Here is a 172,543-nt window from a genome sequence, read left to right as displayed (position 1 = left end):
AGACGTGGGAGAGTAGGTCGCCGCCAGGTCACTCAGACTCAAGAGACGCCAAACACGAAGCATAAGCTTGCATCTTCGCACCAATTCGAAACGCCCCGGTTCATCAGAGCCGGGGCGTTTTCGCGTTTGGGACGCTGCGACACAATTCGAAAGCAAGCGGCGGAGTGTGCCGCTCCTCCTGACAGTTCACATTGCTCCCTCATCTCGCCACCGAGCCTGTAAGCTTCATGCAGGGAGAGGGACACATGACCGTTGCACCCGACACGACCATCTCCGGAGCGGGCATCTCCGGAGCCGGCATCTCCGAAGCAGCCGACTCCGATAGCGGCCGCTGGGAGGCATTGCGCCGCCGCGATCCTGCCGCCGACGGGCGGTTCGTCTATGCGGTCCGCAGCACCGGCGTCTATTGCCGGCCGAGCTGCGCCGCGCGGCCGGCACGGCCTGAGAATGTCGTGTTCTATGCCGGCAATGCCGAGGCGGAGCGGGCGGGGTTCCGGCCCTGCAAACGCTGCCGGCCGGATGGGCCGAGCCAGAACGACCGCCGGGCCGAGGCTGTGGCCCGTGCCTGCCGCCTGATCGAGGAGGCTGAGGAGGCGCCCCTCTTGGAAGAGCTTGCAACGGAGGCGGGGATGAGCCCGCATCACTTCCATCGCATCTTCAAGCAGGTAACTGGCGTCACGCCGCGCGCCTATGTCCAGGCCAACCGTGCCACCCGCATCGCCGGTGCTTTGCAGCAGGCCGGCAGCGTGACCGAAGCGATCTATGAGGCCGGCTATGGCTCTTCCGGGCGGTTCTACGAGACCGCGGGGGCACGGTTGGGGATGACGCCGACCAGCTACCGCAAGGGCGGGGCGGGGGAGACGATCCGTTTCGCGGTCGGGGTCTGCTCGCTCGGTTCGATCCTGGTGGCAGCGACGGAACGCGGGGTGTGCGCGATCCTGCTAGGCGACGATCCCGATCTGCTGCTTTGCGATCTGCAGGACCGCTTCCCCAAAGCGGAGTTGATCGGTGGGGATGCGGCTTTCGAGACGACCGTGGCGCAGGTGGTGGGGTTCGTAGAGGCGCCCGGGACGGGGCTCAATCTGCCATTGGACATCGGCGGCACCGCTTTTCAGCAGCGGGTGTGGCAGGCGTTGCGCGCCATTCCGGCCGGCCGGACCGCCAGCTATGCCGAGATTGCCGGCGCCATCGGCGAGCCGGCGGCCGTGCGGGCGGTGGCGCGGGCCTGCGGCGCCAACCCGATCGCCGTGGCGATCCCCTGCCATCGGGTGGTGCGATCCGATGGCGGACTGTCCGGCTATCGCTGGGGCGTGGAGCGCAAACGGGACCTGTTGGACCGTGAGCGCAAGGAGGCGGCGCAGTGAGGATGCTGGAGATGTTGGACTGGACACGCATCGAAGCAGAGCTGGAATCGGTCGGTCATGCGGTCGCGGGGCCGTTGTTGGACGCGGAGACCCGCAGCGCCTTGGCGGGACTTTATGAGCAGGAAGCTCCGTTCCGCAGCCGGGTGGTGATGGAGCGGCACGGCTTCGGCAAAGGTGAATACAAATACTTCACCTACCCGCTGCCTGAGCCGGTCACCGCCCTGCGCGCGCCGCTCTACCGCCGGCTGGCGCCGGTGGCCAACCGCTGGGCGTCGGCGATGAGGCTCGACACCCGCTATCCGGCGGATCATGCGGAGTTTTTGGAGCGCTGCCATGCGGCTGGACAGGCACGGCCCACGCCGCTGCTGCTGAAATATGGTCCCGGCGACTACAACTGCCTGCATCAGGACCTGTATGGCGAGACGGTGTTCCCGTTGCAGGTCGCCATCCTGCTGTCGGCACCGGGCCAGGATTTCACCGGTGGCGAGTTCGTCCTGACCGAGCAGCGTCCGCGCATGCAATCGCGCGCCACCGTGGTGCCGCTGGGCTTGGGGGATGCGGTGATCTTCGCGGTGGACCAGCGCCCGGTGCAGGGCACCCGCGGCACCTATCGTGTCCGGCACCGCCATGGCGTCAGCCCGGTGCGCTCAGGCGCCCGCCACACGCTGGGCATCATCTTCCACGACGCGGCGTAAGGCCTCATCCCGCCGCCGACGGCGCCCGTGATCCCATGCCGCGCGCGGGGGAATAGCCGCGCACCGCCAGGGCCGCGAACAGCAGGGTGGCGCCGGTGACGACCGCCAGCGCCAGACCGTCGATCCGGCCGTAGAGCGCGAAGCGGATCAGCTCCACCCCATGGGTAAAGGGATTGAGGCTGCACAGCCACCACAGCAGCGGTCCGGCCTCCTCCATGCGGTAGAGCGGATAGAGGGCGGAGGAGAGGAAGAAGAGGGGGAAGACCACGAAGTTCATCACCCCGGCGAAATTCTCCAGCTGCCGGATGGTGGAGGCCAGGACCATGCCGAGCGCCCCCAGCATCAGCCCGTTCAGCAGCAGGGCCGGCAGCACGGTCAGCGGCGCCCAGAGCGGAAGGTCGATGCCGTAGAGCCGGACGATCAGCAGGAAGGCCGCAACCTGGAGAACCGAGACCACAACGCCGCCCAGCAGGCGGGCCAGCAAAAGGAAGGCACGGGGCAGCGGGCTGGTCAGCAGGATTCGCATACTGCCCATCTCGCGGTCGTAGACCATCGACAGCGAGCCCTGCATGCCGTTGAACAGCTGGATCATACCGATCAGCCCCGGCACGATGTAGACCTCGTAGGGGATGTAGGTCTCGTAGGGTGGGATGATGGCGATGCCGAGCGCGGCCCGGAACCCCGCCGCGAAGACGAACAGCCACACCAGCGGCCGGACCAGCGCGCCGAGGAAGCGTTCGCGTTGATGCACGAAGCGCAGCACCTCGCGCGCGACGATGCCCTGAAAGGCGATCCACCATCCCCCGAACCGCCGGCCGGTCATGCTGCGGTCTCCACCTCGGCAATGGGGCGTGCGGCGGTCAGCCGGTCGAAGCTCTCCGCCACGGTGGCGCAGCCGGTCTCTTCATTCACCGCGGCGACCGGCCCATTGGCGCGAACCCGGCCACGGTGCAGGACCACCACATGGTCGGTGGTGGGGTCGATCTCGTCGATCAGATGGGTGGCCCACAGCACGGCGATTCCATCCTCCGCGCACAAGGCATGGACATGACGGATCAGAGTGCGGCGGGCGGGGATGTCCAGCCCGACCGTCGGTTCGTCCAGCAGCAGCAGGGTGGGGCGGTGCAGCAGGGCGCGGGCGATCTCCACCCGCCGGCGGTGGCCGCCGTTCAGCGCGCGGACCTTTTCGGCCCGCCGTTCGAAAAGGGACAGTCGGGTGAGTTCCGCTTCGATCCGCCGGTCGGCCTCGCGCCGGCCGATGCCGTGCAGGGCCGCGAAATAGCGCAGATTCTGCACCACCGTCAGGTCGAGGTCGAGGGTCGGCTGCTGGAACACCACGCCAAGATGGGCCAGCGCGTCGCCAGGTGCCTGCATGATATCGTGGCCGTGGATGTGCACCCGTCCGGCGGTCGGCCGCAGCAGGCCGGTGGCGAGCGCGAACAGCGTGCTCTTGCCTGCGCCGTTGGGGCCGAGCAGGCAGGTGAAGGCGCCGGGCATTACGCGGAAGCCGACATCCTCCAGCGCGAGCCGGTTTCCGCCATAGCTGTGGCGCAGTCCTTCGACATCCAGTGCCGGCACCGTCATTCCACCGTTCCTCTCCGCCTCGGCCCCTGTTCGTCTCACCCCTTGACCGCCACGCCCCAGGGATAGCGACCGACCTTGACCGTCTTCGTCACCTTCAGGGCATCGACGTCGATCACCGATACGTCGCCGCTGACCCCATTGGTGGTGTAGAGCGTCTTCTGGTCGGGCGTCAGAGCCAGTTGCCAGACGCGACGGCCGACCAGCAGGTAATCCTTCACCTCGAAGGTCTTGGCGTCCACCACCGCGACGTGGTTGGCGGGCCCGAGCGCCACAAAGGCATAGCGGCCGTCGTCGGTCAGCTTGACGCCCACCGGCTGGATGCGGTCCTTGGCGACGCCCTTGATATGGAAATCAACGACCTTCGTGACCTTGCGGGTGGCGGTGTCGATGACGCTGACGGTGCCGCCGATCTCCGACGAAACCCACAGCTGCGAACCGTCCTTGGTGAACTGGGCGTAGCGCGGGCGGGGGCCGACCAGCGTGTTGTCGACCACCTGCCGCTTTTCCATGTCGATCCAGTGGACCATGCTGGTCGTCTCGGAGGTGTTGACGCCCCACCGGCCGTCGGGGCTGACGTCCATCCCCTCCGGCTCCACCCCGACATCGACCTGGAAGGCGACCTTGCGCGAGGACACGTCGACCACGGTGACGATGTTGCTGTCCTCGTTGGCGATGATCAGGCTCTTGCCGTCGGGGCTGAGGGCGAACTGTTCGGGATCCTCGCCGGACGGAAGGTTGTGGACGATCTTTCTGCTGGCGAGGTCGAGGACCTGCACCGCATGGTCGTCGCTGGCGCAGATGAACAGCTGGGTGCTGTCCTTCGACAGGGTGATGCCGCGCGGGCGCTTGCCGACCTTGATCGTGTCGGTGACCGCCATGGTCTTGCCGTCGATCACCGACAGGGTGTTGTCCTTCTCGTTCGACACATAGATGGTCTGGGCCGAGGCGGCAGACGCCAGGAGGGCGGTGGCCAGGGCTGCTAAGGAAATGCCGGTGAAGCGGGCGGCGGTCATGGCGTGGTCTTTCCTCGTGTCTTGCAGAGCGTTTCCGGTTGGTCGTAGCCCAGGCTGTCCAGTTCGGTGCGCGGGTGCAGGAAGCCCTCCTGCGGCGATACCGACACCACAGACCGGTCGGCGGCCAGCAGCACCGGCTGGCGCAACTGCCCGTCCCAGGGCCGCAGGCTGAGCGGTGCGCCGCGGAAGGCCGACATGGTGAAATCGGGCGACTGGATGAAGGCGATCAGGCGGTCGGGATCGGCGGAGCGGGTGCGGGCGGCAGCCTCGCCCACCACGCGGACGGCGGTCCAGTCATTGTGGTCGCGCGCGGTCATCGGGCGCTTGGCCGCGGCCTTGAAACGGGATTGCAGCTGTGCTGCGCCCCATTGCTCGTGGGTGCGGTGCCAGACGGTGGGGACCAGCCCCTGGGTGCCGGCGACCGGGCGCGGATCGGCGGTGCGGTAGGACAGGTAATCGCCGAATTCCCCAACCTCGTCGGCGACGATCAGCACGTCGTAGGCCTTGGCCTGGGTGAAGACCGGGATTTCGGATTCGGCGGTGCGGTTGACGTCGCTGTCGGCGGTCCATTCCTTCTCCGCCACGATCTGCGCGCCGAAGCGCTTGGCGGTGCGGCGGATCGCGTCGGCATACAGCTTGTCCTCCGGCCGGCGTCCGGTGACCAGGAACCAGCGCGGCCAGCGCTTCTTCACCAGATATTGGCCGAGCGCGTCGGCCAGCATCGCCCGGCTGGGCGCCACATGGACGAGGTTCGCGGCGCAGGCGCCGCCGCGCAGTGCGTCGTCGGGCGCGTTGGCGTTCAGCAGCAGCAGGTTGCGGGCCTCCGGCAGCTTCGACAGGGCCTCTACCGTGGTGCCGGGCGCGTCGACGATGACGAAGCGGTCGCCGCGGCCGGCCAACTCGCGCAGGGCGGCGGCGGCATCGCCGTCCGGCGGAACCTCCACGCTGTCGAGCAGGAAGGCCTGCTTGAGGAACTTGCCGGTCGTGTTGTTGTCGGCGATGGCGAGCGTGGCGCCGGCCAGACCGTCGTCGGCCGCCGGCTCGTCGGGGTTGGCGACGGAGGGCGGCGGTTCCGGCGTCTGCGACAGCAGGCCGATGCGGATCTCGGAGATGGAATCGGCACCGGCGGTCTGGGCTGCGGCACCGGCATCAGGCGTTCCGGCCAGCAGGACCGCGGCGAGGGCGGCCAGCGATGCGCTGCGGAGAAGGCCAGGGAGGCGGGGCTTGGTCATCATATCCGTCGGAACGCCAACTGTTTGGTGTGCAGCCTATCGGGCGAATCCGGACGGCGGAATGCGACTATGGAAGGATGGACAGGCGGCGGCGGGAGAGGGACTCCGTCTTGTACGAAAGTCCAATTATTGGCGTGACGGAACGATCGCTATCCTGGCAGCCCGTTCCATGATGAAACCACCACTGCCGGGACTTGCCATGGCGTATGTGACCCGCCGCCGATTCCTGTCCGGACTGGCCGCAAGCTGTGCCGCTGTCGGAATCGCGTCCGCACTCGGCGTTCCGCGGAGTGCCGCCGCCCGGCCGCTGGACGAGGTGATGGAGCGTGGCCGGCTGCGCGTGGCGGTCTACCGCGACTTCCCGCCCTTCTCCTTCCAGCGCGACGGCAAGCTGGTGGGCATCGACGTCGATCTGGCCAAGGCGATCGCGGAGAAGCTGGGCGTCAAGGCCGACATCTACGAGCAAATTCCCGGCGAGACGGTGTCGGACGATCTGCGGGTGGCGGTCTGGCGCGGCAGCCTGTTCGGCGGCGAATTGGCCGACATCATGATGCACATCCCCTATGACAAGCAGTTCGGGCTGATGAATCCGGAAGCCGTGCTGTTCGGCCCCTATCATCACGAGGTGTTCGCGCTCGCCCGCGACCCGCAGCGGGTGCGCTCCGCCATGCTGGCGACCCTGCCGGACGAACCGATCGCGGTGGAGATCGACAGCGTTCCCGACTTCTTCCTTCTGGGCCTGCAGGGTGGCCGGCTGCGAAGCCGCGTCATCCATTGCCCGACGCCCGAGGCCGCCATCGGGAAGCTGACCTCCGGCGAGGCGGCGGCGGTGCTGGCGCCGCTGAGCCAGGTGCAGGCGGCGCTGGGTGCGCGGTCCGAGCAGTTCCCGGTCACCACCGTGACCCTGCCGGGCATGATGACCTCCAACTGGAACATCGGCATGGCGACCAAGGAAAACTCCCGCGACCTCGCCTACAGCATCGGCGACGCGGTGACGGCGCTGACCGAGGACGGGACGATGGGCCGAATCTTCGCCGCCTACGGCGTCATCCACACGCCGCCGCCGCTGGTGGAGTGAGCGGGACGGAAGGAACCTGGCCGGTCGGGAGGAGATGGATGGGACACGCCCTTTACCAAGCAGGATTGGCCGGCGCGATGATCGTCGCCGCAGGCGTCGCGTTCGCCGCAGGCTCTCCGTCCGACCCGCTGAACTCGGTGATGTGGGAGGCGTTGCGCGACCAGTATTTTGCCGGCGCGCCGGTCGTTTTCGACGATGCCGTCCGGGTCAACGCCCCGGCGGCGGCGGAGGACACGCGCGCGGTGCCGGTTTCGGTCGATGCCACGGCGCTGGGCCACGTGGTGGAGATGGTGGCGATCGCCGACCTCAACCCCTTCCCGCTGGTGCTGCGCTACCATCCCGGCACAGCCGCGCCCTACATTGCCACCCGCATCAAGATTCAACAGGCCACCGCCGTGCGTGGTGCGGCGCGGACCGCGGACGGGGTGTGGCATGTCTCCGGCGTGATGGTGGATGCGGCGGGTGGCGGCTGCAGCGCGCCGCCGGCCTCCTATGCCCAGAAGGATTGGGCCGACCATGTCGGCGAGGTGCAGGCCCGGCTGTGGCCGGCGGACACCGATGGGGTGGCGCGGCTGCGGCTGCGCATCCGCCACCCCAACGACACCGGTCTGGTCGACGGCATTCCCGCCTATTTCATCGAGACCCTACGGGTCGATGCGCAGACCCCCGGCGGTTCGCCGGAACTTGCGCGGATCGACAGCCTGGAACCGGTGTCGGAGAACCCGGTCTATTCGCTGGACGTGCGTCCACCGCCGGACGCAACGGCGCTGGTGCTGCGCGGCCGAGACAACCAGGGCGGCGAGATCCGCGCGACGATCCCTATGCCGCCGCCCGGCGCCCAACCTGCGATGAGGCCGGCGATGTCCTTGAAGCCCGCCGACCAGCCCTGGAGTGTCGGGCAATGAGCATGACGCTTCTGCGCCGGCTGGCGCTGACCACCGCCTTTGCCGCCGTCATGATGGTCGGCGCGGCGACGGGATCGGCACGGGCGGCCGGGCCGCTGACCTATGATCTGAAGCCGACGCGCATCGCCCCCGACACCTATGTCTTCGAAGGCTCGACCAAGCATTTCACCCGCGCCAACGGCGGCAACATCCTGAATTCCGGCTTCATCGTCACGGCCGACGGGGTGATCGTCATCCAGACCGGTCCGTCCCGCCGCTATGGCGAGGAGATGCGCGCGGCCATCCGCAAGGTCACCGAAAAGCCGATCCGCAAGGTCTTCATCAGCAACCTGCACCCCGACTATTGGCTGGGGTCCCAGGCTTTCGCCGATGTGCCCATCGCGGCCCTGCCCGGCACCATCGCCGGCATCCAGGAGGAGGGGAGCGGCATCGCCGACAACATGTACCGGCTGGTCGGCGACTGGATGCGCGGCACCGAGGTGACGGTGCCGACCGAGCCTGTCTATGGCTCGACCGTCAGGTTCGGCGACCACCGGCTGCGGTTGATCCCGCTGAGCGGACACACCGCCGCCGACCTGATGATCCTGGACGAGACGACGGGCGTGCTGTTCGCCGGCGGCGTGGTCTTCTGCGACCGCACCCCGACGACGCCGCACGCCACCGTCGCCGACTGGTTGAAGGAACTGGACACGGTCGATGGCCTGGACATCCGTTTGCTGGTGCCCAATCACGGGCACATCCGGTCGGACAAGGCCTGCGTCGCCCAGACGCGCGACTGGCTGACTTGGCTGGACGGGACGCTGCGCCATGCGGTGGACTCCGGACTCGACATGGCGGAAGCGTTGGAACTGCCGATACCTGAGCGATTCGAAGTGCTGGACGTGCTTCGCGAAGAGTATCGCCGCTCCGTCGCCCATCTCTGGCCGAAGATCGAGCAAGCTGCTATGCCGCGGGTCAATTGAAGCGCGGCGGGTGAAGCGCGGGGGTGAAGCGCGGTGGGCTGACGCTTACGCCTGCTACTATCCGACAATTTACCCAACCGATCATCCGTCTACACTGCCGATATCGTAAAGCGACGCGGTCCCTTCGGCCGTCAAAAGCTTAAAAAGCCGCCCCCGATCCCGCTTTCGCCCGCTGGACCCGCCCGTCCGGCGGCAACGGACGGGTCATGCGCCGGGCGGTGCCGTCATCATCAGTTTTGGGAGGCAACCGCATATGAAGCGCCTGGTTACAAGTCTCGCCCTGGCAGCCTCGCTGACCGCGTTCAGCGCCACCGGCGTCCTGGCCGCCGACGCTGCCGGCCCGTCCAGCGACGATCTGCTGAAGAGCGCCACCAACACCGAAGCGGTCCTGACCTATGGCATGGGGCCACAGGCCCAGCGCTTCAGCCCGCTGACCGATCTCAACGCCGACACCGTCAAGAAGCTGGTCCCGGTCTGGTCCTTCTCCTTCGGCGGCGAGAAGCAGCGCGGCCAGGAAGCCCAGCCCATCATCTATGACGGCACCATCTACGTCACCGGTTCCTACTCCCGCCTTTATGCGGTCGATGCCCGCACCGGCCACAAGAAGTGGGAATACAACCACCGCCTGCCCGACGGCATCATGCCCTGCTGCGACGTCGTGAATCGCGGTGCTGCGATCTACAAGGACAAGATCTACTTCGCCACGCTGGACGCCCGCCTCGTCGCGCTGAACCGCGAGACCGGCAAGGTGGTGTGGAACAAGAAGCTGCAGGAATACAAGGAAGGCTATTCCAACACCGCCGCCCCGCTGATCATCGACGGCAAGATCATCACCGGCAATTCCGGCGGCGAGTTCGGCGTCATCGGGATGGTCGAGGCCCGCGATGCCGAAACGGGCGAGCTGGTCTGGCAGCGCCCGACCATCGAAGGCAACATGGGCACGCTGAACGGCAAGGAGTCGACCGTCACCGGCAAGACCAATGCCAGCTGGCCGGGCGACATGTACAAGACCGGCGGCGGCGCCACCTGGCTGGGCGGCACCTATGACCCGGAGACCAAGACGCTGTTCTTCGGCACCGGCAACCCGGCGCCCTGGAACTCGCACCTGCGCCCCGGCGACAACCTCTACACCTCGTCCACGCTGGCCATCAATCCGGACAATGGCGAGATCAAGTGGCACTACCAGACCACGCCGCATGACGGCTGGGACTTCGACGGTGTCAACGAGTTCGTGTCCTTCGACCTGAAGAAGGACGGCAAGGTCATCAAGGCCGGCGGCAAGGCCGACCGCAACGGCTTCTTCTACGTCATCGACCGCACCAACGGTAAGCTGATCAACGCCTCGCCCTTCGTCACCAAGATCACCTGGGCCAAGGGCATCGACATCGAGACCGGCCGTCCGATCTACAACGACGACAACCGGCCCGGCGCGCCCGCCACCGGCGATGCGCATGATGCCAAGGGCAAATCGGTCTTCGCGGCTCCCGCCTTCCTGGGCGCCAAGAACTGGATGCCGATGGCCTACAACCCGCAGACCGAGCTGTTCTATGTCCCGGCCAACGAGTGGGGCATGGACATCTGGAACGAGCCGATCACCTACAAGAAGGGTGCGGCCTATCTCGGCGCAGGCTTCACCATCAAGCCGCTGTATGACGATTATATCGGCGCGCTCCGTGCCGTCGATCCGAAGACCGGCAAGATCGTCTGGGAATACAAGAACCCGGCCCCGCTGTGGGGCGGCGTCCTGACCACCGCCGGCAATCTGGTCTTCACCGGCACGCCGGAAGGCTATCTGAAGGCCTTCGACGCTAAGTCCGGCAAGGAAGTCTGGAAGTTCCAGACCGGCTCCGGCGTGGTCGGCAGCCCGGTGACCTGGAAGATGGACGGCGAGCAGTATGTCGCCGTGGTCTCCGGCTGGGGTGGTGCGGTGCCGCTGTGGGGAGGCGACGTCGCCAAGTTGGTGAAGGACATCAACCAGGGCGGTTCGCTCTGGGTCTTCAAGCTGCCGAAGGCCTGACCGCAAGAGCGGCCAAGCGGGAAGGGGGCGGGCCGGAGCAATCCGGTCCGCCCATTTCCGTGCCTGCCCCTATCTAGACGATTTCGTTATCTTTTCACCGATGTCCTACCATAGTCCAATTATTCGTAGGTCCCACTGCTGATAACGTCTGCTCATGCGAAGCAAAGGCCGCAGGGCGGCTAGAAACAGAGGGAACGTCTTTCTCATGAATGCACGGATTATTCGACTTGCCGCCGCCGTTGGTCTGATCGGCGCCGTCGCTCTCCCCGGTCTGGTCTATGCCCATGGCGATGTCGTTCCCCAGCCGGTCGACACCACCGGGCTGGATAAGCTGGGCGAGACCTGGCGGGACAGCAATCCCTACCGCGGCAACGAGCGCGCCATCGAGATCGGCGCGTCGGCCTTCAACCAGAATTGCGCGCGCTGCCACGGCCTGGGTGCGGTGTCCGGCGGCATCGCTCCCGACCTGCGTTATCTGGAAAAGGGCGATGCCGGCGACGAGTGGTTCAAGGAGCGCGTCACCAACGGCTCGATCCGCAACGGCGTGACCTATATGCCGAAGTTCGGCGAGGCGCTGGGCCAGGAGGCTCTGTGGTCGATCCGTTCCTGGCTGGAAACCGTGCACGAGGAATGACCCCTGCCGGATCATTGGTTCTTCCCTTCCACGCTTCACATCCAAGGTGGTCATCCATGATTCGCAGAACCGCATCACTGGTCGCCGTCGCGGCCGCCCTGCTGGCCGCTCCCGCCTTCGCGGCCGATCACGCCACGCCGGAACAGGCGAAGTCGCTGGTCGCCGACGCCGTCGCCTACCTGAAGGCCAAGGGGCCGGATGAGGCGACCAAGGCCTTCCAGGACCCCAAGGGCAGCTTCCGCCGCGGTGAGCTGTATGTCTTCGTCTTCGACACCGACGGCCGTTACGTGGCCTCCGGCGCCAACCCGAAGCTGGCCGGTACCGACGCCGCCAATCTGAAGGACGCCGAAGGCAAGCCCATCGTCCAGTCAATGATCTCTGAAACCAAGGAAAAGCCGAACGCCGTCATCGACTATGTCTGGCTGAACCGCCAGACCAACAAGGTCGAGCACAAGCATTCCTACATCACCCGCGACGGCCGTTACATCGTCGGGGCCGGCACTTATGACCAGTGAAGACTGATCCGTGACCGCGTGACGCGCCGTTCGCGGCCGATGCCCTGAAACTTGACCGCCCGGCTTTCCCACGAAGCATTGTTTCGTGGGAAAGCCGGGCGGAACTGTTTTGGGGAACCGGCGGGGCTTCGCCTCAGAACAGTCCCTGCGCCTCGCGCGCGTAGTCCAGCAGCCGTTCCACCGACCGCGCGCGGTCGGCCGTTTCGGCAAAGCGCGTCCGCGCCGCCTCTGCCGCCTGCGCCCGTGCGGCGGAGTCCTGCCCAAGCGCCACGGCGCGTTCCAGGAAGGCCGTCTCGTCGGTGACGGTCATGGCCGGCCCGACGACGCCGGCGACATCGCCCCGGGCGTAAGCCACCACCGGCAGGCCGTCCGCCAATGCGAATGCGGCACTGCCGCCGCCGCCCTGGCGCGGCGGGTTGAGGTAGACCGTTGCCACGCCGTACAGCCCGCGAATGCCTTCGACATTGCCCAGTGCATGCATCCGCGCCGCGTTGCGGGTGGCGGCGATCCGGCCGGGCAACTCTGTCACCGCGCCGGCGAAGGCGACCTGCCCATCCGGCACGCGGTCGAGAAGGCGGTCGAGCGTCTCCAGGAATTCCGGCCCGACCTCCTGGTCCAGACGGTTGCCGACCACGACGTAAAGCGGCCCGTCCGCGGGCAGGCCGAAATCCGCGCGGCTGCGTGCGGGACCGGCGGCGGGCAGCGTCCAGCCGAAGGAGAAGGGACGGAAGCGCGCCCGCGCCTCCTCCGGCCAGCCGGCGGCATCGTCCTCCGGCGCATAGCCCAGCAGGAGGGTGGCGAGCGAGGGCGACAGGCCGCTGGAGGTCGGCAGGAAGACCACCGGGCGGCTGCCTGCGAACAGGTCGGCCACAGTGTTGGACCCGCCGAAGGCGACGATCACGTCGGGGTCGAACCGCTCCACCGCGTCGACGATGGCGGTCAGCTTCTCCTCGTCGAAGCGCGGCTGCGGGAAGGACAGCATGCGGACGTTCGCGCCCTGGGCGGAGATGGTCTGCTCGCCGTCATAATCCTCGGTGACGTTGTAGCTGTATTCGGGGACGAAGCCGTTCTCCCCCTCCACCGCCATGGCGTTGGGATTGACGATCAGCACCTCGCAGCCATGGTCGTCCTGCAGCCGGCGGGCGTAATCGAAGGCATCGGCCGTGGGCTGGTGGCCTTCGCCCAGCATCTGGTTGGTTATCAGCGCGACCCGTTTCACCGCCGCGCGCGGAGATGTCCGGCGCAGGCGGGCCTCCAGGGCGTAGCGGCGCGCGGTCTCCTCCACCAGAAGCCGGTAGAAACGGCGGAACTCGCCATTGGTGAAGGCGCCGACGTCGCCCTTGCGCGCATCGCCCTGGAACAGCCGCAGGGCGATGCCCCAATAGGCGTAATGCATGGAGGGCACGGAGAAGCGAAGGGGGTCTTCCAGCGCCGTGTTCACCAGATTGCGGTAATAGGCGATGTCACCGCTCAGCAGGAACAGCAGGGACTGGCGCCGCATCACGTCGCCCATGGTATAGCGGGCATCGACCTCCGCCGCGGCGTCGGCGCGGATGTCGTCGTCATAGCGGCGGATCAGATTCGCAAGCGCGCCGACATTGCCCCAGCCCTCGCCTTCGTTGGTCAGCAGGCTCAGGGCGCGGGCGAAGCTGAGCGCCGCCTCGCGCTGTCGGCCGGAGGCATGCAGGGCGTGGCCCAGATTGGCGTGGAACAGGGGAGAGCTGTCGTCGCCGGCCACCGCCTGGGAGATTCGGTCGACCGCTTCCTCCGCCCGGCCGGATTGCAGGGCGATGACCCCAAGCAGATGGAGAGCGTCCGGATGGCCGGGCGAAGCGTCCAGCACGTCGCGGTACAGCCGCTCGGCCTCCGCGGTGCGGCCGGCGCGGTGGTGTTCCGTCGCGACGGCCAACGTCTGCTCGATCTGGTCCATGATGCACGTCCTTGCTGTCGGGGCGGCCCCCATCTCCCGGAGACCGTCGTCCCATGCTGTTTACTCTGTTTTAGGGGACACGCGATCAACTTTCCGCATGCGTAGACCTACGACCATTCGGGGAGGCCGCAGCCGCGGCATCATCCCCCGACCGACAACAGCCATTGCGGGCATCCTGGCACGGTGTCTTTTCTGGGGCCTGCTCGCCATCGCGGGCGCCATATCGGGTGCCACGGGGGCCGCCATGGGAGCCGCTGCGTCCCCGCCGATGGAAGGGACGGTCGAGGAGGCCACCGGCGGGCCGACGATCGCCATCAGCCTTGCAGACCGCCGGCTGTACCTGACCGGTTCCGACGGCAATGTCCGCAGTTTCCCGGTAGCCATTGGCCGTCCCGGCGTGCCGATCCCGGTCGGCGACAGCACCATCCTGCGCAAGCGCCGCGATCCGACATGGCGGCCGACCGCGCACCAGCGGCGCGACAAGCCATCGCTGCCGCGGGCGGTGCCGCCGGGGCCGAACAACCCGTTGGGCAAGTTCGCGCTCGACCTCGGCTGGCCGGCCATCGCCATCCACGGCACCAACGAGCCGGATTCGGTGGGCAGGCGAGCCAGCGGCGGCTGTTTCCGCATGCTGCCCGCGGATATCGAAACGGTCTTCGCGGCGACGGAGGTCGGCACGCCGGTGCGTGTGGTACGGGACTCGCTGGGCGGGAGCATGCCGGAACGGCCGGCGCCTCCGCAGGCGAGGACGCTGCCGGCTGCGGTCAAGGCGGTCCCGCCGTCCGTAGTGCGCCCGCAGCCGGCAGCCGTCGTTCCTGCTTCCACCATGCCCGCTGTGCCGGCGCCGGAGCCGGAGCCGCCACCCGCGCCGGTCGCCGATCCGCGCTGCGCCACGGTGACGGCGCCATCGCGGCGGATGATCTGCGACGTCCCCGCACTCACCCTGCTCGACGGCCGCGCCCGTGGGGCGCAGGAGCGGTTCCTGACCGGCATCGCCGATCCGGCGGCCCGCGCCGCGGCGTCCTACGACCTCATCCAGGACGAACGCCGCTTCCACGAGCGGGTTGCCGCGCTGTGCTGGATCCGCGCCGGGACCGAGGGCGACCCGGCGGTGGCCGCGGCGGCGCGGTCCTGCCTGACCACGGCTCTCGAACGCCGGCTGGCGGACGTGGCGGAACGGATCGCCGGCTTGCGGCGCGGGATGCGGCTGGCCGGACAGCCATAGCCGGAAAGGCAGATTGGAGGCCGCTACGGTCATTCTGGCTTGCCTGCATGCCTGCGGACTGCTAACCCGCAGAACCTAACCGTTCGGACAATCCGCCGCCCATGCCGATCGACTATTATTTGAACATCGCGGCCTCCGGCCTGCTGACCGGCCTGGTCTATGGGCTGGCGGCGCTCGGCCTGTCGGTCATCTTCGGCGTGGTGCGCGTCGTCAACTTCGCCCATGGCGAGATGATGGTGGCGGGCATGTACGGCGCCGTGCTGCTCGGCGGCTGGCTCGGGCTGGACCCGCTGCTGTCGGCGCCGATCATGGCGGCGCTGCTGTTCGTCTGCGGCTGGCTTCTGCAGCGCGGGCTGGTGAACAAGTTCGTCGAGCGGCCGGAGCATATGCAGTTCATCCTGCTGCTGGGCGTCGCCACCATCCTGGTCAACGCCATGCTGATGCTGTTCGGCCCCGACGCCCGCAACGTCCAGGTGCCCTACAGCTTCGACACGGTGGAGATCGGGCCGATGCTGCTGGATGCCGTGCGGCTGCGCGCCGGGGCGGCGGCCATCGTGGTGGCGGCGGCGCTGTTCGCCTTCTTCCGCTTCAGCCGGACCGGCAAGGCGATCCGCGCCTGCGCCGACAACCCGCTGGGCGCCCGGGTGGTCGGGCTGAACATCGACGGCCTCTATGCGCTGACCTTCGGCATCGGCGCCGCCGTGGTCGGGGTGGCCGGCGCGCTGATGACTCTGCTGGTCGACGCCCGGCCGCAGCTGGCGCCGGAATACACGCTTCTCAGCTTCATCATCGTCATCGTCGGCGGGCTGGGCAGCCTGCCCGGCGCGTTGCTGGGCGGCGTGCTGATCGGCATGTCGGAGGCGCTGGCCGGCTTCCTGCTGACACCGTCCCTGAAATCCCTGTTCAGCTACGGGGTGCTGATCGTGGTGCTGCTGCTGCGCCCGCAAGGGCTGTTGGGGAAACGGTCATGAGCGGGCTTTCGGGAGTGACCGGACGAGGGATGGTGCTGCTGGTGCTGGCGGCGCTGGGGCTGGCGGTGGCGCCCTTCGTCGCCGACCGCTATCTGGTGTCGGTGCTGACCACCGTGCTGTGGTTCGCCTATGTCGGGCAGGCCTGGAACGTGATGATGGGCTTTTCCGGCCTGCTGTCGCTCGGCCATGCGCTGTATGTCGGCCTGGGCGCCTATGTCAGCGCCGCGCTGTTCGTTCATTTCGGCGTGGGCCCTTGGGCCGGCATGGTGCTGGCGATGCTGGTGGCGGTGGTGGCCGGCTGCATCATCGGCTTCCTGGGCTTCCGCTTTGGGGTGAAGGGCGTGCATTTCGCCCTGCTGACCATCGCCTTCGCCGAGGTGGCGCGCATCGGCTTCGACCACATCACCTGGGTCGGCGGCTCCGGCGGGTTTTTCCTGCCGGTGGAGGCGGGGGCGAGCGATCCGCTGAACCTGCGCGGCTCGCCGGTGCTGTTCTATTACGTGGCGCTGGCGCTGGTGGTGGGAGCGCTGCTGCTGTCGCGGGTGCTGCTGCACAGCCGGCTGGGCTACCAGTGGCTGGCGGTGCGCGAGGAGCCGGACGCGGCGGAGGCGTCGGGCGTCGACCTGTTCCGCGCCCGCATGACCGCGGTGGCGGTGTCTTCCGCCCTGACCGCGCTGGGCGGGGTGTTCCAGGCCTTCTATTTCAACAACCTGTTCCCGGAGCAGGTCTTCTCCATGGGCCGCTCCATCGAGATCATCCTGCCGGCCATCGTCGGCGGCATCGGCACGCTGGTCGGGCCGATCCTGGGCGCCTTCATCCTGACCCCGCTGGGCGAGGCGCTGACCTTCCTGATCGAGGCCGGCGGGCTGGATTTGCCCGGCCTGAAGCAGTTGTTCTACGGCGCGGCGCTGGTGGTGATCGTGGTTTTCCGGCCGGAGGGTGTCTGGCCCTGGCTGGCCCGCCGCCTGCGTCTTGTCCGCCAGCCGGGGGAGGGTGCCTGAGATGGCCGCATTGCTCGAGGTCGAGGGCCTGTCGAAGTGCTTCCGCGGGCTGAAGGCGGTGTCGGAGGTCAGCTTCACCGTGCCGGAGGAGCGCATCCTCGCGCTGATCGGCCCGAACGGTGCCGGCAAGACCACCACCTTCAACCTGATCGCCGGCGTCTTTCCGCCCGACGAGGGCCGTGTCACGCTGAAGGGCCGCAACCTGACGGGGCTGAAGCCCAATCAGGTCTGCGCCGCCGGGATCGGCCGCACCTTCCAGATCGTCAAGCCGTTCGGCCAGTTGACGGTGGAGGAGAATGTCGTGGTCGGTGCGCTGGCCCGCGAACGGTCGGTGGAGACCGCGCGCATCCAGGCCCGCGCGGTGCTGGAGCGGCTGGAACTGGCCGACCAGGCCAACCGCCCGGCCCGAAGCCTGACGCTGCCCGACCGCAAGCGGCTGGAGGTCGCCCGCGCGCTGGCCACCCGTCCGACCCTGCTTCTGCTGGACGAGGTGCTGGCGGGACTGCGTCCCACCGAGGTCGACCGGATGGTCGAGGTCCTGCGCGACCTGAACCGGCGCGAGGGGCTGACCATCCTGATGATCGAGCATGTCATGCGCGCGGTGATGGCGCTGTCCGACCGCGTGGTGGTGCTGGACCATGGCGAGAAGATCGCCGACGGCGTCCCGGCGGAGGTCGTTGCCGACCCCCGCGTCGTCGAATCCTACCTGGGCGCCGAAGCGCTGGACTGAGCCCGGCTCCTCAGTTGCTGAGGTTCGCCGGGTCCTCGCGGAAGGTGACGGAGGCGACCTCGGCGGTCAGGGGATGGCCGGGATAGGTGAAGCGGCGCAGCCACTGGGTGTCGCCGGACGCGCTCCAGAAGCGCAGCATCAGCCGGCCCGGCATGCGCGGCAACTGCTCCGGCCGGCCGGAGACCTCGTGTACCGGCTTGCCGTCCACGGTCCAGACGATGCCGTCGGGCTTCCAGTCGAAGCCGTAGCTGTGGAAGCCCTTCGCGGCGTCGAACCCCAGATCGACCACCGCATTGCGGTGCCCGACGCCGTTGACGACGTAGCTGATCTCCAGCTTGGTGGTGTCCTTGCCGGCGATGCCCAGCGTGATCTCGTCCCAGGGATCGCCGAAGGGCGGGCCGGTGTAGTGGGAGACTGAGGTCATCACCCCGTCGGCCTTCACCGCCTTCAGCGACACCGTGTAGGCGCCATAGCCGTAGAAGCGGTGCGTCGAATATTCGCCGCAGGAATAGCGGTCGTAGCCGGTGATGCGGTCGTCCACCGTCAGGGCGAGGTGACCCTTGCCGGAGGTGACGTTGGCGCGGCTCCAGGTGCAGTTCATGTGCCCGCCCGCCTTCCAGCCGTCCGACCGCTGCCAGCGCGAGGGATCGAAGGAGCCCGACGTCTCGCTGAAACTGCCGCCGACGTGGCTGAACAGGGAGTCTGCCAGCGCCGGTCCACCGCCGGAGAAAAGAGAGCTAGCCAGCAAGGCCGCGAGGCCTGCGCCGATCAGGGCCGTGACCCGCCCACTCGTTCGCCCGCCAAGTTCCGTGGCGATTCTCCGCATGGCCGTTCCTCCCGCTGCTGCCGGGCCGACCTGAAATTTCGGTCTGCCTGCACCCCGATATCGCAAGCGAGGGGCGGGGCGGCAACCGCGCGGGCGGGGTGCGCCCAGCCGCCGGCCGGCGTACCTCAGCCGATCGGTATCGGACCGTCAGACGTCGGTGACGCCGCTTTTGGGGATGCGCACGTCGCGGTGGACCGACATGCTGAGCAGAAGGCCGACGCCGATCATCAGCGTCATCATCGCCGAGCCGCCGTAGGACACCAGCGGCAGCGGGATGCCGACGACCGGAATCAGCCCCATCACCATCGCCACGTTGACGAAGACGTAGAGGAAGAACTGCGCGGTCATGCCGACGGCGACCAGCCGGCCGAACTGGCTGCGGCTGTTCAGTGCGATCACCCAGCCATAGATAAACAGCAGCACATAGAGCGCCAGCAGCGTGGCGGCCCCGACCATGCCGAACTCCTCGGCCAGGACGACGAAGATGAAGTCGGTGTGCTTTTCCGGCAGGAACATCAGCTGGCTCTGCGAGCCGGACATGAAGCCCTTGCCGAACAGCCCGCCGGAACCCAGCGCGATCTTCGACTGCAGGATGTTGTAGCCGGCGCCGAGCGGGTCGGTCTCCGGATCGAGGAAGGTGTAGACGCGCTGCTTCTGGTAATCGTGCAGGAATTCCCAGGCCACAGGGATGGCGCCGAGGCCGCTGCCGATGACCAGCAGGAACTTCCACACCCGGACGCCAGCGGCGAAGAAGATGGCGCCGCTCCCCATGATGAGCAGCAACGAGGTGCCGAGGTTCGGCTGCATCAGCACGAAGGCCACCGGCGTGAAGACCAGAAGCAGGGGCGGGATCAGCAAAAGCGGCCGCCCGATCTGGTCCAGCGTCACCCCATGGAAATAGCGGGCGAGCGCCAGCGTCAGCGCCGGCTTCATCAGCTCCGACGGTTGCAGCTGGAAGAAGCCGAGGTCGATCCAGCGCTGGGCACCCATGCCGATCCGTCCCATCAGCTCCACCGCGATCAGCAGGCAGAGCACGACGAAGAAGATGACATAGGCCGATTTCATCAGGTGGCGGATGTCGACCAGCGCGATGCCCAGCATCAGGACCAGGCCGGGAATGGCGCGGACCAGCTGCGGCTGGGCCCAGGGCTTCCAATGGCCGCCGGCGGCGGAATAGAGCAGCCCGACGCCGACCCCGGTGATCGTGCAGATCAGCAGGACCAGCCCCCAGTTGATGAGCCTGAATTTCGTGCCGAGCGTCAGCTGCGACCGCTGCGGCTCCAGGCCGCCGGAGCCGAGATTGGAAAGAACCACGACCTTACGCCGATGTTGCCGGAAGGGACGGAGCCGGATCGGACCCCGTAAAGATCGGGCGGGGCAAACCGTCCGGGGGACCGGCGCGGATAATGCGGCAAGCGGTCGCGCGGGTAAAGGCGGCCGTGCGCCGGCCGTTTTTTCTAACCGGCTCCGTTTGCAGGATCAGGAGGGCGTCATACCGGCATGGGCACCGGATGCGCCGCTTCGGGGAAGAAGCGCACCTGATTGCGACCGGCGTGCTTGGCGTCGTAGAGGGCGGTGTCCGATTGGGCCATCAGATCGGAAAATTCGCTGTGCTCCCTGGTCAGGCTGACGCCGCCGATGCTGCAGGTCACCGTCACCCCGGCTTCCGCACCGAGCTGGGCCAGCTGCCGTTCGATGGCACAGCGCAGCCGCTCGGCCAGCATCCGGCCGGCCTCCGCCCCGGTTTCGGGCAGCAGGATGGCGAACTCCTCCCCGCCGATCCTGCCCAGGGCATCCTCGTGCCGAATCTGCCCGGTGCAGCAATCGACCACCGCCTGGATCACCCGGTCGCCGAACGGGTGGCCGGCGTGGTCGTTGATCGATTTGAACCGGTCGATGTCGAGCACCAGCACGGTCAGGTCCCGCCCATATCGACGAGCCCGGCGGAATTCGACCTCCCCCATTTCGAACAGGCGGCGGCGGTTCAGGGCGCCGGTCAGCCCGTCGGTGTGGGCGAGCTTGGACAGCTCGCGGTTGAACTCGTCGCTGGCCATCAGGACATAATTGATTGCCCCGATCACGGTCGCCAGCATCGTCAACAGGAAGGTGATGCGCTCCACCCTGTCGTCGATCATGGTGCCGACCGGAGCCTCTTCCTGCATCATGCCGGCAGTCATGCGGAGCAGATAGACCATGGTGATGGCCACGCATATCACGCCGGTGACATAATGGGGGACTCCGCGCCCCTCGTAGCGGACGAGCACCTCGTATGCGATGGCCAACAGCACCGCGGAGGTTGCCGCGCTCGTCAGAATCCGGACCGATGCGATGCCGCCGCCGGCAAGCAGAAGCAGCAGGCAGAGCGATGCCACCACCAGTCCGACGACCACAGGCAGATAGGGCCGGGCCGGACGGCTCTGCAGATGGCGGACACTGGTGTAGTTCATCGTCAGTCCCGCCAGCCCCATCCCGTTGGCGAGCGGAATCAGAAGTGCCGGCGCCTGACCGTCGCGCAGCCCGGCAATGAGGAAGGCGGACCCCAGCAGGAATTTCCCGTAGGAGTAGGAACGAAGGGAATTGCGGATATGACGGGGATAGCGGCCTGAGGCAACGACGATCGACAGCCCAACGGCAAAGCCAATGACGGTGATGACCTGCGCGATGAAGGTGGTCTCATAATCCATCGGCGAATCCGTCACGCACCGTTACGCGGGTATGCCATGGGCAAGCTATAGGAAGCCTTTGCCGGTGACAAGCCGAAGGGGCGAATTCTGCACGTGGATTCCCGGTTAGTGCCTGTGGATTGCCGCTGGCGCCAACCGCGCGTCGTGAACGCTTGCCGTCAACTCTTGTCCGGGGCATAGCCCTTGGCGAACAGGTCGACGGCGGCGTCGACGTAGCGCCCCAACTCGTCGTCGCTCGGCCGCTCGCTCAGGCACAGCAGCAGCTTCATGTGCATGTTGGCCTTCAGCAGCCCGAAGAACTGGTGGGTGGCGAGATCGCAGTCGGTGATCGCCAATTCACCCTTGTCCGCCATATGGGCCATGAACTGGCGGGCGCGCTGGAAGGTCTCGGCCGGGCCGCTTTCATAGAAGGCCTGGGCAAGCTGGGGCTGGCGCAGCACCTCGCCCAACACCATCCGGTAGACCCCCAGCGCCTTTGGCGAGGCGATGAAGCGGACGAAGGTGCGGCCGATCAGACGCAGGCCGTCCGCCGCCGGCAGGTCCATCGCCTCGTCCCAGACGCTGCTCATGACGGAGTTCGCGCATTCGCAGGCGACCATCGCCCGGAACAGCTCCTCCTTGCTGCCGAAATGCGCGTACAGGGTCGCCTTGGACACGTTCGCCTTCTTGGCGACCGCATCCATGCTGACGGCGCTGTAGCCATGTTCCAGGAACAGGGTGCCTGCGGCCTCCATGATCTGGGCCTGCTTCGATCCTGCTTCTGGAGTGGGGGCAACCAATGTGGTCATGCGCGCCTCGCCGGAGTCCATGCTGCCTCGGTCCATGTTCCTGGCCCCTACCGCGTTCCGCATCGCCCGACAAGCCCCCTGACATCAATTGCCAAAAACTAAACCGTTCAGTTCGGTCTTGACAACAGATAGGCGGTCCGCCATCTTCCGGCAAGACTAAACTGAACGGTTCAGTTTCTTTTCCGTGACGGCGCCGGAAAGAGCGCATCGGCGGAATACGGATCGGACCGCGGTGGATTGGGGATAGAGACAATGGCGAATGGCGTACGGAAGATCGTGCTGTCGGGCGTTGCGCTGGCTGTGCTGGCAGGTGGCGCCGTCGCCGGCGAACATTGGTGGACCACGGGCCGGTTCCTGGAGTCGACCGACAATGCCTATGTGCAGAGCGACATCACCGTCGTCAGCCCGAAGATTTCCGCCTATGTCCGCGACGTGAGGGTTGCGGAAAATCAGCTGGTGCGGACGGGCGACGTGCTGGCGGTGCTGGACGACCAGGATTTTCGCGCCAAGGTGGCGGAGGCCGAAGCCGCCGTCACCGCGCAGAAGGCGGCGCTCGGCACGCTGGACAGCAAGCTGGAGCTTCAGCGCACGGTGATCGACCAGGCCGCCGCCACACTGGCGAGCGCCGAGGCCGAACAGCGCCGCGCCCAGCAGGAGTTCGAGCGCAGCCGGTCGCTGGCCAGCGACAGCTGGACCAGCCGGCAGAAGCTGGAGACCGCCGACGCCGACCTGCGCAAGGCGGTGGCCCAGGTGGCGAAGGCGCGGGCGGCGCTGGCGTCTGAGAACGAGCAGGTCAACGTCCTGCACGCCACCCGCACCGAGACGGAGGCCCATCTGGCCCAGGCCCAGGCGACGCTGCAGACCGCGCGCAACGATCTGGACAACACCGTGATCCGCGCGCCGGTCGATGGCGTGATCGGCAACCGCGGCGTCCAGGTCGGCCAATATGCGCGGCCGGGCGTGCAGCTGCTGTCGCTGGTGCCGCTGCCCGACGTGTATGTGGTCGCCAACTTCAAGGAAACCCAGCTGGCGCACATGCGCCCCGGTCAGCAGGTCAGCATTTCCGTCGATGCCTTCCCCGACCGCCATCTGACCGGCACCGTGGAGAGCTTCGCCCCGGCGTCGGGGTCCAAGTTCTCGCTGCTGCCGCCGGAGAACGCGACCGGCAACTTCACCAAGATCGTGCAGCGGGTACCGGTGCGGATCGCGCTGCCGCGCGACAACGCGCTGGCCGGCCTGCTGCGTCCCGGCCTGTCGGTGGTGGCGGAAGTCGACACCCGCGGCGCCGATGCCCAGCCGCATGTGGCGAGCGGCGGCGTGTTCGGCGCGCTGTCCGACAAGCAGGCGGTGGCTGCCAGGTAAGCGGCGGTCACGCTCCGGCGGGGGCGCCGTCCCTACTCCCCCTTCGGGGACGGCGTTCCCGCCATCAATCCGAGTGACAATCAGGCCGGAGCCTCGCCCTCTCACCAGGGGGCGGCAGTCGTTCGGCCGCGACGGAAGGCAGCGGTTCCATGGCGACACCGGCCCAGGGCATGCGCCCGCTCACCCCCCGCGACATCGCCGGATTCTTCGCGATGGTCGTCGGCATGTTCATGGCGATCCTTGACATCCAGATCGTCTCCAGCTCGCTGTCGGAAATCCAGGCGGGGCTGGCGGCCAGCGCCGACGAAATCTCGTGGGTGCAGACCTCCTACCTGATCGCGGAGGTCGTGATGATCCCGCTGTCGGGCATCCTGTCGCGCATCCTGTCGACCCGCGTGCTGTTCACCGTGGCCGCCGCCGGCTTCACCCTGACCAGCGTCGCCTGCGCCTTCGCCGGCGGCATCGAATCGATGATCGTCTGGCGTGCGCTCCAGGGCTTCATCGGCGGCGCGATGATCCCGACGGTGTTCGCCACCAGCTTCATGATCTTCCCGCCGGAAAAGCGGGCGGGCGTGTCGGTGATGATGGGGCTGGTCGCCACCATGGCGCCGACCATCGGCCCGACGCTGGGCGGCTATCTGACCCAGCACATGTCCTGGCACTGGCTGTTCCTGGCCAACGTCATCCCCGGCATCCTGGTGACCTCGCTGGTCTGGTTCCTGGTCGATGTCGACCGGCCGAATCCGGAATTGCGCAAGGGCTTCGATTTCGTCGGGCTGGCGCTGATGGCCGCCTTCCTGGGCAGCCTGGAATATGTGGTGGAGGAGGGGCCGCGGAACGACTGGTTCGACGACGAGGCGATCTTCGGGTTGGCCGTGGTGGCGGCCGTTTCCGCCGTCGGATTCTTCTGGCGGGTGCTGTCCTACCGCAATCCCATCGTGGAGTTGCGCGCCTTCGCCGACCGCAATTTCGCCATCGGGTCGCTCTACAGCTTCATCCTGGGCATCGGCCTCTACGGGTCGGTCTATCTGCAGCCGCTGTTCCTGGCCCGCGTGCGCGGCTTCAACAGCCTGCAGATCGGCGAGATCATGTTCGTGACCGGCGCCTTCCAGTTCATGTCGGCCCCCATCGCCGGCGCCCTGTCGAAGCGGATGGACCTGCGCGCCATGCTGGCGCTTGGGCTGATCCTGTTCGGTACCGGCGTCTGGCTGAACAGCCATTTCACGGCCGAGACCGGCTTCTGGGAGCTGTTCCTGCCGCAGGCGGTGCGCGGCATGTCGCTGATGCTGTGCTTCATCCCGATCAACAGCGTGGCGCTGGGCACCCTGCCGCCGGACAAGCTGAAGAACGCGTCGGGCCTCTACAACCTGATGCGCAACCTGGGCGGCGCCATCGGGCTGGCGGCGATCAACACGGTGCTGACCGACCGCAACGCGCTGCACCTGAACCGACTCGGCGACAACGTCAACCTCGCCCGGCCGGAGGTGCAGCAGATGGTCGACAACCTCAGCCAGCGCTTCGATGGGCTGGTGGCGGACCCCACCGCCGCCGCGATGGCCCGGCTGGTCGGGCTGGTCCAGCGCGAGGCGTTGATCCTGACCTTCAACGACGCCATGCTGCTGATGTCGGCGGTGTTCTTCGGTGCGCTGCTGTTCATGCCGCTGGTGCGGCGTCCGGGCGCCCCGGTGAAGGCGGATCACTGAGCATGGGATAGGTTGCAGCCCACGGGTTGTGCTATAGCTTGACGGAGCATTCGAACGTCCGCCCGAACGCCTGCACAACCCCTGCCGAGTCCCATGAGCAAGCGCCAATACACCCGAGCCGAGGTCAAGGAACTTCTGGGCGCGCTGGAGCGCCAGTGCCGTGAAGCATCGAAGCTGGCCCAACTGGCCGAGCACGAGGCCAGCAAGCACAGCTTCGGTGCCTATCGCGACTTCCGCGACAAGGTGGGCGAATTCCAGGCGCTGGTCATCCTGATCGAACAACGTCTGCGCAATCTGGTCGACGCCCGCTCCGACGACCTGCGCGACCAGTTCGAGAAGTTGGACATGGTGATGCTGGCGCTTCTGGTGCGGGCCAGCATGCGTTTCTTCTTCGTGCTGTCGGCCAACCCGATCCTGCCGATGGGCGCCCGCGAGATCTTCGTGGCCGAACTGCGCAGCCTGCACGACGCGGCCGAAAAGCTGAAGCGGCCGAACTATGCCGGCAAGCTGGGGCCGGAGCTGGACCGCGATCTGGAAACGGCGTCGCTGATTCTGGAAGAGATCATCGACAAGGCGCCGAGCCTGCTGAACTTCCGCGGGGCGCCGATCGCGGATTAGGGGGGCACCCGCAAAGGCGCCCCCACACCACTCACTTCGCCAGGAACTGCGCGATCGTGTCGCCGGCCTTGCCGATGTTCACCACGCCGTCGAGATGGCCGAGGGTGGAGGTGATCGACTCGGTGTACTCCACCGTGTTGCCCTGCTTTTCCAGCCGGTCCTTCAGCGGGCGCATGTTGCGGTCGGGCGGGAAGACGAGGTCGTCGGCCGACGGGATCAGCAGCACCGGCGCCTTGATCTTCGCAAGACCATCCTCCAGCGATCCGCCGTTGCCGGTGACGAAGGTCTGGTTGGCCTTCACCAGATAGAGGAAATGGTTGGCGTCGCTGACCGCGGCGCGGCCCGCGGCGGCCTTGTCCAGCCAGGCTTCGATGGCGTACTGGTTGCCCATCGCCGCCTTCGGGTCCTTGCCGTCCTCCGCCCATTTGCGGCCGAAGGCGGCATCCGCCCATTTCCAGTGCCGCGCCTGCAGGGTGACCAGCTTCAGCGCCTCGGTCAGGCCGGCCTTCGGCTCCGCCTTGCCGTAATAATCGCCGTTGTTCCAGTTGGGGTCGAGCTTGATCGGCGCGGCCCACAGGTTCAGCCAGCCGATCAGGAACGGATCGGTCTCCGGCCCGCCGATGGCGGCGATGACGCGCTTGACCATCTCCGGATGGTCGGCCCCCCATTCGAAGGCCTGGAGCGACCCCATCGAGCCGCCCATCACCGCCTGCAGCGTCTTGATGCCCAGGCTGTCGATCAGCGCCTTCTGGACATTGACGAAGTCCTGGATGGTGACGATGGGGAAGCTCATGCCATAGGGCTTGCCGGTGTCCGGATTGATGCTGGCCGGGCCGGTGGTGACGACGTTGGGATCCTTCGGCGACAGGTTCACCAGCGTGTCGGAGCTGATGATGAAGTATTTGTCGGTGTCCAGCGGCTTGCCGGGGCCGATGATGCTGTCCCAATAGCCGGGCGCGGCGTCATCGGCCTTGTATTTCCCGGCGGCATGGCTGCTGCCGCTGAAGAAATGGGTGACGAGGATGACGTTGTCCTTGGCCTCGTTCAGCTTGCCGTAGCTTTCCCAGCCGATGCGGACGTTCTTGATCGTCCCGCCACTGGTGGTGGTGTAGGACGGCATCTCGAAGACTTTCTTCTCGACGATGCCGTCCAGCGCCAGCGCCGGCAGGGCGCCGAACAGACAGGCCGCCATGGCGAGGCCGCCGAGGCAACCGGACCAGATGGAACCGCGGACAACCCCACGCATGAGCATCCCCCTCCAGAATTGTTCGCCTGACACTCTATTCCGGTGGCGCAGTCTACCCATAAGGTTGCGGCTGTCCAGCCGCCATCGGTGACGCTTACGGTTAGGCAACCCGGCCAGGCGAGTGGGAGGGGAGGGGCGTCAGCGCAGCCGGACGGCGGTCCCGTTCACCGACACCATCAGCATGCCGTTTTCCTTGCCCAGCACCTCGTAGTCGACATCCACGCCGACCACGGCATCGGCACCCAGCGCGCGGGCCGACTCCTCCAGGTCGGCGAAGGCCGCCTCGCGCGCGTCGCGCAGCGCCGCCTGATAGCCGCCGGCCCGGCCGCCGACGATGTCCCGCACGGAGGAGAACAGGTCGCGGAACACGTTCACCCCCATGATCGCCTCGCCGGCGACGATGCCGAGATACTGGGTGATCTGGCGGCCTTCGACGGAATCGGTGCTGGTGACGATCATGGTCGCATCTCCCACGGTTGTTTCGCTGCCGCACAGATGGGGCCGCCAAGGCAGAGTCCAAGGCGGCACTGCGAAATCGCAGGGCGTTCTAGTCCATCGCGCCTTCCCCCACCCCGTCCGTACCGTGTAGGACAAGGTGGGGAAGGCGAGGGGGGAAGGCGATGGACGACACACGGCGAGCCATCCTGCGCTGGATGACCGGCGTCATGGAGGCGAAGGGCTGGAGCGCCGGCGGCTGGGCGCGGCTGGCCGGCGTCACCGCCACCAACCTGACCCGCTTCCTGCGCGATCCCGTGATGGGCAGCGTGCCCAGCGCCGACACGCTGGCCCGGTTGGCCCGCGTCGCCGGGTCGGAGCCGCGATTCCTCGACGATCACGCCTATGCGCCGGTCTCCCGCGTGCCGGTGCTGACTCTGGAGCAGGCGCACATCTTCCTCGACCTCGGCCGCCGGGCAGGGGAGGCGTTTCTTGCCGGGGCGCTGAAGGACGGCGCCGCGTCGGTCGCCATGGACGGCCGCACCTCCCGCCGGGCCTTCGCGCTGCGCATCCTGTCCAAGAGCCTGGACGCCGCCGGCGTGCTGCCGCGCGACTGCGTTGTGCTGGAGCCGCTGGACGTGCTGACACCGCAGACGGGTGACGTGGTGGTGACGGTGGGCGAGGGCACGATCTGCGGATACCGATTCTTCCCGCCCCATCTGATGCCGGTTTCAACCGATCCCGACTGCCGACCCACCGCCTTCGACAGCGCCCATGTGGCCGGAGTCGCCGTCCACGTGGTGCGAGCGCTTCGCATGTAAAAGGCTGCCTCGGCACGAGTCGCGGCGCACGTTCCAATCCCCCGCGACTCGCAAAAACGGGCGTCTCTACTCCGTCCGTTTTGTCTTGTGACGACTCTTGTCAGAAGGCACCAAATATAGCGTGTTTCCAGGACTTTGGGCTGGTCTACGGCCAAGCCAACGGTTCACGTTTTGTTCTTGAAAGCTGCGTGTTCGCATCCCATATTCAGGGTCCGGTGAGGCGGTTCCAAAACATGCTGCGAAGTTGCAGCAATGGTCTCGCTTCGGGGTCTGGAAGTCGGGAAAAGCATGGCGATCACTCAGGCACAGCGGGACTTGCGGGCGGGGCGGATCGGGTCGTCGGACGCGACGCGCGTGATGGCCGGCGACTGGCTGTCGCTGTGGCGCGAGAAGACCGGCCGGGTCGGGCCCGAGAATCTGGACCTTGTCGCCGCCGTGCAGATCGGCATCGCGACCGAGCATCTGCACCCGCGCTTCGTCACCCATGCCACCGGCCGCCCGTGTGTGGCCGCTCCCGACACCTATCGCCATGCCGAGCATGACTGGATGGTCGCCCATCCCGATTTCCTGACCAGCAGCGTGGCCGACGGTGCGCTCGACACCATCGTGGAGGCGAAGTTCAACAGCGGCTTCCAGACCGATGCCGACCTCGCCCGCCGCTACCACTGGCAAATCCAGCATCAGCTGGCGGTGGTCGGACTGGACCGCGCGCTGCTGTCGATCCTGCGTCCGACCGGTCACAGCCTGATGACGGTGGATCGGCACCCGGACGATGTCGAACGGCTGGTCGAGATGTTGGAGGCCTTCTGGTGGCACGTCGTCAACGATGTCGAGCCGGCGGATCCGCTGCCGATGGACGCGCCGTCCTATGAGCACGGCCGCGTCTTCGACATGGGGCGGCACAACCGCTTCCGCGCGCTCGCCGACCGGCTGGTTGCCAACCGGGCGGCGGCGCTGGCGGTGAAGGAGGACGAGGCCGCCCTGAAGGCGCTGATGCCGGAAGACGCCCGCATCGCTTTCGTCGCGGTCGATCAGGCCGATGGCCGCTCCGGCGGCCTCTATCTCGCGCGCGACCGCGAGGGCCGGCTCAGCCTGCGCTATGGCGCACCGCCGCGCCGTTCCCTGGCCGACGCGCAATCCTGGGGCCCCTCCGCTGACCCGAACGCGGTGGAACTCAGCCTGGAAACAGTGCTGACCGCCGGCTGGGGTGAGGGGAGAGCCGAAACGTTTGGACAAGAAGGACCCAAATCATGGGACGCATGAGCAAGACCGACCACCTCGTTGCCGATACCGAAACGCCCGAGTCGAGTGTTACTGAATCCAACGTAGCCGGGTCCAACGTGACGGAGACCATCCAGGCCGAGCCGAAGACCGGCGGCAGCCGCGGTTCCCAGGGTTCCAAGGGATCCGCCGGCGGAGCCAGGCCGGCCGAGCCGCAGCGCATCGACACCATGTTCCTGTGGAACCGGCTGAAGCGCACCGACCCGAAGGCGACCAAGCCCTTCACCCGTTCCGGCGGCTTCCGCGGCACGCAGATCGACCCGACCTGGCGCTTCCAGATGATGACGGAGGTGTTCGGCCCGATCGGCAAGGGCTGGGGCTATGAGCAGGTCGATTGGACCATCGCGGAACGGATGATCTTCATCTGCGCCCGCGTCTGGTACGTCGACCCGGAGACGAAGGAGAAGTGCTTTACCGGCCCGCAGTGGGGCGGGACCGAGATGGTCCGTCGCCGCAACGGCATGGAGATGCCGGACGACGAGTGCTTCAAGATGTCGATGACCGACGCGGTCGGCAAATGCCTGCTGCAGTTGGGTCTGGCCGCCGACGTCTATATGGGCCAGTTCGACGACAGCAAATACCGGGAGGAGTCGGAGGCCTTCTATGCCGCCAAGTCCAATCCGGACCTGCAACCCGCCGCCGTCGAGGCTTTCGAGGCGGAGGTGAAGCGCCGCCTGGGGGCCTGCCTGGACCTGGACGACCTGGAAGAGGTCTGGCGGTCCGGCGTCGGCACCCGGCTGCGCGAGATCGGCGCAGTGGACCGCGCCGCCCAGCATCGCATCACCGGCCTGTTCGCCCAGAAGAAGGCCGAGATTCTGAAGCGCGAGGAAGAGGACGGGCGGGAAGCCGCCTGACGGAATGCCATGACCCAGACGACTCATCACACCGGCGACCGGTCGCCCAGCGGTCTTTTCCGCATGAGCGCCTGGGAAGGCGAGTTCGAACGTGCCAACGCCCAGCTGCCGCGCTGGTATTGGAACCGCGACCAGCGTCGCCGCCACTACGCCCGCTGGGTGGAGGCGGAGGCCGAGACGCTGGCGATGCGGCTGTCGGGATTGCTTCGATCCGACACGCCGGCTGAAACCGCAGGGGCGGCCCGCGTTCTTGTCGAGTCGCTGGCGCGTGACATCGACTGGGCTCGGCGGTTGGAAGACTCGGATTTGGAAGACGGCAAGTTCGCCCACGCCGCCTGACCGCAGGCGGCATCAAGGGAAGGATATCATCCCATGACGATAGAAGAGGTCCAGGCGCGTCTGCGCGCCGCTCAAGCCCATCTCGGGCGTGAGGGCCGCTTCGCCCTCACCCTCAGCCTGGACGGGCGCGAGGAATGCTACATCACCCATTGGTTCCGCCCCGAACCGCACGCCTTCGAGGACTGCCGCGCGGTCGGTTCCGGAACCCTCAGCGAATGCCTGGACGCGCTGGACCGCTATGTGGCGGTGAACCGGGTGCGCGACGAGGCTCCGGTGCTGATGGCCGCCGAATGACATCCCCGTAACGGCCAAGCCATCGGCCATTGTCCCCTCGTTCCCCCCGCGGGCGAGGGGACTTTTTTTGCCCGCCCCTCGCGCGCCGTCGTGGTTGTGTTATCGTCTCTGCCTTCAAGCGGAAGGGGAGCGATCATGGATCCCGTACTTGCCTTCGCCAGCATCGTCGGAGCCATCGCGGTCGGTGCCGCCAGTCCGGGACCGAGCTTCGTGCTGGTCGCCCGCACCTCCATCGCCGTATCCCGCCGGGCCGGTCTGGCCACCGCGCTCGGCATGGGGATCGGCGGCGTGTTCTTCGCGTCGCTGGCGCTGTTGGGGCTGCATGCCCTGCTGTCGCAGATCGGCTGGCTCTATGCGGTGCTGAAACTGGTGGGTGGCGCCTATCTGCTCTACCTCGCGATCCGCATCTGGCGCGGAGCCGCGGAGCCTCTCGTGATGGCGGAGGAAGGACAGACGGCGCCCGCCGGGCTGATGCGGCCGCTGCTGTTCGGTTTGCTGACGCAATTGAGCAATCCGAAGACGGCGCTGGTCTATGGCAGCATCTTCGCCGCTCTGATGCCGGCCGAACCGCCGCTCTGGCTGTTCGTCTTCCTGCCGCCCGCCATCTTCCTGATCGAAGCCGGCTGGTACGCCATCGTCGCCGCGGCCTTTTCCGCCGGCCGGCCGCGCGCCGCCTACCTGCGGTCCAAGCGCTGGGTCGACCGGGTTGCCGCCGCCGCGATCGGCGGGCTCGGCGTCCGCCTGATGTCGGACGCTCTGCCCCCTCCCTGACCCTTACTTCTTCTTGCCCGACTGCGCCCTAGCGAATGCCTCGGCGAAGGCACTGTTGATCGGCTCCGGCGCCTTGACAGGCTTCGGCGCCACCTTGGCCGCAGGTGCCGCCGGCCGGCGATCCTGCTGCTGCGGCTGGCGCGCCGGCCCCCGGTCCTCACGGCGTTCCTCCCGGCGCGCCGGGCGCGGGGCTTCCTCGCCCATGCGCATGGTCAGGGCGATGCGCTTGCGGGGGATGTCCACCTCCAGCACCTTCACCTTCACCACGTCGCCGGCCTTCACCACCGTGTGAGGATCCTTCACGAAGCTGTTGGCAAGCTGGGAAATATGCACCAGCCCGTCCTGATGGACGCCGATGTCGACGAAGGCGCCGAAGGCGGTGACGTTGGTGACGACGCCCTCCAGCATCATGCCGGGCTGAAGGTGCTTCAGTTCCTCAACGCCCTCCTTGAAGGTGGCGGTCTTGAACTCCGGACGCGGGTCGCGGCCGGGCTTCTCCAGCTCCTTGATGATGTCCTCGATGGTGGGCAGGCCGAAGCGCTCGTCGGTGAACTCCTCCGCATTCAGCCCGCGCAGGAAGCGGGCGTCGCCAATGACGCTGCCGAGGTCGCGGCCGGTGGTCTTCACGATGCGTTGGACCACCGGATAGGCTTCCGGATGGACGGCGGAGCCGTCGAGCGGATTTTCGCCGTCGCGGATGCGCAAGAAGCCGGCGGCCTGCTCGAAGGTCTTCGGCCCCAGCCGCGCCACGTCGAGCAGCTGCTTGCGCGAGCGGAAGGCGCCGTTGCGGTCGCGATGCTCGACGATGTTGCGGGCGATGGTCTCGTTCAGGCCCGACACGCGGGTCAGCAGCGGGATCGACGCCGTGTTGAGATCGACGCCGACCGCATTCACGCAATCCTCGACCACGGCGTCCAGCGAACGCGCCAGCTTGCCGCCGGCCACGTCGTGCTGGTACTGGCCGACGCCGATCGACTTCGGCTCGATCTTCACCAGCTCGGCCAGCGGGTCCTGCAGGCGGCGGGCGATGGAGACGGCGCCGCGCAGGCTGACGTCCAGGCCGGGGAACTCGTGTGCCGCGGTTTCCGACGCCGAATAGACCGAGGCGCCGGCCTCGCTGACCACAAGCTTGGTCAGGGACAGCTCGGGATGGCGCTTCATCAGGTCGGCCGCCAGCTTGTCGGTCTCGCGCGAGGCGGTGCCGTTGCCGATGGAGATCAGCTCCACCTTGTGCCGCGCCGCCAGCGCCGCCAGCACGGCGATGGAGCCGTCCCAATCGTTGCGCGGCGGGTGCGGATAGATGGTCGTCGTCTCCACCAGCTTGCCGGTGGAATCGACGACGGCAACCTTCACGCCGGTGCGGATGCCGGGATCGAGCCCGATGGTGGCGCGCTGGCCGGCCGGTGCAGCCAGCAGCAAATCGTGCAGATTGCGGGCGAAGACACGGATCGCCTCGTCCTCCGCCCGTTCACGCAAGGCGCCCATCAGGTCGGTCTCGATATGCGGGCCGATCTTCAGCTTCCAGGTCCAGCGCACAACGTCGGACAGCCACTTGTCGGCCGGGCGGCCCTGGTCGCGGATGCCGGTGTGGACGGCAATGGTGACCTCCGCCGGATGCGGCTGGCTTTCTTCGACCGGCAGATCCAGGCGGATGTCGAGCACGCCCTGCGCCCGGCCACGGAACAGCGCCAGCGCCCGGTGCGACGGCAGCTTCGACCAGTTCTCCGAGAAGTCGAAATAGTCGGAGAATTTGGCGCCTTCCGCCTTCTTCTCCTCGATCACCTTGGAGGTTACGACGCCCTTTTCCGCCATGGCGGTGCGCAGGCGGCCGACCAGCTCGGCATCCTCGCCGAAGCGTTCCACCAGGATATGCCGGGCGCCGTCCAGCGCCGCCTTGACGTCCGCAACACCCTTGTCGGCGCTGACGAAGGCGGCGGCCTCGGCATCCGGGTGCTTCTTCGGGTCGGCCAGCAGCGCGTCGGCCAACGGCTCCAGCCCGGCCTCGCGGGCGATCTGGGCCTTGGTGCGGCGCTTCTGCTTGTAGGGGAGGTACAGGTCCTCCAGCCGGGTCTTGGTATCCGCCTGTTTGATCTGCCGTTCCAGCTCGGGCGTCAGCTTGCCCTGCTCCTGGATGGTCGACAGGATGCTGGCGCGACGGTCCTCCAGCTCCCGCAGGTAGCCCAGCCGATCCTCCAGGGTGCGGAGCTGGGTGTCGTCCAGGCCGCCGGTCGCCTCCTTGCGGTAGCGGGCGATGAAGGGGACGGTCGACCCCTCGTCGAGCATGGCGATGGCGGAAGCGACCTGGGACTCGCGGACCGACAGTTCGTCGGCGATGCGCTGGCTGATGGACAGCATGAGGCAGGGATCCTGCGGACTTGTGACGAACAAAAGGGTGTCTGTCATAGCGCGTCGGGGCGGGGGGACGCCACCCCGGCCTTTCGGCAGAGGGACGGGCAGCCCAAGCGGAAGCGCAACCATTTGCGGTGGTTTTCGCAAAAAAGTGGTAGAGGGCGTTTTCTTTCCGCCATTCACCGGCCGTTAACCATATCGGCCTTATACCTCTGCGTGCAACTTGGTTGCGTTTCCTCCCGAACCGACTAGGGGGCGGCCCGGCGGTGATACCGTCAGGCCGCCCTTTCTTTTTTCGGCAAAGAAAAAGGGCCGGGACGGACATGCCATCCCGGCCGGACCCCAAAAAGTGTCTGCCGCCGGTCGAAACCGAAAGGATCAGGGAAGGCGGCTTTCGGCCAGACGCAGGCGGCCTTCGGGGGAAAGGCGGGAAAGGGTGTCGACGACGCGCGCCTCGATCTCGCTGCGCAACGCCGCGTCGTTGGCGTGGACGCTGTCGAACAGGGCCTTGAGGCCGGCTGAATCGAAGGGTTGGGCCATCAGGGCCATACGCAGGCGTGGCGCGAATTCTTCGCGGCTGACATGCATACGGACGAACAGCGGACGGGCATCGTCAATCGCCTTGCGCAGGATCGCGGCGTCGGCCGGCGACAGCCGTTGCGACACATCGTCGACGAAGCGCTCCAGCAGATGCTCCGGCCCGCCGGGCGGCGGAGGCGGCGGACGGAAGGCGTGGGCGACGACGAAGCCGCCGGCCAGCATGTTGAGCGCAAGGGACCCGACCAGAAGGAACCAAGGCCAGCGGCGCCGAATGGCCGGCGTCATCTCACGTCTCCCAGATAGCTGACGATCATCACGCCGGACAGGGCGGGCGTGCTCGTCCTTTCGAAGGAAATCAGGCCCTGGCTGTAGCTGAGGAAGCCGACCAGCGCCATGCTGGCCAGGAATCCCGCGAGCGGGGCAGGGCGGAAGGGCGGTCGCGACAGGAACCATGGAATGAATTCCGGCACGATCCGCTGTGCCAGACAGTCGGCGATGCGGTCATAGACCTCCGCCTCGCGCCGGGCGGAGACCAGCGGAGTCGAGGCGGCGTCCAGCAGCGCGTCGGTGATGGCGGCGTCGGCCAGCAGGTCGCGGGCCTCGGCGCTGCCGTCCAGCAGGGCCAGCGCATCCACCCTGGCGGAGCGCGGCCAACGGTCCAGATCGGCGCCGTAGGCGGCGGCATTGCGTTTGAACTCTTTGAGCGTCATGACCGTGCACCGTCCTTCTGACGGATCAGGGGTTGAAGCCGGGCCCGCACGACGCGGCGCGCCCGGACCAGCAGACTTTCCATAGCCGAAACAGACACCTGCAATATTTCCGAAGCCTCAGCGCACGTCATCTCCTCATGGTAGCAGAGACTGAGCGCCGCCCTTTGCCGTTCGGGCAAGGCGGCGATCGCGGCATCCACCGCGGCACCGATCCGCATGCCGTCGATCACCGTCTCGGCGCTCCAGGCCGGATCGGCGATCTCGCCGGCATCGTCCAGGGGGGCGAAGCTGCGCCGCCGCTTATAGTCGATGGCGCGGTTCACCACGATCCTGTACAGCCAGGTGGTGAAACGGGTTCCATCGCCACGCCAGCGGTCGGCATTGGCCCAGATCTGCAGGAAGGCGTCCTGCGCAACCTCTTCGGCGTCGGCGGCGTTCCCGACAACACGTTGGGCCAAGGCGATGCTGCGGCGCAGATGCCGGCGCGTGAGTGTTCCAAACGCTTTCCGGTCACCGGCTGCGGCGTCCGCCATCAACGCCTCGTCGGTCACCGTTTCCTCGGTAGGCTCCACGCCGTATTCCGCCCGCTCCCGGTTTCTGTCAGCGATTTATACGCGGCAGGAGGTGGAAGTCCTGCGCAGCGAGCGGCAATTTTCCGATCAGGGATTTCCCCAATGCCCGGCCCCTTCCGCCAAATTATTTCCATAAGATTGCTTATGTGTTTTCTGGTGTCGCTCAGGGGAGGGCTCCATCGGTACGGTGCCCGTTGAACATCTTTGCCCGTCCTGCGGGAACCGCATCGCCGCGGATCGGTTGATCCAAGCATGACCGTGGCGTCACCGGGTTGCCGGCGGCGTCATGAACGAAGCGATTGAAGGACCGACACCATGCTCAAGATTCTCGGCTGGGCCATCCTGATCATCTTCATCATCGGCCTGCTGGTGGTCACCGGAATCCTGAAGCTGATCTTCTGACCGGCCAACCGCATTCCCTGCAAGCATATCCTGCCCTGCACTCCCTGCCCTGCCCGATCACTCATCCGCCATCGCCAGGGCGCGGCGCAGGTGGGCGCGACAGTCGGCGACCATGCGGCGGATCAGTTCGTCGCAGGTCGGGATGTCGTCGATCAGGCCGATGGCCATGCCGGCCGACACCACCCCATCCTGGACATTGCCGGATTGGAGCGCGGTCCGGCCGCGCTGGCCGGCGACGAGCGGCCGAACCTCTTCGAACTGTGCGCCGCCGGGACGCTTTTCCAAGGCGACGACCTCGTCCGACACGGCGTTCTTGAAGACGCGGGCGGTGTTGCGCATGCTGCGCAGGATCAGGTTGGTGTCGCGTTCGCCTGCGGCGACCAGCGCCTGCTTGATGCTGTCATGCACCGGCGCCTCGCGCGTGCAGAGAAAGCGCGTGCCCATGTTGACGCCCTGGGCGCCGAGGGCCAGCGCGGCGGCCATGCCGCGCCCGTCGGCGATCCCGCCCGAGGCGATCACCGGGATGCGCAAGGCCCGCACCGCGGCCGGGATCAGAATCAGACCGGGAATGTCGTCCTCTCCCGGATGCCCGGCGCATTCGAACCCGTCGATGCTGATGATGTCCACGCCCGCCCGCTCGGCGCTCAGCGCGTGGCGGACGCTGGTGCATTTGTGCAGGATGCGGATGCCGTGCGCCTTCATCCGCTCGACGAAGGCACGCGGGCTGTTGCCGGCGGTCTCCACGATGGTGATGCCGCTGTCGATGATGACGTCGAGATAGCGCTCGTAAGGCGGTGGTGTCACCGCCGGCAGCATGGTCAGGTTGACGCCGAAGGGACGGTCGGTCATCGCGCGGCAGCGCTCGATCTCGCGCGCCAGATCCTCCGGCGTCGGCTGTGTCAGCGCGGTCAGGATGCCGAGACCGCCGGCATTCGACACGGATGCTGCCAGTTCGGCCAGCCCGACCCACTGCATCCCACCCTGTACGATCGGGTAATCGATGCCGAACAGGCGCGTCACCTCGGTCTTCATGGCGTCCCCTTCCCCACCCGTCTTGTTGGCCGCTGACAGTCCCGGTTCTCCTGCGGCATACTCTCTTATAAGCGAATCCAAGCTTGATTTCGGAATATGATCTTCGTCGTATGATAAAAGAGCGAGCTGTTGGGAAATCTGAGGACAAGCAGAAAACTTAACCTATGATAATGAAAGTATAGGGTCTAAAGGGACATGCTGTGGCTTCGTTCACCTCAAGGCGGTGCACGCGGCGGACGCAGGGTTTCTATGCCGCTGATTATGCTGAATACCGCTGAAAGCCATCGGCATATGTCAGTGGAACCCGATTGAAGCAGGTCCGTTTCGGGAAGAACCCGTCGGACTTGTGACCGAGATGAGCAAAGGACGACCGTGACGCCTGCAACCGGACCTGAACCGTGGCCCCCGACCATGGCGGGCACGCTTGATCTCGACGCCTGCGCGCGCGAACCGATTCACATCCCCGGCAGCATCCAGCCGCACGGCCATCTCCTGGCGGTCGAGGCGGACAGCCTTCGTCTCGTCTGCGCCAGCGCGGAAGCAGAAACGGTGTTGAACCGTCCGCCCGCCGAAGCCTTCGGCCTGCCGGTCGACCGTTTGATCGACGCCGGCTCCTTGGTTTCGCTCGTCCGCGGGCTGCGTGCCGCCCCTGCCGAACCGGTGCAGCTGGATATCCTGCACCTGCGCGGCGGCGGCGATTTCCAGGCGATTGCCCACCGCACCGGCGACCTGGTGATCCTGGAACTGGAGGAACTCGCCCCCACCGGCGTCGGCACGCTGGAGGCCCTGTATCCGCAGATGCGCGAAGGGATCCGGCGCATGCAGGCGGCCCATGACTTCGATGCCCTGCTGGCCATCACCGCGGAAGAGGTGCGGTCGCTGACCGGCTTCGACCGCGTGCTGATCTACCGTTTCGATGAACAATGGAATGGCACCGTCATCGCGGAGGACGGCAACGGCAACCTGCCCTCCTACCGCGGCCTGCGTTTTCCGGCCTCCGACATTCCGCAGCAGGCCCGGCGGCTCTATGCGCTGAACCGCCTGCGGCTGATCGCCGACGCCCGTTACCAGCCGGTTCCGATTCTGTCCGACAGACGGGGTGCGCCGCCGCTGGACCTCAGTTTTTCCGTGCTGCGCAGCGTGTCGCCGGTTCATCTGGAATATATGCGCAACATGGGCACGCCGGCCTCCATGTCGATCTCGGTCATGGACGGCGACCGGCTGTGGGGCTTGATCTCCTGCCACAATGCCGAACCGCGGCAGGTTTCCTTCGCGGTGCGCACCGCCTGCGATCTGTTGGGGCAGGTGCTGTCCAGCCAGATGATCGCGCTGGAACGGGCGCTGGACGCCGACCACCGTATCCGTTCCAAAAGCACCCAGGCACGGTTGCTCGCCCACATGGCGGCGGCGGAGCATTTCATCGACGGTCTGGGCGAGGACCGCGAGGATCTGCTCGGGCTGGTCAATGCCGATGGCGCCGCGATCCTCTTCGACGGCCATTGCCGGCTGATCGGCCGCACCCCGCCGCAGGAGGTGGTCGAGGCCATTGCTGCGGAACTGGCCGGCCAGGGCATCAAGGACCTGTTCGCCAGCCATCAACTTCCGCTGGAGATTCCGGCCGCCGCCGGGATGGAGCGGACCGCCAGCGGCCTGCTGGCGATCTCAATCTCGCAGTTGCACCCCAGCTATCTGCTGTGGTTCCGGCCGGAGATCGTGCAGACCATCGACTGGGCCGGCGATCCCAGCAAGCCGCTCGACTCCAGCGGCCGGCTTTCCCCGCGCAACTCCTTCGAAGCGTGGAAGGAGACGGTGCGCGGCCAGTCCCTGCCCTGGCGCCATGGCGAGATCGAGGCGGCCGGCGATTTCCGCAACGCCATCGTCAGCATCGTGTTGCGAAAGGCCGAGGAGATGGCCGCCCTGAACGAGGAGCTTCGCCGCAGCAACGGCGAACTGGCCGCCTTCTCCTATTCGGTCTCGCACGACCTGAGGGCACCCTTCCGCCACGTCACCAGCTATGCCGAGCTTCTGCGCTCCCGCGCCGCCGACAAGCTGAACGAGCGGGAGCGCCATTACCTGGACAGCATCATCGAGGCGGCGAGTTCGGCCGGCCGACTGGTCGACGGGCTTCTGCATTTCTCGCAGCTGGGCCGCACCACGCTGGCGCGGGTCGAGGTCGATGTCGGCCGGCTGGTGGAGGAGGTGCGCCACCTGCTGGAGCCGGACCTGCAGGGCCGCGACGTGCGCTGGACCGTGCATCCGCTGCCGGGCGTCAACGGCGACCCGACCATGCTGCGGCTGGTGGTGCAGAACCTGCTGTCGAACGCCATCAAATACACGCGCGACCGCGTCGCGCCGGAGATCGAGGTGGGCTGCCGCACAACCGCCGACGCGCACGAGTTCTACGTGCGCGATAATGGCCGTGGATTCGATATGGCCTATGCCGGTAAGCTATTCGGCGTTTTCCAGCGCTTGCATCGCGAGGAGGAGTTCGAGGGCATCGGCATCGGCCTCGCCAATGTCCGCCGCATCGTGGAGCGCCACGGCGGGCGGGTCTGGGCGGAAGGCAGGCTGGACCACGGTGCGACCTTCCATTTCTCCCTGCCGCGGTCCGCAACCGCCGAATCGAGGTAGCCCCATGGCCACGCTGAAACCGATCCTGCTGGTCGAGGACAACCCGAAGGACCTGGAACTGACGCTGGAGGCCTTCGCCGAGGCGCAGCTCGCCAACGACATCGTCGTCGCCCGCGACGGGGCGGAGGCTTTGTCCTACCTGTTCCATGAGGATGGGCAGGCGGTGTCGAAGCCGACCGACCCGAAATACCCGGCCGTCATCATCCTGGACATCAAGCTGCCGAAGGTGGACGGGATCGAGGTGCTGCAGCGTATCAAGGCCAACGACAGCACCCGCGCCATTCCCGTCGTCATGCTGACCTCGTCCAAGGAGGAACAGGATCTCGTCCGCAGCTACCGCCTGGGGGTCAACGCCTTCGTGGTCAAGCCGGTCGGCTTCAAGGAGTTTTTCGACGCGATCCGCGACATAGGAAGTTTCTGGGCGATCCTGAACGAGCCGCCGCCCGGCTGTCATCCCCGGAGGCCGCGCGGCAGCTGATGACGCAGGTGATGGAACCTTCCGCCGGCCATTCCGCCGGTTCTCCCTTCGCGGATGGCGGACCGGCCGATCCGGGCCGGCCGATCCCGTGCCGTGTCCTGCTGCTGGAGGACAGCGGCATGGACGCCGATCTGGTGTGCGAACATCTGAAGATGATCGACGACCACGCGTTCGACATCCACCGGGTCGAGACGCGGCAGGCCTTCATCGACGCCATCGCCGACGGGGGGCCCTACGACCTGATCCTGTCGGACTTCGACCTGCCGGATTTCGACGGCATGTCGGCGCTTGCGATCGCGCGCGACCGGCTGCCCCGCGTCCCCTTCATCTTCGTGTCCGGCATGCTGGGCGAGGAGAACGCCATCGAGGCGCTGAAGAAGGGCGCCACCGACTATGTGGTGAAGCTGCGCATGGAGCGCCTGCAGGTCGTGGTCCGCCGCGCCCTGGTGGAAGCGCGCGACCGCAACGAGCTGGCCGACAAGCGGGCGGCCCTGGCCGAGAGCGAGGCGCGTCTGCGCTTCGCGCTGGAGGCCGGGCGGCTGGGCTCCTGGGAGCTGACTTTGGCGACCAACCGGCTGCGTGTCTCGTCGATCTGCGCCGCCAACCTGGGGATTGCCGATCCGGCGGACATCGCCACCTATGACCGGCTGCTGGAGCGCGTCCATCCCGACGACCGCGAAACCCAGCAGGCGATGGTCCGGCAGGCGGTGACCAGCGGTTTGCCGCTGGACATGGAATACCGGACGATCTGGCCCGACGGCAGCGTCCATTGGGTCCAGGTGCGCGGGCGCGCCGTCTATGACAAGGACGGCACGCCGACCGGCCTGGCCGGCGTTTCGCTCAACATCACCGACCGCAAGAGGGCCGAGGAACGGCAGCTCCTGCTGCTGGAGGAACTGAACCACCGGGTCAAGAACACGTTGGCGATGGTGCAGTCGATCGCCAAGCAGACCCTGCGCGCGGCCCCGTCGGTGGAGGCCTTCCCCGATGCCTTCCAGTCGCGGCTGCGCGCCCTGGCCCAGGCGCACGACCTGCTGACCCGCCGCCATTGGCAGGGCGCCTCGCTGAGCGAGATCGCCGCCCTCACCCTGGAGCCGCATGTCGATGCCGGCCGCGTCAGGGTCGGCGGCCCGCCGGTCAATCTGACCACCGGCGTGGCGGTGTCGCTGCATCTCGCCTTCCACGAACTCGCCACCAACGCCGCGAAATACGGCGCCCTGTCGGCGGAGAGCGGCCGCATCGATCTGGATTGGGAGATCACGCCGCCGGCCGGGTCGCCTGCACGGGATGGGGTGGCGAGCCATGCCGGCTCCGGGCATTCCTCCCGCACCGCCGCGGGCGCGCTGGTGCTGCGCTGGCGCGAGAGCGGCGGCCCGCCGGTGGTGCCGCCGACCCGTCGCGGTTTCGGCTCCCGCCTGATCGAGCGCGGCTTGGCGCATGAGTTGGAAGGCGATGTTGCCCTTGCCTTCGACCCCGCCGGCGTGCGATGCCGGCTGGTAATCCCATTGTCGTCGCGAGTGAACCCGCAGTGACCGACGCGAACCTGTCGAACCTGACCGTCCTGATCGTCGAGGATGAACCGTTGATCGCCATGAGCCTGGAGGATGCCCTGCTCGACCAGGGTGTCACCTGTATCGGTCCGGCCGGTTCGGTTTCAGCGGCCTTGGAAATGATCGAGGCGGGCGGCTTCGAGATCGCGCTGCTGGACGTCAACCTGCGTGGCGAGCGGGTCGACGCAGTGGCCGACCGACTGGCCGCCGCCGGCATCCCCTTCATCTTCACCACCGGTCATGGGGCCGAGGGGCTTCCCGATGCCCACCGTGAGCGCCCGGTGATCGGAAAGCCGTTCCGCGACCTCGACATCACCGACGCCCTGGCCCGCCACCGCCCGCGCTGACGGGCCGGAAGGTCCAATCCGATCATCCAAGCGCCTCTTCAATCGGCTCCTGCGAAGGAGCCGAACGAGTTTGTGCGTCTTCTCGTGGTCCGGAAAGCCGCTCTCTCCCACTCCCTCCCCTACTCAAACGCGACAACGTGTCGCGGCTGACAATCAGTCGCTTTGACAGTGGTCGCGCAACTTGCATACTAGTATGCACTTGACGGCGCATGGCGTGCCGTCCTGACAAAAAGACGGCCGCTGAAGCATGCCCGACGCCTGTGGGGTGCGGCGGCGACGGGATGAATTTCTAAGGAGTGTCGGCCATGAACATCAAATCCCGGATCGACCGCATCCCCGGCGGGATGATGATCCTCCCCCTGTTCCTCGGCGCCTGCCTGAACACGCTCGCTCCCAACACGGGCAAATTCTTCGGGTCCTTCACCAACGGCCTGATCACCGGCACGCTGCCGATCCTGTCGGTGTGGTTCTTCTGCATCGGCGCCAGCATCAGCCTGAAGGCAACGCCGCTGGTCCTGCGCAAGAGCGGCGTGCTGGTGTCGGTCAAGATCCTCACCGCCGCCATGGCGGGCGTCATCGCCTCCTGGTTCATCCCGGCGGACGGCATCACGTCCGGCTTCTTCTCCGGCCTGTCGGTGCTGGCGATCATCGCGGTGATGAACGACACCAACGGCGGCATGTACATGGCGCTGATGCAGCAGTACGGCACCAAGGAGGAGGCGGGCGCCTTCTGCCTGATGTGTCTGGAATCCGGGCCCTTCATGACCATGGTGACGCTGGGCATCGCGGGTCTGGCGGCCTTCCCCTGGCAGACGATGGTCGGCGCCCTGCTGCCTTTCCTGATCGGCTTCGCGCTGGGCAATCTGGACAAGGACCTGCGTGCCTTCTTCACCCAGGGCGTCTCGGTGATGGTTCCGTTCTTCGCCTTTGCGCTGGGCAACAACCTGAACTTCTCGACGATCCTCAACACCGGGCTGCTGGGCATCGTGCTGGGCCTGGCGGTGATCGTCGTCACCGGCTTCATGCTGGTGATGGCCGACATCCTGCTGGCGAAGGGCAACGGCACGGCCGGCATCGGTGCCGCCTCCACCGCCGGCGCGGCTGTGACGGTGCCGCCGATCATCGCGTCGATCGAGCCGACCTTCGCCCCGGTCGCCCCGTCCGCCACGGCGCTGATCGCCACCAGCGTGGTGGTCACGGCCCTGCTGACGCCGCCGCTGACGGCATGGTGGGCGCGCCGCTTCGGCGTGCTGTCGCCCCGCTATCAGGCAGCCGAAGCCGCCAAGCTCTCCCAGCCGGTGGGGGTCGCTCCGGCCGAGTGACCGGGACGAGCGTGATACTATGAAGAGAGACCGCCGGCGGTTCCCCGCCGGCGGCCTTTCGCGTCACTCCTTCTTGGCCGGTTCGGCGTTGTGGCCGTGGCCGGCGCCGCCCATGGCGCCCATATGCCCTTCGGTCTGAGGCGCGCCCTGTCCGGCCGCCTCGACGGCGATCTCGACATCGACGGTGCCGGCCTTTTCGAAGTGCAGGGTCATGGGGATGCGGGCGCCCTTCTCCAGCGGCTTCTTGAGGCCCAGCAGCATGATGTGCAGCCCGCCGGGCGCCAGCTTCACCTGCTCGCCCGGCGCGACGGGAATGCCCGGGACCTCCCGCATCTTCATCACGCCATTCTCGTTCAGATGGGTGTGCAACTCCGCCTTCTCCGCGGCCGGGGTGGAGGCGGAGACCAAACGGTCTTCCGTGCTGCCGGTGTTGGTCAGCGACAGGTAGGCACCGCCGTTCGGAGCCGACGGTGCGGTGGCGCGCGCCCAGGGATGGCCGATCTCGATCGGGCCGGCCTTGTAGCTGTGGGCCAGGGCGGGGACGGCACCGAACAGGGCGAGGGCGGCGGCGATGCCGAGAATGCGCTTCATGGACTCTTCTCCTGGAATGCGGATGTGAACAGCAAGGGGGGAGCCGCCGCGGCGGGGTATGCCGCGGGGCGTGAATTGGAAGGTTGCGCGTTGGAATGCGTCGATAGACCGCCAAGCGCACCGATCCGGACGGAGGGCGGGCGTGGCGATGCGCGCGGCTGCTATGGCTGAGCAGCCGCGAAAATCAGGCGAGCGACGGGGGAGCGCGAGCCTGGAGGGTCGACAGGAACCAGCCGGCGGCGATTCTTTCCCCCGGCAGCAGGCGGGAATCGCTGGCCATGGCAAGGGCCGGGCCGACGGTCAGTGGCGGCGGCGGCAAGGCCAGCCCGGCCACAAGCGGGCAGAGCGGGCAGTGGCCGGTGCCGGACGGCGCGTGATCCGGTGATTTGTCAGGGTCGCCGTCATCGGACGCCAACCCGAACTCGCCGATTTCATAAACGGCGGCATCGACCTGGATGGTGGTCAGGCCGCCGGAGGAACAGATCGGCAGCGAGGCGGTCTCTCCGGCCCGGGCGGTTCCCGGAACCATCGGCATCCAGCCCCAGGCGATGACCTGCAGCAACAGCGCGGCCATCCCGGCCATCAGGCCGAGTCGCCGCACCCGCCGCACTGTCGATCGTCCGAAAGCCATCCGGCTCCGCCACCCGCTGCAATCGCCGGACGTACCCGGCAGCGAGGCAAGATACCGCAGCACTTGTAAACGGACGAGCGGCAAATGAACCCACAAGTCGCGAAGGGTCAGGCCAGCAGCCGGAAGGCCGGCTCCGGCCGGGACAGCAGGTCGCGGCGCAGCGCCTCGATGGTCGTATCGTCGCGGGCGGCGCGGGGGACGGTCACCGGCACCTCCGCCACCACCCGGCCGGGCGACGGCGCCAGCAGAAGCAGCCTGTCGGCCAAGGCCAGAGCCTCGCGCAGATTGTGGGTGACCAGCAGGACGGTGGCCGGCCGCCGGTCCAGCAACTGTGACAGCAGCGTGCGCAAGCGAAGCGCCGTCGGCTCGTCCAGCGAGACGAAGGGTTCGTCCATCAGCAGCAGGTCCGGCTCCACCAGGAAGGCACGGGCCAGCGCCACGCGCCGCGCCATGCCCAGCGACAGCTGGGTCGGGAAACGGTCGGCAAAGGGCGTCAGCTCTAGCGCGTCGAGCATGGCGTCGACCGCCGGGCCGCTGCGCTGCGCACGCGGCAGGACCAGCGCCAGATTCTGCCGCACGGTTCGCCAGGGCAGCAGGCGCGGCTCCTGGAAGACATAGCCGAGCCGGGCCGGTCCACCGTCCGGCCGCGCCCCGACCTCCACCACGCCGTCGAAGGCGCGGTCCAGCCCGGCGACGATGCCGAGCGCGGTCGTCTTGCCGCAACCGCTGGGGCCGACCAGCGCCACGACCTCCCCCGCCGCGGCGGACAGGGTCAGGCCGCGCACCGCCTCCACCGCGCCGAAGCGCTTGGAGCGGATCTCAAGCTTCAGCGGGCATCCGCCGCCAGCGCTGGCATCGGCGCTCGACCGGCTGCAGGACGCCGTATTCCAGAAGCTGGACCACGGCCACGAACGCGATGGTGTAAGCCAGGATTCCTGCGACATCGAAGGTCTGAAATAGGAGGTTGATCTGGAATCCGACACCGTCGCTGCGGCCCAGCAGTTCGACCACCAGCACGATCTTCCAGATCAGCGCCAGGCCGGACCGCGCAGCCGCGGCGATGGTGGGGGTGAGTTGCGGCAGCAGCACATGGCGAAGCCGGTCCGCGGGCGACAGGCGGTAGACGCGGGCCATGTCGATCAGCCCCTCGTCGATGGCGCGGGCACCGGCCCGCACCAGAACCACCGTGTTGGGAATCTTGTTGACCGCGACGGCACCGACGGCCGCCGCCTCGGTCAATCCGAACCAGACATAGGCCAGCACGATGACCACCAGCGCCGGCAGGTTCAGGAAGAAGACCAGCCAGGGGCCGAACAGCCGGTCGATGAAGGGTGACCGCCCCATCGGCAGGCCGAGCCCGACCCCGATCGACATGGCGAGCGCGAAGGCCGCCAGCACACGCAGCAGCGTGACGCCCATGTGATGGAACAGCGCCCCGCTCTCCGCCTCGCGCAGCAGGGCTTCGGCCACCACCACCGGTCCCGGCAGCAGACGACCGCCGACCGTCAGCGCCGCCGCCTGCCAGACGGCCAGCAGCAGCAGGATCGACGCCAACGGCATCAGGGCGGGCATCAGGAGGGACATCAGGGCACGCCGCACCGCTCAGGCCCCGCCGGTCCAGAAGGTGCCGGGGGCGATGGTGGGCGCGTCGCCGACCAGTTCCCGCCCGCCCAGCCGCGCCAGCAGCGCGTAGAGCTTTGCGGCCCCCGCCCGCTCCTCCTCCGTCCAGCGGCGCGGAATGCCGTCGCGATAGCGGTCGCGCAAGGTGCGGAAAGTGGCGTCGTCCTCCGCCTGCATCAGCGGGGCAAGCCGCTCCCAGGCGGCGTCGGACTCCGCCAGCAGGGTCTTCGCCTTGCTGGTCGCAGCCTGGAAGCCGGCGAGGGCCGCCGGGTTGGCGCGCGCCCAATCCTCGCGGAAGACATAGCCGATGGACGGCACCGTCGCCGGCTGGCCCAGCGCCTCCAGCATGTCGGTAACGGTCATGGTCACGCGCATGCCCTTCGCCTCCAGCCGGGCGGCGAAGGGCCAGAAGGTCAGCACGGCGTCCAGGTCGCCGTCGGCGATCTTGCTGTTCAGCAAGGGCGGCGCGGCGAAGAAGGGCTGCGCGTCGCGGTCGAGCGACAGCCCATGCCGGTCGGCCGCCAAGGCCCTCAGCAGCAGCCAGCTCTTGTCGAGCGGACTGCCGGCGACCCCGATGCGCTTGCCCCGCAGGTCGCCGATCCCGGCGATGGCGGATTGGGCCGGAACCACCAGCGCGCCGACGGCGGTCGAGTAGGGGATGAAGGACAGCGCCTCCCCCTTGCTGCGCATCCGCGACACCCACAGCCAGTCGGAGACGATGATATCGACCCCGCCGGCCTGGAGCGCCACCTGGGTGGCGGGGTTGCCGGCCAGTTCCACCAGTTGCAGCTCGATCCCGGCCTGCCTGTCGAACCCGTTGGCGCGGACGGTGTCGAGTTCCCAGCTGACCGTGCCGAACTTCAGAATCCCGGCACGGACGACCGGCCGGTCGGCGGCTGCAGCGTGCCGGAGCGTCGCCGACGCCAGCAGTGCGCCGGCCGCCAGCAATGTCGTCCGTCTGGTGCAGCCTGCCGCCATGGTCCCCGCCCAATTATTTCTGGCCGATCATTCTTGGACTGCCAGCTTATGGGGACTGTAGATGGTTCGTATATTCAACGATAGGAGGATAAGGGGGGTATCGCCGGTGGAGCCGTGTCGGACTCACAGCCCCAGATAGGCCTGCTTCACCGCCGGGTCGGCCAGCAGCGCCTCCCCCGTACCCGACAGCACCACCCGGCCGTTCTCCAGCACGTAAGCCGCCTGGGCGATGCGCAGAGAGGCGGCGACATTCTGTTCGACCAGGATGATCGTCATGCCCTCGGCCGCCAATGACCGGATGATGCGGAACAACTCCTGCACCAGGGCCGGCGACAGGCCGAGCGACGGCTCGTCGAACATGATGAGGTCCGGCTTGCCCATCAGGCAGCGGCCGATCGCCAGCATCTGCTGCTCGCCGCCGGACAGGGTGCCGGCCGCCTGATCCAGCCTTTCGCGCAGCCGGGGGAACAGGTCCAGCACCCGGTCGTAGGTCTGGCGCGCGCTGGACCGGGCGCGTGGGATGACGGCGCCCATCTCCAGATTCTCCCGCACGCTCAGCGTTGGGAAAATCTGGCGCCCCTCCGCCACCTGCCCGATGCCGAGGTCGCAGACGACATGGCTGGGCAACCCGGCGATCTCGCGGTCCTTGAAGCGGATGCTGCCGCGTGCCGGCTTCAGGATGCCGGAGATGGCGCGGATCAGCGATGTCTTGCCTGCCCCGTTGGCGCCGACGATGGCGGTGGTCTGCCCCGCCGCCACCTGCAGCGTGACGCCGTCGAGCGCCTGGGCGTCGCCATAGTACAGGTCGAGATCGGATACGGTCAGCATGGCGGCAGGTCCAAAAGGCGGGGAGCGCCCTCTATAGCGCGATCATTTCAGGAAGAACACCGCACTCATCACCAGACCGACGGCGATGATGCCGGTGCGCAGGATCGGCTTGGGGATCTTCCGCCCCAGACGGGCGCCGACATAGCCGCCGGCGACCGCGGCCACCACCATCAGCAGCGCCTTCGGCCATTCCACCGCTCCGCCCGCGGCGTAGGCCACCACGGCGATGGCAGTCAGCACGGCGGAGAACAGGTTCTTCAGCCCGTTCATGGCGTTGAGGTCGGTCATGCCGAACAGGCTCAGCTGCGCCAGCAGGAGGATGCCGAGCCCGCCGTTGAAATAGCCGCCATAGACCGAGACGGCGAACAGCGTGCCCAGCATCGCCCCGTTGCCGTGCAGTCCCAGGCTGCGCAGCTGTTGCGCCAGCATATTGCCGAAGGCGAACAGCCCCGTGGCCAGCAGCAGGAGCCAGGGCACGATGCCGCGGAACACAGAATCCGGCGTGACCAGCAACAGCCCGGCCCCGACCAGCCCGCCGACCAGACTGACCGCCGACAGCAGCGGCAGGCTGAGCGTGCCGACCGGTGTCAGGTCCTGGCGATAGCCATAGACGCCGCTGGCATAGCCGGGCAGCAGGGCGACCGTGCCGGTGGCGTTGGCCGCGACCGGCGGCACCCCGGCGTAGATCAGGGCCGGCAGGGTCAGGAAACTTCCCCCGCCGGCAACGGCATTCATCGCACCGGCCAGAAAGGCCGCGGCCAATAAAATTAACTCTATCATGATGTTACAAGCGGTTCCTCAACTCCCGGCGAATGATCTTGCCGGTTGTGGTCATGGGCAGGCTTTCAAGAAATTCGATCGATCGCGGATATTCGTGGGCAGCCAGCCGCGTCTTGACATGCTCCTGGATCGATGCGACCAGTGCATCGTCCGGCGTCACCCCCTCCTGCAGCACGACGAAGGCCTTGACGATCTCCGTGCGCAACGGGTCGGGCACGCCGACCACCGCCGCCATGCGGACGGCGGGATGGCCGATCAGGCAATCCTCGATCTCGCCGGGGCCGATGCGGTAACCGGCCGAGGTGATGACGTCGTCGTCCCGCCCGACGAAGCGGATGTAACCGTCCTCATCCAACTCCCCCTGGTCGCCGGTGACCAGCCAGTCGCCGATGAACTTCGCGGCGGTGGCGTCGGGATTGTTCCAATAGCCGAGGAACATCACCGGGTCCGGCCGATGCACGGCGATCAGGCCGAGTTGCCCCGGCGGCAGCCTGTTGCCCTGCCCGTCGATCACCGCCACGTCGTGGCCGGGGACCGGACGTCCCATGATGCCGGGCTTCGGCGTCATCAGCGTCGCGGCCGAGGAGACGATCATGTTGCATTCGGTCTGGCCGTAGAACTCGTTGATCGTCACGCCGAAGGTCTCACGCCCCCAGTCGAGCAGCCCGGCGCCCAGCGTCTCGCCACCGCTGGCAACGGATCGCATGTCGATGCGGTGGCGCGCCCGCGGGTTCTTCACCGCCCGCATCATCTTCAGCGCCGTCGGCGGCAGGAAGGCGTTGCGCACCTGGAATTCGGCCAGCAAAGCGAAGGCGGCTTCGGCGTCGAACTTCTCGAACCGATGGGAGACCACCGTGACCCCATGGTGCCAGGCCGGCAGCAGCACGTCGAGCAAGCCGCCGATCCATGCCCAGTCGGCCGGCGTCCAGATGCGGTCGCCCGGCTGCGGGAACTGGTCGTGCGACATTTCCACGCCCGGCAGGTGGCCCAGCAGCACCCGGTGCGCATGCAGCGCGCCCTTGGGCTGGCCGGTGGTGCCGGAGGTGTAGATGATCAGCGCCGGATCGTCCGGCCCGGTGTCGGCCGGGGTGAAGCTGTCGGACGCCGCGTCGCACAGCCCATGCCAGTCCAGGCAGCCGGGGCCGGACCCGTCGACGCGGAAGACGGCGCGCAATTCCGGCAGCCGGTCGCGGATCTGGGCGATCTTGGCGGCCCCGGCGGCGTCGGTGACCACGGCACGGGCGCCGCAGTTGGCCAGCCGGTATTCCAGCGCCTCCACCCCGAACAGCGAGAACAGAGGCACCGCGATGCCGCCCAGCTTGTAGACCGCGACATGGCTGATCGCGGTTTCCGGCGCCTGTGGCAACAGGATGCCGACCCGGTCGCCGCGGGCCACGCCTTGCGCCGCCAGCGCATTGGCGAAACGGTTGGACAAGGCGCGGATGTCGGCGAAGCGGTATTCTTCGATCCCGCCGTCGCGCCGCTTGTGGATCAGGGCGATGCGGCCGGGATCCGCTTCCGCCCAGCGGTCGCAGACGTCGGCACCGATGTTGTAGCGGTCGGGCACGCGCCAGGCAAAGGCGCGGGACACCCCTTCATAGCTGTCCGCGTTGGGCAGCATGTTCGTTCCCTCCCAAGGGTTTGTCGTCGATTCCTTTGTGGAACCTTTGGCCCGATCATAGGGGCAAGCGAGGCACCGCGTCACGCACCGGGAATAAGATGCGGGGCAGCCATGTTGATGGCGTCAGGAACGAACCGTTTCGTGCCGACCCCAACAGGATCCAACTGGACGAGAGCCACCATGAAAGCCAGCCCCTTCCTCGCCGCCGCGCTGTCCGCCAGCCTGCTCGCGGCCCCGCTTGCCGGCTGCGCCCAGCCCGGCTACGGCGATTCCTATGGCGGCATCAGCGCCAACAAGCAGACGGCCGGCACCGTTCTGGGCGGCGTGGTCGGTGGTTTGGCCGGTTCGCGCTTCGGCGGCGGCAGCGGCAAGCTGGTGGCGGTGGGCGTCGGCACGCTGCTGGGTGCGGCACTGGGCAATGCGGCCGGCGCCTCGCTCGACCGTGCCGACCAGAATTATGCCCAGCAGGCGGCGGTTAATGCCTACAGCGCGCCGACCGGCAGCACCGTGCGCTGGAACAATCCGGACACCGGCAATTACGGTAGCTACACGCCCGTGCGCGAAGGCACCGGGCCGCAGGGCCAGCTGTGCCGCGAATACCAGACCACCATCGTGGTCCAGGGCCGTACCCAGCAGGGTTTCGGCACTGCCTGCCAGCAGCCGGACGGCACGTGGCGCGTGGTCAGCTGACCGGAGAGGGCCTTCAGGCCAGCGCCGTCCGCCGCCGGGCGGCGCTGCCGGGCTTGAGCGCCGGGCCGGTGAGGGCGCTGGCGATGCGCACCGCCCCATCGCCGTCCAGCGGCAAAGCCGTGGCGGCATCCTGCATCCGCTGCCGTTGCCCGGCGTCGGCCCACAGGGCGAGCGCCCGCCCGGCGATGACCGCCGCCGCCTTGGCGGGGTCGCAGCCGCGGGCGTCCACGGCCGTGCACCAGCCGAGTTCGGCGGCGTCGCCGCTCGCCATCGCCTGATTGTCGGCGGTTACCACCAGCAGGGTCGGCACCGCCAGCGCGGCAAGTTCCCCCATGGTGCCGCCGCCAGCTGACACTGCCAGACCGCAGTCGGCCATCAGCGCGCCCATGCGGGGGCAATCGATCTCCACGGAAACGCCATCGGCGGCGAGCGCCGCCACCTCGGCCGCCACCTCCTTTGCTCGCGGATTGCTGCCGCCGACCACGGCGACGATCCGGCAGCCGTCCGGCCGCTCCTTCGCCAGCGCCTGCAGAACCGGCCCGGTGAGGCCGAGCGGGTCGGAGCCGCCGAAGGTCACCAGCAGCACCGGCCGGTCGGCGATGGCCCGCCGCGGTTCCTGAGCCGCCAGCCGTACCTCCCGCCGCAAGGGGGCGTAGCCGGGGCCGAGCAGCAGGACGGCGCCGGGCGCCATCGCGTCATAGGGAAGGGCTGCCGCCTGCGGTGCGGCATTGACGACGAGGTCGGCGTGCAGCGGCGTGCCGTCGCCAAGGTCGTCCCAGGCCAGCACCCGTGCGCCTGCCGCCTGCAGCCCGACGCGGTAGGCTTCGCCGAAGCGGTAGCCGTCGAGCATCACCGCCATGCCGTGTTCCCGCCGCAGGAGCGAGCGGGTGGCGGCCAGATCCGCCGCCTGCCCCACCGGCCCGGCAATGGAGACATGGCGGAAGCCGTCCGCCGACAGCCGGCGGTCGATGGCGGGGGTGGATTCGACGGCGGCGAACAGCGCCTCGTGCCCCTGGTCGCGCAAGGCTTCCGCCACGGCGAGGCAGCGCATGACATGGCCGGTGCCGATGGTCGGCGACGCGTCGGCGCGGATGAGGATGACGGCCATGGCACTGGTCCGGAGAAATCGGCGTGGCGACCCGGCCCCGGCGCAAGCACCCATTGCGCACGGTGTCGAGTCGGTGCGCATCTTGGCCCGGCACTTTGCGCGAGTCCAGTGGCAGACGGTCGCGTGGGCGGAGGTAAATTGCGGCCGCCGGGGCTCCCGACCAGCCTCCCCGTCAGGACTCGCGGCCGGCGATGACGCTGGCGGCGGTGGCCAGACTTTCCGGCGTGCCGATGTCGAGGAAGCGGGCCTTGGCGACATGGGCGTTCAGTGTGCCAGACGGCAGCTTTTCCAGCACGTCGCGTTCCAGCGATACCGCACCCGCCGTGATGAAACGGTCGAGGAAGGTGGCCGAGAACAGGTAGACGCCGGCGTTGATGATGCCAGCCCCCGGCGCCTTGTCCAGGAAACGGCGGACGCGGCTGTCCGGCCCGATCTCCACCCGCACGAACCGGGAGGCGTCCTCCACCGTCACGCACAGGACCGACGCCTCCGCCCCCGACAACCGGTGCGAGGCGATGAAGGCGCGCAGATCGGCGTCGAGGAAGGTGTCGCCGTTCACCACCAGGATGGTGCTGCTGCGCAGTTCCTTGCGGACATAGCCGAGCGCGCCCGCGGTGCCGAGCGGGCGCGGTTCGATCTGGCAGACCACGTCGATGGTGCCCGCGGAATCGCCGCGGGCGAGCCATGCGGTCACCCGGTCGGCCAGATGGCCCAGGCACAAAACCACCCGGCGCGATCCGTAGGTCGACAGGTAATCCAGCAGGTGGCCGAGGAAGGCGCGGCCCGCGATCGGGGCCAGGACCTTCGGCGTGTCACCCAGAACGCCCCGGATGCGTGTGCCCAGCCCGCCGGCAAGCACCGCGACGTCTATGTTGGCAAGAGCGTCCTCAGACCGCACCGACCGTCCTTTCCCTTGAATCCCACCCCGAAACCTTGTCCTGAACCCATCTGTCGCCGTCCGGCAGGAAGCAGCTTACGACGGCGCGGGCGCCGGGTCATCCACCCTGCGCGGTGCCCGGCGGCCATAGTCGATAAAGGGGGCGCTCCGGAATCGCAATGCGGAATTGCGTGGGCCTCCCTCCTCCGATGGTCATGGGAGCACGTCGGCGAGACGCTGCAGGCGTTGCGCGACCGCCCCCAGGGTCACGCCGTGGTCACCGGCATGGCCGGTCAGCGCCATGGATGGGAACCAGGGCCGCACCGCCGTCCCCAGGGCCGACCAGTCGCCGGCCCCCGCGATCCGCCAGACCGGGATCCCGAGGGCGGCTGCCAGTTCTCCCACCGCCGTGGGGGCGGAGATCACGAGGTCGAGGCCGGATATGAGCGCCGCCACCCCCTCCAGATCCCGGCGCTGGTCCAGATCGGGCCAGTGATGCAGCACCGTGCCGAAGCAATGCAGGGCGTCCTCGCGCTCCGCCTCGTGCCCGTCATATTGCAGGCTGACGAAGGTCACGCCCGGCACGGCCAGGACCGGTCCCCACTGGTCGATCCGGCTGTATGTGCCGGCCCGGTCGGCCGTCATGCGGCTGCTTCGCCAGCAGATGCCGACCCGCAAGCCGGGGGCGAGGGCCTCCAACCGGCTGCGCCATTCCGCCGCCAGCCGTGGATCGGCGGTGAAGAGCGGAGCGGTCGAGGGAAAATGCCGCAGGGCAGGCCGCAGCCGTGCGGCGATGTTGCCCATGGGCGCATGGCAGTCGGCGTCGCGCGGGTCCGCCATGGGCGCCCGCACCTCCGCCCCCGGCAGGGCGCGGGCGAAAAGGCCGGTCAGGCGCGGGTCGCATTCGACGATCAGCCGGCCGGATCGGCGGAGCAGGTCGGGCAGCGCCGTGCCGAACATGATCTCGTCGCCCAGCCCCTGTTCCCCCCAAACCAGGATGCGGCGGCCGGCCAGCGGCTCGCCCCGCCATTCCGGGATGGTGAAGCGGCGGGGTGCAGCATCGCCGGTGGCGAAGCGGTGGGCGTAGTCGTCCCAGCCGCCGGTCAGGTCGCCCGCGGCCAAGCGCAGCAGGGCGCGGTTCATCCGAGCGTCGGCCCTGCCCGGCGTCAGCCGCAGGCAACGTTCGGTCCAGTCGCGGGCGGGCCGACGCTCTCCTCGCATCAGCAGCCCGTGGCCATGGTTGACCAGCACCTCCGGCAGGTCGGGAGCAAGCGCAGTCGCGCGCCTGTGGGCGTGCAGGGCGTCGTTCCAGAGACCCAGTCCGGCCAGGGCCATGCCCAGGTTCGACCAGCCCTTGGCCGAAGCCGGGGCGATGCGCAATGCACGGCGGCACTGGCGAACAGCCTCGGCGAAACGCCCCTGTCCCTTCGACGCCCCGCCGGCCGTGATCAGCATGCCGGCAAGGCTTGGGGCCAGGACTGCCGCACGGATGCAGGCAGTCTCCGCCTCGGCAAAGCGCCGGGCGGCGAGCAGAGCGGCCGCGAGGTTGCCCCAGCCCTCGGCCAGCAACGGACGCAGCCGGACGACCCGGCGATGCAGTGTCGCGGCCTCTGCCGGGAACCCGCCGGCCTGGAGTGCCACGCCGAGATTGCTCAAGGCTTCGGGGAATGTCGGATTTAGCGACACCGCGCGTCGCTGCCATTGGATGGCCGCTTCGACGCGGCCAAGCCGGAGCAGCGTGAGCCCGCCATTGGTCCAGGCGGCCGGGTGAGTAGGAGACGCTGCCACGGCCTTGCGGTGGAGGGCTTCAGCGTCGGGCAGCCGACCTTGCCGATGCAGAGCGACCGCTTGCGCCGCCAACCTCTCCCCCTCCGCGGATACCCTCTCCCCCCCGGGGAGAGGGCTGGGTGAGGGGGTGGCATAGCGTGACGCCGTCGATAATCGGGAGGTGGTGGGATTCTCGGCAGCCGGCCGGAGTGACTTCAGCGCACAGGCCATATCGGCCATCGTCGCCGACAGTGGTTCGCCGGGGCGGGGCTGGAAGAGGCGCATCGACGGATACCAGGGGCGGACCCCGGCCCCCAGCTGGGTCCAGTCGCGGGTGCCGAAGCGCCAGACCGGGGTACCGAGCGCGCCGGCCAGTTCGCCGACCGACATGGCCGGCGAAATGACGAGGTCCAACCCGGCGATCAGGGCGGCGACGCCATCGAAATCGTCCTTGCGGTCGAGGTCGTCCCAGCGATGCAGTTGGATGCAGAAGCGCTGCTCGGCCTGCCGGACCTCCTCCTCCACCTCGCCATATTGCAGCACCACCCATTGGACGCCGGGCAGTGCGAACAGCGGTGCCCAGGCGTCCAGCGGCAGATAGGCGACGCTTCGCTCCGCCGTCATCATCTGGCTGCGCCAGCCGATGCCGATGCGCAAGTCCCGGCCGAGCGCCGCCAGACGTTCGCGCCAGCGTTCCACCAGACCGGCGTCGGGCACCAGCCAGGAGGAGCGCGGCGGAAAATCGGCCAGCCTGCGGCGCAGGACGCGGGGCAAGGAGCCCATCGGCACATGGCGGTCATAGTCGGGGATCGCCATCGCCTCCCGCCCCTGTGCGTCCAGCGCGTCCGCCCGCACCCGCAGGGTCGGGAAGGAGCGGGCGAACAGCGGCACCAGCCGACGGTCGACCTCCAGGATGGTGGAAACGGCGCGTCCGGCCAGTTCCGGGCAGAGAGCGGAGAACAGGATGGTGTCGCCCACGCCCTGTTCGCCCCAGATCATCAGGCGGCGGCCGGTCAGGTCCTCCCCGCGCCACGCCTGGGCACGCGGCTGACGCCCCTGCCCGACCTGCCCCGATCCGAAGCGCCAGGCGTAACCGGGCCAGCCATGATCGAGATCGCCGGCCTCCAGCCGCAGCAGACCCTTGTTGAAGTGCGACAGCGACAGGTCGGGCCGCAGCGTCAGCGCCCGGTCATAGCAGCGCTCCGCCCCCGTGCCGTCGCCCAACCGCTGGCGGGCCAGTCCCAGGTTGCTCCAGGCCTCGCCATAGGCGGGCTCCAGCGCCAGTGCGCTGCGGTAGCAGTCGGCGGCGCCGCCATGGTCGTGGCGGCCCTGGCGCAAATGGCCCAGATTGTTGCGGGCGGGGGCCTCCAGCGGTGCAAGTCGGATGGCGCGACGTTGCGACTTACCGGCCTCGGCGAAACGCTCGGCGCCGCGCAGGGCGTTGCCAAGGTTGGTGTGGGTCTCCGGCAAGGTGGGATCGAGAGTCATCGCCACATGCCAAGCCCTCCAGGCGTCGGACGTGCGGCCGGCGGCATGACGGGCATTGCCGAGATTGTTCCAGGCGCCGGCGAAGTCGGGCCGGTGGCGGATCGCGTCCCGGTGCAGGGTCTCGGCCTCGGCGTGGCGGCCCTGGGCGTTGCGGATGCTGCCGAGATTGTCCAGCGCATCGGCATGGTCGGGCTGGATGGCGGTAGCCGCATCGAAGCAGGCGGCGGCATCATCCAATTGACCAAGGGCCTTAAGACAGAGACCCAACCCATTGAGGGAAAACGCATCGCGCGGATTGAGGCGCAAAGCGTCGGCGTAGCGCTCCGCCGCGTCCTCCATTCGCCCGGCGGAGTGGAGCGCAGCGGCGAGTGCGGACAGCGCCGTGGGGTCGGCGATGCCGCCGCCCAGCGTCGCCGCCCTATGCAAGGCGTCGGCGGCCTCGCTCTTGCGGCCGAGTTGCTGAAGGCTGACGGCCCGGTTGGTCCAGGGCCGCGGGTCGCCGGGCAGCAGGTCCGCCGCGCGGGCGTGAGCCGCCAATGCTTCTTCCGCCCGGCCGGTCCCCTGCAGGGCGGCGCCGAGGTTCAGATGGGCATCGGCCAAATCGGGAGACAGCCGGGCAGCCTCGGCATAATGGGCGGCGGCTTCCGCCAAGCGGTCGAGCGCGGCAAGCACCAGCCCCAGATTGAAATGGGCGCCGACATGGGTGGGATCGCACTCCAGCGCGTGGCGCTGCGCCGCTTCGGCGTCCTTCAGGCGGCCTAGTCGCTGCAGAACGATGCCCTGGTTGGCGCGGTAGTCCGCTACATCTGGTGCAAGCTCGACGGCTCTATCAATCAGATCAATGGCCTGGGAGTTGTTGTTCCGTTGGTGGTTCAGCACGCCCAGCAGATGCAGGGCGTCGGCGTGACGCGGTTCGGCATCCAAGACACGTCGGTACAGGGGTTCGGCGGCGTCCAGAGCGCCGGCCTGATGATGGCGAAGTGCCTCGGCGAACCAGTCGGAAACGCTCACAGATCACCTGCCGAAAGTCTGGTAAGCATCTGTGTTGCCTTTGGAATGGCGCCACCAACGCCCACCGATCCATCGGGATGGATGCAGCGCATGGTGGGGAACCAGGGACGCACCGATGTGCCGAGTTGAGTCCAGTCGCGCCGGCCGAGACGCCAGACCGGCACGCCCAGCGCTGCCGCCATTTCTCCGGCGGAGGACGCGACGGTGATCGCCAGATCCAGGTTCGCCATCAGGGCCGCGGTGCCCTCCAGATCAGCGATCTGGTCGAGGTCGGGCCAGCGGTGGATACGCAGGCCCAAGCGTTCCTCGACAGCGGCGATCTCTTCCTCGCGTCCATCATATTGCAGACTGACCGCCTGAATGCCGGGCAGGCGCAGCAGGGAAGTCCAATCCTCCAACTCCGTATAGGAATGGCGCCGTTCAGTGGTGATGCGCCGGCTGGTCCAGGCAATGCCGACCGTCAGGCCGGGGCCGAGCGCGTCCAGCCGCGACCGCCATGCCGCCACCCGCTCCGGATGCGGTTTCAGCCAGCCGGCGGGTGGGGTTGGAACCGGTGCGGTCTGCCACAGCAGGGGCGGCAGCGAGCCGAAGGGGAGATGGCAGTCGGCATCGGTCGGCCGCCGCGTCGGCGCGCGCACCGTGGTGCTGGGAAAGGAGCGCTGAAACAGCGAGACCAGCCGCAGTTCGCATTCGACGATGGCGTCGGGGAAACGCGACAGGGCTTCCGGCAGAAGGGAGCCGAACATGAACTCGTCGCCCAACCCCTGTTCGGCCCACAGCAGCAGGCGTCGTCCGGCAAGCTCGTCCCCCTCCCATTCCGGGATGTTGAAGGGACGTCTCGGCCACAGGCGGCCGGACTCGAAGCGGACGGTGTAATCCTCCCACCCCTCGGCCAACCGGCCCTGGCGCAGACGCAGGATGGCACGGTTGAAGCGGGCGAGGGCCTGCGCCGGATCGGCGTCCAGGGCGTTGGTGAACTCCCGCTCCGCGCCGGCATCGTCGCCCAGATCCTGAAGGGCGAGCGCCAGATTGGTATGGGCGGCGGCATAGCCGGGGCGCAGGTCGAGTGCGCGGCGTTGCAACTCGGCGGAGGCCACGGCCTGTCCCTGCAGACGGCGTATCGTGCCGAGATTGGTCATCGCCTCCGTCATTTGCGGGTCGAGCCGTGCGGCGCGGGCGAAGGCATCGGCGGCCGGTCCGATGCGGTCGGCAGCTTGCAGGGCGAGGCCGTAGGCGTTCCAGCCCTCGGCATCCGCCGGCTCCAACATCAGGTAGCGGCGGTAGGCCGGCTCCGCGTCCCCGCAGCGGCGTTGCCGCGATCCGGCCAATGCCAGGGCCGCCGCCGCATGGTCTGGCCGGCGTGCCAGCACGGCACGCAACGTCGTCTCCCCTTCGTCGTCTTGCCCCAGGTCGAGCAAGGCGAGGCCCAGGGCGGCGCGCGCTTCCGTCAGGGAGGGATTGGCGGCGAGCGCGTGGCGCAGCAGTGGTTCAGCCTCTGCCGAGTGGCCGAGGCTGCGGAGCACGGCACCCAGGTTGCCTTCCGCCTCCGCATAGTCGGGACGGGCGCGCAGGGCGGCACGATAGGCCTCGGCGGCCTCGGCGGCCTTGCCTTGCGCATTGAGGGCGTTGCCCAGGGTGTTGGCGGCCTCCGGGAACGGACGGCGCAGGCGCAGGGCATTGCGCGCCGCGCGCTCCGCCTCGGCGGAGCGGCCGAGCGCCTGGAGGGCGTAGGCAAGATTGGCGTGGTAGTCGGGAACGTCGCGCTTGGCCGCCACCGCCTGCCCGATCAGGTCGGCGGCCTCTTTGAGACGGCCGGTCTGGCAAGCGATCATGCCGAGCAGGTGAAGGGCGTCCGGCTGGCGCGGCTGAACGGCGATTGCTTGGCGATAGAGAGCTTCGGCCTCAGGCAGGCGGCCGGCTTGGTGCAGAGGCACGGCCTGCCCCACCAGCGCCGCGGCGGCGGTTGCGGAGTTGCCGGAATTGCGCTGGCCGGAATTGCGCTGGTTGCTCATGCCCCGTGCCGTTCCTGTTGGCTACGGGTAAGGGATAGCACGAATTGGGGGCGGTGGAAGGGGTGGAGACCCGTGCCCCCACCCCGACCCTCCCCCGCTCTCAGCGGACCTGCGGTCCGCCTGCCGCGTCAGCACAAAGCGAAGCTTTGTGCGAGAGCTACGCAGGGGAGGGAGTAAGTGCCTGTGCGGTTGAGGGAATACCCGACCTTACGCCACGCCCGCCGGCGGGGTCGGGGCGGCGTTGACCGGCTCGGCCAGTTGGGCGTCGACGACGGCGACCGCGGTCATGTTGACCAGACCGCGGGTGGTGACCGACGGGGTGACGATGTGGACCGGCCGCTGGACGCCCAGCAGGATCGGGCCGACATTCTGCGCCTCGCCCAGGATCTTCATCATGTTGAAGGCGATGTTTGCGGCGTCCAGCGTCGGCATCACCAGTAGGTTGGCTTCGCCCTTCAGCGGACTGTCGGGCAGCAGCTCCTTGCGGATGGCGGGGGCGAGGGCGGCGTCGGCATGCATCTCGCCGTCGATCTCGACATCCGGCATCTGCTTCCAGGCCAGTTCCACGGCCGCGCGCATCTTGCGGGCCGACGGCGTATCGGCGCTGCCGAAGTTGGAGTGGGACAGCAGGGCCACCTTCGGCTCGATGCCGAAGCGCATCACCTCGTCCGCCGCCAGCCGGGCGATCTCGGCCACCTGCTCGGCGGTCGGGTCGGGGTTGACGTAGGTGTCGGTGATGAAGTGGACACCCTTCTGCGAGATCAGCGCGTTCATCGTCGCGGCGACCTTCACGCCGTCACGCAGGCCGATCAGGCCGCAGATGTGCGCCCAATGCTCGTTGAAGCGGCCGGTGGTTCCGCAGACCAGCGCGTCGGCCTCGCCACGGCGGACCATCAGGGCGCCGAAGACGGTGGGCTGGGTGCGCACCACGTTGGCGGCATGGCTGGGCGACACGCCGCGGCGGCCCATCAGCTTGCGGTAATGTTCGGTGAAGTTGTGATAGCGCGGATCGCGGATGATCTCGATGACCTCCACGTCCTGGCCGATCTTCAGGCGCAGACCCATCTCGCCGATCACCCGCTCGATCACCTCGCGGCGGCCGATCAGCACCGGATGCGCGATGCCGTCGTCGACCACCACCTGGGCGCAGCGGATCACGCGCGGGTCCTCGCCCTCGGCATAGACGACGCGCTTGGGTGCGGTCTTGGCCTTGGTGATGACCGGCTTCATGAACAGGCCGGAGCGGATGACGTACTGGTTCAGCTGGTCCTGATAGGCGCGGAAGTCGGCGATCGGCCGGGTGGCGACGCCGCTGTCCATGGCCGCCTTGGCGACGGCCGACGACACCTCGACGATCAGGCGGGGGTCGAAGGGCTTGGGCAGGATGTAGTCCGGGCCGAAGCGCAGCGATTCACCGACATACGCCGCCGCCACCACGTCCGACGGTTCGGCACGGGCGAGGTTGGCCATGGCGTGGGTCGCCGCGATCTTCATCTCCTCGTTCACCGTGGTGGCGCCGACGTCCAGCGCACCGCGGAAGATGAAGGGGAAGCACAGGACGTTGTTGACCTGATTGGGGAAATCGGAGCGGCCGGTGGCGATGATGGCGTCCGGACGGGCTTCGCGGGCCAGATCCGGCATGATCTCCGGCTCCGGGTTGGCGAGCGCCAGGATCAGCGGCTTGTCGGCCATGCGGGCTAGCAGCTCCGGCTTCAGGACCTTGGCGCCGGACAGGCCGAGGAAGATGTCGGCGCCGTCGATGACGTCGGACAGCGCGCGCGCCTCGGTATCGTGCGCGTAGGCCTCCTTGTACTCGTTCATCTCCTCGTTGCGGCCCTTGTGGACCACGCCGATGCGGTCGACCAGCCAGACATTCTCGCGGCGGACACCCAGCGAAAGCATCAGGTCGAGGCAGGCGATGCCGGCGGCGCCACCACCGGTGGAGACCACCTTGACCTTGGAGATGTCCTTGCCGACCAACGCCAGACCGTTCAGCACGGCGGCACCCACCACGATGGCGGTGCCGTGCTGGTCATCGTGGAACACCGGGATCTTCATGCGCTCGCGGCAGCGGCGCTCGATCTCGAAACAGGCGGGGGCGGCGATGTCTTCCAGGTTGATGGCGCCGAAGGTCGGCTCCAGCCGGACGATGGTGTCGACCAGACCATCGACATCCAGTTCGTTCAGCTCGATGTCGAAGCAGTCGATGCCGGCGAACTTCTTGAAGAGGACGGCCTTGCCTTCCATCACCGGCTTGGCGGCCATCGGTCCGATGTTGCCCAAGCCCAGCACGGCGGTGCCGTTGGTGACGACCGCCACCAGATTGGCCCGCGCCGTCAGCTCCGCCGCCTTCGACGGATCCTCGGCGATGGCGGTGCAGGCATGGGCAACGCCCGGCGAATATGCCAGCGCCAGATCGCGCTGATTGGCCATGGGCTTGGTCGCGACTACTGCCAGCTTACCGGGCCGCGGGTTGCGGTGATACTCAAGCGCCATCGCCTCAAAATCGCCGGACATCGGGTCTCTTCCTCCGGTTAACGAGATTTCAGTTAATTCTTTGCGTTCACTTCACCTGATTGGCGGTTATAGCCCATTCGGACTGTTGCGCCAACCGCCCCGCGAAACGGAAGGGGGACGATTCGAAACAAATCGAAGCGTCCCCCTTACCTTACAGGATCCTCATGGGGGCCGGATGGATCATCTTTGGAATTTCCAAATCCGGCGCCCGCATGTGTGCCGCGCGTTTGCGGCAGATGGTCAGATCCGGGCCAGCGCCGGCTCCTTGAAGTGCTGCTGGTACTCGGCGACCGCCTTGCTCTCGTCGAACTCGCCTTCCATCTTGGCGACGACGACGGTGGCGACACCGTTGCCGATCAGGTTGGTCAGCGCGCGGGCCTCAGACATGAAGCGGTCGACGCCCAGCAGCAGGGCCAGACCTTCGATCGGCAGGACGCCGGTGGCCGACAGGGTGGCGGCCAGCGTCACGAAGCCGCCGCCGGTGACCGCCGCCGCACCCTTGGAGGTCAGCATCAGGATGACGAGGATGTAGAGCTGCTGCCAGATCGTCAGGTCGACGTTGAAGGCCTGGGCGATGAAGATCGCCGCCATCGACAGGTAGATCGAGGTGCCGTCCAGGTTGAAGGAATAGCCGGTCGGGATCACCAGACCGACGACATGCTTGGAGCAGCCGAATTTCTGCATCTTCTCCATCATGCGCGGCAGCACGGACTCCGAGGAGGAGGTGCCGAGCACGATCAGCAGTTCCTGGCGGATGTAGCGGATGAAGTTCCAGATGCTGAAGCCATAGGCCTTGGCGATGCCGCCCAGCACGACGAAGATGAAGATCGCCATGGTGATGTAGACCGACGCCATCAGCTGGCCCAGCGCGGTCAGCGACGAGATGCCGTACTTGCCGATGGTGAAGGACATGGCGCCGAAGGCACCGACCGGGGCGACGCGCATCAGGATGCCGATCACGCCGAACAGGGCATGGCCGATCTTGTCGAAGATATCCTCGACCAGCTTGCCCTTCTGGCCCATGGCGGACAGGGCGACGCCGAACACCACGGCGAAGAACAGGATCTGCAGCATGTCGCCCTGGACGAAGGCGCCGACCACGTTGTCGGGCACGATGCCGACGACGAAGTCGATGAAGCCGTGCTCGTGGGCGGTGGTGGCGTATTTCTGCACCGCGTCGGCCTTCAGCTGACCCGGCTGGATGTTCATGCCGGCGCCGGGGCGGACGAGGTTGACGATCAGCAGCCCGATGCCGAGCGCGAAGGTCGTCACCACCTCGAAATACAGCAGGGCCTTGCCGCCGACCTTGCCGACCTTCTTCAGGTTGCCGATCGAGGAGATGCCGGTCACCACCGTCAGGAAGACGATCGGGCCGATCACCATCTTGACCATCTTGATGAACAGGTCACCCAGCGGTTTCATCTGCACGGCGATGGCCGGGTAGAAGTGGCCCAGCAGGATGCCGATGCTGATGGCGGTCAGAACCTGAAAGGTCAGGTTGGTGTAGAAGGGCTTCTTCACCGCACCCGGGCGGCCGGTGGTCGCGTCTGCGCTCATTTTGCTCTCCTCGTGGCGTTCCTCAGAACGGCGTTCCTGGCGGGGTGCCCGTTCTTTCGTCCGGCATTTGCACCGGCTGGGCGGGCGGCCCCCAACTGATTGCCTGTGAAAGCAAGCGCTGGGCCAATTGCTGAATCCAGCAACATCAAGCATTTGTCGAATGGCCGAGGGCGAGAATCCGCACGACATGGGGTCCGGCGATGTGCGAAAATCCGCACACTTCACAGCGCTGCGGCATCAATGTTGCGGCGCAGCATGATCGGGGAAGACGTTGCTTAGCAATCCGACCGACCCGGCGACAGATTCGACCGCCCTTCCCTCCCCCGCCGTGACCTTCTCACCGGCGGCGCAGCTGGTCGCCCGGGCGCTGGAACGGCCGCGCCGGCTGCTGATGGTGGCGTTGCTGCTGGGCGTCCCGGCGGCGGCGGCGCTGGCGGCGGGCTGGGCATCGTCCCTGGCGCTGGATGATCTGAAGGACAGCGCGCGGGCGCAATTGGCGCTTTACAACGCCAATCTGCGGGCGGAGCTGGAGCGTCATGCCGCCGTTCCCCTGGCGCTGGCGCAGGATGAGGAGGTGCGCGCCCTGCTGGTCAACCCGACGCCGGCTGCGGTCGACCGGCTGAACCGCAAGCTGCAGGGCATCGCCCAGGCGTTGGATGCGCTGGCGCTTTACGTGATGGACGCCAAGGGAACGACGCTGGCGGCCAGCAACTGGCACAGTGCCGCCAGCTTCGTGGGCGAGAATTTTTCCTACCGCCCCTATTTCCGCATGGCGATGGACCAGGGGGAGGGGCACCATTTCGCGCTGGGCACCACGTCGCTGATACCGGGCTATTACACGGCGAACCGGGTGATGGCGGAAAACCGCACAGTGGGGGCGGTGGTGCTGAAGCTGGGGTTCGACCGGCTGGAGCGGGGCTGGACACCGGGGCAGGAAAAGCTGCTGGTGACCGACCGCGACGGGGTGGTGTTCATCACCAACATGCCGTCCTGGCGCTATCACGCCCTGCCCCGCCGCCTGCCGATCAGCCTGCCCATCGTGCCGGAGGGCACCAGCGAGGGGCTGGACGTGCTGCCCTGGGCCTTCGGCGGGGCGTCCGACCGCATCGCGCTGGAGGAGAAGGACGGGCAGCGCCGCTATCTGCTGACTTCCGTCGCCATGCCCGGCGGCGATTGGACTTTGCACAGCCTGACCAGTCTCGATCCGGTGACCGCCCGAGCCTGGGTCGCCGGGCTGCTGGCGGCGGCGGCGGTGGCGATGGCGGCACTCACCGCCTATGCCGTGGCGCTGCGCCGGGTGGCTCTGGTCGAGAGGATCGCGCTGCAGGAGGAATCGCGGGCGGAATTGGAACGCCGGGTCGCCGCCGCAACCGCCGACCTGCGCGCGGCGGAGAACGAACTGACGCAGGCGGCCAAGCTGGCGGCGCTGGGCCAGATGTCGGCGGGCATCGCGCATGAGATCAACCAGCCGCTGGCTGCCATGCGCAGCTTCGCCGACAACGCCGTGGTGCTGCTGGAACGTGGGCGGATGGACGCGGTGCGCGGCAATCTGGCGGAAATCGCCGAACTGACCGACCGCATGGCCGCGATCACCCGCCAGTTGAAGGGCTTCGCCCGCCGGGCTTCCGGCACGCTGGGGCCGGTGTCGGTCCAGGGCGCGGTGACCCAGGCATTGGCCCTGCTGGAATCCAAGCTGCGGCGCGAGGACATCACGGTGGAGGTTGATCTGCCCGACCAGCCGGTCCGGGTGATGGCGGAGGATGTGCGGCTGCAGCAGGTGCTGGTCAACCTGATCGGCAATGCGGCGGACGCCATGCGCGGCTGTCCGGTGCGCCGCTTGCGCATCGGGCTGGTCGCAGCGGAGGGTGAGGCGCTGCTGAGCGTCGCCGACACCGGCGGCGGCATCGCCGAGGCCGATCTGCCCCGGCTGTTCGTCCCCTTCTTCACCACCAAGGAAGCCGGCGAGGGGCTGGGGCTGGGGCTGTCGATCAGCCACGGCATCGTCGAGGATTTCGGCGGCAGCCTGGCCGCCGCCAACCGCAACGGGAAACCGGGCCAAGGCGCCGTCTTCACCCTGCGGCTCACCACCACGGAGCAAGGCACATGAGTCAAACCATTCCCGAGGCCGCCGGCGCCGTGCTGTTCGTCGATGACGAGCGCGCGGTACGGCTGGCCGGGCAGCAAGCGCTGGAACTGGCGGGGTTCGAGGTGACGGCCTGCGACGGGGCGGAGCGGGCCTTGCGCCATCTCGGCCGCGATTGGCCGGGCTGCCTCGTCACCGACGTGCGCATGCCGCAGATGGACGGGCTGGCCCTGCTGGCACGGGTGCAGGAGATCGATCCCGACCTGCCGGTCATCCTGATCACCGGCCACGGCGATGTGCCGATGGCGGTTGAGGCGATGCGCAACGGCGCCTACGACTTCCTGGAGAAGCCCTTTCCGTCCGACCGGCTGACCGAGATCGCCCGGCGCGCGGTGGAGAAGCGGCGGCTGGTGCTGGAGAACCGCAGGCTGCGGGCGCAGATCGCAGGCGGAACCGATCCGGCGGGGACCATCGTCGGCCGCACGCCGGGCATCGAGCGGCTGCGCGCCACCATCGCCGCTGTCGCCGACACCGACGCCGACGTTCTGGTGTTCGGCGAGACCGGCACCGGCAAGGAGATGGTCGCCCGTGCGCTGCACGCCGCCAGTCGCCGGCGCAAGAACCCCTTCGTCGCGCTGAACTGCGGCGCCATGCCGGAGACGATCTTCGAGAGCGAACTGTTCGGGCATGAAGCCGGCGCCTTCACCGGTGCCGCCAAGCGCCGCATCGGCCGGATCGAGCATGCCGGCGGTGGCACCCTGTTCCTGGACGAGATCGAAAGCATGCCGCTGGCCTTGCAGGTCAAGCTGCTGCGGGTGATCCAGGAGCGGGTGGTCGAACCGCTTGGATCGAACGAGCAGGTGCCGGTCGATCTGCGGGTGGTCGCCGCCACCAAGGCGGATCTGCGGCAGGCGGCGGATGAGGGGAAATTCCGTGCCGACCTCTATTACCGGCTGAATGTGGTGGTGCTGACTATCCCGCCGCTGCGTGAACGCCGGGACGACATCCCGCTGCTGTTCCAGCATTTCGTCGCCCAGGCCGCCGCCCGCTACAACCGCGAGCCGCGCGTCCCGAGCCGTGAGCAGATGCAGCGGCTGATGAGCCAGGACTGGCCCGGCAACGTCCGCGAACTGCGCAATGCCGCCGACCGTTTCGTGCTTGGGTTGGAGGATGTGGCCCCGGCGCCCGTGTCGGCACCATCGGCGCTGTCGCTGGCCGAGCAGGTGGACCTGTTCGAAAAGGGACTGATCCAGTCCGAACTCGCCCGCCACCGCGGCAGCGTGAAGGCCGCAATCGAGGCGCTGAACATCCCGCGCAAGACCTTCTACGACAAGCTGAAGCGCTATGGGCTGAGCCGGGAGGATTTCATCGACTAGGCGATTCTTTCGGCGGCTCCCCCCTTCCCCTCTTCCCCCATTCGTCCAGTTGACGTCCGGTTCCGCTTGCCTGCGGCACGCGCGGTTCCCATGTCGCTTCAGGTGTCCGGCAGCGCATTCCATGTTTCGGGAAACCGGCTTTCGGGCAGCTCGGCCGGGCGGACCTTTCCTTCGTTTCGGCTGTTGTACTGGAGACCACACAGCACCGACGTCGAAGGGGACGGCCTTAGAATGTCACCGAGGATTAGCACCATGACCCCCCGTCTCCTTGCGGAGCTTCTGGAACCGATCCTGACCGCAGCGGAAGACGACGAAGAGGCCCTGTCCGAGGCCGTGAACCTGACCGCGGAGGCCATGGCGGCGCTGGGCGCCACCGTGCTCGATCCCGACGGGAAGCCGGCCCGCGGGGTGTCCGATGAACGGGCCGTCGTCGCCGCGCTGAATACGCACGCGCACAATCTGATGCGCGACGGTCGGCTGGACGATGTGGTCGAGGCTCTGCAAGTGGCGGAGCGGATCGGCCGCCTCGCCCATCTGCCGCACCACCCGCGGACCGTCTGACCACTCTTTCGGGAGAAGGGCGCGGTCGTTCGTGGAAGCGGCTTCGCGGGTGCGGGAATTTCTCCCCGCCGTGCTGTTTGAGCGACGTGCCACCCAGCGCTCAACAGGGGAGGAGCCCTCGTGCCCACCGCGCCGCAGCCACATGCCCAGCCGAATGTTTTGGCCAACCCGCTGGAAAGCGGAATCCTGTCCCGCCTCCAGAACGACCTGCTGCCGGACCATCTGCTGACCCGCCGCTGGTACGCGGCGAAGGACGCCGGACGGCCGGTCGTGCGCATCGTCGACGCCCTGCCGCTGCCGCTCGCCGGCGGATCGCAGGCGCAGCTCTGCCTGCTGCGGGTGGAGCCGCCGGGACGGGAACCGCAGCTCTACCAGCTTCCCCTGATCCTCGACCGCGACACCGGCGAGGATGCGTCGGTGATCGCAGGCTCGAAGGACCTGCCGGTTCCGGGGCGCCTGCGCGATGGCTATGCCGATGACGGCGTGGTCCGTGCGCTGCTGGGCGCCATTCTAAAGCATGATCCCGAACCCGGCGATACGGTGCTGTCCGCCGGCCTGACCGCCGGCCACACCCGTGCCTGCGAGGCACTGGCGGAACGGTTGCACACCGACGCCCCGCTGCATCGGATGACCGCGGAACAGTCGAATACCTCCATCCGCATCGGCGATGCTGCCATCCTGAAAGGACTGCGCAAGCTGGAACCCGGCATGCACCCCGAGCTGGAGGTCAGCCGCTTCCTGACCGAGGTGGCGCAGTTCCCCAACACGCCGGCCCTGCTGGGCTGGGTCGAGCGGTCCAACAGCTCCGGCTCCACCACGCTGTGCGTGATGCAGGAACTGGTGCCGGAGGCGAAGGACGCCTGGGGCCATGTCACCGGATATCTGAACGAGCGCGTCACCCGCTTCGAAGACAGCGATGCGGCGCAGAACGCCGATGCCGACAGCGTCGCCTTCCTGCGCCTGCTGGGGCAGCGGACGGCGGAGCTTCACCGGGCGCTCGCCACCCCCGGCGGCGGCGACGCCTTCACACCGGAGCCGGCGACGGCGGAGCGGCTGAAGGAGTGGGCGGGCGGCGTGCGCACCCTGGCCAAGCGCGTGCTGGAGCGTCTGCGCGCCGCCGGGCCGACCCTGGACCCGGCGATTGCCGCACAGGCCGCCGCCCTGGCGGCGAGCGAGCCGGCTGTGATGGCGCAGATCGACGCGCTGATCCCTGCAATTGCCGACCTCAGCGCCATGCGGCTGCACGGCGACTATCATCTGGGGCAGGTCCTGGTGTCGCGCGGTGACGTGCAGATCGTCGATTTCGAAGGCGAGCCGATGCGCCCGCTTGCCGAACGGCGGGCCAAGCACTGCATCCTGCGCGACGTCGCCGGCATGCTGCGCTCCATCGCCTATGCCGCCGCCATGGCGCGCGACGCGATTCCGGCCGATCTCGACGGGCCGTCGCGCGATGCCCGCTCCGCCTGGCTGTCCTGGTGGGAGGGGGCGTCGTCGGCCGCCTTCCTCGAAGGCTACCGCACGGCCATCGGCGACTGTCCCGGCTTCCCGCGCGATCCGCAGGCGGCCTCCCAGCTGCTGAAGCTGTTCCTGCTGGAAAAGGCGCTGTACGAGGTCGGATACGAGCTTGCCAACCGGCCGGGGTGGGTGGGGATTCCGTTGGTCGGCGTCACCACGATCATCCGTGCCGATGCCGGGCCGGAGATCGCCAGCCGCGACCGCGACCGCATCCCCCCGGTGGACGAGCGCCGCCGCAGCCATTCCATGCCCTTCGGGGCGGAGGTGCAGGCCGACGGGTCCGTCCGCTTCTCCCTGTGGGCGCCGACGACGGCGTCGGTCCTGCTGTCGCTGGAAGATGGCGGGCCGCCGCTGGCGATGGAGGGTCAGCATGACGGCTGGTTCGGCCTGACCACCGCGCGGGCGCAGGCGGGCAGCCGTTACCGCTTCGTCCTGCCGGACGGGCTGGCAATTCCGGATCCGGCCTCCCGCTTCCAGCCGGACGACGTGCATGGCTCCTCCGAGGTGATCGACCCCGGCGTGCATGTCTGGACCGATGCCGCCTGGACCGGCCGTCCCTGGCACGAGACGGTGCTGTACGAGCTGCATGTCGGCACCTTCACGGATGAAGGCACCTTCCTGTCCGCCATCGAGCGGCTGGACGATCTGGTTGAACTGGGTATCACCGCGATCGAGCTGATGCCGGTGGCCGACTTCCCGGGCTCGCGCAACTGGGGCTATGACGGCGTGCTGCCCTTCGCGCCGGACAGCGCCTATGGCCGGCCGGAGGATCTGAAGACGCTGGTGCAGGAGGCGCATGCCCGTGGGCTGATGGTCTTCCTCGACGTCGTCTACAACCATTTCGGACCGGAGGGTAATTACCTCCACGCCTTCGCCGACAGCTTCTTCACCGACCGCCACAAGACCCCCTGGGGCGCGGCGATCAACGTCGACGGCGAGCGCAGTGGGCCGGTGCGCGACTTCTTCGTGCACAATGCGCTGTACTGGCTGGAGGAATACCACCTCGACGGCCTGCGTCTGGACGCGGTCCACGCCATTATCGACGACGGCGACCGCCATATGCTGGAGGAACTGGCGGAGCGAGTGCACAGCCATTTCCAGAACCAGCGCCATGTCCATCTGGTGCTGGAGAACGACGCCAACCAGGCGCGTTTCCTGGCCCGCCACCGCGAGGGCGATCCGCGCTGGCACACCGCACAGTGGAACGACGATCTGCACCACTGCCTGCACAGCGCGGCGACCGGTGAGGATAGCGGCTATTACGCCGACTACGCCCACGATCCGGCCAAATGGGGCCGCGCGCTGGCGGAGGGCTTCGCCTTCCAAGGCGACCCGTCGGCCTATCGCGACGGCGAACTGCGCGGGGAACCTTCGGCCCATCTGCCGCCGACCGCCTTCGTCACCTTCATCCAGAACCACGACCAGATCGGCAACCGGGCTTTCGGCGAGCGCATCACCCACATCGCCAAGGCCGAGGCAGTGCGCGCCGCCACCATCCTCTATCTGCTGAGTCCGGGCATCCCCATGCTGTTCATGGGCGAGGAATGGGCGTCGGCCAAGCCCTTCCCCTTCTTCTGCGACTTCGGCGAGGAACTGGCGGAGGCGGTGCGCAAGGGCCGGGCGGAGGAGTTCGCCAAATTCCCCGAATTCCAGAATCCCGACGCCCGCGCCCGCATCCCCGACCCCACCGCGCCGGAGACCGCGGAGTCGGCGAAGCTGGACTGGGATGCCCGCGGACGGGCGGAGCATGCCGGCTGGCTCGACTGGTATCGGCGGGCGCTGGCAGTGCGCCGGGCGGAGATCGTGCCCCGGTTGGATGGGGTTCCCGGCGGCGCGTCGAACCATAGGACGGTCGGGCGCACCGGGCTGGCGGTCTGCTGGAAGCTGGGCGACGGCAGCCGCCTCCATGCCTTCGCCAACCTCGCCGACACGCCGGTCGCCGGCTTCCCCGACGCATCGGGCCGCATTCTGTGGACCGAAGGCGACGGGCTGACGGGCGATACGCTCGGCCCATGGTCGGTGGTGCTGTGGCTGGAGGAGGCCTCGGCGCTCGACCGGCTGGCCGACCGCATGGGGGTGGAACGCTCCTTCGACAATGCCGCCGGCGAGACGGTGACGGCCGGCGAGGAGACCATTCGCGCCCTGCTGTCGGCGATGGGGGTGGAGGCGGGCGACGAGGCCGCCGCGCTCGCCCATCTCGACCGGCTGGACGAAGAGGAGTATGGCCGCGCCCTGCCCCCGGCGGTGGTCCGCCGCGCCGGGGCGGCGGTAACCGTGCCGGTCACCCTGCCCCACGGCACCCGGACACTGCGCTATACCCTGACGCTGGAAAGCGGGAAGACGCAGAGCGGCGTCGTCGGCTTCGGCAGCCTGCCGCGCTGCCGCTGCATCACCGCCGGCGACGTGACCTATGCGGAGCGGCGACTGCCGCTGGGCAAACTGGACAAGGCCGGCTACCACACGCTGCGGGTGGAAACGGAGCATGGCGTGGCGGAAACCCGCCTGATCCTGGCGCCCGCCCGCTGCCATCTGCCGACGCCGATGCTGATGGGAGAGAAGCTGTGGGGCCTGTCGGCGCAGCTCTACACCCTTCGCAGCGACCATGACTGGGGCATCGGCGATTTCGGCGATTTGCGGACGCTGACCGACATCGCGGCGGCGCGCGGTGCGGCGGTGATCGGTCTGAACCCGCTGCACGCCCTGTTCCTCGACAATCCCGAACATGCCAGCCCCTACTCCCCGGCCAGCCGGCTGTTCCTGAACCCGCTCTACATCGACGTCACCGCGGTGCCGGAGTTCCTGGACGATGCCGACATGCGCCGCCACGTGGCTTCGCCGGAGTTCCGGCAGGCGCTGGAGGCGGCGCGGTCCACCTCCCACGTCGATTATACCGCAGTCGCCAAGCTGAAGCTGCCGGTCCTGGAAAAGCTCTTCGCCGAGTTCCAGACTTCGGCCAAGCCGGAGCGGCGCGCCGCCTTCGACGCCTTCCGGATCGATAGCGGCATCGGGCTGGAGCGGTTCGCCACCTTCCAGGCGCTGCGCGAACGCTTCGCCGCCGAGGGCAAGGCCGACTGGCACCGATGGCCGGCGGACTACCACGACGCCACCGCACCGAAGGTCGAGCATTTCGCCAAGGAGCATTCCGACCGCGTCGCCTACTATGCCTGGCTGCAGTGGCTGGCCGACGACCAACTGCGGGCGGCGGCGGAGCGGGCGACCGAACTCGGCATGACCATCGGTTTCTACCGCGACCTTGCCGTCGGGGCCGATGCCAGCGGGGCGGAGACCTGGATGACGCCGCAGACGGTGGTGGACGCCGCCCATGTCGGCGCCCCGCCCGACCTGTTCAACCCGGCCGGCCAGGATTGGGGACTGCCGCCCTTCCATCCGCAGGCGTTGCGGGCGGCAGGCTATCAGCCCTTCATCGATCTGGTCCGCGCCAACATGCGCCATGCCGGTGCGCTGCGCATCGACCATGCCATGGCATTGCAGCATGTCTACTGGATCCCGGACGGCCACCCGCCGGGTGAAGGCGCCTATGTCGCCTATCCGATGGAGGATCTGCTGGGCATCCTGGCGCTGGAAAGCCAGCGGCACCGCTGTCTGGTGGTGGGCGAGGATCTGGGCACGGTGCCGGAGGGCTTCCGCGAGCGGATGACCGAGGCCGGGGTGCTGAGCTACCGCGTCGTCTTCTTCGAATGGACGGAGGATGGCGCCTTCAAGGGGCCGGACGAGTATCCGGAACTGGCGCTCGCCACCGTCGGCAGCCACGACCTCGCCACGCTGCGCGGCTGGTGGGAGGGCGACGATATCGTGCTGAAGGCCGGGAAGGGCCTCTATCCGGCGGAGGACGAGGCGGAGAAGCAGCAGGGCCGCCGCTCCGCCGACCGCAACGCCCTGGTCGATGCCCTGCGCGCCGCCGGTATCGCCCTGCCCGCCGGGTTCGGGCCGGACAGCCCCTATGACGAGGCGCTCGACCATGCGGTGCATGCCTTCCTCGCCCGCACCAACGCGGCGCTGGCGGTGGCGCAGTTGGACGACCTGACCCGTGAACGCGATCAGGTCAATTTGCCCGGCACCACCGACCAATACCCGAACTGGCGCCGCAAGCTGTCGATGACGCTGGAGGAACTGGCCGATGCGCCGGAACCGGCGGCGGTCGCCGACATCCTGGCCGCGGCCCGACCGTCCTCTCCCCCCGCCCGCCACTAATTTAAAAAACGCCCTTCCCTATTCCGAGGAGCACACATCCATGGCCCCCGCCGCCGGCAAGCCAATCCCTCGTGCGACGTACCGGGTCCAACTGAATGGCGAGTTCGGCTTCGACCGCACCGCCGCCATCGCCGATTACATCGCCCGTCTGGGCGTCAGCCATCTCTACGCCTCCCCCTACATGAAGGCGCGGCCGGGCAGCACCCACGGTTACGACATCGTCAATCACAACGAGCTGAACCCGGAGGTTGGCGACCAGAACGACTTCCGCGATCTGGTGGAGGCGCTGAAGCGCAACAATTTGGGCCAGATTCTGGACTTCGTCCCCAACCACATGGGTGTCGGCGGCAGCGACAACGAATGGTGGTTGAATGTCCTGGAGTGGGGACCGGACAGCCCGTATGCCGGGTATTTCGACATCGAATGGGAATCCGACTATCGCTATCTCCAGGGCAAGGTCCTTGTGCCGTTCCTGGGCGACCAGTATGGCGCGGTGCTGGTGTCGGGCGGGTTGGAGCTTCGCTTCGATCCGGAGACCGGCAGTTTCGCCGTCTGGGCCTATGACAGCCACAAGCTACCGATACGGCCGCAGGATTACGGCATCATCCTGGGCAGCGACCACCCCGAACTGGAGCGGATCGCCGACGCCTTCACCCATCTGATGGATGCCCGGCCCCACCAGCTTCGCCGCGCCTCCGACCTGAAGGCGGAACTGGCGGGACTGGTGGCGACCCGGCCCGACATGGCCGACGCGATCAACCAGCGGCTTGCGGTCTTCCGTGGATATCAGGGGGAGATCGATACCTGGGGCCATTTGCATGAGCTGATCGCCGGCCAGAACTGGCGTGTCGCCTATTTCAAGGTGGCGGCCGACGACATCAATTATCGCCGCTTCTTCAACATCAACGAACTGGCCGGCCTGCGCATGGACGAGCCGGAGTTGTTCGACGTCGCCCACCGCATGGTGCTGGGGATGGTGGCGGACGGCACGCTCGACGGCATCCGCATCGACCATATCGACGGGCTGATCGACCCCAAGGGCTATTGCGAGCGGCTGGTCGCGGCCTCCGCAAAGCCTTTCTATCTGGTGGTGGAGAAGATCCTCGCCCGGCACGAGCGGCTGCGCGAGGACTGGCCGATCGACGGCACCACCGGTTACGAATATGCCAACCTGATGGGCGGCCTGTTCGTCGACCCCAAGGCGGAGGAGGCCTTCACCCGCCTCTATGCCGACTTCATTGGCCGGCGCGACGATTTCGATGAGGTGGTGCGCCAGAGTAAGATCCGCATCATGGAAAGCGAGATGGCGAGCGAGCTGAACGTGCTGTCGCGCAAGGCCTCGCGCATCGCCCGCTCCAACCCCGCAACCGCCGACTTCACCGCCAACATCCTGCATCAGGCGCTTAAGGAGACCATCGCCCGCTTCCCCGTCTATCGCACCTATGTCGACGGCGGCGTGCCGAGTGACCTCGACCGCCGCGACATCGACTGGGCGATCTCCCAGGCACGGCGGGTGGAGCAGGGTCCGGACGGCTCGGTCTATGATTTCCTGCAGCGGCTGCTGACCTCCGATCTGGTGGCGGCTCCCAAGAGCGGCTACAGCCATCAGCAGGTCACCCGCTTCGCCATGCGGTTCCAGCAGTACAGCGGGCCGGTGATGGCGAAGGGTCTGGAGGACACCGCCTTCTACCGCTACAACCGGCTGGTGGCGCTCAACGAGGTCGGCGGCCATCCCGACCATTTCGGCGTCAGCGTCTCCGCCTTCCACCGCGCCAATCAGGACCGCGCCCGCAACTGGCCCAGCAACATGCTGGCCAGCACCACCCACGACACCAAGCGTGGCGAGGACACCCGCGCCCGCCTCTACACCCTGTCAGAGATGCCGGAGGAATGGGAGCGGCAGGTGCAGACCTGGAGCCGCCTGCTGCGCGCCCGTCGCGGCGACGTGGAGGGCACCGCCCCACCCGACCGAAATGACGAGTACCTGTTCTACCAGTTGCTGCTCGGCGCCTGGCCGGCCGAGCTGACCGGCGCCTCGGTCGAGCAGATCGAACAGTCGGCGATGACCGCCTTCGCCGAGCGCATCGTCGGCGCCATGACCAAGTCGATGCGCGAGGCCAAGGTCCATTCGACCTGGGCGGCGCCGAACGAGGCCTATGAGGGGGCGGTCGTCAGCTTCATCCACGATGCGCTGGACGTGACCCGCCGCAACGCCTTCCTTGAGGCCTTCCTGCCCTTCCAAGCGGTGCTGGCACGCATCGGTATGGTCAACGGGCTATCCCAGACCCTGCTGAAGTTGACCAGCCCCGGCGTGCCCGACATCTATCAGGGCTGCGAGTTGTGGAATCTCAGCCTCGTCGATCCCGACAACCGGTTGCCGGTGGATTACGATGCCCGCCGCAAGTTGCTGGACGAGGTCGAGGAGTCGGTGGAGCGCGGCGCCGTGCCCGGTCTGCTGGAACGCTGGACGGACGGCGCGGTGAAGCTGGCGGTGACTCGGCAGGCCCTGGCGGTGCGGGCCGAGATGCCGGAGGTCTTCAGTGCCGGCGAGTATCTGCCGCTGGAGGCGACCGGCGAGCGCGCCGACCATGTGGTGGCCTATGCCCGCCGCAATGGCGACGCTACGGTGCTGGTGGCGGTGCCGCGGCTGGTCGGGCAGTTGGGCGAAAGCCCGGACTGGGGAAACACCGCGATCCCGCTGCCGCGCGGCACCCGCTGGCGCAACCGGCTGACCGGGAGGGAGGTGGAAGGCGGTGACGCGGTGATGGCGGCGACGCTGTTCGCCGATCTGCCGGTGGCCCTGCTGTCGCAGGAAGGCTGACGCCGGCACCGAGCGGAAAGGGCGCGCGATCACCCGCGCGCCTCTTCACTTTGCCAGGATGGGAAAGATCAGCGGGTCGTGCTGCCGGCGCCTGAAGAGGAGCCGCCTGTCGAGCCGCCGATGGAGCCTGACGGCTGCTGCGTGCCGACCGGGCCGTCGGAGCCCGTGCCCATCGAGCCGCTGTTGCCCGTGCTGTTGCCGCCCATGCCGTTGGTCGAGCTGGAGGAGCCCGAACCGGTCATCGAGCCGCTGCCCAGGGAAGACCCGCTGGAGGATGAGCCGCTGGTCGCGCCGCTGTTGCTGTCGACACCGCCCATGCTGCCGCAACCCAGCTGGTTGTTGGAGGTGCAGGGCGGGTTGGTCTGGTTGGCGTTGGTGCTTGGACCGGCGCTGGTCGCGGCGGGGCTGCCGGAGATGGAACCGCTGCCGTCGGCGAAAGCCGGGGCGGCCATCAGGGCGAGCGCGGCGGCGGTGCCGATCATCAGGCTCTTCATGACGTTTCCTTTCGCTGTGCATGCCCGTCGACACCGGTCTGCCGGCAGCCGGGCTGCCGTGGTCCGGGGAGCATCGAAATCTTGCACGGGGTTGGGTCCGTCCGTCCGGTCCGTCCCCCGCGTTCCAGCCAACCAACAGCGGCGGTCCGCAATGGTTGCGCCGTCATCTGTCGCGGCTTGCGATGCCCCGACGATGCCACACCGGACAGCGGGCATCGCGCGCGGTGCAAAAAAGAAAACGCCCGCCGAAGAGCGGGCGTTCTCAGGGGACGATGCGCCAGGGGGCCGGTCAGGCCGTGCGTGCCTTGGGCAAGGCGGCGGCGCTCAGGCTGGCGGTGGTGGCGACGGAGCCGTGGAAGATTTCCAGCGCGGCCGGCGTTGAAGACGGCCGCAGGCCACCCAGGATTTCACCCGCCGCGCCGACGGCCTGCACCAGCGCGTCCGGCATCACCGGCTTGCGCAGCAGGCCCATGGCGAATTCGCGGGCTTCGGCCGCATGGTGGTCGAAACCGGTCATCAGCAACGACGGAATGCCGTTTTCCTCCCACAGCCGGCGGGCGAGCACCAGACCGTTCTCCCCACCGGCGAGATTGACGTCGACCAGCGCCAGGTCGGGACATTCGCGGGCACCGACCCGCGCGGCCTTCGTGGCATCGCGCAGCGGTCCGACCACGGTATAGCCCGCATTCTCCAGAACGGCCTTCACGGCCGGACCGATCAGCGGATCGTCCTCGACGACAAGCAACTTCAAGACGGCATGCTCCCTTGATTGACGGTGCGGGCTTATAGCCCGTCCCATCCGGTTTTCGAAGCGCGTTCGGCTTCGATCAACTGAACCGCCCATGTTTGTCGCGGTTCCGCTCCGTTCAAGAGGTCTAAGGGGTACTCCCTTGCGGGTATGCCGCCTCACTGAACGTCCGGGTTGGAAACATACACCATTGCAATGTGTTTTACCCGGACGCGAGAGAGGAAAGATGCAATGTCATTCGTTGAACTGACCGATACGACCGGGGAAACCGTTCTGGTGAACCCAATCGCGGTCGCCTACCTGCGTGCTACGGCCGATGGAGGCACCGAACTGCATTTCGCCGGTGGGGCGGAGCCGCTGCGGCTGCCGGGCGCACCGTCCGACGTTGCCCGCACCCTGGAAAACGCCGCACCCACCCCGCCCGATCCCACCCTGTCGTTGCTGGCCTGACGATAAGCTCAGCCGTGGCATTGTATTTAGCGGGGGTAGCTTGGCGCGCGCTTCTCGAAGAAGGCGGTGATGCCCTCCGCCGCCTCGGCCCCATGCAAGGCTTCGACGAAAAAGGCGGCCTCGCGATCGAGCTGATCGTCGGGCGCGCCGAAGCCGCTCTCGATCAGCCGCTTGGCCCGACCGATGGCGAGCGTCGGCCCCTCCGCCAGCCGTTCGGCCCAGGCCAGGGCTTCGGCAAGCGCGGTGCCGGGCGCCACCACCCGGTTCACGATGGCGAGCTGGGCCAGCCGTGCCGCGCCGATCTTGCCGCCCTCGAACATGATCTCGGCGGCGAGTTGGGGCGTCGCCGCACGGGCGAGGAAGGCCGACGCGCCGCCGTCCGGGTTCAGCCCGACCTTCACATAGGCCAGCGTGAACACCGCATCCTCCGCGGCGACAATCAGGTCGCAGCCGAGAGCCACCGAGAATCCGGCCCCGGCGGCGGCCCCTTCCACCGCGGCGACCACCGGCTTCGGACACGCACGCATGGCGCGGGTCCAGCCATGGAAGCGTTCCAGGCTGGCGCGGGTCACCTCCGGGTCGGCCTTGGCGTTGCCGAGCAGCCGGCCCAGGTTGCCGCCGGAACAGAAGGTCCCGTTGGCCCCGGTCAGGACGATGGCGCCCACTCCCGGATCCTCGGCTGCCTGGGTCAGCGCGTCGCGGGCGGCGGCCATCATCTCCGGCCCAAGCGCGTTCTTGGTGGCGGCGTCGTCCATCGTCAGCACCATCACGCGACCCTGGCGCGCGACGGTCAATTGTCCGCTCATAGCTGTGTCCCCTCCCGGTTCTCGCTGCCCGGCCGGTATTTGAACATGCCTTCCGACGTGGCGATCAGGGCGCCGGTGTCGCCATGGCGGAGTTCCGCGGCCACCCCGACGATCTTGCGCCCGCCGCCACGCAGCCGGCCGGTGGCCACCAGCGTACCGGTGCGCGCCTGCCCCAGGAAGCTGGTCGACAGCGACAGCGTGACCACCCGCCGCACCCGGTTGGGAAAGGGACAGTATGTTGCCGAGAATCCGGAAACCGTGTCCAAAAGCGTCGTCATGACCCCACCATGCACGACGCCGGCCCGGTTCAGGTGGCGCTCGTCGATGGCCATGGTGAGTTCCGCCGCCCCCTCCTCCCAGCGACTCAAGGCGTAGCCCAGCAGGCGCTGGAAACCGGATTCCGGCTCCCCGTTCAGCAGATCGTCCATACCCTGTCCCATCACGCGGCTGTTTCGTGTGCGAAGTAAAGCGCGTGCAGGCGCTCCAGGTCCACCCGGTCGCCGCGTTCGGACAGAACGACCTTGCCCGACTGCATCAGATAGACATGGTCGGCGATCTTCAGCGCGCGGCTGGTGTTCTGCTCCACCAGCAGGATGGTCAGCCCCTCCGCCCGCAGGCGGGCCAGGATGCGGAAGATCTCGTCCACCACCACGGGGGCGAGGCCCAGCGACGGCTCGTCGATCAGGCAGACGCGCGGCTGCTCCATAAGGCCGCGGCCGATGGCGAGCATCTGCGCCTCCCCGCCCGACAGGGTGCCGGCGATCTGGCCGCGCCGTTCCGCCAGCCGGGGGAACATGTCCATGACCATCGCCTTGTTGCGCTTCCAGTCCTTGCGGCAGCTGCGCGGGAAGGCGCCCATCATCAGGTTGTCCTCCACCGTCATGTCGGGGAAGATCATCCGGCCTTCCGGGATCATCACCACCCCGTCGGCCACCCGGTCCCAGGTCTTCACCGCCTTGCGGCTCTGCCCGTCGACGCGGATGTCGCCTGCGGTCGCGGGCACCAGCCCCATGATGGCGCGCAGCAGCGTGGTCTTGCCGGCGCCGTTCGGGCCGACGATCACTGTGGTCTTGCCGGTCTCCACCGACAGCGAGACGTCCCACAGCACGTTGATCGCGCCATAACCGGCCCGGAGCGTCAGGATGTCGAGCGCGTTGGTCATGACGCCTCCGCAAGTGTGGTTTCGCCGGTGTAGCTGCGGATCACCTCCGGGTCGCGGAACACCGCGTCGGGGGAGCCGTCGGCGATGATCTGGCCGAAATTCAGTACCAGCACCCGCGGGCAGAGCGCCGCGATGGTGGCGATGTCGTGTTCGATGATGACCATGGCGAGGCGGTAGCGGTCGCGCACCGCCGCCAGCCGCTCCATGAAGGCGCGCTTGCTGCTGGTCTCCAGCCCGGCCAGCACCTCGTCGAGCAGAAGCAGGCTGGGCTCGGTCGCCAGCGCCTTGCCGACCTCCAGCGCCTTGTGCTCGGTCAGGGCCAGTTCGGTGGTGGCGTCGCGGTCGGCCTTGTCGCGCAGGTTCAGGATGTCGAGGATCTCGTCGATCCGCTTCGGGTCCTTTTTCCCGGCGCCGAAGCGCTGGGCGACCAGCAGGTTCTCCCGCACCGTGCAATGACCGAAGGGGCGCGGGATCTGGAAGCTGCGGCCTATGCCGAGCCGCGCCCGCTTCCATTCCGGCAGCTTCAGCAGCGAGGTGCCGCGGAAGTCGAGCCGGCCGGCGGTCGGCCGCACCACGCCGGAGATGACGTTGAACAGCGTCGTCTTGCCGGCCCCGTTCGGGCCGACCAGACCGATGCTCTCCCCCTCCGCGACGGAGAAGCTGGCGCTCTTCAGCGCCTGGACGCCGCCGAAATTGACCTGGACGCCTTCAAGCGTGAGCATGGCGGCTCTCCTTAACCGTGCGGCGGCGCAAGGCCGGCATCAACCCGCCTGGGCTGAACAGGATCATGGCGCAGAGCAGCACGCCCAGGATCATCTGGTGGCCGTGCGGCAGGATCGGCTTGAACAGCAACTGGTCGACCAGATAGATCGCCAGCGCTCCCACCACCGGGCCCCACACCGTGCGGTAGCCGCCGAAGATGGCCGCTGCGATGGGCAGGACGGTCCAGCCGCTGGAAAAGGCGTAGTCTGGGTCGAGGAAGCTGATGAAATGGGCGTTGAAGGCGCCGACCACCCCGGTGATGAAGGCCGACAGCACCAGCATGGCCGCCTTCAGGTGCGTGCTGGGCACACCGACGACGCGGGTCGCCACCTCGGTGTCGTGCATCGCCTTCAGCGCGAGACCCCAGGTGCTGCGCCGGATGGCGTCATAGGCGAAGGCCGCCAGCACCACGATGGTCAGGACGATCAGGTAGCCGCCCAGCTTCTCGCCGAAATCGAAACCCAGCACGGTGGGGAAACGCGGGATCGACAACAGCCCGCCGGCCCCACCTGTGACCGGCGTCATCTCCGTCGCCAGAATCTGGAAGATATGGGCATAGGCCAGGATGGCGAGAGCGAAATAGGGACCGCGCAGCCGCAGCGCCGGCAGCATGGCGACGGACGACACCGCCGCGCCAACCCCGCCCAGCAGCATGGCGGCGAAGACAGGCACCCCCAGCTTCATCGCCAGTACGGCGGAGGTGTAGGAGCCGACCCCGAAGAAGGCGGCGTGCCCGAAGCTGACCATGCCGCCGAGGTTGCCCAGCAGCGCCCAGGCCACCGCCACCCCGGCGATGGTCAGCGCCGCGACGATCAGCCCCAGCACATAGGCGTTGCCGCCGAACAGAATCGGTATGCCGACATAGGCGATGGCGAGCGCCGCGATCAGAACGATGCGGTTCAAGAGCGTCGTGGTCATCGCGCCAGTGCCCTCCCGCCGCCGAACAGGCCCGAGGGCGAGACGAACAGCACGACCAGGAACAGGATCATTCCCGCCAACTCCTGCAGCGAGGCCGACAGATAGGTGACCGTCAGCGATTCGATGACGCCGATCATGATGGCGCCGATCAGCACGCCGGGGATCGATCCCATCCCGGCCAGCACGGTGATGATGAAGGCCTTGACCGTCAGCACATGGCCCAGGGCCGGGAAGACGGTCTTGCCGGTGTAGATCGCGAAGCCGGCGAAGGTGGCGAGCAGAGCGGCGATCAGGAAGGACAGGATCTCGATCTTGCGCGGGTTGACGCCCATCAGCGTCGCCGCCGCCCGGTTCGACGACAGCGCCCGCACCGCCCGGCCCTGCCAGGAATGGTTCAGCCACCACCAGACGCCGGCCATCAGCACCAGCCCGCCGACGAAGGCCGCGACCTCCGCGTTCATGGCGAACAGCGTGTCGGCGATCACCATCGAATCCTGGAACCAGGGATCGGAGGTCGAATGGATGTCGGCCGCCCAGATCGACAGGATTGCGTTGGTCAGGATGATCCCCAGCCCGAAGGTGAGGATCAGCGAGTTGATCTCGCGGTCCTGATGGATGCGGCTGAGCAGCGCATAGACGATGGCCGACGCCGTCCCGACGATCACCAGCGCCACCGGGATCGCCATCACCGGGTTGACGCCATAGTTGGTTTCCGCCGCATAGGCGACATAGGCGGCCAGCAGCACCAGCTCGCCATGGGCGAGGTTGATGACCCGCATGGTGCCGAACACCAGAGCCAGACCGACCGCCACGGTCGCGTAATAGCCGCCGGCGAGCAGGCCCGAGAACAGTGCCTGGAGCGTCAGTTCAAGCATGGATTGCGCCCTGTTGGGGGTGGCGGGGGCGACAGATCCCTCTCCCGGGGCGGGAGAGGGACTATTTGCTCACCACGGCACCGCCGGGAAGTTCATCTTTCCGTTGGCGGCGTCCTGCGGCCAGACCAGGACCACCTTGCCGCCCTGGTGCTGGCCCATGCGGTGGGTGAAGTTCAGGTTGTCGCCGTTCTTGTCGAAGGTGACGCGGCCGATCAGGGTGTTGGCGTCGGTCTTGCGCAACTCGTCCGGCAGGCCGCCCTTGCCCAGCGTCCCGGCCTCGTCGGCGCGGACGACGGCGTCGATCAGCAGGCGGGTCTGGACATAGCCGAACTGGCCCAGATAATCGGGGTCCTTGTTGAACAGCTTCTTGTAGGTGGCGGCGAATTCCACCGCCTCAGGCTGGGTGAACTCCACCGGGTAAGGCAGCATGGAGGTGCCGTAGACATTCTCCATCAAATCGGGGAATTCCTTGGCCATCTGCGCGGTGGCGAGCGACCAGACGCCGACCATCGCCTTGACCTGCGGCTTCAGCACCTTGGATGCCCGCAGGATACCGACATAGTCGTTCTCGTAGCCGACCATGGCGATGACGTCCGGGCGGTCCTGCAGCTTCACCTTGTTCATCAGCGGCTTGAAGTCGCTGGTGGAGCCGTCGAACTCGTGCATGCCCACAGTGACGCCCTTGGCGGTCAGCGCGGTGTTGACCTGCTTGGCGAGGCTGCTGGTCGCGTCCTTGTTCAGATAGACGATGGAGACCTTCTTGGCGCCCATCTCCTGGATCAGGCCGATCATGGCCAGCGCATAGCCGTCGGTGTTGTTGATGCGGAAGAAGGTGGGATAGCCGCGCTGGGTCAGTTCCGGCGACACGCCGCCCGAGGTGATGTAGACCAACCCGGCCTTCTGCGCCGCTTCCGACGCCGGACCGATGATGTTGGAGCCATAGCCGCCGGTGATCGCCACCACCCCGTCGCCCGCCAGTTTCTCCACCGCCGCCACGCCCTTGGCCGGGGAGGTCTCGTCGTCGATGGTCTGGACCTTGAAGCTGTGCTTGCCGGCATAGCTCTTGTTGGCCATGTCGATGGCGACGGCGATGCCCTCATGCATGCCCTGGCCGACGCGGGCGAGGCTGCCGGTCAGCGGCAGTTCGGAGCCCAGCAGGAACTCCTTGGCCTGCGCCGCCCCGGCGCCCAGCGCCACCGACAGGGCCAGTGCGGATACGGTTACGAGATTGGCGATCGTCCGGGTCATGTTTTCGTTCCCTCCCAGGGGCTTTGTTGTTTTGGGCTTTGTCGACTGTGTCAGGCGGCCATCACCTCGGCGGCCAGGGCGCGGAGGCCGCTTTTCAGCAGCTTGCCGGTCGGGCTGGCCGGCAGGGCGTCCATGGCGACGATGCGCGACGGGCGCTTGTAAGGGGCGAGCCGTTCGGCGGCCCAGGCCTTCAATTCGTCCTCGCTGGCACTGCGGCCCGGGATGAACTGGACGAAGGCGACCACTTCCTCGTTGCCGGCGACGGCGTGGCCCACCACCGCGGCCAGCGTCACCGCCGGGTGGCTGGTCAGCACGCCCTCCACCTCCTCCGGATAGACGTTGAAGCCGGAGCGGATGACGATCTCGCGGATGCGGCCGACCACGGCGACGCAGCCGTCCGGCTCCAGCCGGGCAACGTCGCCGGTCTTCAGCCAGCCGTCGTCGGTGATGACCTGGGACGTCAGCGCCGGTTCGCGGTAGTAGCCGAGCATGACGTTGGGGGCGCGGACCCACAGTTCCCCCGGTTCGCCGTCGGCCACGTCGCGGCCGGTGACATGGTCGACGAAGCGCATCTCCACCAGCGGCAGGGCCGGCCCGATCGAGGTGTCGCCGCGCGGCGCGTCCAGCCGGGTCTGCGTCACCGTCGGCGAGCATTCGGTCAGGCCGTAGCCGTTGTGCAGCGGCAGGCCGAAGACCCGCTCCACCGCCAGCTTGAGGTCGAGGTCCAGCACCGAGCCGCCCGAGGACAGGTAGCGCAGGGCCGGCGCGTTGGGCTTGCGGCCGGTGACGGTCGCGTGTTCCACCAGCTTGGCGTACATGGCTGGAACACCCTGGAACACCGTCACGCCATCCTGTTCCAACGCCTGCCATACGGCGGCAGGAGCGAAGCGGGGCACCGTGTGCAGGCAGCCGCCGGCATAGAGCGTGCCGAGGCAGGTGGAGGCGAGGCCGAAGACATGGCTGACCGGCAGCACGCCGTAGGTGCGGTCATTGGGACCGAGCCCGCGCATCCAGCCCGACACCGAGGCGACGAACAACAGGCCGCGGTGGGACAGCATCACGCCCTTGGGCTTGCCGGTGGTGCCGGAGGTGTAGATCAGGGCGCCGACCTGCCGCTGGTTGCCGGCATGGACCGGCTCCGGATCGGCATCCAGCAGCGGGCCGACCGCCATCGGCGGCAGGTCGGGGTCGCCCAGCGGCTCGGCGCCATGGCGGGCGGCGTGGGCGGCGGCGTCGGGGGATACCGTATCGGTATAGAAGATGCGGCGCGGCCGGCAGTGATCGCGGATGGTGTCGATCTCGCGATCCGACAGGCGGGCGTTGACGATGACCGGCCAAGCGTCGCACTCGCTGGCCGCCAGGATCAGGGTGACCGCCGCGAGGCCGTTCTCGCAGACGATCATCACCCGGTCACCGCCGACCACCCCCAGCCGCCGGAAATGCACGGTGGTGCTGCCCACCGCCTGGGCAAGGCGGCGGTAGCTCCATTCCTGCGTCCCGTCGAACAGGGCGGGGGCGTCCGGCGTCCGTTCCGCCCAGGCGAGCGCGGCGTGGCTGATGCGCGGCGGCAGCGCCGCCACCATCGCGGCGAAGTCGGGAACCGGCCGCCCCACAGTCATGCCGCCTCCCGGATCATGTTGCGGGCGATGACGAGCTGCTGGATCTGGGTGGTGCCCTCATAGATGCGGAACAGCCGGACGTCGCGGTAGAAACGCTCGATCCCGTAATCGGCGATGTAGCCGGCCCCGCCATGGATCTGCACCGCCCGGTCGGCGACGCGGCCGACCATCTCGGTCGAGAACATCTTGCAGCAGGCGGCGTCGGTGTTGACGTTCTGCCCGTCGTCGCGGCGGCGCGCGGTTTCCACCACCATGCAGCGGGCGGCGTAGGCCTCCGCCCGGCTGTCGGCCAGCATCGCCTGGATCAGCTGGAATTCGGCGAGCGGCTGGCCGAACTGCTTGCGCTCCATGGCGTAGGACAGGCTGTCGCGGATCAGCCGCTCCGCCAGACCGACGCAGACGGCGCCGATGTGCAGGCGGCCGCGGTCCAGCACCTTCATCGCCGTCTTGAAGCCCTGCCCTTCCTTGCCGCCCAGGATGGCGCTGGCCGGAACGCGGCAGTCCTCGAAGATGACGTCGCAGGTGTGGGCGCCCTTCTGGCCCATCTTCTTGTCGATGGGGCCGAGCGACAGGCCGGGCGTCCCCGCCTCCACCAGGAAGGCCGACACGCCGCGGGCGTCGCGGCTTTCCAGGTCGGTGCGGGCGAAGACGGTGAAGAGACCGGCCTGCGGCGCGTTGGTGATGTAGCGCTTGGTGCCGTTCAGGATGAAATGGTCGCCATCACGCCGGGCGGTGGTGCGGAGCGAGCCGGCATCCGACCCCGATTCCGGTTCGGTCAGGGCGAAGGCGCCGACGATCTCGCCGGCGGCTAGGCGCGGCAGATAGGTCTGCTTCTGCTCCTCCGTCCCGTCGATGACGATGCCCTGCGAACCGATGCCGTTGTTGGTGCCGATCAGCGAGCGGAAGGCCGGCGAGGTCTGGCCCAGCTGGAAGGCGACCTGCACCTCGTCCGACATCGACAGGCCGAGCCCGCCATATTCCTCCGGGATCGACAGGCCGAACAGGCCCATCTCGCGCATCGCGGCGATCACCTCGGGCGGAATGGCGTCGTCTTCCGCCACCTTATGCTCAAGCGGGACCAGCTTTTCGCGGACGAAGCGCCCCAGCGTGTCCAGCAGTTGATCCAAAACGTCCTTGTCCAAGGCCATGCGTGCTCTCCGTCCGGGGAGAATGATTTCAGGGAAAATCGTGGATTGAGGGGCGCCGCCTCATCTGTTCGTTGGCCACGCTGACAGATGAGGCGGGAGCTGTCAACAAAATGAAATTGCATTCCGTTATACGAAATTAGTGCGGTGGATCGAAGGTCTGCCGCGCGTGCGTGCGGGCTTGCCAGCCGGAGCGAAGCGGTTAACCTTTTCGGAAATCAGCGGCCTGGAGCCTCGGGCCGATAAATGACTGGAGGGTTTGGGATGATCGACCTTTATTTCTGGCCGACGCCGAACGGCCACAAGATCACGATCTTTCTGGAGGAAGCCGGGCTGGATTACACGTTCAAGCCGGTGAACATCTCCACCGGCGACCAGTTCAAGCCGGAATTCCTTGCCTTCTCGCCCAACAACCGCATGCCGGCGATCATCGACAACGCCCCGGCCGACGGCGGCGAGCCGATCAGCGTCTTCGAATCCGGCGCCATCCTGGTCTATCTGGCCGAGAAGACCGGCAAGTTCCTGCCCAGCGACGTCCGTGGCCGCAAGACCGTTCTCGAATGGCTGTTCTGGCAGGTCGGCGGCCTCGGCCCGATGGCCGGCCAGAACCACCATTTCGTGCAATACGCGCCGGAGCGCATCCCCTACGCCATGGAGCGCTACGTCAAGGAGACCGGGCGCCTCTATGGCGTGATGGACAAGCGCCTTGCCGACAACGAGTTCCTGGGCGGAGCGGAACTGTCCATCGCCGATATGGCGAGCTATCCCTGGATCGTCCCGCATGAACGCCAGCAGCAGGATCTGGACAACTTCCCCAACCTGAAGCGCTGGTTCAACGCGATCAAGGATCGGCCGGCGGTGGTGCGCGCCTATGAAAAGGGGCAAGCCGTCAACCCCAACCGCACGCCCACGGTGAATGAGGACAGCAAGAAGATCCTGTTCGGCCAGTCCGCCGACACGGTCAAGCGCTGAGGTCCCTGACAGCCGGCCCGGCATCGATCGCCGGGCCGGCGTATCGGTATAGAATCCGCTTCTTTCGCGGCATCCTTTTGCGCCGCGCAGATTTTTGGGGCTCCCCGGCGTAGACGGGACCGTTCCCGGATCCAGCGTGTTGTTTTCGGTAGAGAATATCTACCGGAGACGCCGCGCCGATGAGCATCTGGCCCCGCCCCGACTCCGCCCGCCCGAACTCCGACGGTCCCGCCATCGAAACGGAGATCGGTCCCGCCGCATCCGCCGAAATACGGATTTCCCTGCACCCCCTTCCCTCCATGCCGGAACTGGCGCTGGCATGGACGGAACTGGAAAGCCGTGCCGACTCCTCCTTCTTTCTCTCCTGGACCTGGATCGGCTCCTGGCTGGCGCAGATGCCGGATGGCATCGAGCCGCATTTGCTGGTGGCATTACGGGGCGATGAAGCGGTCGGTCTGGCCGTGCTCTGCCCGCGCGTGCGGCGGCGGTTCGGGGTGCTGCACAGCCGATGCTGGATGCTGCACGAGACCGGCGACCGCGGCTATGACCGCCTGTTCATGGAGTATAACGGCATCCTCGCCGACCGCCGCTTCGCCGACGAAGTGACGGATGCCATGCTGCACTGGCTGGGCGAGCGGCTGACCGCCAATGACGAGCTGGTGCTGGGCGGGCTGACCCTGGCGGCGGAACGGGCCGCCCGGCGGGTGGCGGCGCGAACCGGCCATACGCTGCAATTGCGCATCGCGGATTCGGCGCAGTGGGTCGACCTCGGCACGGTGCGGGCCGGCGGCGGCGACTTCCGCGGCGGCCTCGGCCGCAACACGCGGGCGGCGGTCAATCGGGCAGAGCGGCTTTACCGCGCCCGCGGCGCGCTGGATCACCACGTCGCCGCGACGGTGGACGAGGCGATGGAGTATTTCGCCGGGATGGAGGTCCTGCATCAGGCCGGCTGGCAGGCGCGCGGACAGGCGGGCGCCTTCGCCAACCCGGCGTTCCGTCCTTTCCACACAAGGCTGATCGCCGAGGGGATGCGGCGCGGCGCCGTGCGGCTGAGCCGGGTCAGCGTCGGCGGGCAGCCCATCGGCTATCTCTACAACTTTGTCCATCGTCACCGCGTCCTGAACTATCAGGGCGGCTTCGCCTTCGAGGCCGACAACCGGCTGAAGCCCGGACTGCTGAGCCATGTGCTGGCCATCGAGGATGCGCTGGCCCGCGGAGAGGATTGCTACGACTTCATGTCGACGCCGGCTGGGCACAAGCCGCTGCTCTCCAATGCCGAACAGCCGATGAACTGGCTGACGCTCGGCCCCGACCGGTTCAGCCGGCGGCTGGAGGCGCATTGCCGCCGGGCGCGCGGGGTGATGGTCGACGCCGTCAAACGGTCGCTGCGCGGCTGGATCGCTCCGGCAAAAGGCATCTGAGAAGGGAGAGCGTTCGCCATGGCAACAGGACCGAAAGCCGGGCCGCTGGCCTGCGTGTTGGGCGACATGGATCTGGTGCGCCCGCTGGGGCTGGCCGGCATCCGCTGTGCCGTGGTCGGACCGCCGGGCGGGGCGACCGCCCATTCCCGCTTCACTGAGCGGCTTATCCCATGGGAGGGCGGCAATGACGAAGCGCTCGTCGACCGTCTGCTGCGTTTCGGTGCCGCGCAGGCCGAAAAGCCGGTGCTCTACATGGAGGAGGACGCGCAGCTTCTGATGGTGTCGCGCCATCGCGACCGGCTGTCTGCCGTCTTCCGCTTCGCGCTGGCCGATGCCGATCTGGTGGAGACGCTGGTCGACAAGGGCCGGTTCCAGGCACTGGCGGAGCGGCTGGACCTGCCGGTTCCCCGCACCCGACGCCTGAGCCCCCTGCCCGGTGGCGAGGCGCCGGATCTGGACCTGCGCTATCCCGTGATCGTCAAGCCGCTGACCCGCCGCCCGCCCTGGGACGAGATCGAGGGGCTGGGCAAGGCGATCCGCCTGGACGGGGATGATGAGCTTCGCGCCCTGTGGCCGCGCCTGATCGCGGTCGGCATCGATCTGCTGGCGCAGGAACTGATCCCCGGACCGGAGACGCGGATCGAAAGCCATCATGTCTATATCGATGCGGACGGTGCCGTGGCCGGCGAGTTCACCGGGCGCAAGATCCGCACATATCCGGTCGACTACGGTCACAGCACCGCGCTGACCATCACCGACATCGACGGCGGGGGAGCCGACGTGGCGGCGCTGGGACGGGAGATCGCGGCGCGCATCGGCCTCAAGGGCGTTGCCAAGTTCGATTTCAAACGCGATCCCGACGGCCGCCTGCACCTGCTGGAGATCAATCCGCGCTTCAACCTGTGGCATCATCTGGGGGCGGTCGCCGGGGTGAACCTGCCGGCGATGGTGCAGGCCGATCTGACCGGCCGCCCCCGCCCAGACCCCCGCCCGGGCCCGGCCAAGGCCCGGCCCGGCGCCTGCTGGTGCCACATCAGCAAGGACAGGCTGGCGGCGCGGGACAGTGGCGTGCCGACGGCGCGCTGGCTGGCCTGGGTCGCGCGTTGCGAGGCGAAGGCGATCACGCCGGACGACCCGATGCCCTTCCTGCGGCCGAAGCTGGACCGGCTGCTCGCCCGCGTTCCCGGCGTCGCCGGCCCGGCGCGCCTGGCGAAGCCCTGAGCGCAAAAACCATGAAGATCGCGCTCATCTCCGACATCCACGCCAACCTGGAAGCGTTGCAGGCGACACTCGACGCCATCCGGGCCGAGGGGGCGGAGCGCATCGTCTGCCTGGGCGACGTCGTCGGCTACAACACCGACGCCGCCGCCTGCATCGCTCTGCTGCGGCAGGCCGGCGCCGTCTGCATCGCCGGCAATCACGACCGGGCGGTGATCGGCGCCATCGGGACCGAGGGGTTCAGCGAACCGGCGGCGCGGGCCGTCGCCTGGACCAAGGAGCGGCTGGACGAGGAGAGCCGCGCCTTCCTGTCCGCCCTGCCGCTGACGGCTGTGGTGGATGGCGCTCTGGTCGCCGTCCATGGCGCCCTGCATCCGGAGGTGGGGAAGGAACTGGTGCGGCTGGACGATGACGGCAAACGCCGCTTGAGCCTTCAGGCGCTTCTCGGGCATCCCTCCGGCGCGCGGGTCTGCGCCTTCGGCCACACCCACCGGGCGGGGCTGTGGGAATGGCGGAACGGGGCGGTGCAGGCGGTGCCGCTCGACGGCGGGGCGCAGTTGCGGGCAGACGGGCTGTATCTGCTGAACCCCGGCACGGTGGGGGAGCCGCGCGGCGCCGATACCCGCGCCAGCTTCGCCTGCTTCGACACCGCCAGCCGGCGGGTCACGCTTCACCGCGTCGCCTATGCCCGCCGGGCGGCACTGTCGAAAACCCGGCGCGCCGGGCTGGCGCCACGTTTTGCCGCAGTTCCGGCGTCGGTGCGGATGAAGTTGATCGGAATTCTGCGAGTTCTCGGTGTCTACGAATGGGTAAAACGGGCTCTTCCACGCCGTGTGTCATCAATATGACAATCCCGTAACGCGGCTTTGCTTCAACAGCGACGTGGAAATGAGCATAATCCGGCGCGGGGGCAGAGGTGACGCCGGGCTATGGACACTATCGGTATATTCAACGGCGCTGCCGGCGGGATTCGGACCCGGCTCGGCAGGACATTGTCGTCCCTGGCCGCCTCGCTGGCGCTCGGCCTTGGCCTTGGCTTGCCTGCGGCGATCCTGCCGGCGCAGGCGCAGCAGCCTGCCGCCGCGGCCGTGGATGGAAAGGCCGCGACGGACACCGGGCCGGTCCATCTGACGATCCTCTACACCCAAGGCACCACCGACCTTGACGAGACCGCCGGACGCGGCGGCATGGCCCGGCTGGCCGGGACGATCCGCCAGGAACGGGCCGCCCATCCCAACCTGCTGGTCCTCCATGGCGGCCAGACGCTGGCGCCGTCGGTGCTGGCCTTCTACGACCAGGGCGCGCACATCATCGACCTGCTGAACGGCATGACCATCGACGCGATGGCCGCGCTGAACCGCGAATTCCACCATGGCGACGACCGGCTGAGCGCCCGCGCCTTCGAGGCCGGCTTTCCCATCGTCACCACCAACACGGTGGACCGCGCCTCCGGCAGAACGCCGGATGGGCTGGAGGACGCGGTGGTGCTGAGCGCCGGCCCCTTGCGCATCGGCGTGATGGCGGCGACGCCGGTGCTGACGCGGGAAACCACCCGTGCCCAGCGGACGGAGTTCCGCGACCCGGTTCCGGCGCTGAAGGCCAAGGCCGCGGCGTTGCGCGCCGACGGTGTCGATCTGGTGGTGGCGATGACCGGCTATGCCGGCGACACCCACCGCAGCGTGTTGGCCGCCCGCCCCGCCGACATCGTGCTGTACCAGGACCGCAACCGCCCATTCGCCGTCGATTACGACGGGCGTTTCCTGTCCGCCACCGTCGGGCCGCAGGCGGCCTGGGTGCTGGCGCTGGATCTGACGGTGGAGCGCAGGACCGGGCCGGACGGCAAGCCGCAAGTGAGCTGGACCCCGGCGCCCCGCCTGATCGACAGCGCGGCGGTGCCGCCCGATCCCGCCGTGCTGATCCAGGCCAAGACTTATGCGGCGCGGCTCGACACCATGCTGCGGATGGAGGTGGGACGTCTCACCGCGCCGCTCGACACCCGCAAGGAGGCGCTGCGGACGGGCGAGAACGCCTTCGCCAACGCGGTTGTCGACACCCTGCGCGAGACGCTGGACGCCGATGTGGCGCTGATCAACGGCGGCGGCATCCGCGGCGATCGCCAATATCCGGCCGATGCCCTGCTGACCCGGCGCGACATCTATAGCGAGCTTCCCTTTCACGATGTCGGCGTCGTGCTGGACATCACCGGGCAGCAGCTTTGGGAGGCGGTGGAAAGCGGCGTTTCGGCGGTGGAGCAGCTGCAGGGCCGCTTTCCCCACCTGTCCAACGCCCGCGCGGAGATCGACCTCACCCGCCCGCCCGGCCAGCGGCTGCGCAGCCTGTCGGTCGGCGGCAAGCCGGTCGGCCGGTCCACCCGCTACCGGCTCGCAACCAGCAGCTTCCTGGCGGCCGGCGGCGACGGGTACGGCGTGCTGGCGGGCGTGCCGAGGCTGGTCGAAGACCGCAACAGTGAGTTCATCTCCACCCAGATGATCGACCAGATCGCCCGCAGCGGCGAGTTCGTTCCCCGGCTGGACGGCCGCATGACGGTGAGGCGGTAATGGACGGCCAGCTTTCCACCAGCCTGTCTTCCTCCACCGTGCCGAGCATCGTGCGGAGCACGTCCGAAATCTTGCAGAGCACGTCCGGCATCATGCAGACCCCGGCGCGGGTCGCCGCGCTGCCGGCGCCGGCAACGGGCGCGACGCCGGGTCCGCAGACGCCGCCGCCGAACCGGACGCGACGCTTCGGCATCGCGGTGCGCATCACGCTGGGGCTGTCGGTGATGGCGCTGCTGGTGGTGCTGATCGGCGGCGTGTCGATGTCGTCCTTCCGCCTGTTCCGGGCGGAAGTCACGGCCCTGTCGACCAACACGCTGCCGGAGGTCATCACCAGCGCCGAACTGCACGGGTCGCTGCAGAAGCTGGTGGCGCAACTGCCGCAGCTCGCCGCCGCGAATTCGACGCCGCAGCGACGGTCCATCTATGACGGGCTGGTGACGGAGCTGGATTCGATGCAGCTTCTGGTCGCCCGCATGCGCGGCCTGATGAAGGACAACCACGGGGACGGGAAGGAGCGCGACGGCAATGTCCGCCTGCTGGAGCAGACCCGCTCCACCCTGCTGATCCTGGCCGCCACCGTCGCCGACCTGAACGCCGAGGTCACCCGCCAGATCGAGTATGGCGACCGTCAGGCCGAAGCGGCCCGCGCGCTGAGCCGGCTGGCGGCAGCGATCGAAAGCATGCCCGACACCGGCGCCTGGGCCGCGCGCATCGGCGCGCTGATGGCGCGGGCGGCGGGGGCGACGCAGCTCGACCATCTCAGCCGGTTGAAGGGGGAGGCGCGGTCGGCCGAACGGACGCTGGCCGAACTGGCCCGCCTGACCGGCGGCGCGCCCGACCCGACCGGCCAGATGATGTCCACCGTGCAGGAGGAGCTGTTTTCGCTGCTGGTCGCGCCGGGCGGGCTGTTCGAGAGCGCCATCGACCGCCTGCAGGCGCGCAACCGCGCCCAGGCGCTGACCGGGCAGGCCCAGGTGCTGGTGGAGACGGTCGAACGGTCCACCCGCGCGCTCTACGACTCCATCCGCGACCAGTCGGCCGAGCGCACCGATGCGCTGGCCGAGCTGATCGCCGAACGCACCCGCACGGTCATGATGCTGGCCGGCGCGTCGATCCTGCTGGCGGTCGGCGTCTATTTCATCTTCCGCCGCTTCCTGTCCTCGCGGCTGGTGGCGATGAACCGGGCGGTGCTGGCCCGGCTGTCGGGTGGCCGGCAGGCCGGAGGCGGGGCGGCCGGGACGGTTCCGGTCCCGGCCCCAGTCCCGGTGGACGGCGACGACGAGATCACCGACATCGGCGCCTCGATCCGCTACTTCATCGACGAGATCGACCGGCGCCAGCAGGCGCTGGCCGACAACGAGCGGCGATTCCGCGATCTGGTCGAGGGCTCGATCCAGGGCATCATCATCCATCGCGATTTCCACGCGCTCTACGCCAACGACAGCTTCGCCGCCATGCTGGGGCTGACGGTGGCGGAGGTGATGGCCCTGCCGTCGCTGCTGTCCGTCGTGGCGGTGGAGGCGCGGCAGTCGATGATCGACAATTACGACCAGCTGCTGGAGGGCGGGCAGTCCACGCCGCGCCGCCGGATCCGCGCCTGCCGGCCCGACGGCGCCGAGCTGTGGGTGGAGCTGACCGGCCGCCGGGTCGACTGGATGGACGGCCCGGCGATCCAGGCGGTGGTGGTCGACGTGACGCGGGAGGTCGAGGCGGATAATGCGTTGCGCCAGTCGCGCGACGCCGCCGAACGCGCGCTCGGCGAATTGAAGGCGACGCAGGCCAGCCTGATCCAGGCGGAGAAGATGGCCTCGCTAGGCCAGCTGGTCGCCGGCGTGGCGCACGAGGTGAACACCCCCATCGGCATCACCATCACCGGCGCCTCGCAGCTGCAGGCGCTGATCGGCGAACTGTCGGACCGTCACACGGCGAATGCGCTGAAGAAGTCGGATTTCCAGCGCTTCCTCAGCGACGGGATGGAGATGGCCAACCTGATCCTGTCCAACAGCACCCGTGCGGCCAATCTGGTGCAGAGCTTCAAGCTGGTCGCCGTCGACCAGTCCAGCGACGAGCGCCGCGCCTTCCTGCTGCGGGATTACATCGACGAACTGCTGCGCAGCCTGCATCCGACCTACAAGGCGCGGGCGGCGCTGACCATCGACATCGATTGCCCGGCGGATCTGGAACTGGACGGCTATCCGGGGGCGCTGTCGCAGATCCTGACCAACCTGGTTATGAACGCGCTGGTCCATGCCCTGGATCCGGAGCAGCCCGGCCGCATCACCATCGCCGCCCGCGTGATGGACGGCGACATGGTGGAACTGTCGATCGGCGATGACGGCGCCGGCATCGCGCCGGAGGTCCTGCCCAAGGTCTTCGACCCCTTCTTCACCACGCGGCGCGGATCGGGCGGCAGCGGGCTGGGGTTGCACATCGTCTACAATCTGGTGACCGGCCGCCTGCACGGCACCATCGGGGTGGAGAGCCGCCCCGGCGAAGGCACCCGCTTCACCCTGCGTTTTCCCCGAGTCACGGCGGCGGCATAGATCGCTGCCGCGTCCGCCCGCCCGTTTCCCCGGCCGGCGACATGCCTGTGCATGGACCGGACATATCTAGGTATGCTGGCGTTCGTCCGTTGCCCTTCGGCGTGGCAACGGCGGTTGATTCCACGTGCAAACAGTCGGTTTCCTATACAGGCTTCCAGTGTTTTTATCGCTATGAGGGAGCTTGACCGAAATGAATTTCAGCAGACGAGATTTTCTGGCATCCACCGCCGCCGTGGCGGGTGCCTCCATGCTGCCCTTCGCCCCGGCGCGGGCGGCAACGGCGAAATATATCCGCTACAGCGCGACCAGTGACGAAGGCAAGGCGATGCTGCGCAGCTACGCCACGGCCGTCCAGCGTATGGTGAACCTGCCGCCCGACCATCCGCACAACTGGTTCCGCAACGCCTTCGTCCATTTCATGGACTGTCCGCACGGCAATTGGTGGTTCTATGTCTGGCACCGCGGCTATCTCGGCTATTTCGAGGAGACGGTGCGCAAATACAGCGACAATCCCAATTTCGCCTTCCCCTATTGGGATTGGACGGTTCTGCCGCAGATCCCGAACGAGATGTTCGACGGCGCCCTGACCCCGGTCAGCGAGGCCTTCCTTCCCCATACCAAGGACCTGAAGACCTTTACCGCCTATATCAAGCCGGCGATGAAGAAATATTGGGACACGCTGAATGCGGCCCAGCGCAAGCAGCTGGACATCCGCGGCTACAGCAGCTTCGACAAGCTGTGGGACGACGTCACCGGCTGCAGCCACGGCAAGTGCGATCCGGGCAACGAGGCCTTCGCCGCGACCGACCGTGCGCGCTACCTGAGCCGTGAGAACCCGAAGCTGGACGACAAGACGGCCAAGGCCTGCTCGCCCCATACGGTGCTGACCGGCCTGCTGCCGGTGGATTACTACAACGCCGACGTGACCCGCAGCTTCACCAGTTCCAAGACGGCGTCGCACAACGTCATGCCGGGCGGGAACACCCAGTTCTCCGTTCTGGAAGGCCAGCCGCACAACCTCGTCCACAACTGCATCGGCGGCGTCGGCCCGTGGGATCCGGGTCCCTACGGCAACATGACCAACTTCCTGTCGCCGGTCGACCCCGTCTTCTTCCTGCACCATGCGAACATGGACCGGCTGTGGGACGTCTGGACGCGCAAGCAGCAGCGGCTGGGCCTGCCGATCCTGCCGACCGACAAGGAGGAGCTGTCGCAGTTGTCCCGCGAACCCTTCCTGTTCTTCGTCCGCGCGGACGGCAGCTACGTCCTCGACGGCCGCGCCGGTGACTATCTCAGCACCGAACGGTTCCAGTACGAGTACCGGCACGGCTTTGGCGACGCGGAATCGGCGCAGGTGGCGGCGGCCAATCCGTCGGCTCAGGTCAAGGCTCCGGTCAGGGGCACGGTGGCGAAGGGCGTGGGATCGGTCCAGCTGTCGGCGGCGCCGTCCAGCCCGGTGGTGATGGCGGTCAAGGTGAGCCGCCCTGCCGGCACCGGCGCCTCGCGGAATTTCGACCTGCTGATCAACGCCCCGGCCGGCGTGACGAAGGTGGCGGCGGACAGCCCCTATTACGGCGGCACCATCGGCTTCTTCGGCCCGGCAATGCACGGCATGGCGGACGACGCCACCTTCACGCTGCCGCTGCCCCAGGCCGCCCACACCGCCGCGCTGGCGCAGAGCCCGACAGCCAACGCGGCAGCGCCGGCGGCATCCGCAACGCTGGAGGTTCGCCTTGTCCCGACCAATGGCTCCCCCACCACCACCGCCGCCGTCAAGGCGGTCTCGCTTCAAGCCCTGTAAGGGTTGGCGAGGCGGGCCTGCTGCCGCCCTGCTCGCGCTGCTGGTCCTGACGGGCCAGCCCGCGGGCGCGGAGCCGGCGCCCCCGTCCGGGACGCCGGACCGCAATGGGGAGATGGTCCTCGCCCTGCCGCATCCGCTGCGGCAGGGCGAGGCCGCCATCCTTGCAGTCACCCTCGGCCCGCTCACCCGTGGGCAGACGGTGGAGGTCGCCACGTCGGACGGCGTGCCCATCGGCGCCGCCGCTCCCTTCGGTCCCCAGCGTGGTCAGGGCGCCGGTACCGTGACCATTCCGGTGCCGGCCGGGGTTTGGCGGGACGGGCGCCTCGCGCTCCGCCTGCACATCACCACCCATGACGGCCGGTCCCGTCCGCCGACGGCGGATGAGGTCAAGGAGATTCGGCTGTCCATCATCGGCCCAACTCCCCAATCACCGCCCTAACCGCCGCCTGTCAGCGCACCGGCCCGTCGAACCAGTGGCGGCCCTGGCGGTCCTCCACCTCGACCACCCAGACGTCGGGGTCGTAGCGCAGCTGACGCGCGATGTAGGCGTCGGCGTCCGCCTCCGGCACCGGATCGGCGCCGGTGCCGCGCGCCCAGAACAGCCGCTCGCCATCCGCCTCGCGGGTCTGGACCAGCACGGTGAAGGTGCGGTCGAGCCGGTTGATCTTCAGGATCACCGTGCCGCGGCTGGGATCGCCCTTGCGGACCACGGTCATTGCCACGCCCTGGGCGTCGGCTGCGCGGATGTGGGCCGAAACCCAGAGATGCGTCGGAAGGCGGTCGTCCATTGCCGTGACAGGCTCCTGATCGTGGGCTCTTGGTGATTTTCGATTCTCGCCCTGCCCGGCCGGCCGGTGTAGAAAAGAGGGCATGGCAACACTCCTGGACGCTCTGAACGCCGCCGTCAACCACCACATGGCCGGCCATGCCCAAGCGGCGGCCGACGCCTATCGCCACATCCTGACCGCGGAACCGGCACAGCCGGACGCGCTGCACCTGTCGGGCGTGCTGCGGGCGCAGACGGGCGACGCTGCGGCGGCGGTGCGGTGGATCGGCCGTGCCGTTCGGGTTCGTCCGACGGCGGCAGCCCCCTGGAGCCATCTGGGTGCGGCGCTGCGGGCGGCGGAGATGCCGGAGCGGGCGGAACCGGCGCTGCGGCGCGCCCTGGCGCTCGACCCGAGCGATGGCGACGCGGTGGAGGCGATGGGTGCCTCGCTGCACGCGCTGGCGCGCTACCCCGATGCGCGGCGCTGGCTGGAGCGTGCAGCCCGGCTGCGCCCCGGCTATGCGGCAACCCTGCTGAATCTCGGCACCGTCCTGCGCGACCAGCGCCGCTTCGACGAGGCGGAGGCCTGCTTCGAGGCGGCGCTGGCACGCAATCCCGCCAACGGCGACGCCCATCTGGCGCGCGCGGTGGGACGGCTGGTCCGCGGCGACCTGCGCGCGGGTTGGGAGGGGTTCGAGCATCGCTGGCACCGCTTCGCCAGCCCGCCCTGGGCCGGCCAACCGCCGGGCGGCGCCACCATCCTGCTGCACATGGACCAGGGATATGGCGACGCCATCCAGTTCGTGCGCTATGCCCCGCTGGTGGCACAGATCGCGGCGCAGGGCGGCGGCCGGGTGGTCCTGGAAACGCATCTGCTGCTCTACCGCCTGTTCAACCACTCCCTGGGGCGCTGCCTGGGATCGTCGATCCAGGTGCTGGTGCGCGGAGAGGACCCGCCACCGCACGACATCCACTGTCCGCTGATGAGCCTGCCCAGGGCCTTCGGCACCGAACTGGAGACCATTCCCGCCGGCGTGCCTTATCTCGCCCCCGATCCCGGCGACGTGGACCGCTGGCGCGACCGGCTGGCCGCTGAGGACGGGAACGGGGCCGGCCTGCGGGTCGGGCTGGTCTGGGCCGGCAACCCGCAGCACCGCAACGACCGCAACCGGTCGATCCCGGTGACAGCCTTGGCACCGCTGTTGTCGGTGCCGGGGGTGCGGTTCGTCAGCCTGCAGACCGGCGACGCGGCGGCCGACCTGAAGCGCCTGTCCGGCGTGGCGATCCCCAACGCAATGGAGCGGGTACGCGATTTCGCCGACACCGCCGCCATCCTCGCCAACCTCGACCTGCTGGTGACGGTCGACACCGCCATCGCCCATCTGGCCGGGGCGATGGGCCTGCCGTGCTGGCTGATGCTTCCCCATGTGCCGGACTGGCGCTGGATGCTCGACCGCGCCGACAGCCCCTGGTACCCGTCGCTGCGGCTGTTCCGCCAGCCGCGCCCCGGCGACTGGACCACCATGCTCGGCACCGCCGCCGCCGTGCTGAAGGCGCAAGCCGCCCGCGCCGCCCGGCGCTTGGGTTAAGGCCGGCAACTTCGGCGGGAGCTTTCTGCCCGGCCGGCCCGGCGGCACTAGGCCAAACTTTCCTACCTGCCGGCAAAATCCGGCCCCGCCGTGACGCTTCCGCAAATAATCGGCCGATTTCAATGGGTTGTCGTCGGCATGGCAGTTGGCACTCCGCTTGCTAGATAGGGCGCAGAAGACCTTTGCCCTATCTTTCGGAGACCCCGGCCATGAGCATCTTCGGTTCGATGACAACCGCCGTTCTCGGCCTGAATGCCCAGTCGAAGGCGCTCGGACATATCTCGGACAACATCGCGAACAGCTCGACCATCGGCTACAAGCGCGTCGATTCGGCCTTCGAGACGATGGTCCTGCAGTCCAGCCAGCGCCTGCACGAGCCGGGCGGGGTCACGGCGCAGCCGGTCTTCATGAACAACATCCAGGGCAGCCTGACCCAGGTGCAGAGCCCGACCAACATCGCCATCCAGGGCCAGGGCTTCTTCAGCGTCACCAAGGTGGCGACCCAGGGGTCGAGCACGCTGGTGCAGACGCAGACGGGCACGGTCAACTCCTCGGCCGCCTTCTACACCCGCGCCGGCGACTTCGAACTGGACAAGAGCCGCTATCTGGTCAACAGCTCCGGCTATGCCCTGAACGGCTGGCTGGTCGATCCGGTGACGGGCGTGCTGCACAAGGACCAGGTGGCGCCGATCCAGGTCAACTCGCTGATCGACAAGCCGGTGGCGACCAACACCATCGACCTGGCCGCCAACCTGCCGGCGACGCCGAAGCCGGGCGAGAAGATTCCCGACAGCAGCATCCAGATCTTCGACAGCCAGGGCAACCCGCGCACCGTCAATTTCAAGTGGCGGCAGCAGGCGGACAGCAGCTGGCGCATGGTCCTGGACGCGCCGGGTTCCAACACCAAGCCGGTCGACGGCACCTTTACCGGCAATCCGGCCACCGTGACCTTCGGCCAGAACATCGCCGGCCAGACCGCGGTCGCGCAGGTCAACGTCATCACCCTTGCCGGCAACAACACCAACGGACAGGACAACCTGCGCATCGGCGACACCTATACGGTCAAGGTCAACGGCACCAACTACAGCCTGAAGATCACGGCCGACAACATCGGGTCGATCCGGACATATTCCGGTCTGGCCGGCGCGCTGGCCAACCAGATCAACTCCGCCTCGCCGGCGGCGTCGGTGCTCGCCACCTCGTCGGGCCAGACGATCCGCGTCACCGCCCGCGAGCCCGGCACGCCGTTCAAGCTGAACACCGACGTGGTGTCCGGCACCAATACCACCAACACCATCGTCACACAGACCTCGACGGCTGCGACGGCGAGCGCCGGTGAAATCGACAAGTTCCAGTTCCCGCAGACGCAGGTCGAGGTCGGCGACTCCTTCACCATCAACGTGAACGGCACGCCGATCAGCTACACGGTGACCGCCGCCACCTATCAGAGCTATTCGACGGTGAGCGATGTCGTGTCCCAGCTGGCCGGCAAGATCAACCAGGCGCTGGGTTCCACCGTCACCGCGTCGTCGGCCGGCAACATCCTGTCGATCCAGGCCAATGCGGTGAACACCAACGTCACCTCCAGCGCGACGGTGACCAACTCCAGCGCGTCCGTGAACACGATGAGCTCGCTGCCGTCGGTCTCCAGCGTGGCCGGCGTGCGCCAGAGCCGCACGGTGACGCTGACCGGCACGCCGGGCGACATCGGCACGCAATACACCCTCAGCATCAACGGCACGGCGGTGACCTACAGCACCACTGGCGAAGAGATGACGATGGAGGACATCACCGCGGCGCTGGCGAACAAGATCAACTCCAACACCTCGCTGCCGGTGACCGCCACCGCGCAGGGCGGCGTCATCACCGTGACCGCCAAGACCGCGGCCACGCCGGCCAACGCCAACACGATGACCGGCACCGGCTCCATCACGCTGGGCGGATCGACAGTGGACGTCGGCGATACCTATACCGTGACGGCCGGCGGTACGACCTATTCGCTGACCCTCGACAATGCCAACATCAACACCTACAGCACCCCGAACGCGGTTCTGAACTATTTCGCCACGCAGATCACCGCCGCCGGCGGCACTGCGACGGTGACCGGCAACGTGCTGGCCGTGACGAGCGACGCGACGGCGACCGGCACGGTGAGTGACGCGACCGCTTATCAATTCACCCTGGACCAGAGCGCCGTCGCCGGCCAGACGCCGGCCCATATCGGCCTGACCTTCGGCAAGACGCCGGAAACGGTCGGCACGCTGACCAACATCTCCACCGCCCTGGTCGGCACCGGCACGGCGGTCAGCGCCGCCAACCAGTCCGCCGGGTCCGACGCCAACGTCACCTTCACCGTCGACTACGGCTTCGGCCCGCAGCAGATCTCGCTGAACCTCGGCAAGTACCAGAAGCCGGGCGGCCTGACCCAATATGCCGGCGAGGAGATCAACGTCACCCAGCTGGTTCAGAACGGCGCGCCACGCGGGCAGTTCAAGGACGTGGTGTTCGGCGACAACGGCACCGTCATGGTCAATTACGACAACGGACGGTCGAAGATGATCGCCAAGGTTCCGATCATCACCTTCAACAACCCCAACGCCCTCCAGCGCGAGTCCGGCGGCGTCTTCGTCGAGAGCGAAGAGGCCGGCAAGCCGAACTTCAACGATCCGGAGACGAACGGCGCCGGTGCGGTGGTGGCGAACAGCGTTGAAAGCTCCAACGTCGATATCGCCGACGAGTTCACCAAGATGATCGTCACCCAGCGGAGCTATTCCGCCAACGCGAAGATCGTCACCACGTCCGACGAAATGCTTCAGGAAGTGCTGGGGCTGAAGCGCTAAGCGCAGCCCTGACCTTCTGATTACCTGATCGCCTCTCTACCGATCGCCCGTCTACCGATCGCCAGTTCCCTGATCGTCTGAATGGGGGGCGGCGGCCATCCCGGCACCGCCCCGACCATCCCGATCCGTGAAAGGTCTCCTGCCATGTCCCTCTTCGCAGCCTTGAACAGTGCCACGGCCGGGCTGCGCACGGTCCAGACCAACGTCAAGCTGGTTTCGGACAACATCGCGCAGGCCAACGACCCGAACCGCACCCGCCACACCGCCCAACAGTCGGTGGACGCCAGCGGTCAGGTCATCAGCACGACCTATCGCCGGGAAGTCGACAAGGCGCTGATGGCCCAGGTGATGGATCTGACCTCGCGCGACGGCGGATCGCAGGTGACCTCGACCTACATGCAGCAGCTGGGCGACCTGATGCGGACCACCAACGGGACGCCGCTGCTGAACGACTATGCCGACAAGTTCCAGGCGGCGATCAAGACCCTGTCCACCTCGCCGGAAGACGAGACGGCGCAGTACCAGTTGGTCCAGACGGCCGAAAGCTTCTCGCGCGAGATCCGCCGCGTGTCGGAAGGCGTGGAGCAGCTCGACCGCGACATGTCGACCGACATCACCAAGTCGGTCGACACGGTCAACGACCTGCTGAAGCAGATCAATTCGATCAACAACGACATGGTGTCGCTGCAGGGCCAGGGGTCCGCCGCCAACGCCGTCGCCGACAAGCGCGACGGGCTGGTGCGCGAGCTGAGCACCTACATGGGCATCCGCACCGTGGAGCGGCCGGACGGCCGGCTGGCGATCTTCACCCCGTCGGGTCTGGCGCTGGTCGATGCCCAGCCGGCAAATCTTTCCTATGACGGCGGCAACATCAACCTACAGGTCGGCAATCAGGTCACCTCGATCAACAGCCACCTGACCACCGGCAAGCTGGGTTCGCTGATCCAGATGCGCAAGGACGGCTCGACCACCGAGCCGCCGACGCCGGCCAGCGGCGACCCGACGACCGAGGTCATCCGCAAGCTGCGCTCGCAGCTGGACGAGTTCGCCAAGGCCTTCACCGGCCCGACCAAGGCGGGCGAGCCCACCAGCTTCGCCGACGCCTACAACGATGCCAGCCCGGCCGCCGACGGCGAACAGGCCAACCAGTTCTTCACCGGCACCGACCGCTTCACCATCGCGATCAACCCCAAGCTCCTGGACAACACCAGCAAAATCAAGCAGTCCGCCATCGACGGCATGGTCCAGGCGGTCAATTCCACCGGCCGCAGCTTCAACGCCGACGGGCTGCAGATGAAGGACACCACCTACAGCGCCATCGGCAGCGCCATCACCGGGACCTGGATGGCCGCGGCCAAGACGGCCAACACGTCGGCTGAGTCCAACAAGGCCTCCATGCAGCTCCTCAGCGAGCGCTACCAGTCGCAGACGGGCGTGAACATCGACGAGGAAATCGCACAGCTGCAACAGCTCCAGACCTCCTACCAGGCTTCGGCACGGGTCATGCAAGTGGCCAATGCAATGTTCGATGCGCTGGAGGCGGTGGTCCGATGAGCTCGATAACGGGAGTCAGCAGCTACTCGAAATATCTGAGCCTTGTCCGGAACCTGTCCGGGGGCCAGAACGACATCAACCGACTGTCCGAACAGCTGACCACGGGCAAGAAGTCGGTCGATCTCAACGCCTACGGGCCGGAGGTTCAGAAGCTTCTGGACCTCCGGTCGGAGATGGCGAAGAAGGACAACTACGTCCAGAACATCAACATGGCGGCGCCGCGCGTGCAGGCGACGGACAAGGTGCTGACCTCGCTGGAATCGATCGTGTCGAGTTGGACCTCCAGCACCACGATGCCGTTCGAGCCGGGTCCGGCCAGCGTGGCCACGCCGATCAACACCAATCCCGACGGAATGAAGCTGTCGGTCGACGCGGCCAAGTCGAAGCTGACGGTCGGCGCCAAATACACCGTCACCGCGGTTCCGTCGCAGCAGGGCCCCAACGGCACCTTCGACGTGACCGTGACCGACGGGCTGGGCGGCAAGACCACCCGCGCCATCAATCTGGGCACCACCCCGCCCAACGATGGCAAGGGATACAACTTCAACATCTCCGGCGGCCCCGGCGAAGGCGCGATCCTGAACCTCAGCTTCGACACGCTGAAGGCCTCGTCGAGCAGCAGCTTCTCCGTCACCTTCCCGCAGGCCGATCAGGTGAAGGACCGCGCCGAGGGCGCCATGCGCGACATCCAGGCGCTGATGAACCAGCGCTTCGGCGACCGCTACCTGTTCTCCGGCTCGCGGTTCGGGACGGAACCGGTCACCGACCTGATGGCGACGAAGCAGACCAGCAAGATCACGTTGAACGGCGCCGTGGTGAACGCCGACGATTATTTCGAGGTGACGGTCTCCGGCAAGACCTTCGGCTATCAGATCCAGGCGACCGATCCGAAGACGCTGACCTTCGTCGCCCAGACCCTGACCACCCAGATCAACGCCGCCAACCCGCCGCTGCCGATGACGGTGTCGACCTCCAACGGCATCATCACGCTGGTCGGCCAGGATCCGGGGCAGAAGTTCGACCTGTCGGCCCGCGTCATCAATTCCGCAACGGTGGAGAACACCGTCACCGCGCCGACTACCACCCAGGCGCCGACGACCCTATTGCCGCAGGTCGACAGCTTCACCCTGAACGGTGCGGCGGTGGACATCGGCGACACCTTCGAATTCACGGTCGCGGTCGGCGATCCCGACGATCCGTACAACCAGAACTACTACACCAGGAACCCCAACGAACCGCGCGACCTGCCGCCCTACCAGACCTACACGGTGCGCTACACGGTCAGCGACACCGACTATGCCGCCGGCGTCACCAACGTCAGCCAGGTGGCCGACAAGCTGCGCCAGAACTTCGCCAACCTGAACCCGGCCCCGCCGGTCACCATCGATGCGGTCGGCAACGGCCCCGGCATCGCGTTGACCAGCACGGCCAACGCCGACCCCAACCATCCCAACCGCAGCTCGCTGTTCTCGACCAGCGCCAAGGTGACGAACGGGTCGCTGGAGAACACCATCTCCGTCGGCACCCTGCCGCCGGAGCAGGACAGCCTGATCGACGTCCCCTATGCCGAGCCGCCCGACCTGCCCTTCTACGATGCCGAATATCTGACCAAGGGCAAGAATGCCGAGGCGTACCGCAAGTCGCAGGTGACGATCGACGACAACCTGAACCTGACCTACGGGGTCAGTGCCGACGACAAGGGGTTCCAGACGCTGGTGAAGGCGATGCAACTGGTGCGGACGGCGGCGGCCAATCCCGGCAAATGGACGGAGTACAGCACCCAGGCGCGCGAGATGCTGACCCAGGCGACCGACCAGATCCGGTCGATCCACGCCAAGGTCGCGTCCGATGCCGCCACGCTGGAGACCACCAAGGACGCCCACACGGACTCGATCGCCACACTGACCGACCGCATCGCCAAGATCGAAGGCATCGACCAGACCGAGGTCGCGGCCCGGCTGAGCAGCGCGATGAACGTCCAGCAGGCGACCTACACCGTCGCCGGCCAGACACAGAAGCTGTCGCTGCTGAACTATTTGGCCTGACGGGGGCTGGCCTGAAAAGAAAAGGGGGCGGCCGGACCGGCCACCCCCTGTTTCCCGTCAGAACCGGAACGCCGTCACTTGCCGCGGCCAGCCGACTGCATGAAGTTGTCGTAGGGCAGCTCCGCCACGCGGAACCACAGCTGCACCTCGTCCAGGAAGGGCTTCCAGCTGTCGTAGACGGCCTTGAAGTCCGGGTTGGTCTTCGCGATGTCGTCGTACAGTTCGTAGGCGATCTTGTGGGCGGCCTCCATCAGGTCGCGCGGATAGGGGCGCAGCAGGGCGCCCTTGGCGACCAGACGCTTCAGCGCCTTGGCATTCTCCGCATCGTAGCGGGCGGTCATCGCGCTGTTCGCCTCGGCACAGGCCGCCGTCAGGATCGCCTGATAGGACTTGGGCAGTGCGTCCCATTCCTTCTGGTTGATGTAGAGCGAAACCTGCGGCCCGCCTTCCCACCAGCCCGGATAATAGTAGTATTTGGCGACCTGGACGAAGCCCAGCTTCTCGTCGTCATAGGGGCCGACGAACTCGACCGCGTCGATGGTGCCCTTTTCCAGCGCTGGGTAGATGTCGCTGCCGGCGATCTGGGTCGGGGCGGCGCCCAGCTTGGCCATGATCTGGCCGGTGATGCCGGCGATGCGGATCTTCAGGCCGTTGAAGTCGGCCAGCGACTTGATCTCCTTGCGGTACCAGCCGCCCATCTGGGCGCCGGTGTTTCCGGCCGGGAACTGGACGATGCCGTGCTTGGCGAAGAAGGCGCGCATCACCTCTTGGCCGCCGCCATACTGGAACCAGGCGTTCTGCTGGCGGGCGTTCGGGCCGAAGGGTATCGCGGTGTCGAAGGCGAAGGTCGGGTCCTTGCCGACATAATAATAGCCGCAGGTGTGGCCGCACTGGACGGTGCCGTTCTGGACGGCGTCCAGCACCTGCAGGCCGGGGACGATCTCACCGGCGGCATGGACGCGGATCTGGAACTTGCCGTCGGTCGCCTCGGACACGCGCTTGGCGATCATCTCGGACGTGCCGACGAGGATGTCGGTGCTCTTCGGGAAGCTCGAAGCCAGGCGCCACTGGATGGCCGGTTGGGTCTGCGCAATGGCCGGGGCCGCGAGGGTCGAGGCGGCAACGGTCGAAACGGCACCGACGCCGGCCTTGGTGAGAAACGCTCTTCTTTCCACTCCCGCTACTCCGCAAGATTATTGCTGTTGCTGACGATTTCCGTGACCCGCGATGAATCAGGGAATTACAGCGACTTAGGCGAGAGTGTAACAAAGCATCCGATGCGGAGGCCCGCATCGCATAAATGTGCATGCCTGCCTTTCGAGGGGGTGTCAGGAGGCGGTGCGTAGCCGGCCCAGGAAGACCGACAGCGGCGGCATCACCAGCGTCCGGCCATCGGCGGTCAGTTCCGGCGGCAGGGCACCCGGAGCGCGCGGGACAGCCAGATCCTCCAGCTCGCCGCGGCCGCGCAGGGCGAACTCGGCCGGCCGGTCGGCCATATTGAAGACGGCGAGCAGGCGGTCGTTCCCCGACGTCCGTTCGAAGGACAGCAGGTCGCCATGCTCCTCCACGGCGGTGACGGAGCCGGCGCGCAGTGCCTCCAGGTCGCGGCGCAGGGCGAGGGCGGCGCGCCACACCGCCAGCGGGCTGCCGGTGGTCCGCTCCTGCCGGTCGACGGCGAGGTCGAGATGGGGGTCGGACACCGGCAGCCAGGGCTCGGCGACGGAGAAGCCGGCGTGGGGCTCGGCGGCGCGCCAGGGCATGGGCGTGCGGCTGCCGTCGCGGCCCGGGAAGTCGGGCCAATAGGTGATGCCGAAGGGGTCGCGCAGCTGGTGCTGTTCCAGCACCGCGTTGGGCAGGGCCAGCTCCTCCCCCTGATAGAGGCAGACGGTGCCGGGCAGCGCCGCCGCCAGCATCGCCAGCAGGGCGTTGAACGACTGCGGATCGGCACCGGCGGGCAGCCAGCGGCTGGCGGCGCGCTCCACATCGTGGTTGGACATGCTCCAGCAGATCGACTCCGGCCGCCCTGCGGCGCTCAGCGCCTGGGCGAAACCCTTGGCGCTGAAGGGCTGTTTCGCCAGCGACAGGGTGTAGGCGGCGTGCAGCCCCTGCGGTGTGCAATAGGCGGCGATGCGCTGGCCGGCACCGGGCTGGCTCGACAGCTCGCCCAACAGGACGCGGCCGGGATAGCGCTCCACCGTCTCGCGCAGCCGGGACAGGATGCCGCCGATCGCCGGGTGCATCATGTCGTAGACATGCTGTTGCAGGGCGAAGGGCTTCAGCGGCGGCTCGGCCTCGTGCCTGAGGGCGGCGGGGTTGGAGCGCAGTTGCGGGTCATGGGCGAAGAAATCGACGGCGTCGATGCGGAAGCCATCGACGCCACGCTCCATCCAGAACTCCGCCGTCTCGCAAAGCGCGTCCATCACCGCGGGATGGTGCAGGTTCAGCGCCGGCTGGCTGGGCAGGAAATGGTGCAGGTAATATTGCCGCCGCCGCGGCTCCCAGTTCCAGGCGGCGCCACCGAACACCGACAGCCAGTTGTTGGGCGCGGTGCCGTCGGGCTTGGCGTCCGCCCAGACATACCAGTCGGACTTGTCGCCATCCCGCGACCGCCGGCTGTCGACGAACCAGGGATGGGCGTTGGACGTGTGGCCGCAGACCAGATCGACCAGCACCCTCAGCCCCAGCCCATGGGCGCGCTCGATCAGCCGGTCGAAGACGGCGAGGTTGCCCATGCGCGGGTCCACCGCGCGATGGTCGGCGACGTCATAGCCGAAGTCGGTGCGCGGCGACGGGTAGAAGGGGCTGATCCACACCCCGTCGACGCCCAGCGAGGCGACATGGTCCAGCCCCTCGATCACACCGTCGAGGTCACCCCAGCCATCGCCGCCGCGGTCGCGGAAGCTCAGCGGATAGATCTGGTAGAGCGCCGCCCCGTTCAGCCAGGACGCATTGGGGGCCGACGGTTGGGACTGGGAAGAAGTTTGGGGCAAGGCAGAAGGCTCCGCGCCGGAGATCGCATAAGCGGTTCGTGGCGCCAGAGTCGCCTGTCGTGGCTAACGAAAGGTTACCGGCCATTCGTGGTCACAAGACCTCGCCTTTCGTAGGGGCCAGCCGTCGGGACAGAAACTTGCGGACAGGTGTCCCGGGGCTTGGCCGCCGCGCTGCGCTGCGGCTATACCAGCGGCTCAGTTCGAGGAGTGGGGATGCGACGCGGCGAGACGGCGAGCGAATCGGCGACGACGGAGAAGGAGCGGCGGCTTGGCCGTTACCGGCTGCTCGACCTGATCGGGCGGGACGGCGATGCCCGGCTGCACCGCGCGCTGGACGGCAACGGACAGACGGTGGCGCTGTGGACGGTGCCGCTGGCCCGCCTGTGCGCCGATGCCGCCGGGCTGGAGCGGTTCCGGCAGATGGCGACCGCCGCGGCCCGACTGTCCCACCCGGCGATCCCCGCCATCCTGGCGTCCGGTGAACATGCGGGCATCGCCTTCGTCGCCACCCTGCCGGTGGAAGGCCTGACGCTTTCCGCGCGGCTGGACAGCAGTCCATTGGCGTGGGACGAGGCGGTCGCGACGCTCGACCGCGTGCTGGATGCGTTGAGCGCCGCACACCGGGCCGGGGTCATGCATGGCGCGCTGACCGCAGGCGTCATCCATCACAGCGGATCGGCGGCTGTGATCGCCGGTATTGGCCGGGCGGCGCTGACGGCCTTGGACGCAAACCGCAGTGGCGATCTGGAGGCCGCCGCCCGCCTGACGGAACGGGTCCTGGCGGGTCACGCAGACCGGCCGGCGGTCGCGGCTCTGCTGGCCGATCTGCGGGACGGCGGCGCCTTTCCGGACGTGGCCTCCCTGCATCTTGCGGTGACCGGACTGACCGGGGCGTCCCGACCTTTGGCAGTCGCGCCGGCACGCTCGCGCCGCTGGCCGTTGCGGGCCGGCGGAGTGGTTCTTGCGGGTGGCGTCGTGGCTGCCGTGACGGTCCTGAATTGGCCATCGCCTCCCCCCACCGTGGCTGAGAGTCCGGCCGCAGAATCGGTGGCGGTTGCCCCTCCCACCCCTGCCCCCACTCCCTCTGCGCCCCCCTCACCGCCGGCGGCGAGCAGGCAGCCGCCGGTCGCGGCGATGGAACAGGCGCTGCGCGCCGTCCCCTGCGCGCTGGTCACGGTGGAGAAGACCGGCGGCCGGATGCTGGTTTCCGGAACCGTGGCGGGGGAACGGGCGGAGGCGGAGGTGCGCGAGACGGTCGAGGTCCTTGCCGCCGGCTGGGACCACGGCTTCGACCTCGCCAATGCGGATGCGCAGTTCTGTGCGCCTCTGGGCAGCGTCGCCACGGCGCTGGACGCCAATCGCGGGCTGGCGGAGCCTTTGACGGCAACTGTGCTGGGGGGGCCGGCGCTGAGTGCCGGCGACCCCCTTGTCCTTGAGATCCGGGCACCCGTCCGTCCGGTGCAGTTGCAGGTCGATTACTTCACCATCGACGGCAGTGTCGTCCACCTGCTGCCCAACCCGTCGGACAGCGGAGCGGCACTTGCCGCCGGTGCAACGCGCCGGCTTGGCGAAAAGGCCGGAGACGGCGAGCCGCAGACCGGCCGGTACTGGACCATCGGCCCGCCCTTCGGCACCGAGATGCTGCTGACCATCGCCACGGCGGCCCCCCTGTTCCCAACCCCGCGGCCGGAGCAGGAACCGGCGGCCGACTATCTGGCCGCCCTGTCCGGCGCGCTGGCGACCATACCGGACGACGCCCCTGCCCCGCTGGCGGATGCGCGATTCATCGCCACCGCCCCCTGACGACGGCATCACGCCGTCGCGGTGAAGCGCCCGACCACGACGGTGACGTTGTCCTGACCGCCGGCCGCGTTGGCCGCGTCGACCAGGGCGGCGGCGGCGCGGGCCGGGTCCGGCTCATCCCGCAACATGCGGGCGATGAGCCCATCCGGCAGCATGCCGTTCAGCCCGTCGGAACAGAGCATGACGACATCGTCGGGCATCAGCGAATGCACGCCGACCTCCGGCTCCACATCCTCCGCGGTGCCGAGCGCCCGGACGATGATATTCCGCTGCGGCGCGGTCCCCCGCCCACCGTTGTCGAGCCAGATCTGGTAAAGGCTGTGGTCGCGCGTCAGGGTGCGCAACTCGCCATCGCGCAGGCGATAGACCCGGCTGTCGCCGGCGTGGAAGACCACGATCTGCGCCGTGCCGGGAACCCGCCAGACGCCAGCCACCGTGGTGCCCATGCCGCGCCCCTGCGCAAATCCGCGGGCGGTGTTCAAGTCGAAGATCGACCGGTTGGCCTGCTGCACCGCCGACCGCGCGACCGACAGGGCCCGGCGCACCGCCGGTTCGGCTCCCGCCGGGTCGGTCAAGGTGCGGTCGGCATCGTCGTGGTCCGCCACGGAAATCCCGTCCACCAGCGTGATCGGCTCGATCGGCGCATGATCGCGCAGAAGTCCGCAGATCACCTCCACCGCCTTGCCGCTGGCGATGTCGCCGCCGGCATGGCCACCCATTCCGTCGCAGACGACCGCGAATTCACAGTCGCTGCTGGCCTGGAAACTATCCTCGTTGCGGGAGCGGGTGCGCCCGACGTCGGTCAGGCCGGCGACGGTCAGGACATAGGCTGAGTTCGGCATTCAGGCGGCGGCTCCCGTCTCGCGACTGTCTGGCCCCATGGATGCTGGGACCGGATTTCCGGGCCGGCTCCATCGGGACCGGAAGCACCGGGAGACCCGGCAATACGGGAAGGGAGCGGCGGCCGTTTGTCCGATAATGGCGCAAGCACCCCGAAAGATACAGCGGTGATTGTGCCGGGCGATTGTACCGGCCCGACGATTGCCCCTGCCGATGATCGCACAGCGCAACCGCGCGGCAATAGCCCGGCTGTCCTTGGAAAACCGATGTGGTAGACTTCGACCATTCCTGTCGGACGAAGGATGGACCGCCATGGCCGCCAGCATCGGAATCGCGCTCAGCGGCCTGACCGCCCAGACGCGGCGGCTGGACGCCTCGGCCTCCAACGTCGCCAATGTCCGCTCCACCGGGGCGGTTCCCACGACCGATGGGACGGCGGAGGGAAAGCGCGCGCCCTACCAGCCGCTGGCGGTCGCACAGTCCGATGCCAATCCCGGAACGCGCGCGACCTTCACGCCGATCACCCCGGCCTATCTGCAGGAATATGCGCCGGACGACAGTGCGGCGAACGGCGACGGAATGGTGGCGGCGCCCAACGTCGATCTGGTGACCGAGCGCGTCAACCAGATGGCCGCCAGCCGCGCCTACGGCGCCAACATCGCGGTCGTCCGCACACAGGATGAAATGCTGACGTCTCTGCTCGACTCGAAAGTCTGAGCGGCCGGCTGTGCTTGCTAACGGGTTCAGACGGTGATGTTCAGATTTTGCCCGCGCGTCGGCGTGACGTTGCCGCCGCCGGAGCCACCCTCCGGCTGGACCAGCGCGGCGACGGTCGCCTGCTGCTGATCGGCGTTCTGGCTCAATGCCTTCACGCCGAAATTCATCTGGTTCTGCGCCTGCTTCAGAGCAATCGCCGCGCCGGCGGTCGATGACGTGACGTCCATGCCCATCCTAGCCCCCGGAATAGCGCCCCCGCGAAGAGCGCGTTTTCAGATGACCACATTCACCCGCGCGGCAGAGCTGCCGGCGGAACCGGTGGTGGTCGAGGATGATTGTGCCACGGAGGACGACGTGGCGGAAGGCGCAAGCGCAACCGAGGCGGCAGTTGGGGTGGGAACGGCTGAGGTCGACATCCCCGTTCCAGCAGAGATTCCGGCGCCGGCGACCGGGGAAGCGCCGGGAGCATTGCGACCATAGGCCGCAGACTGGCTGCCCGCTTGTCCGCTTGCCTGCCCAGTCCCCTGCCCGTCCCCGCCGACCGTCAGTTTCAGAAGCGAGGCGCGTTCCGCGTTCTTTTCCTTCTGCTGGGCTTCCTTGTACTGCTTCAGCGCCGCTTCGGTCGGGATTTGCGACACCGTCTTCCCGTTGGCCGGGTCGCGGTACAGCATCACCAGCCGCGAGGCATCGGTGTCGTAGCTGAAGGCGATGGTCGGGAAGCGGTTGACCAGCGGATCGGTGCCGCCGGCGTCCGGCTGGGGATCGGCAGGTGCGGCCGAAGTCGGAGTCCGGGTGCCGGCCCCTGCTTCTACGGCATCGCTGCCGCGGGGCGTCATGAAGGCGAACGGCCGCGAGACCGTCGATGTGGCTGCCGCCACGTTCATGACCGGCTTATCCGAATCGGTGAGAATTGAACATTAAATTACCGTAACCCCGGCGGAGCGTAAAGGCTTTCTTTACTCTTATTTGGGTTTGGGAATCTAACCCTTTCGGCGAAACGCGGCTTCGCGTTACGGGCATATTCCTGTCGAATATCCGGCTTTCCGCGCGGGCGGGCTTGCGGCGACGGCACCGGTCGTCCTAAAGCGTAGGATCATGGCCACGATCCTCGAAGCCTTGACGCTGGCGCTCGACCTTCATCTTGCCGGCCGCTTCGGCGAGGCGCAGGAACTTTACACCCGCATCCTCGATGCCGAGCCGGAACAGCCGGACGCATTGCATTACCTCGGCGTTCTGGCCGGTCAGGTCGGCCGCGGCGAGTTCGGCCTGACGCTGATCGACAAGGCGCTGGCCCTGCGGCCGGAGGCGGCGGACATCCACGCCAACCGCGCCAACCTGCTGCGCGGCCTGGATCGCTTGGGCGAGGCGGAAGCGGGCTATCGCCGCGCATTGGCTCTGCGCCCCGATTTCGCGGAGGCCTGGACCGACCGTGCCTTCGCCCGCCATAGCCGCGGCGATGCGGCGGCCGTCGATGCCGCCGCCGAACTGCTGGAACGTGCCTTGCGGATCGAACCGACGCTGGAGCCGGCGCGGGAAAAGCTGACCGACCTGCTGCACGCGCGCGGACGGCTGCGGCTGGAATCGGGGAAGGTGACGCCGGCCCTGGCCGACCTGATCCGGGCCGCCGCACTCGACCCGCGGGATGCGGACATCGCCTTCCTGCTGGGCAACGCCCTGTTCGCCGCCGGGCTTCGCGCGGATTCGGTGATCGCCTTCCGCAATGCGCTGGCGCTGGCGCCGGATTTCCTGTCGGCCGCGCTCAACCTCGGCATCGCGCTTGCCGCCACCAATCGGGCAGCGGCGGCGCTGGCCCCGCTACGCCACGCCGTGCGCATCGACCCGGCCCATCCCGCGCCGCGCGACACGCTGGCCCTGGCCTTGCGGGCGCTGGGCCGTGGCGAAGAGGCCGACGCGCTGGCCCAGCCGCAGCCGGCTCCGCCCCAACCGACACCGGCGCCGAAGCCGCCGTCCCCCCGCCGGCCGCGGCGGCCCCGCTAAGCGGGGGTCCGCTCCGCCAGCATCACCAGCCCCATCACCGGCTCGCCGCTTTCGTAGCGCAGCCGGTCATGGTCGCAGCGCCGGAGCGAGAGCCCCGCACCTGCCACCGCCGCACGGACGTAAGCTTCGGCATGGGCATAGCGGCCGTGGGTAGCGACGCGGTGGGGCCGTCCGTCGGCGGGATCCAGTTCCTCGACCGTGAAGGCCAGCCGGCCGCCGGGCCGCAGCGCCGCGCGGGCAGCGGCGAAAGCATCGTCCAGGACGCCGAAATAACAGAAGACGTCGGCGGCGATGACGAGGTCGAAGACGCCCGGCCGCTCGGTGAGAAAACCGACCAACTCGGCCGCCTGCAGCTCGTCATACAGGCCGCGGGTGCGGGCGCGGTCCAGCATGCCGTCCGACAGGTCGACACCGACCAGCCGGCGGGCATAAGGCCGGAGCGAGGCGGCGCACAGCCCGGTGCCGCAACCGGCGTCGAGCACGTCCAGGCCGCTGCGCCGTTCCTCCTCCGCCAGCAGGCCGGCGAGCAGCGACGGCGCGCGGTAATCGAGCTCCGCCAGCTTGCGGTCGAACTCCTCGGCGAACAGGTCGAAGGTCTGGCGCACATAGTCGTCGGGCGCGCGCGCATCGGCCTCCTCCCCGGCGATGGCGGCGCCGATGTGGCGGGCCAGCGGGTTGGCGGGGTGGTCGCGCCGCCACAGCCGGGCCAGAGCCGCCGCTTCCTCCACCCCGCCCTGCTCATGCAGCAGGTAGAGCACGGCGCCGAGATTGTCGTGGGCATCGGCCCAGTCCGGCCGCAGGGTCAGCGCCCGCCGGTAGCCCGTCGCCGCCTCGCCGAAGCGGCCGAGGTCGCGCAGCAGGTTCCCGCGGTTGTTCCACGCCTCCGCATGGTCCGGCCGCAGCGCCAAGGATTGGCGGAACGCATCGTCGGCCTCGCCATGCCGCTCCGCCTGCCGCAGGACGGAGCCGAGGTTGTAGTGCGCCATACCCTCATGCAGGCCATGGGCGACGGCGGCACGGTAAGCGGCCGCCGCCTCCTGCAGACGGCCGAGAGCGCGCAGGGCGTTGCCGTGGTTGTTGTGGGTCCCCGCCAGGGTCGGATCGGCCTCCAGCGCCCGCGCATAGAGCGGTTCCGCCCCCGCCGCGTCGCCGGCCGATGCCAGCGCATCCGCCTGCCGGCTGAGCCTGACCGCCGGCGCCACGGCGGCTCCCCGCAGTCCACCGCGCAAGGACAAGCGTGACCCTGCCATCGCGTACTCTCCTCTTTCCCGCCGCCGGCACCGGCCGATTTGCCGCCGATATCAACGTCATCTTTATCAATGGCATCTTTACCGTGATCCACCGATGATGGCACTCCCTTTGAGGGTGCGGACAGTCGGGGACGGGGCCGGAACGTGGCGAAGCAGACCAACATGCTGGCACAGGCCGTGGCACATCATCAGGCCGGGCGCCTCGCCGAGGCGGAGCGCGGCTATCGCGCGGTGCTGACGGCGGAACCGCGCAATGCCGACGCCCTGCATCTGCTGGGGGTTGTGGCCCTGCAATCGGGCCGCGCCGGCGAGGCGGTGACCCTGATCGGCAAGGCGCTGGCACAGGCGAAGGGCGTACCCGACTATTGGGACAATCTGGGCAGCGCGCTGTCCGCCGCCGGCCGGCCGGACGAGGCGGTGCAGGCCCACCGCAAGGCCGCCACCCTGGACCCGCAAGGGGCGCAGCGCCGGCACAATCTGGGCAACGCCCTGGCCGTCCTCGGACGCCATGAAGAGGCGGAACGGGCCTTCGCCGCTGCGCTGGCGCTGAAGCCGGACTATGCCAAGGCCTGGTACAATCTCGGCAACGGCCACGCCGCACGCCATCGCCATGGCGGTGCGGTGACGGCGCTGGACCACGCCGTGCGGCTGGTGCCGGGCATGGTGGAGGCGCACAACAACCTGGGCGATGCGCTGGCGATGAGCGGACGGCTGGACGAGGCCATCGCCCAGCATCGGCTGGTGGCCCGGCACCGTCCGGACGACGCCACGGCACAGTATAATCTGGGCGCCGTCCTGCAGCAGAAGGGCGCCCTGGAGAGCGCGGAGATCGCCTATCGTCAGGCGCTGAAGCGCAACCCGCGCCACAGCGCGGCGCTGAACAATCTCGGCAGCGTGCTGAAACGGCTGGGCCGTCCCGATCAGGCGGAACTGTGCCACCGGCAGGCGCTGGAGCTTCATCCGGAGTTCGTGGAGGCGCGTTACAACCTCGGCAACGCGCTGCAGGCACAGGGGCGCTTTGACGAGGCGGCGGCCTGCTTCGAGGAGGCGTTGGCCCAGCAGCCCGACCTTGCCACCGCGACCTACAACCTGTCGCTCCTGGCGCTGCGTCACGGCGACATGACGCGCGGCTGGGCGGGATATGAGCGGCGGTTCGCCGCCGGAGAGGCGATGCCGGACCGGCGCTTCGACATCCCGCGCTGGGGTGGGCAGCTGCTGCGCGGCAAGCGGCTGCTGGTGTGGCGCGAGCAGGGGGTGGGCGACGAAGTCCTGTTCGCGTCCTGCTATCCGGACGTTGTCGCCTGGGCGGGCGGACCGGTCACCGTCGAATGCGATCCGCGGCTGGTCACGCTGTTCCGACGCTCCTTCCCCAAGGCCACGGTGCGGGCCGAAAGCTGCACCGGTGACGCTTTCGGCGAGATCCCGCGCGAGACCATCGTACCGCCGAACTGCGACCTGCAGATACCCGCGGGCGACCTGCCGGAACTGCTGCGCGGCAACCTGTCCGCCTTCGAACCGCAGGGCCCCTGGCTGGTGCCGGATCCGGTGCTGGTGGAGCGCTGGCGGGAGCGGCTGACGGCGCTGGGGCCGGGCTTGCGGATCGGCATCGGCTGGCGCAGCCAGCTGATGACGGCCGAGCGCAAGGCTTCCTATGTGCTGCTGGAGCATTGGGGGCCGCTGTTCGCGGTCCCCGGACTGATGTTCGTCAACCTGCAATATGGCGACTGCGAGGCGGAACTGCGGGCGGCGGAGGAGCGCTTCGGCGTGACCATCCACCGCTGGGCCGACCTGGACCTGAAGGACGATTTCGACGGGGCGGCGGCACTGACCGCGAACCTGGATCTGGTGATCTCGCCGGCGATGTCGGCGGGGGAACTGGCGGGTGCGCTGGGTGTGCCGGTCTGGCGCTTCGGCAGCCGCGACTGGACGCAGCTGGGCACCGGCACACGTCCCTGGTTCCCGTCGATGCGCCTGTTCCAGCCCAACACCGGCGAGGGGCTGGAATCGACGATCCGGGGGATGGCGAACACCCTGCGGGCCACATCGCCAGGACCGGCGCCGGATTCCGTACCGGTGGTTGCAGCATCGCCAGAGCCCGAGGCGCAACCCGATTTCGATACCCTGCTGAACCGGGCCGCCGACCTTCACCGCGCCGCCCGGCTGGCGGAGGCGGAGGCCACCTATCGCGCCGCCATCGCCGCGGATCCCGACCGCAAGGCCCCTGGCCATGCCGATGCGCTGCATCTTCTGGGATTGCTGATGCACCAGACCGGACGGAACGACGAGGCGCTCGCCCTGATCGGCGGGGCGTTGCGGACCGACCCGGCCTTTCCCCAGGCCTGGAACCATCTGGGACTTGTGCAGGAGGCGGATAAGCGCCATGCCGACTCGGTCCGCGCCTTCACCCGCGCGCTGGCCCTGCACCCCGCCTTTGCCGAGGCGCTGACCCATCTGGGCCTCGTTCACCAGACCTGCGGGCGGGTGGAGGAGGCCATGAAGCTGCATCGCCGCTGCATCGCCCTTCAGCCGGAGCATCTCCCGGCCCATGCCAATCTCGGCCACGCCTGCGAACTGCTGGGGCGCATGGCGGAAGCGACCGGCCATTACCGTCGGGCGCTGGCCCTGCAGCCGGGGTCCGCCGACGCCGGCAACAACCTCGCCACCATGGCCACGCTGGCCGGCCGGCCGGAGGAGGCGAAGATCCATCTGCGCCGCGCGTTGCGGATCGACCCGGGGTTTGCCCTGGCGTCCTGGAACCTCGGCTTGTTGGACCTTGCAGACGGGTGCATCGCGGAAGGCTGGGCCGGCTATGGCCGCCGCTTCTCCGCCCGTCAATTGCAGCGGGCGCGCCGCATCGACCGGCCGGTCTGGACGGGGGAACCGTTGCGGGGCCGGCGACTGCTGGCCTGGTCGGAACAGGGGGTGGGCGACGAGATCCTGTTCGCCTCCTGCTTCGACGCCCTGCAAGGGTTGGACGGTCCGGTCACGGTCGAATGCGACCGGCGGCTGGTCAGCCTGTTCGCTCGCTCCTTCCCGTGGGTGACAGTGCGGGCCGAGACCGCGGACGTCGCCGGGCGGGAGACGATCACACCTCCGGATTGCGAATTGCAGATGCCAGCCGGCACCCTGCCCGCCCTGGTCCGCGACCGGGTGGACCGCTTCCCCGTCCGTCCGGCCTATCTGCGCCCTGATCCCGACCGCATCGCCCTGTGGCGCGACCGGCTGGCCGCCCTGCCCGGTCTGAAGGTGGGGCTGGCATGGCGCAGCCAGATCGTCACCGCCCAGCGCGCCGCCGCCTATACCGGTCTGGCCGACTGGACGGCCCTGCTCGATCTGGCCGGCGTCAGCGTGGTCATGCTGCAATATGGCGACTGCCGGGCCGAACTGGCACAGGTGGAAACGGCGACGCGCCGTCTTCATCGCTGGGACGACCTGGACCTGAAGGACGATTTCGAGGGGGTTGCGGCCCTGATCGCCAACCTGGATCTGGTGATCTCGCCGGCCACGGCGGTCGGGGAACTGGCCGGTGCCTTGGGCGTCCCGGTCTGGCGGCTCGGCACCCGCGACTGGACGCAGATGGGAACGGGTGTGCGGCCCTGGTTCCCGTCGATGCGGCTGATCCAGCCGCCGGCCGGCGAGGGACTGGCCGCCGCCGCCCGGCAGGCGGTACGCGCGCTGGCGGAACTGGCGCCGGCCTGATGACCGACCGTCGCGCCCTGCTTGCCAAAGCGTTCGACCGTCACCAGTCCGGCGGGTTCGAAGAGGCGGAACGGCTCTACCGCCGCATCCTCTCCATCGATCCGGCCGAGGCGGAGGCCCTGCACCGGGCCGGGTTGCTGGTCGCCCAGCTCGGCCGGCTGGAGGAGGCCGACAGGCTGCTCCGCCGGGCGCTGGCACAGGATCCTGCGGAGACCGAGGCAGCGGTCAACCATGGCAAGATTCTGCGCGCGCTGCGCCGTCCCGAGGTGGCGGCCTGCCGCTTCCGCCATGCCCTTGCGCTCGCCCCCGCCATGCTGACGGCGCTGGAAGGGCTGGGACATGCCGAGCGCGAGGGCGGACATACCGCTGCGGCGGCCACCGCCTATGGCCGGGCGGCAGTGGCCGGCACCGGTCCGGCGGTGCTTCACCAATGGGGCGTCGCGCTGGACGGCATCGGCCTTGCGGAGCAGGCGGTGGAGGCCCTGCACCGGTCCGCCCGCCTCGACCCGACGGTCCCGTCGGTGGCCTTGCGGCTGGCCGGACTCCTCCATCGGATGGGACGCCGTGGCGAGGCGGCCGGCTGGTATCGCCATGCGCTGGTGATTCAGCCCGGTCTCGCGGAGGCACGTCGGTCGCTCTCGGCCATCGTCGCCGTCACCGCCGCAGGGGGGCCTCCACCGACAACATGACCCTTTGGTTCAAAGGGTCGGCTTACCTCCGGATGGTGTTGCGCGAAATGATTTCAAGATCCCACCCCTGCGACCCACTGTCATACGTCTGAACGGTTGGGGCATTTTTTCGCATGGTTTGACTGCATAAAACGCAAGATTAGGGTTGTTCGGCGCTTCGGATGGGTGAACACTGTTGTCACCGGCCCGTCACATTGAGGCGGGAAGCGGACTGATCCTATGGAGAGCGACTCATGCACACTGAAGCTCGCCTTTCGTCTCTGCAAGACAAGCACATGCGCCTGGACCGGGCGATCCTCGACGAGGAAAAGCGCTCCTGGCCGGATGAGAGCGCAGTGAAGCGCCTCAAGCTCGAAAAGCTGCACGTCAAGGAAGAGATCGACCGCCTGACGCGCACCGGCCCGATGAATTAATCCCCCCAATCACAGCATCGACCTTCAGACACCACCCTTGAACAGGGGTTCAATAGGCCGGGTTGAGGCGGGTCGCCTCACCCGGCTTTTTTGACGCGCTGCTTTGCGACGGCAGGCCTTTTCAACCGATGGCCCGACCGGGACGCGCAAGCTCCGCCGCCACGGCCGGCAGCAGATCGGCCACCTGTTGGCCGGGGCCCGTCCGGAACAGACGCATCGACGGGAACCAGGGCCGCACCCCGGTGCCGAGCATCGTCCAGTCGCCCGTCCGCGCCAGCCGCCAGACCGGCATGCCCAGCGCCGCAGCCAGTTCTCCGGTGGAGGTGGCGGGCGCGATCACCAGATCCAGGGCCGACATCAGCGCCGCCGTGCCATCGAGGTCGTCGCGCAGGTCGAGGTCGGGGAAGGCGTGCGGCGCACGGCCGAAAGCCTCCCGGGCCGCCGCCAGTTCGGCCCCGCAGTCGCCATATTGCAGATTGACCAGAATCAGCCCCGGCAGGGTCAGCACCGGCCGCCAATCCTCGATCCGCGTATAATCGGGCATGCGGTCCGGATCGAGCTGGCCGCTACGCCAGGCGATGCCGACCCGCAAGTCCTCTCCCAATTCGGCCAACCGCCGGCGCCAGCCGTCGACCGCCGCCGGGTCGGCACGCAATGCCGGCTCCAGCCCGGCGAACCCTGTCAGGGAAGCGCCCAAATGGCGCGACAGCGATCCGATCGGGAGATGGCAGTCGACATCGGTCGACGGCTCGGCCAGGGAGGCCGGCGCCGCCCGCACCGTCGCCTGCGGGAAGGAGCGGGCGAACAGCGGAACGAAGCGCGGGTCGCATTCCACCACGATGCGCCCCCCTTCCCGGCCGGCGCGGGCGATCAGTTCGGGCAGGCGCTGAGCGAACATCAGCTCGTCGCCGATCCCCTGCTCGCGCCAGACCAGCAGGCTCTTCCCCGACAGGTCACCGCCCGTCCAGAGCGGGGCCGCCGGACGGCGGACGGCGGACGTCAGGTCGCGCGTGTCGAACCGCCGATCATAGCCTTCCCATCCCTGCGCCAGCCGGCCGGCGGCGAGATCGAGAACCCCGGCATTGAAAGCCGCCGCCGCGTGGCCGGGTTCGGCCGCCAGAGCACGGCCGCACCACAGGGACGCCGCGGCGTCGTCTCCCATCTCGCGCAGCAGCCGGCCGCGGTTCGCCATTCCGTCGGCCAGGGCGGGGACGAGCGCCAGGGCGTAGCGGCCCGCCCGCTCCGCGGCGTTCAGCCGGCCGAGACGCCGCAGCGCCACCGACAGGTTCACCCATCCCGCCTCCAGTGCCGGTGCCCGCCGGAGCGCCTGGGCATGGGCCCGCTCCGCCTCGCCCCAGCGGCCGAGCCGGGCGAGGGTCGCGCCCAGATTGTCATACGCCTCCGCAAGGTCGGGGTCGGCGGCGACCGCCCGCTGGTGGAACGGCACGGCGGCCCCGCTCCGCTCCAGCGCGTCGAACGCATTGCCCAGGTTGGTCAGCGCCGCGGCGTTGCCGGGCTGAAGCGCCAGGGCGGTCCGGAAACCGGCGGCGGCCGGTCCTGCCCGCCCGAGTGCCAAGCGAACGTTCCCCAGGCTGATATGCGCCGTCGCATAATCCGGGGCGGCGGCGACCGCCGCTGCGATGCGCGCTTCGCCGCGTTCCGGCGTGCCCGTCTGGTGGGCGAGCAGGCCGGACAGATGGAGCGCCACCGGATCCCGCGGGCGGTGGGTGAGTACCCGCTCGTAAAGCGGGGCTGCCGCAGCGAAGGAACCGGCACGATGGGCGGCGACCGCCTGCTCCAGAAGCCGATCCGGGTCGGGGTCCGTGGTCTCGCCATCCCCCATACCGACAGATGCCCCGGCAGGCGCCGTCCCCCTCCCGCGCGGCGATGCGGTGGCCCGCAATATCTTCGCCATCTGGACCAGTGCCGCCTCCAGCCCCTCGCCGGTGTTGGGCTGGAACAGGCGCATCGACGGGAACCAGGGCCGGACGCTGGTGCCCAGCTGCGTCCAGTCGCGGCTGCCGAAGCGCCAGACCGGCACACCCAGCGCACCCGCCAGTTCCCCCGCCGACATCGCCGGCGAGATCACCAGATCCAGGTTCGCGGTCAGCGCCGCCGCCCGGTCGAAATCGTCCTTCAGGTCCAAGTCGGCCCAGCGGTGGATGGTCACGCCAAAGCGCTCCTCCGCCGCCCGCAGTTCCGCCTCGCAGTCGCCATATTGCAGGTTGACGAACACCAGTCCGGGGACGGCGAACAGCGGTCCCCAATGTTCCAGCAGCACATAGGCCGCCTTGCGCTCGGCCGTCATCAGCTGGCTGCGCCAGCCGATGCCGATCCGCAAGCCCGGCCCCAGCGCCGCCAGCCGCTCCCGCCAGCGCTCCACCAGCACCGGATCCGGCACCAGCCAGGAGGTCCGTTCGGGGAAACGCTTCAACTCGGTGCGCAGCAGGCGCGGCAGGCCGCCGGCGGCGATCTGGACATCGGCGTCGCGCGGGTCGGTGCTTTCCGGGCGGACATCGGCATCGGGGAAGGAGCGCGCGAACAGCCGCACCAGCCGGCGGTCGCACTCGATCACCAGACGGCCGGCGCGCCGCATCGCCTCATCATAGCAGGAGGCGAAGAGGAATTCGTCGCCAACGCCCTGCTCCCGCCACACCAGCAGGCGCCGCCCGGCGATGTTCTCGCCGCGCCAAGCCCGTATCGACAGCCGGCGCCGATGGTTCCGCAACGCCGGAGTGCCGAAGCGCCATTCATAGCCGCTCCAGCCCGACCGGAGGACGCCGGTCTCCAGAAGCAGGAGCGCGCGGTTGAAATGGGACTGCGCATGCTTGGGATCGGCCTGCAGGGCCGCATCGAAGGCGGCCAGCGCCTCCTCATGCCGGCTTTGCCGCTTCAGCAGATAGGCCAGATTGCCATGGGCCTCGGCCAGCGACGGGGCAAGGCCGATCGCGGTGCGGTGGCAGGCCTCCGCCTCCGCGGCCATGCCCAGCGCTTCCAGGCTGTTGCCCAGGTTGGTCCAGGCGACGGCGAGGCCGGGGTCGCTGCGGATCGCGCGGCGTGCCGTGCGCGCGGCCTCGGCGAAACGGTCGAGCTTGTGGAGAGCGGTGCCGAGGTTGCTGAGCATATCGGCGGCCCCCGGCATCAGGGCGACCGCGATGCGATGGGCCGCCACCGCATCCTCGGGACGTAGCGCCAGTTCGGCACGGTGGCCATGGGCAGGCGCCAGATCGGGGCGCAGGCGCAGGGCGTGGGCAACCGCGAATCGCGCCTCCCCATCCAGCCCCAGGCGGCGCAGCAGCGCGGTCCGGTTGACCCAGTGCCCGACACCGTCGGGCTGCACCGCGACACAGGCGCGCGACGCCCGCTCGGCCGCATCGAAGCGGCCCAACGCCTGGCAGACCTCGCTCAACGCGGCATGGGCGGAGGCATTGACCGGGTCGGCGGCGACGGCGCGGACCAGCAGGGCCTGCGCCTCTTCCAATGCTCCGCGTCGCTTCGCCAGCACACCGGCCAGATGTAGGGCGACCGGATGACCGGGGATCGTGTCGAGCACCTGCCGCACCAGGGTGTCCGCCGCCGCCGCATCGCCGGCGCGGTAATGGGCGACGGCATCCGCCGTCAGTCTGTCGGTCTCGCTTCCCGGCCTTCCGTCCGCGTCGGGGACCGGAAGGGGCAGCGGAGGCTTGCCGGATGCCGCGCGCGCCAACTCCACCGCCATTCGGACCAGCATGGCCTCCAGCCCCTCGCCGGAGTTGGGCTGGAACAGGCGCATCGACGGGAACCAGGGCCGGACGCCGGTGCCCAGCTGCGTCCAGTCGCGGGTGCCGAAACGCCAGACCGGCACACCCAGCGCACCCGCCAGTTCCCCCGCCGACATCGCCGGCGAGATCACCAGATCCAGGTTCGCGGTCAGTGCCGCCGCCCCGTCGAAATCGTCTTTCAGGTCCAGGTCGGCCCAGCGGTGGATGGTCACGCCGAAGCGCTCCTCCGCCGCCCGCAGCTCCGCCTCGCAGTCGCCATATTGCAGGTTGACGAACACCAGTCCGGGGACGGCGAACAGCGGTCCCCAATGCTCCAGCAGCACATAGGAAGCCTTGCGCTCGGCCGTCATCAGCTGGCTGCGCCAGCCGATGCCGATCCGCAAGCCCGGCCCCAGCGCCGCCAGCCGCTCCCGCCAGCGCTCCTCCAGCACCGGATCCGGCACCAGCCAGGGGCCCTGCGGTTCGAAGGCGGACAGGTTGCCGCGCAGCAGTTCCGGCAGGTCGCCAGCCGGCACATGGAAATCGATGCCCGGCGGCCGGTCCGGCGAATGAATCGTCTCCCTGCCCGCGGCATCGACCGATTCCGCCCGAACGGTCGCTTGGGGAAAGGAGCGCGCGAACAACGGCACCAGCCGTCGGTCGCATTCGATCTCCACATGCCCGGCACGCGCGATCAACGCCGGATAGCAGGAGGCAAACAGGATCTCGTCACCGACCCCTTGCTCGCGCCACACCAGCAGGCGGCTGCCGCCGGGCTCCTCGCCGCGCCACAGCGGGGCGGCGATCCGGCGGTTCACATACCCCTTGGCCCTGAAACGCCAGCGGTATCCCTCCCACCCGCCGGCGAGATCGCCGCGGGCGAGACGCATCATACCGCGGTTGAGGTGCGCCGTGCCGAGCGACGGATTGATCGACAGGGCGAGGTTCATGAAGGGCTCGGCCGCCGCATGGTCCTGGCGGTATTGCCAGATCATCATGCCGAGATTGCCCGCGGCCTCCGCATTGTTGCCGTCGATCTCCAGCGCGCGCCGATGGGCCGCCTCCGCCTCCCCGATACGGCCGAGAATCTGCAGGGCCAAGCCGTAGCCGGTCAATGCGGCCGGGTCCTCGGCATCGACCGCCAAGGCACGCCGGTACATACGCACCGCCCCGCCGGTGTCGTCGCGCTCGAGAAGCAGGCCGGCGAGATTGGAATAGGCCTCCACGCTTCGGGGGTCCGCCGCCGCGGCACGGCGACAGAGATGCTCGGCGCGGTCGGTCTCCCGCTTGCCGATGTGGGTGCCGGCGAGATTGACCAGGGCCTTCCCGTAGTCGGGCCGAAGGCGCAGGGCGCGCCGGTACCACCGCGCCGGCCGTTCGAAATCGCTCGCGGGGTCGTAGCGATCCTCCAGCGACGTCCCGAGATTGTTGACCGCCACGGCGTCGTCGGGGCTGAGGACCAGCGCCTGGCGCAGCACCGGGACGGCCTCGTCGGTCGTCCCGAGTTCGAGCAGGGCCACGCCCAGATTGTTGCAGGCGCCCTGCATCGTCGGTTCGCGGTCCAACGCAAGGCGGAACTGCGCGACCGCCTCACGCAGCCGCCCCATGCCCTGCAGGGCGGTGCCGAAGGTGAAGTGCAACTGCGCATTGCCGGGATGCGCCGCGACCGCCGGGGCGAGAACGCCGCAGGCTCCCCCATGGTCGCCCCGGCCATTCAGCAGCGCGCCCAGTTCCAGCGACAGCTCCGCGTCCGTCGGGGCAGTCTCCAGCGCACGGCGCAGGCAGGCCTCCGCATCCGGGTGGCCCAGCCCGCGCAGACAGATCGCCAGATGCCGCCAGGCGGCGGACCGCGACGGATCGGCCTGGACCACCGCATAGAAGGCATTGGCCGCCGGCGCGATCCGGCCCAATTCCCGCTGAAGGATGCCGTAATTGAATCGAGCAGTCAGATTGTCCGGGTCGAAGGTCAGCGCGCGGGCATAGGAGTCCGCCGCCTCTTCCCGCCGGCCGAGGTGCTGAAGCACGGTGGCTCGGTTGCCATAGGCCTCGACATAGCGGTCGTTCTGCCTGATCGCGACCGCATAGGCGGCAAGCGCCTCCTCCGGCATGTCCAGATCGGCCAGGACATTGCCGAGGCTGTTGTAGGCGTTGGGAAAGCGCGGTTGCAGCGCCAGGGCCGCCCCCAGTCCGGATAGAGCCTCGGCGGTCCGGCCGGTCTGGTAGGCGATCATGGCCGACAGGTGCAGCGCGTCGGCGTGCGCCGGATCGTCGATCAGGATCCGGCGATACAGCGCCAGCGCCTCGGCGAAGCGGCCGGCGCGGTGCAGCGACAATGCGGCGTCGAGCAGATCGGCTGCGGTCACGGCATCCGGTCTGTCGTCGGGGTGTCGTCGTCGTCGGCGCCACCGCCGATCTGTTCGGCGCCGTCATCGACCGCTGCGCCGTTCGCCGCCCGGAACAGTTTGCGGCACAGCTTGAGCGCCCGGTAGTAGTTGCGGCCTTCGACCAGCCGCGTGATCTCGTCCAGCGTCTTTGCCGCGTCGGGCCGCGCCTCCCGCGTTTCGTCGAGAATGGAGGCGAAGCGCTGAAGGTTCAGCGTCGAGTCTTCCGGGAAGATGTAGACGAGCTGAATGACGAAATAGAGTTTCTTCTCGATACAGTCGATCTGCTCTTCCTTCAGCACCTCGCGTCCACGCAGGAAATTGGCGGTGTTGTAAAGGAAGAACGAGCCCGGACGGTCACCGGCACCGATGACGGCACCGTTGATGATGACCTTCTCGTTGGGACGAAGCACGAACTTGAGTGGCATGAGCGAGGAACCCGGGGCTTGCGGGCCGTCGCCGTCCGGCCTTTGCCGGCCCGGTCCGGCCCAAAAAAGAAACGGGCGGCGGCCTGATGCCGCCGCCCGCCGGGCGTGATCCTACCCGAACTTGCCGTCCGAACTCTACGCCTTAGAACAGGCGCAGGATCGACTGCTGCGACTGGTTGGCCAGCGAGAGGGCGATGGTGCCCAACTGCTGCCGGGTCTGCAGCATCAGCAGGCTCGCGCCTTCCTCGTTCTGGTCGGCCAGCGTCAGCTTGCTGGCTCCTTCCGTCAGCACGTCGCTGAACTCCTTGGTGAAGTTCTCGCGGGTCGTGATGATGTTCAGGTTGGTCGACAGCGACTGGGAGGCCGAACGGATCGTCGCCTTGGCATTGTCGAGACCCGCGACCGCCTTGTCGATGTCGGCGCGGTCCGTCCAGTCGTTCTGCGCTTCGTCGAGCTTCAGGCCCTGACCGCTGGTGGTCAGGTTCACCGCGCCCACCGTGATCGAGTTGGTGTTCGTCTCGTTGAGCTGGACGGTGATGTCGTTCGACGAGTTGGCGTCGGAGATCTGCTTGGTGACGATGTTGGCCGAGCAGTTCGACGAAGCGGCCTGCTTGATGGTCTTGGCATCGACGTTCAGATGGACCGTGCCGCTGTCGAAGGCGAAGGCCTGGTCGCCGCTCGCCAGCTTGCCGTCGCCCTGATCGCTCATGCCGTCGCGGGTGACCTGGGCGCCGTTGGAGTTGGTGACCTGGATTTGCAGGTCGACCTTCTTCTCGATGGTCGAGATGCCGTTGCCCTGGTTGTTCGCCGCTTCCATCAGGCGACGATCAACCGTGAAGGAGACCACCGTGCCCGACGCGAAGCTCTCCGAGATCTTCTTGGTCAGCGCGTTGGTCGTGCTGGAGGTCAGGGAGAAATCGCGCACCACGCCGCTCGTGGTGTTACCGGTCAGGGTGATGGTGCCGCTGCTGCCGATGGAGGCGGTGGCGACATCCTTGCCGGCCAGACGGCCGCTACCCGAGATGGCGCCGCTGATCGAGGCCTGCAGCTTGGTCGCCACGTTGACAGCGGCGTTCTGGCCGACGGCCACGTCGCCGCTTGTGGCGGTGTAGCTGAAGGTCTGGCCTTCCACCGTGATCGAGAAGATGTCGCCTTCCTCGATGGTGCCGCTGACGTTCACCGTCGACACCTGCGCCACGCCCGAGGTCGCCGCCGTCTTCAGGTTGGTGGAGGTCGTCTGCGTGTTGTCGAAGTAGGAGGTCGTCCGGCTTTCGTTGCCGTCCGACACGATGATGTCACGGGTGCGGCCGTTGGCACCGCGCACTTCGATCTGGACGTTGGAGAAGCTGCCCGAGGTGCTGGAGATGGTGCCCGACAGCTTCAGGCCGGTCAGGCCGTGCGCATTTTCGGCCGAGTTAATGTCGTCGGACTTGCCTTCGATCGAGCCGTCGCCCTTGATGCGGATCGAATAAGTGTCCGGCGCCTGCACGTTGGTGACGCGGGCGTTGTCGACGCCGACGATGGTGTTGACGGCGGCACGGGACGAGCTGGTGCTGTCCATGCTGAGGCCGTTGCCGGCGATCAGGTTCTTACCGCCGTAACCGCTGTCGGCGGCCAGCTTGTCAATCTGTCCGCGCAGCGTGTTGAACTGTGCGGCCAGCGATTTGCGGGTGGCGATGGAGGCGGCATCGTTGCCGAGCGCCGCATAGGCGGCGGTGGTCAGGCCCTTGGCCTGGTCGACCATGGAGTCGATGGAGGTCAGGCCCTTGTCGGCGGCCTGGATCGTGCTGATCGACTGACCCATCGCGTCCTTCAGCGACGTCAGGTCGCCGGCGCGCTGGTTCAGACCCTTGGCCGAGAAGAAGGCGGTCGGGCCGTCGAGGGCGGTGTTGACCTTGTTGCCCGTCGACAGGATGTTCTGTTTCTTGTTGATCTGTTCCTGCGTGCTTTGCAGCTGCAGCAGGTTGGTCCGCATGGACGATGAGAGGGTAACGTTGCCAGCCATGATAGCCACTCCTTTGGAGGATCAATGTCCGGACGCGCACCGCTTTCGGAACGCTTGGCCCGGAAGGGGACTAATTCCCCCGCCAAAGTGGTAGGCAAGAAGCGGGCCAGTTCAAATTTGCCGGGTTTCCTTGGTAATCCGTGCCGGTGGGCAGGAACGCACCCGGCAAATTTTGCCCACCTGCCGGCAAATTCTGCCGGTTAAGGGGCAGGGGTTGCCGGGGCGGCAGATTCTGCCGGGTATTTCCTGCCGGGCAGGACAACCGTTTCGCACACCGCCAGCGGTCCGACGGCGAGCGCCGCGCTGCCCCAGGACCAGCCGACGCCGAAGCCCGACAGCAGCAACCGGCGGCAGCCCGAGGCTAGCGGTTCCGCCAGCGAACCCGTCAATGCCAGCGGGATGGAGGCGGAGCTGGTATTGCCGACCTCCCGCAGGGCGACGACGGTTCGATCGGCGGAAACCCCCAATTTCTGACCAAGATGGCGGATCATCTGGGCGTTGGCCTGGTGCAGGACGAGATGGTCGACCATGTCCGTGGTCCAGTTGGCACACTCCAGCACGGCGCGGACGCTGCCCGGCACTTCGCGCAGGGTGAAGGCGAAGACCTGGGTTCCGTCCATGAATAGCCGCGGCGGCCGGTCGGGATGGCGCATCGCGCCGCCGTCCGCCGCCAGATAGGGCGCACCGGTGCCATCGCTGCCCAAGTCGAAGGCCATCGGATCAGCTGAGTCGTCCAGTTCGAGGGCGACCGCGGCGGCGCCATCGCCGAACAGCGGCGCCACGGCGCGATCCTCCGGATCGATCAGCTGCGAGGTGGTGTCGCCGACCAGCAGCAGCGCCCGCCGTCCGGCCGCCTTCAGCAGCCCCGCCGCCGCCCACAGCCCATAGACGAAGCCGGAGCAGCCGTGGGTGATGTCGAGCACCGCCGCCCCCTTGCGCAGCCCGAGCCGCCGGTGCAGGAGCGAAGCGGTGCCCGGCAGCGTCTGGTCGTGGGTCTGGGTCACCAGGACCAGCAGGTCGAGGCTACCCGGCTCCCAGCCCAGCCCGTCGAGCAGACGGCGGGCGGCGGCCTCCGCAAGGTCGCTGGTGCATTGACCGGGAGCGACGATCCGCCGTTCCTCGATCCCGGTGGCGGCGGCGATCTTGCGGGCCGCGTCCTCGCCGAAGCGGCGGGCGAGATCCCCGACCGTCTCGCGTCCTTCCGGCACGCAGCCGACGACGCCGCGCACGCCCACCCCGTCGATCCGGCTGGCGACCATCTCCGCCTCCCCTGTTCCCTTACGGATTTCCCAATGGCTTTGCTTGTGGGCGTCAACAGGTTATGCCGCCGTCCACCGTAAGGGTCTGACCCGTGATGAAGCCACCACCGTCGCCGAGCAGGAAACGGACCAGCGGCACGACGTCCGCCGCGGTGCCGAGCCGCCCCAACGGCGTGCGGCGGACGATCTGGTCGCGCTGCCCGTCCGACAGGGTGCCCGACATCTCTGTGTCGAGATAGCCCGGCGCCACCGAGTTCACGGTGATCGCCCGCCGCCCGACCTCGCGCGCCAGCGCCCGCGTCAGGCCATCCAGCCCGGCCTTCGACGCCGAATAGGCGGCGAGCCCGACATAGCCGCGCTGGCCGATGATCGAGGAGATGTTGACGATGCGTCCACCGCGGGCGCCAGCCCCGCGCGCCGTCAGCTTGGCCCGCAGGAAGGCGCGGGCGGCCTGGAGGGCGCCGGTCAGGTTGGTCTGGATCACCGCTTCGGCATCCACCTCCGGGAAGGTCGCCAGCACGCCTTCGCGGGCGATCCCCGCATTGTTGACCAGTCCCCACAGCGGCGCCTCGCCGCCCCAGGCGATGACGGCATCGAAGAAGGCGCGCACCTCGTCGCCGTCGCCGATGCGGCAGGGGTGCCAGAACAGTTCGGGACCGGCCAGCCGTTCCAGCGCTTCGGAGGGAGAACGGCTGCAGGTGGAGACCCGATAGCCGTCGGCAAGCAGCGCCTCCACCAGCGCAAGGCCGAGGCCGCGGCTGCCGCCAGTGACGATGACGTGACGTTTCGGCTCGGCGGACGCGGTCATGGGGCTCCCTTTCGGCTCTTCTTGCCCGCTGCGCTCAGCGGGATATGGTCGGCGAAGGTTAGGGCGCGCGGACGGGCTGCGGGCGGCAGGTCGGCGGTAGCGGCGCGCAGGGCGACGCGAAGGGCGGGGTCATCGGCGCCTGGGACCGGAACGATGGTGGCGGTCAGGAGATGGCCGGTGATCGGGCTCGTCACCGCGACGACCGCGGCATCCGCCACCCCGTCGACCGCCAGCAGGCGCCGCTCCACCACCTCCGGCGAGACCTTCACCCCCCCGACATTGACCAGCCCGTCGAGCCGGCCGGCGAACAGCACCCGGTCGCCCCGGCGTTCCACGAGGTCGCCGGTGGACAGCCAGCCGTCGGCATCGACCGCCCCCGGTGCCGCGCGCGGGCTGCGCACTTCCAGCACCCCGTCGGCGATGCGCATTTCCAGCCCGTCCGGCGCCGCGTCCAGCCAGGCCGCCGGAAAGCCGGCCCGACCATCGGCGACGGCGAACAGCGCTCCCGCCTCGGTCGAGGCGTAGATGTGGCGCAGCCGGGCATGGGGAAACCGCTTTGCCAGCCGGTCGAGAAGCGGCTGGTCGGCGGCCTCGCCCCCCAGCGTCACCGCGGCCAGCGGCAGGTCGAGCGCCGTTTCCGGTCCGCCCAACGCCATCAGGAAGGCGCGCCAGAAGCTGGGTGTGCCGCTGACATGGGTCACGGCATGGCGCCGCGCCGCTTGCGCCAGCGCGGCGATGGTCCCGGCGCCCCGATTGGGCACGGCGACCAGCAGCGCCCCGGCCGCGGCGGCGGTCAGCATCACCTGAAGGCCGGCGAAGGCGCCCGGATCATAGGTCAGCAGCCAGCGTGCGCCCTCCTCCGCCACGCCGCGCAGCCGCCCGCGCAGGCGGGCGAAATCATGGCGCAGGCGCTTGGGGGTGCCGGTGGTGCCGGAGCTTTCCAGCGTGACGGAGAAGCCCGGCCCGGATTGCCAGCCCCCGGACTCCGCACCGCCACGGGCCAGCAGAAGCCCCTGCCCCACAGTCTCCGCGGCGGCCAGCGCCGCCAGCACGCGCGACGGCCGGTCGGCTTGCACGACACCCCCTGCCGGCATCGGCAACGCGGCAAGGTCTGCCCAGCCGAAGACCTCCTCCCCTTCGATCAGGCGGAAGGCGGGATGGATCCAGTCTGGGCGGCGCCCGGTCATGCGGGAACGGTGTAGAGCGCCGCCAGTTCGCCGACGGTGGTGAACTGCCGGAAGCCTTCGCGGAAGGGATCCTGTCCGGTGCGCTGTTCCAGCACCACCAGCAGCGTGGCGAGGTCGAGGGAGTCTATCGGCAGATCGCCGTCGAGAAAACGGCTGTCCGCCGTCAGGGGCGGCAGCACCTCCCCCTTGTCGGCGGCGATGCGGCCGAGTTCCTCGGCGATCAGGGCGAAGATGCTGTCGGTCATGGTCTGGTCGGCTCGGCAGATGGGTGCCCGGATTGGCCGTCGTCGCAGCCGTCCAGGAAGCTCCGGATGGCGGCGGTCACCGGGCTGGCGGTCTCGATGTGCGGCAGATGGCCGGCATTGTCGAAGACCCGGAACGGAGCGTCCGGCGGCAGCCGGTTGGCGGGCGGCAGCGGGATGATGCGATCCTCGCGGCCCCACAGTACCTGGACCGGCATCGGATAGGCGCTCCAGTCCACCGGCGGTCCGCCGCCATCGGCATGGGCGGCGAAGGACACCTCGATGATGCGTTCCAGCGCGGCGCGGCGAACCGGGTCGGCGCCCTGGGCGTGCAGCACCTCGCCGAAGCGGGGGATCAGCGGCGACGGACCGGCGAACAGCCGTTCGGCGCAGGCGCGCCCCTCCGCAACGTCGGCGGGCGCGATGGCCCGGCGCAGGAAATCCAGGTCGAATGGAGTGCCGAGCCCGGCGCTGGACAGCAGGGTCAGGCTCGCCACCCGGTCGGGCGCCAGCCAGGCCAGTTCGCGCGCGACATAGCCGCCCATCGAATGGCCGACCAGATGCACGCGCGGCAGTTCCAGCCCGTCGAGGAACTCGACCAGCCAAGGAGCGAAATCGGCGACCCGGCCGCTGCCGACATCCGGCGTCGATCCGCCATGGCCCGGCAGATCGACGGCGATGGCACGCCGCCGGGCCGACAGGGCCGACAGGTTGAACTGCCAGGTCAGGCGGTCGCCGGCGAAGCCATGCAGAAGCAGGACGGGCACGCCGCCGCTGCCGACCGACAGGTAGGCGGCAGGGCCGCCGGCGACGGTGGCGACACCGGCGCGCAGGCGGCTGCCTTCGGAGACGGGCCGGGCGGAGACAGGCCGGGAAACGGGAAACGGCACCGCTCAGGCCGCGACCGGGGCACCCGCCAGGGCCAGCAGGTCGGCGACCGTCTTCGCCTTGGCCAGCTTCTCGCCTTCGACCACCACGCCGGTCTTCTCGTCCACCAGCGCGATGAAGCTGATGACTGCCAGCGAATCCCAGGCCTCCAGCGATTCCAGGGTCTCGTCGCCGGTCAGCGTGCCGGGATCCAGTTCGAGCATCTCGTCAAGAGCGAGAAGGAATTCATTGCGATCCATAAGCTTTTCTCCTTGGTCGAACCGGGACCGGATCAGTGCGGCGTCTTTTGCCGGACCGAACGGTTGATGTCCACCCAATCGGGGTGGTCGCGAAGAGTTTTGCAACAATCCTGCCAGCCGAATCCTGGGTTGGACGGGACCAACGCCTCCAGCAGACGGCGCACCAGTTCATAGTCGGCGGGCTCGTCCACGCACCAGCGCTGATCCGCAGGCTCCACCGGCACGTCGGGCACCAGCGCGGTCCCCAACCGGAAGCGGTCGGGCCGGCGGTAGATGTAGGGGGTGACATGCTCCCGTTCAGCCGGGTCGGCGGCGTTGGCCGCCGCCTCGTCCAGCAGGCGGCGCGGGAAGATCTCGGCATCCAGGCCGCGCGGATAGCGGGTGCTGTCGATCGACAGGTAATCCAGCGGCTGGCCTTCCCGGAAGGCGGCGATCAGGCGGCCGACCAGCACCGGGTCGATCAGCGGACAGTCGGCGGTGACGCGCACCACCAGATCGGCGCCGGCCAGCGCCGCGGCACCGGCGAAGCGGCCCAGCACGTCCTGCTCGTCGCCTCGGAAGACGGCGACTCCGAGACCCTGCGCGCACTCCACCACCGGGTCGTCGGTGGCGTTCACCGTCGTCGCCAGAACCACCGCATCCAGCCCTGGCGTGCGGGAAAGCCGTTCCAGATGGTGGGCCAGCAGAGGCCGGCCGGCGGCCGGCATCAGCACCTTGCCCGGCAGCCGGGTGGAGGTCATCCGGGCTTGCGAGATCGCGACGACGCGCGGCCTATCCATGCGAGCCCTCCTGCGTCGGCGGTGCCAGCATGTCCCAGGACAGCGGCTCTCCCCGGTTCAGGCGGCGGGCGGCGCGGCGGCCGAGCACGTCCGGCAGATGCTTGGGCGCCATCCCGAATCCCGGCCGGATGGAGCGGACGTTGGCGGCGGTCAGCGGCTCCCCCGCCTCCAGGTCGGTGACGACATAGAGGGAACGTCGGTAGTCGCGTCCGCCGGCCTCGCTGGGCTTCACCGTATAGTCGACCCGCCCCATGGCGGCGGTCGCCGTGCGCACGGCGTCGGCCATCGCCTTGAACTCGGCCGGCTCCAGGGAAAAGGCGCTGTCGACCCCGCCGTCGGCGCGCGACAGGGTGAAGTGCTTCTCGATGATGGTGGCGCCCATCGCCGCGGCGGCGACCGGCACGGCAATGCCCTGGCTGTGGTCGGACAGGCCGGCGGTGACGCCATCGAAGCTTTGGGCCAGATGAGGGATGGTGCGGAGGTTGCAATCCTCCGGCGGGGTGGGATAGCCGCTGACGCAATGCAGCAGGGCCAGCGGCACGTCGCCGGCCGCCGCCACCGCCTCCTCGATCTCGCCCAGCGTGGCGAGGCCGGTGGAGATGATCAGCGGCTTGCCGGAGCGGGCGGCGCGGCGGATCAGCGGCAGATCGATCAGTTCGAAGGACGCGATCTTGAAGGCCGGGGCGTCGAGTTCCTCCAGCAGTTCGATGGCGGTCTCGTCGAAGGGGGAACTGAAGATGGTCAGACCCAGCGCCCGCGCCCGCTCGAACAGCGGGGCATGCCACTCCCAGGGCGTGTGCGCCTCGCGGTAGAGGTCGTGCAGGGTGCGTCCGCCCCACAGCCCGCCCTCCAGCCGGAAGCCGGGACCGTCATGGGCGATGGTGATGGTGTCGGCGGTGTAGGTCTGCAGCTTGACCGCGTCGGCCCCCGCCTCCTTCGCCGCCTCCACCAGCGCCAGCGCACGGCCCAGGTCGCCGTTGTGGTTCCCCGACATCTCCGCGATCAGATAGGGCAGATGGCCGCAGCCGATCGGACGGCCGGCGATGGACATGGCAGGACGGCCTGGGGGGAGATGGCTGGGGACGGCGTTCGGCAAGGGGCGGCTTTCCAAGGGACCTGCGGCTTATGGTCTGGGGACTGAGGGGATCAGTCTTCCACGAAAATGTGAAGGAAGATTAATTCGCTCCGGCATGTTCGGCGCGCAGCAGGGTCCGCGCCTCCTCGCCATAGGCAAGCAGCCGTTCGACGCATCGGTTGCGGTCGCCGATCTCGATGAAGCGCGCCTTCGCGGCGGCCCCGGCCGCAGCGTGGGCGGCGGCGTCGGTGGCGAGCGTCACGGCACGCTCCAGAAAGGCGTCGCGGCCGGACACGCAGAATTCGGGACCGGAGACGACCGCTCCGTCACCCCAGCCATAGGTCACCACCGGCACCCCTTCGGCCAGGGCGAAGGCCGCGCCGCCGCCGCCGCCCTGGCGCGGCGGGTTGAGGAAGACGCGGCAAAGGCCATAGAGCGCGCGGATGTCGGGGACATGGCCCAGGCAGCGCATGCGCTGCCCATTGCGCAGCGGCGCGAGGCGCGCCTGCAGGTCCCGCACCTCGCCGGCGAACACCAGACCGGCGTCGGGGCAATGGTCCAGAATGTCGTCCAGCAGGCCCAGCACCTCCCCCGTCACTTCCTGATCCAGGCGGGTGCCGACCACCGCGAACAGGGGCGTGCCGTCGGCAAAGCCGGTGTCCACGCGCACGCCGTCGGACGGCGGCAGGGTGTAGCCGAAGGTGAAGGGACGGAAACGGCGGGCGAAGGGGCCGCGATACAGCGCCGGAATCGACAGGGTGTGGTCGCGCTCTTCGAATCCAAGCACGATGGGGGCCAGCGACAGGGTGATGCCGGAACTGGTGGGCAGCGCCACCACCGGCCGGGCGCCGGAGTCGGCGAACAGGTCGGCGACGATGTTCGACCCGCCGAAGGACACGATCAGGTCCGGGTCGTAGCCGTCGATGGCCTCCACGATGACGCGCAGCTTGTCCTGGCTGAAGGCGGGATGGGTGAAGGAGGCGACCTTGACCTGCCGGCCGAACATCCTCAGCGCGTACACGCCCTCCAGATCGGCGGCGACCTCCGCGATCATCGGCGGGATGAAGACGCTCTCGACCCGTGCCGGCAGGCCGTTGACGTTGATGATGGCGACGTCCAGTCCGAACTCGTCCTGCATGCGGGCGGCGAAGTCGAAGCAGTCGCGGGTCGGCTGATGCCCCTGGTTGGTGAACTGGTTGGTCACCACCGCGACACGGCGGATCGGGCCGTCGCGCAAGACCGCCCGCGGCGGCGTCAGGCCCCAGCGCCGCGCGATCTGGCGGACCATCGCCGTATAGTAGCGAAACTGGTCGCAGGGGACGAAGCTCGCCAGCTTGTCACCGCTGGCCACGCCCAGGAACAGCTGCCGCGACATGCACCAGTGGGTGTAGTGCAGGGCCGCCGGATCGGCGCTGTCGCCGCCCAGGATCAGGTAATGGAGAATGCGTTCATAGTGATAGAGATCGCCGGTCAGCAGGAACAGGACCGAGCGCAGCCGGACATTGTCGTTCGACGGCGCCTCGCGCTCCAGCCGCTCGGCCAGCGCCAGACGGCTGTCGAGGTCGAAATCGCGGCGGATCTCCTCGCACAGCGTGGTGAAACGGTTGATCTTCTCGGCGTCGAACTGCCGGTCGGTCAGATAGACCATCATGGCGGCGGCGACCGCGGTCACGCGGTCGGACGGGACCGTTTCCGGCATCTTCTGGACCTTTCGACTGACAGCCTTCCCGTGTGTACCGCCGCCGCCACCGGCAGGGCAAGCGGGCACTGCCCCCGGCGTCCGATACAGGCGCCACGCAGGAGCGTTGTGCGGCGCAGCGGAAGCCGTTGCACCGCAAGGCGGATTGCGACACACTCCCGATACCCACACTTATTGAAGGGATGTTCGCATGGCTGGTTTCGATTCTGCCGCCGGCCCGGCCGGCGTGGTGACCGGGCTGATCGAGAAGGCCGCCGCCGAACTGGACGTCATGTCCGACGCGGCGGGCGAGATCGCACCGGAGGTCGGCGATCTGTCCGCCGTGCTGGTGGAAGCGCAGCGCATCGCTGATCGTGCCGCACTGGACCTGCGCCGCCTGCTCAAGAGGCTGCCGCAGGCGACGGCCTGACGTTTCGCCCCGCTACAGCTTCAGCCCGGCGACGCCGTCCAGGATCGCCCCCTCGGCCAGGGCGCGGCGTTCAAGCTTGGCACCGAACAGCTTGGCGCCGGTAAGGTCGGTCCTGGCGAGGTCGCAGCCGCGCAGGTTGGCGAAGGACAGGTCGGCATTGCCGAGATTGACGGACCGCAGGCTGGCGCCGCTGAGGTCGGCATAGCGCAACTTCGCTCCCGACAGATCGGCGGGGCGGGAGCGATGCTCGTCGAACACCAGGGGCCGCAGATTGACGTTGCGCAGGTCGGCGTTGTTCAGCTTCGCGTTCCGCAGGCTGATGCCGCGCAGGTCGCCGTCCGCCAGCTTCGCCCCGCGCATGTCGGCCCTGTCGAGCACCGCCGCCTGAAGCTGCACACCCGACAGGTCCAGGCCATAGAGCGTCGCCCCAACCGCGCGCAGCATGGTCAGGCACATGTGGGCCAGCGACGGGGCATGGCGCAGGTCGAAGCCGGACAGGTCGAGCATCGCGCCCTGCACCCCGCTCGACCCGACCCAGGTCATATGGTCGGCCAGCAGATCCTCCAGCGACCGCCCCAACTCCGCCACCACGCGGCCGACCGGCTTGTCGGTCAGCGCCTCCTCCACGTCGGCATCGGTGAGGTCGGTCATCACCATGACGGCGCCGGTCAGCACCGCGCCGCGCAGGCAGGCGCCGCGCAGGTCGGCGCCGGACAGGTCGGCCCCCTCCATGTTGGAGCCGGTGAAGTTGGCGCCTCGCATGGTCGCCCGCACCAGCTTGCAGCCGCGCATCACCGCGTCGGAAAAATCGGTGTGGATCGCCATGATGCCCGACATCCGGGCATTGGTCAGGTTGGCGCCCGACAGGTCGGCGCCGTCGGCCTCTGCCGGGGAGGAGTCGATCTGCACCATATGCAGATGGCCGGACCGGTCCTTTTCGGCCAGGGAACCGTCGCGCAGGTCCGCCTCGAACAGGTTGGCGCCGACCAGGATCGCGCCGCGCAGGCAGGCGCCGCGCAGGTCGGCCTTGATCAGACTGGCGCCGTCGAAATTGGCCTGCCGCAGATCGGCGACGAAGAAGGAAGCGCAATCGAGCCGCGCGCCCGCCAGATTGGCACCACGCAGGCTGGCGCCGACGAAATCGGCATGGGCCAGATCGCGGCCCGACAGGTCCAGCCCGGACAGATCGCAGAAGGACAGGTTGGCGCGCGCGCCGCCCACCCGGGCATTGCGGAACATCTCATGCTTCCGCACCGCCAGATCGAGCTGCGCCTGATCGAGACGCCTGAGCGTGCGATTCTGCACCATGGCCCCATGAACTCCCTATTCTGCGCCAGTTTGAGGCAAGCCAGCTTCAGAAAGGGTTAATTCAGGCCGCGGACTCGTTCTCCAGCGCCTGTTCGCCGCCGTCGGGTTCGCCGCAATCGGGCTCGCCACCGTCGGCCGTGCGGCTGCCCGGCCGTTCCGACAGGATGGCGGCGATGGCGTCGCGCAGTTCGTCCGGGGACACCGGCTTGTGCAGCAGCCGGCAGCCGGTGGCGACCGCCTCGCGGATGCGTTCGGGCGCGGTATCGCCGGTCAGGATCAGGCCGGGCACCGGCCGGTCCAGCCGCTCCCCCACGGCCGCCACGGTCTGTACGCCGGTCAGCCGCCCCGGCAGCCGGAAATCGCTGACGATAAGGTCGGGCATGGGGCCGTCCTGTGGCGGCGCCCCGCTTTCCGGTGCACCGAACAGTGCCAGCGCGCTTTCACCGTCGACCGCCGCGACCACCCGATAGTCCCAGCTTTCCAGCAGCAGCCGCACGGCGTCGCGCTGGATCGGATCGTCCTCCACCACCAGGATCAGCCGGTCGCCGCTCTGGACCGGATCGAGGTCCGGCGCCGGCGCCTGGGTCGGCGGCCGTTCGGTGCCGACCACCGGCACATTGACCGCGAAGACGGAGCCGCGGCCCTGGAGCGACCGCACCTCCACCGTGTGTCCGAGCAGCGCCGCCTTGCGCCGCACCTTGGCCAGTCCGAGGCCGAGGCCCTGGCGCCGGTCACGCTCCGGATTTCCGAGCTGGACGAAATCCTCGAAGATGTTGTCGAGCTGTTCGGCGGGAATGCCCGTCCCGGTGTCCCACACCTCGATGCGCAGCCAGCGGCCATGCCGGCGGCAGCCGATGGTGACGCGGCCCTTGTCGGTGAACCGGATCGCGTTGCGCAGCAGATCGCCCAGCATGCGCGTCAGCAGCGTCCGGTCGGTGCGGATCACCATGCGGGTGGGCATCGCGCGTAGCGTCAGCCCCTTTTCCGTCGCCATGCCGCGGAATTCGGCCAGCAGCTCCTCGAACACCGCCGACACCGGCACGTCGGCCAGCTGCGGCCGGACGACGCCGGCGTCCAGAGTCGCCACCTCCAGCAGGGCATGCAGGAGCTTTTCCCCGGCATCCAGCGCTTCGCCCATCTTCTCGGCGATGCTGCGGTCGCGCGTTTCGGCCAGCCGTTCCATCAGAATGTGATGGAACAACCGCAAGGCCTGGAAAGGCTGGCGCAAATCATGGTTCGCCGCCGAGAGGAACCGGCCCTTGGCCTGATTGGCCCGCTCTTTTTCCTCCAGAGCCCGGCTCAGCTTCAGATTGAGGGTGCTGAGGGCGGCGGTCCGCTCCTCCACCCGTTCCTCCAGCTGCGCATTGGCCAGCTCCAGCTGGGCGTTCGCCTCGGTCAGGGCCTGACGGGCCAGCGCCTCGCGCCGCAGGCTGGCGGCCCCCAGCAGTGACAGTCCGGCAAGCGCCGCCACCCCGGCGACCACCACGAAAAGGCCGCGCTCCATCCGGACATACCAGGGCTCCAGCACGGCGGTGCGCGGGATCGTCACCGCCGACAGGACCGGCAGGTCGGCCATCCGCTTCACGCCGAGGATCGACGGCTTGCCGGTACCCATCCAGTTGGCATCGACCTGGATCGTCCCCGCTTCCAGACGCGGCAGAGGGCCCAGCGACGGAACGCCGATGCCGGCCAGACGGACGCCGTCGGGACGGTACAGGCCGACGGACCGCGCCATCCCGTCACCGAAGGCGTTCAGCACCGGGTTCAAGGCCGACACCGGGACAGCCACCAGGACCGCACCGTCGAAAACGCCCGTCGCGGTGTAGATGCGGCGGGCGAAAAGAATGGCCGGCTGGCCGGCCATATGTCCGAAGGCCGGCAGGATCTGATGCTCCTCACCCGGCGGTAAGGGGCGGACCAGCAGCGAAAGGCCGTCGCTGGTTTCCGGCTCGGCGAAGGCGACGGGGGAGCCATACCGCAGCGAACCGTCCGCAGCCAGTAGAGCGATGCGGCCGTTGCGTTCCACCGCCATCGCTTCCTGCAGGCCGCGTTCCGCCCATGATTTCAGCCCCCGGCCATCCATCCGGCCGGCGACCTGTTCCAGCAGGTCGATGCTGGCGTCCAGCACGCCCCGTGCGTGGCCGTCGAACAGAATGGCCGTCTGCCGGGCGTCGTCTTCGGAGCGTTCAAGCGTGTCCCGGTAATCGAGCGCGGTGACGGCAGCCCAGGATGCGGTTCCCAGCAATGCCAGCATGGCGCAGAGGGCCGCAACCAGGGTCCGCGGCGAGGCGGTGATCCGGCGGACGAAGGCGGAGGACGGCGTGGGTGGTGGGGCCATCTGCGGCGATGACATCGGCCCGGTCAGGCAGGCATCGGACGGACCCGCGGTCCAAAGGACCGAAGCTCCTTCCAAAGCGGCAGCGACAGGCGGGTGACGATCATCGGCGGAAAATCCTCGGCGGTGGCGAAGGGGGTCAAGCGGCGGTCGGCGGGCGTGAGACGCGGCTTGCCCAAACCGTGCCGGACAAGGTCACGCTTTCGATTGTTCCGAATGTTCGAATGACAAATCGGCCTGCATATCCCCGTTTGGTTGATGGACCGGAACTATAGCTTAGCCCCAATAGCCGGAGGAACTTTATCACATAAAGCAATGCAGCGCGACCGGTCTTGGCGACTATGACCATAATCATAACCACCCTGCCCATCCGGTGAATGCAGCTTCAACGATACCATAGCTTTCGGCGCGCAATCATCGTACTGGTCTCCACTTTTAATATTTCATTTTGTTGTGGCCGTCCGCAAAGACCGAACCCTGGGATCGAAAAGCCGCACGGGGACTGCGTCACTGCGCGCATGGCAAACCGAACAAACGGCAAATGGCCGCACGCGCAGGATGCGCGGCGGCATGATGTCGATCAGCCAGGCGATTCAGGAAGGCGATTCAGGGAGGAGGTGCGACGGTCGGTGTTTCACCGCGCACGATCAGGATCAGGCCGTCGTCCGCGGCTTCCAATTCCTTCCCGGCGTCGCGGGGGATCGGAACCTTCTGGCGGCGACAGAAGAGCAGAAGCAGCGCCAGCGTCTTGCTGGGCGTGAACAGGACCTCCCGCGTTCTGGAGGCGCCGCTCTGCTGAATTTGAACCGACAGACCGCCTTCCGAGGTCGGCGTCACCGTCGTGACGACGCCCAGCGGCAGGTCCGTCTGATTGGGGGCCTTCTGGTACCAGGCGAGGGCTTTTTTCAGGGCGGAATTGGTGAAGAACAGCTCACGGGTCTCTACGATCATTCCATACCCTGACCAAACACTCAGGCCCGGCCGCCCTCCAGTCCCGGGTTCAGCCGGAACGTAATCGCGCGCCCCAGTTTGGATTCCCGCAGAAGGATCTGCTTGGTTTCCAGCAGCTTGATGGCCCGGTTCACATTGGGCCGCTGCATGCCCAGCGCGTCAGCCAGTTCGGACTGCAGCACCGGAACGGAGCGATCGAAATGGAGCCTCCGGCTCAGATAAGTGAACACACGAAGCGCCTCCAGAGTGATCTCGCGGTCGGTCGACACGGCTCTGGAGATGACGTCATGATGATGCAGCATCGTGGCCTCGGTACGCAAGGTTGTCAGGTTGCTGGGGCGATAATCGGAATGGTTCGGCATTGCGCCGCGCAGACCCGCTGCGCCGGGTAAAGTCTGCGACCCCGTGTTCGGCTCGGTCATCGTCTCTTCCCATCCGCTGCGGCCGGCAAGGCCGGTGATTTCAGGTGGGGTGACCGTACCGCACGATTATTGTCCGAGTATGTCGCCAAGATTTCGCGACTGACATAATTGGTGTCTCCGGAGGCAATCATGAAACCGGGTTGAAACCACATCGCGCGGTCCGGCCTGCCTGTCCCGCCCGGCTGTGCGATGATTTGTCGCGGGAACCCGTTCGGCTAAAGGTCTGTTTCAACGGGGAAGTGCCCGAAGGGCGGCCGGCTACGGAAGGGAGATCCGCCATGCACCGACTGATCCTGTTGCGCCATGGCCAGAGCGTGTGGAATGCGGAAGACCGCTTCACCGGGTGGACCGACGTCGGCCTGACCGACCGTGGGATCGCCGAGACGCACAAGGCGGCCGACCTTCTCAAGGCCGCCGGCATCGACGTGGACATCGCCTTTACCTCGGTGCTGAGCCGCGCGATCGAGACCCTGCACCTCGTCCTGCGCGACATGGACCGGCTGTGGCTGCCGGTGCACAAGCACTGGCGCCTGAACGAGCGGCATTACGGCGCGCTGCAGGGATTGAACAAGGCGGAGACGGCGGAACGCCACGGGGCGGAGCAGGTGTTCCAGTGGCGGCGAAGCTGGGATGTTCCGCCGCCGCCGATCGAGCCGGACGACCCGCGGTCCGCCGTCGCCGACCGCCGCTATGCCGGCCTCGCGAAGGCCAACCTGCCGCGCGGCGAAAGCCTGAAGGACACCACGGAGCGGGTGGTCCCCTTCTGGCGCGACGAGATTGCACCGGCGTTGCGACTGGGGGCGCGGGTTCTGGTGTCGGCCCACGGAAACAGCCTGCGCGGGCTGGTCAAGCATCTGGACGATGTCGCCGACCACGACATTCCGCTGTTCGAAATCCCCACCAGCCGCCCGCTGGTCTATGAACTGGGCGCCGACCTGACGCCGCTTCGCCGCTACTTCCTGGGCGAAGGCAGCACGGTCGAGGAGATCAACTGGCCAAAGCGCGAGGGAGCGAATCCGGGCAGCAGCGCGGCGGCGTGAACTCTCCTCTTCCGGTGCGGGAGAGGGTGCCTTATGGAGTCGCGCTCTTTCGCTTCGGGCCTCGGCCAGTGCGGGGGCCTGTGCGGGGACCACCCCGGCCGGTGTCCCGCCCGCCTTCCTTCGCCACCGGATGGTGGAAGTGGTGGGGGTGGCCGACCGGCTTCTCGCCGTTGCCACGCTCCGGTCCGCCACGACGGCCGCCGCGGCGGTCCTCGACGCGGCTGCTGTAACAATTGTCGCAGACGCGGAACCGGTGGTTGGCCTTCAGCCTCGCGCCGCAGACCGGGCAGGCGCGGGCGAGCGAGCGCTCGGCGAGCGTCCGCTCGATGAAGGCGTTCAGGTGCGCCCGGCGCTCCTGGCACAGATCCATCTCGGGATAGGCGTCGGGGAAACGGTAGGCCAGCCAGGCGTAGGCGGTCAGTTCCTTCACCGCGCGCTCGGCCTTCTCCAGTTCCACGTCGGTGCCGACACTGTGACGGAAGCGCTCGGCGGCATCGGGGGCGGCGTTGGGGATGCCCCTGCCCTGGTTGACCGCCCAGCCGCCGAGAAGGCGCAGGTTGTTCTGGTCGCGGGTGTCGATCGGGCAGCGGGCCAGCATGTCACGCTGGGCCAGCGGCAGCTTGGCACGGTCCACCGCCGCCGCCGCCTGGATGCGCTGCTCCAGGTCGGTCATGCGGAAGGTCTGGTTGGCGCGCAGCAATTCCTGCCCGGCGGTGCGCAGCACCTTGGCAAGGCTGTCGGTGTCCAGTTCCCGCGCGATGGCTTCGACATGGCTGAGGTTGGGCGAGATCCACGACCGCGGGTCTTCCGGCGGCACCGGCGGCGAGGTCAGCGCCCGGCGCACCGGGTTGATGTTCTCGCCGTCCAGCACGGCGACGCGGCCTTCCTCATGCATGCCGAACCGGCCGGCCCGGCCGCCGATCTGCCGGATCTCCGACGCGGTCAGCTCGCGCTCCTCGCGCCCGTCATATTTGCGGGTGGTGGAAAGCACGACGCGGGCGACCGGCAGGTTCAGCCCCATGCCGATGGCATCGGTCGCCACCAGCACATCGGCGGTGCCCTCGCGGAAGCGGCGGGCCTCGGCGCGGCGGACCTCAGGCGACAGGGCGCCGTAGATCACCGCGACATTGTGGTTGCGGCCCAGCAGGTCGTGTCGCAGAGCCATCACGTCCTTGCGTGAGAAGGCGATCAAGGCGTCGCCCGGCTTCACCTCCTCCAGCTTCACCCGCTCCTCCTGGACACGCAGCGGCGACTTGCGGGTGAACTCGACTACTTCCAGCTCCTCGCCCATGGCATCGGCCAGACGCTTGACGTAGGGAATGGCGTCGGCCGATCCGGTCATCAGGATTTCCGGAGCGGCCACGCCGGCCACCGCCTGGGTCCAGGCCCAGCCGCGGTCGGGATCGCCGATCATCTGGATCTCGTCGATGACGCAGGCGCCCCACACCTTGGACGTGTTCACCATCTCGATGGTGGAGGAGGTGAAGGCGGCACCGGGCCGCACGTCGCGCTCCTCGCCGGTGACGAGGCTGCAGGGGCGGCCGCGCGTTTCCAGCGCCTCCTGCCCCTCCAGCGCCAGCAGGCGCAGCGGCGCGAGGTAGCAGCCGCTCTCGGCCTCCGCCAGCCGGTCCATCGCCGCGTGGGTCTTGCCCGAATTGGTCGGGCCGACGTAAAGCCGCAGCTTGCGGATCATCGCGCGGGCGGTGGCGAAGCTGTCCAGATAGACGCCCATGCCGGACGCATCCTCCAGCCGCTCCCGTCGCACCTTCAGGCCGGCGCGGGATGCTGCGGTGGAGAAGGCCTCCTCCATCGCGTCGAGCAGGGTCTGCAGGCGCGGAATCCGGCCGCCGAAGCCGACGACGCGGCCCAGCTCGTCGGCGAAGCCCTTCGGCCGCCAGGACTCGCCGAAGCCGGCCGCCCGCTGCGCCATCGAGGCGAACCAGCCGTCGACGCGGTCCCTCGCCTTGGCGATGGCGGGAGAGGACAGGCAGGCGCCCTTCACCCGCTTGCCCAGCGCCTTGGCCTGCGGCCGGCCGAAGCCCTCGTCGATGGTCAGCAGGCCCCACAGGTCCGCCTCGATGTCCGGCAGCGGGCCGAGCGCCACCTTGAAGCGCAGCTTCAGCTTGCGGTCGGTGCCCGGGATCTGGACGAGGTGGTTGACCGCGACCGACCAGCGCGCCGGGGTGCTGTCGGCATCCACCTCGATCCCGTCGCCGCGCACCACGGCGGCCACCGCGCGCAGGGCGTCGCGGCGGTCGAATTCGTCGGCAGTGCCGGGCGTGCGGCCCGAACGGGCGTTGTCGGAGGTGTCGTCGGTCATGGATCGTCTTTTCTTGGAATTGCCCCGGTCATGCAAGCGCTTCGGCTGATCGGGTCGGCCGCACAGCCGATCCATCCGGCTGGTGGGCAGGCCGGTGGTTGCGTCATCCGACAACAGCCATAGAGCGCCAGGGTCTCTCTTTATGGCCGGGATCCCTCTTTATGGGTCTGACCGGTCGATTCGGCAAGCCGAATCCCCCGAAGGGAGCAAGCCCGGGCTAATTCGAATCCGTCGCCGTTTCGCCGATCTCGCCCGTGCGAAAAGGGGGGAGGACCGGCCACATAGAGCCACGCAGGTTTGGTGGCCGGCCCCAACGGGTTAGCCGCCGCCGCCCGGCGGACAGGCCCGACATCAGGCCAGGCCGGATCGACCGCAAGACCGGTCGCGAAACGGTCAATGCTTTGTTCCGACTAATTTTTTGGGAGATGCGCATGCCGAACCCTCGTGAGGTCCTGGAACTGATCGAGCGCATGCGGTGCATTTCGAACGACGGCGAGCGTCGTGCCCTGATCGATTATCTGGGCGCGGTGGACCGTCCGACAGTGCTGTCCTTCCTGAACGCGCATGGCCTGAACGTCTGCATGGGCTCGGACGCGGCGCTGGCCGCCTTCGCTTCGTCGGACGTCCTGCTGCGCGACGGGATCGGGTTGCAGGCGGTGCTGCCGGTACTGGGCCGGCCGGCCGGCCTGAACATGAACGGCACCGACTTCATCCCGCTGCTGCTGAAATCGCTCGCCCCCCGCAGCGTCGCCATTTACGGCACCGCCACCCCGTGGCTGGACCGTGCCCGCGTCGTCCTGGAAGCGGCCACCCCGCACCGCTACGCCGACCTGCAGCACGGCTTCCACCCGACGGAGCATTACATCGCCCAGGCGCGGGCCACCCGCCCCGACGTCATCCTGCTCGCCATGGGCATGCCCAAGCAGGAAGAGGTCGCGACGGAGCTGAAGCGCGCACTGGACCATCCGGTGCTGATCGTCAACGGCGGCGCCATCGTCGATTTCCTGGCCGGCCGCTTCAAGCGCGCTCCGGAAGCGGTCCAGCGCTCCGGCCTGGAATGGGCCTTCCGTCTGGCGCAAGAGCCCCGCCGGCTGTTCCGCCGCTATTGCATCGGTGCCTTCGGCTTTGCCTGGAGCACCATCCGCCTTCGCCGTGCCGCATCCCTCCGCACCCGCGGATCGGGCGCCGCAGCGCCCGCTTCCACCCGGATCTCCCCCCGGATCTCCCAGTCGACGATCCGCCGGTCGCCTATCCAGAAGGAGCTTTGAGACGTGGAAAATCTTCCCCAGATCAATAACGGAGGTCCGGGCGGCCCGCCGGCTCCGGCATGGCCCACCCAGGCCGGCCACCACATGCCGCGCGATTTCGACGGTCCGGCTCCGGCGATGGGCCCCGACTTCCGCTTCATCCTGCGGGTGCTGGCGGCCCACAAGACGCTGATCGCCGCCATCGTGCTGGCGCTGACCGCGCTGTCGGCCTTCGGCGTCTCGCTGATGAAGGACAAATACACCTCCGAAGCGCTTCTGCTGGTCGACAACCGGCAGGTCCGCGTCGTCCGTGCGGAGGATCAGGCGCTGAACGCGATCACGCCGGAAGACAGCGCGATCCTCAGCGAGATCGAAATCCTGAAGTCGACGGCGGTGCTGACCCAGTCGATCGCCGATCTGGGGCTGGCGACCAACCCCGAATTCAACCCGCCGGTCCAGTCCGACGACAGCAAGCCCTTCGTCGAGCGCGCCACCGCCTGGACGCGCGAGCAGGCCCATGCCGTCTTCGGTCCCGACCTGCCGGGCTTCGTCGACGCGGTCCTGGCCCATGGCGACGACATGACCAAGGACACCCACCTGCGCGAAACCCGCGCCGCCGACAGCATCGACGGCGTTCTGGACCGCGTCCGCCGCAATCTGGAAGTCGGCATCGTCGGCCGGTCGCGCGTGATCCAGGTCCGCTACACCTCGCTCGATCCGGAAATCGCCCAGAAGGTGGTCGACACCGTCGTCCACCGCTACATGGAAACCCGCCAGCAGATGGACCGCGATCTGTCCACCAGCGCCGTCGCCTGGCTGGAAGACCGCATCGGCACCCTGCGCAAGGAAGTGGCCGCGGCCGACACCAAGGTCGACGCCGTCCGTTTCAAGGCCGGTCTGGTCAGGAACGGCACCAACGGCCTGATGGCGACCACCGAGCTTGAGCAGGCCCGCCTGCGTCTGGCCGAGGCCGCCGCCAACCGCGCCCGCGCCGTCGCCCAGGCCCAGACGCTGGAGCGCAGCTCCGGCAACGGCGGCAGCCTCGCCTCCCCGGTCGTCGCCCAGCTGCGCGCCACGGTCGCGTCGATCTCCACCGAACTGGCCCAGCTGTCGCGCCAGTATGGTCCGAAGCACCCGCGCATCCAGGAACTGCAGGCCCGCCTGAACGAGGCGAACTCCTCGCTGCAGCAGGAGGTCCGCCACGAGATCGCCGGCGTCCGCGAAGCGGCCAACGTCGCCGTCGAGCAGGAAAACGCCCTGAAGTCGATGATCGCCAAGCTGGAATCCGGCTATCAGACCATGGCCGAGGAAGCGGTGCCGCTGCGCACGCTGGAGGCCGAGGCCCAGGCCAAGCGCCAGTTGCTGGACAGCCTGCTCGGCCGTCTGGAAGAGGTGCAGGCCCAGCAGGACAACCGCGCCTTCCCGACCGCCGTCAAGCTGGTCTCGGCGCCGCAGGTCCCGCATGAGCCGTCGGGTCCCTTCCGCATCCTGCTGCTGCTGGCTGGTTTCGTCGCCTCGCTCGCCGTCGCCGTCTTCATCGTCTTCGGCATCGAGCTGTTCCAGCGCCGCATCCGCACCCCGGACGCCGTCCGCCGCATCCTGGGCGTGGGCACGGTCCACATCGTCCCGCACCACTCCACCCGCGGCGCCCGCGGCCGTCTGGACCAGATCTTCCAGAACCATCCCTTCTCGCTGTTCTCCGAATCGATGCGCGCCCTGTTCCGCAACCATCTGGCGGACATGGGTCCGGTCGGCTCCATCGCCGTCACCTCGGCCCGCCCGCAGGACGGCAAGACGTCGATGAGCCTCGCCGTCGCCCAGGTTGCGGCCCAGGCCGGCCGCCGCGTGGTGGTGGTCGACACCGACTTCCGGCGGTCGCGCATCGATGCCCTGTTCAACCTGTCGGCCAAGAAGGGCCTGTCGGACTGGATTTCCGGCACCGCGACCCTGGACGAGATCGTGCACAGCAGCGAAGACGCGCCCTATGCGATGATCCCGGCCGGCCGCCTGATGTCGGAGACGCTGGACCGCTTCAACGTCGACGGCCTGATCCACCTGATGGCCGGCCTGTCGCCGCACTTCGATCTGGTGGTGTTCGACACCGCCCCGGCGCTGGCCGTGTCGGATGCCCGCATCGTCTGCGGCGCCGCGTCGAAGGTGATGTTCGTCAGCCGCTGGGGCCACACCACGGCCAGCGACCTGCAGGCGGTCGCCGATCTGGGGCCGATCGACCATTCGAAGTTCGTGGCGGTCATGACCGACGTGAACCTGAAGAAGGCGGCCTCGCGCGGTTACCAGGGTCCCTACAACAGCTACGTGGCGACCCGGAAGTACTATGGCGACACCACCCTGCGGACCGCTCCGTAAAGCAGGCAGGGTAACCTGAAGCTCCTTCGACCCGAGGCCCTTCCCTCACCGACGCTGCGGCGTCCGGAGGGAGGGGTCTCTTCATGACCGGAACCCGCTACCGGCCCCAACATCCGGAAGAGAGAGCCCCTCCGCATGACCGAGAGTCCGAAGCCCGGTTTTCCCAAATGGCGTCCCCAATGGCGTCCAAGCCGGCGCGATCTGATGTGGACCGCCGCCGCCGGCGCGGTGCTGGCGAGCTGCCGCGGCGCCAGCGGCCCGGCGGCCCCGGCGGAGGCCGCAGCAACCCACGGGGAAGCGGCGGAGCCGGCGGTGACGCTGCGCGAGGCCTGCCGGGCGCTGGGCATCCGCCACGGTGCCGCCCGCGACCATTTCGTCGATCCGGAAGACCCCATGCTCGACCGGCTGATGGCGCGCGAATGCGACGTCGTCACCCCGGAGAACGGCGGCAAATGGGGAGTCTTCCAGCACACGGAGGGCAATTTCGACTGGCGCCGCTTCGACGCGGCGGTGGAACTGGCGCGCAGCATCGGCGCGACGCCGAACTGGCACACCATCATCTGGCAGCATATGGGCATGCCGCCTTACATGAAGCTGCCGACGGCCCGGCAGGCGGAGCTGGGCATTTCGGAAAGTGCTTATTTCTCGCCCGAGGGCACGCTGAGCGAGGAGAATGTCTGGCCGCGCTTCACCGGCGTGGTCGAGGCGGTGCGGCAGCGCTACGGCGATATCTTCTACCGCATCGACGTCGCCAACGAGGTCTTCTTCTGGGAAACGGCGGAAAGCCACCCGCGCCAGCAGGACCGCTACGGCTTCCGCCGCGGCATGTGGTGGGTGGCGGCCGGCGGGGCGGAGAAGGGGCCGGAATGGCTCGATCCCTTCTTCCACCACGTGCACAAGGCCTTCCCAAAGGCGAAGCTGGTGCTGAACGAGTTCGGCATCGAGATCGACGAGGGCTGGCAGCAGCGCAAGCGCGCCTATCTGCTCGACTGGCTGACCGGGGCGGTGAAGCGCGGCGTGCCGATCCACGGCATCGGGCTGCAGAGCCATCTGATCGGCGGCAAGCCCTATGACAGCGCCGGCATGCGCAAGTTCCTGCGCGCCGTCGACAAGCTGGGCCTCGCCGTCCATCTGACGGAGATGGATGTCGACGAGACGCGCCTGCCCCGATCCTGGTCGCGGGCGGAGAAGGACCGGGCGATGGCCCAGCTGGCCCGCCAGTATCTGGCCGACATGCTGGACAACGCGCGGGTGGAGGAGCTGTGCTGGTGGCACCTGCGCTCGGACCTGAATTTCATCGCGCGGGAGCATCCCGACCTTCACCCCCACCCCTCCCCCTATGACGAGAACTCCCGGCCGCTGCCGCTCTACACGGCGGTGGTGGACACGTTGCGGGAAAAGGCGCGCACCGGCAGGGTGCGGTCAGGCTGATGTCCGGCGAGGGCGATGCGCAGGGGAGGTAAGCCTCTGTCGATCGCCTCCCCCTCCGACAGGTCCGCGTGTTTTCTCCTTCGCGTGCGGGCGCCGGTTCCCATGCCCGATTAGAGTCCTTCATTGCGTCCGGCACCCCCCTGATGGAGAGGTCGATCGTGCAGAATACAGCCGACACGTTGCCGATGGATCGGCTGCCCGCCGACCGGAGGACCGACGACGCCCTCGTCGAGCGCTACCGGAGGAAGTTCCACCTTTCGCCGTCCTATCCGCTGACCATCGAGATGGTGCAGCGTCATTGGACCCTGGAACGGCGGCTTGCCCGCGAGTTGATGGAGACCAAGCCGGAGGAGCGGTGGGATGCCTTCGAGAAGGCCTACACCACGCTCTACACCAGCTGTCCCTGGCTGAACGAGGCGGAGGACGACGCCCACACCCGCAACGACGACTTGGACTTCCGCCATTTCCTGACCCTGTTGGGCGGGCCGCAGGATGTCTACGAAGTCGGATCGGGCAAGGCGCGGCTGCTGCGCTACCTCGCCCGCCACGGTTACCGCTGCGTCGCGACGGAAGTGACGCGCGAGCGTGGCGCCAACTGGATCGAACAGGAATCCAACGTCACCTGGAAGAACAGCGACGGCGTGCATCTGGCCCAATTCGAGCCGGCCGGCCGCTATGACAGCGTGGTCTCCACCCATGTGGTGGAGCACATGCACCCCGACGATGTCGTCACCCACATGACGAACGTCCACACCATCCTGAAGCCTGGCGGCAAATATGTCCTGAGCATGCCGCACAAGTTCGCCGGTCCGGCCGACCTGTCGGAGGTGTTCGGGCTGCAGGAGCCGGTCTGCATGCATCTGCGCGAATATGGCTGGGGCGAGACCGCGGCGATGCTGCGCGAAGCCGGCTTCGGCCGCGTGGAGGCGGCCTATGTCGTGCCGATGGCGGTGCGCCGCCACATGAACCTGCATTTCGCCAGCCGTGCCTATTTCGGCTACATGCGGGTGGTCGAGGCATTTTTGGGACGGCTGCCATTAACCCTAAATCGCAAGCTCGGAAGGATAGGTCAGCTCTATATGTTCAGGCCTGAGGTGTTCCTGGTTGCGCACAAACCGCGCTGACGCCGCGAGCGAACACGGAAATTCGTTTCCGTTCAATATGTTATCTCCACAAAAGAACCCCTTTGTTGCTGCAATGCATCGGCAAAGGGGTTTTTTGTGTCTCATTCTTTTCACAAGTGATAGTGGCATTAGAGCCTCATTTCGCTAAAATTTGAAATAGCTCGTTAACCTTTTCCGGCCAGTCTGGGCTCCAGCGAAAACACGGAAAAGAGGATGCTTCCAATGGCAACGAGCCCCGTCGATACGACCTTCGTAGTCAATGCCTCGGGTGTGTCTGCCGGAGGAGTCTGGCCGCACTTCAAGTTCCTCGTCGATGGCGTGGCCGTCGGCCAGGCGACGGTCAATTCCACCAGCGCCGGCCGGTACAGCTTCACCACCAAGGTGGCGCCCGACGCCGCGCACAAGGTCCAGGTCGTGTACGACAACGACTGGATGTCCACCGACAAGGCCGGCATGTACCGCGACCTGATCGTCAAGTCGATCGAAGTCAACGGCAAGACCATCGCTTCCACCAGCTCGACGGTCTCCTACGCCGCCGACGGCCAGGGCACCCTGTCCGGCCGCGAAATGCTGTCCTGGAGCGGCTCGCTCGATTTCAACATGTCCAAGGACCTGTTCGCCAGCGCCGCCGGTACCCCGACCACGCCCACGACGCCGACCACCCCGACCACCGGCGGCACGCCGATCGTCGTGAATGCGTATGGCACGGCAGCCGGCGGCGTGAACGCCCATTTCAAGGTCATGGTCGACGGCAAGCAGATCGGTGAAGGCACCGCCGGCACCGCCGCCAAGGACTTCACCTTCAACGCGAACGTGGCCGCGGACGTCGCCCACAAGGTCCAGATCCAGTACGACAACGACGGCGTGGTCGGCGGCGTCGACCGCAACCTGCACGTCAACAAGATCACCATCGGCGGCCATGCCGTCGCCCCGACCGACAGCATCGTGTCGATCGACAAGGGCGCGCTGGACGGCCGGGATATCGTCGCCGGCCAGAAGGCGATGTGGTGGAACGGCACCATGGAGGTGAAGGCCGACAAGTCCTGGTTCGCCGGCAGCACCACCGGCCCCACCACCCCGAACCAGCCGAGCCTGTCGGTCAGCGACGCGACGGTGACCGAACCGACCGGCAGCCAGACGTCCAGCGGCATCCAGGGCTTCCTGCACACCCAGGGCAACCAGATCGTCGACGAGGCCGGCCACACCGTTCGCCTGACCGGCGTCAACTGGTTCGGCGGCGAGGGCTACAACTACGTGCCCGCCGGCCTGTGGGTGGACAGCTATCAGCACCACCTGGAAAACATGAAGTCGGTCGGCTTCAACACCATCCGCCTGACCATGTCGGACGCCATGTTCGACAGCAGCGCGGTGACCAACGGCATCGACTATTCCAAGAACCCGGATCTGGTCGGGCTGACCCGCCTGCAGGTCTATGACAAGGTCATCGACTATGCCGGCAAGCTCGGCATGAAGGTGATCCTCGACCACCACCGCAACGACGGCGGCGCCGGCACCAACGAGCACGGGCTCTGGTACACCAGCGCCCACCCGGAATCGACGGTGATCGCCAACTGGAAGATGCTGGCCCAGCATTACGCCGGCAACGAGACCGTCATCGGCGCCGACCTGCACAACGAGCCGAGCGTCACCGCCACCTGGGGCGGCAGCGCCGCCACCGACTGGGCCTCGGCCGCCGAGCGCATCGGCAACTCGATCCAGTCCGTGAACAAGGACTGGCTGCTGTTCGTCGAAGGCACGGAATGGAGCAGCACGCTGGCCGGTGCGCAGTCGCGCCCGATCCACTTCGACACCCCCAACAAGCTCGTTTACTCGCCGCACGCCTACGGCCAGAGCGTCGGGCAGTTCAGCTGGCTGAACGATCCGAACTACCCGAACAACCTGCCGGCCCAGTACGACAAGATGTGGGGCTACCTGTACAAGAACGACACCGCGCCGATCATGCTGGGCGAATGGGGCGGCCAGTTCAACAGCACGGCCGAGCAGACCTGGGCCAAGACCATGGCCAAGTACCTGAACGGCGACTGGAACCTGGACGGCAAGAGCGACATCGCGGCCGGCGACAAGGGCATGAGCTGGACCTTCTGGGCCTGGACCCCGGAATCCGGTGACGTCGGTGGCATCCTGATGGACGACTACAAGACCATCAACCAGAGCAAGATCAACATCATCAAGACCGCCATGGAAGGCGCCGTCTTCGATACCCCGACCACCACCGCCAACAGCGTCAACGCCACCTTCACGGTCAAGCTGTCGGCCGCCTCCGGCAGCCCGGTCACGGTGGACTACTCCACGGTGGACGGCACGGCCAAGGCCGGCTCCGACTACACCGCCACCAGCGGCAAGCTGACCTTCGCCGCCGGCGAGACCGCCAAGACCGTGACGGTCAAGGTGCTGAGCGACAGCGTGACGGAAGGCAACGAGACCTTCAGCCTGAAGATCTCCAACCCGACCGCCGCGACCCTTGCCGACGCCACCGGCACCGGCACCATCGTCGACGCCTCCGCCGCGAAGGCCGCCGCCGCTTCGCTCAGCTCGGCCGACCTGCTGGCCCACACGGTGACGGCTGCCAACGACACGACCGCCGGCGACCTGCCGACGGCCACCGTCGCCAGCATCGACAGCTCGGTCACCGACCTGTCGCACACCGCCTACGACACCGCCTATCACGGCATGGAGTGGCACGACCCGATGGCCCACGCGGCCTGAGGACCGGCTTCACCGCAACCGGTGTAACGATGAAGGAGGGGTCCGGCAGCCACGCTGCCGGACCCTTTCCGTCTTATGTCCGGCAATCAGCCGGGAACGGGCGACGCCTGTGCGGCGGTCGTCTGGGAGGAGGACGCGCCGACCGGGGCCGGATTCGGGATGTCGGGTATGGTGACCTCCGCCACCACCTTTCCCGGATTGCCGGCGACGACGGTGCGCCGGGGCATCGGCTTGGTGACGACGGAGGATGCGGCGACGATGCACTCGTCGCCGACGCTGACGCCGATCACCACCGCATGCGGCCCAACCCAGACGCCGTCGCCCAACTCCGGGTAATGGGTCACCCGGCCGGTGGGAAGCAGGTCGTCCTTCTGGCCCAGGGTGACGCCGTGGAACAGGGTGACGTTTGCGCCAATGCGGGCCTTGGCGTTCACCACCAGCCCCCAGCCGTGCAGGATGCGCAGGCCGGGTCCGACCTGGGTCTCCCACGGCAGATCCATGGCCGCCGAATGCTGGGTCCAGCGGTGCAGCAGGCGGCAGGCGGCCAGCAGCGGCTTGCGCAGCGGTCCTCCCATCCGGTTGGCCGCCTGGCAGCTGCGCAGGGTGAAGGTCACCCGGAACAGGCGGTTGCCCGCCAGCAGCTTCAGCACCGCCTCGAGGCCGGAACCTCCGCCGTAGCGGATGGCGTCCGCCGCGACCGTCTGCCGATATGTATAGCGCGGAACATCCTGCATCGCGGTGGGATCCTCCTGGATCAATCGTTGTCGGGCCGCCCGTCAGGCTGCTTGTGGCCGGCGAAAAAATCGGCCGAGCATGCGGAACAGCATGGCGCGGTCGGTCTTGCCGAAGCTCGGCCCGAACAGGGTGACGACGGCGAACAGCATGGTCAGTCCGACCTTGGCCGCGGCGAAGGTGGGATTCACCTCGAACCCGAACAGGGCGAGGCCGGCCAGATAGGCGATGGCGGCCGGAGCCAGGATGCCCGTCACCCGCAGGATGCTGAGCGGCGGCTCCTTCGGGCTGAGGCGGCGGCACAGCGTCTCGGTGGCGCAGAGCATCACCAGCTCGCGCCCCAGCACGCCGATGGCACCGCCCATCAGGCCGAGCGGTCCCAGCGTCACCCCCATGATCGCCGTGCCGACCGCCAGACCGCCCAGCGAGATCGCCGGCAGGACGCCGACCTTCTTGGTCTTCACCAGCCCGACCTCGGCATGCATGCGCACGCCGTGCAGCACATAGGCCAGCACCAGCAGCGGCATGCAGGGCAGCACGGTGTCGTATTCGCTGGACGCGATCAGCCACAGCACCTCCGGCGAGGTCAGGGCCATGCCCAGCGCCGCCGCGGACAGCAGGACGACGAACAGGTAGAAGACGAATTCCGACTGCTCGCGCCCGGCGGTGTTGTCGCCGACATCGTGCTGGGCCTCGATCCGGCTGACCGACCAGATCTGCAGGAAGGAGGCGGTCAGGAACATGTAGAGCATGGTGGCGAGCCGCAGCCCGAAGGACAGCACGCCCACCGCCGCCACGCCCATCAGCAGGTTGACCAGATAGCGCATGGCGAACTGGTTGCCCATGTCCAGCATGGTCTGCGGCATGAAGGGCAGGCCCAGCAGCGACACCCGCTTCAGGATCCCGAAGGAGAAGCCGACGCCGTTCGCGCCCAGGATCGCAACCGTCAGCGCGATGCCCAGCCCGACGAAGGTGATGGCGTTGGCCAGGAAGATGCCGGTCACGCCCAGGTCCATCACCAGCAGGAAGGTGAGGTTGAGGCCGATCAGCCCCACCGCCTTGCCGACCGAGATCAGCAGGCAGGTTCCCGACCGCTTGTGGACGCGGTAATAGGCGAGCGCCAGTTCGAAGACGGCGCTGAACGCGATGCCGGCAAAGGCGAAGGCGATGATAGGCGCCTGATCGCTGCCGCCGAACAGCAGGTGGCTGGCACCCCATCCCGCCGGCAGCGCCACCGCCAGCAGGAGCAGCGAGGCGGCCCAAAGCCCGATCATGGTGGTGCTGACCACCCGGCTTCGGCCGCGGTTGTCGGCATGTTCGAAATAGACGACGGTGAAGGCGTTGATCATCCCGATCATCAGCATGACCGCGACGATGTCGCCCACCACGCTGATCAGGGCATAGACGCCGAACTCCGCCGGCGACAGGACTTTCGTATAGAGCGGCAGCAGAAGCAGTCCCGCGGCGCGGTTGACCACGTTCGCCACCATGAACATCCAGCCATGTTTGATGATCGTACCAGCTTCGAGAGCCATCCGGTTTCCTTCGCCCCCTATAGTCCGCTTCTTTTCCCGGTCCCGCCTGAGAGGGGAGCGCTGCGTCCGGCAAGTCGCATGGGGTGGGTTGCACGGGCGCAGATAAGGAAAAAGAACGCGCCAAATCTTGGCGGCGGCTGGGAAAGCGTCAATTCGACCTTGAAGCGACTGCGGCACTCTTCGGTGCTAGTCACCACGGCTTCGGTCAGAGAAGCAGGACGTTCCGATTAGGCTTTCCGGCGAGCCCGCACGCTGCCTCCTACGCCCCGCAACAGGCAAGGGTTCCTTCGCGCCACGCCCCCGCTCGGAATTGCCCGGCACTTCCCTTCGGTAAATCCAGGTGGCGGACCCACTCCGCAAGTTCGGCGATCACCCCCCTTCGCGTTCCGCCGTTCCGGCCCTTCGGGGAAGGGTTTACCGTCCTCTACCCAAAAATTGCGGGGATCGAACGTGCCGCCGGAGGTGCGACACCACCTTGCCGCTAACCCGAAACGTTATCCCCGCCGGGGACGGCATCCGAAAGTATCCCCTTAAATATTCGGGTACCCGCACCCTTTGAAACCCGGGTGGTATCGCGGACGCGAAATCAACGCCCGTATGCACTGTTGCTGGCCGAGCCTCCTCATCCTAATTCGTCCTCAACGAACCGCGGATCGGCCGATCGAAATCATGAAAGAGCGATCTTTACATAAATGCGCAGCTGAGATTGAGGCGGCGCAGCAAAGTAAAGACCGGCCGAATCCCAAGAGACGCTGATGACGAGCGACCATCCGCACGAATGGCCGTGCGGTGGCTGGCATTCCCTTCAACCACGGGACCTGCGATGAGCAAACTGGACCCAGATGTGGTCATCGATCTGACCTCGGCGAAAAAGGCGACGATCCCGACGATCGCCCCCGGGCTGCTGCTTGCACTGTCCGACGGGCTGGTCCTCGCCCTGGTGGGGTGGACGCTCAACCATTTCCTCGGTGCCGACGCGCTGACGGAGCCGCTGGAGGCTGCGGCGTGGCAGCGATCGCTGGTGACCGGCCTGATGCTGGTGCCTTTGGTCAAGTCGGTGTTCGGCATCTACACGCTGGGCCGCTTCGACTATATGGAACGGACGCGGCGGACTTTTCAGGCGGCCTTTCTGTGCTGTGCCGTGCTGGCCGTGCCCTTCATCGTGATGGAGGGTTTCCGTTCCTTCTTCGTGGAGGCGCTGTCGATCGCGCTGCTCGGCTTCGCGGTCACCTATGTCGCCGACCTGCTGCTGATCCAGGGGCTGCTGTCCAGCGCGCTGGACTGGCGCACGCCGGTGGTGATCGTCGGCGCCGGCCCGCAGGGTGCCGCCATCGCCGAGAAGCTGCAGCGCCTGCCCTGGCTCGGCATGCGTCCGGTCGGCTTCGTCGACGACGACGACAGCCTGTGGCAGACCCGCGTCGCCGGCCTGCCGGTGATGGGTCCGGTGGAACTGCTGGCCAAGTCGCCCGCCGTCGCCGGCCAGGCCACCGCCGCCATCGTCGCCGACATGAGCCGACATGGCAGCGACCTGACCGGCCTCGTGCGCACCCTGCCCTTCCGCCAGGTCTATTGCGTGCTGGGCGAGGGCAACGTCAGCGCGGTCGACGCGACCTATCACAACCTGCACGGCTCGCTGGCCCTGCGCGTCAGCGTCCGTCCGCCGACCGGCTACCTGCGCATCCGCCGCGCCATGGACATCGTGCTGTCGTCCATCCTGCTGGTACTGGTGGCGCCGCTGATGCTGGGTCTCGCCGTCGCCATCAAGCTGGACAGCCCAGGCCCGGTGATGTTCCGCCAGAAGCGCTGGGCCGGAGGCAAGCAGACCTTCGACCTGCTGAAGTTCCGCTCCATGCATGTCGACGCGGAGGAGCAGCTGCAGCAGCTGCTGGAGAACGATCCGATCGCCCGCGAAGAGTACATGACCTACCACAAGCTGACGGTCGACCCGCGCATCACCCCGCTCGGCCGCTTCCTGCGCAAGACCTCGCTCGACGAGCTGCCGCAGCTGTGGAACATCCTTATGGGCGACATGAGCCTGATCGGTCCGCGCGCCTACATGCCGAAGGAACTGCCGGAGGTTGGCGAGTCCGCCGCGGTGATCGGCAGCGTCCGTCCGGGCCTGACCGGCTACTGGCAGGTGTCGGGACGCCACCGCACCACCTTCCAGGAACGCGTGGCGATGGACGTCTTCTATGTCCGCAACTGCGGCCTGCTGTTCGACTTCTTCATCCTCTGCAAGACCGCGGTGATGGTCCTGAAGGGCGACGGGTCGTAACCCGTCCCACTTTGAGCCGGATGCCAGCCGGACCCCCGCGCCACCCGCGCGGGGGTCTTTTTATTGGAATGCTTCGGCTCCATTCCCTTTTTCGGGAGGCAAAGAATGGGAGGAGCGCGAAAGCGGCTACCTCTTTCGGGTCCAGCCTCCTTCGGTCTAATGCCACCGCCCGGCTACGAGAAGGGGGTGGCGAACCGCATCTTCAGGTCTGCACAGCCGAACGCGGTACGGCAGCAAGGGAAAGCCGATGAAAGTCCTGGATTTTCTGGAAAAGAGCATCGCCGTCATCGGCATCATCGCTTTCGGAGGCTCCGTGCTTCCGCTGATGCTCACCGGCGGCGACCCTCTGGCCGGCGATCTTGAGTCCGCCGGCGTCACCGTCCTGTATGGCGGCCTCTATCTGCTGGTGCTCGCCGCCATCGCGCTGCGGCCGGGCATCGCCTTCCAGATTCCCTTCGCCAGCCCGGCGCTGACGACGATGATGGCCTTCGCCTTCCTGACCGCGCTGTGGTCGCTGTTCCCCGACGTGACGCTGCGCCGGTCGATCGCCTTCATGTTCACGACGGTGTTCGGCATCTGGCTCGCCCTGCGCTTCCGCTTCCCGGAGATCATGCGGCTGCTGGTGGTCGGGCTGTCCTTCCTGATGTTCGTGTCCTTCTTCATGATCTTCGCGATGCCTTCGATCGGGTTGGACAGCGCCCAGCATGTCGGCGCCTGGAAGGGCGTGTTCTTCCAGAAGAACGTGACCGGCCGCATGATGGTCTGGCTGGTGCTGGCGCTGGTCTGGCTGGACTGGCAGAAGGAGCAGAGCCGCTGGGTCACCCGGCCGCTGATCCTGCTGGCGATGCTGCTGATCGTGATGAGCCGGTCCGGCACCGGTCTGGTCACCTCGGTCCTGGTGTCGGTGGCCCTGCTGTCCACCACCATGCTGCGCGGCAGCATCCGCAACTTCGCCCCGACCATGGCGCTGCTGCTGGCCCTCCTGGTCATCATGGTCACGGCCGGCGCCACCTTCTGGTACGACGTGCTCTATGCCCTGGGCCGCGACCCGACCCTGACCGGCCGCACCGTGCTGTGGCAGCACATCGTCCACTCCGTCACCGAACGGCCGCTGTTGGGCTATGGTTACGCCGCCTACTGGTTCGGCTTCAACGGGCCGGGCGCCAGCTTCACCCGCGACTGGGGCATCACCTCGGCCCACAGCGGCTGGCTGGAGCTGACGCTCGACCTCGGCCTCGTCGGCGTGGCGCTGGTCCTGGTGGTGCTGAGCCGGATGCTGTTCCAGGGCTTCTTCGCCGCCCGCTACGGCAACAGCCGGCCCGAGGCCGCCTGGGCCTTCGCCGTCGGCTGCGCCCTGCTGGCGGTGTCGGTGTCGGAAAGCGTGTTCGCCGAGCGCCATTCCATGAATTGGGTGATCGCAACGATCGCCGTCGTCCGTCTGATCCAGCAAAGCCGCTGGCAGCGCCTGCTGAACGACCGGGCGGAGGAGCAGCATCGCCTGCGGCGGCATGCGCCCGCCGGCGTCGCCCCCGCCTATGCCGGCCAGAGCCGGGCGCTCTAGCCACCGACCTGACCATCGATTTCGGGCCCCCGGCCCCTTTCCCTGCGACCCTTCCCATTTTGCTTCGACCGAAGGCAGACCCATGAGCCCGAAGAAAGAACCGGCGAACAGTTACCATCCGGCGAGCAATGAAAAGGTTACCGTCGTGATCCCCACCCGCAATCGCCCGGACATGGTGATGCGGGCGGTGCGCAGCGCTCTCGACCAGACCTATCGGGACCTGGACGTCGTCGTCGTGATCGACGGACCGGATCCGGCCACCGCCTCCCATCTGGCGACGCTGGCCGATCCGCGCCTGACCGTGATGGAACTCGAGACGAACCACGGTGCCGCGGAAGCGCGCAACATCGGCGTGCGCAGCGCGCGGGGCGACTGGATCGCCTTCCTCGACGACGACGACCATTGGATGCCGGAGAAGGTAGCGCTGCAGATGGCGGCCCGCCCGGCCGGCATCCGCCTTCCCATCGTCAGCTGCCGCTGCCAGGTGGTGACCGCCCGCGGCACCTTCGCCTGGCCGCGGCGGCTCGCCACCCCGGCCGACGCCATCGGCGATTACCTGTTCGTCCGACGCGGCCTGTTCAAGGGCGAGACCTTCGCCCCCACCACCACGCTGCTGGCGCCCAAAGCGCTGCTGCTGCGCAACCCCATTCCCGAATCCCGGTTCGACGACTGGGAGTGGCTGATCACCTGCGGCCGGATCGACGGCGTGGCCCTGGTCCACATACCCGAGGTGATGGCCGTCCATTACACCGAGAACAACCGCGTCACGCTTTCGACCTGCCACAACATCAACCATGCCCTGGAATGGGCGGAGTCGATGCGCGACAGCCTGTCGCCGCGCGCCTATGCCAGCCTGCTGCTGCAGGCGACCGGCGGCGAGCAGGCGGCCCGGACCGCCGGAACGCGCTGGCGCATCCTGAACTCCGCGCTGCGCGACGGTCAGCCGACGCCGATGGCGCTCGCCACCTTCACCATGCATTCGCTGATGCCGGTCGGTCTGCGCCGCCGCCTGCGGCAAGCCTTGTTCTCCGCGTCCGACGCCGCCTGAGCACGAAAAAGGACCCAGACGCCTATGGACAGCACAAACGACAGCCGTACCCCCGCAAGCCCGCCGGATGCATCCCACCGGATCGCGATCGTATTCGCGACGCCGGGTGCACTCGACGGCGGCGGCGGCATCGGCCGCATGACGGGTTACGTGGTCGACCAGTTCGACAAGTCGGGCACGACCCGATCCATCATCCTCGATACACGCGGCACCGGTAGCGTTCTGCTGTCTCCCTTATATCTCGGCCTGACCCTGACGCGCATGGCCTGGATCCTGGCGCGTCGCAAAGCCTCCGTCGTGCACATCAACGTGTCCGAGCGGGCGAGTTTCCTCCGCAAGGCGGCGGTCCAGGCGGTGGCGGGGCTGATGTCCTGCCCCACCGTGGTCCACCTGCACGGCGCCTCCTTCGTCGAATTCTTCGAGGGCGGCATCTTCGCCCGCGCCATCAGCCGCTGGCTGTTCAACCGCTGCGGCCGGGTGGTGGTGCTGGGCGACAACTGGCGCGATTTCCTGGTCCAGTCGGTCCGCACCGACCCCCGCAAGATCCGGGTGCTCTACAACGCGGTGCCCGATGTCGGCGCCGACCTCGGCCCGCCCGTGCCGCCGGAGCCGGATGCGGTCCTGTCGCTGCTGGTGCTCGCCAACCTGTCGGAGCGCAAGGGCATCGGCACGCTGTTGCGTGCCGGCGCGCTGCTGAAGGAGCGCGGACAACCCTTCCGTGTCACCATCGGCGGCGGCGGCGACGTGGAGGGCTATCGCGCGATGGCGGCCGAGTTGGGGATCGCGGAGAACTGCAGCTTCCTGGGCTGGATCGGCCGGGAGGAGGCGCATGCGCACATCCGCTCCCACGACATGTTGCTGCTGCCCTCCACCCATGAAGGACTGCCGATGGTGATCCTGGAGGCGCTTTCGGCGCAACTGCCGGTCATCACCACGCCGGTCGGCTCGATCCCGGAGGTGCTGACCGATGGAGAGACCGCGCGGATCATCCCGGTGAACGATCCGCAGGCACTGGCAGACGCCGTCGTCCAGGTCGGCCACGACCCGGCTCTCTACCGCCGCCTTGCGGAGAACGGCCGGCGCCTGTTCCTGAAGCAATTCGTCATCGACGCCTACGCCAAGTCCCTTCTGGCGATCTACCAGGAGTTGGACCGCAGCGGCGCCGAGCTGTCGGGGGAGCTGGACAAGCTCGCCGGATCGGCCGCCGCCGCATCCAAACGGCGATGATCCAAGGTCATGGCCGCCTCGATGATCGGTCTGGAAAACAATCAAGACGAGTATGACCGGAAGGAAGCCGCACATGCACAGGTTGGGTAACCATACCGGCAAGCCAACCCGTTCGGTCGCTCCACAGCGTGCGGGTAACGTATCGCGTAAACTTGCACGTGGATGTCGCCCGGCCTTCGGCCGCGGCATGTTCCAAACGGCGGCAGTCGACCGGCCGCATCACCACGCACCTCCCTGAACGGACTGAAGAACGAGCCGACAAGGGACCGAGGCCAAAAACATAACAAGCCCGCCGCAGCCGTCGAAGGACGGTCGTCACACGGTAAAAGCCGGGACGCAACGCAGGAACGGCGGGCCGGGAAAGGATCAGGAGCGGACATGATCTATATCGTCTCCCCCGGCGGCACGCAGGAGAAAGGCGGAATGGGACGTGTGGTCGACAACTTCACGACGGATCTGCGGCAGAACTGCCCGGATGTGAAGTTCGAGGTGGTCGACAGCTACGGTCCCGGAAAATTCCACCTGATGCCGCTATATTTCGCACGGGCGACCGCCCGTCTCGCCGGCTGCTTCGCCGCCGGCAAGGCCGACCTCGTCCACATCCATATGGCGGAATATGGCAGTGTCCTGCGCAAGGGCATCCTGATCGCCTTGGCCCGCAGCTTCGGCGTGCCGGTCGTCCTGCACCTGCATGGCGGACGCTTCCCGAAGCACTTCAAGGACAGCAGCCCGCTGATGCGCTGGGCGATTCGCCGCATGATGGCGATGACCAGCGAGATCGTCGTTCTGGGCGAATTCTGGCGCGACTGGGTGGCGGAGGCCTTCGGGCCGGAGACGCGGCAGCGCACCACCCTGCTGCACAACGCCGTGCCGGGCCCGGCCTCCCCGCCGGTGCGCGACGACGCGGAGGAAGGCTTCGCCGGTCCGGTGCGCCTGCTGTTCCTCGGCCGGCTGATCAAGCTGAAGGGCATCGACGTCCTGCTGAACGCACTCGCATCCGCCGCCTGCCGCGACCGGAACTGGCAGGTCACCATCGCCGGCGACGGCGATCTGGAGACCTATCGCGGCCTTGCCACGGTTCTCGGCATCGCCGACCGCGTGCGCTTCACCGGCTGGCTCGACCAGGCCGGCTGCCGGCGCGAGCTGGCCAACGCCCATGTGCTGGTCCAACCCTCGATGTTCGAAGGCCTGCCGATGTCGGTGCTGGAAGCGATGGCGGAGGGGCTGACCATCGTCGCCACCCCGGTCGGCAGCGTTCCGGACGCCGTCGCCGACGGCGAGACCGGGCTGCTGGTGCCGCCGGGCGATGTCGCCGCGCTTGCCGACGCGCTGGCGCGGGTGATCGACGACCGCAACCTGCGCCGCAACCTCAGCGCCGGCGCCCGCGCACGGTGGGAGCGCCAGTTCGACGTCGCCGTCTTCCGCGAACGTCTGCTGGAGATCTACCGCCGCAACGCCCGCGGCAGCCTGACCACGACGCCCGCCGTTCCCGCCGGCCCGGTGCCGGCCTCCGGACCGGCGGGCCATACGAAAAGCACGACCGGCTGACGCGGAGAGCGGCAGGCCGCTTTCGGCTCAGGCCGCTCGCGGCCCGAACCGGGAGCATCGACATGAAGGAGGGGGCACCATGAAAAACGCCATTGCCAATCTGGTGCGCTGGTCGGGATTCGGTGCGATGCAGCGGTTCCTGAAGGCGCGGCACGCCGTCACCATCGTCGTCTACCACGACCCGGCCCCTGAGGTGCTGCGCGAGCATCTGCGCTGGTATGCCAGGCATTACGGCTTCACCACGCTGGACGCCGTCGCCGCCGCCATGGAGAGCGGCCGCTGGGACAAGCTGCCGGCTTATCCGCTGGTCATCACCTTCGACGACGGGCATCGGAACAATACGGCGCTGGCGCCCTTGTTCCGCGAGTTCGATTTGCGGCCGACTATCTATCTCTGCAGCCAGATCGTCGGCACCGCCCGCCCCTATTGGTGGAAGACCGCCGCCGCCGACGGCATCGGGGTGGAGCGGCTGAAGCGGGTGCCCGATCCCGAACGCCGCCGCCTGCTGGCCGAAGCCGGCGACGATCCCGATCGCGACGGCGCCGACCGTCAGGCGATGACCTGGGACGAGATCGCGCGGATGACCGATGTCGCCGATTACGGCGCCCACACCCGCACTCACCCGATCCTGTTGCAATGTGACGACGGCCGTTGCGCCGACGAGATCGCGCTCTGCCGTGCTGAGCTGGAGGAGGCGTTGGGCCGGCCCTGCCGCCATTTCGCCTTCCCCAACGGCGACTTCAGCGACCGCGAGGTGGAGGAGATCCGGCGTGCCGGATACCGCACCGCCCGCACCATCGATCCCGGCTGGAACGATTCTTCCACCGACCCGCTGCGCCTGAAGGCTTTCCCTGTGTCCGACGACGCGACCGTCGATTGGCTCAGCGTCCAGCTGACCGGTATCCCGGCCTGGCTGCGCAAGCGCAAGGCCGCCTCCGACAGCCCGGCCGGCAAGGTGACACCCGAATGGGCAGGCTCGATGGCAAAACCCAAGTCCGCGGGCGTATGACCGCGACCGGCCACGCCAAGCCGAAGGTCTGGCGACAAGCGACAAGCCCTATTACCGGAGAACAGAGTGGCTAACCACAGACTTCAATCCACTCCTATCCTTTGAGCCCTCGCAAACCACCGCCTCCATCACAATAAAATTGCATATCACGCGGATGCGAAAACAAGGAGCCAATCCACCGCGGGACACATGACAAGGGATGGCCGGACCCACGCCCCCGACATCATCCCCGCGAGCCACCCGGCACCGTCCACACCGAACCAATTTCGACAGACCTCGTCAGACATCGCTTCGACCGAACCCACGTCGACCGAACCCAGCAGGAGTTTTCAGAGACATGCGGACCGCCACCCTGACCGACACGACCCTGACCGCTCCCGCCCTGCCGGAAATCCGCGCCTTCATCGTGGAGAATTTCCTGCTCGGCAAGGACTCCGGCTTCGACAACAGCGAATCCCTGCTGGAGTCGGGGATCATCGACAGCACCGGCATCATGCACGTCGTCGCCTTCCTGGAAGAGCGCTTCGGCATCGCCGTCGACGATGACGACATGATCGCCGACAACCTGGAGTCGGTCGACCGCATCGCCAGCTTCGTCGACCGCAAGCAGGAACTCCGCAACGCCGCCTGACATAGGTCGAGCGACGGGCGCCAACGGACAGGCCCCGCGGAAGGGCCCAGCGGTAGGCCGACGGCAAGAAGGAGGGTTCCTTGGCCCATCTGGTTCACCAGTTCCTCAGCGAGACGACCGGGCGGGATCCTTCCCGCACTGCGCTGATCGCCGGGGATGCCCGCCGCAGCTTCTCCGAGCTGGACCGCGAGAGCGATGCCGTCGCCTGCGCGCTCCAGTCAGCCGGGGTCGCCCGCGGCGATCGCGTGGCGGTGATGCTGGAGAACTCCATCGAATATGTCGCCGGCCTGTTCGGCACGCTGAAGGCCGGCGGCGTGTTCGTGCCCGTCAACCCCTCGACCAAAGCCGACAAGCTGACCTACCTGCTGGCAGATGCCGGCATCCGGGTCCTGATCGCGCCGGCAGCATTGGCCCGGCAGGTCCTGCCGGCGCTCGAGACGGTGGAAACGCCGCCGGCGGTTCTGTGGGTCGGCGCCGGGCTGCCGGCCGGTGCATCCGGTCTGCTTTACGCCGACGCGCTGACGGCTCCGCAGCGCCAGCCGGCCGATCCCGGTCTGATCGACCAGGATCTGGCGGCGATCATGTACACCTCCGGCACCACCGGCCGGCCGAAGGGCGTGATGCTGACCCATGCCAACTACGTCAACACCAGCTGGTCGATCTCGACCTATCTGGGGAATACCCCCGACGACGTGGTGATGTGCGTGCTGCCGCTGACCTTCGGTTACGGCCTGTCCCAGGTGCTGACCGGCGCCCGCGTCGGCTTCACCCTGGTGCTGGAGCGCTCCTTCGCCTTCCCGATGGAGACGCTGAAGCGCATGGTGCAGCACCGGGTCACCGGCTTGCCCGGCGTCCCGACCGTCTTCTCCACCCTGCTGGGGCTGGAAGCGGCGAAGACCGCCGACCTCGGCCACCTGCGCTATCTGACCAACGCCGCCGCCCCGCTGCCGGCCGCCCATCTCCGCCGGCTGCGCGAGCGTTTCCCCCAGGCCGTCTTCCATTCCATGTACGGCATGACCGAGTGCTGCACCCGCATCAGCACGCTCGACCCCGCCGATCTGGACGCCAAACCGGCCTCGGTGGGACGCGCCATTCCGAACTGCGAGGCGTTCGTCGCCGACGAGGACGGCAACCGCCTCCCCCCCGGCCAGGTGGGCGAGCTGGTGGTGCGGGGCGCCAACGTGATGCGCGGCTATTGGAACCGGCCTGAGGAAACCGCCCGGCGCCTGCGTCGCGGTCCCCAGGGCGAGACCCTGCTGTTCACCGGCGACCTGTTCACCCAGGACGCCGAGGGGCACCTCTACTTCGTCAGCCGCAAGGACGATGTGTTCAAGTGCCGCGGCGAGAAGGTCAGCCCAAAGGAGGTCGAGAACGCGCTGTACGAACTGGAGGGCGTTCTGGAGGCCTGCGTCATCGGCGTCCCCGACGATGCCGACGGGCTCGCGGTCAAGGCCTTCCTCGTCCCACGCGACGGCGCCGCCATTTCCGAGGCGGCCATCAGGCAGCATTGCCGCGGCCGGCTGGAGAGCCACCTCGTGCCGAAATTCATCGAGTTCCGCGACAGCCTGCCGAAGACCGACTCCGGCAAGATCCGGCGGGCAGAGCTGGTGGAGGAAGTCCGCGTGCCCGACGGCGGTATCAGTGCCCACTCCCGCACAGCGGCAGAGGGTTAGGCAGGGACCTCGCTTCCCAACCCTGAGCACCACCACGAATACCCACCCCAGGACAGAGAGCACGCTCATGTGTGGTGTCGCCGGAGTTCTCGCAGGATCGCGTGCCGAACCTGCCGGTCTGGACGAGTTGAAGCGCATGATCGCCATGCTGGGCCACCGCGGCCCGGACGGCTACGGCTTCTATCGTGACGACCGGATCGGTCTTGCCCATGCGCGGCTCAGCATCGTCGGTCTGGCCGGCGGCTTCCAGCCGATCCACAACGAGGACCGCACCCTCTGGATCAGCTTCAACGGCGAGATTTTCAACCATGTCGAACTGCGCCGGGAGCTGGAGGCGCGCGGCCACCGCTTCTACACCCGGACCGACACCGAGGTGATCGTCCACGCCTTCGAGGAATACGGCCCCGCCACCTGGGCCAAGCTGAACGGCCAGTTCGCCATCTGCCTGTGGGACGCGACCCGGCGCGAGCTGTGGCTGGTCCGCGACCGGCTCGGCATCCTGCCGCTGTTCTATGCCCGGCGCGGCGACCATCTGGCCTTCGCGTCGGAGGCCAAGTCCCTGTTCGGCGGCGGCCGCGTGACGCCCGCCTTCGACCCGGCCCGTCTCGCCCAGGTCTTCACCCACTGGAGCACCGCGCCGCACGGCAGCGTCTTCGCAGGGGTGGAGAGCGTTCCGGCGGCCACCGCCATCCGCGTGGACTCCACGCTGGCGCTGCATGTCGACCGCTACTGGCAGCCCGATTTCGTCACCGATCCGTCACTCGCCAACCTGTCGCTGGACGAGGCGGCCGACCGGCTGGAGGAGAAGCTGCTCGACGCCATCCGCCTGAGGCTGCGCGCCGACGTGCCGGTCGGCGTCTATATCAGCGGCGGGCTCGACAGCTCGGTGATCGCGGCGCTGGCCCGCAAGCTCGACACCACCCACATGCACAGCTTCGGTGTCCGCTTCACCGACGCCGGCTTCGACGAGACGCCGCAGCAGCGGCTGGTCGCCGGCCATGTCGGGACCGAGCACCATGACATCCTCTGCGGCCCGCAGGACATCCAATCCGCCCTGCCCGACGTCATCCGCCATGGCGAGACGCCGCTGGTCCGCACCGCCCCCGCCCCGCTCTTCCTGCTGTCGCGTCTGGTGCGCGAGAGCGGCATCCGCGTGGTGCTGTCCGGCGAGGGTGCCGACGAATGGCTGGCCGGTTACGACATCTTCAAGGAGGACAAGGTCCGCCGCTTCTGGGCGCGCCAGCCCGGCAGCAAGGCGCGTCCGAAGCTGCTGGGCCGCGTCCATCCCTTCGCCGCCGTCAACGGCCAGAAGGACAGCCCGCTATGGCAGGCCTTCTTCAAGCGCGGGATGATGGACACCGACGAGACCTTCTATGCCCACCGCACCCGCTGGCGGAACACCGGGTGGTCACAGCGTCTGCTGTCCGCCGATGTCCAGGCAACCGCCGACGATGCAGCCTTCGAGGCGCATGTGGCGGCCCATCTGCCGGACGGCTGGTCGCGCTGGTCGCCGCTGGCCCGCAGCCAGTGGGCGGAGATCGCCACCTTCATGACCCCCTACCTGCTGTCGGCCCAGGGCGATCGCGTCGCCATGGCCAACAGCATCGAGGTCCGCTACCCGTTCCTCGACCCGGCGGTGGACGACCTCTGCGCCGCCCTGCCGGATCGGGTGAAGATGCTGGGGCTGCGCGACAAGCTGGCCTTGCGCCGGCTGGCCGCCCGCCATCTGCCGGCCGAGATCTTCCAGCGGCCGAAGCGGCCCTATCGCGCGCCGATGACCACCGCCCTGTTCGGCGACGGCGCCCCGGACTATGTCCGCGACCTGCTGTCGCCGGAGGCGCTCGCCCGCTACGGCCTGACCGATGCGGCGGCGGTCGGCGCGCTGGCCGACAAGGCCCACCGCCAGAACGGCCGCATGGCTGGCGAGCGGGAGGAGATGGCCCTGGTCGGCACACTGACCCTGCAGATCCTCGCCCATTACGTCCACGACGAGCTTCCCCAGCGCATCCGCGACCAGCGCGATGCCTTGGACCGCGCCGAAATTCATGTGCTGGAGGATCGGGTGGCCGACACCCGGACCGCCACGCCCCAGTCCATTGCCCAGCCCACCGCGGCCTGACCGCCGCGATTCTATCCGACCGACGATGCATCAACCCCCATCGGGAACCGTGACCATGCTGAACGCTCTGTCCTCGTTCGACTCCAAGGCCCTCGATCTGGATTGCGCGTCCGCGGCGCGCGAGATCGAAGACGCCATCCAACGCATCGTCGCCCATGATCTGCGCCGCCAGGGCATCGTGCTCGGCGTGTCCGGCGGCATCGACAGCTCGGTCTGCGCCACGCTCGCCGTCCGCGCCCTGGGGCCGGAGCGCGTTCAGTGCATCCTGATGCCGGAGAAGGAGAATTCGCCGAAGAGCACCCGCCTCGGCACCCTGCTCTGCGAGCATCTCGGCGTCACCCCGGTGATGGAGAACATCACCGGCCCGCTGGAAGCTCTCGGCTGCTACGAACGGCGCGACAATGCCATCCGCCGGCTGTTCCCGGAATTCGGGCCGGGCTGGAAGCAGAAGATCGGTCTGGCCGGCAACCTGCTGGACGCCGACCGTGTCAACTACTTCACCCTGACCGTCGAGTCGCCGGAGGGCGAGCGCCAGACCAGCCGCATGCCGGTGGACGTCTATCTCGACGTCGTCGCAGCAACCAACCTGAAGCAGCGCATCCGCAAGACGGTCGAATACACCCACGCCGACCGCCTGAACTACGCCGTGCTCGGCACACCGAACCGGCTGGAATACGAGTTGGGCTTCTTCGTGCGCGGCGGCGACGGTCTGGCCGACCTGAAGCCGATCGCCCACCTGTACAAGTCGCAGGTCTACCAGATGGCGGCCCATCTCGGCCTGCCGGCGGAGATCCAGGCCCAGTCGCCCAGCACCGACACCTACACCCTGCCGCAGTCGCAGGAGGAGTTCTACTACGCCCTGCCCTACGACAAGCTGGACCTGGCACTCTGTGCCTACGGGCGCGGCGCCAGCGAGGAGGAGGCTGCGGCGGCGCTGAACCTCACCATTCCGCAGGTCCATCGCGTCTATAAGGACATCACCGCCAAGCGCCGCACATCGGCCCGCATCCTGCGCGATGCCCATCTGGTGCAGCCGGTGTCCGTCGGGGAGGAGGCATGAGCGTCATCGACTGGAAGCAACGTGGCGTCGCCCGGTATGAACCGGGCGACCGCGCCGCTCTGGAGACGTTCCAGCGCGCGCATTTCGGTGCGGAGGCGATCCAGCTTTGTCCCGACCATTTCCACTGGCTGTTCGAGGAACCGCCGGAGCGGGAGCATGAGGGGCCGCAGCTCTGGCTGTGCAAGCGGAACGGCGCGGTGGTCGGCCAGCAGGGCGGCATCCCCTTCGCCCTGAAGGTGGGTGAACGCAACCGGCGGGCCTCCTGGGCGATCGACCTGATGGTCGCCCCGGAATGGCGCCTGCGCGGCGTCGGTCCCGCCCTGTCGGAGACCCACTCCGCGGCCGGCGACCTCGCCGTGTCGCTGTCGATGACGGAGGCCGCCTACAAATCCTACAAGCGCGGTGGCTGGCTCGATCTCGGCAATGTGCCGACCTATCTGCGGGTGATCGATCCGCTGCGCTGCCTGCGCGTCAGCCCCTATGGCGGGGGCTTGGCCAAGCTGGTCGCCAGGGTGGGCAAGCCGGCGCTGGCCACTGCCTCCTTGGGCTACGGGCTGTCGGCCAAGCTGCTCGGCGCCAGACTGGTGGAGATCGACCGCTTCGACTACCGTGTCGACGACCTGTGGGAAGCGGCCTCGGCGCAGCATCCGGTGATCGCCCGGCGCGACTGGGCCTTCCTGAACTGGCGCTTCGACCTCACGCCGCAGGCCGACCGCTTCCGCCGCTTCTACGTCATGCGCGGCGAGACCGTGCTGGCCTATGTCGTGCTGCGGGTCGATTACTGGAAGGGCGAGCCGGTCGGCGTGGTCTGCGATTATCTGGCCCGGCCGGGCTGGCTGGTGGCGGCCTTCTCGCTGATGACCGAGTTGGCGCGCCGGCAGGGCATGGTCGCGCTGATGTGCCGGACACTGAATGCCCAGGCGGCGCGGCCGCTGTCGATGATGGGCTTCCTGTGCCTGAAGAACGGCCTGCGCACGCCGACCCGCATGATGGTGCGGCCGGCGCTCGACCAGCCGGAGCTTGCCGGCACGGTCGGCGATCCGAAGAACTGGTTCGTCACCGTCGCCGACAGCGACATGGGCTTCCGCAGCCTGGGCGAGTAGGAGAAAGCCGAAATTCCAAACGCGAAAAGGCCGCCTTCCCACAAGGGAGGCGGCCTTTTCGCTGATCGCGATAAAATCGAGTTTCAAGTGACGGGATGCGTCTTCAGATCGTCCATGAAGCGGCTTACCGCTGTGCATGGCGCCCAGTGAGATCAAGCCGATCGAGCGATTAGTAAGGCTTAGCTTCAGGCATTGCTGCCGGTCCACATGCCTCCTATCGACG

The 172,543-nt window shown here is 68.1% G+C and carries 137 protein-coding genes; 70 read left to right on the top strand and 67 right to left on the bottom strand.

Annotated features, from left to right (window positions below; all coding sequences use genetic code 11):
* Nucleotides 1-245 precede the first annotated feature (245 nt).
* Nucleotides 246-1,364: a bifunctional DNA-binding transcriptional regulator/O6-methylguanine-DNA methyltransferase Ada gene (gene ada / locus FZ938_RS26945; protein ID WP_246458069.1), complete on the top strand. Its 1,119-nt coding sequence runs from the start codon at nt 246-248 to the stop codon at nt 1,362-1,364.
* 11 nt (nt 1,365-1,375) lie between these two features.
* A complete protein-coding gene (locus FZ938_RS26940; protein ID WP_246799118.1) occupies nt 1,376-2,059 on the top strand; it encodes a 2OG-Fe(II) oxygenase in 684 nt (227 codons plus the stop codon).
* A gap of 4 nt (nt 2,060-2,063) precedes the next feature.
* On the opposite strand, the gene FZ938_RS26935 is transcribed toward FZ938_RS26940, so the two are convergent.
* The 4 genes from FZ938_RS26935 to FZ938_RS26920 are packed head-to-tail and all read right to left on the bottom strand — an operon-like array spanning nt 2,064 to nt 5,888.
* Nucleotides 2,064-2,882, bottom strand: coding sequence for an ABC transporter permease (locus FZ938_RS26935; RefSeq protein ID WP_149201347.1), 819 nt, complete (start codon nt 2,880-2,882; stop codon nt 2,064-2,066).
* On the bottom strand, nt 2,879-3,643 hold the full coding sequence (locus FZ938_RS26930) for an ABC transporter ATP-binding protein (RefSeq protein ID WP_149201346.1): 765 nt from the start codon (nt 3,641-3,643) through the stop codon (nt 2,879-2,881). The genes FZ938_RS26935 and FZ938_RS26930 overlap by 4 nt, the downstream gene beginning before the upstream one ends.
* A gap of 35 nt (nt 3,644-3,678) precedes the next feature.
* Nucleotides 3,679-4,656 carry a YVTN family beta-propeller repeat protein gene (locus FZ938_RS26925; RefSeq protein ID WP_149201345.1) on the bottom strand — a complete coding sequence of 326 codons (978 nt, stop codon included), beginning with the start codon at nt 4,654-4,656 and terminating at the stop codon, nt 3,679-3,681.
* Complete coding sequence (locus FZ938_RS26920) at nt 4,653-5,888, bottom strand: ABC transporter substrate-binding protein (protein ID WP_149201358.1); 1,236 nt, start codon at nt 5,886-5,888, stop codon at nt 4,653-4,655. Before FZ938_RS26920 ends, FZ938_RS26925 begins: the two co-directional genes overlap by 4 nt.
* Before the next feature lie 199 nt (nt 5,889-6,087).
* Between FZ938_RS26920 and FZ938_RS26915 the strand changes: the two genes are divergently transcribed.
* The 6 genes from FZ938_RS26915 to FZ938_RS26890 all read left to right on the top strand — a co-directional run bounded on the left by FZ938_RS26915 (nt 6,088) and on the right by FZ938_RS26890 (nt 11,999).
* Complete coding sequence (locus FZ938_RS26915; protein ID WP_246458073.1) at nt 6,088-6,966, top strand: transporter substrate-binding domain-containing protein; 879 nt, start codon at nt 6,088-6,090, stop codon at nt 6,964-6,966.
* A 38-nt stretch (nt 6,967-7,004) separates the two neighbouring features.
* Nucleotides 7,005-7,871 carry a quinoprotein dehydrogenase-associated SoxYZ-like carrier gene (locus tag FZ938_RS26910; protein ID WP_149201343.1) on the top strand — a complete coding sequence of 289 codons (867 nt, stop codon included), beginning with the start codon at nt 7,005-7,007 and terminating at the stop codon, nt 7,869-7,871.
* Entirely contained in the window at nt 7,868-8,833 is a 966-nt protein-coding gene (locus FZ938_RS26905; RefSeq protein WP_149201342.1) for a quinoprotein relay system zinc metallohydrolase 1, read from the top strand. Before FZ938_RS26910 ends, FZ938_RS26905 begins: the two co-directional genes overlap by 4 nt.
* 253 nt (nt 8,834-9,086) lie before the next feature.
* Entirely contained in the window at nt 9,087-10,850 is a 1,764-nt protein-coding gene (locus tag FZ938_RS26900) for a methanol/ethanol family PQQ-dependent dehydrogenase (protein WP_149201341.1), read from the top strand.
* 205 nt (nt 10,851-11,055) lie between these two features.
* On the top strand, nt 11,056-11,484 hold the full coding sequence (gene pedF / locus FZ938_RS26895; protein WP_174757542.1) for a cytochrome c-550 PedF: 429 nt from the start codon (nt 11,056-11,058) through the stop codon (nt 11,482-11,484).
* A 56-nt stretch (nt 11,485-11,540) separates the two neighbouring features.
* Entirely contained in the window at nt 11,541-11,999 is a 459-nt protein-coding gene (locus FZ938_RS26890) for a cache domain-containing protein (RefSeq protein WP_149201339.1), read from the top strand.
* A 133-nt stretch (nt 12,000-12,132) separates the two neighbouring features.
* Here the strand turns inward: FZ938_RS26890 and FZ938_RS26885 are convergent, their stop codons facing one another.
* A complete protein-coding gene (locus tag FZ938_RS26885) occupies nt 12,133-13,929 on the bottom strand; it encodes a tetratricopeptide repeat protein (protein ID WP_149201338.1) in 1,797 nt (598 codons plus the stop codon).
* A 244-nt stretch (nt 13,930-14,173) separates the two neighbouring features.
* Here FZ938_RS26885 and FZ938_RS26880 point away from each other — a divergent pair, with 244 nt between their 5' ends.
* The 4 genes from FZ938_RS26880 (at nt 14,174) to FZ938_RS26865 (ending at nt 17,856) form a co-directional block, all read left to right on the top strand.
* Nucleotides 14,174-15,154 (top strand): L,D-transpeptidase, encoded by a 981-nt coding sequence (locus FZ938_RS26880; RefSeq protein ID WP_246458075.1) that lies wholly within the window; start codon nt 14,174-14,176, stop codon nt 15,152-15,154.
* Nucleotides 15,155-15,255: 101 nt separating this feature from the next.
* A complete protein-coding gene (locus FZ938_RS26875; protein WP_109156151.1) occupies nt 15,256-16,125 on the top strand; it encodes a branched-chain amino acid ABC transporter permease in 870 nt (289 codons plus the stop codon).
* Nucleotides 16,122-17,126 (top strand): branched-chain amino acid ABC transporter permease, encoded by a 1,005-nt coding sequence (locus tag FZ938_RS26870; protein WP_149201336.1) that lies wholly within the window; start codon nt 16,122-16,124, stop codon nt 17,124-17,126. Before FZ938_RS26875 ends, FZ938_RS26870 begins: the two co-directional genes overlap by 4 nt.
* 1 nt (nt 17,127) lies before the next feature.
* Nucleotides 17,128-17,856 (top strand): ABC transporter ATP-binding protein, encoded by a 729-nt coding sequence (locus FZ938_RS26865; RefSeq protein ID WP_149201335.1) that lies wholly within the window; start codon nt 17,128-17,130, stop codon nt 17,854-17,856.
* Nucleotides 17,857-17,866: 10 nt separating this feature from the next.
* Here FZ938_RS26865 and FZ938_RS26860 read toward each other — a convergent pair whose 3' ends face one another.
* The 4 genes from FZ938_RS26860 to FZ938_RS26845 form a co-directional block, all read right to left on the bottom strand.
* Nucleotides 17,867-18,682, bottom strand: a complete 816-nt coding sequence (locus FZ938_RS26860) for a family 16 glycosylhydrolase (RefSeq protein WP_149201334.1) — start codon at nt 18,680-18,682, stop codon at nt 17,867-17,869.
* Nucleotides 18,683-18,829: 147 nt separating this feature from the next.
* Nucleotides 18,830-19,996 (bottom strand): rod shape-determining protein RodA, encoded by a 1,167-nt coding sequence (rodA, locus tag FZ938_RS26855; RefSeq protein ID WP_149201333.1) that lies wholly within the window; start codon nt 19,994-19,996, stop codon nt 18,830-18,832.
* A gap of 176 nt (nt 19,997-20,172) precedes the next feature.
* On the bottom strand, nt 20,173-21,366 hold the full coding sequence (locus tag FZ938_RS26850; RefSeq protein WP_149201332.1) for a GGDEF domain-containing protein: 1,194 nt from the start codon (nt 21,364-21,366) through the stop codon (nt 20,173-20,175).
* A 158-nt stretch (nt 21,367-21,524) separates the two neighbouring features.
* Nucleotides 21,525-22,154, bottom strand: coding sequence for a TetR/AcrR family transcriptional regulator (locus FZ938_RS26845; protein ID WP_246458078.1), 630 nt, complete (start codon nt 22,152-22,154; stop codon nt 21,525-21,527).
* A gap of 252 nt (nt 22,155-22,406) precedes the next feature.
* Here FZ938_RS26845 and FZ938_RS26840 point away from each other — a divergent pair, with 252 nt between their 5' ends.
* From FZ938_RS26840 to FZ938_RS26830, 3 genes are all read left to right on the top strand, one after another.
* Complete coding sequence (locus tag FZ938_RS26840) at nt 22,407-23,516, top strand: HlyD family secretion protein (protein ID WP_149201331.1); 1,110 nt, start codon at nt 22,407-22,409, stop codon at nt 23,514-23,516.
* A 149-nt stretch (nt 23,517-23,665) separates the two neighbouring features.
* Entirely contained in the window at nt 23,666-25,219 is a 1,554-nt protein-coding gene (locus FZ938_RS26835; RefSeq protein WP_149201330.1) for a DHA2 family efflux MFS transporter permease subunit, read from the top strand.
* A gap of 93 nt (nt 25,220-25,312) precedes the next feature.
* Nucleotides 25,313-25,837 (top strand): hypothetical protein, encoded by a 525-nt coding sequence (locus FZ938_RS26830; RefSeq protein ID WP_149201329.1) that lies wholly within the window; start codon nt 25,313-25,315, stop codon nt 25,835-25,837.
* A gap of 31 nt (nt 25,838-25,868) precedes the next feature.
* On the opposite strand, the gene FZ938_RS26825 is transcribed toward FZ938_RS26830, so the two are convergent.
* Entirely contained in the window at nt 25,869-27,083 is a 1,215-nt protein-coding gene (locus FZ938_RS26825; RefSeq protein WP_246458080.1) for an E22 family MetX-like putative esterase, read from the bottom strand.
* A gap of 138 nt (nt 27,084-27,221) precedes the next feature.
* Nucleotides 27,222-27,542: a heavy metal-binding domain-containing protein gene (locus FZ938_RS26820; protein ID WP_109086333.1), complete on the bottom strand. Its 321-nt coding sequence runs from the start codon at nt 27,540-27,542 to the stop codon at nt 27,222-27,224.
* A gap of 161 nt (nt 27,543-27,703) precedes the next feature.
* Here FZ938_RS26820 and FZ938_RS26815 point away from each other — a divergent pair, with 161 nt between their 5' ends.
* From FZ938_RS26815 to FZ938_RS26790, 6 genes are all read left to right on the top strand, one after another.
* Nucleotides 27,704-28,339, top strand: a complete 636-nt coding sequence (locus FZ938_RS26815; protein WP_085083693.1) for a helix-turn-helix domain-containing protein — start codon at nt 27,704-27,706, stop codon at nt 28,337-28,339.
* Between the two features lie 288 nt (nt 28,340-28,627).
* Complete coding sequence (locus tag FZ938_RS26810; protein ID WP_149201327.1) at nt 28,628-29,602, top strand: YqaJ viral recombinase family protein; 975 nt, start codon at nt 28,628-28,630, stop codon at nt 29,600-29,602.
* Entirely contained in the window at nt 29,590-30,474 is an 885-nt protein-coding gene (locus FZ938_RS26805; protein ID WP_246458082.1) for a hypothetical protein, read from the top strand. The genes FZ938_RS26810 and FZ938_RS26805 overlap by 13 nt, the downstream gene beginning before the upstream one ends.
* Before the next feature lie 9 nt (nt 30,475-30,483).
* Nucleotides 30,484-30,813, top strand: coding sequence for a hypothetical protein (locus FZ938_RS26800; protein WP_149201326.1), 330 nt, complete (start codon nt 30,484-30,486; stop codon nt 30,811-30,813).
* A gap of 33 nt (nt 30,814-30,846) precedes the next feature.
* Entirely contained in the window at nt 30,847-31,107 is a 261-nt protein-coding gene (locus FZ938_RS26795; RefSeq protein WP_149201325.1) for a hypothetical protein, read from the top strand.
* A gap of 135 nt (nt 31,108-31,242) precedes the next feature.
* Nucleotides 31,243-31,878, top strand: a complete 636-nt coding sequence (locus tag FZ938_RS26790; protein ID WP_149201324.1) for a LysE family translocator — start codon at nt 31,243-31,245, stop codon at nt 31,876-31,878.
* A gap of 3 nt (nt 31,879-31,881) precedes the next feature.
* Here the strand turns inward: FZ938_RS26790 and FZ938_RS26785 are convergent, their stop codons facing one another.
* From FZ938_RS26785 to FZ938_RS26770, 4 genes are all read right to left on the bottom strand, one after another.
* Nucleotides 31,882-34,233, bottom strand: coding sequence for a Tex family protein (locus FZ938_RS26785; protein ID WP_149201323.1), 2,352 nt, complete (start codon nt 34,231-34,233; stop codon nt 31,882-31,884).
* 372 nt (nt 34,234-34,605) lie between these two features.
* Entirely contained in the window at nt 34,606-35,052 is a 447-nt protein-coding gene (locus FZ938_RS26780) for a periplasmic heavy metal sensor (RefSeq protein WP_149201322.1), read from the bottom strand.
* Nucleotides 35,049-35,477, bottom strand: a complete 429-nt coding sequence (locus FZ938_RS26775; protein ID WP_149201321.1) for a hypothetical protein — start codon at nt 35,475-35,477, stop codon at nt 35,049-35,051. Before FZ938_RS26775 ends, FZ938_RS26780 begins: the two co-directional genes overlap by 4 nt.
* Complete coding sequence (locus FZ938_RS26770) at nt 35,474-36,049, bottom strand: sigma-70 family RNA polymerase sigma factor (RefSeq protein WP_109156133.1); 576 nt, start codon at nt 36,047-36,049, stop codon at nt 35,474-35,476. The genes FZ938_RS26775 and FZ938_RS26770 overlap by 4 nt, the downstream gene beginning before the upstream one ends.
* Before the next feature lie 315 nt (nt 36,050-36,364).
* Here FZ938_RS26770 and FZ938_RS31625 point away from each other — a divergent pair, with 315 nt between their 5' ends.
* On the top strand, nt 36,365-36,451 hold the full coding sequence (locus FZ938_RS31625) for a small membrane protein YohP (protein WP_465252109.1): 87 nt from the start codon (nt 36,365-36,367) through the stop codon (nt 36,449-36,451).
* A gap of 57 nt (nt 36,452-36,508) precedes the next feature.
* Here FZ938_RS31625 and FZ938_RS26765 read toward each other — a convergent pair whose 3' ends face one another.
* Nucleotides 36,509-37,483 (bottom strand): NAD(P)H-dependent flavin oxidoreductase, encoded by a 975-nt coding sequence (locus FZ938_RS26765; protein WP_149201320.1) that lies wholly within the window; start codon nt 37,481-37,483, stop codon nt 36,509-36,511.
* A 411-nt stretch (nt 37,484-37,894) separates the two neighbouring features.
* On the opposite strand from FZ938_RS26765, the gene FZ938_RS26760 reads away from it, so the two are divergent.
* The 5 genes from FZ938_RS26760 to kdgT all read left to right on the top strand — a co-directional run bounded on the left by FZ938_RS26760 (nt 37,895) and on the right by kdgT (nt 43,811).
* The gene (locus tag FZ938_RS26760) at nt 37,895-40,114 is read left to right on the top strand and encodes an ATP-binding protein (protein WP_149201319.1); all 2,220 of its coding nucleotides are present in this window, start codon (nt 37,895-37,897) and stop codon (nt 40,112-40,114) included.
* A 4-nt stretch (nt 40,115-40,118) separates the two neighbouring features.
* Complete coding sequence (locus tag FZ938_RS26755; RefSeq protein ID WP_109156130.1) at nt 40,119-40,592, top strand: response regulator; 474 nt, start codon at nt 40,119-40,121, stop codon at nt 40,590-40,592.
* Between the two features lie 11 nt (nt 40,593-40,603).
* Nucleotides 40,604-42,124 carry a sensor histidine kinase gene (locus FZ938_RS26750; RefSeq protein ID WP_246799116.1) on the top strand — a complete coding sequence of 507 codons (1,521 nt, stop codon included), beginning with the start codon at nt 40,604-40,606 and terminating at the stop codon, nt 42,122-42,124.
* Nucleotides 42,121-42,489: a response regulator gene (locus FZ938_RS26745; protein ID WP_149201317.1), complete on the top strand. Its 369-nt coding sequence runs from the start codon at nt 42,121-42,123 to the stop codon at nt 42,487-42,489. The genes FZ938_RS26750 and FZ938_RS26745 overlap by 4 nt, the downstream gene beginning before the upstream one ends.
* Before the next feature lie 305 nt (nt 42,490-42,794).
* Nucleotides 42,795-43,811 (top strand): 2-keto-3-deoxygluconate transporter, encoded by a 1,017-nt coding sequence (gene kdgT / locus FZ938_RS26740; RefSeq protein ID WP_149201316.1) that lies wholly within the window; start codon nt 42,795-42,797, stop codon nt 43,809-43,811.
* 63 nt (nt 43,812-43,874) lie between these two features.
* Here the strand turns inward: kdgT and FZ938_RS26735 are convergent, their stop codons facing one another.
* From FZ938_RS26735 to FZ938_RS26700, 8 genes are all read right to left on the bottom strand, one after another.
* Nucleotides 43,875-44,402, bottom strand: coding sequence for a copper chaperone PCu(A)C (locus tag FZ938_RS26735; RefSeq protein WP_149201315.1), 528 nt, complete (start codon nt 44,400-44,402; stop codon nt 43,875-43,877).
* A gap of 184 nt (nt 44,403-44,586) precedes the next feature.
* A complete protein-coding gene (locus FZ938_RS26730; protein ID WP_149201314.1) occupies nt 44,587-45,033 on the bottom strand; it encodes a DUF2946 family protein in 447 nt (148 codons plus the stop codon).
* A 107-nt stretch (nt 45,034-45,140) separates the two neighbouring features.
* A complete protein-coding gene (locus tag FZ938_RS26725; protein ID WP_246799115.1) occupies nt 45,141-45,818 on the bottom strand; it encodes an ABC transporter ATP-binding protein in 678 nt (225 codons plus the stop codon).
* Between the two features lie 34 nt (nt 45,819-45,852).
* Nucleotides 45,853-46,617, bottom strand: coding sequence for an ABC transporter permease (locus FZ938_RS26720; RefSeq protein ID WP_246458086.1), 765 nt, complete (start codon nt 46,615-46,617; stop codon nt 45,853-45,855).
* Between the two features lie 18 nt (nt 46,618-46,635).
* Entirely contained in the window at nt 46,636-47,631 is a 996-nt protein-coding gene (locus tag FZ938_RS26715; RefSeq protein ID WP_149201313.1) for an ABC transporter substrate-binding protein, read from the bottom strand.
* 123 nt (nt 47,632-47,754) lie between these two features.
* Nucleotides 47,755-48,459, bottom strand: coding sequence for an ABC transporter ATP-binding protein (locus tag FZ938_RS26710; RefSeq protein ID WP_149201312.1), 705 nt, complete (start codon nt 48,457-48,459; stop codon nt 47,755-47,757).
* A 42-nt stretch (nt 48,460-48,501) separates the two neighbouring features.
* A complete protein-coding gene (locus tag FZ938_RS26705) occupies nt 48,502-49,239 on the bottom strand; it encodes a sulfite exporter TauE/SafE family protein (RefSeq protein ID WP_149201311.1) in 738 nt (245 codons plus the stop codon).
* A gap of 4 nt (nt 49,240-49,243) precedes the next feature.
* Nucleotides 49,244-50,860 (bottom strand): acyl-CoA synthetase, encoded by a 1,617-nt coding sequence (locus FZ938_RS26700; protein ID WP_149201310.1) that lies wholly within the window; start codon nt 50,858-50,860, stop codon nt 49,244-49,246.
* Between the two features lie 180 nt (nt 50,861-51,040).
* Here FZ938_RS26700 and FZ938_RS26695 point away from each other — a divergent pair, with 180 nt between their 5' ends.
* Complete coding sequence (locus tag FZ938_RS26695) at nt 51,041-51,550, top strand: RT0821/Lpp0805 family surface protein (protein ID WP_149201309.1); 510 nt, start codon at nt 51,041-51,043, stop codon at nt 51,548-51,550.
* 13 nt (nt 51,551-51,563) lie between these two features.
* Here the strand turns inward: FZ938_RS26695 and pseG are convergent, their stop codons facing one another.
* The 6 genes from pseG to FZ938_RS26665 all read right to left on the bottom strand — a co-directional run bounded on the left by pseG (nt 51,564) and on the right by FZ938_RS26665 (nt 63,887).
* Nucleotides 51,564-52,658 carry a UDP-2,4-diacetamido-2,4,6-trideoxy-beta-L-altropyranose hydrolase gene (gene pseG, locus FZ938_RS26690; RefSeq protein ID WP_149201308.1) on the bottom strand — a complete coding sequence of 365 codons (1,095 nt, stop codon included), beginning with the start codon at nt 52,656-52,658 and terminating at the stop codon, nt 51,564-51,566.
* A gap of 172 nt (nt 52,659-52,830) precedes the next feature.
* Nucleotides 52,831-53,556: a nucleotidyltransferase family protein gene (locus tag FZ938_RS26685; RefSeq protein ID WP_149201307.1), complete on the bottom strand. Its 726-nt coding sequence runs from the start codon at nt 53,554-53,556 to the stop codon at nt 52,831-52,833.
* 192 nt (nt 53,557-53,748) lie between these two features.
* Nucleotides 53,749-57,801 (bottom strand): tetratricopeptide repeat protein, encoded by a 4,053-nt coding sequence (locus tag FZ938_RS26680; RefSeq protein WP_149201306.1) that lies wholly within the window; start codon nt 57,799-57,801, stop codon nt 53,749-53,751.
* On the bottom strand, nt 57,798-59,813 hold the full coding sequence (locus FZ938_RS26675; protein WP_149201305.1) for a tetratricopeptide repeat protein: 2,016 nt from the start codon (nt 59,811-59,813) through the stop codon (nt 57,798-57,800). Before FZ938_RS26675 ends, FZ938_RS26680 begins: the two co-directional genes overlap by 4 nt.
* Nucleotides 59,814-60,020: 207 nt before the next feature.
* On the bottom strand, nt 60,021-62,330 hold the full coding sequence (locus FZ938_RS26670; RefSeq protein WP_149201304.1) for an NADP-dependent malic enzyme: 2,310 nt from the start codon (nt 62,328-62,330) through the stop codon (nt 60,021-60,023).
* A gap of 240 nt (nt 62,331-62,570) precedes the next feature.
* A complete protein-coding gene (locus FZ938_RS26665) occupies nt 62,571-63,887 on the bottom strand; it encodes a dicarboxylate/amino acid:cation symporter (protein WP_149201303.1) in 1,317 nt (438 codons plus the stop codon).
* 271 nt (nt 63,888-64,158) lie between these two features.
* Here FZ938_RS26665 and FZ938_RS26660 point away from each other — a divergent pair, with 271 nt between their 5' ends.
* From FZ938_RS26660 to treY, 5 genes are all read left to right on the top strand, one after another.
* Nucleotides 64,159-65,994 (top strand): ATP-binding protein, encoded by a 1,836-nt coding sequence (locus FZ938_RS26660; protein WP_246458088.1) that lies wholly within the window; start codon nt 64,159-64,161, stop codon nt 65,992-65,994.
* Nucleotides 65,991-67,346: a sigma-54-dependent transcriptional regulator gene (locus tag FZ938_RS26655; protein WP_149201302.1), complete on the top strand. Its 1,356-nt coding sequence runs from the start codon at nt 65,991-65,993 to the stop codon at nt 67,344-67,346. The genes FZ938_RS26660 and FZ938_RS26655 overlap by 4 nt, the downstream gene beginning before the upstream one ends.
* Before the next feature lie 252 nt (nt 67,347-67,598).
* The gene (locus FZ938_RS26650) at nt 67,599-67,907 is read left to right on the top strand and encodes a hypothetical protein (protein ID WP_085083633.1); all 309 of its coding nucleotides are present in this window, start codon (nt 67,599-67,601) and stop codon (nt 67,905-67,907) included.
* 120 nt (nt 67,908-68,027) lie between these two features.
* Nucleotides 68,028-73,634: a malto-oligosyltrehalose trehalohydrolase gene (treZ, locus tag FZ938_RS26645; RefSeq protein ID WP_149201301.1), complete on the top strand. Its 5,607-nt coding sequence runs from the start codon at nt 68,028-68,030 to the stop codon at nt 73,632-73,634.
* A 40-nt stretch (nt 73,635-73,674) separates the two neighbouring features.
* Nucleotides 73,675-76,455, top strand: a complete 2,781-nt coding sequence (gene treY, locus FZ938_RS26640) for a malto-oligosyltrehalose synthase (protein WP_149201300.1) — start codon at nt 73,675-73,677, stop codon at nt 76,453-76,455.
* 68 nt (nt 76,456-76,523) lie between these two features.
* Here treY and FZ938_RS26635 read toward each other — a convergent pair whose 3' ends face one another.
* The gene (locus tag FZ938_RS26635; RefSeq protein WP_149201299.1) at nt 76,524-76,949 is read right to left on the bottom strand and encodes a hypothetical protein; all 426 of its coding nucleotides are present in this window, start codon (nt 76,947-76,949) and stop codon (nt 76,524-76,526) included.
* A gap of 289 nt (nt 76,950-77,238) precedes the next feature.
* Nucleotides 77,239-77,700 (bottom strand): response regulator, encoded by a 462-nt coding sequence (locus tag FZ938_RS26630; RefSeq protein WP_149201298.1) that lies wholly within the window; start codon nt 77,698-77,700, stop codon nt 77,239-77,241.
* Nucleotides 77,701-77,928: 228 nt separating this feature from the next.
* Here FZ938_RS26630 and FZ938_RS26625 point away from each other — a divergent pair, with 228 nt between their 5' ends.
* Complete coding sequence (locus FZ938_RS26625; protein ID WP_149201297.1) at nt 77,929-78,147, top strand: hypothetical protein; 219 nt, start codon at nt 77,929-77,931, stop codon at nt 78,145-78,147.
* Nucleotides 78,148-78,173: 26 nt separating this feature from the next.
* Here FZ938_RS26625 and FZ938_RS26620 read toward each other — a convergent pair whose 3' ends face one another.
* From FZ938_RS26620 to FZ938_RS26580, 9 genes are all read right to left on the bottom strand, one after another.
* Entirely contained in the window at nt 78,174-78,953 is a 780-nt protein-coding gene (locus tag FZ938_RS26620) for an oxepin-CoA hydrolase, alternative type (RefSeq protein WP_149201296.1), read from the bottom strand.
* Complete coding sequence (locus FZ938_RS26615; protein ID WP_174757543.1) at nt 78,950-79,381, bottom strand: PaaI family thioesterase; 432 nt, start codon at nt 79,379-79,381, stop codon at nt 78,950-78,952. Before FZ938_RS26615 ends, FZ938_RS26620 begins: the two co-directional genes overlap by 4 nt.
* Before the next feature lie 11 nt (nt 79,382-79,392).
* Nucleotides 79,393-80,115 carry an ABC transporter ATP-binding protein gene (locus FZ938_RS26610; RefSeq protein ID WP_149201295.1) on the bottom strand — a complete coding sequence of 241 codons (723 nt, stop codon included), beginning with the start codon at nt 80,113-80,115 and terminating at the stop codon, nt 79,393-79,395.
* A complete protein-coding gene (locus FZ938_RS26605) occupies nt 80,112-80,837 on the bottom strand; it encodes an ABC transporter ATP-binding protein (protein WP_085083614.1) in 726 nt (241 codons plus the stop codon). Before FZ938_RS26605 ends, FZ938_RS26610 begins: the two co-directional genes overlap by 4 nt.
* Nucleotides 80,824-81,795, bottom strand: a complete 972-nt coding sequence (locus FZ938_RS26600) for a branched-chain amino acid ABC transporter permease (RefSeq protein ID WP_149201294.1) — start codon at nt 81,793-81,795, stop codon at nt 80,824-80,826. The genes FZ938_RS26605 and FZ938_RS26600 overlap by 14 nt, the downstream gene beginning before the upstream one ends.
* The gene (locus FZ938_RS26595; RefSeq protein WP_109156104.1) at nt 81,792-82,670 is read right to left on the bottom strand and encodes a branched-chain amino acid ABC transporter permease; all 879 of its coding nucleotides are present in this window, start codon (nt 82,668-82,670) and stop codon (nt 81,792-81,794) included. Before FZ938_RS26595 ends, FZ938_RS26600 begins: the two co-directional genes overlap by 4 nt.
* Nucleotides 82,671-82,739: 69 nt before the next feature.
* Nucleotides 82,740-83,918, bottom strand: coding sequence for an ABC transporter substrate-binding protein (locus tag FZ938_RS26590; protein WP_149201293.1), 1,179 nt, complete (start codon nt 83,916-83,918; stop codon nt 82,740-82,742).
* 50 nt (nt 83,919-83,968) lie between these two features.
* Complete coding sequence (locus FZ938_RS26585) at nt 83,969-85,537, bottom strand: class I adenylate-forming enzyme family protein (RefSeq protein WP_149201292.1); 1,569 nt, start codon at nt 85,535-85,537, stop codon at nt 83,969-83,971.
* A complete protein-coding gene (locus FZ938_RS26580) occupies nt 85,534-86,685 on the bottom strand; it encodes an acyl-CoA dehydrogenase family protein (RefSeq protein ID WP_149201291.1) in 1,152 nt (383 codons plus the stop codon). The genes FZ938_RS26585 and FZ938_RS26580 overlap by 4 nt, the downstream gene beginning before the upstream one ends.
* A 261-nt stretch (nt 86,686-86,946) precedes the next feature.
* Here FZ938_RS26580 and FZ938_RS26575 point away from each other — a divergent pair, with 261 nt between their 5' ends.
* The 8 genes from FZ938_RS26575 (at nt 86,947) to FZ938_RS26540 (ending at nt 97,634) form a co-directional block, all read left to right on the top strand.
* Nucleotides 86,947-87,654: a glutathione binding-like protein gene (locus tag FZ938_RS26575; RefSeq protein ID WP_149201290.1), complete on the top strand. Its 708-nt coding sequence runs from the start codon at nt 86,947-86,949 to the stop codon at nt 87,652-87,654.
* A gap of 179 nt (nt 87,655-87,833) precedes the next feature.
* The gene (locus tag FZ938_RS26570; protein ID WP_149201289.1) at nt 87,834-89,075 is read left to right on the top strand and encodes a GNAT family N-acetyltransferase; all 1,242 of its coding nucleotides are present in this window, start codon (nt 87,834-87,836) and stop codon (nt 89,073-89,075) included.
* An 18-nt stretch (nt 89,076-89,093) separates the two neighbouring features.
* On the top strand, nt 89,094-90,296 hold the full coding sequence (locus FZ938_RS26565) for a carboxylate--amine ligase (RefSeq protein ID WP_149201288.1): 1,203 nt from the start codon (nt 89,094-89,096) through the stop codon (nt 90,294-90,296).
* Between the two features lie 11 nt (nt 90,297-90,307).
* Nucleotides 90,308-91,141, top strand: a complete 834-nt coding sequence (locus FZ938_RS26560) for a metallophosphoesterase family protein (protein ID WP_149201287.1) — start codon at nt 90,308-90,310, stop codon at nt 91,139-91,141.
* An 81-nt stretch (nt 91,142-91,222) separates the two neighbouring features.
* Nucleotides 91,223-92,851, top strand: a complete 1,629-nt coding sequence (locus tag FZ938_RS26555; protein WP_149201286.1) for a bifunctional metallophosphatase/5'-nucleotidase — start codon at nt 91,223-91,225, stop codon at nt 92,849-92,851.
* Nucleotides 92,851-95,394: an ATP-binding protein gene (locus tag FZ938_RS26550; RefSeq protein ID WP_246458090.1), complete on the top strand. Its 2,544-nt coding sequence runs from the start codon at nt 92,851-92,853 to the stop codon at nt 95,392-95,394. The genes FZ938_RS26555 and FZ938_RS26550 overlap by 1 nt, the downstream gene beginning before the upstream one ends.
* A gap of 190 nt (nt 95,395-95,584) precedes the next feature.
* Nucleotides 95,585-97,195, top strand: a complete 1,611-nt coding sequence (locus tag FZ938_RS26545; RefSeq protein WP_149201285.1) for a tyrosinase family protein — start codon at nt 95,585-95,587, stop codon at nt 97,193-97,195.
* Nucleotides 97,196-97,307: 112 nt separating this feature from the next.
* The gene (locus FZ938_RS26540) at nt 97,308-97,634 is read left to right on the top strand and encodes a hypothetical protein (protein WP_149201284.1); all 327 of its coding nucleotides are present in this window, start codon (nt 97,308-97,310) and stop codon (nt 97,632-97,634) included.
* A gap of 10 nt (nt 97,635-97,644) precedes the next feature.
* Here FZ938_RS26540 and FZ938_RS26535 read toward each other — a convergent pair whose 3' ends face one another.
* Nucleotides 97,645-97,983 (bottom strand): DUF1491 family protein, encoded by a 339-nt coding sequence (locus FZ938_RS26535; protein WP_085083589.1) that lies wholly within the window; start codon nt 97,981-97,983, stop codon nt 97,645-97,647.
* Between the two features lie 82 nt (nt 97,984-98,065).
* Here FZ938_RS26535 and FZ938_RS26530 point away from each other — a divergent pair, with 82 nt between their 5' ends.
* The 4 genes from FZ938_RS26530 (at nt 98,066) to FZ938_RS26515 (ending at nt 105,989) form a co-directional block, all read left to right on the top strand.
* Nucleotides 98,066-99,550: a tetratricopeptide repeat protein gene (locus FZ938_RS26530; RefSeq protein ID WP_149201283.1), complete on the top strand. Its 1,485-nt coding sequence runs from the start codon at nt 98,066-98,068 to the stop codon at nt 99,548-99,550.
* A gap of 209 nt (nt 99,551-99,759) precedes the next feature.
* The gene (locus FZ938_RS26525; RefSeq protein WP_149201282.1) at nt 99,760-102,390 is read left to right on the top strand and encodes a flagellar hook-basal body complex protein; all 2,631 of its coding nucleotides are present in this window, start codon (nt 99,760-99,762) and stop codon (nt 102,388-102,390) included.
* A 144-nt stretch (nt 102,391-102,534) separates the two neighbouring features.
* Nucleotides 102,535-103,944 carry a flagellar hook-associated protein FlgK gene (gene flgK, locus FZ938_RS26520; RefSeq protein WP_149201281.1) on the top strand — a complete coding sequence of 470 codons (1,410 nt, stop codon included), beginning with the start codon at nt 102,535-102,537 and terminating at the stop codon, nt 103,942-103,944.
* On the top strand, nt 103,941-105,989 hold the full coding sequence (locus FZ938_RS26515; RefSeq protein WP_149201280.1) for a flagellin: 2,049 nt from the start codon (nt 103,941-103,943) through the stop codon (nt 105,987-105,989). Before flgK ends, FZ938_RS26515 begins: the two co-directional genes overlap by 4 nt.
* Before the next feature lie 74 nt (nt 105,990-106,063).
* On the opposite strand, the gene FZ938_RS26510 is transcribed toward FZ938_RS26515, so the two are convergent.
* A complete protein-coding gene (locus tag FZ938_RS26510) occupies nt 106,064-107,164 on the bottom strand; it encodes a TRAP transporter substrate-binding protein (RefSeq protein ID WP_149201279.1) in 1,101 nt (366 codons plus the stop codon).
* Nucleotides 107,165-107,317: 153 nt separating this feature from the next.
* Nucleotides 107,318-108,979 (bottom strand): alpha-amylase family glycosyl hydrolase, encoded by a 1,662-nt coding sequence (locus tag FZ938_RS26505; protein WP_246458092.1) that lies wholly within the window; start codon nt 108,977-108,979, stop codon nt 107,318-107,320.
* Between the two features lie 213 nt (nt 108,980-109,192).
* Between FZ938_RS26505 and FZ938_RS26500 the strand changes: the two genes are divergently transcribed.
* A complete protein-coding gene (locus FZ938_RS26500) occupies nt 109,193-110,782 on the top strand; it encodes a DUF4384 domain-containing protein (protein WP_149201277.1) in 1,590 nt (529 codons plus the stop codon).
* Between the two features lie 8 nt (nt 110,783-110,790).
* Here FZ938_RS26500 and FZ938_RS26495 read toward each other — a convergent pair whose 3' ends face one another.
* Nucleotides 110,791-111,624 (bottom strand): PP2C family protein-serine/threonine phosphatase, encoded by an 834-nt coding sequence (locus FZ938_RS26495; RefSeq protein ID WP_149201276.1) that lies wholly within the window; start codon nt 111,622-111,624, stop codon nt 110,791-110,793.
* A 310-nt stretch (nt 111,625-111,934) separates the two neighbouring features.
* Here FZ938_RS26495 and FZ938_RS26490 point away from each other — a divergent pair, with 310 nt between their 5' ends.
* Entirely contained in the window at nt 111,935-112,339 is a 405-nt protein-coding gene (locus tag FZ938_RS26490; RefSeq protein ID WP_149201275.1) for a flagellar basal body rod protein FlgC, read from the top strand.
* 26 nt (nt 112,340-112,365) lie between these two features.
* Here the strand turns inward: FZ938_RS26490 and FZ938_RS26485 are convergent, their stop codons facing one another.
* Together FZ938_RS26485 and FZ938_RS26480 are read right to left on the bottom strand one after the other, a co-directional pair.
* The gene (locus tag FZ938_RS26485) at nt 112,366-112,566 is read right to left on the bottom strand and encodes a putative motility protein (RefSeq protein ID WP_146205356.1); all 201 of its coding nucleotides are present in this window, start codon (nt 112,564-112,566) and stop codon (nt 112,366-112,368) included.
* A gap of 45 nt (nt 112,567-112,611) precedes the next feature.
* Nucleotides 112,612-113,223: a hypothetical protein gene (locus FZ938_RS26480; RefSeq protein ID WP_174757456.1), complete on the bottom strand. Its 612-nt coding sequence runs from the start codon at nt 113,221-113,223 to the stop codon at nt 112,612-112,614.
* A 211-nt stretch (nt 113,224-113,434) separates the two neighbouring features.
* Between FZ938_RS26480 and FZ938_RS26470 the strand changes: the two genes are divergently transcribed.
* The gene (locus FZ938_RS26470) at nt 113,435-114,337 is read left to right on the top strand and encodes a tetratricopeptide repeat protein (RefSeq protein WP_149201272.1); all 903 of its coding nucleotides are present in this window, start codon (nt 113,435-113,437) and stop codon (nt 114,335-114,337) included.
* Here FZ938_RS26470 and FZ938_RS26465 read toward each other — a convergent pair.
* Nucleotides 114,334-115,587 (bottom strand): tetratricopeptide repeat protein, encoded by a 1,254-nt coding sequence (locus tag FZ938_RS26465; RefSeq protein WP_149201271.1) that lies wholly within the window; start codon nt 115,585-115,587, stop codon nt 114,334-114,336. The genes FZ938_RS26470 and FZ938_RS26465 overlap by 4 nt on opposite strands.
* Before the next feature lie 144 nt (nt 115,588-115,731).
* Between FZ938_RS26465 and FZ938_RS26460 the strand changes: the two genes are divergently transcribed.
* From FZ938_RS26460 to FZ938_RS26450, 3 genes are all read left to right on the top strand, one after another.
* The gene (locus tag FZ938_RS26460; RefSeq protein ID WP_149201270.1) at nt 115,732-119,286 is read left to right on the top strand and encodes a tetratricopeptide repeat protein; all 3,555 of its coding nucleotides are present in this window, start codon (nt 115,732-115,734) and stop codon (nt 119,284-119,286) included.
* Nucleotides 119,286-119,975, top strand: a complete 690-nt coding sequence (locus FZ938_RS26455) for a tetratricopeptide repeat protein (RefSeq protein ID WP_149201269.1) — start codon at nt 119,286-119,288, stop codon at nt 119,973-119,975. The genes FZ938_RS26460 and FZ938_RS26455 overlap by 1 nt, the downstream gene beginning before the upstream one ends.
* A gap of 233 nt (nt 119,976-120,208) precedes the next feature.
* Nucleotides 120,209-120,388 carry a YdcH family protein gene (locus FZ938_RS26450; protein ID WP_042694032.1) on the top strand — a complete coding sequence of 60 codons (180 nt, stop codon included), beginning with the start codon at nt 120,209-120,211 and terminating at the stop codon, nt 120,386-120,388.
* A 121-nt stretch (nt 120,389-120,509) separates the two neighbouring features.
* Here FZ938_RS26450 and FZ938_RS26445 read toward each other — a convergent pair whose 3' ends face one another.
* The 12 genes from FZ938_RS26445 to FZ938_RS26390 all read right to left on the bottom strand — a co-directional run bounded on the left by FZ938_RS26445 (nt 120,510) and on the right by FZ938_RS26390 (nt 137,118).
* Nucleotides 120,510-126,491 (bottom strand): tetratricopeptide repeat protein, encoded by a 5,982-nt coding sequence (locus tag FZ938_RS26445; protein ID WP_149201268.1) that lies wholly within the window; start codon nt 126,489-126,491, stop codon nt 120,510-120,512.
* Nucleotides 126,488-126,937, bottom strand: coding sequence for a flagellar biosynthesis repressor FlbT (locus FZ938_RS26440; protein ID WP_149201267.1), 450 nt, complete (start codon nt 126,935-126,937; stop codon nt 126,488-126,490). Before FZ938_RS26440 ends, FZ938_RS26445 begins: the two co-directional genes overlap by 4 nt.
* A gap of 142 nt (nt 126,938-127,079) precedes the next feature.
* Nucleotides 127,080-128,942 (bottom strand): flagellin N-terminal helical domain-containing protein, encoded by a 1,863-nt coding sequence (locus tag FZ938_RS26435; RefSeq protein WP_149201266.1) that lies wholly within the window; start codon nt 128,940-128,942, stop codon nt 127,080-127,082.
* A 200-nt stretch (nt 128,943-129,142) separates the two neighbouring features.
* A complete protein-coding gene (locus FZ938_RS26430; RefSeq protein WP_149201265.1) occupies nt 129,143-130,201 on the bottom strand; it encodes a 3-oxoacyl-ACP synthase III family protein in 1,059 nt (352 codons plus the stop codon).
* Nucleotides 130,202-130,253: 52 nt separating this feature from the next.
* Nucleotides 130,254-131,009 (bottom strand): SDR family NAD(P)-dependent oxidoreductase, encoded by a 756-nt coding sequence (locus FZ938_RS26425; RefSeq protein ID WP_149201264.1) that lies wholly within the window; start codon nt 131,007-131,009, stop codon nt 130,254-130,256.
* A complete protein-coding gene (locus FZ938_RS26420) occupies nt 131,006-132,196 on the bottom strand; it encodes an AMP-binding protein (protein ID WP_149201263.1) in 1,191 nt (396 codons plus the stop codon). The genes FZ938_RS26425 and FZ938_RS26420 overlap by 4 nt, the downstream gene beginning before the upstream one ends.
* A complete protein-coding gene (locus FZ938_RS26415; RefSeq protein WP_085083545.1) occupies nt 132,193-132,441 on the bottom strand; it encodes an acyl carrier protein in 249 nt (82 codons plus the stop codon). Before FZ938_RS26415 ends, FZ938_RS26420 begins: the two co-directional genes overlap by 4 nt.
* Nucleotides 132,438-133,328, bottom strand: coding sequence for an alpha/beta fold hydrolase (locus FZ938_RS26410; protein WP_149201262.1), 891 nt, complete (start codon nt 133,326-133,328; stop codon nt 132,438-132,440). The genes FZ938_RS26415 and FZ938_RS26410 overlap by 4 nt, the downstream gene beginning before the upstream one ends.
* A 3-nt stretch (nt 133,329-133,331) precedes the next feature.
* Nucleotides 133,332-133,565, bottom strand: coding sequence for an acyl carrier protein (locus tag FZ938_RS26405; RefSeq protein ID WP_149201261.1), 234 nt, complete (start codon nt 133,563-133,565; stop codon nt 133,332-133,334).
* A 32-nt stretch (nt 133,566-133,597) separates the two neighbouring features.
* Nucleotides 133,598-134,344 carry a cytidylyltransferase domain-containing protein gene (locus FZ938_RS26400; RefSeq protein WP_149201260.1) on the bottom strand — a complete coding sequence of 249 codons (747 nt, stop codon included), beginning with the start codon at nt 134,342-134,344 and terminating at the stop codon, nt 133,598-133,600.
* Nucleotides 134,337-135,395 (bottom strand): pseudaminic acid synthase, encoded by a 1,059-nt coding sequence (gene pseI, locus FZ938_RS26395; protein WP_149201259.1) that lies wholly within the window; start codon nt 135,393-135,395, stop codon nt 134,337-134,339. The genes FZ938_RS26400 and pseI overlap by 8 nt, the downstream gene beginning before the upstream one ends.
* Nucleotides 135,396-135,519: 124 nt before the next feature.
* Nucleotides 135,520-137,118, bottom strand: a complete 1,599-nt coding sequence (locus tag FZ938_RS26390; protein ID WP_149201258.1) for a glycosyltransferase — start codon at nt 137,116-137,118, stop codon at nt 135,520-135,522.
* A gap of 190 nt (nt 137,119-137,308) precedes the next feature.
* Here FZ938_RS26390 and FZ938_RS26385 point away from each other — a divergent pair, with 190 nt between their 5' ends.
* Nucleotides 137,309-137,527 carry a hypothetical protein gene (locus FZ938_RS26385; protein ID WP_149201257.1) on the top strand — a complete coding sequence of 73 codons (219 nt, stop codon included), beginning with the start codon at nt 137,309-137,311 and terminating at the stop codon, nt 137,525-137,527.
* 12 nt (nt 137,528-137,539) lie between these two features.
* Here FZ938_RS26385 and FZ938_RS26380 read toward each other — a convergent pair whose 3' ends face one another.
* From FZ938_RS26380 to FZ938_RS26365, 4 genes are all read right to left on the bottom strand, one after another.
* Nucleotides 137,540-138,835, bottom strand: a complete 1,296-nt coding sequence (locus FZ938_RS26380; RefSeq protein WP_149201256.1) for a pentapeptide repeat-containing protein — start codon at nt 138,833-138,835, stop codon at nt 137,540-137,542.
* A 61-nt stretch (nt 138,836-138,896) separates the two neighbouring features.
* Nucleotides 138,897-141,188, bottom strand: coding sequence for a hybrid sensor histidine kinase/response regulator (locus tag FZ938_RS26375; RefSeq protein ID WP_149201255.1), 2,292 nt, complete (start codon nt 141,186-141,188; stop codon nt 138,897-138,899).
* A gap of 588 nt (nt 141,189-141,776) precedes the next feature.
* Nucleotides 141,777-142,121 carry a hypothetical protein gene (locus FZ938_RS26370; protein WP_109152634.1) on the bottom strand — a complete coding sequence of 115 codons (345 nt, stop codon included), beginning with the start codon at nt 142,119-142,121 and terminating at the stop codon, nt 141,777-141,779.
* Nucleotides 142,122-142,141: 20 nt separating this feature from the next.
* The gene (locus FZ938_RS26365) at nt 142,142-142,543 is read right to left on the bottom strand and encodes a cyclic nucleotide-binding domain-containing protein (RefSeq protein WP_149201254.1); all 402 of its coding nucleotides are present in this window, start codon (nt 142,541-142,543) and stop codon (nt 142,142-142,144) included.
* Nucleotides 142,544-142,821: 278 nt separating this feature from the next.
* Here FZ938_RS26365 and gpmA point away from each other — a divergent pair, with 278 nt between their 5' ends.
* Nucleotides 142,822-143,583 (top strand): 2,3-diphosphoglycerate-dependent phosphoglycerate mutase, encoded by a 762-nt coding sequence (gene gpmA / locus FZ938_RS26360; protein WP_149201253.1) that lies wholly within the window; start codon nt 142,822-142,824, stop codon nt 143,581-143,583.
* Between the two features lie 31 nt (nt 143,584-143,614).
* On the opposite strand, the gene FZ938_RS26355 is transcribed toward gpmA, so the two are convergent.
* Nucleotides 143,615-145,903, bottom strand: coding sequence for a helicase-related protein (locus tag FZ938_RS26355; RefSeq protein ID WP_149201252.1), 2,289 nt, complete (start codon nt 145,901-145,903; stop codon nt 143,615-143,617).
* A 431-nt stretch (nt 145,904-146,334) separates the two neighbouring features.
* Between FZ938_RS26355 and FZ938_RS26350 the strand changes: the two genes are divergently transcribed.
* From FZ938_RS26350 to FZ938_RS26330, 5 genes are all read left to right on the top strand, one after another.
* Nucleotides 146,335-147,171 carry a WecB/TagA/CpsF family glycosyltransferase gene (locus FZ938_RS26350; RefSeq protein ID WP_246458094.1) on the top strand — a complete coding sequence of 279 codons (837 nt, stop codon included), beginning with the start codon at nt 146,335-146,337 and terminating at the stop codon, nt 147,169-147,171.
* A gap of 3 nt (nt 147,172-147,174) precedes the next feature.
* The gene (locus FZ938_RS26345; RefSeq protein WP_211101173.1) at nt 147,175-149,517 is read left to right on the top strand and encodes a GumC family protein; all 2,343 of its coding nucleotides are present in this window, start codon (nt 147,175-147,177) and stop codon (nt 149,515-149,517) included.
* A gap of 135 nt (nt 149,518-149,652) precedes the next feature.
* A complete protein-coding gene (locus tag FZ938_RS26340; RefSeq protein ID WP_149201250.1) occupies nt 149,653-150,948 on the top strand; it encodes an endo-1,4-beta-xylanase in 1,296 nt (431 codons plus the stop codon).
* A 158-nt stretch (nt 150,949-151,106) separates the two neighbouring features.
* Nucleotides 151,107-152,072: a class I SAM-dependent methyltransferase gene (locus tag FZ938_RS26335; RefSeq protein WP_149201249.1), complete on the top strand. Its 966-nt coding sequence runs from the start codon at nt 151,107-151,109 to the stop codon at nt 152,070-152,072.
* Between the two features lie 222 nt (nt 152,073-152,294).
* Nucleotides 152,295-154,799: a cellulase family glycosylhydrolase gene (locus tag FZ938_RS26330; RefSeq protein WP_149201248.1), complete on the top strand. Its 2,505-nt coding sequence runs from the start codon at nt 152,295-152,297 to the stop codon at nt 154,797-154,799.
* An 86-nt stretch (nt 154,800-154,885) separates the two neighbouring features.
* Here the strand turns inward: FZ938_RS26330 and FZ938_RS26325 are convergent, their stop codons facing one another.
* Together FZ938_RS26325 and FZ938_RS26320 are read right to left on the bottom strand one after the other, a co-directional pair.
* Nucleotides 154,886-155,533 carry a serine acetyltransferase gene (locus tag FZ938_RS26325; protein ID WP_149201247.1) on the bottom strand — a complete coding sequence of 216 codons (648 nt, stop codon included), beginning with the start codon at nt 155,531-155,533 and terminating at the stop codon, nt 154,886-154,888.
* A 42-nt stretch (nt 155,534-155,575) separates the two neighbouring features.
* Nucleotides 155,576-157,066, bottom strand: coding sequence for a lipopolysaccharide biosynthesis protein (locus FZ938_RS26320; protein WP_149201246.1), 1,491 nt, complete (start codon nt 157,064-157,066; stop codon nt 155,576-155,578).
* A gap of 823 nt (nt 157,067-157,889) precedes the next feature.
* On the opposite strand from FZ938_RS26320, the gene FZ938_RS26315 reads away from it, so the two are divergent.
* The 11 genes from FZ938_RS26315 (at nt 157,890) to FZ938_RS26265 (ending at nt 172,320) form a co-directional block, all read left to right on the top strand.
* On the top strand, nt 157,890-159,341 hold the full coding sequence (locus tag FZ938_RS26315) for an exopolysaccharide biosynthesis polyprenyl glycosylphosphotransferase (RefSeq protein WP_149201245.1): 1,452 nt from the start codon (nt 157,890-157,892) through the stop codon (nt 159,339-159,341).
* A 247-nt stretch (nt 159,342-159,588) separates the two neighbouring features.
* Nucleotides 159,589-160,902 carry an O-antigen ligase family protein gene (locus FZ938_RS26310; protein WP_149201244.1) on the top strand — a complete coding sequence of 438 codons (1,314 nt, stop codon included), beginning with the start codon at nt 159,589-159,591 and terminating at the stop codon, nt 160,900-160,902.
* A gap of 82 nt (nt 160,903-160,984) precedes the next feature.
* The gene (locus FZ938_RS26305) at nt 160,985-161,950 is read left to right on the top strand and encodes a glycosyltransferase family 2 protein (protein ID WP_149201243.1); all 966 of its coding nucleotides are present in this window, start codon (nt 160,985-160,987) and stop codon (nt 161,948-161,950) included.
* A gap of 24 nt (nt 161,951-161,974) precedes the next feature.
* A complete protein-coding gene (locus tag FZ938_RS26300) occupies nt 161,975-163,177 on the top strand; it encodes a glycosyltransferase family 4 protein (RefSeq protein ID WP_149201242.1) in 1,203 nt (400 codons plus the stop codon).
* Nucleotides 163,178-163,555: 378 nt separating this feature from the next.
* Complete coding sequence (locus tag FZ938_RS26295) at nt 163,556-164,725, top strand: glycosyltransferase family 4 protein (RefSeq protein ID WP_246458096.1); 1,170 nt, start codon at nt 163,556-163,558, stop codon at nt 164,723-164,725.
* A gap of 79 nt (nt 164,726-164,804) precedes the next feature.
* Entirely contained in the window at nt 164,805-165,734 is a 930-nt protein-coding gene (locus tag FZ938_RS26290; RefSeq protein ID WP_149201241.1) for a polysaccharide deacetylase family protein, read from the top strand.
* A 337-nt stretch (nt 165,735-166,071) separates the two neighbouring features.
* The gene (locus FZ938_RS26285; protein ID WP_085083499.1) at nt 166,072-166,365 is read left to right on the top strand and encodes an acyl carrier protein; all 294 of its coding nucleotides are present in this window, start codon (nt 166,072-166,074) and stop codon (nt 166,363-166,365) included.
* 80 nt (nt 166,366-166,445) lie between these two features.
* Complete coding sequence (locus tag FZ938_RS26280) at nt 166,446-168,038, top strand: class I adenylate-forming enzyme family protein (protein ID WP_149201240.1); 1,593 nt, start codon at nt 166,446-166,448, stop codon at nt 168,036-168,038.
* A gap of 67 nt (nt 168,039-168,105) precedes the next feature.
* Nucleotides 168,106-170,157 (top strand): asparagine synthase (glutamine-hydrolyzing), encoded by a 2,052-nt coding sequence (gene asnB / locus FZ938_RS26275; RefSeq protein WP_149201239.1) that lies wholly within the window; start codon nt 168,106-168,108, stop codon nt 170,155-170,157.
* 55 nt (nt 170,158-170,212) lie between these two features.
* Nucleotides 170,213-171,217, top strand: coding sequence for an NAD(+) synthase (gene nadE, locus FZ938_RS26270; protein WP_149201238.1), 1,005 nt, complete (start codon nt 170,213-170,215; stop codon nt 171,215-171,217).
* Nucleotides 171,214-172,320: a GNAT family N-acetyltransferase gene (locus FZ938_RS26265; RefSeq protein WP_149201237.1), complete on the top strand. Its 1,107-nt coding sequence runs from the start codon at nt 171,214-171,216 to the stop codon at nt 172,318-172,320. The genes nadE and FZ938_RS26265 overlap by 4 nt, the downstream gene beginning before the upstream one ends.
* Nucleotides 172,321-172,543 lie beyond the last annotated feature (223 nt).

It is taken from the genome of Azospirillum oryzae, from assembly GCF_008364795.1.
Lineage (GTDB): Bacteria > Pseudomonadota > Alphaproteobacteria > Azospirillales > Azospirillaceae > Azospirillum > Azospirillum oryzae.
This window is presented reverse-complemented; position numbering and strand designations above follow the sequence as displayed.

Coding starts and splice junctions, on each gene's coding strand:
- ada (WP_246458069.1), top strand. CDS start 246: ATGACCGTTGCACCCGACACGACCATCTCCGGAGCGGGCATCTCCGGA.
- FZ938_RS26940 (WP_246799118.1), top strand. CDS start 1,376: ATGTTGGACTGGACACGCATCGAAGCAGAGCTGGAATCGGTCGGTCAT.
- FZ938_RS26935 (WP_149201347.1), bottom strand. CDS start 2,882: ATGACCGGCCGGCGGTTCGGGGGATGGTGGATCGCCTTTCAGGGCATC.
- FZ938_RS26930 (WP_149201346.1), bottom strand. CDS start 3,643: ATGACGGTGCCGGCACTGGATGTCGAAGGACTGCGCCACAGCTATGGC.
- FZ938_RS26925 (WP_149201345.1), bottom strand. CDS start 4,656: ATGACCGCCGCCCGCTTCACCGGCATTTCCTTAGCAGCCCTGGCCACC.
- FZ938_RS26920 (WP_149201358.1), bottom strand. CDS start 5,888: ATGACCAAGCCCCGCCTCCCTGGCCTTCTCCGCAGCGCATCGCTGGCC.
- FZ938_RS26915 (WP_246458073.1), top strand. CDS start 6,088: ATGGCGTATGTGACCCGCCGCCGATTCCTGTCCGGACTGGCCGCAAGC.
- FZ938_RS26910 (WP_149201343.1), top strand. CDS start 7,005: ATGGGACACGCCCTTTACCAAGCAGGATTGGCCGGCGCGATGATCGTC.
- FZ938_RS26905 (WP_149201342.1), top strand. CDS start 7,868: ATGAGCATGACGCTTCTGCGCCGGCTGGCGCTGACCACCGCCTTTGCC.
- FZ938_RS26900 (WP_149201341.1), top strand. CDS start 9,087: ATGAAGCGCCTGGTTACAAGTCTCGCCCTGGCAGCCTCGCTGACCGCG.
- pedF (WP_174757542.1), top strand. CDS start 11,056: ATGAATGCACGGATTATTCGACTTGCCGCCGCCGTTGGTCTGATCGGC.
- FZ938_RS26890 (WP_149201339.1), top strand. CDS start 11,541: ATGATTCGCAGAACCGCATCACTGGTCGCCGTCGCGGCCGCCCTGCTG.
- FZ938_RS26885 (WP_149201338.1), bottom strand. CDS start 13,929: ATGGACCAGATCGAGCAGACGTTGGCCGTCGCGACGGAACACCACCGC.
- FZ938_RS26880 (WP_246458075.1), top strand. CDS start 14,174: ATGGGAGCCGCTGCGTCCCCGCCGATGGAAGGGACGGTCGAGGAGGCC.
- FZ938_RS26875 (WP_109156151.1), top strand. CDS start 15,256: ATGCCGATCGACTATTATTTGAACATCGCGGCCTCCGGCCTGCTGACC.
- FZ938_RS26870 (WP_149201336.1), top strand. CDS start 16,122: ATGAGCGGGCTTTCGGGAGTGACCGGACGAGGGATGGTGCTGCTGGTG.
- FZ938_RS26865 (WP_149201335.1), top strand. CDS start 17,128: ATGGCCGCATTGCTCGAGGTCGAGGGCCTGTCGAAGTGCTTCCGCGGG.
- FZ938_RS26860 (WP_149201334.1), bottom strand. CDS start 18,682: ATGCGGAGAATCGCCACGGAACTTGGCGGGCGAACGAGTGGGCGGGTC.
- FZ938_RS26850 (WP_149201332.1), bottom strand. CDS start 21,366: ATGGATTATGAGACCACCTTCATCGCGCAGGTCATCACCGTCATTGGC.
- FZ938_RS26845 (WP_246458078.1), bottom strand. CDS start 22,154: ATGACCACATTGGTTGCCCCCACTCCAGAAGCAGGATCGAAGCAGGCC.
- FZ938_RS26840 (WP_149201331.1), top strand. CDS start 22,407: ATGGCGAATGGCGTACGGAAGATCGTGCTGTCGGGCGTTGCGCTGGCT.
- FZ938_RS26835 (WP_149201330.1), top strand. CDS start 23,666: ATGGCGACACCGGCCCAGGGCATGCGCCCGCTCACCCCCCGCGACATC.
- FZ938_RS26830 (WP_149201329.1), top strand. CDS start 25,313: ATGAGCAAGCGCCAATACACCCGAGCCGAGGTCAAGGAACTTCTGGGC.
- FZ938_RS26825 (WP_246458080.1), bottom strand. CDS start 27,083: ATGCGTGGGGTTGTCCGCGGTTCCATCTGGTCCGGTTGCCTCGGCGGC.
- FZ938_RS26820 (WP_109086333.1), bottom strand. CDS start 27,542: ATGATCGTCACCAGCACCGATTCCGTCGAAGGCCGCCAGATCACCCAG.
- FZ938_RS26815 (WP_085083693.1), top strand. CDS start 27,704: ATGGACGACACACGGCGAGCCATCCTGCGCTGGATGACCGGCGTCATG.
- FZ938_RS26810 (WP_149201327.1), top strand. CDS start 28,628: ATGGCGATCACTCAGGCACAGCGGGACTTGCGGGCGGGGCGGATCGGG.
- FZ938_RS26805 (WP_246458082.1), top strand. CDS start 29,590: ATGGGACGCATGAGCAAGACCGACCACCTCGTTGCCGATACCGAAACG.
- FZ938_RS26800 (WP_149201326.1), top strand. CDS start 30,484: ATGACCCAGACGACTCATCACACCGGCGACCGGTCGCCCAGCGGTCTT.
- FZ938_RS26795 (WP_149201325.1), top strand. CDS start 30,847: ATGACGATAGAAGAGGTCCAGGCGCGTCTGCGCGCCGCTCAAGCCCAT.
- FZ938_RS26790 (WP_149201324.1), top strand. CDS start 31,243: ATGGATCCCGTACTTGCCTTCGCCAGCATCGTCGGAGCCATCGCGGTC.
- FZ938_RS26785 (WP_149201323.1), bottom strand. CDS start 34,233: ATGCTGTCCATCAGCCAGCGCATCGCCGACGAACTGTCGGTCCGCGAG.
- FZ938_RS26780 (WP_149201322.1), bottom strand. CDS start 35,052: ATGACGCCGGCCATTCGGCGCCGCTGGCCTTGGTTCCTTCTGGTCGGG.
- FZ938_RS26775 (WP_149201321.1), bottom strand. CDS start 35,477: ATGACGCTCAAAGAGTTCAAACGCAATGCCGCCGCCTACGGCGCCGAT.
- FZ938_RS31625 (WP_465252109.1), top strand. CDS start 36,365: ATGCTCAAGATTCTCGGCTGGGCCATCCTGATCATCTTCATCATCGGC.
- FZ938_RS26765 (WP_149201320.1), bottom strand. CDS start 37,483: ATGAAGACCGAGGTGACGCGCCTGTTCGGCATCGATTACCCGATCGTA.
- FZ938_RS26760 (WP_149201319.1), top strand. CDS start 37,895: ATGGCGGGCACGCTTGATCTCGACGCCTGCGCGCGCGAACCGATTCAC.
- FZ938_RS26755 (WP_109156130.1), top strand. CDS start 40,119: ATGGCCACGCTGAAACCGATCCTGCTGGTCGAGGACAACCCGAAGGAC.
- FZ938_RS26750 (WP_246799116.1), top strand. CDS start 40,604: ATGGAACCTTCCGCCGGCCATTCCGCCGGTTCTCCCTTCGCGGATGGC.
- kdgT (WP_149201316.1), top strand. CDS start 42,795: ATGAACATCAAATCCCGGATCGACCGCATCCCCGGCGGGATGATGATC.
- FZ938_RS26735 (WP_149201315.1), bottom strand. CDS start 44,402: ATGAAGCGCATTCTCGGCATCGCCGCCGCCCTCGCCCTGTTCGGTGCC.
- FZ938_RS26730 (WP_149201314.1), bottom strand. CDS start 45,033: ATGGCTTTCGGACGATCGACAGTGCGGCGGGTGCGGCGACTCGGCCTG.
- FZ938_RS26720 (WP_246458086.1), bottom strand. CDS start 46,617: ATGTCCCTCCTGATGCCCGCCCTGATGCCGTTGGCGTCGATCCTGCTG.
- FZ938_RS26715 (WP_149201313.1), bottom strand. CDS start 47,631: ATGGCGGCAGGCTGCACCAGACGGACGACATTGCTGGCGGCCGGCGCA.
- FZ938_RS26710 (WP_149201312.1), bottom strand. CDS start 48,459: ATGCTGACCGTATCCGATCTCGACCTGTACTATGGCGACGCCCAGGCG.
- FZ938_RS26705 (WP_149201311.1), bottom strand. CDS start 49,239: ATGATAGAGTTAATTTTATTGGCCGCGGCCTTTCTGGCCGGTGCGATG.
- FZ938_RS26700 (WP_149201310.1), bottom strand. CDS start 50,860: ATGCTGCCCAACGCGGACAGCTATGAAGGGGTGTCCCGCGCCTTTGCC.
- FZ938_RS26695 (WP_149201309.1), top strand. CDS start 51,041: ATGAAAGCCAGCCCCTTCCTCGCCGCCGCGCTGTCCGCCAGCCTGCTC.
- pseG (WP_149201308.1), bottom strand. CDS start 52,658: ATGGCCGTCATCCTCATCCGCGCCGACGCGTCGCCGACCATCGGCACC.
- FZ938_RS26675 (WP_149201305.1), bottom strand. CDS start 59,813: ATGAGCAACCAGCGCAATTCCGGCCAGCGCAATTCCGGCAACTCCGCA.
- FZ938_RS26670 (WP_149201304.1), bottom strand. CDS start 62,330: ATGTCCGGCGATTTTGAGGCGATGGCGCTTGAGTATCACCGCAACCCG.
- FZ938_RS26665 (WP_149201303.1), bottom strand. CDS start 63,887: ATGAGCGCAGACGCGACCACCGGCCGCCCGGGTGCGGTGAAGAAGCCC.
- FZ938_RS26655 (WP_149201302.1), top strand. CDS start 65,991: ATGAGTCAAACCATTCCCGAGGCCGCCGGCGCCGTGCTGTTCGTCGAT.
- FZ938_RS26650 (WP_085083633.1), top strand. CDS start 67,599: ATGACCCCCCGTCTCCTTGCGGAGCTTCTGGAACCGATCCTGACCGCA.
- treY (WP_149201300.1), top strand. CDS start 73,675: ATGGCCCCCGCCGCCGGCAAGCCAATCCCTCGTGCGACGTACCGGGTC.
- FZ938_RS26635 (WP_149201299.1), bottom strand. CDS start 76,949: ATGAAGAGCCTGATGATCGGCACCGCCGCCGCGCTCGCCCTGATGGCC.
- FZ938_RS26625 (WP_149201297.1), top strand. CDS start 77,929: ATGTCATTCGTTGAACTGACCGATACGACCGGGGAAACCGTTCTGGTG.
- FZ938_RS26620 (WP_149201296.1), bottom strand. CDS start 78,953: ATGAGCGGACAATTGACCGTCGCGCGCCAGGGTCGCGTGATGGTGCTG.
- FZ938_RS26615 (WP_174757543.1), bottom strand. CDS start 79,381: ATGGACGATCTGCTGAACGGGGAGCCGGAATCCGGTTTCCAGCGCCTG.
- FZ938_RS26610 (WP_149201295.1), bottom strand. CDS start 80,115: ATGACCAACGCGCTCGACATCCTGACGCTCCGGGCCGGTTATGGCGCG.
- FZ938_RS26605 (WP_085083614.1), bottom strand. CDS start 80,837: ATGCTCACGCTTGAAGGCGTCCAGGTCAATTTCGGCGGCGTCCAGGCG.
- FZ938_RS26600 (WP_149201294.1), bottom strand. CDS start 81,795: ATGACCACGACGCTCTTGAACCGCATCGTTCTGATCGCGGCGCTCGCC.
- FZ938_RS26595 (WP_109156104.1), bottom strand. CDS start 82,670: ATGCTTGAACTGACGCTCCAGGCACTGTTCTCGGGCCTGCTCGCCGGC.
- FZ938_RS26590 (WP_149201293.1), bottom strand. CDS start 83,918: ATGACCCGGACGATCGCCAATCTCGTAACCGTATCCGCACTGGCCCTG.
- FZ938_RS26585 (WP_149201292.1), bottom strand. CDS start 85,537: ATGACTGTGGGGCGGCCGGTTCCCGACTTCGCCGCGATGGTGGCGGCG.
- FZ938_RS26580 (WP_149201291.1), bottom strand. CDS start 86,685: ATGGCCTTGGACAAGGACGTTTTGGATCAACTGCTGGACACGCTGGGG.
- FZ938_RS26575 (WP_149201290.1), top strand. CDS start 86,947: ATGATCGACCTTTATTTCTGGCCGACGCCGAACGGCCACAAGATCACG.
- FZ938_RS26570 (WP_149201289.1), top strand. CDS start 87,834: ATGAGCATCTGGCCCCGCCCCGACTCCGCCCGCCCGAACTCCGACGGT.
- FZ938_RS26565 (WP_149201288.1), top strand. CDS start 89,094: ATGGCAACAGGACCGAAAGCCGGGCCGCTGGCCTGCGTGTTGGGCGAC.
- FZ938_RS26560 (WP_149201287.1), top strand. CDS start 90,308: ATGAAGATCGCGCTCATCTCCGACATCCACGCCAACCTGGAAGCGTTG.
- FZ938_RS26555 (WP_149201286.1), top strand. CDS start 91,223: ATGGACACTATCGGTATATTCAACGGCGCTGCCGGCGGGATTCGGACC.
- FZ938_RS26550 (WP_246458090.1), top strand. CDS start 92,851: ATGGACGGCCAGCTTTCCACCAGCCTGTCTTCCTCCACCGTGCCGAGC.
- FZ938_RS26545 (WP_149201285.1), top strand. CDS start 95,585: ATGAATTTCAGCAGACGAGATTTTCTGGCATCCACCGCCGCCGTGGCG.
- FZ938_RS26540 (WP_149201284.1), top strand. CDS start 97,308: ATGGTCCTCGCCCTGCCGCATCCGCTGCGGCAGGGCGAGGCCGCCATC.
- FZ938_RS26535 (WP_085083589.1), bottom strand. CDS start 97,983: ATGGACGACCGCCTTCCGACGCATCTCTGGGTTTCGGCCCACATCCGC.
- FZ938_RS26530 (WP_149201283.1), top strand. CDS start 98,066: ATGGCAACACTCCTGGACGCTCTGAACGCCGCCGTCAACCACCACATG.
- FZ938_RS26525 (WP_149201282.1), top strand. CDS start 99,760: ATGAGCATCTTCGGTTCGATGACAACCGCCGTTCTCGGCCTGAATGCC.
- flgK (WP_149201281.1), top strand. CDS start 102,535: ATGTCCCTCTTCGCAGCCTTGAACAGTGCCACGGCCGGGCTGCGCACG.
- FZ938_RS26515 (WP_149201280.1), top strand. CDS start 103,941: ATGAGCTCGATAACGGGAGTCAGCAGCTACTCGAAATATCTGAGCCTT.
- FZ938_RS26500 (WP_149201277.1), top strand. CDS start 109,193: ATGCGACGCGGCGAGACGGCGAGCGAATCGGCGACGACGGAGAAGGAG.
- FZ938_RS26495 (WP_149201276.1), bottom strand. CDS start 111,624: ATGCCGAACTCAGCCTATGTCCTGACCGTCGCCGGCCTGACCGACGTC.
- FZ938_RS26490 (WP_149201275.1), top strand. CDS start 111,935: ATGGCCGCCAGCATCGGAATCGCGCTCAGCGGCCTGACCGCCCAGACG.
- FZ938_RS26485 (WP_146205356.1), bottom strand. CDS start 112,566: ATGGACGTCACGTCATCGACCGCCGGCGCGGCGATTGCTCTGAAGCAG.
- FZ938_RS26480 (WP_174757456.1), bottom strand. CDS start 113,223: ATGAACGTGGCGGCAGCCACATCGACGGTCTCGCGGCCGTTCGCCTTC.
- FZ938_RS26470 (WP_149201272.1), top strand. CDS start 113,435: ATGGCCACGATCCTCGAAGCCTTGACGCTGGCGCTCGACCTTCATCTT.
- FZ938_RS26465 (WP_149201271.1), bottom strand. CDS start 115,587: ATGGCAGGGTCACGCTTGTCCTTGCGCGGTGGACTGCGGGGAGCCGCC.
- FZ938_RS26455 (WP_149201269.1), top strand. CDS start 119,286: ATGACCGACCGTCGCGCCCTGCTTGCCAAAGCGTTCGACCGTCACCAG.
- FZ938_RS26450 (WP_042694032.1), top strand. CDS start 120,209: ATGCACACTGAAGCTCGCCTTTCGTCTCTGCAAGACAAGCACATGCGC.
- FZ938_RS26440 (WP_149201267.1), bottom strand. CDS start 126,937: ATGCCACTCAAGTTCGTGCTTCGTCCCAACGAGAAGGTCATCATCAAC.
- FZ938_RS26435 (WP_149201266.1), bottom strand. CDS start 128,942: ATGGCTGGCAACGTTACCCTCTCATCGTCCATGCGGACCAACCTGCTG.
- FZ938_RS26430 (WP_149201265.1), bottom strand. CDS start 130,201: ATGGTCGCCAGCCGGATCGACGGGGTGGGCGTGCGCGGCGTCGTCGGC.
- FZ938_RS26425 (WP_149201264.1), bottom strand. CDS start 131,009: ATGACCGCGTCCGCCGAGCCGAAACGTCACGTCATCGTCACTGGCGGC.
- FZ938_RS26420 (WP_149201263.1), bottom strand. CDS start 132,196: ATGACCGGGCGCCGCCCAGACTGGATCCATCCCGCCTTCCGCCTGATC.
- FZ938_RS26415 (WP_085083545.1), bottom strand. CDS start 132,441: ATGACCGACAGCATCTTCGCCCTGATCGCCGAGGAACTCGGCCGCATC.
- FZ938_RS26405 (WP_149201261.1), bottom strand. CDS start 133,565: ATGGATCGCAATGAATTCCTTCTCGCTCTTGACGAGATGCTCGAACTG.
- FZ938_RS26400 (WP_149201260.1), bottom strand. CDS start 134,344: ATGGATAGGCCGCGCGTCGTCGCGATCTCGCAAGCCCGGATGACCTCC.
- pseI (WP_149201259.1), bottom strand. CDS start 135,395: ATGTCCATCGCCGGCCGTCCGATCGGCTGCGGCCATCTGCCCTATCTG.
- FZ938_RS26390 (WP_149201258.1), bottom strand. CDS start 137,118: ATGCCGGAAACGGTCCCGTCCGACCGCGTGACCGCGGTCGCCGCCGCC.
- FZ938_RS26385 (WP_149201257.1), top strand. CDS start 137,309: ATGGCTGGTTTCGATTCTGCCGCCGGCCCGGCCGGCGTGGTGACCGGG.
- FZ938_RS26380 (WP_149201256.1), bottom strand. CDS start 138,835: ATGGTGCAGAATCGCACGCTCAGGCGTCTCGATCAGGCGCAGCTCGAT.
- FZ938_RS26375 (WP_149201255.1), bottom strand. CDS start 141,188: ATGTCATCGCCGCAGATGGCCCCACCACCCACGCCGTCCTCCGCCTTC.
- FZ938_RS26370 (WP_109152634.1), bottom strand. CDS start 142,121: ATGATCGTAGAGACCCGTGAGCTGTTCTTCACCAATTCCGCCCTGAAA.
- FZ938_RS26365 (WP_149201254.1), bottom strand. CDS start 142,543: ATGACCGAGCCGAACACGGGGTCGCAGACTTTACCCGGCGCAGCGGGT.
- gpmA (WP_149201253.1), top strand. CDS start 142,822: ATGCACCGACTGATCCTGTTGCGCCATGGCCAGAGCGTGTGGAATGCG.
- FZ938_RS26355 (WP_149201252.1), bottom strand. CDS start 145,903: ATGACCGACGACACCTCCGACAACGCCCGTTCGGGCCGCACGCCCGGC.
- FZ938_RS26350 (WP_246458094.1), top strand. CDS start 146,335: ATGCCGAACCCTCGTGAGGTCCTGGAACTGATCGAGCGCATGCGGTGC.
- FZ938_RS26340 (WP_149201250.1), top strand. CDS start 149,653: ATGACCGAGAGTCCGAAGCCCGGTTTTCCCAAATGGCGTCCCCAATGG.
- FZ938_RS26330 (WP_149201248.1), top strand. CDS start 152,295: ATGGCAACGAGCCCCGTCGATACGACCTTCGTAGTCAATGCCTCGGGT.
- FZ938_RS26325 (WP_149201247.1), bottom strand. CDS start 155,533: ATGCAGGATGTTCCGCGCTATACATATCGGCAGACGGTCGCGGCGGAC.
- FZ938_RS26320 (WP_149201246.1), bottom strand. CDS start 157,066: ATGGCTCTCGAAGCTGGTACGATCATCAAACATGGCTGGATGTTCATG.
- FZ938_RS26315 (WP_149201245.1), top strand. CDS start 157,890: ATGAGCAAACTGGACCCAGATGTGGTCATCGATCTGACCTCGGCGAAA.
- FZ938_RS26310 (WP_149201244.1), top strand. CDS start 159,589: ATGAAAGTCCTGGATTTTCTGGAAAAGAGCATCGCCGTCATCGGCATC.
- FZ938_RS26305 (WP_149201243.1), top strand. CDS start 160,985: ATGAGCCCGAAGAAAGAACCGGCGAACAGTTACCATCCGGCGAGCAAT.
- FZ938_RS26300 (WP_149201242.1), top strand. CDS start 161,975: ATGGACAGCACAAACGACAGCCGTACCCCCGCAAGCCCGCCGGATGCA.
- FZ938_RS26295 (WP_246458096.1), top strand. CDS start 163,556: ATGATCTATATCGTCTCCCCCGGCGGCACGCAGGAGAAAGGCGGAATG.
- FZ938_RS26290 (WP_149201241.1), top strand. CDS start 164,805: ATGAAAAACGCCATTGCCAATCTGGTGCGCTGGTCGGGATTCGGTGCG.
- FZ938_RS26285 (WP_085083499.1), top strand. CDS start 166,072: ATGCGGACCGCCACCCTGACCGACACGACCCTGACCGCTCCCGCCCTG.
- asnB (WP_149201239.1), top strand. CDS start 168,106: ATGTGTGGTGTCGCCGGAGTTCTCGCAGGATCGCGTGCCGAACCTGCC.
- nadE (WP_149201238.1), top strand. CDS start 170,213: ATGCTGAACGCTCTGTCCTCGTTCGACTCCAAGGCCCTCGATCTGGAT.
- FZ938_RS26265 (WP_149201237.1), top strand. CDS start 171,214: ATGAGCGTCATCGACTGGAAGCAACGTGGCGTCGCCCGGTATGAACCG.